This is a genomic window from Phytoactinopolyspora halotolerans, assembly GCF_010550675.1.
GTDB lineage: Bacteria > Actinomycetota > Actinomycetes > Jiangellales > Jiangellaceae > Phytoactinopolyspora > Phytoactinopolyspora halotolerans.
On sequence record NZ_JAAGOA010000005.1, the window covers coordinates 171,524 to 358,341 of the forward strand.

175 protein-coding genes and 3 pseudogenes are annotated in these 186,818 nt (G+C 68.4%); 95 read left to right on the plus strand and 83 right to left on the minus strand.

Translation table 11 applies throughout. The features are described from left to right. Positions 1-192: 192 nt before the first annotated feature. Positions 193-384 (plus strand): annotated as a pseudogene (locus G1H10_RS34985) (type IV toxin-antitoxin system AbiEi family antitoxin domain-containing protein); the annotation flags it as partial. Positions 385-465: 81 nt separating this feature from the next. After that, entirely contained in the window at positions 466-1,197 is a 732-nt protein-coding gene (locus G1H10_RS09030; protein ID WP_246219327.1) for a putative endonuclease domain-containing protein, read from the plus strand. Between the two features lie 59 nt (positions 1,198-1,256). Here the strand turns inward: G1H10_RS09030 and G1H10_RS09035 are convergent, their stop codons facing one another. Together G1H10_RS09035 and G1H10_RS09040 are read right to left on the minus strand one after the other, a co-directional pair. Then, on the minus strand, positions 1,257-2,390 hold the full coding sequence (locus G1H10_RS09035; protein WP_163735819.1) for a hypothetical protein: 1,134 nt from the start codon (positions 2,388-2,390) through the stop codon (positions 1,257-1,259). 60 nt (positions 2,391-2,450) lie between these two features. Beyond that, positions 2,451-3,383 carry an o-succinylbenzoate synthase gene (locus tag G1H10_RS09040; RefSeq protein WP_163735822.1) on the minus strand — a complete coding sequence of 311 codons (933 nt, stop codon included), beginning with the start codon at positions 3,381-3,383 and terminating at the stop codon, positions 2,451-2,453. A gap of 260 nt (positions 3,384-3,643) precedes the next feature. Between G1H10_RS09040 and G1H10_RS09045 the strand changes: the two genes are divergently transcribed. From G1H10_RS09045 to G1H10_RS09055, 3 genes are all read left to right on the plus strand, one after another. Continuing rightward, the gene (locus G1H10_RS09045) at positions 3,644-4,624 is read left to right on the plus strand and encodes a 1,4-dihydroxy-2-naphthoyl-CoA synthase (RefSeq protein ID WP_216853055.1); all 981 of its coding nucleotides are present in this window, start codon (positions 3,644-3,646) and stop codon (positions 4,622-4,624) included. Between the two features lie 247 nt (positions 4,625-4,871). After that, positions 4,872-6,098, plus strand: a complete 1,227-nt coding sequence (gene menE, locus G1H10_RS09050) for an o-succinylbenzoate--CoA ligase (RefSeq protein ID WP_216853056.1) — start codon at positions 4,872-4,874, stop codon at positions 6,096-6,098. A 152-nt stretch (positions 6,099-6,250) separates the two neighbouring features. Beyond that, entirely contained in the window at positions 6,251-7,126 is an 876-nt protein-coding gene (locus G1H10_RS09055) for a 1,4-dihydroxy-2-naphthoate polyprenyltransferase (protein ID WP_163735828.1), read from the plus strand. 10 nt (positions 7,127-7,136) lie between these two features. Here the strand turns inward: G1H10_RS09055 and G1H10_RS09060 are convergent, their stop codons facing one another. After that, entirely contained in the window at positions 7,137-7,448 is a 312-nt protein-coding gene (locus G1H10_RS09060; protein ID WP_163735831.1) for a DUF4229 domain-containing protein, read from the minus strand. Between the two features lie 155 nt (positions 7,449-7,603). Between G1H10_RS09060 and G1H10_RS09065 the strand changes: the two genes are divergently transcribed. The 5 genes from G1H10_RS09065 (at position 7,604) to G1H10_RS09085 (ending at position 11,849) form a co-directional block, all read left to right on the plus strand. Then, positions 7,604-8,434, plus strand: a complete 831-nt coding sequence (locus G1H10_RS09065) for an ABC transporter ATP-binding protein (protein WP_163735835.1) — start codon at positions 7,604-7,606, stop codon at positions 8,432-8,434. Then, positions 8,431-9,783 carry an FtsX-like permease family protein gene (locus G1H10_RS09070; RefSeq protein WP_163735838.1) on the plus strand — a complete coding sequence of 451 codons (1,353 nt, stop codon included), beginning with the start codon at positions 8,431-8,433 and terminating at the stop codon, positions 9,781-9,783. Before G1H10_RS09065 ends, G1H10_RS09070 begins: the two co-directional genes overlap by 4 nt. A gap of 108 nt (positions 9,784-9,891) precedes the next feature. Next, entirely contained in the window at positions 9,892-10,161 is a 270-nt protein-coding gene (locus tag G1H10_RS09075) for a hypothetical protein (RefSeq protein WP_163735841.1), read from the plus strand. A 67-nt stretch (positions 10,162-10,228) separates the two neighbouring features. Then, positions 10,229-11,254 carry an LLM class F420-dependent oxidoreductase gene (locus G1H10_RS09080; RefSeq protein WP_163736258.1) on the plus strand — a complete coding sequence of 342 codons (1,026 nt, stop codon included), beginning with the start codon at positions 10,229-10,231 and terminating at the stop codon, positions 11,252-11,254. A gap of 106 nt (positions 11,255-11,360) precedes the next feature. After that, positions 11,361-11,849 (plus strand): PLD nuclease N-terminal domain-containing protein, encoded by a 489-nt coding sequence (locus tag G1H10_RS09085; RefSeq protein ID WP_163735844.1) that lies wholly within the window; start codon positions 11,361-11,363, stop codon positions 11,847-11,849. A 287-nt stretch (positions 11,850-12,136) separates the two neighbouring features. Here G1H10_RS09085 and ccsB read toward each other — a convergent pair whose 3' ends face one another. The 12 genes from ccsB to G1H10_RS09145 form a co-directional block, all read right to left on the minus strand. Then, positions 12,137-13,192, minus strand: a complete 1,056-nt coding sequence (gene ccsB / locus G1H10_RS09090) for a c-type cytochrome biogenesis protein CcsB (protein ID WP_163735845.1) — start codon at positions 13,190-13,192, stop codon at positions 12,137-12,139. Further along, entirely contained in the window at positions 13,192-14,820 is a 1,629-nt protein-coding gene (gene resB, locus G1H10_RS09095; protein WP_163735848.1) for a cytochrome c biogenesis protein ResB, read from the minus strand. The genes ccsB and resB overlap by 1 nt, the downstream gene beginning before the upstream one ends. Before the next feature lie 95 nt (positions 14,821-14,915). Continuing rightward, the gene (locus G1H10_RS09100) at positions 14,916-15,662 is read right to left on the minus strand and encodes a cytochrome c biogenesis CcdA family protein (RefSeq protein WP_163735851.1); all 747 of its coding nucleotides are present in this window, start codon (positions 15,660-15,662) and stop codon (positions 14,916-14,918) included. Positions 15,663-15,682: 20 nt separating this feature from the next. Then, positions 15,683-16,339 (minus strand): TlpA family protein disulfide reductase, encoded by a 657-nt coding sequence (locus G1H10_RS09105; RefSeq protein WP_163735853.1) that lies wholly within the window; start codon positions 16,337-16,339, stop codon positions 15,683-15,685. Next, positions 16,339-16,998 carry a histidine phosphatase family protein gene (locus G1H10_RS09110; protein WP_163735858.1) on the minus strand — a complete coding sequence of 220 codons (660 nt, stop codon included), beginning with the start codon at positions 16,996-16,998 and terminating at the stop codon, positions 16,339-16,341. The genes G1H10_RS09105 and G1H10_RS09110 overlap by 1 nt, the downstream gene beginning before the upstream one ends. Positions 16,999-17,065: 67 nt before the next feature. Continuing rightward, positions 17,066-18,409: a glutamate-1-semialdehyde 2,1-aminomutase gene (gene hemL, locus G1H10_RS09115; protein WP_163735860.1), complete on the minus strand. Its 1,344-nt coding sequence runs from the start codon at positions 18,407-18,409 to the stop codon at positions 17,066-17,068. Positions 18,410-18,575: 166 nt separating this feature from the next. Further along, on the minus strand, positions 18,576-18,695 hold the full coding sequence (locus tag G1H10_RS09120; protein WP_163735863.1) for a methionine/alanine import family NSS transporter small subunit: 120 nt from the start codon (positions 18,693-18,695) through the stop codon (positions 18,576-18,578). Then, positions 18,685-20,214 carry a sodium-dependent transporter gene (locus tag G1H10_RS09125; protein ID WP_163735865.1) on the minus strand — a complete coding sequence of 510 codons (1,530 nt, stop codon included), beginning with the start codon at positions 20,212-20,214 and terminating at the stop codon, positions 18,685-18,687. The genes G1H10_RS09120 and G1H10_RS09125 overlap by 11 nt, the downstream gene beginning before the upstream one ends. Before the next feature lie 99 nt (positions 20,215-20,313). After that, on the minus strand, positions 20,314-21,165 hold the full coding sequence (locus G1H10_RS09130) for an alpha/beta fold hydrolase (RefSeq protein WP_163735867.1): 852 nt from the start codon (positions 21,163-21,165) through the stop codon (positions 20,314-20,316). A 10-nt stretch (positions 21,166-21,175) separates the two neighbouring features. After that, a complete protein-coding gene (locus G1H10_RS09135) occupies positions 21,176-22,330 on the minus strand; it encodes a M24 family metallopeptidase (RefSeq protein ID WP_163735869.1) in 1,155 nt (384 codons plus the stop codon). Next, positions 22,327-23,388, minus strand: a complete 1,062-nt coding sequence (locus tag G1H10_RS09140) for an ABC transporter substrate-binding protein (RefSeq protein ID WP_216853058.1) — start codon at positions 23,386-23,388, stop codon at positions 22,327-22,329. Before G1H10_RS09140 ends, G1H10_RS09135 begins: the two co-directional genes overlap by 4 nt. Continuing rightward, positions 23,385-24,596 (minus strand): dipeptidase, encoded by a 1,212-nt coding sequence (locus tag G1H10_RS09145; protein ID WP_163735873.1) that lies wholly within the window; start codon positions 24,594-24,596, stop codon positions 23,385-23,387. Before G1H10_RS09145 ends, G1H10_RS09140 begins: the two co-directional genes overlap by 4 nt. 213 nt (positions 24,597-24,809) lie before the next feature. On the opposite strand from G1H10_RS09145, the gene G1H10_RS09150 reads away from it, so the two are divergent. Both G1H10_RS09150 and G1H10_RS09155 read left to right on the plus strand, forming a co-directional pair. Further along, entirely contained in the window at positions 24,810-25,826 is a 1,017-nt protein-coding gene (locus tag G1H10_RS09150) for an Lrp/AsnC family transcriptional regulator (RefSeq protein ID WP_163735876.1), read from the plus strand. After that, positions 25,823-27,556 carry a dipeptide ABC transporter ATP-binding protein gene (locus tag G1H10_RS09155; RefSeq protein ID WP_163735879.1) on the plus strand — a complete coding sequence of 578 codons (1,734 nt, stop codon included), beginning with the start codon at positions 25,823-25,825 and terminating at the stop codon, positions 27,554-27,556. The genes G1H10_RS09150 and G1H10_RS09155 overlap by 4 nt, the downstream gene beginning before the upstream one ends. Before the next feature lie 115 nt (positions 27,557-27,671). On the opposite strand, the gene hemB is transcribed toward G1H10_RS09155, so the two are convergent. The 6 genes from hemB to G1H10_RS09185 all read right to left on the minus strand — a co-directional run bounded on the left by hemB (position 27,672) and on the right by G1H10_RS09185 (position 33,983). After that, positions 27,672-28,643 carry a porphobilinogen synthase gene (gene hemB, locus G1H10_RS09160; RefSeq protein WP_163735881.1) on the minus strand — a complete coding sequence of 324 codons (972 nt, stop codon included), beginning with the start codon at positions 28,641-28,643 and terminating at the stop codon, positions 27,672-27,674. Between the two features lie 90 nt (positions 28,644-28,733). Continuing rightward, positions 28,734-30,344, minus strand: coding sequence for a bifunctional uroporphyrinogen-III C-methyltransferase/uroporphyrinogen-III synthase (locus tag G1H10_RS34475; RefSeq protein ID WP_163735884.1), 1,611 nt, complete (start codon positions 30,342-30,344; stop codon positions 28,734-28,736). Beyond that, positions 30,341-31,327 carry a hydroxymethylbilane synthase gene (gene hemC, locus G1H10_RS09170; protein WP_163735887.1) on the minus strand — a complete coding sequence of 329 codons (987 nt, stop codon included), beginning with the start codon at positions 31,325-31,327 and terminating at the stop codon, positions 30,341-30,343. Before hemC ends, G1H10_RS34475 begins: the two co-directional genes overlap by 4 nt. After that, on the minus strand, positions 31,324-32,685 hold the full coding sequence (locus G1H10_RS09175) for a glutamyl-tRNA reductase (RefSeq protein ID WP_163735889.1): 1,362 nt from the start codon (positions 32,683-32,685) through the stop codon (positions 31,324-31,326). Before G1H10_RS09175 ends, hemC begins: the two co-directional genes overlap by 4 nt. Continuing rightward, positions 32,682-33,392, minus strand: coding sequence for a redox-sensing transcriptional repressor Rex (locus G1H10_RS09180; RefSeq protein ID WP_163736263.1), 711 nt, complete (start codon positions 33,390-33,392; stop codon positions 32,682-32,684). The genes G1H10_RS09175 and G1H10_RS09180 overlap by 4 nt, the downstream gene beginning before the upstream one ends. Positions 33,393-33,722: 330 nt before the next feature. Further along, positions 33,723-33,983, minus strand: coding sequence for a glutaredoxin family protein (locus tag G1H10_RS09185; RefSeq protein WP_163735891.1), 261 nt, complete (start codon positions 33,981-33,983; stop codon positions 33,723-33,725). Between the two features lie 149 nt (positions 33,984-34,132). Between G1H10_RS09185 and G1H10_RS09190 the strand changes: the two genes are divergently transcribed. Then, positions 34,133-34,981 (plus strand): HAD family hydrolase, encoded by an 849-nt coding sequence (locus G1H10_RS09190; RefSeq protein ID WP_163735895.1) that lies wholly within the window; start codon positions 34,133-34,135, stop codon positions 34,979-34,981. Between the two features lie 30 nt (positions 34,982-35,011). Here the strand turns inward: G1H10_RS09190 and G1H10_RS09195 are convergent, their stop codons facing one another. The 8 genes from G1H10_RS09195 to G1H10_RS09230 all read right to left on the minus strand — a co-directional run bounded on the left by G1H10_RS09195 (position 35,012) and on the right by G1H10_RS09230 (position 41,483). Then, a complete protein-coding gene (locus G1H10_RS09195) occupies positions 35,012-35,878 on the minus strand; it encodes a lysophospholipid acyltransferase family protein (protein WP_163735898.1) in 867 nt (288 codons plus the stop codon). Then, positions 35,875-36,939, minus strand: coding sequence for an NAD-dependent epimerase/dehydratase family protein (locus tag G1H10_RS09200; RefSeq protein WP_216853060.1), 1,065 nt, complete (start codon positions 36,937-36,939; stop codon positions 35,875-35,877). Before G1H10_RS09200 ends, G1H10_RS09195 begins: the two co-directional genes overlap by 4 nt. A 49-nt stretch (positions 36,940-36,988) precedes the next feature. Next, positions 36,989-37,090 carry a 30S ribosomal protein bS22 gene (locus tag G1H10_RS09205; RefSeq protein ID WP_013020966.1) on the minus strand — a complete coding sequence of 34 codons (102 nt, stop codon included), beginning with the start codon at positions 37,088-37,090 and terminating at the stop codon, positions 36,989-36,991. A gap of 164 nt (positions 37,091-37,254) precedes the next feature. Continuing rightward, positions 37,255-37,485: a helix-turn-helix domain-containing protein gene (locus G1H10_RS09210; protein WP_163735901.1), complete on the minus strand. Its 231-nt coding sequence runs from the start codon at positions 37,483-37,485 to the stop codon at positions 37,255-37,257. A 126-nt stretch (positions 37,486-37,611) separates the two neighbouring features. Continuing rightward, on the minus strand, positions 37,612-38,802 hold the full coding sequence (locus G1H10_RS09215; protein ID WP_163735904.1) for an acetoin utilization protein AcuC: 1,191 nt from the start codon (positions 38,800-38,802) through the stop codon (positions 37,612-37,614). Positions 38,803-38,982: 180 nt separating this feature from the next. Beyond that, positions 38,983-39,786 (minus strand): pyrroline-5-carboxylate reductase, encoded by an 804-nt coding sequence (gene proC / locus G1H10_RS09220; protein ID WP_163735905.1) that lies wholly within the window; start codon positions 39,784-39,786, stop codon positions 38,983-38,985. Further along, positions 39,783-40,712 (minus strand): proline dehydrogenase family protein, encoded by a 930-nt coding sequence (locus G1H10_RS09225; protein WP_163736269.1) that lies wholly within the window; start codon positions 40,710-40,712, stop codon positions 39,783-39,785. The genes proC and G1H10_RS09225 overlap by 4 nt, the downstream gene beginning before the upstream one ends. A gap of 183 nt (positions 40,713-40,895) precedes the next feature. Then, positions 40,896-41,483, minus strand: a complete 588-nt coding sequence (locus G1H10_RS09230) for a TetR/AcrR family transcriptional regulator (protein ID WP_163736272.1) — start codon at positions 41,481-41,483, stop codon at positions 40,896-40,898. Positions 41,484-41,626: 143 nt separating this feature from the next. Here G1H10_RS09230 and G1H10_RS09235 point away from each other — a divergent pair, with 143 nt between their 5' ends. After that, positions 41,627-42,538: a phosphatase PAP2 family protein gene (locus G1H10_RS09235; protein WP_163735908.1), complete on the plus strand. Its 912-nt coding sequence runs from the start codon at positions 41,627-41,629 to the stop codon at positions 42,536-42,538. Between the two features lie 84 nt (positions 42,539-42,622). Here G1H10_RS09235 and G1H10_RS09240 read toward each other — a convergent pair whose 3' ends face one another. The 5 genes from G1H10_RS09240 to G1H10_RS09260 all read right to left on the minus strand — a co-directional run bounded on the left by G1H10_RS09240 (position 42,623) and on the right by G1H10_RS09260 (position 46,741). Further along, entirely contained in the window at positions 42,623-43,351 is a 729-nt protein-coding gene (locus tag G1H10_RS09240) for an ABC transporter permease (RefSeq protein ID WP_163735911.1), read from the minus strand. Then, complete coding sequence (locus G1H10_RS09245) at positions 43,348-44,118, minus strand: ABC transporter ATP-binding protein (RefSeq protein WP_163735913.1); 771 nt, start codon at positions 44,116-44,118, stop codon at positions 43,348-43,350. Before G1H10_RS09245 ends, G1H10_RS09240 begins: the two co-directional genes overlap by 4 nt. A gap of 163 nt (positions 44,119-44,281) precedes the next feature. After that, the gene (locus G1H10_RS09250) at positions 44,282-44,899 is read right to left on the minus strand and encodes a TetR/AcrR family transcriptional regulator (RefSeq protein WP_163735916.1); all 618 of its coding nucleotides are present in this window, start codon (positions 44,897-44,899) and stop codon (positions 44,282-44,284) included. After that, positions 44,896-45,756, minus strand: coding sequence for a sugar phosphate isomerase/epimerase family protein (locus G1H10_RS09255; protein ID WP_163736275.1), 861 nt, complete (start codon positions 45,754-45,756; stop codon positions 44,896-44,898). Before G1H10_RS09255 ends, G1H10_RS09250 begins: the two co-directional genes overlap by 4 nt. 34 nt (positions 45,757-45,790) lie before the next feature. Further along, positions 45,791-46,741, minus strand: coding sequence for a Ppx/GppA family phosphatase (locus G1H10_RS09260; protein ID WP_163735918.1), 951 nt, complete (start codon positions 46,739-46,741; stop codon positions 45,791-45,793). Between the two features lie 129 nt (positions 46,742-46,870). Between G1H10_RS09260 and G1H10_RS09265 the strand changes: the two genes are divergently transcribed. From G1H10_RS09265 to disA, 4 genes are all read left to right on the plus strand, one after another. Then, positions 46,871-47,632: a DUF3109 family protein gene (locus G1H10_RS09265; RefSeq protein ID WP_163735921.1), complete on the plus strand. Its 762-nt coding sequence runs from the start codon at positions 46,871-46,873 to the stop codon at positions 47,630-47,632. Positions 47,633-47,712: 80 nt separating this feature from the next. Continuing rightward, the gene (locus G1H10_RS09270; protein ID WP_163735924.1) at positions 47,713-48,477 is read left to right on the plus strand and encodes a class I SAM-dependent methyltransferase; all 765 of its coding nucleotides are present in this window, start codon (positions 47,713-47,715) and stop codon (positions 48,475-48,477) included. Positions 48,478-48,580: 103 nt separating this feature from the next. Then, complete coding sequence (gene radA, locus G1H10_RS09275) at positions 48,581-49,951, plus strand: DNA repair protein RadA (RefSeq protein ID WP_163735928.1); 1,371 nt, start codon at positions 48,581-48,583, stop codon at positions 49,949-49,951. A 158-nt stretch (positions 49,952-50,109) separates the two neighbouring features. Next, positions 50,110-51,201, plus strand: coding sequence for a DNA integrity scanning diadenylate cyclase DisA (gene disA, locus G1H10_RS09280; protein ID WP_163735931.1), 1,092 nt, complete (start codon positions 50,110-50,112; stop codon positions 51,199-51,201). A 275-nt stretch (positions 51,202-51,476) separates the two neighbouring features. Here the strand turns inward: disA and G1H10_RS09285 are convergent, their stop codons facing one another. Beyond that, positions 51,477-52,700: a hypothetical protein gene (locus tag G1H10_RS09285; protein ID WP_216853064.1), complete on the minus strand. Its 1,224-nt coding sequence runs from the start codon at positions 52,698-52,700 to the stop codon at positions 51,477-51,479. Positions 52,701-53,235: 535 nt separating this feature from the next. Between G1H10_RS09285 and G1H10_RS09290 the strand changes: the two genes are divergently transcribed. Then, positions 53,236-53,934 carry a hypothetical protein gene (locus G1H10_RS09290; RefSeq protein ID WP_163735937.1) on the plus strand — a complete coding sequence of 233 codons (699 nt, stop codon included), beginning with the start codon at positions 53,236-53,238 and terminating at the stop codon, positions 53,932-53,934. Between the two features lie 137 nt (positions 53,935-54,071). Then, positions 54,072-55,691, plus strand: coding sequence for a beta-N-acetylhexosaminidase (locus G1H10_RS09295; RefSeq protein ID WP_163735940.1), 1,620 nt, complete (start codon positions 54,072-54,074; stop codon positions 55,689-55,691). A 54-nt stretch (positions 55,692-55,745) separates the two neighbouring features. Here the strand turns inward: G1H10_RS09295 and rsmI are convergent, their stop codons facing one another. Then, positions 55,746-56,627 carry a 16S rRNA (cytidine(1402)-2'-O)-methyltransferase gene (rsmI, locus tag G1H10_RS09300; protein ID WP_163735942.1) on the minus strand — a complete coding sequence of 294 codons (882 nt, stop codon included), beginning with the start codon at positions 56,625-56,627 and terminating at the stop codon, positions 55,746-55,748. A gap of 130 nt (positions 56,628-56,757) precedes the next feature. Here rsmI and G1H10_RS09305 point away from each other — a divergent pair, with 130 nt between their 5' ends. Continuing rightward, positions 56,758-58,347, plus strand: coding sequence for a dolichyl-phosphate-mannose--protein mannosyltransferase (locus tag G1H10_RS09305; RefSeq protein ID WP_216853065.1), 1,590 nt, complete (start codon positions 56,758-56,760; stop codon positions 58,345-58,347). Positions 58,348-58,450: 103 nt separating this feature from the next. Here G1H10_RS09305 and G1H10_RS09310 read toward each other — a convergent pair whose 3' ends face one another. The 7 genes from G1H10_RS09310 to G1H10_RS09340 form a co-directional block, all read right to left on the minus strand. Continuing rightward, a complete protein-coding gene (locus tag G1H10_RS09310) occupies positions 58,451-59,029 on the minus strand; it encodes a TMEM165/GDT1 family protein (protein ID WP_163736281.1) in 579 nt (192 codons plus the stop codon). A gap of 233 nt (positions 59,030-59,262) precedes the next feature. Continuing rightward, on the minus strand, positions 59,263-60,387 hold the full coding sequence (locus tag G1H10_RS09315) for an ABC transporter permease (protein WP_163735945.1): 1,125 nt from the start codon (positions 60,385-60,387) through the stop codon (positions 59,263-59,265). Then, entirely contained in the window at positions 60,387-61,316 is a 930-nt protein-coding gene (locus G1H10_RS09320) for an ABC transporter ATP-binding protein (RefSeq protein WP_163735948.1), read from the minus strand. The genes G1H10_RS09315 and G1H10_RS09320 overlap by 1 nt, the downstream gene beginning before the upstream one ends. A gap of 177 nt (positions 61,317-61,493) precedes the next feature. After that, entirely contained in the window at positions 61,494-62,231 is a 738-nt protein-coding gene (locus G1H10_RS09325) for a response regulator (RefSeq protein WP_163735950.1), read from the minus strand. Beyond that, positions 62,228-63,637: a sensor histidine kinase gene (locus tag G1H10_RS09330; protein WP_163735953.1), complete on the minus strand. Its 1,410-nt coding sequence runs from the start codon at positions 63,635-63,637 to the stop codon at positions 62,228-62,230. The genes G1H10_RS09325 and G1H10_RS09330 overlap by 4 nt, the downstream gene beginning before the upstream one ends. A 122-nt stretch (positions 63,638-63,759) precedes the next feature. After that, a complete protein-coding gene (locus G1H10_RS09335; protein ID WP_163735956.1) occupies positions 63,760-64,767 on the minus strand; it encodes a glutathione S-transferase family protein in 1,008 nt (335 codons plus the stop codon). 36 nt (positions 64,768-64,803) lie between these two features. After that, positions 64,804-66,153 (minus strand): hypothetical protein, encoded by a 1,350-nt coding sequence (locus G1H10_RS09340; RefSeq protein WP_163735959.1) that lies wholly within the window; start codon positions 66,151-66,153, stop codon positions 64,804-64,806. 420 nt (positions 66,154-66,573) lie between these two features. Between G1H10_RS09340 and G1H10_RS09345 the strand changes: the two genes are divergently transcribed. Further along, positions 66,574-66,999 (plus strand): hypothetical protein, encoded by a 426-nt coding sequence (locus G1H10_RS09345; RefSeq protein WP_163735962.1) that lies wholly within the window; start codon positions 66,574-66,576, stop codon positions 66,997-66,999. 106 nt (positions 67,000-67,105) lie between these two features. On the opposite strand, the gene G1H10_RS09350 is transcribed toward G1H10_RS09345, so the two are convergent. Continuing rightward, the gene (locus tag G1H10_RS09350; protein WP_512700309.1) at positions 67,106-69,472 is read right to left on the minus strand and encodes a HelD family protein; all 2,367 of its coding nucleotides are present in this window, start codon (positions 69,470-69,472) and stop codon (positions 67,106-67,108) included. A gap of 147 nt (positions 69,473-69,619) precedes the next feature. Further along, positions 69,620-70,708: an NAD-binding protein gene (locus G1H10_RS09355; protein WP_216853068.1), complete on the minus strand. Its 1,089-nt coding sequence runs from the start codon at positions 70,706-70,708 to the stop codon at positions 69,620-69,622. A gap of 110 nt (positions 70,709-70,818) precedes the next feature. Between G1H10_RS09355 and G1H10_RS09360 the strand changes: the two genes are divergently transcribed. The 5 genes from G1H10_RS09360 to G1H10_RS09380 are packed head-to-tail and all read left to right on the plus strand — an operon-like array spanning position 70,819 to position 74,558. Further along, positions 70,819-71,427: a DUF4178 domain-containing protein gene (locus G1H10_RS09360; protein ID WP_216853069.1), complete on the plus strand. Its 609-nt coding sequence runs from the start codon at positions 70,819-70,821 to the stop codon at positions 71,425-71,427. 10 nt (positions 71,428-71,437) lie between these two features. Next, positions 71,438-71,953 (plus strand): DUF2617 family protein, encoded by a 516-nt coding sequence (locus G1H10_RS09365; protein ID WP_163735967.1) that lies wholly within the window; start codon positions 71,438-71,440, stop codon positions 71,951-71,953. After that, a complete protein-coding gene (locus G1H10_RS09370) occupies positions 71,953-72,384 on the plus strand; it encodes a DUF4247 domain-containing protein (protein ID WP_163735970.1) in 432 nt (143 codons plus the stop codon). Before G1H10_RS09365 ends, G1H10_RS09370 begins: the two co-directional genes overlap by 1 nt. Before the next feature lie 40 nt (positions 72,385-72,424). Beyond that, a complete protein-coding gene (locus G1H10_RS09375) occupies positions 72,425-72,886 on the plus strand; it encodes a DUF350 domain-containing protein (RefSeq protein ID WP_216853070.1) in 462 nt (153 codons plus the stop codon). A 55-nt stretch (positions 72,887-72,941) separates the two neighbouring features. Then, a complete protein-coding gene (locus G1H10_RS09380; RefSeq protein ID WP_163736293.1) occupies positions 72,942-74,558 on the plus strand; it encodes a polyamine aminopropyltransferase in 1,617 nt (538 codons plus the stop codon). A 60-nt stretch (positions 74,559-74,618) separates the two neighbouring features. Here G1H10_RS09380 and G1H10_RS09385 read toward each other — a convergent pair whose 3' ends face one another. Further along, positions 74,619-77,180 carry a polysaccharide lyase family 8 super-sandwich domain-containing protein gene (locus tag G1H10_RS09385; RefSeq protein ID WP_163735972.1) on the minus strand — a complete coding sequence of 854 codons (2,562 nt, stop codon included), beginning with the start codon at positions 77,178-77,180 and terminating at the stop codon, positions 74,619-74,621. Positions 77,181-77,363: 183 nt separating this feature from the next. Beyond that, positions 77,364-78,857 carry a discoidin domain-containing protein gene (locus tag G1H10_RS09390; RefSeq protein WP_163735976.1) on the minus strand — a complete coding sequence of 498 codons (1,494 nt, stop codon included), beginning with the start codon at positions 78,855-78,857 and terminating at the stop codon, positions 77,364-77,366. A gap of 74 nt (positions 78,858-78,931) precedes the next feature. Between G1H10_RS09390 and G1H10_RS09395 the strand changes: the two genes are divergently transcribed. From G1H10_RS09395 to G1H10_RS32870, 5 genes are all read left to right on the plus strand, one after another. Continuing rightward, the gene (locus tag G1H10_RS09395) at positions 78,932-79,717 is read left to right on the plus strand and encodes a DeoR/GlpR family DNA-binding transcription regulator (RefSeq protein ID WP_174264230.1); all 786 of its coding nucleotides are present in this window, start codon (positions 78,932-78,934) and stop codon (positions 79,715-79,717) included. Positions 79,718-80,014: 297 nt separating this feature from the next. Beyond that, on the plus strand, positions 80,015-81,997 hold the full coding sequence (locus G1H10_RS09400) for an ABC transporter substrate-binding protein (RefSeq protein ID WP_163735980.1): 1,983 nt from the start codon (positions 80,015-80,017) through the stop codon (positions 81,995-81,997). A 124-nt stretch (positions 81,998-82,121) separates the two neighbouring features. Continuing rightward, on the plus strand, positions 82,122-83,123 hold the full coding sequence (locus G1H10_RS09405) for an ABC transporter permease (RefSeq protein WP_163735982.1): 1,002 nt from the start codon (positions 82,122-82,124) through the stop codon (positions 83,121-83,123). After that, entirely contained in the window at positions 83,120-84,349 is a 1,230-nt protein-coding gene (locus G1H10_RS09410) for an ABC transporter permease (protein WP_163735986.1), read from the plus strand. The genes G1H10_RS09405 and G1H10_RS09410 overlap by 4 nt, the downstream gene beginning before the upstream one ends. A 14-nt stretch (positions 84,350-84,363) precedes the next feature. Further along, entirely contained in the window at positions 84,364-86,622 is a 2,259-nt protein-coding gene (locus tag G1H10_RS32870; RefSeq protein ID WP_163735988.1) for an ABC transporter ATP-binding protein, read from the plus strand. Here G1H10_RS32870 and G1H10_RS09420 read toward each other — a convergent pair. The 5 genes from G1H10_RS09420 to G1H10_RS09440 form a co-directional block, all read right to left on the minus strand. Beyond that, positions 86,550-87,395 carry an endonuclease/exonuclease/phosphatase family protein gene (locus G1H10_RS09420; RefSeq protein WP_163735991.1) on the minus strand — a complete coding sequence of 282 codons (846 nt, stop codon included), beginning with the start codon at positions 87,393-87,395 and terminating at the stop codon, positions 86,550-86,552. The two genes, G1H10_RS32870 and G1H10_RS09420, sit on opposite strands and share 73 nt — an antisense overlap. Before the next feature lie 87 nt (positions 87,396-87,482). Further along, complete coding sequence (locus tag G1H10_RS09425; protein WP_163735994.1) at positions 87,483-88,292, minus strand: helix-turn-helix transcriptional regulator; 810 nt, start codon at positions 88,290-88,292, stop codon at positions 87,483-87,485. Positions 88,293-89,454: 1,162 nt separating this feature from the next. After that, positions 89,455-90,372, minus strand: a complete 918-nt coding sequence (locus G1H10_RS09430; RefSeq protein ID WP_163735996.1) for a phytanoyl-CoA dioxygenase family protein — start codon at positions 90,370-90,372, stop codon at positions 89,455-89,457. Between the two features lie 119 nt (positions 90,373-90,491). Further along, entirely contained in the window at positions 90,492-92,372 is a 1,881-nt protein-coding gene (locus G1H10_RS09435) for a sensor histidine kinase (protein WP_163735999.1), read from the minus strand. Continuing rightward, positions 92,362-93,195 (minus strand): response regulator, encoded by an 834-nt coding sequence (locus tag G1H10_RS09440; protein ID WP_163736002.1) that lies wholly within the window; start codon positions 93,193-93,195, stop codon positions 92,362-92,364. Before G1H10_RS09440 ends, G1H10_RS09435 begins: the two co-directional genes overlap by 11 nt. 306 nt (positions 93,196-93,501) lie before the next feature. Here G1H10_RS09440 and G1H10_RS09445 point away from each other — a divergent pair, with 306 nt between their 5' ends. The 5 genes from G1H10_RS09445 (at position 93,502) to gbd (ending at position 98,613) form a co-directional block, all read left to right on the plus strand. Further along, positions 93,502-94,029 (plus strand): hypothetical protein, encoded by a 528-nt coding sequence (locus G1H10_RS09445; RefSeq protein WP_163736005.1) that lies wholly within the window; start codon positions 93,502-93,504, stop codon positions 94,027-94,029. Further along, positions 94,026-95,240: a peptidoglycan-binding protein gene (locus G1H10_RS34480; protein WP_163736008.1), complete on the plus strand. Its 1,215-nt coding sequence runs from the start codon at positions 94,026-94,028 to the stop codon at positions 95,238-95,240. The genes G1H10_RS09445 and G1H10_RS34480 overlap by 4 nt, the downstream gene beginning before the upstream one ends. 89 nt (positions 95,241-95,329) lie before the next feature. Further along, positions 95,330-96,001, plus strand: a complete 672-nt coding sequence (locus tag G1H10_RS09455; protein WP_163736299.1) for an ABC transporter ATP-binding protein — start codon at positions 95,330-95,332, stop codon at positions 95,999-96,001. Further along, complete coding sequence (locus tag G1H10_RS09460; RefSeq protein WP_163736010.1) at positions 95,998-97,203, plus strand: ABC transporter permease; 1,206 nt, start codon at positions 95,998-96,000, stop codon at positions 97,201-97,203. The genes G1H10_RS09455 and G1H10_RS09460 overlap by 4 nt, the downstream gene beginning before the upstream one ends. Before the next feature lie 273 nt (positions 97,204-97,476). Continuing rightward, positions 97,477-98,613 (plus strand): 4-hydroxybutyrate dehydrogenase, encoded by a 1,137-nt coding sequence (gene gbd / locus G1H10_RS09465; RefSeq protein ID WP_163736012.1) that lies wholly within the window; start codon positions 97,477-97,479, stop codon positions 98,611-98,613. A 112-nt stretch (positions 98,614-98,725) separates the two neighbouring features. On the opposite strand, the gene G1H10_RS09470 is transcribed toward gbd, so the two are convergent. Both G1H10_RS09470 and G1H10_RS09475 read right to left on the minus strand, forming a co-directional pair. Further along, the gene (locus tag G1H10_RS09470; RefSeq protein WP_163736014.1) at positions 98,726-99,325 is read right to left on the minus strand and encodes a TIGR03086 family metal-binding protein; all 600 of its coding nucleotides are present in this window, start codon (positions 99,323-99,325) and stop codon (positions 98,726-98,728) included. Positions 99,326-99,408: 83 nt separating this feature from the next. Next, entirely contained in the window at positions 99,409-100,083 is a 675-nt protein-coding gene (locus G1H10_RS09475) for a TetR/AcrR family transcriptional regulator (protein WP_216853073.1), read from the minus strand. 63 nt (positions 100,084-100,146) lie between these two features. Between G1H10_RS09475 and G1H10_RS09480 the strand changes: the two genes are divergently transcribed. Continuing rightward, complete coding sequence (locus tag G1H10_RS09480) at positions 100,147-100,611, plus strand: SgcJ/EcaC family oxidoreductase (RefSeq protein ID WP_216853074.1); 465 nt, start codon at positions 100,147-100,149, stop codon at positions 100,609-100,611. On the opposite strand, the gene G1H10_RS09485 is transcribed toward G1H10_RS09480, so the two are convergent. The 4 genes and pseudogenes from G1H10_RS09485 to G1H10_RS09500 form a co-directional block, all read right to left on the minus strand. Next, positions 100,598-101,083 carry a GNAT family N-acetyltransferase gene (locus tag G1H10_RS09485; protein WP_216853075.1) on the minus strand — a complete coding sequence of 162 codons (486 nt, stop codon included), beginning with the start codon at positions 101,081-101,083 and terminating at the stop codon, positions 100,598-100,600. The two genes, G1H10_RS09480 and G1H10_RS09485, sit on opposite strands and share 14 nt — an antisense overlap. Next, positions 101,080-101,880, minus strand: a pseudogene (locus G1H10_RS09490) (MBL fold metallo-hydrolase). The gene G1H10_RS09485 and the pseudogene G1H10_RS09490 overlap by 4 nt, the downstream one beginning before the upstream one ends. 12 nt (positions 101,881-101,892) lie before the next feature. Then, positions 101,893-103,695, minus strand: coding sequence for a S9 family peptidase (locus tag G1H10_RS09495; RefSeq protein WP_163736023.1), 1,803 nt, complete (start codon positions 103,693-103,695; stop codon positions 101,893-101,895). Between the two features lie 61 nt (positions 103,696-103,756). Further along, positions 103,757-103,918: a hypothetical protein gene (locus tag G1H10_RS09500; RefSeq protein WP_163736025.1), complete on the minus strand. Its 162-nt coding sequence runs from the start codon at positions 103,916-103,918 to the stop codon at positions 103,757-103,759. Positions 103,919-104,136: 218 nt separating this feature from the next. Here G1H10_RS09500 and G1H10_RS09505 point away from each other — a divergent pair, with 218 nt between their 5' ends. The 4 genes from G1H10_RS09505 to G1H10_RS09520 all read left to right on the plus strand — a co-directional run bounded on the left by G1H10_RS09505 (position 104,137) and on the right by G1H10_RS09520 (position 108,860). Next, entirely contained in the window at positions 104,137-104,928 is a 792-nt protein-coding gene (locus tag G1H10_RS09505; RefSeq protein ID WP_163736028.1) for a tryptophan 2,3-dioxygenase, read from the plus strand. Then, positions 104,925-106,121 carry a kynureninase gene (locus G1H10_RS09510; protein WP_163736031.1) on the plus strand — a complete coding sequence of 399 codons (1,197 nt, stop codon included), beginning with the start codon at positions 104,925-104,927 and terminating at the stop codon, positions 106,119-106,121. Before G1H10_RS09505 ends, G1H10_RS09510 begins: the two co-directional genes overlap by 4 nt. Before the next feature lie 438 nt (positions 106,122-106,559). Further along, positions 106,560-107,942 (plus strand): acyltransferase family protein, encoded by a 1,383-nt coding sequence (locus G1H10_RS09515; protein WP_163736034.1) that lies wholly within the window; start codon positions 106,560-106,562, stop codon positions 107,940-107,942. Positions 107,943-108,059: 117 nt separating this feature from the next. After that, positions 108,060-108,860: an SGNH/GDSL hydrolase family protein gene (locus G1H10_RS09520; RefSeq protein WP_216853077.1), complete on the plus strand. Its 801-nt coding sequence runs from the start codon at positions 108,060-108,062 to the stop codon at positions 108,858-108,860. A 68-nt stretch (positions 108,861-108,928) separates the two neighbouring features. Here G1H10_RS09520 and G1H10_RS09525 read toward each other — a convergent pair whose 3' ends face one another. From G1H10_RS09525 to G1H10_RS09555, 7 genes are read right to left on the minus strand one after another with little or no spacing between them, the layout of a single operon-like run. Then, positions 108,929-109,786, minus strand: coding sequence for an exodeoxyribonuclease III (locus G1H10_RS09525; protein ID WP_163736308.1), 858 nt, complete (start codon positions 109,784-109,786; stop codon positions 108,929-108,931). A 50-nt stretch (positions 109,787-109,836) separates the two neighbouring features. Then, the gene (locus tag G1H10_RS09530; RefSeq protein ID WP_163736037.1) at positions 109,837-110,325 is read right to left on the minus strand and encodes an aminoglycoside phosphotransferase/kinase family protein; all 489 of its coding nucleotides are present in this window, start codon (positions 110,323-110,325) and stop codon (positions 109,837-109,839) included. A 39-nt stretch (positions 110,326-110,364) separates the two neighbouring features. After that, on the minus strand, positions 110,365-111,324 hold the full coding sequence (locus G1H10_RS09535) for a LamG-like jellyroll fold domain-containing protein (RefSeq protein WP_163736040.1): 960 nt from the start codon (positions 111,322-111,324) through the stop codon (positions 110,365-110,367). A gap of 47 nt (positions 111,325-111,371) precedes the next feature. After that, positions 111,372-112,379, minus strand: coding sequence for a LacI family DNA-binding transcriptional regulator (locus G1H10_RS09540; RefSeq protein WP_163736043.1), 1,008 nt, complete (start codon positions 112,377-112,379; stop codon positions 111,372-111,374). A gap of 46 nt (positions 112,380-112,425) precedes the next feature. Next, complete coding sequence (locus tag G1H10_RS09545) at positions 112,426-113,343, minus strand: carbohydrate ABC transporter permease (RefSeq protein ID WP_163736046.1); 918 nt, start codon at positions 113,341-113,343, stop codon at positions 112,426-112,428. 15 nt (positions 113,344-113,358) lie between these two features. Then, positions 113,359-114,297: a carbohydrate ABC transporter permease gene (locus G1H10_RS09550; RefSeq protein WP_163736049.1), complete on the minus strand. Its 939-nt coding sequence runs from the start codon at positions 114,295-114,297 to the stop codon at positions 113,359-113,361. Then, the gene (locus G1H10_RS09555) at positions 114,294-115,595 is read right to left on the minus strand and encodes an ABC transporter substrate-binding protein (protein WP_163736052.1); all 1,302 of its coding nucleotides are present in this window, start codon (positions 115,593-115,595) and stop codon (positions 114,294-114,296) included. Before G1H10_RS09555 ends, G1H10_RS09550 begins: the two co-directional genes overlap by 4 nt. Positions 115,596-115,735: 140 nt before the next feature. On the opposite strand from G1H10_RS09555, the gene G1H10_RS09560 reads away from it, so the two are divergent. From G1H10_RS09560 to G1H10_RS09575, 4 genes are all read left to right on the plus strand, one after another. Next, entirely contained in the window at positions 115,736-117,328 is a 1,593-nt protein-coding gene (locus G1H10_RS09560; protein ID WP_163736054.1) for a glycoside hydrolase family 3 protein, read from the plus strand. A gap of 64 nt (positions 117,329-117,392) precedes the next feature. Beyond that, positions 117,393-118,142 (plus strand): 6-phosphogluconolactonase, encoded by a 750-nt coding sequence (locus tag G1H10_RS09565; RefSeq protein WP_163736057.1) that lies wholly within the window; start codon positions 117,393-117,395, stop codon positions 118,140-118,142. Next, a complete protein-coding gene (locus G1H10_RS09570) occupies positions 118,139-118,924 on the plus strand; it encodes a sugar isomerase domain-containing protein (protein ID WP_163736059.1) in 786 nt (261 codons plus the stop codon). The genes G1H10_RS09565 and G1H10_RS09570 overlap by 4 nt, the downstream gene beginning before the upstream one ends. Beyond that, the gene (locus tag G1H10_RS09575; protein WP_163736061.1) at positions 118,921-120,078 is read left to right on the plus strand and encodes an N-acetylglucosamine-6-phosphate deacetylase; all 1,158 of its coding nucleotides are present in this window, start codon (positions 118,921-118,923) and stop codon (positions 120,076-120,078) included. The genes G1H10_RS09570 and G1H10_RS09575 overlap by 4 nt, the downstream gene beginning before the upstream one ends. On the opposite strand, the gene G1H10_RS09580 is transcribed toward G1H10_RS09575, so the two are convergent. Further along, on the minus strand, positions 120,071-120,445 hold the full coding sequence (locus G1H10_RS09580) for a DUF488 domain-containing protein (protein WP_163736064.1): 375 nt from the start codon (positions 120,443-120,445) through the stop codon (positions 120,071-120,073). The genes G1H10_RS09575 and G1H10_RS09580 overlap by 8 nt on opposite strands. 142 nt (positions 120,446-120,587) lie before the next feature. Here G1H10_RS09580 and G1H10_RS09585 point away from each other — a divergent pair, with 142 nt between their 5' ends. From G1H10_RS09585 to G1H10_RS09595, 3 genes are all read left to right on the plus strand, one after another. Beyond that, a complete protein-coding gene (locus tag G1H10_RS09585; RefSeq protein WP_163736066.1) occupies positions 120,588-121,817 on the plus strand; it encodes a DUF4232 domain-containing protein in 1,230 nt (409 codons plus the stop codon). Between the two features lie 76 nt (positions 121,818-121,893). Continuing rightward, the gene (locus G1H10_RS09590) at positions 121,894-122,418 is read left to right on the plus strand and encodes a hypothetical protein (RefSeq protein WP_163736068.1); all 525 of its coding nucleotides are present in this window, start codon (positions 121,894-121,896) and stop codon (positions 122,416-122,418) included. Further along, positions 122,415-123,212 (plus strand): alpha/beta fold hydrolase, encoded by a 798-nt coding sequence (locus G1H10_RS09595; protein WP_163736071.1) that lies wholly within the window; start codon positions 122,415-122,417, stop codon positions 123,210-123,212. The genes G1H10_RS09590 and G1H10_RS09595 overlap by 4 nt, the downstream gene beginning before the upstream one ends. A 43-nt stretch (positions 123,213-123,255) precedes the next feature. Here the strand turns inward: G1H10_RS09595 and G1H10_RS09600 are convergent, their stop codons facing one another. The 4 genes from G1H10_RS09600 to G1H10_RS09615 form a co-directional block, all read right to left on the minus strand. Beyond that, positions 123,256-123,681: a VOC family protein gene (locus G1H10_RS09600; RefSeq protein WP_163736074.1), complete on the minus strand. Its 426-nt coding sequence runs from the start codon at positions 123,679-123,681 to the stop codon at positions 123,256-123,258. Between the two features lie 35 nt (positions 123,682-123,716). Next, positions 123,717-124,502: an alpha/beta fold hydrolase gene (locus G1H10_RS09605; RefSeq protein WP_163736076.1), complete on the minus strand. Its 786-nt coding sequence runs from the start codon at positions 124,500-124,502 to the stop codon at positions 123,717-123,719. Positions 124,503-124,629: 127 nt separating this feature from the next. Then, positions 124,630-125,040 carry a helix-turn-helix domain-containing protein gene (locus tag G1H10_RS09610; protein ID WP_216853078.1) on the minus strand — a complete coding sequence of 137 codons (411 nt, stop codon included), beginning with the start codon at positions 125,038-125,040 and terminating at the stop codon, positions 124,630-124,632. A gap of 25 nt (positions 125,041-125,065) precedes the next feature. After that, the gene (locus G1H10_RS09615) at positions 125,066-127,051 is read right to left on the minus strand and encodes an AfsR/SARP family transcriptional regulator (protein ID WP_163736083.1); all 1,986 of its coding nucleotides are present in this window, start codon (positions 127,049-127,051) and stop codon (positions 125,066-125,068) included. A 115-nt stretch (positions 127,052-127,166) separates the two neighbouring features. Here G1H10_RS09615 and G1H10_RS09620 point away from each other — a divergent pair, with 115 nt between their 5' ends. Next, entirely contained in the window at positions 127,167-128,054 is an 888-nt protein-coding gene (locus G1H10_RS09620) for an alpha/beta fold hydrolase (protein ID WP_163736086.1), read from the plus strand. A gap of 45 nt (positions 128,055-128,099) precedes the next feature. Here G1H10_RS09620 and G1H10_RS09625 read toward each other — a convergent pair whose 3' ends face one another. After that, a complete protein-coding gene (locus G1H10_RS09625; protein ID WP_163736089.1) occupies positions 128,100-128,951 on the minus strand; it encodes a formate/nitrite transporter family protein in 852 nt (283 codons plus the stop codon). A 320-nt stretch (positions 128,952-129,271) separates the two neighbouring features. Between G1H10_RS09625 and cynS the strand changes: the two genes are divergently transcribed. Then, entirely contained in the window at positions 129,272-129,721 is a 450-nt protein-coding gene (gene cynS, locus G1H10_RS09630) for a cyanase (RefSeq protein WP_163736091.1), read from the plus strand. A 114-nt stretch (positions 129,722-129,835) separates the two neighbouring features. Then, the gene (locus tag G1H10_RS09635) at positions 129,836-130,912 is read left to right on the plus strand and encodes a glycoside hydrolase family 172 protein (RefSeq protein WP_163736311.1); all 1,077 of its coding nucleotides are present in this window, start codon (positions 129,836-129,838) and stop codon (positions 130,910-130,912) included. A 16-nt stretch (positions 130,913-130,928) separates the two neighbouring features. Here the strand turns inward: G1H10_RS09635 and G1H10_RS09640 are convergent, their stop codons facing one another. Then, complete coding sequence (locus tag G1H10_RS09640; RefSeq protein WP_163736094.1) at positions 130,929-132,398, minus strand: ATP-binding protein; 1,470 nt, start codon at positions 132,396-132,398, stop codon at positions 130,929-130,931. A gap of 325 nt (positions 132,399-132,723) precedes the next feature. Here G1H10_RS09640 and G1H10_RS09645 point away from each other — a divergent pair, with 325 nt between their 5' ends. The 3 genes from G1H10_RS09645 to G1H10_RS09655 are packed head-to-tail and all read left to right on the plus strand — an operon-like array spanning position 132,724 to position 134,764. Further along, positions 132,724-133,200, plus strand: a complete 477-nt coding sequence (locus tag G1H10_RS09645) for a VOC family protein (RefSeq protein WP_163736096.1) — start codon at positions 132,724-132,726, stop codon at positions 133,198-133,200. A gap of 21 nt (positions 133,201-133,221) precedes the next feature. Continuing rightward, the gene (locus G1H10_RS09650) at positions 133,222-133,560 is read left to right on the plus strand and encodes a YciI family protein (RefSeq protein WP_163736099.1); all 339 of its coding nucleotides are present in this window, start codon (positions 133,222-133,224) and stop codon (positions 133,558-133,560) included. A gap of 10 nt (positions 133,561-133,570) precedes the next feature. Then, positions 133,571-134,764 (plus strand): RNA polymerase sigma factor, encoded by a 1,194-nt coding sequence (locus tag G1H10_RS09655; protein ID WP_163736101.1) that lies wholly within the window; start codon positions 133,571-133,573, stop codon positions 134,762-134,764. Between the two features lie 91 nt (positions 134,765-134,855). Here G1H10_RS09655 and G1H10_RS09660 read toward each other — a convergent pair whose 3' ends face one another. The 5 genes from G1H10_RS09660 to G1H10_RS09680 all read right to left on the minus strand — a co-directional run bounded on the left by G1H10_RS09660 (position 134,856) and on the right by G1H10_RS09680 (position 138,301). Beyond that, positions 134,856-135,101 carry a DUF2630 family protein gene (locus tag G1H10_RS09660; RefSeq protein ID WP_163736104.1) on the minus strand — a complete coding sequence of 82 codons (246 nt, stop codon included), beginning with the start codon at positions 135,099-135,101 and terminating at the stop codon, positions 134,856-134,858. A 145-nt stretch (positions 135,102-135,246) separates the two neighbouring features. Next, complete coding sequence (gene purU, locus G1H10_RS09665) at positions 135,247-136,137, minus strand: formyltetrahydrofolate deformylase (protein ID WP_163736107.1); 891 nt, start codon at positions 136,135-136,137, stop codon at positions 135,247-135,249. Continuing rightward, a complete protein-coding gene (locus G1H10_RS09670) occupies positions 136,134-137,036 on the minus strand; it encodes a methylenetetrahydrofolate reductase (RefSeq protein WP_163736110.1) in 903 nt (300 codons plus the stop codon). Before G1H10_RS09670 ends, purU begins: the two co-directional genes overlap by 4 nt. Before the next feature lie 209 nt (positions 137,037-137,245). After that, positions 137,246-137,521 carry a muconolactone Delta-isomerase gene (locus G1H10_RS09675; RefSeq protein WP_163736113.1) on the minus strand — a complete coding sequence of 92 codons (276 nt, stop codon included), beginning with the start codon at positions 137,519-137,521 and terminating at the stop codon, positions 137,246-137,248. A 72-nt stretch (positions 137,522-137,593) separates the two neighbouring features. Further along, positions 137,594-138,301, minus strand: coding sequence for an alpha/beta fold hydrolase (locus tag G1H10_RS09680; protein ID WP_163736116.1), 708 nt, complete (start codon positions 138,299-138,301; stop codon positions 137,594-137,596). A 243-nt stretch (positions 138,302-138,544) separates the two neighbouring features. Between G1H10_RS09680 and G1H10_RS33890 the strand changes: the two genes are divergently transcribed. From G1H10_RS33890 to G1H10_RS09715, 7 genes are all read left to right on the plus strand, one after another. Next, positions 138,545-140,158: a sensor histidine kinase gene (locus G1H10_RS33890; RefSeq protein WP_163736118.1), complete on the plus strand. Its 1,614-nt coding sequence runs from the start codon at positions 138,545-138,547 to the stop codon at positions 140,156-140,158. Next, the gene (locus G1H10_RS09690; protein WP_163736122.1) at positions 140,155-140,844 is read left to right on the plus strand and encodes a response regulator; all 690 of its coding nucleotides are present in this window, start codon (positions 140,155-140,157) and stop codon (positions 140,842-140,844) included. Before G1H10_RS33890 ends, G1H10_RS09690 begins: the two co-directional genes overlap by 4 nt. 314 nt (positions 140,845-141,158) lie before the next feature. Then, positions 141,159-141,902, plus strand: coding sequence for a PIG-L deacetylase family protein (locus G1H10_RS09695; RefSeq protein ID WP_174264195.1), 744 nt, complete (start codon positions 141,159-141,161; stop codon positions 141,900-141,902). A 134-nt stretch (positions 141,903-142,036) separates the two neighbouring features. Then, complete coding sequence (locus G1H10_RS09700) at positions 142,037-142,747, plus strand: 4-carboxy-4-hydroxy-2-oxoadipate aldolase/oxaloacetate decarboxylase (RefSeq protein WP_163736125.1); 711 nt, start codon at positions 142,037-142,039, stop codon at positions 142,745-142,747. A gap of 136 nt (positions 142,748-142,883) precedes the next feature. Beyond that, positions 142,884-144,284 carry a syringate O-demethylase gene (desA, locus tag G1H10_RS09705; RefSeq protein ID WP_163736128.1) on the plus strand — a complete coding sequence of 467 codons (1,401 nt, stop codon included), beginning with the start codon at positions 142,884-142,886 and terminating at the stop codon, positions 144,282-144,284. 38 nt (positions 144,285-144,322) lie between these two features. Continuing rightward, positions 144,323-144,709, plus strand: coding sequence for an extradiol ring-cleavage dioxygenase (locus G1H10_RS09710; protein WP_163736131.1), 387 nt, complete (start codon positions 144,323-144,325; stop codon positions 144,707-144,709). Positions 144,710-144,713: 4 nt separating this feature from the next. After that, entirely contained in the window at positions 144,714-145,556 is an 843-nt protein-coding gene (locus G1H10_RS09715; RefSeq protein WP_163736133.1) for a class III extradiol dioxygenase family protein, read from the plus strand. A 118-nt stretch (positions 145,557-145,674) separates the two neighbouring features. On the opposite strand, the gene trxA is transcribed toward G1H10_RS09715, so the two are convergent. Both trxA and trxB read right to left on the minus strand, forming a co-directional pair. Then, on the minus strand, positions 145,675-145,998 hold the full coding sequence (trxA, locus tag G1H10_RS09720; RefSeq protein WP_163736137.1) for a thioredoxin: 324 nt from the start codon (positions 145,996-145,998) through the stop codon (positions 145,675-145,677). A gap of 9 nt (positions 145,999-146,007) precedes the next feature. Further along, positions 146,008-146,973, minus strand: a complete 966-nt coding sequence (gene trxB, locus G1H10_RS09725) for a thioredoxin-disulfide reductase (RefSeq protein ID WP_174264239.1) — start codon at positions 146,971-146,973, stop codon at positions 146,008-146,010. Positions 146,974-147,233: 260 nt separating this feature from the next. On the opposite strand from trxB, the gene G1H10_RS09730 reads away from it, so the two are divergent. The 23 genes from G1H10_RS09730 to G1H10_RS09840 all read left to right on the plus strand — a co-directional run bounded on the left by G1H10_RS09730 (position 147,234) and on the right by G1H10_RS09840 (position 172,677). Beyond that, positions 147,234-147,491 carry a hypothetical protein gene (locus G1H10_RS09730; RefSeq protein ID WP_163736142.1) on the plus strand — a complete coding sequence of 86 codons (258 nt, stop codon included), beginning with the start codon at positions 147,234-147,236 and terminating at the stop codon, positions 147,489-147,491. Positions 147,492-147,605: 114 nt separating this feature from the next. After that, entirely contained in the window at positions 147,606-148,682 is a 1,077-nt protein-coding gene (locus G1H10_RS09735; protein ID WP_216853080.1) for a hypothetical protein, read from the plus strand. A 166-nt stretch (positions 148,683-148,848) separates the two neighbouring features. Then, on the plus strand, positions 148,849-149,403 hold the full coding sequence (locus G1H10_RS09740; protein ID WP_163736144.1) for a UGSC family (seleno)protein: 555 nt from the start codon (positions 148,849-148,851) through the stop codon (positions 149,401-149,403). Further along, positions 149,400-150,440 (plus strand): hypothetical protein, encoded by a 1,041-nt coding sequence (locus tag G1H10_RS09745; protein WP_163736147.1) that lies wholly within the window; start codon positions 149,400-149,402, stop codon positions 150,438-150,440. The genes G1H10_RS09740 and G1H10_RS09745 overlap by 4 nt, the downstream gene beginning before the upstream one ends. Before the next feature lie 62 nt (positions 150,441-150,502). Further along, positions 150,503-151,372, plus strand: a complete 870-nt coding sequence (locus tag G1H10_RS09750) for an SDR family NAD(P)-dependent oxidoreductase (RefSeq protein ID WP_216853081.1) — start codon at positions 150,503-150,505, stop codon at positions 151,370-151,372. A 154-nt stretch (positions 151,373-151,526) separates the two neighbouring features. Continuing rightward, complete coding sequence (locus G1H10_RS09755) at positions 151,527-152,402, plus strand: IclR family transcriptional regulator (RefSeq protein WP_163736150.1); 876 nt, start codon at positions 151,527-151,529, stop codon at positions 152,400-152,402. 331 nt (positions 152,403-152,733) lie between these two features. After that, entirely contained in the window at positions 152,734-153,714 is a 981-nt protein-coding gene (locus tag G1H10_RS09760) for an ABC transporter permease (protein WP_163736153.1), read from the plus strand. Further along, positions 153,711-154,646: an ABC transporter permease gene (locus G1H10_RS09765; RefSeq protein ID WP_163736157.1), complete on the plus strand. Its 936-nt coding sequence runs from the start codon at positions 153,711-153,713 to the stop codon at positions 154,644-154,646. Before G1H10_RS09760 ends, G1H10_RS09765 begins: the two co-directional genes overlap by 4 nt. Continuing rightward, positions 154,643-155,521 carry an ABC transporter ATP-binding protein gene (locus tag G1H10_RS09770; protein ID WP_163736160.1) on the plus strand — a complete coding sequence of 293 codons (879 nt, stop codon included), beginning with the start codon at positions 154,643-154,645 and terminating at the stop codon, positions 155,519-155,521. Before G1H10_RS09765 ends, G1H10_RS09770 begins: the two co-directional genes overlap by 4 nt. Then, positions 155,511-156,308, plus strand: coding sequence for an ABC transporter ATP-binding protein (locus G1H10_RS09775; protein ID WP_163736163.1), 798 nt, complete (start codon positions 155,511-155,513; stop codon positions 156,306-156,308). Before G1H10_RS09770 ends, G1H10_RS09775 begins: the two co-directional genes overlap by 11 nt. Before the next feature lie 51 nt (positions 156,309-156,359). Then, complete coding sequence (locus tag G1H10_RS09780; RefSeq protein ID WP_163736166.1) at positions 156,360-157,961, plus strand: ABC transporter substrate-binding protein; 1,602 nt, start codon at positions 156,360-156,362, stop codon at positions 157,959-157,961. A 73-nt stretch (positions 157,962-158,034) separates the two neighbouring features. Beyond that, positions 158,035-159,438 carry a 3-oxoacid CoA-transferase gene (locus G1H10_RS09785; RefSeq protein ID WP_163736169.1) on the plus strand — a complete coding sequence of 468 codons (1,404 nt, stop codon included), beginning with the start codon at positions 158,035-158,037 and terminating at the stop codon, positions 159,436-159,438. 1 nt (position 159,439) lies between these two features. Then, on the plus strand, positions 159,440-160,309 hold the full coding sequence (locus G1H10_RS09790) for an amidohydrolase family protein (protein WP_174264196.1): 870 nt from the start codon (positions 159,440-159,442) through the stop codon (positions 160,307-160,309). A gap of 284 nt (positions 160,310-160,593) precedes the next feature. Beyond that, a complete protein-coding gene (locus G1H10_RS09795) occupies positions 160,594-161,772 on the plus strand; it encodes an NDMA-dependent alcohol dehydrogenase (protein WP_163736173.1) in 1,179 nt (392 codons plus the stop codon). Between the two features lie 32 nt (positions 161,773-161,804). Next, positions 161,805-163,304 (plus strand): aldehyde dehydrogenase family protein, encoded by a 1,500-nt coding sequence (locus G1H10_RS09800; protein ID WP_163736176.1) that lies wholly within the window; start codon positions 161,805-161,807, stop codon positions 163,302-163,304. Between the two features lie 40 nt (positions 163,305-163,344). Beyond that, positions 163,345-164,466, plus strand: coding sequence for an NDMA-dependent alcohol dehydrogenase (locus tag G1H10_RS09805; RefSeq protein ID WP_163736179.1), 1,122 nt, complete (start codon positions 163,345-163,347; stop codon positions 164,464-164,466). A gap of 133 nt (positions 164,467-164,599) precedes the next feature. Then, a complete protein-coding gene (locus G1H10_RS09810; protein ID WP_246219379.1) occupies positions 164,600-165,718 on the plus strand; it encodes a zinc-dependent alcohol dehydrogenase in 1,119 nt (372 codons plus the stop codon). A gap of 16 nt (positions 165,719-165,734) precedes the next feature. Next, on the plus strand, positions 165,735-166,730 hold the full coding sequence (locus G1H10_RS09815; RefSeq protein ID WP_163736185.1) for an amidohydrolase family protein: 996 nt from the start codon (positions 165,735-165,737) through the stop codon (positions 166,728-166,730). 105 nt (positions 166,731-166,835) lie between these two features. Next, the gene (locus G1H10_RS09820; protein ID WP_216853082.1) at positions 166,836-168,626 is read left to right on the plus strand and encodes an ABC transporter substrate-binding protein; all 1,791 of its coding nucleotides are present in this window, start codon (positions 166,836-166,838) and stop codon (positions 168,624-168,626) included. Next, the gene (locus tag G1H10_RS09825; RefSeq protein ID WP_216853083.1) at positions 168,623-169,687 is read left to right on the plus strand and encodes an ABC transporter permease; all 1,065 of its coding nucleotides are present in this window, start codon (positions 168,623-168,625) and stop codon (positions 169,685-169,687) included. The genes G1H10_RS09820 and G1H10_RS09825 overlap by 4 nt, the downstream gene beginning before the upstream one ends. Then, the gene (locus G1H10_RS09830; protein ID WP_163736187.1) at positions 169,674-170,558 is read left to right on the plus strand and encodes an ABC transporter permease; all 885 of its coding nucleotides are present in this window, start codon (positions 169,674-169,676) and stop codon (positions 170,556-170,558) included. Before G1H10_RS09825 ends, G1H10_RS09830 begins: the two co-directional genes overlap by 14 nt. Then, positions 170,555-171,637, plus strand: a complete 1,083-nt coding sequence (locus G1H10_RS09835) for an ABC transporter ATP-binding protein (RefSeq protein ID WP_216853084.1) — start codon at positions 170,555-170,557, stop codon at positions 171,635-171,637. The genes G1H10_RS09830 and G1H10_RS09835 overlap by 4 nt, the downstream gene beginning before the upstream one ends. After that, positions 171,571-172,677, plus strand: a complete 1,107-nt coding sequence (locus G1H10_RS09840; RefSeq protein ID WP_376778591.1) for an ABC transporter ATP-binding protein — start codon at positions 171,571-171,573, stop codon at positions 172,675-172,677. The genes G1H10_RS09835 and G1H10_RS09840 overlap by 67 nt, the downstream gene beginning before the upstream one ends. A 42-nt stretch (positions 172,678-172,719) precedes the next feature. Here G1H10_RS09840 and G1H10_RS09845 read toward each other — a convergent pair whose 3' ends face one another. From G1H10_RS09845 to mftR, 4 genes and pseudogenes are all read right to left on the minus strand, one after another. Further along, on the minus strand, positions 172,720-174,189 hold the full coding sequence (locus tag G1H10_RS09845) for an HNH endonuclease signature motif containing protein (RefSeq protein WP_163736193.1): 1,470 nt from the start codon (positions 174,187-174,189) through the stop codon (positions 172,720-172,722). A 240-nt stretch (positions 174,190-174,429) separates the two neighbouring features. Then, positions 174,430-174,851: pseudogene (locus G1H10_RS34990) on the minus strand (DapH/DapD/GlmU-related protein). A 68-nt stretch (positions 174,852-174,919) separates the two neighbouring features. Continuing rightward, positions 174,920-176,449, minus strand: a complete 1,530-nt coding sequence (mftG, locus tag G1H10_RS09855; RefSeq protein WP_163736196.1) for a mycofactocin dehydrogenase MftG — start codon at positions 176,447-176,449, stop codon at positions 174,920-174,922. Then, a complete protein-coding gene (gene mftR, locus G1H10_RS09860) occupies positions 176,439-177,059 on the minus strand; it encodes a mycofactocin system transcriptional regulator MftR (RefSeq protein WP_163736199.1) in 621 nt (206 codons plus the stop codon). Before mftR ends, mftG begins: the two co-directional genes overlap by 11 nt. Before the next feature lie 115 nt (positions 177,060-177,174). Here mftR and mftA point away from each other — a divergent pair, with 115 nt between their 5' ends. From mftA to G1H10_RS09910, 10 genes are all read left to right on the plus strand, one after another. Further along, a complete protein-coding gene (gene mftA / locus G1H10_RS09865; RefSeq protein WP_216853088.1) occupies positions 177,175-177,303 on the plus strand; it encodes a mycofactocin precursor MftA in 129 nt (42 codons plus the stop codon). 22 nt (positions 177,304-177,325) lie between these two features. Next, the gene (gene mftB / locus G1H10_RS09870; protein ID WP_163736201.1) at positions 177,326-177,604 is read left to right on the plus strand and encodes a mycofactocin biosynthesis chaperone MftB; all 279 of its coding nucleotides are present in this window, start codon (positions 177,326-177,328) and stop codon (positions 177,602-177,604) included. A gap of 355 nt (positions 177,605-177,959) precedes the next feature. Continuing rightward, positions 177,960-178,871: an ABC transporter substrate-binding protein gene (locus tag G1H10_RS09875; protein ID WP_163736204.1), complete on the plus strand. Its 912-nt coding sequence runs from the start codon at positions 177,960-177,962 to the stop codon at positions 178,869-178,871. A 79-nt stretch (positions 178,872-178,950) separates the two neighbouring features. Further along, positions 178,951-179,784, plus strand: coding sequence for an ABC transporter ATP-binding protein (locus tag G1H10_RS09880; RefSeq protein ID WP_163736337.1), 834 nt, complete (start codon positions 178,951-178,953; stop codon positions 179,782-179,784). Between the two features lies 1 nt (position 179,785). Next, positions 179,786-180,580, plus strand: a complete 795-nt coding sequence (locus G1H10_RS09885; protein WP_163736205.1) for an ABC transporter permease — start codon at positions 179,786-179,788, stop codon at positions 180,578-180,580. A 15-nt stretch (positions 180,581-180,595) separates the two neighbouring features. Further along, entirely contained in the window at positions 180,596-181,060 is a 465-nt protein-coding gene (locus tag G1H10_RS09890; protein WP_163736207.1) for a MaoC family dehydratase, read from the plus strand. Further along, complete coding sequence (locus tag G1H10_RS09895; RefSeq protein WP_174264199.1) at positions 181,057-181,989, plus strand: SDR family NAD(P)-dependent oxidoreductase; 933 nt, start codon at positions 181,057-181,059, stop codon at positions 181,987-181,989. Before G1H10_RS09890 ends, G1H10_RS09895 begins: the two co-directional genes overlap by 4 nt. Beyond that, on the plus strand, positions 181,986-183,677 hold the full coding sequence (locus tag G1H10_RS09900) for an AMP-binding protein (RefSeq protein WP_163736210.1): 1,692 nt from the start codon (positions 181,986-181,988) through the stop codon (positions 183,675-183,677). Before G1H10_RS09895 ends, G1H10_RS09900 begins: the two co-directional genes overlap by 4 nt. Beyond that, positions 183,674-184,933: an acyl-CoA dehydrogenase family protein gene (locus G1H10_RS09905; RefSeq protein WP_163736212.1), complete on the plus strand. Its 1,260-nt coding sequence runs from the start codon at positions 183,674-183,676 to the stop codon at positions 184,931-184,933. The genes G1H10_RS09900 and G1H10_RS09905 overlap by 4 nt, the downstream gene beginning before the upstream one ends. A 120-nt stretch (positions 184,934-185,053) precedes the next feature. Then, the gene (locus G1H10_RS09910) at positions 185,054-186,706 is read left to right on the plus strand and encodes a thiamine pyrophosphate-binding protein (protein WP_174264200.1); all 1,653 of its coding nucleotides are present in this window, start codon (positions 185,054-185,056) and stop codon (positions 186,704-186,706) included. The last annotated feature ends 112 nt before the right edge of the window (positions 186,707-186,818 follow it).

A 186,818-nucleotide genomic window follows, 5' to 3' on the forward strand; every position in this document is an offset into this window, starting at 1 on the left:
CCCCGCCTGCCCCCCCGCCGCCCGCCCCCGTGGGCGGTCGCGCGGGGGGCCCCCCCCCCCCCCCCCCCACGGCGGTATCCGTTGATCTTCAATTCCACGCCACCTGTGGACAAGGCAACCGCGTCCGGCCTGGTTTTCCACAATCTCCGTGGGCGCCTAGGCGTGACGCCCCAAGCCCAGCAGGGTCGATCTATGGAACACGGGCATCATCTCTGCCGCGCCGAACCATATGTGCCGACCGGCCTGCCCATACGGGCGAAGTTGGCCGAGTTGCTGAAGCTCCAGCAAGGTGTGATTCTGCGCTCGCAAGCGTATGACTGCGGGGTCACTCCGGAACAGCTCCGGTGGTTACTCAACTCGAACCGATGGCGCCGCATCCATGCCGGCGTGTACGCGTCCTTCACCGGGCCGTTGCCCTTCGAATCACAGGTGTGGGCGGCGGTTCTGCGCGCTGGTCGAGGAGCTGTGGCAAGCCACCGAACCGCCGCCTACCTGGACGGCGTCTGCGACGATCCAGGAGACGTCATCCACGTGACGGTTCCTGCTGACCGTCACGTCGGATCCCGGATCGATGGAGTGCGCGTCCATTACTCACGCCACGTCCACCGCACCCGCCACCCCACGCGGCTTCCACCTCGGACACGCTTGGAGGAGACCGTACTCGACCTGGTCGACAGCGCGCCCGCCGCATCGGAGGTCGAGGCATGGGTGACCCGGGCGAATCAGCGGAGACTCACCACGCCCGGCCGCATCGCCGCCGCGCTCCGGCTGCGCAAGAGGATTCGCTGGCGGGCCATGCTGGAAGGGATGCTCACGGATGTCGCGGCGGGAGCGCACTCGCCACTCGAACTACGCCACCTCCGTCGTGTCGAGCGCGCACATGGTCTACCCCGCGGCACACGTCAGCGGCGGGTCGGCGAGCGGCGAGCCAGCTGGATCGACGTCGACTACGACGAATACCGGCTCCGGATCGAACTGGACGGACGCATCGGTCACATCGAGGAAGGACAGTTTCGCGACCGTCGCCGCGACAATCGGGCGACAGTCGACGGCCGGACGGTGCTGCGCTACGGCCACGCCGACATCTTCGGCGATCCGTGCGGCGTCGCCGCTGAACAGGCCTGCGTGCTGGCTAGCCGGGGTTGGACGGGACGGATACGCCCATGCGGTCCGGGGTGCACGGTGGCGGCCGCATGATTGCCGTGCATCAGTGGGGTGGGAACAACAGTGATCCGCGGCGATCTCGACGTTCAGGATCAGGCGACCTTACGCAGCCAGGTGAAACCGGTGTTGCTGCCCTGGCATGTCTGCAGGATCACGTCGCACTCGTCGCCGCACGTCCAGTTCGACGCCGGCCCGAGCGCGGACCCTCGGCCTGGGGCGATCTCGCGGTTGACCACCTCGTACAGGCCGGCCTGCTCACCTTCGAGTTCCACCATGGTGCCCATCGGCATCGCGTTCCACCAGGCGTTGCCGAGGTAGTCGTGCGCGACCACGAAGGTCCCGACACCGACCGGTGTGTAGTGGCACGCAGCACCGTATGCGAGGTTGTCGATCTCCACACCGGTGGAGCAGGTGCTCACCGGAATCGTCTCGACATCCTCCCCCAGCACGATCGCGACGTCGCTCTTGACCTCGTCGAACCTGTTGCCACCGGAGTACACAAATCGGAATTTGGTACCCACCTCGGCTTCGACCTCGACCTCGGCCGTGCTATCGGACCCGGTGGTCACCGTCTCCACGGTCTCCCACATATCGTCAGTCCGCCGCTGCAGCTCGAGGTCCCCCATGATGGCCACGCCGGCCGGCGTGGTCCACGTGGCGATGACCTCCGCGGTCTCGTCGTCGATCGGCGATGCCGTCGCCGTGATCCGCGACTGGAGCAGGTCACCGGAGACCACCGTGACGTCGTTCGACGCGGCCTGATCGACCGCTTCGCTTCCCCCGTACGCGAGGCGGTAGATGCCGGTCTCGTCTACCTTGACGTCGGCGGTGCCCTCACCATCTGCGAGGTTGAGTTCTGTCACCGACTCCCATGACTCCCCTTCGACGCGCTGCAGGTCGACCGGGCCGTTGACCGGGCCGCCCTCGGCGACGTGCCAGGATGCCTCGAACGGCACGGCGTCCCAATCGCTCGCCTTCTCCGGCGCGCTGAGCACCAGTTCCAGCTCGTCGGAAGGTGGCTGTGCCTCGGCTTGCAACGCTTCGACGTTCTCGGACTCTGCCGGTGACGGCGGAACCGTCAGCGGCAACGAGACGCCGGTGGCCACGACCTTGCCGCGTGCCGAGACGTTCTCATCCGAGCTGCCGTCGGCCCCGCCGAGCAGGAAGAATGCTGACCCGGCGGCCAAGGCGGCGGCGCCGGTTCCAGCCAGCAGACGAGGCCACATACGTTACATCCTCCATGTTCACTCGCCGAGGTGTCCACGACGGTCGGGGGTGTCATTGGGTCAGACGATCCGGGAGATCCTCAGGTTCCACCAATCTTGGACGGACTTGTCCGCCGCCGTCGCTTCGAGGCCTTCCGGTGTAGGCTCCGGGCGCCGGACCGGGAGGAAGCCGCCGCTGGCGATCAGCGGATCGGTGACATCGCGCTCCAGCAGGCTGGCGGTCGCCAGGCCGCACGCGTACGGAAGCTCCGGCAGCGCGGCGGCAAGCGCGACCCCGGCGGCGATCCCGACCGAGGTCTCCAGCGCGCTGGATACGACGACGGGCAACCCGATCTGCTCGGCGATCCGCATGCAGGCGCGGACCCCACCCATCGGCTGAACCTTCAGCACGGCGACATCCGCCGCTTCCATCCGGGCCACCCGCAACGGGTCGTCGGCGCGACGGATCGATTCGTCGGCGGCGATCGGCACCGATACCCTCCGGCGAAGATCGGCCAGCTCCTCAACCGTAGGACACGGTTGCTCGACATACTCCAGGCCGTGCGCCGCGTGGTCGTACCTCGGTAAGAGCCGGGCAGCGGTGTCCGCGTCCCAAGCCGCGTTGGCGTCGATCCGGATCTTGCCCGCCGGGCCCAGGGCGTCTCGGACCGCCTCCAACCTGGCCAGGTCTTGCCCCGCACTCTGCCCGTCCGCGGCTACCTTCACCTTCGCGGTGGTGCATCCCGGGAACCGGGACAGGGTTTCGACAACCTGCTCCGGCGGTACCGCCGGCACGGTGGCATTGACCGGTACCCGATCGCGCACCGGCTCCGGCCAACCGGTGTCGGCCGCTTCGCGGGCGGCACGCCACCAGACAGCCGCCTCCGCGTCGTCGTACTCACGGAACGGTGAGAACTCCGCCCAGCCGCCGTCGCCCTCGATCAGGACGCCCTCACGGACGTCGAGGCCCCGGAACCGGGACCGCAGCGGGATCGCGTAAACGTGCATGTTCATCCAACGTCAGCCGTCGATGGCCTTGAGACCAGATACCCGCGCCCGAAGAGATCATCCTTCTCGGACACAGCGGCTCCCGCATCGGCACGGCACACGGTAAGGACTCTACCGAAGCGCCGGCCGCCTCGGTCCCTGAAGCCCATCACCGGCCCCGCTTTGCAATGCACACATATACGCGTGCAGCACGCGTATATGTGTGCATTGCAAAGCGGGGTTGGTCCATGGTCACCGCCGGCCGGCTGGGCCGTACTGTTGGCTGTGTGAGCGACAGCCCCTTCGATCCCAGCCACTGGCGTCCGGTCAGTGGCTTCGACTTCACCGACATCACCTATCACCGGCACGTCCGGGACGGACATGACCAGGGCACGGTGCGGATCGCCTTCGACCGTCCGGAGGTGCGCAATGCGTTCCGGCCGCACACCGTCGACGAGCTCTACCGTGCTCTCGACCATGCCCGGATGACTCCGGACGTGGGGTGTGTGCTGCTCACCGGGAACGGCCCGTCTCCCAAGGACGGCGGATGGGCATTCTGCTCCGGCGGCGACCAGCGCATCCGCGGCCGGGACGGCTATCGCTACACCACACCGGATCCCGCCGCATCCACCGGCGACGCCGGAGCGGAGGAGAATCCGCCGGGCCCGACCGACCAAGCCCCGCACGGTGGCGAACGGGTGGACCCCGCCCGCGCCGGCCGGCTGCACATCCTGGAGGTCCAGCGGCTCATCCGGTTCATGCCGAAAGTGGTGGTGGCCGTGGTACCCGGCTGGGCCGCCGGCGGCGGGCACAGCCTGCATGTGGTCTGCGATCTCACCCTCGCCAGCGCGGAACACGCACGGTTCAAGCAGACCGACGCGGACGTCGGCTCATTCGACGGCGGCTACGGCTCCGCCTATCTCGCCCGTCAGGTCGGGCAGAAATTCGCCCGGGAGATCTTCTTCCTGGGCTCCGAATACACCGCCGACGACGGTCATCGCATGGGCATGGTGAACGCCGTCGTGCCACACGCCGAGCTGGAGAACGTCGCGCTGGACTGGGCGGCGAAGATCAACGGCAAGAGCCCGACGGCGCAGCGGATGTTGAAGTTCGCGTTCAACTCGGTCGACGACGGCATGGTGGGACAGCAGGTCTTCGCCGGCGAGGCGACGCGTCTGGCGTACATGACCGACGAAGCCGTCGAGGGACGCGATGCGTTTCTGGAGAAACGGTCACCGGACTGGTCCCGCTTCCCCTGGTACTACTGAGCACCTGACTCGCGCTCCGATCGGCGCGGCATGGCACGCCATGGCACCGTCACAAGCACGGCACCGTACCGCCTCGCCACGGCGCGGCGCGGTGCTGGCCGGCGGTGATCGTCGTCGCCGGCGGTTCGGACACCACGGGATGAAACCGGCCGGTGTGGGTACATCAGCGGCGAATTTCCGGACCACGTGCGCTTGTGCGCATTCAGGACTTCCAAGACGACTCAGGTTGGCTAAGCTGGTGTATGCGATGCAGAGATCGATTTCGACGACAATGACGTCGGCGACCCGCACGCTTCGAGCGGTCGAGGTGCCGTTGACCCCTGCTGTCGTGCCGCGGCTCTACCCGGCGCTACTCGATGCGCTCAGCGGAGGGCCGGCTCTGCTCCCGGTGCCGGGCAGCCCAGCGCCAGTACGTGACGAGCTGCTGGACGCGCTGCAACCGGCAGAGCCGCTGGAAGACAACGATGTCGCGCTCGTGGTGCCGACATCGGGCAGCACCGGCGAACCCAAGGGCGTGATGCTCAGCGCCAAGGCGATCCAGGCGTCCTCCGCGGCCACGCTGCGCCGGCTCGGCGGACCGGGCCGGTGGCTGCTGGCCTTGCCCGCCACGCACGTGGCCGGCCTGATGGTGCTGGCCCGCTCGATCGCCGCCGAGACCGAGCCGGTGGCGCTCGACCTCTCCGAGGGGTTCGATCCGGAGCTGTTCGCCGCGGCCAGCGTCCGGCTCTTCGGCAAGGGACCGGGCCGCCGGTATACCGCTCTGGTGGCCCGCCAGCTGGCCGCTCTCCTGGACGCGGACGGGGCCGCCCTCGCCGCCCTCACCGGGTACGACGCGGTCCTGGTCGGCGGATCCGCCGTCAGCGACGACCTCCTCGAACGAGCCCGCGACGCCGGCGTCACCGTGGTCACGACGTACGGCTCCACGGAGACCGCGGGCGGTTGCGTCTACGACGGAGTGCCGCTGGACGATGTCGAGATCGACATCACCGACGACGGCCGCATCCGCCTCGCCGGTCCGATGCTGGCCAGTGGTTACCGGCTGAATTCCCAGCTGAGCGCGGACGTCTTCGCAGACGGCTGGTTCACCACCGCCGACGCCGGCCATTTCACTCCAGACGGTCGGCTCGAAGTGGTGGGCCGGATCGACGACGTGGCGGTCTCCGGAGGCGTGAACGTGCCGCTGGCGGCGGTCGACCGGCTCGTCGCCGCACATCCGGCGGTGCGGGAGGCGCTCGCCGTCGCCGTGCCCGATCCGGAGTGGGGGCAACGGGTGGTGGTGGGTGTCGTCGCCGCCGACCCAGCCCACCCGCCGCGCCTGGAATCGATACGCGAGCACGTCATTCGACAGGCTCCCACGGCATACGCCCCGAAAGAGCTGATCGGGCTGGACCGGCTCCCGACGCTGCCGAGCGGCAAACCGGACCGTCGGTCCCTGGCCACCGAGCTGACGCCGGCCCCCACCGTGCCGTCATGACCTGCCGCCCGCCGTCTGCCCGGCGCACGGCGTAGTCTCAGATCTGCCGCCCGACCCGGCACGCACCGGGCGGGGCGGCAGCACGCCGTGGCCGATGCGGGACGGCTCGGCACATCATCACGTCGACGGACGAAGGGAACGCGCACGCTCTCATGGCGACGATCACACAATGGACGCAGGGGGCCCGGCCACGGACATTGCCGGTGGCGTTCGCCCCGGTTCTGGCCGGCAACGGAGCGGCTGCCGCCGCCGGCAGCGCACACCTCGGCAGAGGCGTGCTCGCGCTGGTGGTGGCTGTCGCCCTGCAGATCGGCGTGAACTTCGCGAACGACTACTCGGACGGTGTGCGCGGTACCGACGACGACCGGGTCGGCCCGTTCCGGCTGGTCGGCTCCGGAACGGTTCGGCCGTCCGCGGTCAAGACGGCGGCCTGGCTCTGTTTCGCGGTGGCCGCCGTCGCCGGACTGGTCCTCGTGGTCCTCACCCGGCAATGGTGGCTGCTGGCCGTGGGGATGGCCGCCATAGCCGCCGCCTGGTATTACACGGGCGGCACCCGGCCGTACGGGTATCGGGCGCTCGGCGAGGTATCGGTTTTCGTCTTCTTCGGTTTGGTGGCCGTGCTGGGCACCGTGTACGTGCAGGCGGAAGAGATCACGGCCGCGGCCGCCGTCACCGCCGTCGCCGTGGGCGCACCGATCTGCGCGTTACTGGTGGTGAACAACATCCGGGATGCCCCCAAGGACGCCGAAGCCGGCAAACGGACCCTCGCCGTGGTGATGGGTGACCAGAACAGCCGGCGGCTCTACGCCGCACTCATGGTCCTGCCGCTGGCCCTGGTGCCGGCGCTGATCGTCATCGCCGGAGGATGGACCGCGCTGGCGCTGCTGGCCGGACCGCTGATGGCGCGCACCACTGCGCCTGTGCTGAAGGGCGAGACCGGCGTCGCGCTCATCCCGGCGCTTCAGGGCACCAGCATGTCCGCGCTGCTCTTCGCCGTCCTGCTGGCCGCCGGCCTGGGGCTGAGTTAACCGGAAGCGTTCAAGCTACCGCTCCGCCCCGGCTGCCCCCTTGCTCAGGTTCGGAATCCGCCGTGCGCGCCCGCTCGGCGTCGTTCCAGGCGTCCTCCGCTTCAGTGCGCGACTCCAGCCGATCCTTGATGGTCGACAGCCGCGCGTCCAGCGAGGCGGAGACGTCATCCCGGCTCCGGCGCAGCACGACGACGCTGACGACGCCCGAGGCGAACACCGCGGACAGCAACAAGACGTAGCCGCGGAAGCCGATCAGCCAGAACAATGCGGCGATGACGGCGAAGATCAGCAGACGCAACAGCGTATATCGCACAACAGCCATGACGGTTTCAGCGTACTAGGTTCCGCTCCAGGATCCCCCGGACGCATCCCCGATAGCCGAGCTCCGGTGCATCAGTCCCCGGGATGACGCGTCGGCCGCCGAGATCACCCCGCGGTGCGACGCCCTCGCCCCGGCCCGATCCATAACGTCAGGGCATGCTCGATGACACACGGAACACACGCCGGGTACGGTCGGCGCCGCGCCCACCTGAGGCCGGCCACGCCGCACAGGCGAGGGAAGCCACACCGGCGAGGCAAGCCGCACCGGCCGTCGCCGGGGACCTCGTCGCCACCGATCTGGTCAAGACCTATGGAGACGGAGCGGCGGCGACACACGCGCTGGCCGGGGTGGATCTGACCGTGCCGGCGGGCGAATCGCTCGCCGTGATGGGTCCGTCCGGCTCCGGCAAGACGACCCTGCTGCATTGCCTGGCCGGCATCGTGACGCCCACCAGCGGCTCGGTGATCTGGCGTGGCGCCGATCTGGCCACGCTGAGCGATCGCCGGCGCACGGCGCTGCGCCGCTCCGACTTCGGCTTCGTCTTCCAGTCCGGCCGGCTGCTGCCGGAGCTGCCCGCGGTGGAGAACGCCGCGCTGCCGCTGATGCTGGCCGGCACCCCACGGGACGTGGCCACCGCCCAAGCCGCGCAGTGGCTGGTCCGTCTGGGGCTCGCCGGCATGGAGCAACGCCGCCCCGGCGAGCTCTCGGGCGGCCAGGCCCAGCGGGTCGCGATCGCCCGTGCGCTGGCCGGATCGCCCGGCGTGGTGTTCGCCGACGAGCCGACCGGCGCGCTGGACCAGCCGACCGGCGCCGACGTCATCCAGATGCTCGTCGCTACCGCCCATGCCGCGGGCGCCTCGCTCGTCGTCGTCACGCACGACATCAACGTCGCCCGGCACTGTGCGCGGATCGTGACCATGTACGACGGCCGTATCAGCGGCGAAGACGGGGCCCATACGGCGCCGGAAGGAGAGCATCGCCGATGAGGTCGATACTGGGCCTGTGGCGGCTGCTGCGTCGGCGCGGCCGGCACAGTGGCCATCCGGAGCAGCTGACCAGTGCCTTGGCGGTGACCGCGTTCACGGTCGCGACGGCGGCATTGCTGGTCGTCGGCGGCGGGGTGATCGCCTTTGTGGAGCGCACCGACGGAGCGGGCACGGCGAGCGCGTCATCGGCCGCGGCCCACGCGGATCAATACCCCACTCTCGCCCTGATCGCGGCCGGTCTGCTGCTCATACCGCTCGTCACGCTCGGCGGCGCCGCCGCCAGGTTGGCGGTGGCCCGTCGCGATGCCCGGCTGGCGACGCTGCGGCTCACCGGCGCCACCAACGGGCAGGTGATCGCGCTGGCCTCGGGCGATGCCGTCGCCCAGGCCGCCACCGGCGCCCTGCTCGGCGCCGTCGGGTACGTTGCGCTCATCCCGGCGGTGGCACAGCTGCGCTTCCAGGGCCGCACCTTCGACTATGCGGAACTGTGGGTGGGCCTGCCCATCATGGCGGCCGCCGTCGCGCTCGTGGTGCTGGTGGCCCTGGTCTCGTCGCTGGCCGGCCTGCGACGCGTCGCAATCACACCGTTGGGGGTGGCGGCACGGACCACCCCGCCTTCGCTGCGGGCCCGACGGGTGGCGATCGCGATCGTCGTGGTCGCCGCCTACCTGGTGGCCAGCAACGTCGACGGGGACTCGGCGGTGGTGATCGGGGTGCTCGCCACGCTGCTCGTCCTCGGCCTCGCCACCCTGAACGCGGTGGGCCCGTTCGTCATCGGAGTGATCGGGCGGCGCATGGTCGCCCGGGCACGCAGCGTCGCGACGCTGCTGGCGGGGCGGCGCATCGTCGACTCGCCCAAGACCGCATGGCGCTGTGTCGGTGGGGTCGCGCTGGCCACCTTCATCGCCGGCCTGACCAGCGTCACCGCTGCCCTCGGCGACCCGGGCGGGAACGCCGGCACGGCGGACGAGATCTACCGGGCCGACCTCGCCACCGGAGGCCTGCTCACCCTCGGGATCGCCGGCATCCTGGCAGCCGTCTCCGCCGGTGTCATGCAGGCGGGCCGGATCATCGATCAGCGGGACCAGTACCGCGCCTTGGTGCATGCCGGCACGGACGTCCAGGTGCTCCACCAGGCCCGTGGCCGGGAGACGAGTGTTCCGCTGCTGGCCGCCGTCGGGATCGCCACAGCCGCCGCTGCGGTCTTCATCGTTCCCGTGCTCGGCACCGGTGCCCTGACCGATGGCAGTGTGATCGTCCGCTTTCTGTTGTGCGTCGCCGCCGCCACCGCGGTCACCCTCGCAGGCTCGGCCGCCACCCGGCCGGTGGTCCGGACGGTACTGGCATGACATCCGCGTCGAGGAGGCCCGGGCCGGTCGACGGCCCAGCCCTCCGCCACGAGGAGGCGGGAACAGACAACTGGCGATCAATCGAACTTGTGTTCTAACGTGCGTACTATGCCGGTCGACAAGCCGCCTCACGTTCTACAGGAACAGGCCATCTTGAATGAGCACTGGCCGTCCCATCCGACCGACTTCAGCACGCACGAGCCGGGGATCAAGGTGCGTGCCAGGCTCATCTGGGAGAAGGATGGTGAGGAGTACGTCCGCGGGTTGGCACGCCGCTGGGACAGCACGCACGTGTACGTCGAGATCGACGATCGACGGCGGCACGCGCTCGGTGTCTGGCTGAAACCCTGTGACGTGTACCGCAACAGCAGCGTATGAGCGTAGCCAACCGCACGTATCCGGTGCCTGCCCGGGCGCCCCTTAGTGTGGACACATGACTGAACGCATGCGCTTCGGATTATTCGTCCCGCAAGGATGGCGCCTGGATCTCGTCGGTATCCCCACTGAGCAGCACTGGGATGCCATGCTGGGAGTGGCCCAGCACGCCGACGCCGGACCCTGGGAGTCGGTGTGGGTCTATGACCACTTTCACACCACGCCGGCACCGACCGACGAGGCCACACACGAGGCGTGGACGCTCATGGCCGCCCTCGGCGCCGCCACCGAGCGGGTACGGCTCGGGCAGATGTGCACGTGTATGGCCTACCGCAACCCGGCCTACCTGGCCAAGGTCGCCGCCACCGTGGACGCGATCTCCGCGGGCCGCACCGAGATGGGCATCGGCGCCGGTTGGTACGAGCACGAGTGGCGCGCCTACGGCTACGGGTTCCCCCGCGCCGGTGAGCGCCTCGCCATGCTGGACGAGGGTGTGCAGATCATGCGGCAACTGTGGACCCACGGCAAGGCCAGTCTGGACGGCAAGCACTACACCGTGGACGGCGCCATCTGCCGGCCGCTCCCGCTGCAGGAGGGCGGCATTCCGCTGTGGATCGCCGGCGGCGGGGAGAAGGTCACGCTGCGAATCGCCGCCAAACACGCCCGCGGAGGCGACGTCGTCGACGCCGAGAGCTACACCCGGTACACCAACTTCAGCGGCGGCGCGCTCGATGTCTTCCGGCACAAGTCCGAAATCCTCGCGCAGCACTGCCGCGAACTCGGCACCGACTTCGACTCCATCACCCGGTCGGCCAATCTGAACGTGCTGGTCGCTGAGACGGAGAAGGAGGTCGAGGAGAAGCTGGCCGAACTGACGGACTTCTACACCAAGCACGTCGGCGCGCAGACGGCCGAACGTGCGATCGGTGCGTACCGGGGCAGCCCGGCCGTCGGCACGCCGGATCAGGTCGCTTCGAGGCTGCAGGAGCTGCGTGAAGCCGGCATGACCTATTCGATCTGCTACATCCGCGACGCCGCCTACGATCTCGATAGCGTCGAGCTGTTCGAACGTGAGGTCATCTCTGCCCTGAGCTGAATCGCCTGGGCCTGGGCGGCCGCCTGAGCGCCCGTGTGGGCATGGGCGTCCGTCTGGCCTAGGCTTGGGGGATGGGAGAGGTTGTTGTCCGACGAGGAGGTCCAGGGTGACCCGCGTATTGCCGGTGCTGGTGACACTCGTACTGGCGGTCTACACGTTCATCGACTGCCTGCAGACCGACGCGGGCAGGATCCGATCGCTGAACAAGCCGGTGTGGCTGGCCATCGTCGTGTTGATTCCCGTCGTCGGGCCCATCCTCTGGCTGACCGTGGGTAAGACCCGTGAACCACGGCCAGGCCCCGTGCACCGGCCACCGCCGCCTCAGCAGCTTCCTCCGGACGACAATCCTGAGTTCCTCCGTGAGCTGCGCAATCTCGACGACGAACATGAGAAGCTGCTGAGCGAGTGGGAAGAGAGCCTCCGCCGGCGCGAAGAAGAGATGCGCAGCCAGGAGGGCGAGAAGGGCGAGGACGACAAGCAGAAGCCCGACGACTCGGACCCGCCGGACGAGCCGAAGTCCCAGGAAGACCTCGACAAGGCCGAAGAGGAGCTTCGCAAGCAGCGCGGCGACCGCGGCGACGACGACGGCCGCTAGCCAGCGCAAGGCCGCGAGGAAACCGCTGGCTTAGCGCGGTACCGTACCGGGCACTCTCCACACGAAGGGCGGAAGCCGGAACTGCAACGCCGGCCTCCGCCCTTCGTCGTTCACGCTCTGCTCTTCGGTTGCGCCACCTGTGAACGTTCGCGGTCCGCGCCCGATCGCGCTGATTCCGCCGCCTGCGCTGATCGCGTCAGGTATGCGCCGTTCGCGCCCGCCTGCCCTAGCCCCGGGTCCGACCGGTTCGCCTGGCCGGGCGGCCAGAGGGCAAGAGGGACAGGAGCTTACAGTCCGCCGTACGCGTGCAGCCCTTCGAAGAAGATGTTGACTCCGAAGTAGCTGAAGATCGCGGTTCCATAGCCGATCAGCGCCACCGTGGACGCCTTGGAACCCTTCCAGCCGGCCGTCGCCCGCGCGTGCAGATAGGCCGCATAGACCAACCAGGTGATCAGCGCCCAGACCTCCTTCGGATCCCAGCCCCAGAATCGTCCCCAGGAGACCTCCGCCCAGACGGCGCCCAGAATGAGCGGGCCGATGGTCCAGATCGGAAAGCCCGCCGCCGCGAGCCGGTAGCCGAGCCGGTCCAGCACCGAGGAGGTCGGCAGCAGCCCGACGAAGCCGCCGGTGGCGCCGCGGCGCTCCGCCCGCTCGGCGAGGATCTGCAGGATGTTCACCACGGCCGCCACGGTGAACAGGCCGAACGCGAGTACGGCGCATCCGACGTGGATCACCAGCCAGTACGACTCCAGGGCCGGTGGCAACGGCCCCGGCGGCACATACAGGTACGTGACCGCCAGCCCCAGTGTGACGAACACGAGGAGGATGCCCCACGACGCCACCGCACGGCCCGCCGCGGTGCGTCCCACAAAGATGAACGCCACCGACGCCACCAGCGCCGCCGTGATGGAGAACTCGTGCATGTTCCCCCACGGCACACGCTCGGTCCCGATGCCGCGCATCGCCACTCCGACCGCCAGCACTGCGGTCGCCACCAGCAGCAACGTGCGCCCCATCCGGTACCGGACGTCGGCCTGCTCAGCCAGGTAGCCGCGCAGATCGGCAGAGTCGCCCGCGGCTTCCGGACCATCCGGTGCGTCCTGCTCGCCGCCTTCGGCCGCGCCGGACCGTGCGTCGCCGGAGGATTCCGCGGCGACGGCGGACGCGCCTGTACCGACCGCCACCAGATCCGGGGTCGCGCCCGTGGTCGCGCTCGCCGTAGCCCGCTTCAGCCGGAGACGCAGGCCCATCTCCGAGATGAACGCGAGCCACACGCCGAGATAGATGAACAGCGCACAGCCGACGACGAATCGGCTCCACTCGGCTATCGATATGAGATCCATCAGGTCTCCTCGTCCAGCTGATCCTTGCTGAGTCTGCGGTGGACTCCCTCGGCGACGGCACCGACCTCGTCGTCCAGATTCCCACCCTCGGAACGATGCAACCCGGCGACTTCGACCACGGTACGCCCCTCGTCATCGGTACCGGCACGCACCCACAGCCGTCGCCGCCGGACATAGAGCGACGCGGCCAGGCCGGCCACCGCGAGCAGCGCACCGGCCAGCGCGATCTCCTTGCCCGAGTTCCGGCTGATCTGCAGGTTCACCCAGCTGACGTAGCCGTCGAAGGTGATGAACCCGGAGCCGTCCGGCAGTTCCACGGTGTCTCCGGCCGCGAGTGCCGCCCGGAACGGTTCGCCGTCGGAATCTTCGAACTGCTCCAGCCCGTCCTTGTCCAACCGATAGATCGACTGCGCCACACCGCTGTTGAGACCGAGATCGCCGTAGAACGCGGTAAGAAACACCTGCGGGTTGCGCGGTTCCGGGAAGATCGACACCGGTCCGTTCTGCCCGACGTCGGCGGTGGGCAGGAAGACGCCCTCGATGCCGAGATCCGGCCCCTCGTCGTCGGCGACCGGGACCTTGACCACGCCGGTGGAGGTGAAGTTGTCGTCCTGCGGCAGGAACGGCACCGGGCCCTCGGCCAGGATCTCCCGGTCGGCGTTGCGGATGGTGAAGGCGGGCGCGTAACCGGGGTTGAGAATGTGTATGAGCGTGCCGTCGACGTTCAGCGGCTCGTTCACGCGGATGGTCTCCGTGCGGGCTTCGGCGCCCGGCTCCGGGACGAAACTCACCGTCGCCTCGTAGTTGTCCGCCTGCCCGATCTGCGATCCCGCGTCGATGAACTCCATCACGAACCGGTCGACCTGGAGGGAGAACGGGGGCAGGTCGGTAGCCTCGAACAGCGACCCGGAGGAGAAGTTGTCGTACTGGACGATGGAGTTGGAGAAGCCGGAACCCTCGGGCACCAGCACCGTGCCGCGATATCCGAACAGTCCACCGAGGGCAACCGCCAGCAAGACCACCACCAGGGAGAGGTGGAACACGAGGTTTCCGGTCTCCCGGAGGAACCCGGCCTCAGCGGCGACCGAGCCGTCGTCGCGCGGATCGGCCACGCGGAACCGCCGCCCGCGAAGCTCGGCGTACGCCGCCGCCTGGACCTCGCCGCTGGGCGCGTCGACGGTGAAGCTGCGGTATGCGGGCATCCGGGAGAGTCGGCTCGGTGTGCGCGGTGGCTTCGCCCGCATCGCGGTGAAATGCTGCCACGAACGCGGCAGGATGCAGCCGACCAGCGAGACCAGCAGAGCCAGGTAGATGGCGGCGAACCAGGGAGCGGAGTAGACGTCGAACAGGCTGAACCGGTCATACCACTCGGACAGGCCGGGGTTTCGTGCCCGGAAGTCGCGGACCGCCAGCGGATCGACATCGGACTGCGGGATGACCGAGCCCGGTATCGCGGCGACCGCCAGCAAGAACAGCAGGATGAGCGCCACCCGCATCGAGGTGAACTGGCGCCAGGCCCAGCGCAGGAACTCGCCGAGACTCAACGCGGGTGGGCGTTTATCCGCGCCGCCATCCGAGTCGGTTCGCGCCGGTTCGGCGTCGACGTGGCCTTCCGGAGTCCAGGTCATATCTCCTGGTCGCGCTCCGCTTCTCCCTCGCTCCGCGGCCGGCTCCACTCGTCCCTCACTACGCCGCCCACTCCGCTCGCTCGTCACGTCGCCGCTCATACAACCACCTCGAAGCCGCTGATCCACCCTTGCATCTGGGCGATCAGCTCATTCCAGAGCCCGGTCGCCAGCAGAATGCCGAGAACAATGAGGACGACGCCGCCGAACCGGACGAGCGCGACCTGATGCCGGCGCAGCCACCCGAACACCCGCATCGAACGGCGATACGCGAACGCCGCCAGCAAGAACGGCAGCCCGAGCCCGATGGTGTACATGAACGACAGCAACGCTCCGCGTCCGGCGTTCGCCTCGTCGAACGCGAGAAACTGCACGGCCGCGAGCGTCGGCCCCATGCACGGGGTCCAGCCCAGGCCGAAGACCACGCCCAGCAGCGGGGCGCCGGCCAGCCCGACCGCCGGTCTGGCGGTGGACGTCCACTGCCAGGACAGTCCGGGGATCCACCCGGCGAACGCCAAGCCCAGGCCGATCGTCACGACACCGAGGATCCGCGTGATCAACTCGGCGTGCTCGCGCAGGGCACTGCCGAGGCCGCCGAACAGCAGGCCGTACGAGACGAACACCGCCCCGAATCCCAGGATGAACAGACCGACGCCGAGAGCGAGGTGCCCACGCCGGCCGTCGGACAACTCCGAGCCGGACAGCCCGGTGACGTAGCCGAGATATCCGGGCACCAACGGGAGCACACACGGTGAAACGAACGAGACCAGCCCGGCGATGATCGCCACCGGGATGGCCAAGGCCAGCGACCCCGACAGGACCGTTTCTCCGAAAGTGCTACCCATGACTCACATGCTCCTGGAGCTCACGACCCGGTCGGCTCCTCGGCGGCGATGTCGGCAACCATGTCCCGCAGGGAGGATTCACTGATCGGCCCCAGCACCCGGGCCGCCATCCTGCCCTCGCGGTCGACGACGAGCGTGCTCGGAATCGCCGACGGAGGCAACGTCTCCCGGAACGCGAGCAACGCCTCCCCGTCCGGGTCGACGACGCTCGGGTACGTGATCGCGAACTCCTCCTCGAACGCCAGCGCGGCCGTCTCGGTCTGCCCGTCCCTGGTGTTCACGCCGATGAACTGGACGCCGTCGTCCTGCAAGTCCTCATATGCCGCCTGCAGGCCGGGGGCTTCCTTGCGGCACGGCGGGCACCACGAGCCCCAGACGTTCAGCACGACCACGTCGCCACGGGCATCGGCGAGCTGGAACTCCCCGTCCTCACCGAGCAACGGACCGCCGAACTCCGGCGCCGGCTTCCGATCCTGCGGCGGGATGATGTTGACCACGCCGTCGCCCTCGAGGTAGCCGATGTTGTCGGTCTCCGAGTTCCGGCTGACCTGCCCATCCGAGCATGCGGCCAGCGACAGGACGAGCGCCCCCGTCGCCACCGCCGCTGCCAGCAGTCGCCCCGCTCGGGCCCCGATACGGCGCGCCGGAGCCGGCAGGTCTGGCGGTGTGTCATCCATCAGGCACCCGCGCTGAACGACGCGTCCGCATCCGGAAGCAGGTCGGCCGCCGGCTCGCTGTACGCGATCGACTCGACGACATCGTCGCGGTAGGTGAACGTGGTCAGGCTCGCCAGCGAACATTCGCGTTTGCGTGGATCGTGCCAGAGGCGGCGGCCCTCGATCGCCGACCGCACCGTCCAGATGGGCAGCTGGTGCGAGACCAGCAGCACCTCGTGACCGGCCGCCGGCACCCGTGCGCGCTCCATCGCGGCGCGCATCCGCTCGGCGATCTCCACATACGGCTCACCCCAGGAGGGCCGGAACGGGTTGCGCAGAAGCCTCCAGTGCCGGGGTTTGGTCAGCGCGCCGTCTCCCACCCCGAAGGTGAGTCCTTCGAACGAGTTGCCGGCCTCGATGAGATCCTCGTCGAGGCCCGGTTCGATTCCCAGCTTCTCCGCGATCGGCTGACCGGTCTCAACCGCCCGCTCCAGCGGCGACGTGACGACGGCCACGATGTCCCGGTCGGCGACGACGTCTGCGACGCGTTGCGCCATGGCACGGCCTCGCTCCGAGAGGTGGTAGTCCGGCAACCGCCCGTACAGCACCTTGGCCGGGTTGTACACCTCGCCGTGGCGTAGCAGATGGACCTTGGTGGCGGTCCCGCTCGGGGTACCCATCGTCTCCCTTCCGTGCTCCATGGTCAGCGCGCCGCGACCGTGCCGGGGCGTGGCCGGACGCCGGCGGTCATGGGCGTTCCCGATCCGGCACCTGGGCCGCTGCCTCGGCGGCGGCCGGCAGCGCGTCGGCGATGCGCTGGAGCGCTCCGTCGTCGTGCGCGGCACTGACGAACCACGCCTCGAACGCCGACGGCGGCAGGTACACGCCGCGGTCCAGCATCGCGTGGAAGAACGCCGCAAACCGGTGGGTGTCCGCTGACTTCGCCGCGTCGAAGTCGGTCACCCCTTCCCCGCCCGGTGCTGTCCGCAGCTCCGCTGGATCGACGAAGAACACCGTGAACAAGTTCCCAGCGTACTGCACGACGTGAGGCACACCGGCTGTGTCGAGTGCGTCGTGAACCAAGTCGCCGATGCGGCGGATGGTGCGGTCGAGGTGCGCGTAGACGTCGTCGCCGGCCAGGCGCAGCGTGGTCAGCCCGGCCGTGGTCGCGACCGGATTGCCGGCGAGCGTACCCGCCTGATAGACGGGGCCGCTGGGCGCCAGCCGCTCCATCACCTCGGCGCGACCGCCGAAGGCGGCTGCCGGGAAGCCACCGCCCATGACCTTGCCGAACGTGGTGAGATCCGCCGCCACACCGTCCAGCCCCCACCAACCGGATCGAGAGACCCGGAAACCGGTCATCACCTCGTCCAGGATCAGCAGAGCACCCTGCGCGTGTGCGGTATCCCGCAGAAACGCGTTGAATCCCTCGACGGGTGGCACAGCGCCCATGTTCCCGGCGGCGGCCTCGGCTATCACGCATGCGATCTCGCCGCCGTGCTCGGCGAACACGGCCTTGACCGCCTCGACGTCGTTGTAGGGCAACACGATCGTGTCGGCGGCGCTCGCCTCGGTGACGCCAGGCGTTCCAGGCAGCCCGAACGTCGCCACGCCGCTACCCGCCGAGGCCAGCAGGGCGTCCACGTGTCCGTGGTAGTGACCGGCGAACTTCACCACCTTGCTGCGCCCGGTGAAGCCGCGCGCGAGCCGGATGGCGCTCATCGTCGCCTCGGTCCCGCTGGTGACCAGCCGGACCTGGTCCACGCTGGTGCGGGCGACGATCTCGGCGGCCAGCTCGACCTCGGGTTCGGTGGGCGTGCCGTAGGAGACGCCCCGGGCCACCTGAGACTGCACCGCGTCGACGACGGCCGGATGGGCGTGCCCCAGGATCATCGGCCCCCAGGAACACACCAGGTCGACATACTCGCGGCCGTCGACGTCGTACAGGTACGGGCCGGATGCGCGCTGAATGAACCGCGGCGTGCCGCCGACGGCCTGGAACGCCCGCACCGGCGAGTTCACCCCGCCCGGCGTGACAGCCCGGGCGCTCTCGAACAACTCGGCGCTGCGGGGAACGTCCTCGTAACTCACCGAGCCATTGTCGCAACCGCGTCTACGACGCTCTGTAGTGCCCCCGCCCCGCCCCCTGTTCCGACAGCACACCCCGCCCTAAATGATCATGTGAAGTGGGTTTTCTCGTGCCGTAACAGGTCTGCAGACATGGTAGTGCTGGAGAAAACCCACTTCACATGATCATTTAGGAGTCGTCGTCGGTGGGGTCGTCGGGGTGGTTGCGGAGGTAGAGCACGCCGGCGACGAGGCCGCCCCACACGATGGCGATGGTGACGATCATCATGACGATGGCGCTAGCGGACATCGGGCCTCCCCTCGCCGCCCGCGACCGTGATCAGCTCGTCGGCTCGCCGCCACGGCAGCAGCGAGAGCAGGACACCGACCAGCAACACCCCGCCGGCAACACCCCAGCCGGCCACGGCCAGGAAGGTGGCCGGATAGCCCTCGTACCGCGCATCGAACTCCTCGCGCAGGCTGTCCCACATCATCCAACCGAGCACGAGCGGCGTGACCAGGCCGAGGGTGAGCAACCACGGTCGGCCCAGGCGGAGCGCAGACGTGGCGTTGGCATGCCCGGCCAGCGCAGGGAGCTGTCGCAGCATCCAGGCGACGACGATGACCGAGACCAGGGCGGCCATCGCGATCCCGTACTGGTTCACGAAGTGATCGGCCGCATCCAGGATGAAGATGCCTTCGGGCGTGGGGAACAGCAGGATCGACGCGAGCGCGATCACTCCGCCGACCGCCAGGACGGACGGAACCCGGGACATCCCGGTGCGATCCTGCACGGCGGAGATCACCACCTGCATGATGCTGATCAACGACGACATGCCGGCCACCACCAGCGAGCCGAAGAACAGCACCCCGAACAGGTCCCCGGCCGCAGGCAGGCTGGAGATGATCTGCGGGAAGGCGATGAACGCCAGCCCGATTCCGCCCTCGCCGATCACCTCGTCGAAGGCGATGCCCGCGTTGGTCGCCATGAAGCCGATCGCCGCGAACACGCCGATACCGGCGAGGATCTCGAACGAGCTGTTCGCGAACCCCGCCACCAGAGCCGACCCGGTCAGATCGGCGCGACGCCTCAGGTACGAGGCGTACGTGATCATGATGCCGAACCCGATGGAGAGCGAGAAGAAAATCTGGCCGTACACCCTCACCCACACGCTGCCGTCAGTGATCGCACTCCAGTCCGGGGAGAAGAACGCGTCCAGCCCTTCCGCGGCGCCGTCCAGGGTCAGCGCCTGGATGACGAGCGCGATGAACAGCACCGCAAGCAGCGGGATGAAGATTTTGTTGGCACGCTCGATCCCCCGCCGGATCCCGAAGACCAGAACCCCCAGCGTCACCGCCCACACGCCGATCAGCGGCCACATCACACCCGACACGTACGACGAGACGAAGCCCGGCTCACTGGTCTGCAGGACGTCACCGTAGAGGAACGCCTCCGGGTCCTCGCCCCAGTCCTGGCCGATCGAGAAGCCGGTGTACAGCACCGCCCAGGCGATGATCACCGCGTAGTACGTCGCGATGACGAAGCTGATGGCGACTTGCCACCAGCCGATCGTCTCGGCGCGCCGGGACATACCGCGGTATGCGAGCGGTGGCGAGGCCCGCGACCGGCGGCCGATCGCGTACTCCATGATGAGCAACGGGATGCCGGCGGTCAGCAACGCGATCAGATACGGGATGAGGAACGCGCCGCCGCCGCTCTCGTAAGCCACGTACGGGAACCGCCAGATGTTGCCCAGCCCGATGGCCGATCCGATGGCGGCCAGGAGGAATCCGGAACGGGTCGCCCACTGCTCGCGCTCTCGTGGCATGCCCGCACGACCTCCGCATCGACGACGTCGTCTCCTCGCGAAGGGCCATGTTACCCAAATGTGACACGGAGAACGTGCAGAACCGTCACCTCCCGGCCGTCACCTTCCGGCCGTCAGCACCCGCTCGGTCAGGAACCGGCGGACGACGCTCTGGAACAGCTCGGGCTCCTCCAACGGCGGCGAATGCCCGGACTTCTCGAAGATCACCAGTTCGGAATCGGGGATGAGCTCGGCGATGGTCTCGCTGCACTCGACCGGCGTGATCCAGTCGGCACGGCCGACGGTGACCAGCGTCGGACAGCTGACGCCGGGCAAGCCGGGTTTGACGTCGTAGGCGTGCCGGTTCACCGAGAACGCGTAGTTGTGGGTCGCATAGTGGTAATCGACCGATGCGATCCGCTCCGGCAGCGTGGCGGGATCGAAGTCGAAGTCGTAGAGGGGAAGGATCTCGGCCCAGCAGTCCCGGAAGTCGTCGTTGTCACGGACGCGGCCCTCCATGATCCGCATCAGCTTCTCGTCGTCGATCTCCACCCGGGCTGAGGCCCTCGCGTTCGCCAGCGCGAGCTCGTCATGGCCCTGGTCCGGCGCGGTGTCCCGCAACACCAGCGCCAGCAGCCGATCCGGATGCGCGATCGCGTACTCCATGGACAGGAAGCCGCCATACGACCCACCGGCCATCACGAACCGTTCCGCCCCGGCCCACTCCCGGAGCGCGTCGATGTCCGCGACCCATTGCTCGTGCGTGAACGGCGGCGTGTCACCGCTTTTGCCGCTGCCCCTGGCATCGAAGACGAGGACCCGGAAGATGTCCGCCAGGTGCCCGAACGCGGCCAGCGGTTCGCGCTTGGACCCGAGCCCGGGGGCGCCGTGGTGGGCGATCAGCAACGGCGCCTGCGGATCGTCTCCCAGCAGTTCGACATCCAGCGGGTTTCCGTTGATCTCGACGATCATCCGGTCTCCTTCACAAGTCGATCACGACGTCGTCGAGATCGCGCGGATAGGTGGTCAGTCGCTCGTGCCCGTCGCCGGTCACCAACACGGTGTCGGAGATCCGGTAGCCGGCGTGCCCTGGCACGTAGATTCCGGGCTCGCTGGAGACGACCATGCCGGCCTGCAGCTCCGTCTGGTCGCCGTCGTCCAGCCACGGCGGTTCGTGGAAATCGAGCCCGATCCCGTGACCCTGGCGATGCCGGATGTGCGCGCCGTATCCGGCGTCCCGGATCACATCCAGACACACACGGTTCACGTCACTGCACCGTGCCCCTGGGCGGATGGCGTCGGTGCCCGCCGCCTGGGCGTCCCGGTCGGCCTCGAAGTAAGAGATCTGCTCGGGCGACGGCTCCGCGAGAAAGAACGTCCGCTCGCTCTCCGCGTACCGGCCACCCACCGCCCCTCCCAGCGAAAGGATGAACGTATCCCCCGGCTGGAGCCGGTTCGCCGACGGCAGCCCGTGCGGGTACGCCGACCGTTCGCCGCTGTAGACGAGCCCACCGGTCAGCATCGGCACCACGACCACGTCCTGATGCGTCGCATACATCCATCGGCTCCCGGCTCGCACGACGTGGTCGGCCATCTCCGCCTCGGTCGGTAGCTCCCCCGCCCCGAGCGCCGCCTTGACCAGCTCGATTCCCGCCTCCAGCATCACGTCACCCAGTTGGGCCGCGGCGCGGTGCAGTTCGATCTCCGCGGGCTGCTTCACCAGCCGGAGCGCATCGACGGCGTCGGACATGACCCACTCGACATCGTCAACGACGGCGCGGAACGCGGCCAGCCGTCCGGTCGACATCACCGGCGTGTAGGCCCAGCGCCCGCTCCGCCCCACGGCCCGCGCCAGAACCTCGAACGGGCTGACCACGCCGGGATACTCGGCGAACGCGACGATCTCGTCGACGACGCTCCCCTGCGCCGCGGCGTGCTCGCGCTCCAGCTCGGGAACGAGCAGCACCGTACGATCCCGGCCGAGCCACACCACGGCAGGTCGCTCGTTCGGGTGGTGGAAGAAGCCCGTAAGGTACGCGACGTCGTGCCAGTCGTCCACCACGATCGCGTCCAGCCCGGACGTGTCCAGGCCGGCCCGAAGCCGCTCCTGCACGCCGCGGTAGAAGTCAGCACTCAAAGGAACGTCGGCGTCAGCACACTGGAGTTGGCCGACACGGCGTTCCCGCCCAGCACCACCTGCCGGATCGCCTCGTAGTCGACGGCGTGCGCCAGCGCCTGCCGGATCTCGAGCCGGTCGAGCGGTTCGCGTCGCATGTTGTACTGCATGTGCGCCCAGCCCAGCGACGGAACCGAGTACGTCTCCAGCGACTCATCGCCGGTGATCTCATTCACCATCGACGGCGGCAGCGCGTTGGCGATCAGGTCCAGCTCGCCGGAGCGCAGCGCCAGCACCTGCGTGTTCACGTCCGGGTAGACACGGTAGACGACCCGGTCCACCTTCGCCCGGCCGTCCTCGGCGAGCGGGTAGTCGTCGACCGCCTCGAGCACGTACCGCTGCCCACGCTCCACCTCGGTCAGCACGAACGGCCCGGCCGAGACCCAGTCGGAGTCGTTGGCGAAGTCGCCGACGCTCTCCGCCTCGCCGAAGACGTGTGCGGGCACGATCGGCATCCAGAATCCGATGCTGTTGAGGAACGCGCCGTCCGGCCGGGTGAGAGTGAACTCCACCCTGGTGTCCGACACCGCCTCGGCACTCTCCAGCGCACCGATCATCCCGGCGACGGTGCCGAGGCCCTCCTCCTGGACCGCGGTGATGGTGAAGGCCACGTCCTGCGCGGTCAGCGGTTCGCCGTCGGTCCACTCCATGTCGTCGCGGATCTCGATCCACGCGGATAGGCCGTCCTCGGCGTAGCCCCAGTCGGTGGCCAGCGCGGGAACCTTCTCGCCGTCCGCGTTGAGCGTCATCATCGCCGGGTACATCAGGTTGGTCACCCAGGTATCGGTACGGCTGTTGCCGACCAGCGGGTTGTAATTGACGACGTCGGCGGTGGTGCCGATGTGCAGCTCGCCGCCTTCGGCGCCGGCCGTGTCCTCGGCCGCGGGCGCGTCGCCGGCGTCGCCACCGTCGTCTGCGGCGTCCGGGTCGGACGGCGTGCATGCGGCCATCAGAACGGCGACGGCCGCCGCCGCGACCACGCTGGTGCGCCCTGCCCGGGTGCGGATGCCAACTCTCATCTGTCCCATACCTCCTCGATCACTCGCATCGCGTTGCCCCCGATGACCGCGCGGATCTCGTCGTCGGAGTAGTCGTGCGCAACCAGCCAGCCCACGATGTTCCAGAAGCACTCGGCCGGGTTCTCCAGGCCGTCCACGTACTCGACCTCCTCGTAGTCGACCGAGCCGTGCGCCTCCCCGATCGACAGGTGGTCGGCGAAGAGATGGTGCAGGCCGACGTGGTCACCGAACAGGGTGTCCGGCCCGAACGCCACATGCTCGATGCCGACCAGGTCGACGCAGTACTCGAAGTGGTCCATGACCGACTCCAGGCTGTGCCGCGGGTGCGTCGCCGAGAGCGTGGTGTGCGGGGCGGCCTCCAGCCCGATCACCCCGCCCCGCTCGGCGCATGCCGTGATGACGTGGTCCGGCTTCATCCGGTTCGTGTTCCACACGCCGCGCGCCCCGGCGTGCGTGATGAGGATCGGCTTCGTCGAGTGCTCGATGACCTCGAGCGAGGTGACGTCACCGGAGTGCGAGACGTCGATGACGATACCGAGCGCATTCATCCGCTCGACCGCCTTCCGCCCGAACACCGTGAGGCCGCCGTCGCGCTTCTCCTTCAACCCGCTGCCTAGCGTGTTCGCTTCGCTGTAGGCGATGCCGAGCTGGCGGACGCCGAAGCCGTACAGGATGTCGATCCGGTCCAGCTCGTTCTCGATCGGGGTGGATGCCTCCAGCCCGGCGATCAGCGCGATCCGGCCGGTCTCATGCGCATTCCGGATATCGGCGAGCGTCTCCGCCTTGATCACGAAGTCCTGGTGGGCCAGGTCGCTGAACCGCATGCCGAGATCGGCGATGATGTCGGTCCACTTCCAGCCGGCGTGGCTGGTCACACACGCCGTGCCGTCCATGAAGTTGTCGAAGACGACGGTCATACCGGAGCGGGCAAGCCCTTCGTAACCGGTCCGGTGCCGCCCGTGCCGGTTGTAGTCGATCGTCTCGGAGATCTCCTCCGGGAACCGGGTCGGATGTTCGTGGGTGGAGATCACCAGGCTCTCGGAAAGCAACCGAACGGTCCGTTCGTACTGGTCCGTGGTGAGTTCCAGGCCGGCGTACGACGGCACCCGGCCCAGTTCCGGAGCGAGCGCGAACGATTTGTAGTCCACGCCCTCACGCAAATAGCTGTACGACCGGTAGCCCTCGTAGCGCGGTGCGGGTTTGAGCACGAAACGACCTCCCTGCAAGCTTGCCGCCGATATGGCGCAAGTCAACGTTCCACTAGCGAACGGTGCCAGAAATCAGCAGAATTAACAAGCTCAATGACGGAGATAGACGTAACAGGCGTGTTGCGGAATGGATTTCTGCGCCGACTTCCGGTTAGGCTCTGCACACGGCCAAGCAAGCCACAACGGACACACCCGAGCTTGAGGATGGTGAACGTGACCGACGGCGACGCTGTCACGCTGGACGACCTGGACCGCCAGATCGTGGCCGCGCTGCAGATCCACGGCCGGGCCACCTGGCAGCAGATCGCCCGCGCCGTCGGCACCTCCGACACGACCGTCGCCCGCCGGGCGCAGCGGATGTTCAACTCCGGCATCGTGCGCGTCGTCGCTTCCACCGACCCGTTGCGCTGCGGCTATGGATACCCGGTGATGATGCAGGTCAAGTGCCGCGTCGGGCAGAGCCCGCGAGTGGCCGCCGAGTTGGCGCGCCGACCCGACGTGCGGTTCATCGCGCTGGTCACGGGATCGTTCGACATCGTGCTCGAGCTGATCGTCTCCTCCCAGCGGGAACTGGCCCGCATACTCTTCCACGGCATCGAGGCGGTCGACGGGATCACGTCGACCGTGACGGAGAACGTCATCGCCCACTACAAGGTGGCGCACGTGTGGTCCCACGGCACACTCGACGACGACGCGACCCGCCTGCTGGCGGAGGCCCGTGGCGCGATCGAGGAGACGGAGCCCACGCCCCTCGACGAACGTGACCAGGCACTGGTGGAGTTGCTCGCCGACGATGCCCGGCTGAGCTTCGCCGCGCTCGCCGGTGAACTCGGCATCAGCGAGTCGATGGCGAAACGCCGGGTCACCGCCCTGGTCCGGGACGGGCGGATGCGGTTCAGCACGATCGTCAACCCCGAGCTGCTCGGCTACGGCGTCGAGGTCATCTGCTGGCTCGGCATGGATCTGCGCTACCTGGACGACGCCGCACGCCAGCTGGCGGCCCGTCCTGAGGTGCGGTACGTGGCGGGTACGGCGGGATACTCCGACCTCAGCTGCGAAGTGGTCCTGCGCGACCAAGCCGACCTGCACCGATTCTCCACCGCGGTGCTGGCGCACCTGCCCGGGCTACGCACGACGGAGATCGGCCTGGAGCTGGCCACGCTCAAGCGCGCTTACACACTCGTCGACACACCGTTCGGCACCGGCCCAGATGGGGAGGCACCGGCATGACAGCGGACGTGCCCGCACTTGCCCTGCACGATCTCAACGTGACCTTCCGGCTCGGCCGGGACAGTGTGCACGCGGCACGGGACGTCACGTTCTCCGTGCAGCCCGGCGAGATCCTCGCGCTGGTGGGAGAATCCGGATCCGGCAAGAGTGTCAGCGCCACCGCGGTCCTCGATCTGCTGCCACGCACGGCGGAACGCACCGGGCGAATCGAGGTAGGCGGCAACGACGTGACCCGGCTCGACCGTGCCGGGCTCCGCCGGCTACGCGGCAAGGACGTCGCGATGGTCTTCCAGGAGCCGATGACCGCGCTGAACCCGGTGCTGACCGTCGGCTCCCAGATCGTCGAGGCGCTCCGGCTGCACACCTCGCTGTCCAAGGCCGCGGCCAAGGCACGTGCCATCGAACTGCTCGACCTGGTGGGCCTGCCCGATCCAGCCGCACGTTTCCGGTCGTATCCGCATCAGCTCTCCGGCGGACAGCGGCAACGGGCCGTCATCGCGATGGCGATCTCCTGCGACCCCGCCGTGCTCATCGCCGACGAGCCGACCACCGCGCTCGACGTCACGGTGCAGGCCGAGATCCTGGAACTGCTACGCGACCTGCGCCGGCGGCTGTCCTCCGCGATCGTGCTGATCACCCACGACATGGGCGTCGTCGCCGACATCGCCGACCGCGTCGTGGTCATGCGACGCGGGGAGATCGTGGAACAGGCGCCGGTGGACGAGATCTTCGCCCGGCCGCGCCACCCGTACACCCGCGAACTGCTCGCCGCGGTGCCGCATCTGGGCCGGCGCCCGGAGACGGGCAGGCTGCTGGAGCAGCCACCGGACACCAGGCAGCCCGCGGACGCCGGCGCCGCCGCCACCACCACCGACGCCACCACTTCCATCACGGCCCCGGGCACGGCGTCCGCCCACGCGCTCGAGCTCCGCGACGTCGTGGTCGAGTACCCGGGCCGGATCGGTCGCCCGGCATTCCGCGCCGTCGACGGCGTGACCCTGAACATTCCGCGCGGCCAGATCGTCGGACTGGTCGGCGAGTCCGGCTCCGGGAAATCGACTCTGGGCCGATGCGTGGTGGGGCTGCTGCGTGCGGCGTCGGGGCAGGTCGTCGTCGACGGCGAGGATATCTCGCAGGCGAGTCGCCGGCGGTTGCGGCGGGTACGGGCCCGCATCGGCATGGTCTTTCAGGATCCGGCGTCGTCGTTGAACCCGCGCTACCCGATCGGCGACAGTATCGCCGAGCCCTTCCGTCTCCAGGCCGAGCCGTCGAGGCCGTCCCGTGCCGAGATCCAGCGTCGCGTCACGGCGCTGCTGGAGAGCGTCGAGCTACCCGCGGCCTGGCGGCATCGGTTCCCGCACGAGCTCTCCGGAGGTCAGAGGCAGCGGGTCGGCATCGCCCGCGCCATCGCCCTGAACCCGGCGTTGCTCGTCGCCGACGAACCCACCAGCGCCCTGGACGTGTCCGTGCAGGCGCGGGTGCTCGACCTGTTCCTCGACCTGCAGGCCCGGCTCGGCTTCTCCTGCCTGTTCATCAGCCATGATCTCGCCGTGGTGGAGCTGCTGGCGAACCGGATCGCCGTCATGCATCGAGGCACGCTGGTCGAGCAGGGCAGCCGCGACGAGGTTCTCTACCACCCCCGCGAGGAGTACACCCAGCGATTGCTCGCGGCGGCGCCGGTCCCGGACCCGCTCGAGCAACGGCGGAGGCGCGCGGCTGCCGGCAGCTGAGGCGGACGACGGACGGGGATCCGGTCAGTGCCGGACGACCGTCGTCGCTAGGGCAGAAACAGCCTTCCGCCGTAGTCCGAGCTCCACTGAGCTCGACGCCACGCCACGAGACTCCCTAAAGGCGACGGGCGACGTCGACGGCCCAGTACGTCAAGATCGTGTCCGCCCCGGCGCGACGGATGGAGAGCAGCGACTCCTCGACCGCGCGGTCCCGGTCGATCCAACCGTTCGCGGCCGCCGCCTCGATCATCGCGTACTCGCCGGAGACCTGGTAGGCGGCGACGGGGACGTCGACCAGCTCCCGGACTCGCGTGACGATGTCCAGGTAGGACAGGGCCGGCTTCACCATCACCATGTCGGCGCCCTCGTCCACGTCCAGCCGCACCTCGCGCAGCGCCTCCACGGCGTTCGCGGGATCCTGCTGATAGGTGCGGCGGTCGCCGGTGAGCGACGACTCGACGGCGTCCCGGAACGGCCCGTAGAACGCGGACGCGTACTTCACCGCGTAGGCGAGGATGGAGACGCCGGTGTGTCCGGCCTCGTCCAGCGCATCGCGGACGGCGCCGACCTGGCCGTCCATCATGCCGCTCGGCCCGACGACGTGCGCGCCCGCCTCCGCCTGCGCCACCGCCATCCGCTGGTAAGCCTGCAGTGTGGCATCGTTGTCCACCGCGCCGTCGGGCGTCAGCACCCCGCAGTGGCCGTGGTCGGTGAACTCATCCAGGCAGAGATCCGCCATCACCACGGTGGCGTCGCCGACCTCATGCACAACATCACGGATAGCGACGTTCAACGCCCCGTCCGGCGCGTAGCCACCAGACCCGTCGGCGTCCTTGTGTTCCGGGACGGCGAAGAGCATCAGGCCGCCGACGCCCGCCTCGACGGCTTCCACCGCGGCCTTCCGCAGACTCTCCGTCGTGTGCTGGACCACACCGGGCATCGACGACACCGGTCGCGGTTCAGTGGCACCCTCCCGGACGAACATCGGAAGCACCAGGTGCTGCGGCTCCAGCACGGTCTCGCGGACCAGCCGGCGCAGCGCCGGCGTGCTCCGCAGCCGCCGGGGCCGTTCACGCGGATACGGCATCGCCGTTCTCCTCAGCTTGTGGCTGTCATCAATGCGTACGTCCCGCACAGCGAGCCCATGGGGCGCAAGCTTGCCGGACGTCGCATGGGATTACTGGGCGCTCTTGCGCCGCGACGCGGACCGGCGCCGCTGGGACGGCCGGAGCAACGGCTCACCCGCCTCGAGCAGCGACGCCCGGCGGCTGGCACCGAAGTCGGCGACCGCTTCGGCGAGCAACTCCACCGACGGCTCCGGCGCCATCACGTCGACCCGCAGCCCGTGCTCCTCCGCGGTCTTCGCGGTAGCCGGGCCGATACAGGCGATCACGGTGTTGGCGTGCGGCTTGCCCGCGATGCCGACCAGGTTCCGCACCGTGGACGACGAGGTGAACAACACCGCATCGAACTTGCCGGTCTTGATCGCCTCGCGCGTCGCCGCCGGCGGCGGCGCCGCCCGCACCGTCCGGTACGCGGTGACGTCGTCGACCTCCCAGCCCATCTCCGACAGACCGGCGGCAAGCGTCTCGGTGGCGATGTCCGCACGCGGCAGGAACACCCGGTTGATCGGGTCCAGCACCTCGTCGTACGGCGGCCAATCCGCGAGCAGCCCCATCGCGGACTGCTCACCGGACGGCACCAGATCCGGCTCGACACCCCAGGCACGCAGCGCCTCGGCGGTCTTCTCGCCCACCGCGGCGACCTTCAGCCCGGACAGCGCCCGGGCGTCCAGACCGTAGCCGACCAGCTTCTCCTTCACCGCACGCAGCGCGTTGAAGGAGGTGAAGGCGATCCACTCGTAGCGGCCCTCGACCATGCCCCGGACGGCCTTGTCGATCTGCTGCGGGTTCCGTGGCGGTTCGACCGAGATGGTCGGGACCTCCTCCGGAACCGCACCCGACTTGCGCAGCGCGGCGGTGAGCGAACCGGCCTGCTCCTTGGTCCGCGGAACCAGCACCCGCCATCCGAACAGCGGCTTGGTCTCGAACCAGGACAGCGAGTCGCGGTACTCGACCGCGTCGCCGACGACCAGTACGTACGGGCCTTCGGTCTTCGCGGCCTTCACCGCGCCCACCACGTCCGCCAGCGTCGAGACCAGCGTCTGCTGCTCGACCGTGCTGCCTCGGGTGACGACCGCTATCGGGGTGCTCGGCACGCGACCCGCGTCGACGAGGCCTTGGGCGACATCTGCCAGCTGCTCGGTGATACCCGTGAACACCAGTGTGTCCGCCGTACACGAGTGCAGGTCGATCTTGCCGCCGACGTCGATCAGCTGGGCGCTGCGCCGGCGACCGGACACCAGCGGGATCCCGGCGTGGGTCGGAACCGCCGTGCTGGTGGCGACGCCGGCCACGACCTCGAACGGGATGCCGCCCTTGACGCAGGAGAGCACCTCATCGCTGCCGGTCGGGTGGCTGAAGGGGTCGCCCTCGAGCAGCCGTACGACGCGCCGGCCGTTCTTCGCCGCCTGCGCCACACGCCGACCGCGCGCACTCGCGGTGAGCGCGACGCCGGCGTCGTCGACGCTGACGTCCACCACCTCGACGAGCTCCGGCGCATGCTCCAGTATCTGGTGCGGCACGGTCTCGTCGATGACGACGACGTCCGCACCGTTGAGTGCCTCTACGGCTCGGAGTGTAAGAAGCCCGGGGTCGCCGGGTCCGGCGCCGACAAATGCGACGCCTCCAGAATCGTTGCGCTGACGCGCGTTGCGCGGAGTGGTCACGAGACGTTCTCCTCCTTCGGCGCCGGTGGCTCGACGCCGACAACGGCCCCGGCCCCGTCGTCGAGGAGCTCGTGGGCGAGCTGTCGCCCGAGCTCCTCAGCTTTCTCGACCGGACCGGTGACGGACTTGCGGATATTCACGGCGCCGTCACCGGAGATGACAGCGCCCCTGACGTACAGTTCCAGCTGGACGGTCGCGCCCGTCGACGCGTCGTCCGGTGCGTAATCCCCCTCTGCGGCTACAGCGTACGCACCGACAGGGGCGCTGCAACCGGAATCGAGGACGGCCAGCAACGTCCGCTCGGCCAGAACCGCGGCCCGCGTCGTCGGGTCGTCCACAACAGCCAGCATGTTCACCAGTTCGGCGGCATCGGAGCGGCACTCGACCGCCAGCGCACCCTGCCCAGGGGCGGGCAACATCTGAAGAGGATCAAGCACCTCGGTCACCGAGTCCAGCCGCCCGAGCCGGGCCAGACCCGCGTGCGCGAGCACCACGCCGTCCAACTCGCCGTCGGCGACCTTGGACAACCGGGTATCGACATTGCCGCGGATCGGCACGACCTCCAGGTCGAGCCCGAGCGCGCGTAGTTGTGCCGAACGTCGCGGCGATCCGGTGCCCACGGTCGAGCCCGGGGGCAGTTCGCCCAGCGTCAAGCCGTCCCGGGCGCAGAGCGCATCTCTCGGGTCCGCGCGCGTCGGCACCGCCGCCAGGGTCAGGCCCTCCGCGTCCGCAGTGGGCAGATCCTTCAGCGAATGCACGGCGACGTCGACCCGGCCGTCGAGCAACGCCTCCCGGAGTGCGTTGACGAACACACCCGTGCCGCCGATGCCGGCGAGCGGCTCGTTCGACACGTCGCCGTACGTGGTGATCTCGACCAGGCGCACCTCGCGGCCGGTCGCCGCGGTCAGTGCGTCCGCGACCCCCTGGGATTGCGCCAACGCCAGCTTGCTGCCCCGGGTACCGAGCCGAAGCGGGTCGCTCATTCCTGATCACCACGCTTCCGGTCCGGTTTGGCCACTGCTTCGATCGCGCGATGATCCAGCGCGAACAGCTCACGAAGAGCCGTCTCGTACGATGCGCCGTCGGGCTGTGCGGCGAGTTCCTTCACTCGCACCGTCGGCGAGTGCAACAACTTGTCCACCACACGCCGCACCGTGGCGGAGACCTCGGCCCGGGTCCGCTCGTCGAGATCCGGCAGCCGCCCCTCCATCCGGGAGAGCTCTGCCTCGACCACGTCGTCGGCCATCGTCCGCAGCGCGACGACCGTGGGAGCGACCCGCTCCGAGCGTCGCGCTGTCGCGTACGCGGAAACCTCGTCGACGACGATGGCCCGCACGTCTTCCACATGGTCGGCTACCACGCCGCCGTCGGCGTCCTGCGCCTCGGCCAACGTGGAGAGATCGGCGAGCACCACGCCGGGCAGCTCCACGACGGAGGCGTCCACGTCATGCGGCAGTGCCAGGTCGAGGATCCCGAGCGGTCGCCCGTCGCGTCGCGTGACCGCCTCCTCCACCAGGTCATAGGGGATCACCACGCCCGTGGCTCCGGTGCACGAGATCAGCACGTCGACCTGATCGAGTTCCGCCGGGACACGACTCATCGGCACCGCGCGTCCGTTCACCGACGAGGCCAGCCGCTCGGCGTGTTCCGGTGTCCGGTTCGCCACCACGACTTCCACGCCGGCGTCCGCCAGGGTGGAAGCCGCCAGTGCGGACATGGAACCGGCGCCGACGACCAGCGCGCGGCTGCCGCTGACCAGATCCCGCCAGGAGCGCCCGTCCACCTGCCCGATCGCCCACCCGTCCGGCGCGATCGCCGGGGCCAGGGTGGCCATCCCGACCGTGACGAGCGACCGGCCGGCCGTATCAATGTCGGTCTCGGCGTGCGCGCGCTTGCCGACCCGCAGAGCACTCTGAAAGAGTTCGCTGAGCACCCGGCCCGTCGCGCCCGAGGTCTGCGCCAGCCGGAACGCCTCCCGGACCTGACCCAGAATCTGCGTCTCCCCGACCACCATCGAGTCCAGGCCGCTGACCACGTGGAACAGGTGCGAAACCGCACGCTCGTCGTAGTGGACGTACAGATAGGGCGTCAGCAGCTCCAGTGGCACGCCGGTGTGCGACGACAGCATCGCCCCGGCCTCTTCGACCGCTCCATGGAAGGTGGCGACGTCCGCGTACAGCTCCAGCCGGTTGCACGTGGCGACCACGACAGCCTCACAGATGTGACTCGCCGTGTGCACCTCGTCGAGGATCTTCGCCGCCGCGTCGCTGCCCAGCGCCACGTCCTCCAGCGCCTCCACCGGGGCGCTACGGTGCGACAGCCCCATCACCAGAACACTCATCCACGAACCGCCTTCGCCAGTTCGACCGCCTGCTCGGCCGTGAGGGCCAGTGCCGCGCCGTTCTTGCGCTGTTCGTGGTAGGCCAAGATCTGCAGCTCCGTCGACAGATCGACCTTCCGGAGCTCGACCCCCTCAGGCACCTGGACCACGGCCGGAGCGAAGTTCAGGATACTGGTGATACCCGCCGCGACGACACGATCGCAGACCGCCTGCGCGGCATGCGCCGGAGTGGCCACCACGGCGATCGAGATGTTCAATGTCTCGATCACGTCTTCCAGTTCATCCGAGTGCCGGACCTTCAGGCCGGCGACTTCCTCGCCGGAGCGGCGCTCATCCGCGTCGACCAGCGCGGCGATGCGAAACCCGCGGGACGCGAAGCCACCGTAGTTGGCGAGGGCATGGCCGAGATTACCGATGCCGATGATCACCACGGCCCAGTCCTGTGTCAGACCGATCTCGCGGGTGATCTGGTGCCGGAGGAACTCGACCTCGTAACCGACACCCCGGGTCCCGTACGAACCGAGGTACGACAGATCCTTGCGCAGTTTCGCCGAGTTGACCCCCGCTGTCTCGGCGAGTTCGTCGGATGAGACCGTCGCCACACCGCGATCGGACAGCGAGGTCAAGGCGCGCAGGTACAGCGGAAGCCGAGCTACCGTCGCCTCAGGCACACCACGAGGCGACGGCGCCGGCGCGAGCTGCGCCAACGGTCGAGTAGGTCGGGCCACGATACTCCCCGGTCGGCCGGTCCGGAATCGTCATCCCCGGGGGTGGGGTAGCACCCGGATCCGGCGGAACGTACTATGACCCCCACCCTAGGGCACTTGTGAAGCCATGCACAAAGTTGCGATCTTGGCTGACGTGGTCTATGAGGGGCCCGGCCCGCGAGGTGAGCCGGGAAATCCGTCCTCCCCGCCCGCGGCGAGGTCGTCGCCTAGCGGCTCCTTCCACGCCGATGCCCGTCCAAGCCCTGGAGGACGGATTTCCCGGCTCACCTCGCTCTCCACCCTACGGAAGGGGAGACAACGACGCGGTGGTCACCCGCGGCGGAAGAGGGATCGTTTGGGGGAGAGAGCTTTGCGGAGGCGGGCCTCGTCGACGCGCCAGAAGTCGTGCGTCTCGCCGTCGACGAACGTGACCGGGATCTCGTCGCCGTAGCGACGCTCCAGCTCGGGGTCGCCGGCGATGCTCTGCTCCTCCCATTCCACACCGAGGTCGCGGCAGACGCGCTCGATCACGGCGCGGGCGTCGTCGCAGAGGTGACAGCCTGGGCGGGTCAGGATCCTCACTCTGGCCATCCGTGCCATCTCCCTGTTCACCTTGGCGTCTGCGGTTTCCGTCCGCTCGATTCTCCGGCAAGCGTGGTCCGTCGGCCGAGTAAGACCGTGGATCGCGTCGTTTCGGGTTCCACGCTACCGGGCGGACGGACGCCGCTACGCTGGAGGCCATGCGCCTGAGGCGGAGTCCGGACCGGTATGACCGAGTCGGTGTGGCCGCAGCGGAGACCGCTGAGGTCACAGCAGGTGTCTATCTCCCGCCGGACTCGCGGGCAGCGGCATTCTTCGACCTGGACAACACGTTGCTGCGCGGTGCGTCGCTGTTCTACCTGGCGCGCGGACTGTATGAGCGGGAGTTCTTCCGGACCAGCGACATCGTCCGGTTCGGGTATCAGCAAACGCGGTTCCTCTTCGGGGCGGAGGATCCGGAGCATATGGATGAGGCACGGAACGCGGCGCTGATGTTCATCGCAGGCCGATCCGTGGCCGAACTCAGCGACATCGGCGAGGAGATCTTCGACGAGCGGATGGCCGGCAAGATCTGGCCGGGCACCCAGGCGATCGCGCGGATGCACATCGATCAGGGGCAACGTGTGTGGTTGGTCACGGCGGCGCCGGCCGAGATCGCCACCATCATCGCGCAGAAACTCGGCCTGACCGGCGCCCTGGGCACGGTCGCCGAGCATCTCGACGGGTACTACACGGGGAGGCTGGTGGGAGATCTGCTGCACGGGGAGGCGAAGGCGGCGGCGGTACGCTCGCTGGCCGCCAGAGAAGGGCTCGATCTGGGCCGGTGCTCCGCCTACAGCGACTCGGCGAATGACATTCCGCTGTTGTCCCTGGTCGGCCACCCGTGCGCGGTGAACCCCGATCGGCGACTACGGGCACACGCACGCAGACACGGCTGGCGGGTCCGTGACTATCGGGGGCGGCGGCGGAACACCACACTGGGCGTCGCCGCCGTCGCCGGCGCGGCCGTGGGCAGTGTCGTCGGTGTCAGCGTCGCCCGCCGCCGATGACCCACACGACGACGTGATCCGCTCGACGCGTCAGAAGAACGGGTTGCCGCGTCCGTCGAGGAGCCTGTTCAGCGTCTGCTGGATGGTGTCGCGGACCTGGTCCGTGAGTTCGAAGATCACCATGGGGTCGTCGGCCGCGCCGTCCGGGTATTCATCGGTGGGAATCGGCTCGCCGAACTCGATCGTCCATTTCGACGGCAACGGCACCAGGCCCAATGGGCCCAGCCATGGGAAGGTGGGGGTGATCGGGAGATAAGGCAGCCGGAGCAGCCGAGCGAGGAAGTCCGCGCTGGCGATCATCGGATAGATCTCCTCGGCGCCGACGATGGAGCACGGCACGATCGGAGCACGGGAGCGCAGCGCCGCGGCGACGAACCCTCCGCGTCCGAACCGCTGCAGCCGGTAACGCTCCGAGTAGGGCTTCCCCACGCCCTTGAAACCCTCCGGCCAGACGCCGACCAACTCCCCGCTGGACAGCAGCTTCTCCACGTCTTCGTTGCAGGCCAGAGTCGAGCCGCTCTTGCGGGCCAGATCGGAGATCACCGGTAGCTGGAAGACCAGCGTGGCGCCGAGGGCACGCAGATGACGGTGCGCTGGATGCTCATCGTGCACGGCCAGCTGCGTCATCAGCGAGTCCACCGGCACCGTGCCCGAATGGTTGGCGACCACCAGCGCGGCGTCGTCGGCCGGCACGTTCTCGATACCGCGCACGTCCACCCGGAACCAGTTCCGATACAGCGGGCGCAGCGCCGGCAGCAGGACGTTCTCGGTGAGTTCCTCGTCGAAGCCGAACGGGTCGACGGTGAACTCCCCGGTCAGGCGGCGGCGGGCGAAGTCCAGCACGCTCTCCGCCCGCCGGGCCATGTCACCGCCGAAGAAGTCGAACATGCTCGTCATCTCGTCACACCGCCTCGCTCGTCACCGGACGCACGATCAGGCAGACCGTTCAGGCCGAGTACGGAACGCAGCAGTTGATCCGCGGCCGCCACGCGTTCCCGGTCGAGGAACCCGCCGCGGGCGCGCGCCTCGACGAACGCGTCGAACGCATCGACCGTGCTGAACCGCGGGACGAACCCCAGGTGCTCACGCATGCGGGTGGTGTCGACACCCCGGCCGTAGGTGAGAAACCGGGTCTGTACGGAATCCATATCGGCGATGCCGGCCTGCCGCAACATCCCCCGCACCACCGGCGAACCGAGGGTGGGCAAGGGCAGCGGAACCCGGCCGGCCCGGGCGAGCGCCTGGCTGAGCACCAGGAATCCGTCGCCTGCCACGTTGAAGATGCCCGGCCGCGACTCGATCGTGGCCAACCGGAGCGAGTCCAGGCAGTCTTCCTCGTGGATGAGCTGGAAGCGCGGATCGTGGCCGAAGACCACGGGCACCACCGGAAGCACGAAATACTCGGAGAGGACGGTGCGTATCGCCGGTCCCAGCACGTTGACGAACCGCAGGATGGTCACGTCCACGTCCGGCCGTCGCCGGGTGAAGCCGCGCACGTACGCCTCGACCTCGCTGGCGTCCTTCTCATACCCCCGGCGCACGGCAGCGTTCTGCACCATGTCCTCTGCGGCCAGCGCGGGCGCACTCGGCGACGCGCCATAGACCGCGGTGGAGGACTTCACCACCAGCTTCCGCACCGTCTCCGACCGCTGGCACGCCGCGAGCAGCTGCATCGTGCCGATGACGTTGATCTCTTTCTGCGGCACGCGGCCACCGGCGTCGGCGCGGGTGGCGAGGATGTTCATATGCACGACGACGTCGGGCCGGGAACGCGCGATGGCACTGTTGATCGCCGACGTGGTGATGTCCGCCTCGACGAAGTCGACCGGGCCGAGATCGGCGGACGGCGGCACCACGTCGACACCGATGACGTGGTCCACCTTGGGATCCTCGGCAAGCAGGCGAGCCAGTCGCGCCCCGAGGTAGCGGGCGACACCGACGACCATCACTCTGGACACCCAGGCTCACCTCCCTGGGAATCTTTCGAGCCGATAGGCAGGCTCCAGATCACTTACCCTGGCGACGACGCTGGACGCGGGTACGACGCAGCAGCTTGCGGTGCTTCTTCTTCGCCATGCGCTTACGCCGCTTCTTGACCACAGAGCCCACTGGGCAACCTCACTCAGTTCGTACGGACGTTGGAGTTCCGCGCACAGAGAATACCTGCGGCCCGCTAGGACGGCACGAGGTGTTCAGCACGCGACACCGGTAAGCGTACCCGCACCGTGAGAGTGGTGATGCGACCGCGTCGTGCAGACGGACGATACGCCACCTCAGCCGGCCTGCATGCCCTGTACGTACGAGCTGTCCAGATACTCGTGAACGGCGTTTTCGGGTATACGGAACGACCGGCCGACCTGCACCGCAGGCAGCGTCCCCGCGTGTACGAGCCGGTAGACCGTCATCTTGGACACCCTCATCACAGACGCCACTTCGGCAACCGTGAGGAAACGCACCTCGCCCAGCGGCTGTCCTGGTGTCCCACCCGGTCCGCTCGTCGTCATCGCTCCTCCACCACGGCACCGGCGGTGCGTCCTTCGCACATCGACAACGGCACCTGTACTCACGATGGTAGTGGCTGATGTGACGGATGGGAAAGGGGAGTGACCATTTGGATACAGAAGTGCCGATTATGCGTGTGGATCCAAGCCATGCAGCGGGAAGACGGCCGTCCGGGTGGCGAGAATCGCCTGGTCGAGCCAGTCCGCCGGATCGTACCCGTCCTCCCAGTCGGAGAAGGCAGCGTCGGCTCCGTCGGTCATACGTAGTGGTGCCAGCCCATAGTCCAGCCGGCCGACATAGGTCCGCCAGCTCTCCGGCACCGGGGTCTCAGGGCTGATCGGCCGACCGGCCGCTATCGCCAACAGGTGCGTCCAGGTTCGCGGCACGACATCGGCCAGGGCGTATCCCCCGCCGCCGGTGGCCAGCCAGCGGCCGTCACACAGTTCGTCGGCCAACGCCTGGATGGCCAGCTCGGCCGCGCGTTGCCCATCGACCGTCAACGCCAGGTGCGCCAGCGGATCGTCGATGTGGCTGTCACATCCGTGCTGGGAGACGAGCACCTGCGGTTTCCATGTCCGCAGCAGGGGCGGGACGACGGCGTGGAAGGCGCGCAACCAGCCGGCGTCACCGGTGCCGGGTGGCAGCGCCACATTCACCGCCGAGCCCTCCGCGTCGCCGCCGCCGACCTCGTGCGGGAATCCGGTACCCGGAAACAGTGTCTGCGGGTTCTCGTGCAGGCTGATGGTCAGCACCCGCGGGTCGTCGTAGAAGATCGCCTGTACTCCGTCGCCGTGGTGGACGTCCACGTCCACGTAGGCGACCCGCTCGGCACCGGCGTCGAGCATCGCCTGGATGCCGGCCGCGACGTCGTTGTACACGCAGAAGCCGGAGGCGGCCCCTGGCATCGCATGGTGCAGGCCGCCGGCGACACTCACGCCGTGCAGGGTCGTGCCCTTCCACACCGACCGAGCAGCCGCCACGGTCCCGCCGAGGATGCGCGCGCTGACGTCGTGCATACCCGAGAAGCACGGCACATCGTCGGTGCCGAGCCCGTAGGAGAGATCCATCCGCGCGGGATCCGCGCTCGCGTCCCGGACCGCCTGCACGTAGTCCGGGTTGTGCACGGATGTGAGCAACTCGTCGTCCGCGGTGTCCGGGGAAACCATCCGCACACCTGGCAGCGACAGCACGCCCATCTCGCGGGCGAGCCGGACGGTGAAGTCGAGCCGCACCGGGTTCATCGGATGGTTCGGCCCGAAGTCGTACCGCATCAGCGACTCGTCCCACGCCACGTACACCGTCGTCCCGCGCTCGTCCATACTCCCCGACCCTAGACCGGATGCCCGTACGTTCAACCCCGGGGACGCCAAGGAGATCAAGGCAGCGTGGGTCGGGAGATGCCGTCCATGGTGTGGCGGGCATCAGCGAGGACGAGCGCCAGCGAGGACGAGACTGCTGGGCGAGGACGGCATCTCCCGACCCACGCCAAACGGAAAGCTTCAGGCGTTGCCGGAGGAGAGCGCGCGGGAGCGGTCCCGCGCTGCCTCGATGGCCGCCAGGAAGTCCGCCCGGACCTTACCGTCCTCGAGCAGACGGATCGCCGCCGCGGTCGTCCCGCCGGGCGACGTGACGCCCTCGCGCAGCACGGTCGGATGCTCACCGGTCTCACGCAGCAGTTTCGCCGAGCCCACCAAGGTCTGGACGACGAGCTCGGTGGCCGTCGCACGTGGCAAGCCCATGTGCACGCCGGCCTCGATCATCGCTTCCACGACGTAGAACACGTACGCCGGCCCGGATCCGGAGATCGCGGTGACGGCGTCCAGCTGCTTCTCCGGCACGCGGAGCACCTTGCCGGTGGACCGCAGCAGGTCCTCGGCCTCCGTCAGATGTCTCTCGTCGCAATGGGTGCCCGGCGCGATCGCCACCATGCCCTCGTCCACCAGAGCCGGCGTGTTCGGCATCACCCGAACGACGGCGACGCCCTCCGGCAACTGCGACTCGATGAATCCGGTGGTGATCCCGGCCGCCAGGCTGACCACCAGGTGCCCGGGCCGGACCGAATCATGGATCTCGGTGAGCAGCGCCCCCATGTCCTGGGGTTTGACGACGATGATCACGGTATCCGCGCGCTTGACGGCGGCCGGGCTGTCCACGACGTCCACCCCGTACCGATCGGTCAGCTCCTGCGCACGCTCAGCGCGGCGTTCCGTCACGAGCAGTTCATCGACTCGCCTACCCGCTCGGACCAGACCGGAGAGGAGGGCCTCGCCCATGACTCCGGCACCGAGGATCGCAACCGTCATCGTTTACTCGCCACCGATCGAAGAAAGAGGCTCAGGTTGGCCGGCCGCTCGGCCAGCCTCCGAACCAGGTATCCGTACCAGTCCTCACCGTACGGCACGTAAACACGCACGCGCTCACCAGCACGCACCAACCGATATTGCTCGTCCGGCCGTACGCCGTACAGCATCTGATACTCGTAGCTGCCCTGCGCCCGCCGGTTCTTCGCGGCCAGCGCCCCGGTGATCTCCACCAGCCGCGGATCGTGCGTGGCCAGCATCGGGTAACAGTCCGCAGCCAGCAGGATCTTCGCGCACCGGACGTAGGACCGGTCCACATCGGACCTGTGCTGGAACGCGACGCTGGGAGGCTCGTCGTACGCGCCCTTGCAGAGACGCACCCGAGAGCCCGGATAGGCCAGATCCCGGCAGTCACCCTCGGTACGCCGCAAGTACGCCTGCAGGACGGCTCCGGTCTCAGGGAAATCTAAGCGAAGCTCGCGCAGGATGCTCAGTGTGGAATCGGTTGTGGTGTGGTCCTCCATGTCGAGGGTCACCGTCGTGCCGGCGTTCCGCGCCGCCTGGCAGATCCGCCGCGCGTGCTCCAATGCGAGCTTCTCGCCGTCGTCATGAAGTGCCTGACCGATCGCCGACAGCTTCACCGACACCTCGACGTGTCCGGCCAGTCCTCCGTCGTCCACGGCGTCCAGCAGAGACACGTAGGTCTCGGCGACGCGTCCCGCCTGCGCGGCGTCCCGGGTGTGCTCGCCCAGGTGGTCGATGCTGACGTTCAGGCCGTTGGCCACGAGTTGACCGGCGACTCGGACGACCGCGTCCTCCGTGGCGCCCGCCACGTAACGCGCGACCAACCGACGGGTCAACGGAATGCGTTCGATCGCTTCCTTCAGGTGTTCGTTCCGGGCCGCGGCGAACAACACCGACCTGGACAACGATCCGGCCACAGCAGCCGCCCCTTCCGCTCGCGCACATCCCTCTCCGTGGTCAGGCTACGGCACCACGACGCGGGCGCGCCGGAACGGCGAGCAGAAGCCGCGCGAGCCGGCTACCACGGCCCGGCGGACGGTTGCGCCGTCCGGCCCGGACGCGAGGCCGTAGGCCGGCGCCAGCACACGCTACGGATCGCTGGTACCCAGATCCGGATCGCCCTTGGTCAACCCAAGCGTGTCCCGTGCCGCCTCCAGAACGAGCGGGCGGAGTTCGTCGACCGGCAGGTCGGACATGGTCAGGATGGTCGTCATGGCCCCGATCGCGGACAGCACCCGAACCCGCTCGCTCAGCGACAGGTCGGACTCGGCCAGCAACGTCACCAGTTCCCGGTCATGTCGCTGCAGCGTGGTCACCATGCTCGAATTGCTCGCGCCGACGATGTCCGACATGACATAGACGGCGACGTCGCGGTATTTCAGCAGCAGATCGAGGTAGCTCTCCACCAGCCGGCAGCGGCCCTCGATGCTCTTCAGCCCGCTGCGGGCTTCGGCGAGCACCATCTCTTCATCGTCGGCGAGCGGACGCAGCAGGTCGTCGAGGATGTCCACCTTGCTGCGGTAGTGGTAGTACACAGCCGCCTTGGTGATACCGAGTTCCTCAGCGATCTGCCGCAGCGACGTCTTCTCATAACCCTGCCGTCCGAAAAGGTCGAGCGCGACACTTCGTATGCGGGCAGCGGTGTCAGGCGCTACATCCTTCGCCTCCGCGACCATCGGCACCCTTTCTCTACAGCCCTGTGGCTGGGATCACGCAACAAACCCAGAAATTCTGCGGCATCCAGCTACCGTAACGCACTAGTATCAAGCTTACTTGCCGGCTGGCAAGTAAGCTAGGAAGAGTGGGAGGTCCGGATGTCATGCGAGCCCGGGTACTCGAACGAGTGAGGAACGCGACGCACGACGGCCGCGCGCAGCGAGTCGTGCGGGAGGTCGTGCTGATCCTCACCGCCGCTCTGCTGTACTCGCTGGTCCGGGGCATGACGGACGATCGGGTCGGTCTCGCCTTCGACAACGCCGAGCGACTCATCTCGTTCCAGCAGTCGATCGGATTGTTCGTCGAACCGGACATCCAGAGCTGGGTCGTCGGCCACGACGCCGTCATCAACGTCATCAACGCGATCTACATCGCCGGCTACTGGCCTGTCCTGGTCGGCACCCTCGTGTGGCTGCTGCTGCGCCACCCCGACCGCTACCCCCTCTACCGGAACGCTTTGCTGGCCTCCGGCGCGATCACCCTGGTGATCTTCGCGCTCTTCCCGCTGGCACCGCCGCGGTTCCTGCCCGAATACGGCTTCGTCGACACCGTCTCCGACAACTCGTCGGCCTACCGCGACTTCAGCGCGTCGCCGTTCGTCAATGAATACGCGGCGATGCCGAGCCTGCACTTCGGCTGGATCCTGTTGCTGGGCATCGCCTGGACTACGGTCGGCCGCTCCGCGATGGCCAAGGTGTTCGGCGCGACCATGCCGGTGCTGATGTTCCTGGCGATCGTGCTGACCGGTAACCACTACATCCTGGACGGGATCGTCGGCGGCACCGTCGTCCTGCTGGGCCTTGTGGTCGCCGTCGGCGTCGAACACGTGAAGGCGGTACGCTCCGGCGCCCATGCCGAGCATGCGCCGTTGCCTGTGGGACGGCAGCGGTCGAATCAGGACGGCCCCGCGTTTGCCTCGGAAGACGACGGCGCCGACGCGATCGGACGTGCTCGCGATGATCGCCGGGAATCGGCCGACAGGGTATCGGTTGACAGGGTATCGGTTGACCGCTGACCATCATGTACCCCGCGCATTGCGGCCCTGACCCGCCATCGGGTCAGGGCCGCAACAGGGTCAGGGCTGCTCCGCTCCGGCCGGTCACCCTGTACGTCGGCGCAGCGTCGTCGCACCGAGCGCCAGCAGACTGAACGTGAACGCCAGGACCACCGTCCCGTCGCCCAAGACCGACGGTTCGCTGACTCTCTGCACCTCGTTCATCGCGTCCACCGCGTAGGAGAGCGGCAGCACATCGGAGATCACTTCCAGCACGGTCGGAAGATCCGCCCGTGGCAGCAGCAGGCCGCAGAGCAAGATCTGGGGAATGACCAGTGCCGGCATGAACTGCACGACCTGGAACTCGGTCTTCGCGAACGCACTGACGAAGAGGCCGAGGGCGACACCCAGCAACGCGTCCAACACAGCCACGGTCAGCAACAAGGCGACCGGTCCGGCTACCTCCAGATCGAGCAACGTGATCGCCAGCACGCTGGCCAGCACTGCTTGAAGAATCGCCACAACCCCGAACGCCAATGCGTATCCAAGCAGGAAGTCCAGCTTGCGGGTAGGCATGGACAGCAACCGCTCCAGCGTGCCGGACGTGCGTTCGCGCAGTGTCGCGATCGAGGTCACCAGGAACATCATGATGAACGGGAAGACCACCAGCAGAGCCGGGCCGATCTGGCCCCACACCGGTCCGCCATCATAGACCCACCACATCAACGTGATGAGCAGACACGGAACGACCAGCAGCATCGCCACGGTACGGTGATCGTGACCCAACTGGGTCAGCACCCGCCGCGCGGTCGCCAACGTGATCCGGACGTTCATGCGTGGATCTCCTCTTCCGAGACAAGCTGAAGGAACGCGTGCTCTGCGTCCGCGGCTCCCGTCCGCTCAAGCAGGTTGGACAATGTGTCATGCGCGAGCACCATCCCGCCCTCGCGGAGCAGGATCAGGTCGTCGCAGCGTTGCGCCTCATCCATCACGTGGCTGGACACCAGCAAGGTGGCGCCGTCCGACGCGATCCGGCCGAACAGGTCCCACAGCTCCTTGCGGAGCACAGGATCGAGGCCCACCGTCGGCTCATCGAGAACCAGCAGTTCGGGGTGGCCGAGCAGGGCCACGGCCAAGGACACCCGGGAGAACTGGCCTCCGGAGAGGTTGGCGGCGAGCTTGTCCGCGTAAGAGGCGAGATCGACCTGATCGATCGCGCGGTCGACGTCGCTTCTGGGCGCCCCCAGAACGTCGGCGAAATAGGCCAGATTCTGCCGGACCGTGAGGTCCTGATACACGCTCGGCGCCTGCGTGACGTAGGCGACCCGGTCGCGCAGCTGAACCGACCCCGCAGGCGCACCGAGGACGGTGACCTTCCCTGAAACGATCTTCTGCACGCCTATGATCGCTCGCATCAGCGTGGACTTCCCGGATCCCGACGGGCCGAGAAGCCCGGTGATGCTCCCTCGCCCGACCGTCAGGTCGAGGCCGTCCAGCACCGTCCGCTCCCCGCGTACGACCCGCAGGTCGCGGATCTGAATCGCGTGCTCTTGCTGTTGCGACGCCAGCGCTGCGGTGGTGTCGCCGACATAATTCATCATGTGTTGAATATTGCCTTCATGCGCAGGCCGCTGTCAATTCGTGAGATCACATCGGTCGACCGGCTCAGGCCGGGACCGCAGAACAACGACGGGCGAGCCGGGCGCACAAGGTCGCGCAGTGCCCGCCAGGCCAGCTGAGACGCGAAGCGCCGCGGGGTCAGATCTAGGAGCCGTCCGAAGGCTCGACGTCGGAGATGTAGTGCTGGATCACCGGGCCGATCAATGCCACCAGCTCGTCCTCGGATGCGGAGGCAAGCGGTTCGACCTGCACCACATACCGCAGGATGCCCATGCCGATCAGGTGCGACACCAGAGCCTCGGCGCGCAGCTCTGCGTCTGGAAGATCGTCCAGGGCCGGCACTACCCGTCCGAGCAGGGCCCGGGTCACGAACTGGCGGAGCATGGCCGCCGCCGCGCGGTTCGTCATCGCCGAACGCAACAGGGCCAGCAGCGGCCCACGGACATGTTGATGCTCCCAGACGCCCAGGAACGTCCGTACCGCCCGTTCGCCTAGCTGATCACGCCGGCCGCTGGTCACCGTCTCCGCGATGGTCGCGGGGTCGAACGGCACGTCTACCGCGGCCAGGAACAGCTTCTCCTTGTTGCCGAAGAAGTGATGGATCATCGCCGGATCCACCTCGGCGCGTGCGGCGATCGCCCGCACGGTCGCGCTGTCGTAGCCCTTCTCCTCGAACTCGCCACGCGCGGCGACCAGAATGTCGTCCCGGGTGCTGCCGTTGCCTGGCCGCCGACCGCGGACCTTTCCGCCCTTCGCGTTCATGGCGTCGCTTCCCGTGCCACCTGCTCGGCCGTGCCGTCGGCGGAGACGGCGAACGCCGTGTCGACCGCCGCGGCCAGGTTCAGCCGGGTGAACGCCAACGCCTCATCGAGCTCCGCCACCCGCTCCTCGGTGCTACGGGCCCGCCGCGTCGTGATCTCCAGGATCACGGCTCCGGACCATTCCTGTCTGGCCAGCCGCTCCAGCAGCGCGGCGCAGGGTTGGCTGCCCCGTCCGGGCACCAGGTGCTCATCCCGGGCGGAAGCGGTCCCGTCGGTCATGTGCACATGGGCGAGCCGATCTCCGATCACGTCCGCCATGGCCAGCGCATCGCCACCGGCCACCGCCGCGTGTGAGAGATCGAGCGTGATGTGCGAGTACGGGCCCGTCGTCGGATCCCAGTGCGGTGCGTATGCGGCGATCTCACGTCCGGCCGCTCGCCATGGGTACATGTTCTCGACCGCGATCACGATGCCCGTCTCTTCCTCCAGCTCGGCGATGCGCGGGGCGAAGTCCTTGGCGTAGTCCCGCTGCCAACGGAACGGAGGGTGGACCACGACGGTTCCCGCGCCCAGCTGATCGGCAGCGTCCAGGGAGCGGGTGAGCCGGATCCATGGGTCAGGCGACCACACCCGCTGTGTGATCAGCAGGCACGGCGCATGGACGGACAACACCGGCATGTTGTACAGCTCGGAGAGCCGGGCGACCTCATCGATGTCCTGGCTCACCGGATCCGTCCACACCATCAGCTCCACGCCGTCATAGCCGAGTGAGGACGCGACGCGGAAAGCCGTGGCCGTCCCTTGGGGGTAGACGGAAGCCGTGGAGAGTCCGACCGGCGCATCCGGTACCCGCAACATCCCCATCGCGCTCTGGCGGAGCTGAGACACACCCCTAGGGTAGGGGGTCCGATCCGACGCCTTCCAGCTGGTCAAGGCGACGCAAAATGAGACCTTCGCGGAGTGCCCACGGGCAGATGTCGACCGACGGGACGTCGAACAGGTCCATCGCCGCGTCCGCGACCAAGGCCCCGGCCAGCAGCTGCTCGGCGCGGCTCTTCGCGACCCCGGGCAGCTTGGCCCGCTCGGCCGCGGACATGCCGGCGAGCCGGTCGATCAGCTCCGGCATGTCGGCACGCTTCAGCAGGCGGCGGACGTACGGCCCGTCGCCGGACGGTGCCGCCCCGTTGACCCTCGCCAGAGACCGGAACGTCTTGCTCGACGCGACCGCCTTGTCCGGTGCGCCGTATCGGGTGACCTTGCCGACCACGTCGGCGACCTCCGCGCGGACGTGGCGGCGGAGGGCACGCACCTCGTCGTCGCTCGGCGGGTCGCCGGTGAACCACTTCCTGGTGAGCCGTGCGGCTCCGAGCGGCATGGAGACGGCCACATCCGGATCCTCATCGATCCCCATCGCCAGCTCCAGCGAGCCACCGCCGATGTCGAAACACAGCAGCCTTCCGCTCGACCAGCCATACCAGCGGCGTACGGCCAGGAAGGTCAGCCGTGCCTCGTCTTCGCCGGAGAGCACCCGCAGGTCGATGCCGGCGTCGCGGCGGACCCGGTCGATCACCGCCGCGCCGTTGGGTGACTCGCGCAACGCCGACGTGGCGAACGCGAGCATCGATGTGGCTCCCTTGTCCTCGGCGATCCGGACCGCATTGGCGCAACACTCGACCAGCTGGTCTGCTCCCTCGCCGTCCACCGAGTCGTCGCCGTCGAGCAGATCGACCAGGCGCAGCTCGGTCTTCTCCTTGTAGGCAGGCAGAGGCTTGGCACCAGGGTGCGCATCGACGAGCAGCAGGTGCACGGTGTTCGATCCGACGTCCAGAACTCCGATGCGCATAACCGAAGGCTACCCCGACAGCCGCTGTCGCTTCTTGATGAGTGTCAGTTACGTCAACGGCCGCCGTAGCGGCGTCTACTCGCCACTGAGGCTCAAGAAGCAGCGGCACCGGCGTCTACACTCGGGGCTGTGACGACCGCTGAGCGGGCCACGGGGGATGCGGCCCGGGCGTGGGTCGAGTTCGTCGACCCGGACAACTCGAACCAGGTCCTGCGCTGCGACCTCACCTGGCTCACATCGCGCTGGACATGCATCTTCGGCCACGGCTGCCCTGGTGTCTACGCATCCCGGCCGGACGACGGCTGCTGCACGCACGGGGCGTACTTCTCCGACCAGGACGACGAGCGGCGGGTGCGCGAATTCGCGAGCCTGCTGGACGAGGAGACGTGGCAGCTCCGGGCGGAAGGGCTGCGCCACGGCGTGGTGGAGACCGACGAGGACGACGAACGTAAGACGCGCGTGGTGGACGGTGCATGCATCTTCCACAACCGGCCGGGATTCGCCGGCGGATCCGGATGTGCCCTGCACAAGTACGCACTCGCGCAGGGGATGCACCCGCTCGAGACCAAACCGGACGTGTGTTGGCAGCTGCCGATACGTCGTGCGTACCGGGAGGTGGAGCGGGCGGACGGGAGCACCTACCTGGAGATCACCATCACCGAGTACCAGCAGCGCGACTGGGGCAGCGGCGGCCACGACATGGACTGGTACTGCACCTCGGCCGCGTCGGCGCACGTCGGTGTGGAGCCGGTGTACCGGAGCAACGAGGCAGAGCTGCGCGAACTCATCGGTGACGCGGCCTACGACGAGCTGGCGCGGCACTGCAAGGCCTTCCTGGACGCGCAGCTTCCGCTCCTCGTCCACCCCGCCACCGCCGAGGCTGGCGGCTGACCGGTGATGGGCCGACGCTGCCGTTCCGCGGCGGGCGACGGAGACATCCGCCCGGCTGGATCCTGCTTAAGGGTGGCCTCGTGTCCCGCGGTGTGATTCCGAGCCCGAACATCTGGCGGTATCCAGACGTCTATGAGACGGAGAATCTCGGGGTCGATCCTGACGGCGTGCTGGAGGCGGCGATGCGCCGCATCCATGACTGGACCGGGCAGAACGTCGTCGATGTGGGGTGCGGGTCGGGTTTCCATCTCCCCCGCTTCGCCGCCGACGCCGCGCGCGTGGTCGGCGTCGAACCGCACCCGCCGCTGGTCCGACGCGCACGGCAGCGTGTCGGCGCGATCACAGCGGCCGCGTCCGCCGCACCGGCCGCAGTTACCGCAGCGGTCGACCCGTCCGATCGCGCCCGGCCGAATGCGAGCATCGAGGTGCTCAGGGGCACCGCCCAGGCGCTCCCGCTGCCGACGTCGTCGATGGACGTCGCGCATGCACGCTGGGCGTATTTCTTCGGCCCCGGCTGTGAACCGGGGATCCGCGAACTCGGCCGGGTGCTGCGGCGCGGCGGGACCGCGTTCGTCATCGACAACGACGCCGCCCGCTCGACGTTCGGCCGGTGGTTCCGACGCGCGTTGCCCCGGTATGACCCGCAAGAGGTGGAGCGATTCTGGGCCCGGCAGGCATGGCAACGGGAGCCGCTGGAGATCCGATGGGAGCAACCGGACCGCGCGTCGTTCGAGGCCGTCGTCCGTATCGAGTTTCCGGCGGAGACAGCCGATGCGTTTCTGGCCGAGCACCCAGGTAGCTCCGTCGACTACGCGGTCAACCTCTTCTGGCGCACGTTCCCGTGATCATCGACCGTGAGACCCATGGTGATCGGTCCAGCGATTGCGATCATAAGGGGTGCGCGGGGGGCCACGAAGCTGTCGGTGCCAAGGGTTAGCGTTCTGTTCTATGGCCAAGGCAGCACAGACCTTCCGGTGCGTGGAATGCGGATGGACCACGTCGAAGTGGGTCGGGCGCTGTGGCGAATGCCAGGCGTGGGGCACGGTCGACGAGGCCACCACCGCCCGCCCCGGCGGCACGTCCCCCGGCCCGGTCGCTCAATCGGCCCGGCCGATCGGAGCCGTCGGCCTGGAACCGGCCCGGTCCCGGCCCACCGGGGTAGAGGAGTTCGACCGCGCACTCGGCGGTGGACTCGTGCAGGGAGCGGTGATCCTGCTCGCCGGCGAGCCCGGCGTGGGCAAGTCGACACTGTTGCTCGACGTGACCGCCCGATGGGCCAAGGACGCCGGTCGCGCGCTTTACGTCACCGGAGAGGAATCCGCCGCGCAGGTGCGGCTCCGGGCGGAGCGCACCGGCGGCATCGCGGACGACCTGTTCCTCGCCGCGGAGACCGACCTGTCCGCCGTGCTCACCCATATCGACGAGGTCAAGCCCTCGTTGATCGTGCTCGATTCGGTGCAGACGATCGCCAGTCCGACGTTGGACAACGCGGTCGGCGGGGTGAACCAGGTCCGCGAGGTGGCCGCCACGCTCATCCACGTCGCAAAGGAACGGGGTATCGCCACCATCCTGGTCGGCCATGTCACCAAGGACGGCTCCATCGCCGGCCCACGGGTGCTGGAGCACCTGGTCGACGTGGTGCTGCATTTCGAGGGGGACAGGCATTCACGGCTGCGGATGGTGCGCACCGTCAAGAACCGCTACGGTCCCGCCGACGAGGTCGGGTGCTTCGACCTGTCGGACTCCGGCATCGAGTCGCTGGCCGATCCCACCGGCCTGTTCCTCTCCCGTCATGCCGCCCCGGTCCCCGGGACCTGCGTCACCGTCACCGTGGAGGGACGACGCCCGCTGCTCGGCGAGGTACAGGCGCTGGTGGCACCGTCGGCGCTGAACACGCCACGGCGAGCCAACTCCGGCCTCGACTCCGCACGCGTCTCGATGGTTCTCGCCGTCCTGGAACGGCGCGGACGGGTGCAGCTGGCCATGAAGGACATCTACACGTCGACCGTCGGTGGTGCCCGCTTGGTGGAGCCGGCCGCCGACCTGGCGGTGCTGATCGCGGTCGCCAGCGCCGCGGCTGGGCAAGCCACTCCGATGGGCATGATCGCCCTCGGCGAGGTGGGATTGGCGGGCGAGATCCGCAGGGTCACCGGTACGCAGCGCCGACTCGCCGAAGCGGAGCGTATGGGCTTCAGCACGGCCTTGGTACCGCCCGACTCCGGACCGGTCCCGTCCGGCATCCGGGTTCTGGAGGTGGAGAACGTCGGCTCGGCGCTGGCCGTCGTCGCTGACCCGGCGTCCGCATTCCCGGTCGGCTGAGCGCCGGACGTCACATGAACTTCCCGCTGCATCCGCCGAAGCGGCCGGCCCGCCGCTGTAGACTGTGAGCGACAGCGCCGGGCGTCGATCTCGCACTTGACAGCTCCCGGCCTTAGACTGGCAGCCGATTGTCATCGACGAGTCACGACGGGGGTCATGTGCCCGGCAGCGACAGAGGCGGCGCAGAGGCGAAGCTGCGTCAGGCGCTCGCGGCGGTCGCGCCTGGTACGGAGCTGCGCGAAGGCCTCGAAAGGATCTTGCGCGGCCGCACGGGAGCGCTGGTGGTCCTCGGCTACGACAAGGTCATCGAGTCGATCAGCAGCGGTGGTTTCGTCCTGGACGTGGAGTTCAACGCGACCGGCCTGCGCGAGCTCGCCAAGATGGACGGAGCGATCGTCGTCGACCGCGACTGCACGAGAATCCTCCGTGCCGCCACCCAACTCGTCCCCGATTCATCGATCCCGACCTCGGAGTCCGGAACCCGGCACCGAACCGCTGAGCGAGTAGCCAAGCAGACCGGCTTTCCAGTCATCTCGGTCAGCCAGTCCATGCGCATCGTCGCCATCTACGTCGACGGTATCCGTCACGTACTGGAAGACGCCGGCCAGATCCTCTCGCGCGCCAACCAGGCGCTGGCGACGCTGGAGCGATACAAGCTGCGCCTCGATGAGGTCTCCGGGACGCTTTCCGCGCTGGAGATCGAGGACCTGGTCACGGTACGCGACGTCGTCACGGTGGCGCAGCGGCTGGAGATGGTCCGCCGGATCTCCGTGGAGATCGACGGTTACGTGGTTGAGCTCGGCACGGACGGCAGACTGCTCAGCCTCCAGCTCGACGAGCTCGTCTCCGGCGTGGACGTCGACCGTGAGCTCATCGTACGGGACTATCTACCCAGTCCGGCAGGGCGGAAGAAGGCCGCTGTGAGCGACGCGATCGGTCAGCTCAGCCGGCTCTCGTCGACCGAACTCCTGGACTTGGGCGCGGTCGCCGGCGCACTCGGATTCAGCGGCGGTGACCAACTCGACGCCGCGGTCAGTCCGCGTGGTTACCGGCTGCTCGCACGCGTACCCCGCTTGCCCGGCCCGGTCATCGAGCGGCTGGTCGACCATTTCGGCGGCTTGCAGAAGCTGCTCGCCGCCAGCGTCGACGATCTGCAGGCCGTGGACGGCGTCGGTGAGAATCGCGCGCGCAACGTCCGCGAGGGTCTGTCCCGGCTGGCGGAGTCCAGCATTCTGGAACGTTACGTTTAGAGCCGTCAGGGCACAGGCCTCCCCGGCCCACCCGGCATCGGAGGCGCCACCGGTGTGTCGTCGGCGATCGCACCCCGATGCGCAGCGGGTCGCGTGCGAGCACAGAAACGGCCCGTGGGCCCCACGCATCAGCGTGTGAGCCCACGGGCCCTTCAGCCGGCGCTCGGAGCGGTTACACCCCGTAGCACCCCCGCCGCGAGAGACGAGATCGGCGCGGAATCACCGAATCGCCGTGGGGAGACCTCTCCCGCCGCGGGCGCCCCCGTTTGCCGAACTCAGTTCTCGAAGACGGTCTCGTCGCTCTCGCCGGTCGCCGCGTACAGGCCGCCCTGCGGCACCTCCACGCTCACCTCCGGGAAGCTCAACAGACCGATCTCGGCCGAACCGAGCTCGACCTCGCCCACGACCGGAGCAGGCACAGCGACGTCCAGCCGCAGCGCCAGTCCGCCACCGGACGCCGCCGCGCTGGTACCGTCCTCGGCGAGCTCGATGTCGTCGTCGCGGTACTCGGCGAAGTTGACGTTGAGGCTGACGCCCGGAGCGACCTCGATGGTCTCATCGAAGCCCGGCTCGATCTCGACACCGGTCTCCTCGTCACCGACCCACATCTCCAGTGCCGGCAGGTCATAGTCGAACGACGCGCCGCCGGCCTCGCCGGTCACTTCCAGCCGGCCGAACGCGTTCGGCGTCTCCGTGTCGGACGAGGCCGCGAAGCCGATCGTCACGCCGCCGTTGGCGGCGCCGCCGAGAACGTTCACATCACCGAAGCGGCCGCTGACCTCGACATACGCGCCCTGGCTGCCGTCCTCCTTGCCGAAGACGCCGGTCTCCTGCAGAAGCTGGCCGGCGCCGACGCTCACCAGCGGGCCGTTCCCGACCGGCAGCTCGACCGGAACCAGGCCCCCGACCAGCCCGAGGTCGTCGAAGTCCGCCAGATCCATCTGCCCGACGCCGGAGTACAGCTCGGTGAGCACACCCCCGGACGAGCCATGGCCCAGGACCTCGTCATTCCAGTTCGCCTTGGCCTCGCCGGAGATGGCACTCAGCGTTCCGGCCAGCGGCACCTCCAGCTCGTGCAGGCCGTACGTGTCCGGCTCGTCCTCCTCCGGCAGCGCCGTCTGCTCGACCGCGTAGAGATCGACCGGCAGATCGACACCGAGCAGGTTGGCCCCGACCAGGGTGCCGAACGAGCGGGAATAGGTACCTTCCGGCTGTCCCTGCAGGCCGTTCGAGTCGACCTCGTTCTCAATGGCACCGACGGTCAGGTCGCCCTGCAGCTTCGCCGCGTCGCCCACGAAGGGAACATCCCCCGGGAAGTCGAACCGGACCGAGCCGTAGTATCCGTCTGTCGTGATCTTGAGCTGGCCCGGGTCTTCCGGCTCCGCAGCGTGAGCCGGTACACCGAATGCACCTACCGCCATGGCCGTGGCCGCACCACAGGCGACGGTCGCCGATGTGGCGCGGCGCCCCCAGCGCACGTTCGTCATCGAGAGAGTCATAACAGCCCCTTTAATGGGTCGAGTGGGCTCGGCATCATCGCTCAGAGATGGAACCGAGCGCCATACTTTCACAGAGAATCTCTGAGCGAGCAACAGTGACGCTATCCATACGATTCGAACCGTGTCAAACCTTTACTAAGGCATGTTTCTATTAGTGGTCCATATGTTCATGACGTGTCCACGAGGACGTTAACGGCGTCATACGAATGGACGATGCCGACGCGACGTGGCACGAGACACCGCAGCACACAGCAATATGGACGACTCGAGACAGTACATCTGATTCACCCATTGAGCCCCAACTTGTCCGAGTTAGACAGATAGGGGGCCCAGCTTCCCTGTCGCGCCGGTTTCGCACTGGGAATGCAGTATGCCGGGATGATCGGAGTGAACGTCAAGCGAAACGGCACGTTTGTTGTTGACTTCTTACTTGACAGTTCGAATTGACAAGTCAAACATTGTTCCCGCGTACACACACCGAACGCATGTTGCCGCGCTTGCGGCAACAGTCGCAGAGTCAAGGAGAGAGCACAGCGTGTTCAAGAAGACACTTCGCAGCGCACTCATCGCCGCGGCCGCCCTGGTCACGGCCACTGGGTTCGCCAGCACGGCAGTGGCCGCCCCGCAGGCGCCCGCCGCATCGAGCGAGGCGACCGTGAGCGACGCCACCGACCTGGAGAGCGTCCTGGACGTCCCCGACGTGAACATCGGCAACGACCTCTGTCTGCTGCCGTGGTTCTGGCCGGGTCCGTTCAACGTGCTCACCAAGGACCAGATGGGCAGCTACTCGGCGTGCAACGGTAGCGGCTCGTCGGAGTCCAGTGAGGGCATCAACATCCTCAACGACGCGTGCATCGCGCCGTGGCTGTGGCAGGGCCCGTTCAACGTTCTGACGGACGGCCAGGAAGCCTACTACGAGGCCTGCAATGACTACACGGCCGCGGACAGCTTCGCGAACGCGATCGCCCAGTACATGACCATCGAGTACATGATCGATTCGGAGATGCTGGACGAGTCGATGTTCGAGCAGTTCCTCGCCGGCGAGGTCACGAGCCACGAGGTCATCCAGGACGAGGGCGTGACCGAGGAGTTCGAGGGTCTGCTCCCGGAGGAGGAGATCACCGACGAGGGCGGGCTGATGAACAACGCCTGCGTTCTGCCGTGGCTGTGGCAGGGCCCGTTCAACTTCCTGACGAACGGCCAGTACGCCGACTACCAGGCCTGCAACGGCTGACATTCAGCCCATCGCACGTCTCCACCCGCACCGCCCGTCTGCCGGTCCGGCAGGCGGGCGGTCGCACGCTGATCTGGCGCGCTACGCACCACGCGCTACTAGACCATTGGCCTATCCGAGGCTGGTAACCTCAGATCGTGCCTCTCGACTTGATCCCGCAGCCCCGTTCCGTCGTCCAACGGCCCGGCACCTTCGCGGTTCGCAGCGGTCTGAGCATCGCCGCCGAAGGGGACGCCGTCGGGCCGGCATGGCTGCTGCACGACGTCCTGCGTGCCGCAGCCGGGATCGCCGCGCCGGTCCTTCCGCACGACGCGACCGCTGCGATCAGGTTCCAGCTCTCCGGCGCCGGCACCGCGGAGTTCCCGTCGCCCGCAGCCGAGCGGTATCGGCTCGATGTGACCGAAGACGCCGTCACGGTCTCGGCTTCGCACCCGTCCGGCCTGGTCCGCGCGGTGCAGACGATCCGCCAACTGCTTCCCGCTGACGGGCTGCGCGCGGCGCCCGTCGCCGGCGTTCCGGTCCAACTACCCTGCGTGACGATCGACGACGAACCTCACTTCGGTTGGCGCGGGGTGATGCTCGACGTCGCCCGGCACTTCCAGCCCAAGGATTTCCTGCTGCGGCTGATCGACCTGGCGGCACTGCACCAGCTCAACGTCGTCCACCTGCACCTGACCGACGACCAGGGCTGGCGGCTCGAGGTGCCGGGCTGGCCGCGGCTGACCGAGGTCGGCTCCTGGCGGCCAGAGACAGTCGTCGGACACGCCGCCTCCGGACAGGGCTTCGACGGAACCCCGCACGGCGGGTACTACACGGCCGCGGACCTCAAGGAGGTCGTCGCCTATGCGGCGGCCCGCCACATCACCGTCGTACCAGAGATCGACATGCCCGGCCACGTCCGGTCGGTGCTGGCCGCCTACCCGGAGCTGGGCAATACGGATACCGTCCACCCGGTCGCCACCACGTTCGGCATATTCCCCGAAGTCCTCGCGCCCACGGACGAGGCCCTGCGGTTCGCGCGCGACGTCTTCGACGTCGTCACCGAGATCTTCGACGCCCCGTACATCCACATCGGCGGGGACGAGTGCCCGCGGTCCGAATGGCGGGAGAGCGCGCAGGCGAAGGCACGCGCGGACGAGCTGGGGCTGGACAGCACCGATCGCCTGCAGTCCTGGTTCACCGCGTCGTTCGCCGACCACCTGCGCGCCAAGGGGCGCCGCGTCATCGGCTGGGACGAGATCCTCGAGGACGGTGGCGCGCCGCGGGACGCGGTCATCTCCGTGTGGCGGGAGTTCGCCACCGCGGCCAAGGCGCTCGCCGCCGGGCACGATGTGATCGTCGCTCCGCAGAAGGCCGTCTACCTGGACTGGTACGAATCCGACGGACCGGACGAGCCGCTGCACATCCACGGGCACCTTCCACTGGAGACGATCGCCGAGTTCGACCCGGCGCCCTCCGGCGCGCCGGAGATGGACGCGGCGGGCTCCGGAACCGTGCTCGGCGTCCAGGCACAGCTCTGGACCGAGTACCTGCCGACACCCCGCCACGTCGAGTACGCGGCGTTCCCGCGGTTGGCGGCGGTCGCGGACATGGCATGGAGCGGGTTGGACGCTCGCCGTGAGCACCCGATCGCGACGCGGTTGGCCACCCACGTCACGCGCCTGGACGCGCTGGGTGTGAACTACCGGCCGACCGAAGGTCCGCACCCGTGGCAGCGCGGCGGCACCGGCCCCAGGGCACGATTCGATCGTGCATGACCTGGGGTTGCCGCGTGGGCGACGGCGTGGGCGTCGGCGACCGGCAACCCGGCGTCAGCCCGGATTCGGCGGTGCGTTGACGACCGCTGCATAGAGCTCGCGGCGGGACAGTCCGAGTTCGCGAGCGACGTCGGCGATCGCATCCTTACGGCTGCTCCCGGCGGCCACCCGGTCTCCGACGATGGCCACCGCGTCGTCGATCGACCTGGCGGCCCGTTCACCGGACCCGGCGAGCGAATCGGACGCTCCGGCGACCACGACGGTGATCTCACCGAGCGGGCCGTGGTGCTCAGCCCAGTGCACCAGTTCGGCCAAGGTGCCGCGACGGACCTCCTCGTGTTTCTTGGTCAGCTCTCGGCAGACGGCGGCTCGTCGCTTCTCGCCGAACGTCTCCGCCATGACGGATAAGGTCGAGGCGAGGCGGTGCCGCGACTCGAAGAAGACCATCGTCCGCTCCTCTTCGGCCAGCGCGGCGAACCACCGGGCACGCTCGCCGGGGCGCCGAGGTGGGAAACCCTCGAAGCCGAACCGCGCCACCGGCAGACCGCTCACCGCCAACGCCGTCACCACCGCCGACGGACCCGGGACCGACGTCACCCGGATCCCGGCCTCGACCGCAGCATCCACCAGGCGGTAGCCCGGATCCGAGACCGAGGGCATGCCCGCGTCCGTGACCAGCACCACCCGGAGGCCGCGTTCGAGCGCCGCCACCAGCTCCGGCGTACGCATCTCCTCGTTACCCTCGAAGTACGAGACGACGCGGCCGGCTATCTCCACCCCCAGCGCCGAGGCCAGCCGTCGCAAGCGCCGCGTATCCTCGGCCGCGACGATGTCCGCGCGCCCTAGTTCTTCGCTCAGCCGGGGAGACGCGTCCGACGGCTGCCCGATGGGGGTCGCCGCCAGCACCAGCACGCCGCCGCTGTCCAGATCTGCCATCCCTCCATCCTCGCCGATCGACGCAGCTCCGGCGGACTCGGCGCACGTATTGCGTCCGTCGGCCGTCCGTCGCATATCCGGATGGCGAGGATGCGCGGGATCCCTCAGCGCGACCGTCTAAGATGACCCGGTGGCCCGCACCGCCGTCGAAGCACCGCAGATGGCGCGGGTGACGTCTCCCATCCGATTCGTCCGCGCCCGGCTGAACCGCCCCATGCCCGCCGACGGTGTGTGGGGTTGGCTCGGTCCGTTGCTGGTGTCCGCCGTCGCCGCCGTCCTGCGACTGATCGATCTGGGACGCCCGAACCGGATCATCTTCGACGAGACGTACTACGCCAAGGACGCACTCAGCCAGCTGGAATTCGGCTACACACGCCAGGCCGTCGAGGACGCGGACGAGATGATCATCGAGGGCAACCTCGATGTCTTCACCGACGAACCGTCGTTCGTGGTCCATCCACCGGCAGGAAAGTTCCTGATCGCCCAAGGCATCCGCTTGCTCGGCATGGAGCCGGCGGGGTGGCGGCTCGCCACAGCGCTGGCCGGCGTCATCACGGTGTTCCTCGTCGCGCGCGTCGGCCGACGCCTGTTCCGATCCACCCTGCTCGGGTGCACGGCGGGGTTGCTGCTCGCGGTCGACGGGTTGGCGATCGCGACGAGCCGGACGGCGATCCTGGACGGCCTGCTGGCGATGTTCGTCGTCGCGGCGTTCGCTTGCCTGCTGGTCGATCGGGATCGAAGCCGTTCCGCCCTGGCGGATTGGACGGATCGCCGGGTCGCGGCCGGACTCCCGCTCGGCGACGGCCCGCTGATCGGTTGGCGTCCGTGGCGGCTGGCGGCCGGCCTCATGCTGGGCCTGGCGTGCGCCACCAAGTGGAGCGGGCTCTACGCACTCGCCGTCTTCGGGCTGATGACCGTGCTCTGGGAGATCGGAGCCCGACGCGCGGCGGGCGTGCGCAGCCCTGCGTTGAATTCGCTGCTGCGCGACGGCCCGGTCGCATTCGTCACCATCGTGGGATCGACGCTGGTCACCTACGTGGTGACCTGGTGGGGCTGGATCTTCTCGGATAACGGCTGGGGCCGGAACTGGGCGGCAGACAACCCCGCCACCGGGCTGGGCCGGCTCGTTCCGGACTGGCTGCGCAGCCTGGTGTATTACCACGGCGAGATCTGGCGGTTCCATAACGGACTCACCGACGACCACACCTACGAGTCCAATGCCTGGACGTGGTTGTATCTCGGTCGGCCGGTCTCGTTCGACTACCAGGGGCTGGACCAGGGTCAGGCGGGCTGCGAGGTGGAGCGGTGCAGCCAGGAGGTGCTCGCTCTCGGCAACCCGGTCCTGTGGTGGGGAGCGTGCGTCGCTCTGATCGCCTGTCTGCTGTTCTGGTTCCTCCGGCGGGACTGGCGGGCCGGCGCCATCCTGGCCGGGGTGACGGCCACCTGGGTACCGTGGCTGTTCTACGTGGAGCGGACCACGTTCGCGTTCTACGCCGCCGCGATCGTGCCGTTCCTCGCGCTGGCCGTTGCGTACGGGCTGGGGCTCATCCTCGGCAAGCCGGACGACTCGGCGCAGCGCCGGGCTGTGGGCGTCGCCATCGCCGGAGGGTTCGTGCTGGTGGTGGTCGTCGTCGCCGCGTGGTTCTATCCGATCCACGTCGACCAGGTGATCCCCTACGACGACTGGCGCCAGCGCATGTGGTTCGACACCTGGATCTAGCTCGGCCTAAATGATCATGTGAAGTGGGTTTTCTCGTGCCTCAACAGGTCTGCAGACATGGTGGTGCTGGAGAAAACCCACTTCACATGATCATTTAGGGCCGTCAGGTGAGTTGGGTGAGGCCATCGATGAGGAGGGCGATGCCGAAGAGGGCGAACAGGATGGCGGCGCCGACGGCGACGATCCGTTCCGGCAACCGCTGGCTCAGTAGCCGGCCGACGACGATGGCCAACGCATCCGCCGCCACCATGCCGACCGTGGAGCCGATCCACACCCCGACCCAGTCATGCTGCGTCGCCAGCGTCACCGTCGCCAGCATCGTCTTGTCGCCCAGCTCCGCCAGGAAGAACGCCACACCGACGGCCATGATCGCGGAGCCATTGGCGCGTCTGGCCTTCTGTTCCTCGCCCTCGCTGAGTGAGTCCCCGCGCAACGTCCACGCGGCGAAGCCGAAGAAGGCCAGCGCGGCCACGATGTTGATCCATCCGGTGGGCAGCGCTTCACCGACGCCGAACCCGATCACCACCGAGGCCAGATGGACGACCGTGGTCGCGACGGTGATACCGACGATGACCTGCCACGCCTTATATCGAGCGGCGAACGTCATCGCCATCAGCTGCGACTTGTCCCCCAGTTCGGCGACGAAGATCACGCCGAAGCTGACGAGCAGGGCGGCCCACATCTCGGCCACGTAGAGTCCCTTCGATCCGCGCCGGGACGAAGGTACGCGAGACTTCGACCCGGCAATTCACTGCCTTGGTCGAAGGTCTCGCCCGCCTCGCTGGAGGCTGCGCGGCCGGACGCCCACATCGGCGTCAGTATGTCGACCGCGACATTGGGGGCTACTCCCCTTCGCGCCGACCAATTTACCGGGCAACCACTCTGTGGGCCATCGGAAGTGTGCAGGGTCACACGTCACTCGACGTGGCTCCAGGCGCGGCTGAGCCGGACCCGGGATCCGGTCTGCAACAACGAACCCGAGTAGAGCCTGGTCGCCATGGCGACGCTGGCGAACAACGTGACCAGCAGAATGGTCAGCGCCAGGAACGGCTCCCAGGCCTGGGCCTCCCCGCCGAACGTCCGCACCGGCATCGCCACCGGTGCGCTGAACGGCACGTACGAGAGGATGGTCATCACCAGCTCGTTGTCGTTGAACATGATGACCCCGAAATACGGGATCATGACCAGAGTCATCACCAATGCGGTACTGGAGCCGAGGTCTTCCTGCCGGCTCACGAGGGCGCCGGCCACCGCCCACATCGAGGCCAGCAGGACGAAACCCAGGATGAAGAACGGAACGAACCATCCGAGCGCATCGGCGAGCCAGGACAGTACGGCGTCCTGATCGCCGGCACGCAACGCGATCGGCGTCAGCAGCGCGAGGACGGCGACCTGAGCGAACACGAGTAGCGAGTACCCGATGATCTTCCCGGCGAGCAGGGCGCGCACCGGGACCGTCGCCACCAGGATCTCGACGATGCGAGTCTGCTTCTCGGTCACCACGCTCTGTGCGATCGCCATCCCGAACCCGACCGAGAACATGAAGAAGACCATCGCGAAGGCGAAGGCGGAGAAGAAGCGGACGCCCGCGTCGACCTCAGAAGGCTCGAGCAGGTCGACGGGTGGTGACACGCTCAGCGCGGAGACGACGTCGTCCGGGGACTCCTCGTGACCGATCACGCGGACACCGACCGGCGACTGTCCGGTCGTGTCCGGCACCACGGCGGCGTCGACCTCGCCGGTACGCACGAGCTCCTCGGCCGCATCCGCATCGTCCGCCGGACGGACCTCGAAATCGGTCGTGGCCAGCAGCTGTTCGGACTGCGGTCCCACCGCCGCGACGGTCGGTGTTCCGCCGCCGAAAATGTTCGGGAGGATGGCGGCCGCGAAGATCCCGACCACGAACAGCCCGAAGTTGAGCCAGAATCCCTTCGTGCGCGTGTGCGCGGTGATCTCCCGCTCAGCGACCAGGCGCGTGGCCGACCAGAACGACGTGCCCACGGGCTCGGCGGCGGTCCGTTGCGTGGTGTCGGTGGCCATCACACGACCTCCTTGAAGATCTCGGAGAGAGAGGGAACGACGGGCCCATAACTGCGGACCGGGCCACGTTGCAGGGCCGCCTGCAGAACGGCCTGGTCCCGGTCACCGGCGCCTCCGGCCGGCGCCGCGCCGTACGCATCTCCCGGCGGTGACTCCTCATCCAGGTCGAACACCGCCCGGGGACCGTCCAGCTCGACCAGCCGGACCCCGGGCACATCCCGCACCCACCCGGCGTCGTCGTCGACGACCAGCTGGAACCGGGACGGCCCGAACTGACGGCGCAACTCGTCCCGGGAACCGCTCGCCGCCACCGCACCGGCCGCGATGATCACCAGGTCATCGCAGAGCCGCTCGACCACGTCCAGCTGATGGCTGGAGAACAGCACCGGCACCCCGCGCGACGCACGGTCCCGCAGGACACTCAAGACGATCTCGATGGCGAGCGGATCCAGCCCGGAGAACGGCTCGTCCAGGATCAGCAGGCCCGGGTCGTGTACCAGTGCCGCGGCGATCTGGACCCGCTGCTGGTTGCCCAGCGACAGCTGCTCGACGGGGTCGTCCGCACGTTCGGCCAAGCCGAGCTGTTCGAGCAGCGCGGCCGCGTTCCGCTCCGCTGCCGCTCGCTCCATTCCGTGCAGCCGACCCAGGTAGGCCACCTGCTCGGCCGCCTTCATCTTCGGATAGAGACCGCGTTCCTCGGGCATGTAGCCGAACCGCTGCCGAACGGTCTGGGTGACCTCGCGGTTCTCCCACAGCACCGTCCCGCTGTCCGCGGCGAGGACGCCGAGGATGATCCGCATCGTCGTGGTCTTGCCGGAGCCGTTGGCGCCGACGAATCCGGTCATCCGGCCGGGCGCCACGTCGAACGAGACATCGTCGACAGCGCGAAGCTCACCGAAGCTCCGACTCACCGATCTGACCTGCAACATTCCTGGCCTCCGCTGGGTACACGCCATCGGGGCGCCGACACCCGCGCCGGCACCGTGGAACTCACCGTCCACCACGGTAGGCCGCAGACCAGCGGTTGAGCGTCCTTCGCGGGTACCGTCATGTCGTCATCCTGGGGTCCACCGGCCAGCCACACCCGCGGCGACCACGGCGGGGGTTCAGTGCGTATCGCTCCCCGGTGCCACCACGCCGTGCTCGTACGCGTACACCACCGCCTGGGTCCGGTCGCGCAGGCCCAGCTTCATCAGCACCCGAGAAACATGCGTCTTCACCGTGGTCTCCCCCAGGAACAGCCGTTCGGCGATCTCCTGGTTCGTCGCACCCTTTGCCACCTGCACGAAGACCTCGAACTCCCGATCGGTGAGTTCCGGCGGCCGATGCGGCGCGACAACCGGCGACGGTTGGCTGAACCGCGCGATGACCCGGCGGGTGACCTCCGGCGAGAGCAGGGCGTCGCCGCGGGCGGCGACCCGGACGGAATCCACCAGATCGTCGGGCGAGGCGTTCTTCAGCAGGAATCCGCTGGCCCCGGCACGCAACGCCTCGAACAGGTAGTCCTCCCGATCGAACGTCGTGAGGATCACCACCTGGGTCGGCACGCTCGAGCCCGCCAGGATCTGCCTGGTCGCCTCCAGACCGTCCATGCCCGGCATCTGCACATCCATCAGGACCACGTCGGGCTGCATCGCCGCCACCAGCGTGACGGCGTGATCGCCGTCGCTGGCCTCACCCACGACGTCGATGTCCTCCTCGGCGCCGAGAATGACCCTGAACCCCGCCCGCACCAGATCCTGGTCGTCCGCGAGGAGGACCCGAATCGGAGCACCGTCGGGCCGGCCGACACGCTGGGGCCGGCTATCCCCGAGTGCCGGCGGCTCGTCGCCTCGTATGGTCATCGCTCGTTCGCCGTGGCCGCCACGGTCGTCCTCGCCTCCACGGCGCCGGTGGCGGCGCCGGCGCCGCCACCGCCTCCCGCGAGCGGCAGTCTCGCGCGGACCAAGAACCCTCCGCCGGAGCGGGGTTGTGCTTCCAGCTCTCCACCGTGCACGGCCACCCGCTCCCGCATACCGACCAGACCGAGGCCGCTCGGGGTCCGCTCGCCGGCAGACAGGAGATGTCCGCGTCCGTCGTCGCTCACTTCTACCTCGAGCAGGTTCCGCAGATGGCGCACTCGAATGTCCACGCTGGTCGCGGCGGCATGTTTCACCGTGTTGGTCAGCGCCTCCTGGACCACACGGTAGGCGGTGAGTTCAACGGCCGCCGACATCGGGTGCGGTTCTCCGAAAACACGGTAGTCCACCTGAAGGCCGGTGCTACGGGCCTTGTCGACCAGCCCCGACAGCTGCGCCAGCCCCGGGGACGGCCCGCCCCGGTCCCTCTCCGCGTCCGCAGCCGCGTCGCCCTCGCGGCCGTCGCGATCCTCGCGCCCGTCGTCGCGGAGCACGCCGAGCAGACCTCGCAGTTCGGTGATCGCCGTCCGGGCCGTCTCTTCGACGGCCTCCAGCGACGTGCTGGCCAGTTCGCGGTCGGAGTCGAAGACCCGACGCGCGGCGGCCGCCTGTACACCCATCACGGAGACGTGATGGGCTACGACATCGTGCAGGTCGCGCGCGATCCGGACCCGTTCCTCCACCACGGCCCGGCGCGCGTTGGCCTCCTGCGAGCGGCGCAGTTCGTCACCCTGAATCTCCAGCTTGTACCGCCGTCGAGCCGACTCCCACGCGGCATTGCCGAAGAAATACGCGGAGAAGAAGAACAGCAGGTTGAAACTGATGTGGTAGAGCGCGGCCGCCCAGAGCGGGTCGAACGGACCTTGCGCGGCGGGAAACTCCGGTGTCGCCTGCGTCAGGTCGCGGGCCATGGCGATGCCCAGCCATGTGAACATCGCCCCGATGACGCCGATCCGGACCCACCTGGCCCGTACCCGGTCACGGCCCCACGCGCCGAGGGTGTAGATCGCCGCGAACAGCGCGATCGACGGGATGAGGTTGTCGCCGTTCTGCCGTACCTGCGCCGCGATGAACAACGCCGGCAGCACGAGCACCACCGTGCACGGGAAACGGCGGCGGAAGACGAGCGGCGCAGTCAAGGCGACACCCCACGCGATCTGTTCGGCCAGGCTGGGTGCAGATGGGAAGACGAACGCACCCATGCTGTTGATCAGCATCGACATCACCACCGCACCCGCCACGATGGCTGCGGCGAGCACAGCGTCCCTGCGATATCCGGCCCGTCCTGGCCCGGGCCGTTCCCATCGGTCCCAGTCCATGGTCGGGTGATCGTCTCGTCCTACGGCACCCATGAGGGAAAACGTAACCGATCCACAGGACAACGGCAGCCGGCCCGATCACCCGCGCTCAACGTCGGTGAGAGAAACGCGGTGAGGGAAATGCACTGTGGCCGTGATCGCGACCACAATGTCGTTCACTTCAACGACGGAACCCGCTCGTCGCGGGGCGGCGGGCCCGGCGGCGTACCCTCGCCGAAAGGCCGCCCGCCCAGTTCCGCACGGTGGTGCGGCGTCAGCCATCCGCTCGGATCCGGTCCCTTGGGCACGATCTGGGTGGGGTTGATGCCGGTGTGCACCACGTAATAGTGCTCCTTGATCTGGGCGAAGTCGATCGTGTCGCCGAACCCCGGGGTCTGGAACAGGTCACGGGTGTAGGCCCACAGCGCCGGCATCTCGGTCAGCTTGTTCCGGTTGCACTTGAAGTGGCCGTGATAGACCGCGTCAAAACGGACCAGCGTGGTGAACAGCCGCACGTCCGCCTCGGTGATCGTGTCACCGACCAGGTACCTGCGGCGGGTCAGCCGATCCTCGAGCCAGTCCAGCCGGGCGAAAAGCCGGTCGTACGCCTGCTCGTAGGCACCCTGTGAACTGGCGAATCCGCATCGGTAGACACCGTTGTTGACGTCGGTGAAGACCAGCTCCGACACCTCGTCGATCTCCTCGCGCAGAGACTCCGGATACAGGTCCGGCGCGCCGTCCCGGTGGTACCGGACCCACTCGGTGCTCAGGTCGATCGTCATGGTCGGGAAATCGTTGGTCACGACCTGCCCGCTGGGCACGTCGACGATCGCCGGAACGGTGATACCGAGCGGATAGTCCGGATCGCGGGCGAGGTAGGCGTCGCGCAGCCGCGGGATCCGCAGCACCGGATCGACGCCTGAGGGGTCGAGGTCGAAGGTCCAGCTGCGTTCATCGTGCACCGGGCCGCAGATGCCCATGGACAGCACCGGCTCCAGACCGAGCAAACGGCGCACGATGGCGGCGCGGTTGGCCCAAGGGCACGCCCGGGCGATGATCAGCCGGTATCGGTCCGCCTCCACCGGATAGCCGTCTCGTCCGTCAGCGGTGATCCGGGTGGGGATGTACCGCATGTCCCGGGCGAACTCGCCGCTTGCCTTCGTATCCGCCTGTGCCGAACCCATATGGACCGATGGTAGACCTGAAGACGACGAGCGTGCCTACTCGCCGGCCGGGCCGGCGCCTCCGTGTCCCTGTGGCTGCTCATCCTGGTCTTGGTGATCCTGCGGACCATACCCATGATCGTGCGGTTCACGGGGTTCGATCGGCTGGTGCATGTCGTGCGTCCGGGAATCATCGGCCGGATTCTGGTCGACCCGATACTGCAGTGCGGGTGCGCTGTAACCGTTCGCCTGACGCTGCCCGGAATCCCGCCGGTCCGCCGGCTCGTGGCCCGCTCCGGTGGCCATCAGGCCACGCTGCGCATCGCGAAGGGCCCTCATGATGCCCTCCTGGCAGCGTTCGAAATGGGCGAGCCGGTCGGTCAGGACGTCCATGTCGGCTCGCAGGTGCGCGTTGGCCAGGCGCAGTTCGGCGATCTGCACCGCCTGGATCCGCGCTCGCTCCGTCTGCTCGGACGCTGCCGCAGGGGTCGGTGGCCGCCCGCCGGTGGCCCGGTCCGCGTGCTCGCGTGCCTGATCCTCGCGTTCCTGAAGAATCCGGTCGACCTCGACCGCGTCCGGTGGGACCGGAAGCCGCGACAGCCGGCTACGCTGTGCGGCCCCGAGCAGGTGCGAGACCTCCCGGCCGGTGGTGCGGTCGATGCGGGAGACGCTCAGCACCGGGTGGCGATTCTCGTCGTGGTAGCGATCGAGGTTGACCCCGGGGAGGTAGGTCCGCACCGCTCCCGCTCCGATGGCGTGCCGTTCCCCCACCATCTCGTTGAACTCCTGCTCCACCTGCTTGTCCAGCAGGAACATGACGCCCAGACCGATGATGTCGGACATCGCGTCATCCGCCCATTCCTGGAATTCCGCGGTCCGCCGGCTGTCCTGGCTGGCCACGAAGACCGGGCCGCGGCGGGCTTCGTCGGACAGATAGTCCATCAAGTCCGGCACGTGGTCGCGGCTCGCCCACATCGGAACGGACGTCATCGGGGTTTGACCGTCGTAGCATGCGACCTCGGTGAGCACCGGCGGCACGAACGGCGGTACCGGCGCGAACAGGGTCCGCGCGGACCACGCCGCTCGTTCCGGCCCAGGAAGCTCGGCTTCGATCCAGAGCCAGCCGGGACCGCTCGCCTGTTCGGCGGCCGTCACGCTGAGCCGGGTGACCGCCCCAGGCCGGTCCACCCCTGGTCGGTTCCACCGCCACCGATAGACGCCGTTGCCACGATGCGTCTCATGCTGGACGATGATCTCGTTCTCATCGTCCAGCCTGTGGTAACCCGGCTGGTCAGTCGGGAGGTGAATGTCGATGGACTCGATCCAGGCGCCGATGTGCTTCGTGATCGGCTTGACTACGCTTTCGCGGCCGTCTACAACGAGAAACGATCGGTATCCCACCGCCATGGCTCGGCTCCCTTGAAGCTTTTACGTGCCGATTTGATCGTTTCATGGTACGGCTGTCAGGCCACAGGTCAATAGGTTTGCCGTTTTGTAACCGAGAAATCGCGACAATTGGCCGACAACGGGCCACCGCGCTAGACAGCGGCTCGAGGCGGTCTGCACATCGCCATATCCCGGTCGTGCGCGTACCCGCTCGGACAGATCATTCGGCGTGTGAACGCTAACGCACGTTGCGGTGCTGGGCGGCCGCATCGACGTCGCGCTGGTCATCCCGCCTCCGTCCGCGTTCCTCCGGCTCTATGCCGTTGCGGCACCGGAGGCCGGACCATCCGAATGCCGCACAGCTGACCGCAGTGCGGCACCGCCGGGGTATGGCCAAGACATTCTGTTCGCCCGCCGAAACCCGAGCGAGACACCTCGCCCATGCGATACGTTGCCGATGTGGAGGTCGTCGGATTGGCCATCGCCCTCGTCGCCCTGGTGATCGCGCTGGTGGCGCTACAACGGTCACGGCACGGCAAACGGCGTGATGAACGTGGCCCGGCACAGCGGCTCACACCCGACCGAAAGCCGGCGCCCGCCGAGGGTGTGCACTTCGAGCTACGCCCAGCAGGCGAGAGTCTGTACCGGCTGAAGAACGTCGGCACCGAGACCGCCTACGACGTCAAGCTCCGCGCACACCGGCTCGGCAAGAACGCCTCCTACGACGAGTTCGACGCCGGCGACGTGGATGATATCGAGCTCACCCCGAAGGCCGAGGCGGAGCGGAACGTCGTCGAGATCACCTGGCATGAGAGACGCGACCACACCGACCGGATCCACCACAAGCTACTCCGCGTGCCGCAATGACCGGACACGACGTCGATGAATACGACTTCGGTGGGTCATTGCGCCTACTACTCGTATTCATCGGCGCCGCGGTCAGCGACAGTCGGCGCGTAACGACGGTCAGCGCTCAGCGATCGTGGTCGTGTCCGTGGCCGTCGCGTGCCAGGCGGGAGAGGGCCGGCGGCAACGGGGCGACATGCAGCACGCCGAGCCGCCGGGTGGGACGCGTCAGCGCGACATAGAGGTCGGCATATCCCTGCGTCGAGGCGGCCAGCAGTTCGTCCGGGGTGACGACGACGGTCGCGTCGAACTCCAGCCCCTTGGCCTGTTCCGGGGTGATCACCGCAACCGGAGCGTCCAGCATGTCGAAGTCGCCGGCCGCCCGCGCCTCCGGCACCTCGGCTCGCACGGCGGCGAGGCAGCTGTCCAGCCGCGCTCGCGGAACGATGAAGGCCAGCGTGCCCTCGCCGATCGCGTCGCGTTCCCGCTTCACCACCGCGGGGAGCACATCCGGGAGATCATCCTCGCTGACCCGCTGCGCCCACGGCACATCGCCGTCCGGGCGGACCGACCGTGGCGCCACCGCATCCGAACCTCCGGCGGCCAAGACATCGCCGGCCACCGTCATGATCGGCTGCGGGGTCCGGTAGTTCACCGTGAGCCGGGCGCGCCGCCAGCTGCCGGGCGCGAGCCGGTCGAGGGCGTCCGCCCAGGAGTTCACCCCGTCCGGGGCGCCGGTCTGCGCGACGTCCCCGACGACGGTCATGGAGAGCGTGGGGCAGCGACGCGTGAGGATGCGCCACGCCATCGGCGACAGCTCCTGCGCCTCATCGACGATGACGTGTCCGTACTTCCACTCCCGGTTCCGACGGGCGCGCTCGGCGATCGACGCACGCCGGCCGGTGTCGTGATAGCGGGACAGCACGAGCGAGGCATCGACCGGCATCGCGACCTCCTCGTCGATCGCCATATCCATGGCCACGTCGTAGGCGTCGGTGATCATCTGACGCTCCTGCTCGGTCTGCTCGCTGCGTTCCGTCTCCGCGCGCGCCCGCGCATCCGCGGCTCGCGCCAGCACGACGTCCAGCTCACCCACCAGGGCCGCTGCCTCATCCAGCAACGGCACGTCGGCCACCGTCCACGCCGCCGGATCCGCACGGTGCAGGCAGTCCCGCTCGGCCTGAGTGAGCTGCGGGGCCACATCGGCGCGGAACCGCTCGTCCGTGTACAGCTCGGAGAGCAACCCTTCGGGCGTCAGTTCCGGCCAGAGGATGTCCAGGGCCTCGCGCACACCCGGCGACGACTTCAACTCCTGCCGCACGGCCGGCCGGTCGACCAGATCGACGAGCTCGCGATCGTCCTCGTCCTCGATCTCTTCCGGAATGTCCACACCGTCCAGCACCGCCTCGATCTTGCCCAGCGCCTGCTCGGTCAGCTCGTCCAGCACGTCGGCGACGACGTACTTGCGCATGCGGTTGTGCGGCTGCCGGGTGCGTTGGGCGCGCTCCCGGGCGTTGTCCCGGATCCGCCGACAGGTCGCATCGTCGAGGAAGTAGACGTCCCGGTCGGTGGTGACCCGCAGCCCGCCGATCGGCGCGCGTTCATTGCTCGCCACCGCTTGCGCCAGCACGTCGGCCATCCGCAGATCGCCCTTGACGATCGCCGTCGCCGGAGCGTCGACCCGCTCGGTCTCCACCCCCGGGTAGAGCCCGCCGACGGAGCTGAGCACGACGTCGGTCTCGCCCAGGCCGGGCAGCACCTGATCGATGTAGCGCAGGAATGTGGCGTTCGGGCCGACGACGAGCACACCGTTCGCCGCGAGCCGGCGCCGATACGTGTACAGCAGGTACGCCGCACGGTGCAGCGCCACCACGGTCTTGCCGGTTCCCGGCCCGCCCTCCACCACCAGGATGCCGTCGGGATCGGACCGGATCACCCGGTCCTGCTCCGCCTGAATGGTGGCGACGATGTCCCCCATCCGGCCGGTACGGGCGGACTCCAGCGACGAGAGCAGCGCCGCCTCGCCGGTCAGGTGGCGGCGTTCGTCGTCGTCCAGGTTGTCGAGGGCCAGCACGTCGTCGTCGATGCGGACCACATCGCGGCCCCTGAGGTGGATGTGCCGCCGACGCCGGACACCCAGCCGCTCGGCGGACGTCGCCCGGTAGAACGGTGTCGCCGCGGGCGCGCGCCAATCGATCAGAAGCGGGTCGTAATCCTCGCTGTATATTCCGGCGCGCCCAATGTAGAGCGGTTCGTCCTCGCTGTCGATATCCAACCGGCCGATGACAAGACCGTGCTCGGCGGAGGCAAGCCGGGCGGCGCGCTCGGCGTAGTGGTTCACCGATGCGTCACGCTCGAACCGCCCTTGGTGTGTACTGCTCTGAGCAGGCTTGATGGCCCGGCTGAACTGCTCATCCACGCCTCCTCGGAGATCGTCGAAGCGCTCGTACAGGCGAGTGACATATTCTTGCTCGGCCGCTATCTCCGATTCCACGGCGTCGTTTGACGTGGCCTTTTTGGATATCGTATAATCGGCACGCAAGAGCGATATGTCCTTTCCAGAATTCCTGGCTACAAACAGTTCCCGAAGATAGCAAGAATTCGAGGACGGAAACAAGCCCGGCAATCGCCGGGCTTTTCTTCATTCGGCGGCATTTTGGATCAGCTGCCGCGACCCGTCCCGCGCCTGCACCGCCGCCACGACCTGATCGTCCGACAGCCGCGCGCGGCCGACGTAGTACACCACGGCGCCGGAGGGCAACCGCGTCTGCCAGGACGGACTGATCAGCAGCTGGCCGTCGATCCGCACCGCCAGCACAGTGACGTCGTACCGTTGCCCGAGACCGGCCTGGCATGCACCGTACGTCACCGCGTCCAGCGTCTCGGGCAACCGCATCGAGTACGTGTTCCCGCCGCCGTAGGTCATCAGCTCGGCGTAGACCTGAGTGATGCCGGGGTCCTGCAACTCCTCGGTGGCCATCCGCGGCACATGCCACTGCACGCACCGGATCGATTCGCTCACGTAGGTGAAGTGGTTCGCACGGCTGATGTCACGCAAGGTGACCACCACATGCGCCCGGGGGTTCACATGGTGCACGGACACCACCATCGCCAGAGCCTCGTTGTCGTCCCGGGCATCGACGAGAACGCTGTGCGCACGCTGCACACCGGCGCGCTGCAGAACGTCCGGATCGCTGAGGTCACCGCGGACGAACTCGATATCCCGGTCGGGCAGCGGGTGTTGATCGACCTCGTCCCACGCGCACAACACGACTCGGCGGCCGCCTTCGCTCGGCAGACCGTGCAGAATCCGCTCGGTGCGTCCGGGCACGTAGCCCAGCACCACGACGTGATCGGACCTGTCCACGGTGAGGGCACCTTGCATACGACGTCCTTTCGCCTTCTCGACAACCCCGACGAGCTGAGTGATGAGCGTGGTGAGCGCGGTGATGGAGCCGATGATCACGTACACGCCGACGATATGGCCGCCGGCTGTCTCCGGGTAGAAATCCCCGTATCCCACCGTCGAACCCGTGACGATGAACCACCACCAGTAGTTCTGCGGTTCGACGATGGCGCTCCCCGCCGGCTCCACCCAGGCCATCAACGGCCAGCTGGTCAGGAAAACGGAGACCATGACGGCGACCGCCGGCACACCGGTGCGCCATTTGACCAGGCGGCGCTTGAGACGGGTCAGAATGATCAGCACGTCGGTCCCCTCGACAGCCACGTTCACTCACCGGCACGCGGCTGCTCACCGGCAAACCGCGCATGTGTAAGGTATCGCCCGGGAGTGACGTACAGCCGCACCGGGCGGACGCCCTGGGGGGATTCGAGGTCGTGGAGATAGTCGTCGTCATCATCGCCATCGCCGTGATCGCGGTGGCGGTCGCCGTCATCGTCCGATCACGGCAGTCGCAGCGCACGCCCGCTGCCGCCCCGCCGCCCCGCGACCCCTTCGCCCCCGAGGACAGCACCTTCGGAGACCCACGGACAATCCGAGTCGGCGACATGGTGGAGTACCTCGGGCAGCGCCTGTTCGTCCGCGGTTCGCTGCGCCTGCGCGAAGGCGGCTACCAGTGGAGCGAACACTTTCTGGATGACATCGAGGGCACCCGTCGCTGGCTCTCGGTCGAGGAGGATCCCGATCTCGAGGTCGTGCTCTGGACCGAGCTGAAGGGTACGGACCTGCAGCCCAGTGAGAAGACGCTGACCCATGACGGTGTCGAGTACCGCCGCGAGGAGCACGGCACCGCGCAGTTCGCGTCCGAGGGAACCACCGGACTGGGCACCTCCGGACGCGTGGAGTACGTCGATTTCGCCGGACCGAAGGGCAGCTACCTCGCCTTCGAACGGTTCGACGGCGGCGAGTGGGAGGTCGGACTGGGCGAGCTCGTGCCGTCCGGAACGCTGACCGTCTACCCGGGCAGCGACGCGGCGCAGAGCTGAACTCGATCCTGTGCTTGCCACGCTGGACGTGCCGTACGTCGACACGACCGCCACCGACCTGGTGTGGGCGCTGGATCATCCACCGACATCCGCCCTTGCCGCCACGGTGCTCCCGTTGGACACCGCCGACGGCTCCCTCGAACTGCGCATCCTCGGTGCGTCCCACCAAGCGCTGCTGCACACGCCGCGCGGCTCACTCGTGGAGACGGTCGCCTGCCTGCCTGGCCGCCGAGCTGAGCTACCCGGCGCCGCGGAGCGCCGGATCGGCGGGCTACGGTATCGCTTCCGGGCCCGCGTCGAGCATCCGGCCGCGGACGCTCTGCGCTCCCGGGTTCGCGAACTTCGACGGCGAGCGGAGCTGGACGGCGGCGACGGCCGGACGGTGCTCGCCGAGTTCCCGGCCCACCCGGACGCGGTCACCGTGCTGAGCATGCCGGAGACCGCGTCGCCGGGCGCCTGCTGGGAGACCTGGCACGTGTACCCGAACAGCCGACAGATCGTGATGACCAGCACGGAGGTGCGCTGATGAGACGACGCGGAGGTCGTGCCGCGGTCGCCGGGGTGACTCTCCTGGCGACTGTCCTGACGCTGACCGCTTGCGGCAGCAGCGAGGAGAAGGTACGGGAGCACCTGGCGGAGAATTACGAGCTCGTCAATGAGAGCGGCACCTACGCGCAGTACCGCACGGATCAGGAGCCGTCGCGCGTCGCCTCCGCGATCCGCGCCGCAGCCGACCCCGGCCGGGACCATGCCGACCTCGATGACCACTATCTCGGCTACGAAGACGTGATGGTGCACGTGGAAGGGGAGCCGGCCGGCGGCTCCCAGATCGAGGTCACCGACGCCAAAGACGGCTATGACCGGTGGGGGCCCGTCATCGTACCGATCTGGGGCACATACAACGGCAGCTACCGCAGCGGCTTCTCCGGCGGAGGCTCCGGAAGCGGCGGCAAGTGAACGAGACCCCCTGACTTCAGACTTCACGAGAGGATTTCAGATGTTGACGGCCCTGGGAATCGACGACGGCGACCTGACCGCGGGCGGCCTGATGGAAGAGATCGGCGTCGTGCTGTCGTACTGCGGCGTAGGGCTGGTGATGATGCTGCTGGGCTTCATCCTGGTCGACCTGCTGACGCCCGGAAGGCTCCGCGATCTGATCTGGACCGAGCGCAACCACAACGCTTCCGTCCTGGTGACCACCGGGTTCGTCGCCCAGGGGATCATCGTGATCGCCGCCATCTGGGCCAGCAGCGACGATTTCGGCGAGGGACTGATCACCACCATCGCGTACAGCATCATCGGCCTGCTGGTCAGCACGGTCGTGTTCCTCGTGGTGGACCTGATGACGCCGAGCAGCATGCGCCGGGACATGGTGCACGCCGAGCCGCACCCGGCCAGCTGGGTGGTCGGCACGTTGCGTATCGTCGTCTCCGGCATCATCGCGCTGGCGATCATCTAGCCGTGTGCACGTGCACGAGTCCGGCTGAACGAACCCGGGAGACACCCCGCTGAGCATCGGGCCGACGACGACCGACCGCGACCCGCCGCAGGCGGACGCCGGACCGAGCCGTCCCTCCGGGCCGCGATCGCGCCCCGCCCGGGTGGTGATCCTCGGCGCGGCGCTGATCTGCGCCGCGTGCGGGCTGGTCTACGAACTCGCGCTGATCGCGCTCGGCAGCTACCTGATCGGCGACACCGTCGTGCAGGCGTCGATCGTGGTCTCGGTCATGGTCTTCGCCATGGGGATGGGCTCGCTGCTCGCCAAGCCCCTGCAGCGGTACCCGGCGGTCTCGTTCGCCGCGGTCGAGTCGTTACTCGCCCTGGTCGGCGGCATCTCGGTACTTGTGCTCTACCACGCCTTCGCGGTCACCGAGGCCTACACGCCGATGATGGTCACCCTGGCCCTGATCATCGGCGCGCTGATCGGCGCGGAGATACCGCTGCTGATGACGTTGCTGCAGCGGATCCGCGCGCAGGACGCCGGCAGCGCGGTAGCCGACATGTTCGCGGCGGACTATCTCGGCGCACTGGCCGGTGGCCTGGCGTTCCCGTTCATTCTGCTTCCGGCTCTCGGCTTGGTGGAGGGGACGATCGCGACCGCCGGGCTGAACCTTGTGGCCGGGACGGTCGTGGTGCTGTGGCTGTTCAGGCGATCGTTGACCAAGCGGGCCTGGGCACTGATCGGCACGCTCGTGGCGGCCGTCGCGGTAGTGCTGCTCACGGTGCTGTGGCAGGCTGAGGAGATCGAGCTCGACGCCCGGCAGCGGCTCTTCCGGGACCCCATCACGCACGCCGAGCGGTCCGAATACCAGGAGATCGTGCTCACCGAGCGACACCGGATCTCCGGGGTCGACGACTTCCGGATGTTCCTCAACGGCGATCTGCAGTTCGCGTCCCCGGACGAGTACCGCTACCACGAATCGCTCGTGCACCCGGCGATGTCGGGGCCTCGCGAGCGGGTGCTGATCCTGGGCGGCGGCGACGGCCTTGCGCTGCGCGAGGTGTTGCGCTACCCGGATGTCGACGAGGTGACCTTGGTGGAGCTCGATCCGGCGGTACTGACGCTGGCCCGTGACCACGACAGTCTGCGCGAGCTGAACGACGACGCTCTCGCCGACCCGCGCGTGCAGGCCCTGGCCGACGACGCGTTCAGCTGGGCGCGGGCTCAGGTCGACGCCGCGGCCGAACCGTACGACGTCGTGATCGTGGACATGCCCGATCCCGATGCCACGGCAACCTCGAAGGTGTACTCGCTGGAGTTCTACGGGATGCTCCACGACCTGGTCGCGTCCGATGGCCGGATGGTGGTGCAGTCCGGTTCGCCGTTCTTCGCGCCCACGTCGTTCGCCTGCATCCGGGAGACCATCGTCGCCGCGGGGTTCGGTGTCGCGCCGTATATGGCGTCCGTGCCGAGCTTCGGGGACTGGGGTTTCACCCTGGCACGGCCGTCCGGCGCCGTACCGGAGTTGAGTGTGCCGGACGACGCACCTGACCTGCGTTATCTGTCTCCGGACGTGCTTGAGGCCGCCTCCGTCATACCGCCGGACAAGGTGGTGACCGACGTCGAGATCTCGACGTTGCTCGACCCGGTGATCCTGGACTACGCCCGCAGCGAGTGGCAGACCTCGTAGCGCTGAGATCCACCACCGCCGTGTCCGGCGTCCGCCGGGACCACCGGGTGCCGATAGGCGCTACCGGGCCCGCAGACGCGCGGTGAAGGTACGGCCGTACGCCTGGTGGGTACGGACGTTCAGCCGGATACCTCCGTGAGCCGGCCGCAGCTCCACACCGTCGTCGGCAGAGACCAGCGTCATCGGTCTGCCACGCACCACGACGGAGATGTCGGCGCGGTTCATGGTCGGATCGGACACCGCCACCGTGGTCTCGTCGCCGTCCTGTCGCACCAGCACCGATGCCGGGCCGTGCACCGCCACGTGGCCGGCGGCCTGCCAGCCGTCGCCGAAGACGTTGGCCGCGATGAGGCCGAGACCGGTGTGCTTGATCGCCTGCACCCGCGGGTTGTTGGCCAGCACGCTGAGACCTCCGTCCGGGTACGCCCGCAATTGAGCCTCGTCGGCATCGGGCACCAGCGCGTATGCGAGCGTCGCCGGTCCGTCACCGGCCGGGTGGAACACGGACACGCCGAAGACGTTCTTGGTCACCTGAGTGTCGGGATTGGACGCCCGGACGACGCGGCGACTACGCGTCACCTGTTCGAGGTCGACGTTCACGCGTGCGGCGTCGAGCATGACGTAACCCACCGCGACACCCTCGGTGCTGTTCGCATAGCGCAGCCAGGCCACGTCCGCCGTGCCGGTGCCGGACCACTCCCTGCCGTCACGCGATGCGCCGACCACGGAGAGCTCGTCGGAGACATCGGCGATGCGGCTGTCAAGCGTGGTCACCGCGTCGCGGCCGCCCTGCCCGTCGATGCCGGCGGCGAGCACCACCACCTCGTCGTCGAGCATGAACCACGACTTCGTCGACCGGGCGTTCTGGTAGGCGACGAAGTCCTCGGGCAGGACACCGGCCTGTTTGTCGACGTACGGCACGTCGTCGGATTGGACCATGCCGGTGGCACCGTAGGCGCCCAGAACGGCGCCACCCGAATGCCGGTTGGTACCGCGCGGGAAATAGACGTACGTGTTCTGCGATTCCGAGGACGAGGTGAACCCGAGCGGATGCTCTGGATTCTCGTACCAGAATCCGCCGTACAGCTCGGGGACGGTCAGCCGCTCCTCGACCGGCGCCGTCACACCGGGAAGCCGATACGGCGACACCACGGTATAGAAGTCGACCCCGAACGCCTTCGTCTGATCCTGGCCGGACAGGTACAGATAATGCGCGCCGTCGGCCTGGAACCACGGCATGAGGTTCTCGCCGTTCATGTACTCATACTTGCTGATCCGGTCGGAGCTCCGGGCCAGCGCGAACGCGAAGCCCGGCCGGAGGTGAACGGTCTTGTCCATGGCGTTGAAGGCGACGCTGCGTTCGGGCGGGTTCACGTCGGCGGCCGGGATCGAGTCGTCGGCGAGGACGTCGGCGTATTTCGCGATGGTGACTGGGGAGACGAACCCGTCCGGGTTCAGCGTGGCCCGAGACGTGGACCGGATGAACTTGACGTATCCCTGGAGCGCCCGCGCGTCGTCGCCATCGAGGTAATCCGCAAGGTCGACGATCGCTTCCACGATGATGCCGACGTCGGTGTAGCCGGTGGTGGTGCGCGACACCGCTCGGCCCTTGACGATCTCCATCATCCAGCCTTCGAAGATCAGCGGCGCGAACCCGTTCACCACCCATCCGCGCACCACGTCGACGAGGTCTCCTCCGCTGGCGTAGGACGTCCCGTCCAGCATCTTGACCGACTGCACCACCCTGGTGAGCAGCGCCTTCCCGTACGAACCGGTGTAAGCCACCGAATGGTGCTGGATGAAGGAGCCGTCCTGGTAGTAGCCGTCTGTCACGCCGTGCCGGAGGTTGTACGGATCGATGGTGGCGAACACCGTCGACTGGTCGCTGATCGCCTTGCCGATGCGAGCGTCGTCGCCGAGCAGGGCACCCTGGATCACCCGGTTGGCGGTGATGTCGGCGAGGTTGGCGCCGGTGTGGAAACGGGAGTCAAGGTCGACGTCGCCGTTCTCGCCCTCGCGCAGGTAGGCGTCCATGGACGCGACGTAGGTCGGGATCAGATCGGGTCGGTAGTCGCGCACCACGTCGGCGAGCAGGGCAAGGGTCTTGCTGACGTGGGTGGAGATGCCGATCTCCCAGTTGTACCAGTTGCCGTAGTAGCCCTGGCTCTGATCGCCGTAGTAGTTCTCGTGCAGCCACACCAGCCCGTCGGCGACGCGGCGCTGCACGTCGACGTCCCCGGCCAGTTCGGAGTCCGCGCCTTCGGTGGCCGTGGCCAGTGCGATCTCGTACAGGTACTGGTAGGAGTTTCGGAGCGCCACGTCGCTGGCGCCCAGCGGCTGCCCGGCGAAGAGCTCACCGTCGCCCGCGTCGTCCATGGCGCTCAGACGACTGCGCGCGGTCCGTGCCACGGCGGCGAGCTTGCCGGCCACCTCGGGCCGGACGTTCGATCCGGCGTCACCGGCGAAGATCTCGATGGTGTTGCGCAAGAGCCGGGAATGGTCGGTAGCGGCATCGGCTGCTGCCGCGCCGGGGCGGGCAACCGCTTCCCAACGGCCGGCGCCGACGAGCAGGCTTGCGGCGGGGATGAGGGACAGGGCTTGACGACGGGAGATCTGCGGCACCACGGCCTCCCCAGGAGGGACGGAGGTATAGACCAATGTGGGTGATTCAAGCAACCACCGGGGCCCCTGACAAGACCCGATGCCATACACGCAGGTTGACGGCGATGTCCCCCGATCCCTTCCCCGTCCCTCGTGCGACCCCCGCTTGAGCGATGGAGCGGACGACGGACCGAGCGTGCGTCGTCACCGCGTATAGGGGATCAGTTCGGCGACGGCGGCGGTCCCGGCGACGCCGGCGTGGGCCGTCAACCGCAGGTATCTGGCCCGGACCCCGTCCAGGAGCACGTCCTTCGGCAGCGAATCGCGGTCCCACCGTCCCGAGGCGATCGGCTCGTATGTCTCCCCGTCGGCGCTGACGGCGTAGGTGTACCGCGTGACGATGCCGTCGTAGGTGTCGATCGGCGGCTGGTAACGCACGGCCACCAGCGTCCGCTCGCCACCCATGTCGACGGTGAGATGGTGCGGGAACGGCTCCGGCGGGGCCGGCGCGACGCGTGAATGCCAGGATGTGCGTGCCTCGCCGTCCACCGCGAGCGCGGCGGCGCGGCCGGGTTCACTACTGGACGCCGCCGCGGACATCTCGGCAGCCGGCACCACACGGCCGTCGGGCGGTGCCGGGACAGCCGGCCACTCGGTGATCGGCTGCTCGTCCACCGCCGGGCGGGCCGGTGCGTATCCGGGCAGGTCGCCTGGGAAACGCAGCCTGGAGACGACGGCACCGTGGTCGGAGTAGAACGGGTACAGCTCGTCGAGATCGCTCCCGTGGTGCTCGGGGATCCGTCGGGACCGCGTCGACGAGGCCAGCACCTCGACGTCGCCCCGGGCCAGCAGGTAATCGAGGCGCATCGGCGCATACATGAAGGAATGCCCGGCCGTCCACGTCCGTCCCGGGTACGTCGCGACGTCGGGATGGGCGACCCGGAAGGTGTCGATGAATCCCGCTTCGGCGAACATCCTGGACACAGGCCAATCCAGCACCACGCCCTCATGTCTGGGTGCGTCCGCGTACTCCGGACTCCAGTCCAGGTGCGTCTGCGTGTTGAGGTCCCCACCGACCAGCACCGGCGCGCCGTCGGCGGCGAATCTCGGCAGCCGATCGTCGAGGATCACCTTGGCCATCTCCAGCCGCCGGGTCTCGTCGCTGGCGACGAGACCCGCCGCCGACCGGGACCGCTCCAGGCCCAGCGCGGACTCCATCACCGCCTGGTTCACCGGTCCCCAGGCATCGTCGAGGTGCGATATCCACGCGGTGAACGCATGCACATGACCACCCCCAGGCAGACCGAGCCGGGCACCGCCGAAGTGGAACGACGTCACCGGCGCCTCGCTGACCACCGGATACACCTCCTCGACCGGCAACCAGGTGAACAGCCACAGGTTGTCCCGGTTCGGCAGCTGGCCGGGTTCGCGGGTGATCGGGACACCGCGGAAGACCCGGCCGTCCTCCTGGTGCCGATTGAGCGCTGCCTCGATCCGCTCTCCGAGCCCGTAGGTCTCCACCATGAGCAGCAGATCCGGGCGCTCGACGGCGAGGAAGTCCAGCAGCTCCCGCTTGTTCTGCTCCTCGAAGCCGTGCGGATGGACGGTGTTGAACGCGCTGCCGTCCCAGAACTTGTCGAGGTTGCCGCCGTGCCAGATATTGAAGACCATCACGTCGAGCACGGTCCCGTCAGGCATGAAGCCTCCATCGTCTCAAGGGTGATCCGATCCCGCGGTCGCGGATGATCGCAGCATGCACAATACTGATCGATATGATCCGCCACGAACGTCTGACCGCGATGCTCCAGCTGCTGGCCGAACGAGGCTCGCTCAGTGTCGACGAAGCCGTGGAAGAGCTCGACGTCTCCCACGCGACGGTCCGGCGCGACTTCGATCACCTGGCCAAACAGCAGCTGCTGGCCCGCACCCGCGGCGGGGCGGTGACCGCGAACGTCTCCTATGATCTGCCGTTGCGTTACAAGGCCAGCCAGCATGCCTCGGAGAAGGAGCGCATCGCGCAGAAGGTGGTCGAACAGCTGCGGCCAGGCTCGGTGGTCGGTCTGAACGGCGGCACCACACTCACCCAGGTGGCACGGGCGATCGCGCTGGATGAGCGGTTCCATCTGGACGGCCCCGCCGAGGGCGTCACGGTGGTCACCAACGCCCTGAACATCGCCAGTGAGCTGGTGGTCCGGCCGCACATCAAGGTGGTCGTGGTCGGCGGGGTGGCCCGTCATCGCTCGTACGAGCTGGTGGGCTCGCTGGCCAGCCGCGTGCTCGACGTCATCTCGATCGATACGGCGGTCATCGGCGTCAACGCCATCGACCCGGACCGCGGCGCCATGGTGTTCGACGAGGGCGAAGCGGGCATCAACGCCCAGCTGGCCGAGCGGGCCGAGCGGGTGATCGTCCCCGCCGACAGCAGCAAGATCAACCAGCGCGCGTTCACGACGGTGCTGCCGGTCACCGACATCGACCTGCTCGTCACCGACAGCGGCGCGGATGCGGCCGCCGTCACCCAGTTCATCAACGCGGGTGTCGAGGTCATCCAGGCATAACCGGCGTAGTCGGTGCGCATGCCCGCGGGCTGCGCGCGTGTCGCACTCGCTACCTCCGCGACGAGCACGAACGTGCGCCGCCGCCGCACCGACCTGTGACCTCACCGGGCCCCGCTGCGGTTCATCCAGGTTTAACGTACCGGTCGTCCGTCGACCACTCACTGATCACCACATGCGCGGTTTTGCGTGAAATTATCACTAAACGATTGACAACTCGCATGATCATCAGCACGATGACGACAACGTCGTCCGGTGCACCCACACAGCTCTCCCATGGATCAGGCAAGGAGCATGACCATGACGACCCCGCAGCTCTCCCGCCGCCGCCTCGGCGCCACGGCTCTGGCCTCGGCAATCGCGCTGCTGGCCGCCGCGTGCAGCCCCGGCTCATCCGACAGTTCCGGCCTTCCGGACGACGAACCAGACAACGCCATCGCCGAAGGCCAGAACGAGGCACCCGAACTCGCCGAGATGGTCGAGGCCGGTGAGCTTCCCCCGCTCGAGGAGCGGCTGCCCGAAGAACCGCTGGTCGTCGACGTGGTCGACGAGATCGGCGTCTACGGCGGCACCTGGCGGCGCGCCGAGTCGGAAGTCACCGAGCTCGAAGTCACGGAACGCCGGCACATCGGTTATGAGCGGCTGTTCAACTGGACACCCGAGTGGGAGGGCGGCAGCGAGACCACGCCCAACATCGCCACCTCCGTGGACGTCAATGACGACGGTACCGAGTTCACTTTCCACCTCCGGGAGGGCATCCGTTGGTCCGACGGCGAGCTCTTCACCGCCGACGACATCGTCTTCGCCGTGGAGGACTACTACTTCAACGACCAGCTGACCGGTGCGACAGACGTCGCGGCACCGACTCACCTGGTCAGTGGCGGCCCGCCGGAGGTCGAGGCGGTGGACGACTACACCGTGACGTTCACCTTCAGCCAGCCGCACGGTCTCTTCCTCCAAGGCATCGCCGAGTGGGCCACTCAGCGGTTGACCTCGCTTCCCCGCCACTATCTGGAACAGTTCCACCCGGACTACAACGACGACAACCTCGATGAACTGGTCGCCGAGTCGGGCATGGGCAACTGGGTCGACCTGTTCGTCGACCGCTCGGATCCGATGCGCAATCCGGACCTCCCCGTGATCTACGCATGGCAGGTCACTCAACCGTTCGGGGAGAACACCCAGGTGATCTTCGAGCGCAACCCCTACTACTGGAAGGTCGATCCGGAGGGCAACCAGCTGCCGTACATCGACCGTCACGTCGTCGATCTGGTCGAAGACGCCGAGCTGATCAAGCTCCAAGCCATGAACGGCGAACTGGACTTCCAGCGCGGCGTCGGAGGTCCCGCCGACCGGGCGCTGATCATGGACAACGCCGAGCAGGGTGGCTACCGGACGATCACCACCGAGCCGGACCATATGAACACCATGGCCATCCACCTCAACCAGACCACACCGGACGAGACGAAGCGGGAGATCTTCCGGAACAAGGACTTCCGCATCGGGCTCTCGCACGCCATCAACCGTGAGGAGATCATCGAACTGGTCTACTTCGGCCAAGGTGAGCCCTACCAGATGTCCCCGTCGACGGAGCTGTTCTACGACGAGGAGCTGGCCAAGCAGTACACCGAGTACGACGTCGACCTCGCCAACCAGTACCTCGACGACGCCGGCTACGAGACGGACGATCAGGGACGACGGATCGGCCCGGACGGCGAACCCATCTCGATCACCATCGACTACGCCAGCGACGTCAACGACGACTGGTCGGACGCCCTGGAGCTGATCGAGGGCTACTGGGAAGAGGTCGGCGTCCAGGTCGAGCTGAACGGCATGAGCCGCTCGCTGCACACCGAGGTGGTCCGGCAGAACGGCGAACACGAGGCGACCGTGTGGACCGGAAGCGGCGGCCTGGTCCCGTTCATGCAGACCCACTGGTACTTCCCGTCCACGTCCGCCGCCGACTTCGCCTCGGCCTGGGGCGATTGGTATATGGACCCGGACAGCCCGAATGCGGAGGAGCCGGCGGAAGGTCCGCGTCGCCAGATGGAGCTCTACGACCAGATCAAGGCGACGGTCGACCAGGATGAGCAGATCGAGCTGATGCGCGAGCTGCTGGAGATCTTGAAGGAGGAGTTCTACTCGATCGGCATCAGCACGCCACCGCAGGGCATCGGCGTGGTGACCGACCGGATGCACAACGTGCCGGATCAGATGTACAACTCCACGTCCTGGCCGACGCCGGGCCCGACCAACACGATCCAGTACTTCATCCGAGAGTGACCAGCCCCGCGGCCGGAGATTCCGCCGGTGCCGTCCCGTCGCGACCGTCGCACGGGCCGGTGCCGGCGGCCGGCCGCCGCACGCCACCTCATCATCCACTGTCCCCGAGCTGAGAGACGTGTAGATGCTCACATACATCGCTCGCAGGGTGCTGATGATGATCCCGACGCTGTTCCTGATCTCGCTGGCGTCGTTCTTCATCATCCAGCTGCCACCGGGCGACTTCCTCAGCACGTATGCCGCCGGTATGAGCGCCCAGAACGCCGAGGTCGCGCAAGAGACGCTGGAGGCGTTGGAACAGCGTTACGGCCTCGATCAGCCCTTCTACGTCCAGTACTGGTACTGGATCTCGAACATCGTCTGCTGCGGCGACTTCGGGCAGTCCTTCGAGTGGAACCGGCCAGTGTCCAGCCTGATCTGGGACCGGCTCACCCTCACCATGCTGCTGGCCATCGTCTCGACGTTGTTCACCTGGTTCGTCGCGTTCCTGATCGGAACCTACACGGCGGTGCGGCAGTACTCGGTCGGCGACTACTTCTGGACGTTCGTGGGGTTCATCGGTCTGGCGACACCGAACTTCCTGCTCGCGCTGGTGCTGATGTGGATCTCGTTCCGGTACTTCGGGCAGAGCGTCGGCGGGCTGTTCTCGCCGGAGTATGAGAGCGCGCCGTGGAGCATCGGTAAGGCCGTCGACCTCTTCCAGCACATGTGGATCCCAGTGGTGGTGATCGCAACCGCCGGAGCGGCGAGCACGATCCGGGTCATGCGGGCCAACCTCCTGGACGAGTTGCATCGTCCATACACGACGACGGCGCGGGCCAAGGGGATGCAGGAGTGGCGGCTGATCGCGAAGTATCCGGTGCGGCTGGCGCTGAACCCGTTCATCAGCACCGTCGGCTGGACTCTGCCGACGCTGGTCTCGGGCGAGATCATCGTCTCCGTGGTGCTCAACCTGCCCACCACGGGGCCGCTGCTGCTCCGGTCGCTGGAGAGCCAGGACATGTACCTGGCCGGCAGCTTCATCCTCATGCTGGGAGTTCTCACGCTGATCGGGACGCTACTCTCCGACATCCTGCTGGCGTGGTTGGATCCGCGGATCCAGTACGAGAAGGCGGGAAGCCGATGACGCACGTCGATTCGCCCCCGTTGACCGGCCCGGAGCCGGAACAGCCGGCCACCGGCGGGACCGCTGCGACCGGTGCAACCGGTGCGGAGCCTGCCGTGGACAACACCGGATCGGGCGGTCGGAAGAAGGGCCCCTCGGTCTACACGGCCTCCCAGTGGCGGCTCATGTGGTGGCGGTTCCGCAAGCACAAGCTCGCGATGGCCGGCGCGATCTTCCTGATCGTGATCTACCTCATGGTGATCTTCGCCGAATTCCTCGCGCCGTTCCACCCGTCCGACCACAACGGCGCGTACCAACATGCGCCGCCCCAACGCATCCACCTGTTCGAGGAGACCGACGACGGCACCCGATTCAACCCGCACGTCAAGGGCTACGCCTACGAAGAGGACGAGGAGACCTGGCGGCGCACCTACGTCACCGACGAGGAGCAGATCCATCCGGTCGGCTTCTTCGTGCGCGGGCACGAGTACACGCTGTTCGGACTGTTCACCACCGACATCCACCTGTTCGGGCCGAAGGACCCGGACGCCCCGATGTATCTGGTGGGCGCGGACCGGATGGGTCGTGACATCCTGAGCCGGGTCATCTACGGCACCCGGATCTCGATGTCGGTCGGTCTTGTCGGGGTCACATTGGCGCTCGTGCTCGGCGTCGTACTCGGCGGCGTCTCAGGGTATTTCGGCGGCTGGATCGACTCCGCGGTGCAGCGCACGATCGAGTTCGTCCGATCGGTGCCGGAGATCCCGTTGTGGATGGCGCTGACCGCCGCGCTCCCGCGATCGTGGTCGCAGATACAGGTGTACTTCGGGATCACGGTCATCCTCTCGATCATCGGCTGGACGACTCTCGCGCGCGTGGTGCGCGGCCGGTTCTTCTCGTTGCGCGAAGAGGACTTCGTGACCGCGGCGGTGCTTGACGGCGTCAGCAAACGCCGCGTCATCTTCCGGCACATGATGCCGTCGTTCACCAGCCACATCATCGCGGCCGTCACGTTGGCGATCCCCGCCATGATCCTGGCCGAGACGGCGCTCAGCTTCCTCGGGCTGGGGCTGCAGGAGCCTACGGTCAGCTGGGGCGTGTTGCTCCGGGAGGCCCAGAACATCCCCTCCATCGCGCACACCCCGTGGGTCCTGGTCGTGCCCGGCCTCGCGGTGATCACCACCGTGCTCGCGCTGAACTTCGTGGGCGACGGCCTGCGCGACGCCGCAGACCCCTACAACCGATGATGGAGGCGCACCACATGGCGACAGAGACCGTTCAGACGCCGGCGACGCCTGAGCTCGCCGCCGACGTCCTGCTGTCCGTGCGCAACCTGCAGACGCATTTCCCTCTTGATCAGGGCCTGGTCAAGGCGGTGGATGGCGCCGGCTTCGAGATCCGCCGGGGCAAGACGCTCTGCGTCGTCGGCGAGAGCGGGTGCGGCAAGAGCGTCACGGCGCGATCGATCCTGCAGATCGTCGACCGGCCCGGCCGCGTGGTCGGCGGTGAGCTGCTGTTCCGTCAGACGCCGCGCAACGACGACGGCCGGCCGGACGCCGCACAGCACGGACAGGAACGGATCGTCGATCTCGCCAAGCTCAGCCCGAAGAGCGCAGCGATGCGCGCCATCCGGGGGCGCGACATCGCGATGATCTTCCAAGAGCCGATGACGTCGCTCAGCCCGGTGCACACCATCGGAAACCAGATCGTGGAGGTCATCCACCTGCACGAGAACGTCTCCAAGAAGGAGGCGAAAGAACGGGCGATCGAGGTGCTACGCCGGGTCGGCGTCCCGCGGCCCGAGCAGCGGTTCGACTCGCACCCCTTCCAGCTCAGCGGAGGGTTGCGGCAGCGCGCGATGATCGCGATGGCCCTGGTCTGCAACCCCACGCTGCTGATCGCCGACGAGCCGACCACCGCACTCGACGTCACCACCCAAGCCCAGATCCTGGAGCTGATGCGGGAGCTGCAGTCCGACTACGGCATGGCGATCATGTTCATCACCCATGACCTCGGTGTGGTCGCGGAGATGGCGGACGACGTGGCCGTCATGTACCTGGGGACGGTCGCCGAGCGCGGAGACGTCGAGTCGGTGTTCCGCGATCCACAGCATCCGTACACGCGGGCGTTGCTCCATTCCATCCCGAAGGTCGGCGCCGCCGCCCGGGCACGCGAGAAGCTGGACACGATCCGCGGCATGGTGCCCGACCCCTATAACCGTCCCGGCGGATGCCCCTTCCACAACCGCTGCGACGAGATGATGCCCGGCGTCTGCGATAGGATCCTGCCGCCGCCGACCACGCTCGGCGAGCACCGAGAGGTGCGCTGCCTGTTGCACGATCCGGAGCTGATCTCCTCGAACGGCGGCACCGTCGGCGCAGCGGAGACCGAGGATGCGAGCCGGGACCTCGCGACCGAGCCGCGGCCGACCGTCGTCCCGGATGCCGCAGGCGGCTCCACGCCCGACGGCGATGCGCGGTCGACCTTGCTCGACGTCGAGGATCTGCGGTTGCACTTCCCGATCCGCACGGGTTTTCTGCGCCGCACCACAGGTCACGTGCGCGCCGTCGACGGTTTGACCTTCGCCATCTCGGAGGGCGAGACGCTCGGGCTGGTCGGCGAATCCGGGTGCGGAAAGACATCCACCGGCCGCTGCATCGTCCGATCGCACGACCCGACCGGCGGCCGCATCCTGTACCGGGAGAACGGCTCGCCCGCCGTCGACCTGGCACAGTTGGCCGGGCCGGAGCTCAAGCCGTACCGCCGGGCGGTGCGGATGATCTTCCAGGATCCGCATTCGTCGTTGAATCCACGGATGACGCTGCGAGACATCATCGGCGAGCCGCTACGCGCACACGGCGTCGCCTCCGGAAGCGAACTGGAGGACCGGGTCGGCGAGCTGCTGCGCGATGTCGGGCTGCGGCCGGAGTACATGAGCCGATATCCGCACGCGTTCTCCGGCGGCGAGCGCCAGCGGGTCGGCATCGCTCGCGCGCTGAGCCTGGACCCGCGTCTGGTCGTCGCCGACGAGGCCGTCTCCGCGCTGGACGTGTCGGTCCGGGCGCAGATCCTCAACCTGCTCCAGGACCTGCAGGCCGAGCATCAGCTGACCTACCTGTTCATCTCCCACGACCTGTCCGTCGTCGAATACCTCTGCGACCGCGTCGCGGTCATGTACGTCGGCAAGATCGTCGAGCTGGCCGACACCGCCACTCTCTACGCACGCCCCCGGCATCCCTACACCGAAGCGCTGCTGTCCGCGGTGCCGAAACCGGATCCTCGGACGCGTGACCGCAGGGAACGGATCGTGCTCTCCGGCGACGTCGCGGATCCGTCAGATCCGCCCAGCGGATGTTACTTCCATCCGCGGTGCCGGTACGCGAAGCCGGTCTGTGCCGAGGAGCAGCCGCAGCTGCGCGACGTCGGCGACGGCACCACCGTCGCGTGTCACTTCGCCGAGGAACTCACCCTCCGGGGCGTCGCGGACGGCGCGAGCACGGTCACGACGACGCCGAAGTGATCGCTGGCCCAGATCCCGTCCACCGGCTCGTCGAACGTGCGCTCGCATGAGCCGATCGGCAGGGTGGGTCCTCGCTCGTCGCATCTGACGAGGATGTAGTCGATCCGCCGGGCCGGGATTCTGGACCAGGTGCTCTCAGCATCGATCAAGGGGTTGTCCGGCGTGAACGTCTCGCCGCCTTCCCCGGGGTGGGCGAATTCCCACGCGTCCTGATACGCGACGCTCAAGCCGTCGAGAGACTGGCGTCCGGTCCAGAACCTCATGCTCGATGTCTCCGGTCTGGCGTCCATGTCGCCGGCGACGACGACGTGCAGACCGCGATCTCCGGCGAGGTCTTCGATGAACCTGGCCGTGGTCACCGCCTGCAGCTCGCGTTCGCGTTCGAGGTGCACACGCCAGCTGGGCTTGTGGTTCACGAACAGCAGGGGCCCGAGCGGCGTCTCCACCTCGATCGCCGTCGCGCATCCCACGAAGTCGCCGGGATCGACCCGGGCCGTCACGCACAGGTCGAGTTCCCAGGTGTTCACCGGCGGCCATCGACTGACGATCGAGCATCCGGTGCCGTCGGCGTGGCGCCGCTTCTGGTGCACGACGTGGTACCGGTCGCCGAAGACGTCGACAACCTGGTCATAGTCATCGGTGACCACCGACTCCTGCAGCGCGACGAGGTCTGGCGCCAGGGCATCGAACCCGTCCCGAAGCACCTCTCGTCGTCGCGGCCAATCACCGTGTCGGCTCCACCAGTTCAGCGTCGCCAGCCGTATCCGGTCCACTGCGCACCATCCCTCCGGCCCCGATTGAGCATGGGGTCGACGTTCCCCGCGTGGCGATCGGCATGCGGCTACGGCTGAGAAGGCGCGTCAGTCCGGTTCCGGCGAGGCGCGGACCTGAGGCAGGCTCGCGCGGAAGGTCGACGGCGGGACGCCGAAGACGTCCTTGAACCGCCGGGAGAAGGCGAACTCGTCGGAGAATCCCAGGTGTCGTGCGATCTCACGGATCGTCCACCCTCCCTGTTGGAGTAGCCGTGCCGCCTCGTCCATGCGACGCCGCATGCGCCAGCGGCCGGGAGACTCGCCGGCGATCGCCGTGAAACGCTTGCGGAACCGCTCGTACGGCATGCCGATCGATGCCGCGACGCCGTGCAGATCCAGCCCTGGTTCGCGTGCCAGCAGCAGGCATGCGTCGTGGAACCACGACGACGCGGATGGCACGTCCGCCTCCAGGCTCGCCGCGGCCAGCAGCGTCTGCAGCCGCGACAACTCGAGGAATGCCGAGCGGGTGCCACCGGGGACCGGGTCCGTGATCGCTTCCATCGCGGGCAGCCAGGTGTCCACCGGGCGGAGCATCCCGACCGGCCGGGAACGGTCCAGCACACCCTGTTTCTCCAACAAGCGGGGCAACGGGCCGTCGAAGAGGACATAGCGCTCGGTCCAGCGCTCCCCCGGTTCCGGACCATAGTTGTGCTCCAGCCCGGGAAAGACGGTGATCGTGCTACCGGCCGTCAATCGACGCTGGGTACCTCGCGCGTCGCGGTACCGCCCCTCACCGCTGACCAAGAACACGAACGCGTAGACGTCCAGCGTGCGCGGACCGCCGAGGCCGGCGCCGTCAGGGATCGCGCCGGCGAACAGCACCCGCCCGAGCGACGCATCGGCCGTCGCCCCACGCACCAGGCGAACGCCAGTGAGGTCGGAAGCATCGAGGGCGCTCAGCAGTGATTCCCTCCTTTGCGGACATCGCCGCTCGGGACCAGCCGCGCGCCGCCCTGGCGCGCCGCGGTCGTTCGGTCCCGTGGGTCCGTTCCGCCCGCTATCCGTGTGTCTATGCTGGAGACAGCTTTGCAGCTGTGTTCTGCCACGAGGTCGTGACCCCCGCAGGGTCGGCTCGAGCATCTCAGGTCTGGATCGCCTAGATCGGGAGCCGGGGCTTTCGCGTGTCTGCTGCCGTACCCCGTCCAGCCGACCTACATGTGGCTGTGCGATCGCCGACCTCGAGGGTTGAGCAACCATCGATCTATCTGCGCTCTCCGGCGGTCGCCCTGATGTCGGCGCAGGTCAGCGGCTGAAGCGCGGGAACTCTGTGCCGGCCGACCGGTCGCAAGCGTCGGGTTGTGCGCCACCGTCGGTTCGGATCACCTCACCGGATTCGGATCACCTCACCGAGTTCGGATCATCACACCCGCTTCGGGCCATCACACCAGGCTCGGGCCATCACACCGGGCTCAGCTCATCTCAGCGGGTTCGGATCACCACACCCGCTTCGGGCCATCGCACCGGGTCCGGACGGCCAACCGCCAGCTGCGGCCGTCCGGTCCGTGCGGTGTGGTCGGCGTGTTGGACGATCGTCGTTGTTCGAGTCCCATCGCCCTGCCATTGGTGCCGTGTGACCTGCTGTGTAGGTTCTGGCCGGTTCGCGGCGTCGTGCGCCGAGCCGTGGTGCGCCTTGCCGCTATATGCGGTCAGAGTGCGCACGACAACCCACACCGCCACAGGAGACCGGCATCCAGCGGTCTCGCTTCACACGACCACGCTCACAACCCCGCCTGGACCGGCCGGTACTCCCACGACCACATACACGGGTCGGTTGTGGGAGGAGTCGTGTGAAACGGGGCCGCTGTTCCGCCAGACCGTGTGGTCGGTCGTGCGACGGTGAACGGGTTGGCAGCAGACTGTGTAGTCTGTCGTGCGGCAAAGATGGGCACCACGCCATGCTGTGGACGCTGAGCGGGGACAGATCCGCCGCCGCCCATTTCAATATCGCGTCGCTACCGCGGACGATGGGATGCCGCCACGCCCGCGCGGCGGCTTGCCGCCCGCAACCGGCCTGCGCCGCTCAGCAGATGATCCCCTTCTTCGCGTCCGGACCGTGCGCGATCGGCTCCGGCCCGATCCACCGCTCGTCGGCCGGGTCCGCCGCGGGCTGATACCGCGAATCCGTGGACATCCGCACCTGGTCAGAGGTGTTGTCCAGGCTTCCATGCACGGTGAACATCCCGAAGACGATGATGTCCCCGGCGCGGAAGTCCGCCGTCAGCCACCGGCCGCCCAAGCGTTCGCGCAGCGCGGCGGGGTCGTGGGATATCGAGCCATCCCAAGCGCCAGGGGCCTCGCCCTTGTTCTCGCAGTAGCTGTCCACGTCGCGCCGGCCATAGTCGTCGGTGATCTCCGGCAGGTGGTGGCTCCCTTCAAGAATGATCAGACCACCGACGTCGAACCCCGCATCCGAGAGCGGCGTCCACGTCGTGCGCAACCGCTGCGATCCCCGGTTCATGAAGACCCCGTCGCCGTGCGGCTTGGTCCCCGGTCCGGGCGGGACCACGCGCAGCCATGTGTAGTCGAGGTGCGCCACCGGCTCACCGAACATCGCCTCGTGCAGGGCGAGTGTGCGGCCTCGGTAGAGCAGCTCCGTCAACGGCGCACTCGCTCGGGCGATATCGGCCCGCACCGACGGTTGTGGTAGCGCTTCCGTCGCCACCAGACGGTCCGGGAGAGCGCTGGAATCCAGCAGCCCGCCCGCGGCGAACCGTCCGCCGACGTCGGCACGGACCGCCCGAACGTCGTCGGGATCGTGAAATGCCGGCAGATACAGGTAGCCGTCCTCGTCCAGCCTGCGGTGCAGGTCCTCGACGCCGGCCTCTGGATCCGTCCGGCGAAGCTCGCCGAGGTGCGCCGCGTCCAATCGCACGTCCCGCGCCTGCAGCGATCCGGCGGACGCCACGGGCGTACGGCCCACCGACTCCGACTCAGTCATCTGCCGCCTCCACATTCGACGATGATGTCCCTTCTGGCTCGAACGTAAGGCAACAATCAGCAGATGGACATGGCAGTGCTGGCTCAAGCATGTACTTTCTGGCCGATTGCCATTCCTTCTCAGCTCGTGTTCATATCGGACATCCGCACCTGCGGAAGCCTGATCGTGAACGCCGATCCATCACCCGGTTCGCTCGCCACGTCTACGCTCCCTCCGTGCGCCTCGACCAGGTGCTTGGTGATCGCGAGCCCGAGTCCGCTGCCGCCCGTCGCCCGGCTCCGCGACGGGTCGGCCCGATAGAACCGGTCGAACAGATGCGGCAGGTGTTGCGGATCGATCCCGTCGCCGGTATCCGACACCGTGAGCACCACGTCATCCGCCCGTCCATTGACCGCCACCTCCACCGTGCCACCGGCCGGCGTGTGCATCACGGCGTTGGACACCAAATTGCCCAGAGCCTGTCGCAGCCGCACCGGGTCGGCGAACACCGGCACCTGTCCCGCCACATCAAGGCGCAGCTCTACCCCGGAGGCCTCGGCCTGTGCTCGATGACCCGCCACGGCCTGCGCCGCTATGTCTCCGGCGTCCCGTTCCTCGGGATGGATCCGCAACATCCCGGCGTCGGCGAGCGCCAGATCCTGCAGATCCGACACGAGCCGCTCAAGCACAGCGGACTCTTCCCGCAACGACTCGACCAGGCTGTCGTCCAGCGGCGCCAGGCCCACGTCGACCGCCTCCAGATGGGTCCGCACGTTGGCCAGCGGCGTCCGAAGCTCGTGCGCGACATCGCTGACCAGCGCCTTGCGCTGCCGCTCACTGCGCGCGATCGACTCGGCCATCCCGTTGAATCCGTCCGCCAGCCGCGCGACCTCGTCGCGCCCGGAGACAGGAACCCGCACGGAGCGATCACCCTGTGCCATCCGTTGGGCGGCCCCGGTCAGCGCGAGAATCGGCCTGACCAGCCGGCGCCCCGCCAGCACGGTGGCGACGGCCGCCACGAGCAGCACGACGGCGACGGTCATGGCGGTGCGCCACCAGGCGTCGGGCGCGAACGGATCAAACCGGTCGCTGGTTCCCAGGTACAGCTGCGCCGGCGGCGCGACGTACGGCTGCATCGCCTCGCTCTGCGCCGTCTCCGCGCAGTTCCGCCACGCTTGCGGCTTCTCGCCGTCGGCGACGGGCTCCACGATGCGCATGCCGTACGAGTCCTCGGAGACCTGGTGGTCGAGCCCGGCATCGTCCAGGCATGCCAACGTCAGATCGACGGATGTGTCGTTGATCTCCCGTGCCACCTCGCTCGGCGCATACAACTCGTCCGGCACGCACGCCTGCACCTCCGGCGACGCCCACAGCTGGCCGGTCCCCGCGGGTATCTCCCCGGCTGCGGCGACGAACAAGCCTCGCACACCCCCGCCCGGCCCGTCCGCGGCCTGGATCGTGGCGTCGAGGCCGCCGCGATCCAGGCATGCCTCGGCATCGTCGATGAGACGATCACGTTGCGCGAGCTCCTCGTCAGACATCTGCCAACCGTGGTACGAGACGCCGTTGTCATTGCTCAGCTGCCAGGTCAGCGCGGACCGGGTCCCGGTCGGCGCCGTTTCGGACATGTCCGCAGGGGTGGTCGGCCCCCGCGCGTCGGCGACCACGTCGATCGCCGCCGCCGGTGTGGACGGTAACTCGGTGCCGCCCTGCCCCAACAGGTCGGCCGAGTCCGCGATGGTCTCCCCATCCGGCGTCGTCAATGCGATCCGGCGACCCGTCTCCTGTGCGAGCTCGCGGACCAGGGGCTCCACGCCGTCCCAGCTGTCGTTGTTGCCGGCATAGCCCAGAAGCGCGGCGCGGATGTCGCTGTCCGTCTCCAGCAGCGAATCACCGCTCTCCAGCTCCTCCCGCAAGCGTGTGCCGGTTCCGTACGTGGCCAGAAGCGCGGTCGCGACGACGGCGAGTGCCGCCACACTCAGGGACACCGCCACCAGCCGCACCAGCAGGCTACGGCGCATGGTGTGACGTCCGCGCAGGCGGCCGCGCACGGTCTGACGACGCGACGTCGGACGATGCGACGTCGGACGGGGCGGCGTCAGGGTGTGCGCCCGCCAGCGCTCCGCCGTCGCCGCGTTCCGCTTCGGAAGGTTCGTCGGCGACCTCGGCGAGCTTGTAGCCGACACCGTAGACGGTGAGGAGATAGCGCGGACGCGTCGGAACCGTCTCGATTTTCCGCCGGAGATTCATCATGTGGAAGTCGACCGTGCGCGCCGTCGTCTCCTTGCCCATGTCGGAAATGTGTTCCAACAGCAGCTGCCGGGTGAACGCTCGCCCCGGGGAGGCCGCCATGCACGCCAGGATGTTGAACTCTGCCGGCGTGGTCTCGAGCCTCTCTCCGTTCATGCGGACCTCGTGGCGGACCATGTCGATCACCAGCCCACCGACGGTGTACACGTCCGGTTCGGCCGGGGCAGCTCGAGCGACGCGACGCAGCACGGTACGGATCCGCGCCACCAGTTCCAGCGGGCTGTAGGGCTTGGTGATGTAGTCGTCGGCGCCGAGTGCCAGCCCGGTCAGCAGGTCTTCCTCGCTCGCCCGCGCCGTGAGCATGATGATCGGGATGTCCTGCTCGGACCGGAGTACTCGGCAGACGTCCATCCCCGCCACCTGCGGCAGCATCAGGTCCAAGACCATGAGGTCCGGGCGGAGCCGGAGCGCCTCGTCGATGGCGGCACGTCCGTCGTAGACCACCGACGCGATGTGCCCCTCACGCTCCAAGAATCGGCGGACGAAGTCCGCCTGTTTGCGGTCGTCTTCGGCGATGAGAATGCGCGCGGCCATATCGAGAGTGTGCTGCCCCTTGCTGAGGATTCCCCAAGAGAACCGCGATCTGACCGGGATCTAGCCGGAACCTGACACTCCGGGTCGGTCTGCGCGGCCGTCGGCGCTCGGCCCCGGCGTCGGCGCTCCGCCCCGCCGTCAGCGCCCCGCCCGGCTGTGGCTGAGGATTCCCCAAGAAAACCACGGGCTCACCTGGTTCTAGCCGGTTCCTGATCACCGTGTCTGCACGCTGTGGCGCGTACCGAGGTCGGCCAGCCCATGGCAGCGACCGCCATCCCACAGAACGACACCAGGGGAGGAACACCCGTGCGACGCACCGTGCGAAACCTATCCATGGCCATACCCGCGCTCGCCTTGGCGCTCACCGTATTCACCGCCTGCGGCGGCGATGACGAAGAGACGGCCGCGGGCGGCGACGGCGTGGCCGGAAGCAGCAGTGAGGACACCTCCGACCTCACACCCCAGCAACAGCAGGAGCTGGACTACTACGAATGCCTGCGGGAGCAGGGCGTCGACGTCGAAGATCCCGACCTGAACGACCAAGGCATGCAGCTCCAGGTCACGCCCGAGACAGAAGCGGCCCACGAAGCGTGCAAGGACCTCGCGCCCATGGGCGGCGAACCGCCTGAGGCGAGTCAGGAAGACCTGGAGAACATCCAGAACTTCGTCGAATGCTTGCGCGCCGAAGGTATCGACATGGCCGACCCGAACCCGGACGGATCGCTGAGCATGCCCGAGGGCGCCGATCCCAACTCCGCAGAGTTCCAGGACGCGATGGCCACCTGTCAATCAGAGCTCAACGGCGCCCCGATCAGGATGGGAGGACCTCGGTGATCGACGACGTGCTCGACGACCCTCGTCGCACGCGCCACCGAGTGCTGTGGCTGACATTCGGCGTCGTCCTGCTCGGCGCTGCCGCCGGGGGCGCCTGGTGGTACCACGACCGGCAGGCGCCGGACGACACAGCAGACGTCGCCACCGGCCCGGCCGCCACCGCGGAGGTGACCCGGAGCTCGCTGTCCGAGACCGAGACCTGGGAAGGCACCCTCGGACACGGTGATCCATTCACGGTGTCCGCTCTGCTGGACGCCTCGGGCGCCTCCGGCGGTTCGGGTTCGGCCGGCACAACGGGCGGCTCGGATGGCACGACCGATGGCGGCGGGGCGGATCCGCGAGCCTCCGTCGTCACCCGGGTGACCGAACAAGGCGCCGAGGTCACACGCGGCACCGAACTGTACAGCATCAACGAGGAGCCGGTGACCGTCATGTATGGCGACATCCCCATGTATCGCGACCTTGCCTCCGGCGACGTCGGTGTCGACGTCGAGCAGCTGGAGCGGAACCTCTCCAAGCTCGGCTACGACGGCGGCTATGGAGACGACTTTCCCGTCGACGACGAGTACGACTGGTACACGGAGCAGGCGGTCCTTCAGTGGCAACAGGACATCGGGGTCGAAGAGACCGGAGCTGTGCCGGCGACCGCGGTGGTGTTCATCCCGGAGAAGGGTCGCGTGGAGGCCGTCCACGTCACCTCCGGCCAGGCAGTGAACGCCGGTACTCCGATCCTGGACATCACCGGCCAGGATCAGGTCGCTCGCCTCGAAGTCGACGTCGCCGACCGCGACCTGTTCGAGATCGGTACCGAGGTCACGATCGACCTGCCGGGTGGCGACCAGGTCCAGGGGACTGTCAGCTCGGCCGCCGTGGTCCCGGCCGGGTCCGGCGGCGGCGATGGTGGGGACCAGACGGGCGCCGACGCCGCCATCACCGAGATCGACGTCCTGCTGAACGAGAACGTCGACGAGGCCCTGCTGGGCTCGCCGGTCGACGTGACGATCCAGATCGACCAGCGTGAGGACGTCTTGGCGGTACCCGTCAACGCGCTGCTGGCCCTGTCCGAGGGCGGTCACGGGTTGGAGGTCGTGGCCGAGGACGGCACCACCTCGGTGGTGCCGGTCGAGACCGGTCTGTTCGCCGACGGCCGGGTCGAGGTATCCGGTGACGGCCTCGAGGAAGGGACCGTCGTGGGGGTGGCTGCACGATGACGGCCAGCGCTTCCCTCGCCACGGCACTGAGCCGGACGGACGCAGCACGACGCGGTGCGGCCGCGACGACCCGCGAACCGGTGGTGCTGATGGACAACGTCACGCGTGTCTACCCGGGGAGTCCTCCTGTGTACGCGTTGGGCGGCGTCAGCCTGCGGATCGAGACCGGGGAAATGGTCGGCATCGTGGGACCATCCGGGTCCGGCAAGTCGACCCTGCTGAACATCCTCGGGACGCTGGACCGCGCCGATTCAGGCGTGGTGCGGATCGACGGTCACGACCTCTCGACCATGTCCGACCGGCAGCTGTCCGCCCTCAGGGCACGGCGGATCGGTTTCGTCTTCCAGCAGTTCTTCCTCTCTCCTGGCGTGACCGCGCTGGACAACGTCGCTGACGGCCTGCTCTACACCGGACTGCCGCTGCGCCGGCGGAGAGCACGGGCACGCACGTTCCTCGAGCATGTGGGGCTGGCTGACCGGGTGCACCACAAGCCCAACGAGCTCTCCGGTGGGCAGCGGCAACGTGTCGCCGTGGCACGGGCGCTGGCGGGCAAGCCGTCGTTCTTACTGGCGGACGAACCCACTGGAGCGCTGGACTCGACATCCGGTGCCGCCGTGCTCAAGCTGCTGCATGAACTGCACGATGACGGCACGACGATCGTGGTGATCACCCATGACCATGCCGTGGCGGCCGAGCTACCCCGTCAAGTGCACATTCTCGACGGAAAGATCGAGTCCGACGAACGGACGGTGGGCAGATGACATCCGCGGCGCCGGCACCGTCGCGGCTCAGACCGCGCGACACCGTCCGCCTGGCGTTCTCGGGTCTGCGCTCTCGCCCGCTCCGCGCGGTGCTGTCCGCGCTGGGCATCGCCGTCGGGATCGCGGCCATGGTGGCCGTGATCGGCATCTCGGCGAGCAGCCGGGAGCAGGTCAACCAACAGCTGCGAGAGCTGGGCACCGACCTGCTCACGGTTGCGCCGGGGACCTCGTTCAGCGGCGAGGCGGCCAAGCTCCCCGAGGAGAGCGTCGACATGGTCAGCCGGATCGAGTCGGTGAACACCGTCAGTGCGGTCGGCACTGTCTCAGAGGCGTACGTGTACCGCAACGAGGCCATCGATGAGGGTCAGACCAATTCCATCGCGGTCAGCGCGGCACGCCTCGACCTGCTCGGCACCGTCAGTGGTGAGGTGGCGTCCGGCCGTTGGCTCGACGGAGCGCTGGCTGAGTACCCGGCGGTCGTGCTCGGCGCGTCCGCCGCGGAGTTACTGGGCATCTCGGAGACGGACGGAAGCGTCAGCGTCTGGCTCGGCGGGGAGTGGTTCACCGTCGTCGGCGTGCTGGAACCCGTCATGCTTGCTCCGGCGCTGGACATGTCCGCATTGATCGGGTGGGAGGTCGCGGAGGAGAGGCTCGGCTTCGACGGCTCGCCCACCACGATCTACGAACGGTCCGACGAGTCGGCCGTCGAGGACGTGCGTGCACTGCTCCCGGCCACCGTCAATCCCCAGGACCCCGGCGAGGTGGCGGTCAGCCGGCCGTCGGACACGCTCGCCGCACAGGCGGCCGCCGACGACACATTGACCGCGCTCCTGCTGGCCCTCGGCGGTGTCGCGCTCCTGGTCGGAGGGATCAGCGTGGCCAACACGATGGTGATGGCCGTGCTGGAGCGTCGCTCCGAGATCGGCCTGCGCCGGGCGTTGGGCGCCACCCGGGCCCACATCCGGCGGCAGTTCCTCGGCGAGTCCGTGCTTCTCGCGGCGCTCGGCGGGGTCGGCGGTGCCGGACTCGGTGCCGTGGCGACGGCCGTCTTCGCCGCCGGCCGCGATTGGCCGTTCGCCCTCCCGGCGTGGGTGTTGGGCGGTGTCGCCGGAGCGACGGTCATCGTCGGTGCGCTCGCGGGGGCGTTCCCCGCCGCTCGCGCGGCGCGCATGCCACCCACCGCCGCCCTGGCCACGGCGTGACATCGGGCCGGCGCCTTTCCGTGGCCGGCCCGACCACCACGATGGCTCGCCCCACACTGGCGCGCCGACGTTGAGCTGGCTTAGCCTCGGGGCTGGTGGCATCGGCATGCGGTGCGACGCTTCGCATGGCGCGGATGAGACGCCATAGTGACGCTGGGCGGCGATCAGAGCGTCCGCTCGGCGACCGTATGATCGCGTACGCGGGGCCGAGGCGGTCAACCTCGGCTGCTGCTCGTGTTCCACGCTGGTCGTCCACAAGCATGGGAGCCGCAGATGCCGGTCTCGTTGATCAACTACCTGACCACGATCCGTTTCGGGGAAGGCGCCGTCGCCGGCATCGCCGATGACCTCGGTGAACTGGATATCTCGCGCGCACTCGTCGTCACCGACCGCGGTGTGACGGAGGCCGGGCTCGTCGAACGTGTATTGGCGGATGTTCCGGCGGACCGGATCGCGGCCGTCTTCGACGAGACACCCTCCAACCCGACCGAGGACGCCGCGATGGCGGCGCTCACGCTGTACCGCGACGCCGGCGCCGACGGGATCATCGCGGTCGGCGGTGGTTCGCCGATCGACCTGGCGAAGGCGATCGCGCTGCTGGCCACACACGACGGTCCGCTCGAGCGGTACGCGGCGATCCTCGGCGGAGTGGAGCGCATCACCGCCGACGTCGCACCAGTCCTGGCCGTACCGACCACCGCCGGCACCGGCAGCGAGGTGGGGCGCGCCGCACTGGTCACCCTCTCCGACGGCCGGAAGCTCGGATTCATCTCGCCGCACTTGATCCCGCGCCGCGCAGTCTGCGACCCGGAGCTGACCTATGGGCTGCCACCCGCTCTGACCGCCGCAACCGGCATCGACGCGATCAGCCACTGCATCGAGACCTATCTGAGCCCACGGGACAATCCACCGGCGGAAGCGATCGCACTCGACGGTCTGCGTCGCGCCGTGCAGCACATCCAGGCCGCCGTCGACGACGGTCGGCAGCCCGCGGCACGGCGCGAGATGATGATGGCCGCTTTGCAGGGTGGTCTGACCTTCCAGAAGGGCCTGGGTGCGGTGCACGCCATCTCGCACCCGGCCGGCGGCATCGACGGCGTCGCGCTCCACCACGGCATGCTCAACGCCGTCCTGCTCCCGCACGTCCTGCGGTTCAACGCCACGGCCGCCGAGTACAAGTACGCGGCGCTGCGGCACGCCTGCGGCCTGACGGAAGACGACGACGTCGCCGACTTCTTCGACCGGCTGGTCGCGGCGCTCGGGCTGCCCCCGTCGCTGTCGGTCCTGGGCTTACCGGCCGACGCGATTCCCACCGTCGTCGACGGCGCCCTCAAGGACCACTCGGCGGCTACCAATCCACGCCCGATCAGCCGCGAGGACGTCGAGAAACTCGTCAACGCAGCATACTGAGACATCTAGACTAGGTGGAGTTAGTCTAAGCCGAACTAGACTAACTCCACTTGTGCTGGTCGTCAGCCGCTAGGCGACACAGCGGCGGCCACCCACGTGCCCGGCTGGCTGTCTAGGATGCGTCGCTCATCGACGGCGGCCGCCAAGACGGGTCTCGGCCGGTCAGGCCGATCACTCGATCGAGAAGTGGTGCGTCCGCCGGGACCGGGACGGGCGGGCCGAAGAGCCCTGGCGTCCCCTCTGGATTCTCCGCCGCCGAGGCTTCGACGAACCCGTGCACGGCCTGCAACAGTTCCGGATCGCAGCTGAAGCCCTGGCCGCTGGCGACGGCGATGTCCCAGCCATGGATCACCACCTCGTCCAGCGCGACCAGTCCGGCGATCTCGGCCGGAAGCTGGACGCCGCCGGCCTCGGTCATCCCTGTCCACGCAGCCTCGTCCTTCCACGCCTGGGCCAGCTCGGCCAGCTGTTCGGGGATGCGTTGCCGCCAGTCCGGGCCGAGCTTGGCCGCGTCCGCGGACGGAGCCTGGCTCCCGCCGTCCGGGAAGCTCTTGGTCGCGGCCATGGTGAACGCCACCGACAGCCCGTCGACGTGGTGCAGCAGGTCGCCGAGGCTCATCTCCGGGCACGGGGTGGGAGCCGACAGGCGGTCATGGCCGACACCCCGGACAAGCCCGGCCAGCACGCGGGTAGCGGGTTCGATATCGAGCATCCTCACTCCTGAAAAGCGCAAACGGTGTCCCCGGTATAGACAATCGCCCGGCCACAAACTCATCGTCCTTGCCCGCCGAGGTTTCACCCGTCCGGCAGCTGCCATCGCTCGGAGAACAGCTCATAACCTGGCGGGTCGCCCGGCAATGGTTCGGGCGCTCCAGCACGCAACCCGTCGAGGGCGATCCTGATGATCCGTGCGCGCGCCCTCTCCGCGGCTTCGGTCAGATCGCTCCGACCCTGCATGGCAAGCTGCTCGAGTAGCGGCGACTTCCCCAGCTGCTCGATCAGCAGTGCGATATCCACCTGCGTGACATCAGACCTGAGCATTCCCGCCGCACGCGCGCGCTGGACCAGCGCCTCGACCGCGCGATCCGAGCGTGCGTTCGTCTCCACCATGGCCTCCGTGACCTCGACCGTGCCGGCGATGGGTGCCAACGACCCCGTGCCCATGGTGATGGCGCTCGTGAGGTAGTACTCGAGGCCCTCCCATGGATCTTCTCGCTTGAGACCTTCCTCGGCCGCCTGTAGATGCTCCTCGAGAGAGATGACGCAGAGGCGCTGAAAGAGCTCCGTCTTCGTCCGGTACCGCCGGTAGAGACTACCGATGCCGACGCCCGCTCGTTCTGCGATCGCAGCCACCGAGGCGTGTGCGCCGTCCCTGGCCAGAACCTCCTTGGCCGCTCGCAGCAGAGCGCGGTCATTGCGTGCCGCCCGTGCTTGAGGTCCCCGTTTCCCGTGCGCCCTGAGGTCACTCACCCGGTCAGCATAGCCTTGCGGAGTGTTCCGCTCCGAGTTACTATTCGGAGCGAAACACTCCGAATGGTCACGAGACGGGACGCCTTCACCATGGGTCAGGACACGATGGACATCCGGCCGAACGCGGAGTCCGAAGCAGCCATCCGTACGCTCATCGCGGAAGCGGAGAAGTACCAGAACGACACCGAGAGGTTCATCGCGCTCCATTCCGAGAGCGCGATCATCGTGAACATCGCGGGCCGCCGTGTGCTCGGTAAGGATGCCATTCACCACGCGATGACGGAAGCACTCGCCAGCCCGCTGGCGCAGGTTCTCACCCACATCGAGATCGAAGACATCCGGCTCGTCACCCCGGACGTCGCGATCGTGAGCGCCACCAAGCACGTGTCGGACGAACGTGATGCCGACACCCGCGCTCGTCCCGGCGCGAGCGTCCCGTCAGCTGGAAGCCTCGGCTACGTGGTCGTCAACGAGGCCGACGGGTGGCGAATCGCCTCCGCGCAGACCACGCCGATCAGGACATCCTGACCTCGCGGTCGGCAGGGCTGAGGTCGAGCTTGAAGCCGGTGTGCGAGGCGACGAACCCGAGCCGCGCATAGAAGCGGTGTGCGCCGGTGCGGCTGGCATCGCTGGTCAGCTGCACCAGTGCACACCCTCGGTCCCGCGCCTGCTCGACGGCCCACCGGATCAGCCGCTCACCGATGCCCGCGCCACGTGCCGACGACGCCACCCGCACGCCCTCGATCTGAGCCCGCCACGTTCCCCGGCGCGACATCCCTGGAATGAACGTGAGCTGCATCGTCGCCACGATGTCACCGTTCGACTCGCCGACCACCAACAACTGATGCGGATCGGCATCGATCGCCGCGAACGACGCGTCGTACGGGTCCCGGTCGTCCGGCATCTCGCGCCGCCGGCCCAGCTCGTCGTCAGCGAGCAGGGCGATGATGGCGGGCACGTCGTCGATCGTGGCGCGTCGCAGCGCGAGCGGGGCGTTCACGTCAGATGATCGTAGTCGCCGCGCACCCAGGCGACGTGGCGCTCCGCCGAACGCTGGACCGCCGCGTCGGCACCCGAGGTGATCGCATTGCCGAAGTTGCTTCAGATCTGCTCGAATCGCAGCGGCATGACACGTTCAGCGATCCGGGCCACCACCGCCGCGGAGAGCGGAAGGCGGTTCGGGTAGCTGCGCATGAAGCTGGCGGTCGCCCGGTCGGGGTTCACCATGATGGTGTCCCCGGCCAGCAACAGACCACCGTCATCCTCCGAATGCGCCACGGCACTACCCGGGAAGTGGCCACCGACCTGATAGATCACCAATCCTGGGAGCACTTCGTGGTGCCTGGACCACATGGTGACGGCATCGTCCCGCCGTCCCAGCCACGCCTTGTCGGCCTCGTTCACCAGGATCGGTGCACCGTCCAGCGCCCGCGACCACTCGACCTGGACGCCGTACATATGCGGATGGCTCGCCGCGATCGCCGCGACCGGCCCCTGACCGCGGACCCAGGCCACCGTCTCGTCGTCGATGTAGCCCAACGGATCCCACAGCAGGCTTCCTTCCTCGGTCACCAGCACCAACATGGTCTGGCCGATGCCCACGCCGGCCGCATGCAGGCCCCACAGCCGCGGCCCGAACTGACTGACACTGATCCGTGCGCCCTCGCGCCGCCGATCCTCGAGCGAGGCCCACGCCTGACCCGACTCCGGGACGTATTGGCGTTCGTCGACACAGATCGGGCAGACGTCAGGCGTAGGTTCGTCGTACTCGACAGCGCATGTTCGGCAGGTGATCATGGATCCTCCGGGTCAGCCGCGCAGGTGTTCGGCGAGGAACGACAGTGCCGCGGGGTAGGCGTCCAACCGATTGACTCGCTTCGCCAGGCCGTGTCCTTCGTCGTGGTAGACCCGCAGCGTACACGGCACGCCCTTCTCGTCCAGAGCCGCCTTGATCTGTTCCGACTCGCTCAGCGGCACCCGCGGATCGTTCGCGCCGTGGATGACGAAGAGCGGGGTGTCCATGGCGTGCAGATACGTCAACGGCGACGCCTGAATCAGGAAATCGCGGTCGCGTTCCAGGCTTCCGTACTCGCGTTCCCGGGCCGCACGCCTATAGTCCGACGTGTTCTCCAGGAAGCTCACCAGGGACGACATTCCGACGATGTCCACTCCGGCCGCCCACAGCCCAGGATGCATCGCCAGACCCGCGAGCACCATGTACCCGCCGTAACTGCCACCGTAGAGTGCGACCCGATCCGGGTCACCACCGACCTCGGGTACCCATGCCCGGAGATCCACCAGATCGAGCACCGACTCCAGCCGAAGCTCGACGTCGTCCAGCGAGTACCAGCGCTTGCCGTATCCGACCGAGCCCCGCACGTTCGGCACCAGCACGGTGTGACCGGCTGCGACCAGTGCCTGGTTGATCGGGCTGAACTGCCGCTGCGCCTGCCCCTCCGGCCCGCCGTGGATATTGATCACCACCGACCCGGCCATCTCCCCCACGGGCTCGGCCGGCGCGTAGACGAAACACGGGATCGCCTCACCGTCCCGAGCTGGAATCCGCACGCTGTCCGGCTCAACCAGCGCGGCGCGCATCTCCGGCGACATCTGCGCGGTCCCGTCCACGAGTGTCCGCACCCGGCCGTCCGCCGCATCGACGAGCAGGACGTCACCCGGGCTGGTGGGCGTACTCAAGCCGACAGCGATCCATGTGGAAGCAGGCGACCACGCCGCCGTCGCGACACCTCGTGCCGGCAGGTCTATCGCCACCCGGTGATGTCCGTCGGTGTCGTGCACGGCGAGCCGGTCGCCGCCATCGATATGCCGGATGACCAGCAGCCGGGACCCGTCCGGGGAAGGAGTGGCGGTCACGTCGTGATCGTCGGACTCGACCAGCGTGGTCCACTGGCCGGACCCGTCCACCCGCACCACGGCTTGGAAGTCCCGTCCATGGTTCGAGGCCATCAACACCGAATCCGTGCCCGGCACCACGTGCACCGCCGTGTGCAGGGCATGGTCGTCCGCCGCGGTGACGTCACGCAGCGTACCCGCGTGCGCCAGCCGCACCTGCGTGGATGCCGGCTTCGCCGACAGCAGCGTCACCGCCACGGTGTCACCGTCGACATGTACGGTCGAGACGTAGCCACCCTCGTCGTAGACGATCCGGTCGGCGCCGGAGTCCAGCTCCCGGATGACCACGTCGAAATCCACGCCATTGCGCCGATTGGTGCTGTAGACCACCTGACCGGGCCGGACGTCGACCAGTGCGTGGATGTACGCCGTGTCCCGGACCAGCGGCCGCAGGTCCTCCAGACCGGCCGGCCCGGCCGCCGGTGGCTCCAGGTCGAGCAGGGACAGTTGGGCCCGCTCGTCCCCGTCGGTGTCGTGCTGGACGATCACCGACCGCGTTCCCGGCAGGTACCGGCCCGAGCATTTGCTGGGCAGAGCGGTCAGCTGTCGCGTGGATCCGTCCGAGTCGATCTCCACCAATTGTGTGGAACCGCTCTCGTCGGAGCCGGCCAGCACGCGGCCGTCGTCGTCGACATCGAAGACCGTCCAGGCGTGCAGTTCGAGCAGATCGATGATGCTGGGCTTCGCCGAGGGAGTCATCCTGGCACCATAACCGCCCGGACTCTGGAGATCACCGAGCGACCGTTGGCCGGCGTCGGCGTCAGGCCTCCCCTTGCCACGGCGGGCTGTACTCGGCGCCCACGTACTCCAGGCCATCCCGGTGCTCGTCCGGTGGCTCGACGTCGGCCGCCGCCCCGATGGCGGATACCGCGATCGCGACGAGCCCCGACGCCACCAATCCGATCGATTGCCGTGTCGGCATGCGCTGACCCCCTTGCTTCCACACGCGCGGCCGATGGGTTCCGGCCGCCTATCGATGAAGACGCGCGAGCCATCCGCCCGGTTGCGTGCGCCTCCCCACCGGACAGCCCGCGGGCCCGGCTCTGGATGCCGGGCAACGTCTCGACAAGTCTCGACCAGCTCACTTTCTTGGCACTTTTGTACCGCTTCGGCCCCGGTCATGAGATGGTGTTTATCGCTATGGCCGACCAGCACGCAGCACTGACGTACAGCTCATATCTCGCTTTGGACGACGTGCTCGGGGCGCAGCGTCCCCGATCGGACGAACACGACGAGATGCTGTTCATCGTCATCCACCAGGTCTACGAGTTGTGGTTCAAACAGCTGTTGCACGAGCTCGACGAGTTGCAGACCCGCCTGGAGGCAGGCGACACCCCGCACGCGGTGCGGACGCTGCGCCGGGTGCTGACCATCCTCAAGGTCGTCGTCGCACAGATCGACGTGCTGGAGACGATGACACCGAGCCAGTTCACCAGCTTCCGGGACCGGCTCGACGCGGCCAGCGGATTCCAGTCGGCACAGTTCCGAGAACTGGAGGCGGTGCTCGGCCGGCGAGACGAGCGCGTCTTCCGGCACTACCCCGAGGGCAGCACCGAGCGCGACCGGATCGCGCAACGTATGCGGCGGCCGTCGCTGTTCGACTCGTTCCTGACCTACCTGGCGCGGCACGGCTACCGGATCCCGGCCGGGGCGGCCGAGCGCGACGTCTCGGCGCCGATCGAGCCGTCCACCGAGGTCCAGGACGTGCTGCTACAGGTGTACCGCGACGACGGAGGTCCGGCCACGGTCTGCGAGCACCTCGTCGACCTCGACGAAGGTCTGCAGGAATGGCGTTACCGGCACGTGAAGATGGTGCAACGCACCATCGGCGACAAGACCGGGACGGGCGGGTCGTCCGGCGCCTCGTACCTGTCCACCACGGTCGGCACGACCGCCTTCCCCGACCTCTGGAAGGTACGGGCACGTCTGTGATCACGCCGACCGACCTCCGCGCGTCGCCGAACGCGCTGGCGCGGCACTACTCCCGCTTCCGGGTCGGGGAGCGGCTGCTCCTCACCGGGCACTCGCACCAGGCGTGGCCCGACGTCGCCGTCGAGGGCCAGCTGGAGGCATTCGACGACGCGGCGCGGCACGTCGACGCCAAGTGGGAGCGGGCGATGGCGAAAGCCGCCGAGGTGGCGGAGAGTCTCGCCGGGCTCCTCGGCGACGATTCGGCCGAGATCACGCTGGGATCCAACACTCATGAGCTGGTGGTGCGTTTCCTGTCCGCGCTGGATCTGCGCGGCCGTCCGCGGCTGGTCACCACGGACGGAGAGTTTCACACCCTGCGCCGTCAACTCAGCCGGCTCGCGGAAGAGGGTATCGACGTCGTCCGGGTGCCGGCATCGCCGGTCGAGACACTGGCGGAGCGGCTCGCCGCGGAGGTGGACGGGCGGACCGGCGCCGTGCTCACGTCGTCGGTGATGTTCGAGACCTCACGTATCGTGCCAGGTCTCGGCGACGTGGCGGCGACATGCGCCGAGCACGAGACCGAGTTGCTCGTCGACGTGTACCACGCGCTGGGGGTGGTGCCGGTCTCGCTCGACGCGATGGGGCTGCGTGATGCGTGGGTGGTCGGGGGCGGTTACAAGTATCTCCAGCTCGGCGAGGGAAACTGCTTTCTCCGGCTGCCGCCGCACGCCGACCGGTTCCGGCCGGCGGTGACCGGCTGGTTCGCCGAGTTCGCCGCGCTGAGAGACGAGCCGGATCCAAGCCGGGTGCGCTACCCGGCCGGCGCCGCACGGTTTGCCGGGTCCACGTACGATCCCACGAGTCACTACCGGGCGGCACGGGTGCTGCGCTTCCACACCCAGCACGGGCTCACGCCGGAGTTCCTGCGCGACGTCTCGCTGCACCAGGTGACGCTGCTCGCCCGGGCCTTCGACGATCTCGATATCCCGGAGGACGTCCTCAGCCGAGACCGCTCCGCGCCACGCGAGGCGTGCGGCGGCTTCCTCGCCTTACGCGGACCAGGCGCCTCCGCTCTGCACGACGCGCTCGCCGATCGCGGGGTGTACACCGACTGCCGCGGACATTACCTGCGGTTCGGGCCCGCGCCGTATCTCTCGGACGCCCAGCTGCGCGACGCGATGGCCGTTCTCGGCGAGGTCATCCGCCTCCGCTGATGCTTCAGCCGCCCCGTCCGGCCACTCTGCCCGTTCGGCCGGTTCGCGGCCTCGCCGATGCCGCGAAGAAATTACGGTCCGGCGCGTCATGAGTTCTCCTCGCCGACGTCTTGCCTTGTGAAGGGGGCAGGACCGACAACGGGAGGAACAACATGCCGATCCACACCGAGTCCGCCCAGGGGACCATTCGTCCGTCCCGTCCGGCCGATCGCGGGGGTGTCGGCCGGGCGAGGACGGGTTCGCTGATCAGGCTCCGTCGCAATGGACCGCGGCGCGGACGGTACCGCGCCGGCCGATACATCAGCGCCGGGAGGGCATGAAGCAGGTACAGCCGCTCCATCGCTGCGGCGGCTGTAGTCGTGTGGCCGACCCCGGTTGCGACACTGTTGCGACGTCACGGCGACGAATCACTCATATGGTGCCGAGACAGTCTCGTCCATGAGTCACGCACCCCATGCTCCCCGGCACAGCCGGCCTGAACCCGCGACACGTCGGTTCCTGGAGATCTCCACCAAACAGAACTCCCGCACGGACGGTTCCGAGGCCCGGGCGCTCACAGCCACGAAGCCGTGGGCGTACGTCTCGTCACTGGATGGACTGCGCGGCCTGGCCATCGCCGGCGTGCTGCTTTTCCATACTGGGCACCTGGACGGAGGCTTCCTGGGCGTTGATCTGTTCTTCGTGCTGTCCGGCTTTCTGATCACGGGGCTGCTGCTCCGGGAGACCAGCGGTACCGGGTCCGTCTCGCTGCGGAGGTTCTGGGCTCGCCGCCTGCGCAGACTCTTTCCGGCGCTGGCGACGATGCTCGCCGCCGTGACCCTCACGGTGTGGTGGCTGGAACGCGCCGCCGCAGGCATGGCGGCGAACGGTGAGATGGTGCGCACCACGCTGTCCGATGGACCGTGGGTCCAGCTGCATCTGATCAACTGGCATCTGCTCGCCCAAGACGCCGGCTATTGGGATGCCTTCGGCCAGTCCAGGCTATTCGCCCATCTGTGGAGCATCGCCGTCGAGGAACAGTTCTACATCGTCTGGCCTGCGATCCTGCTGTTGACCGCGGCGGTGATCGGGTCGGTGATCGGCGTGCACCGGCGACGGGACCCCGTGGTGCTCGGATGGGCGGTGATCCTCGCGTGCGGCTTGCTGGCTGTTCTGTCTCTCACGTTGATGATTCTCCTGCTGGAACCGGCTGACCCGACTCGGGTCTACACCGGCACCGACACCCGTGCCTTCTCACTCCTGCTCGGAGCGGCCGCCGCCACTGAGCCCGCGCGGCTCTTGTTCCGGCATCTGCTCCAGCTCCTGGGCAGAGCCGCCGGGACGGTGACGGCACTGCTCACCGCGGGCATCCTCACCTCATGGTTCCTCGCAGACGGCACCGACGCCGCGGGGCTGTTCACCGGAGGCCTGTTTGCTCATGCGACGGCCTCGGCCGTCCTGATCGGTCTCTGCGCCGAGCACCACGCACGACCGGAGCGGGGACGGGAACCGTTACAGGCCGTGTTGGAGTCTGCCCCTCTGCGCTGGCTGGGGCAGATCTCCTACAGCCTCTACCTGTGGCACTGGCCGGTGATCGTGCTCATGGCTCCTGAGCTCCCGGGTCTGAGCGGGTGGGCGCACACGTCGGTGGTCCTGGGCATCTCGATCGCGCTGGCGGCCGCCTCGAAGTATCTGATCGAGGACCCGGTGCGCTTCCGTGCCGGTTGGGCTCGTGGCACCACCGGCGCCGTCGTGTTCGCCATGGCGAGCGCAGCGCTGCTGGCCTTGTGGCTACTGCTCCCGCAGCCGGCAGGACCGCAGATCGACGTCACCCGCATCTAGGGTCTCGGAACGGCATCAGGCGGATCTGAAGGGGCCTTCCGCAGATGAGCCGCCTTGCGACGCGACTGCGACACACCCGAGGAGCAACACTGACATGGCGCCCACAGAGTGGATCCCATGACCACACAGCACACCGCCCAGAAGGCGATGCTCATCGCCACCGGATTGACCGCCGCATGCGCGCTCGCTGCCTGCGGTGGCGCGACGAGCGACGACGAGAACGGGAGCAACGGCAATGGCGACGGGCGGGCAGAATCGGGGTCCGCCGCGGAGACGGGAGTCTCCCCGCTGCTTCTCCTCGGTGATTCCGTCGCCGCGGGGCAGGCGCTGCCCCTGGGACAGGCCTTGGCCGAATCCGGTGGGTACTTCATCGACGAAACGTCCACCGGGGGCGGCAACGTCCTCGGCCCCAACGCAGAAGCCCAATGGGAAGACCTGCCCGAGCGTCTGGAAGCGGCGGCGGACGGCGTCGTCGTTTACCAGCTCACCAGCTACGACTGGGGAACCCCGGACGAACAACACGACGCATACGAGGCCCTGGCCGAGGTCACCTCAGAGGTCAACGCCGACCTGATTCTCGTCTCCATGCCACCCATTGAGCCCGACGAGTTCTACGCCGATCACATGGACGAACTGGCGACCGCCGCCGAAGCCGCTCAGAACGTGGCCGGCGAGGACGAGGCCGTAGAGTTCCTCGACGCCACAGCCGTATGGGGGGCCACGTACTCCCGCGAGCACGACGGCGACATCGACCGCAGCGACGACGGCATCCACACCTGTCCGCAGGGCGCAGCACGGTTCACCAGCTGGCTACTGGATGAGCTCTCCGAGCTCTACCCCGGATTCCAGCCGGCCGACCCGGACCAGTGGGCGAACACCGGGTGGTCCTCCGATGAGACCTTCACCGGCTGCGACTGACCCCTGCGACACAGGTCTACGGTTCGTCGCCTGCGTCTTCGTCAAGACCGCGCGGAGCGGCGCGGCCGTCAACGGGCCTGGGGAAGCTTGGCCGAGCCTCGCTTGGCGGCGGGCGCCGACGGCGGCGGGACCACCGGTCCGATGTCGCCGTCCGGCGCCTCGTCCAGATCGACGATCACCGGAGCATGATCGCTCGGTCCGGTTCCCTTCCGCGCCTGCCGGTCCACCCACGCCGCACGCACGCGGTCCGATACCGACGCCGACGCCAGGACCAGGTCGATGCGCATCCCCAGATCCTTGTGGAACATGCCGGCGCGGTAGTCCCAGTAGGTGAAGACCCGCTCCGACGGCCAGCGTTCCCGGACCACGTCACGCAGCCCGAGCGCCTGCAGCTGCGCCAGCGCGGTCCGCTCGGGCGGCGTGACGTGCGTCTGCCCGACGTAGGCCTCCGGGTCGAAGACGTCGTCGTCGGTGGGTGCGATGTTCATGTCACCGCACACCATCGCCGCCTCCGGCCCAGCCCCCACCACGGCGCGCAACGCGGCCAGCCACGCCAGCTTGTAGTGGTAATGCTCGGATTCCGGTTCCCGGCCGTTCGGCACGTAGACCGAGTGCACCCGGACGCCGGCACAGGTCGCGGCCACCGCACGAGCCTCCGGGTCCGGGAAGCCGGGCGCGCCGTCCAGACCGACGACCACGTCGTCGAGCCCGACCTTTGACAGGATCGCGACACCGTTCCACCGGCCCTCACCGTGCACGGCGAAGGCGTAACCGCGCTGCTCGAGCTCGGCACCGAGGAGTTCGGCGAACCGGTCATCGGCGAGCTTCGTCTCCTGCAGACAGACCACATCCGGACGCCGTTGGTCCAGCCACGGCAGCAACCGCGGCACCCGCTGCTTCACTGAGTTCACATTCCAGGTCGCCACCCTCACCGGACCTACGGTAGCCCGGCGGACCGTCGATCGAAAGCCGCCGCTCACCGGCCCGGTGCATCGAGCGGACGCGCTTCGGTCAGCGTCGAGGATGCGCTCGGCGGCGTCGGTGACGTCTTCAAGGGTCCGAAGACAGCGGAAGTAGACCAGCCGGTCGCCGTCGACCTCATACCGGCCGTACCCGTCCCGGAACCACGCCTGCTGCTCATCGCCGGCCGGCGCGAACGCTCCCGTGTCATCGGCCCGTCCAGGCCGGGCCGACCGTCGATCCAGGTGACGACGGACAACCGCGCCCCGAGCCGCTCCGCCCACAGGTCACCCGACCGAGTGCGGACCACCCGGGGCACGGCCTCAGCGGCGACCCGAAATAGTCGATCCTGGGCGACCAGCCCGGCGGCCGATCCACCGCTGCTCCATTTCACCGCATACCGCGAGCCGTCCGCGGCAACGCCTCGGAACGTGTCCGCCCGTGCGTCTACACCGCCGCTGACCACCTTCACCTCGGCAAGAACCAGTCCGAAGGCCGACCGCACCCAGTCACGTACGGTGCCGGCCGGGACGGTCCCACGGCCTCACGGCGTCATAGCCTCGTGGTGGGCCGCGATCCGGTCCGCCGGCAGCTCGACGTCGTAGACGGCGACCTTGCCCACCGCCCCTTCGAAGAACGAACCGAAATCGCGGGTACCGACCCGGAACGGAGCGCCGCCGCGCTCTGGCACGATCACGTTGCCGCGGATGCTGAGATCGTCCTGGTCCCGCAGAACGCCGTCGCGGTAGATCTTGGTGTAGCCGTTCGGGAACTCCGCGCTCTTCACCTCCGCGTTGATCACCAGCACGTAGTGGATCCAGTCTCCGGCGCTGACCGGATCCTGGAAGTAGGAGCCCGCGCCCAGGCCGCCGTCCAGGTTGAACGAGTAGCCGGAGATCCGATTCGGTCGACCCTCCGTGTTGTCGTACGAGTACATCCGGGCCACATACTCGTGCTCCCCGGGCGTGCCCTTGCCCATCCAGTGCACGTAGCCGCTGCTCTGATCGTTGGGGAACTGCAGCGTGTCCGGACGCATCCACGCCTCGAGGGTGAACTCACCGGTGGTCGCCGGGCTGAGCTCGGGCGCGTCGCCCACCTCGAAATACTGGGACTCCCCGTCGAAGACCGCCGCCGCGTCACCGTTCGGAAGCGTCGTCGTCCCCGGCCCCGCCGTGTAGTGGCCGTCCAGGTCGGAACCGGAGAGGTCGGGCTCCGCACCGGTAGCGGATTCGGACATCGCCCAGTAGGCCGAAGGCGAGTCGGCCAGGATCTCCGCGTCGTACGCGGAGTCGACGTGACACCGGAACGGCGGCGGGGTCGCGCCGGCGTTCGAGTGTGGAGGAGTGACGTGGCAACGAGCCGATGGCGGACCGGCGTGCGACGCTGCTTCGGCACCGACGGCCGGGCTCGTGGTGGCCGAGGCGGCCACCAGCCCGCCGACGCCGAGCGCAGTGCAGATCAGGGTGGTCAGAGCGATGGATCGTCGAGCGGTTCGTCGGATCATGCCGTTCCCTTTCCTCGTGCGGACTACTGGTCCTGCCATCTGGCAGATCAGGGTGGTGCGGCGACAGAGCCGCGGTGGACCACTCGCCCCTCGATCGCCCGGCTGCGGCCCGCCTCGCCGTCGCCGTCGTCGCTGTCTTCCGCCGGCTCTTCAAGCAGCCAGTCGACGGCGAGCTGGCCGATCCGTGCGCTCTGCCCCGTGACGGTGGTGATGCCGGGATAGACGAGCTCCGCGAGGATGTCGTCGTGACCGGTCACACTGATGTCGTCCGGGACGGAGCGGCCGAGGCGGCGAAGCCCTTCGACCAAGCCGGAGGCGAGCACGTCGTCGAAGGCCATCACCGCGGTGGCGCCCGACTCCACGACCTCTCCGGCCGCGGCGCGCCCATCGGAGTAGCTCGCCGTCGTGGGCGGCAGCTTGACGAACTCCGCCCCGTGCGCGGCGACCCGTCGGGACACGGCCCGCGACCGCTGCTTGTTGGCCCACGACTGGGCTGGGCCGGAGAGGTACGCGATGCGCCGGTGCCCGAGACCGACCAGCTCGTCGACCAGCTCCTCCAACGCCGGCGTCGAGCCCGTGTAGAGCGACGGGATGCCCTCGACAACGCGGCTCACCAGCACCAACGGGATCATCTCGCTGAGCTCCCGGATGTGCGGGACACTCATACGGGGCCCGCACAGGATGATGCCCCGGGTCTGCTGGGCTAATTGGTGGCAGACCTCCCGCTCGATCCGCGCGCTGTCGTCGGTGTCCGCCGCGAACACGCCGATGCTGCGCTCCCGCGAATGCGCCTGGGCCGCCTTCAGCAGCGTGGACATGTACGGGTTGGCGATGTCCGGCACCACCAGGCCGATATTCATCGACGTGCCGGTGATCAGCGCCTTCGCCACCGGGTTGACGGCGAAGCGCAGCCGCGCCGCGACTTCCTTGATGTGCTGCACGGTCGCCGGGGACAGCCGTTCCGGACTGGAGAACGCCCGCGACACCGTGGAGATGGAGACGCCGGCCTCCTCCGCGACGTCCTTCAGCGTGGCACGACCCGCCTGCTTCTTCATGACCTGACCACCTCAGATAGACCCGGTTGGTCATCGTACGGCGCGCTCATCCCTTCAACGCGCCCTCGGCCAGGCCCTTGAACACCTGTTTCTGCATGAAGAAGTAGACGAGCAGCGGCGGCACCATCACGACGAGCGCGGCGGCGGAGATCACCCGCTGATCGGCGGAGAACGTACCGGAGAGGTACTGCACGCCGACGTTGACCGGGTACTTGTCCGGGTCGCTGAGGATCACCAGCGGCCAGATGAAGTGGTCCCACGAGTCGAGGAAACCGAGTACGGCGACGACGGCGAGCGAGCCGCGCACGGACGGCAGCATGACGTTGGCGAACAGACGGAACGGACCCGCGCCGTCGACGGTGGCGGCTTCCTCCAGCTCGTCCGGGATGTTCAGAAACGCCTGCCGCATGACGAAGATGGACACGATCGAGACCGCCTGCGGCAGCACCACCCCGAGAAGGGTGTCCTGCAGGCCCACGCCGCGCGTGACGAGCAGCGTGGAGACCAGGATCACCTCGAACGGCAGCACCGCGGTGGCCAGCAGCACGGTGATGTACACACCGCGCCCCCGGAACGAGATCCGCGCCAGCGCATAGCCGGTGAGCGTGGCGAGCACGACGTTGGCGGTGACGCCCATCGTGGCGATGAGCGCCGAGTTGAGCAGGTACCGGGGCAACGGGATGGCCGTGAAGGCGGTGATGAAGTTGTCGAACGTCGGATCACGCGGGATGAGCGTCCCCGGGAAGCCGACGGTGGACTCCGCGGCACCCTTCAGCGCGTTGCTCAATTGCCAGAGCAGCGGCCCGAGCACGATGAGGACGGCGACCAGCATCAGCGCCCACCGGATCAGCTTCTCTTTGGTCGAGATCCGGTCGCGCCCGCTCGGCTGCGGCCGGGGCCGCGGGCGCGGCGGCGCGGTGTGCGGCGAAGGCTTGCCGGGGTCGACGGTCGAGGCACTACTCATGTGCGGTTCCTCCGCTCATATGCGGTTCCTCCGCGAGATCAGCCAGGAGATCCCGGAGACGGCAAGGACGAACACGAACAGCACCAGGCTCACCGCCGAGGCGTAGCCGGCGTCCGTGCCAGGGGATATGCCGCGCTGGTACAGGTAGAGCACGATGGTCTCGGTCGCCTTGCCCGGGCCGCCTCCGGTGATGACGAACGGCTCGGTGAACACGCGCAACGTGGCGATGGCGGCGAGGATCGACACGAGCGTCGTCGTCCCCCGGATCTGCGGCAGGGTGACGCTGAACGTGCGTCGCGGCCACGACGCTCCGTCCAGCTGTGCGGCCTCGTCCAGGTCTCTCGACACGTTCTGCAGGGCGGCGAGCAGGATCAACGTGTACAGCGCGCAGCCCTTCCAGATGGTGACGGCCATCAGGCTGAACAGCGCCAGGTCCGAGTCGTTCAGGAAGGGCACCGGCTCGGCGGTGATCCGCAGCCCCTGCAGGATCTGGTTGGCGAGCCCTTGCGAGCTGAGCACGTACTGGAAGACCACGGCGACGACGGCCATCGGCATCACCATCGGCGAGAACAGGATGGGCCGGACGATGCCCGCGCCGCGCACCGACGTGTTGACCAGGATGGCCACGGAGACCGAGACCACGGTGATCACCGGCACCGTGACCGCCATGTAGACGAACGTGCGTCCCACCGCCGCCCAGAAGGCGCCGTCGGAGGCGAGCCGGCTGATGTTGTCGAGCCCGGTGAAGGTTCCGCCGCCCACCGTGCTCGCGTCGGTGAACGCGAGCACGAAGGTGTTGATCAACGGGAGGAACAAGAAGACGCCCTGAACGACGAGCGCCGGCGCGACGAAGGCGAGCGGGACGAACCAGCGGTGCCGCCGGATGGCCGGTGTGCGCCGCCGCGGCACCCGCGCCCGGGCCGGCGCCGCGGCTTCAGGTGGAGCGAGCGTCATTCGGACCGCGCTTCCAGCATCGCGGTCAGCTCAGCCTCGGCGTCGGCCAGAGCCTGCTCCGCGCTGACCTCACCGAGGATCGCCGGCTGCGCGTGGGACCAGAGCGCGGTGGAGAACTCCGAGTCCACCGCCGCGGGCTTCGCCAGGGTCTTGTCCTCCAGCAGGCTGGCGCCGGCGGTCGCGCGGGCCTCGGTTGTCAGGTCGGTCGGCTCGGCGGTGAAGAACGGGTCTTCGAGCGATTCCGCGGTGCTGGGGAAGATGCTCGATTGCTTGGCGAAGTCCAGCTGGCTCTCCGGCGAGGTGAGGAACTCGGCGAAGGCCAGCGCGGTCGCCTGATTCTCCGAGGTGGTCGGCACCGCGATGCCGTGCGCCACGATCCATGTGGTCTGGCTGGTGTCTCCCAGCGGCTTCTGGATCGCCACCGAGGGGATCAGGTCGGGGGCGTTCTCCTCGATGATCGCCACCCGGGATGGGCCGGACTCCAGGTAGGCGATCTCTCCCTCCTGGAAGGTCTCGATCTCGCTGCGCTGCTTCGCGGTGACGGTGTCCGCCGGGATCCCGCCGGACGCGTACAGCTCAGCGAGCCGTTCCAGGAACGCTACCGCTTCCGGCGTGTTGACCACGGCCGCGGTAGCGTCGTCGTTCACCAGCGGAACCCCCATGGTCAGCAGCGCGTGTGGCAGCCCGACGGCGGTCGGCTGGAAGCCGGCTTTGCCCGTCTGAGCAGCGATGGTCTCCGACCGCTCGAAGAGCTCCTCGTAGCCGGTCGGCGCCGGCGCATCGGCCAGGCCGGCCTCCTCCAGAAGGGTCGTGTTGGCGTACAGCACCGGCGTGTTCAGGTACCAGGGCAGGGCGGCCACCGTGGTGGCGCCGAAGTCGAACGAGGCCCACGCCGACGCGACGAAGTCCTCCTGGAGTTCGGGCGCGACCTCGGCCATGTCCAGCACCTGCCCGTCCCGGCCGAGCGGGGCAAGCGTGGCGGTATCCAGGTCCATCACATCCGGCAGGGTCCCGGCGACCGCGTCAGCGCTGACCTTACGGGCGGCGGCGTCGCTCGGGATGTCGGTCCATTCCACCGTCGTGCCCGGGTTCGCCTCCTCGAAGTCGGCGATGACGCCGTTGATGTAGTCGTCGAACGTGGGCGAGAGCTGCATCGTCTGGAACTGGATCGTGCCCTCGATCTCGCCGCTGGTGTCGGCGGAGTCCTCGGATTCCGAGCCGAGGCCGCAGGCGGCGAGAGCGAGCGTCCCGCCGACCGCGAGCGTTCCGGAGAGTATGCGCGGATGACGAAGGGTCATGGTGCTGCTCCTCACTCGCTGGCAATCGGGGTCCTGCGGCCGCGACGGCACAGGACGTACTGGCGCCGTCGCTGATGCTGACGGCGGTGGCGCCGGAGTTGATGGCAACGTAGTGCAAACGTTTGATATTGTCCAGGGCCATGGCCACCGAACTGCACGACCTCAGGCCGGCGACCCCGATCTCCGCGGCGGGCCAGAAGTGGATCGACGACACGCTCGGCCGGCTCACTCTGGCGCAGAAGGCTGCTCAATGCCTGGTGATCCTGCCCAGTGCGACCACCGACGGGACACCCGATGACGCGACGTTCGCGGCGGTGCGCGGCGGCCTCGGGGTGCTGCACAGCATCACCGACCTGACCGCGTCGACAGCCGCGAGATACCACTCCACCGTCGGCTCGGCCAGTGTGGACGCGGGCCTGCCGCCGGTCTTCATCACCGGCAACCTGGAGGCCGGCGTCGGGTACTCACTCGGCGCCACCGGCACCGATTTCCCGTACCCGCGCGGCATCGGAATGTCCGGCGATGAGGACCTCGCCTATCGGGTGGCTCGCCGGGCAGCCGAGGAGGCACGCACGCTCGGCTACCGCTGGACGCTGAGTCCCTGCGTGGACGTGGTGACCACGCCGGACGACCCGATCCTGGGGGTGCGGGCCTACGGCGTCGACGCCCCGGCCACGAGCGCCCTCGGCTCCGCGCAGATCCGCGGCTACCAGGATGCCGGAGTGCTGGCCACGGCCAAACACTTCCCGGGCCACGGGGACAGCGCGGTGGACAGTCACCTGGACCTGCCGCGGATCGACCGGACGTCCGAAGACCACGCGGAGGTGCACCTCGCACCGTTCCGCTCCGCGATCGACGCCGGCGTCGCCTCGATCATGGTCGCCCACGTCGTCCTGCCCGCACTCGGCGTCGACGAGCCCGCGAGCCTCTCGTCGCTGGTCAATACGGGCTGGCTGCGCGAAGAACTGGGCTACGACGGGCTCATCATCACCGACTCGCTGCGGATGAAGGCCGTCGCGGCGCGCTACGACGCCGGTACCGCCGCCGTTCTCGCGCTGCGCGCCGGCGCCGACGTGGCCAACGTCAAATGCCCGGCCGACCAGTTCCCCGCCGTGCTCGCGCACGTCGTCGGCGCCGTCAAGGCGGGCGAACTCAGCGAGTCGGCGCTGGATGCCGCGGTCGCTCGCCTACTGGCCGCCCGCTGGCGTGCCGGCGCCGATCGGCCGGTGGAGTACGACGAGGCGATCGCCACCCGATACGACCCGCCGCTGGAGTGGAACGACGAAGACCGGCGCAGTACGGTCACCGTCAGCACGGCTCGCCCGGTGACCCACCCGCTGCGGCCCGGCACGTCGTACGCGGTGATCGGCGACACCGGCTTGGCCCGCCGGGTCACGGAGTTGATCCGCGAACGAGGGTTCGCGGCCCACCTCGTGGCGGACCGGCCCACGGCCGCGACGTTGGCCGCCGCGGCAGCACAGACCGCCGAGCCGAGCCTGATCCCCGTCGTCCAGCCATCGCTGCCGATGACCGGCGACGAGCGCCGTCAACTGACCGAGGCGACGGCGACGCCCGGGGTCGCCCGCGCGGTCGTCGCCGTCCTGGTCAATTCCGCCGCCGAGGCGGACAGCCTGCCCGACACCGGTTGCCCGCTCGTCACCATGCCCGCTGTCGACGCGTTCGAGATGGTCACCGACGCGGCGGTCCGCGCCGCCGTGGACGCGCTGTGTTGACCGGCGCCGACACGAGGCAACGTCGTCATTGAATGTTCAAACGATTGCACAACCAAGGAGACCCATGCCTGGAACGATCGACCGCCTCCCGGACCTGCATGTCCTGCCGACCAGACGCGCCCTCGGTCGACAGGCCGGCGCCGTGGCCGCCGATGCCGTGCGGACCGTTCTCGCCGAACGCGGCTCCGCCCGCATCATGCTGGCGGCCGCGCCGAGCCAGGAGGAGACGCTCAAGGTATTCGCCGCCTCGCCGGATATCGACTGGTCGGCGGTCGAGCTGTTCCACATGGACGATTACGTCGGGCTCGCGCCGGACGCGCCGCAGGGTTTCGCGAACTGGCTGCAGACCGTGGTCGTCGACCACATGCCCGGCGCGACGTTCCACCGCATCGACACGTCGGCCGAACCCGAAGAGGCGGCCCGGCAGTATGAGCACACGATGGGGGACGAGCCGTTCGACCTCGTCTTCCTCGGCCTCGGCGTCAACGGCCACCTGGCCTTTAACGATCCTCCGGCCGATCTCGCCGATCCCCGTGGCGCCAAGGTGGTGGCGCTCGACGAGATCTGCCGGCAGCAGCAGGTGGACGAGGGCCACTTCCCCACGCTCGACGACGTGCCGCCCACCGCCATCACCGTGACCATCCCTCGCCTACTGAACGCCACCGAGGTCATCGCGTCCGTGCCCGGAACGGCGAAACGCAAAGCCGTGGCGAACACCCTGAACCAGCCGATCAGCGGGGACCATCCGGGCACCGCCCTGCGCACCCACCCCCGGGTGACGATGTTCCTCGACACCGAGTCCGACCCGCGATGACGAGCGAATCCGCCACGCGGGCGGAGGTCACACGGCTGGGCGAGGCGTACGCGGACCGCCTTCGCGGCCTGTTCGATGCCGTCCTCGAGTCCAACGGCGACGCCATCGCCGACGCGGCGGGCGTACTGGCGGACCGGGTCGCGGCCGACCGTCTCATCCACGTCTACGGGCCCGGTGGCCATTCCAACCTGGCCGCTCAGGAGATCTTCTACCGGCCCGGCAGCCTCATGCATGTCTCGGCCATTCTGGATGAGGGCACGTTGCTGTCGTCCGGCGCGCTGCGCTCCACCGCCACCGAACGGACCCCGGGCTACGGGGCGGACGTGGTCGCCGCCGCGGGGCTCGTGGACGGCGACGTCCTCGTCCTGGTCAACGCGTTCGGCATCAACAGTGCCGTGATCGACGCGGCGAGGGAGGCCAGGAACAGGGGCGTCACCACGGTCGGCGTCTCGTCGCGTGCCGCCGCCATCGAGGCCCCGGCCGATCATCCCGCCCGGCACCCGGACCGGCTGAACCTCCACGATGTGGTCGATCTGCATATCGACTCGCACGTGCCCACGGGTGACACCGTCATCGAGCTCGGTCCCGCGGGCCCGTGGACCGGTGGCGTATCGACGTCGGCCAACGCCTTCTGTCTACAGTGGCTGATCATGACGACGATCGCTGTGCTCACCGAGCGCGGGCACCAGGCGCCGGTGTGGCGGTCACGGAACGCCGCGGGCGGGGATGAGGCGAACGCTCGCGGCATCGAACGTCTTCAGGGAAGGGTGACGCACCTGTGACACACGCCCGGTCCGTGTCCGGTCGCCTTCCTGGAGGTGAGGCCGCCGTCACGGTCCATTACACCGATGAGGCGATCGTCGCCGTGGATACAGCCCCCACCGAATCGCCCGAGTCTCTGCCGCTGCTCACCGCCGGGCTGATCGATCTGCAGGTCAACGGCTACGCCGGACTGGACATCAACAGCGCGTACGTCAGCGCCGAGACCGTCGCCGAGCTCAGTGACCGGCTCGCCCGGATCGGAGTGACGAGCTGGGCGCCCACCGTCATCACCGCCGACGAGGCACGCATCCTGCACGCGCTGCACCAGATCGACCTGGCCCGGTCCACCGACCCGTTGGTCCGGGCGGCGGTGCCGATGGTGCACGTCGAAGGACCGTTCATCTCTGATCGCGACGGCGCGCGCGGCGTGCACGACCCCGCATCGATCCGCCCGCTCGACGCGGACGAGGTCGAGCGGTGGGCCGCCCACGGGCCGATCGGCCTGGTCACCGTGTCGCCGCACACCGACGACGCCCCCGACCACATCGCGCGGATCCGGGCACTCGGCATCGAGGTGGCGATCGGCCACACGCACGCCTCCCCGGAACAGATCCGCCGTGCGGTGGACGCCGGAGCCCGGTACTCGACCCACCTGGGCAACGGAATCCCGCCGATGCTGCCTCGGCACCCGAATCCGATCTGGACACAACTCGCGGACGACCGCCTCACCACCGGCATCATCGCCGACGGCCATCACCTGCCGGCCGAGGTGCTCGAAGTGATGCTGCGGGCGAAGACCCCGGCGCGCGCATTCCTGGTCTCCGATCTGACCGCCATCGGCGGCCTGGCTCCAGGACGGTACGAGACGCCGGTGGGCGGGCAGGTCGAGCTCGAGGAGTCCGGCCGGCTCTCCTACGTCGGCACCGAGATGCTGGCCGGCGCCGCCTCCACCCTCGTGGACGGGGTCCGGACCGTCGCCACCGGTACCACGTTCTCGCTGGCGGACGCAGTCGGTCTGGCGACGACCGTCCCCGGAAGCATCGTGGCAGGCCGGCGGCCCGGACTAGGCAGGCTCAGCATCGGCTCGCCGCCCGACCTCGTGCTGTGGGAAGCGGACGGCGACAACCTCGGCGAATCCGTCACCGTCGTCCAGTCCGGGCGGATGGTCAGCTGAGGCGCTCGCGGAGCAGTTCAGCGAGGACAGCGGCCTGGCTGTGCCCGGGGTCCTTGGTCGCGGTAAGCAGACACAGCGGCCCTGAACGGGCGAGATCGTGCACGTGCGCCATGGCGTCGGCCCGCTCGGCGTCGTGGAGCTCGGCTCGATAGCGGCGAGCGAACTCGGCGAACCGCTCCGGGCGGTGCCCGTACCATTTCCGCAGTTCGGTCGACGGTGCAACGTCCTTGCACCATTCGTCGATGTCAGCGTCGTCCTTGCGCAATCCGCGGGGCCAGACCCGGTCGACCAGGACGCGCGCACCGTCCGTGTCCTTCCGCGGTTCGTACACCCTGCGGACCGCGACCCGCGGCTCGCTCGTCGTCATGCCTCCTCGCCTCGCTCGGCTCCATCATAGAGAGCAGCGTCGCGTGCTGTGAGGTCTCTGACCCACGAGTGAGAGGACGCCGTGATCAGACGTGAGCGGGTTCGGCGCATCAGCCGATCCTGCGGTCACATAGGGTTCGACCATGCGTGAGAGTGCCCGTCCTGCCCGCCGCACCTCGAGCGTCCGCAGGGAACTGGTGTTCATCGGCCTGGCCGGGTGTGTGGCGCTGGCTCTGAGCGCATGCGGAGAGGCAGAGTCCGGCTCGGATGACCGGACCTCCGAAGCGGCCGCTGCAGGAGGCGGTGCGGCCCACCGGCCGACGTCTCCCACACCGGAGGACATCGCCGAGGAAGCCTGGACCGAACGGGTCTTCGACAGGGTGGACGTCGCCTACATCGATGAGGACGGCGACGAGCACAGTTCACTGCCAGAGGATCAACGCGGCTGGGTGGCGCGGATCCACCTGGTGTACGAGATCGAACGGCTGCCGGCGAACCACGCGTCGGAGCTGGTCGCCGAGCTCACTTCGGACTATGCCGACTCCGAGGCGGGGCCGGCCATGCAGATCTGGCTCCGTCCGGCCGCCGAGGCCGACGTGGCGGCACTCGCGTATCCGCTCCCAGCGGACGGCGTCGATCCCGTCGCTGACGCGTACCTTATGGCGGAGACGCCCGGCGTGACGCGTGCGGTGTTCGACGGCGATACGGCCGACGTCCGGGTTCACGACTCAGATGATCTGGCGAAGGTCGCAGACGTCGCCGCCGTGCACGGTGTCGCGGTCGAACGGATACAGACGGCCGACGGCACGTCGTCGCTGGACGTCGCCGACGTCCCGGCGCGCCCGAAGCGCATCGAGCCGGAGACGTGGCCGGAGGACCCGGACGCTCCGGACTGCTCACCAGCCGATCTCTGGCTGGAGATCGCCGGACACGACGCCGCCACCGGCCATCGCGCCATGATCCTTGGGGCGACGAACGTCGGAGACCGACCATGCGCATTGGAGGGCTACCCGGAGCTGGGGTTCCGCGCGCTGGACGGCAGCGATCTCGACGTCGCGGTGACTCAGGGCCGATCCTTCATGGGCAACGATCCAGGTCCACGCCGCGAAGTGCTTCCCACAGGTGCTCGCGCCTTCGCCGTGGTCGGATGGGACGCGATGCCCACTGCAGAATACCCGGAAGGGTCGGGCAACCGGCCGGCCGTAGCCGCCGAGGTCCTGCTGGCGGCTGAGCCCGGGACTCCGATGCACGAACTACCGCTGACGTCGTTTGTGTTCCCGTCCCCTTCGTTGCCGACGATGAGCACGCTCGACATTGTGGACGGCGGCGAGGTGGCGGTAACCGCCTGGGCGCCAGAAGGCACGGCCTTCTGAGCTTCCCCACGACTGACTTCTTCTACCCCTATCCCCTACTTGACACGTCGCGTCAAGTAGCGGATATGGTGAGCACATGCTGCACGGGACAGAAGGCGCGACGCAGGTGCACGTCGATCTTGTCGAGCATCTGGTCGCGCTGGTAACGGTCCGCTTGATCGATCCCCTGGCCATCCTCCTGGACGATGCCGTTGCGGCAGCCCAGGATCGAGTTCGGATCGAGGCTCAGACGTGGTCGGCGCAGCTACTCGGGCCGGACGACCGTCGTGCCGTGGACACTGCCGCACGGCTGATCTCGGCCCTGTACCCGGGCGACGAAGCCTTTGATCCACCCCCGGACTGGTGGTCCACGCCGTTCGGACAGGTGGTGCTGTGCCGCATGGGGCATCCGGCGCGGGAGAGTGTCACCTACGCCGTCGCCGGAGCCATGCTCGGCATCACCCGGCAAGGTGTCCATGACCTCGTGGGACGCGGCAAGCTACAGCGCCACCCGGATGGTGGCGTCACGACGGCCTCCGTCCGTGACCGGGCGGTCAGACGGATCTCGTCGACCGCCACATCGCACGACGAGCATACCGACACGGATCGGAATGACAGATGAATACAACGACGGACATGTTCGTGCAGAACGGGCAGCTCCCCATCGCCGTCCGAGAGTACGGCGGCTCCGGGCAGCCGGTGATATTGCTGCATGGGGCCGGCGGCGACATGAGCGCATGGGACTCAGTCGGGCCAACGCTCGCCGCGGGTCTCCGGCCCGTCGCGATCGACCTGCGCGGCCACGGGACGTCCGGGGACGGCCCATGGAGCTGGGACGCGGCTCTGTCGGACCTGGAAGCTGTGGCCGACGAGCTCGACCTGCGCCGCCCAGCCGTCGCCGGTCACTCTCTGGGCGGCAGTCTGGCCGCCCGCTGGGCACACCGGCATCCCGAATGTCCGGCTGTGGTCAGCCTCGACGGCCACCGTGCACCGGTGACAAGCCAGGACAACTATGACCCTGAGGCGGCCGGCCTGACCACCCAGGAGCTCGACCATCTCGTCACACGGCTGAACGCGATGTTCGATGCGCAAGCCGCCACGTCGAACCGGCCTCGTGCCGACATGATGGAGGCGCTCCGCGCGAGCGTACAAAGCGACAGTCTCCCCGTGTTCGCCGAATTGACCGTGCCCGTGCTACTCGTCCTCGCCACTCGCAGCATGCCCGGCTTGCCCGCGGAACTGGAGCCCCTGATGGTCGCGTTCCGGGCCGGTCTACGCCGCGATGTCGAGGCCTTGGCCGCGTCACATTCCCACCTCCACGTCCGCGAGATCGACGGGACCCATGGGCTGCTGTTCGAGATGCCGACCGAGGTGGCCGAGATGATCTCTACCTTCGTCGCACGGGCGACCGCGTAGCGGCGCCGCGGCCGTGGACGGGACATTCCGGTCGACGATCGCTTCACGACTCCGGTACGACGACATCCTTGGGCTGGGTCAGCCGCCAATGGTTGCCGAACGGGTCGCGGAACGCGGCGTCGATGCCGTAAAAACGTTCCTCGGGTTCCTCGATGAACTCGACGCCCTTCGCCTTGAGGTCCCGGTAGGTGGCCCAACAGTCGTCCGTACGGAATGCGCCCGGTCCGAGATATCCGGTCGCCACCAACGACTGGAGCTGATCGGCGATCTCCTTCTGCACCACCGGAGGTTCGGGAACCACCAGCATGATCGCCAGATCCGGCTGCGCCGGGGCGTGGACCACGAACCAATGGAACCCGTCGCGAACCATGTCCACGCTGACCTCGAGGCCAAGGGTCCCGACGTAGAAGTCGCGAGCCTCGTCCATGTCCAAGACGTTGACGCAGACCAGTGCCATACCTGTGATCACGCACACCCTCCTCGAAGCACTCGGTGACGATATTCTCACGGTCGACGGTCGGCGAACCGCGCGACGACGACCGAGGCGATGACGTCCGCGGCCACGTTATGGTCCTGGCCGTCGAGGATGTCGTGGCCGGCGCCCGGGATCGCCGCAGCGGCCCGGGCGGCGGCGACCCGCATGAACTCCGGACTCTGCGAGCCCGCCAGCACCAGCGTCGCGGCCTCGATCCGGGCGAACCGACCGGACGGTATCGTGCCGTCACCCATGATGGCGGCGTCGTAGGCGAGCGTCGGCGCCAGTCGCACGCCGGCCTCCCAGTACGGCGATCGGCGGGCGCCTTCGATCATCTCCTCCGGCATGCCGACCTGCCGCATGAACAGCGTCAGCGCCTCATCCCGTCGTCCGCCGTCGAGCAATTCACTCAGGCGGCGAGCATAGGCGCGGCTCCTCTGCGCCGCCTCGGCGTCGATGCTGAACGGCGGCTCCCACATGATCAGGCTCTCGACCGGAAGGCCGTGCGCAGCGGCTTCCGCGGCCAGCACGGCACCGGAGGACAGCCCGAGCAGGCTCGCCGCGCCGCCGGCGGCGTCGATCAGAACCTGGATGTCCTCAACCTCGCGGGCGACGGCGTAGGGATGCGTGTCACTGCTGTCGCCACGGCCGCGCCGATCGTAGTTGAGCACCGTCATATGCGGGGTCAGCGCCTCGGCGATCGGGACACCGACCGCGCGAGCGCAGGAGGCGCCGGCCACCAGGATGATCGGCGGGCCCTGTCCCAGCTGGTCGAACGCGATCACCGTGCCGTCGGCCGACATGACCTTTTCCATCGCATACCCCTCTCGCCGTGACCAGCGAACGTCCCGCCGGCCGTCGACTCGACGATAGAGGCGCGTGCCACGCGACGGCTTCTCCAAAACGACTCTCTTCGTGCCGGATGATCTCCGCCGGTCAAGGTCACGGTGACGGTCGCGGCCGCGTCCACATCCGCACATAACACGCCGGAACCGGCACCGCGTCATCCGATGTGACGTGCGAGCGGTACGCGCTCGGGCTCTCGCCGACGAACCGACGGAATTGGGTGCTGAACGACCCCAGACTGGTGAAGCCGACGGCCAGGCAGACCTCGGTGACGGACAGCTCACCCACGCGGAGCAGGGCCTTGGCCCGCTCCATCCGGCGGCTCATGAGGTACTGGTGCGGTGTCTCCCCGAACGCCGCCTTGAAGCTCCGGCTGAAGTGCGTCGGCGACACCGATGCGCTGCGCGCCAGAGCCGCGATATCGAGCTGCTCGCCATACGCACGGTCGATCAGATCACGCACGCGCAGCAGGTGCCTCGCCAGCGGGACGGCGGGTCGAGTGCTCACCAGTCCATCGTCGCAGAGCATAGTGTCAGCTCGTCCGTTCGAGAGCCGTTGAGATCTCCGCCAGGTATCCGGCCACCGGACCGGCGGTCAGCATGCCACTGCCGGCACCGGCCAGCTCGTCCGCCGCCGGCGCCAGCTCGGACCGTGCCCGCTCCATCATCATCCGCTCCCCCGTCACGCAGGCGGCACGACCGACCAGGCACCACATCGCCTCATACAACAGGTCCCGCGGCGGATCCGGCAACCGGCGCAGCGCCGCCGTGGCATCCGCCGGGCGGTCGCCCGCCGCCAGCAGGAGCGGCCGCACCCACTGCTCGTACGGACCCCAGTCCGCCTCGTCGTCGATGTCGAGCGGGGCGCCGCGCCACACGCGAAGGCACAAGCGAGCCAGCGGCAGGATGCCTCGTTCGACGCCCGGCATCCCAGCGCCGTCCAGCGTCGTCGCCGCATCGCGGTACGCCGTGTCGGCGACATCCAGCGACGCGCCGGTGGCGGCACGCCGCAATGCCCGGTACCAGGTGGTGAACACACCGGCCAGCGGACGTTCATGCCGTTCGGCGAGCCGATCCGCCGCGTCGGCGTGCTCGTCGGCGACGCCGAAGTCGGCGAGCGCGCCGCGGGCCTGGACCTGGATGAGGTGACCGAGAATCTCGAAGGTGGGCAGCCCGTGCCGGCTCGACAAGGCAACCAACTCCGCCCCGATCTCATCTCGCCGCGGAGCCCGTCCGGCGCGGTCGAACGCCTGCATGAAAGATCCGTTCAGCGCGAACGCGAGCAGCGTCGGGTCGCCGAGCCTGCGGGCGATCCGCTCCGCCTCACGAGCCGCCTCGGCGGCGCGTGCGGATCCGGTACCCCGCGATTCCAGCGCGATCGTGGCCAGCAGACGCGCCCGCATCGCATCCGCCGTATCAGGTCGAAGCCTTGCCAGGGTACGCTCGGCTGCGGCGATGACCTGGACGGCCTGGTCCGGATCGTCGGACCGAGTCCAGATGCCCGGAACGTCATAAGCTCCGATCACGCGAGCCGTGAGCTCGGGGTCGTCCAGCTGTTCGGCGGCGGTGACGGTAGCCATCCGCTGTCTTCGGGCTTCCTCCAGCCCTGGCCCACCTGTCACGGCGAGGCTTCGGAGGAGACCGACCGTCGTCTCGAGCCGAACCCGGGAACCGGTCGCCACGGTCCGCGCATAGGCAGCCGTCGCATCCGCCCAGAGCAGTCCGGCCGATTCGTCGGCGCCCGGATCCCGGGCGACGTCCGCGTCCACGGGGACGGCGTGCCGGAGGATATCCGTCTCCAGCCGGCTCAGCTGCGGCCCGGGATCGATGCCGAGGTGTTCTACCAGGAGGTCTCGGGCGCGGCGCAGCACGGCAAGGGCATCGCCCTGCCGGTCGTCGCGATACAACGCCAGCGCCAGCAGCCGCCATCCCTTCTCCCGCCACGGATGCTCGGCTACGTGCGCGTCCAACTCCGGCACCGCGTCAGCGGCACGTCCGACGGCTATCCGCGCCTCGGATCGCCGCTCGACCGCGGTCAGCCGCAGCTCCCCCAGGCGCGATCGCTCGGTACGTGCCCACGGTTCGTCGTCCAGGCCGGCGTAGGCGGGGCCGCGCCACCAGCCCAGCGCCTCATCCAGCCGGGCCAGCGTGACCGACGGGGACGCCGCCGACGCCGCGGTCACCGCATCCTCGAATCGCCACGCGTCGACCGAATCTCGCGGTGTCCGCAACGCGTACCCAGGACCCTTGCTGACCAGGAACCGGGCCGGGGCACGCGGCGGACGGTCCGGCTCCAGGGCCCGGCGCAGCGCCGCGACGAACGTTCGCGTCGCCGATACCGCACCCGCCGGCGGCTCTTCCCAGAGATCGTCGACCAGTGCGTTGACACTGACAACGCGCCCATAGGCGGCGATCAACCGCGCCAGCAGAGCACGGTGCTTCGGCCCCTTCAGCGCGACGGGTGTCCCCGCGTCGTCCCACGCCTCGATCGGACCGAGCACACCGAAGGTGACCTGCACTGAACCGTCCTTTCCGCCGCATCAACGGTATCGCGCCGACCGCGTGCTCATCGGATGCTCATCGGCGCACGGCAGGCTGGCACCGTCCTGCTTAACCGAGAAGGAGACAACGACGATGACACCGGTCATTCCCGGCTTCGACTACACCCGCATCACGGTCGATGACGACGTGGCACTGAACGTGGCGGTCGGCGGCTCCGGCACACCGATCGTGCTGCTGCACGGCTTCCCGCAGACGCACCTGATGTGGCGGCACGTCGCCACGAACCTCGCCGCCGACCACACCGTGATCTGCCCCGACCTGCGCGGCTACGGCGCCAGTGACAAGCCGGCCGAGCGGGACCGCGACACCTATGCCAAGCGGACGATGGCGGCGGACATCGTGGCGCTCGCCCGCGAACTCGGACATCACCGGTTCGCGCTCGCCGGCCATGACCGGGGTGCCCTGGTGGCGGTCCGGGCCGGCCTCGACCACCCGGACACCGTGACCCACCTCGCCTCGCTGGACGTGCTTCCGACACTGGACATGTGGGAGATCCTGCACGGCGCGAACGCCGCGGTGGCATTCCACCTCTACCTGATGGCGCAGCCGGCCGGCCTGCCCGAGCAGATGATCGCCGCCAGCGCCGACGCGTTCTTCGGCTACTTCCTCGACGCGTGGACGCAGAACCCGGACGCTCTGCCGGCCGATGTGCGGGCGGAGTATCTGCGTGCCTCGCGCGAGGCCGTCCCGTCGATCGTCGCCGACTACCGCGCCTCGGCCGGGATCGACATCGAGCACGACCAGGCCGACCGGGCCGCGGGCAACCGGCTGGTCATGCCGGTCACGGTCATCCAGCAGGACTGGGGCGCGGCTCTCGGCTTCGACGCCGCGGCACTGTGGCGGGCGTGGGCATCGGACCTGGAGCACATGACGCTTGCCGCCGGCCACTTCATGCCGGAGGAGGCACCCGAAGCGATCACCAAGGAGCTGCGCTCGCTGCTGGAACGCGGCATCGACTGATCGGTGTGCCTCGCCGCGCAGGCGGCCGGCGGAGCACCTGTTCCGTTACGCCCGCACCTTCTCCACGGCCTTGGCCTTTTCGGCCACGGGCCGCGCGAGTGTGGCACCGGTGCGGGCGTGGGTGCTGTACAGCGTCAGCCCGACGAATGCCAGTCCGCCGACCAGGTTGCCCACCATGGTCGGGATCTCGTTCCACACCAGGTAGTCCGCCACCGAGAAGTCGCCGCCGAGCATCAGGCCGGAGGGGAATAGGAACATGTTCACCACCGAGTGCTCGAACCCCATGTAGAAGAAGACCAGGATCGGCATCCACATGCCGATCACCTTGCCGGGCACGGAGGTCGACATCATCGCGGCCACCACCCCGGTGGAGACCATCCAGTTGCACAAGACGCCACGGATGAACAGCGTCAGCATGCCGGCCGCACCGTGGTCGGCATATCCGACCGTGCGATCCGAACCGATCTCGCCGAGCCGCACGCCGATCTCGTTCGGGTCGACAGTGAAGGCAAAGGTGAAGGTGATGGCCATCATCAACGCGACGGTCAGCGCGCCGGCGAAGTTGCCGACGAAGACCAGCCCCCAGTTGCGCAGCACCGAGCGGACCGTGACACCCGGCCGTTTGTCGATCAGGGCCAGTGGTGCCAGCGTGAACACACCGGTCAAAAGGTCGAAGCCCAGCAGGTACAGCATGCAGAACCCGACCGGGAAGAGGATCGCCCCGACCAGCGCGTTGCCCGTCTGCACCGTGATGGTGACGGCGAACGCCGCCGCCAGAGCCAGGATCGCGCCGGCCATGTACGCGCGGATCACGGTGTCTCGGGTGGACATGAAGACCTTTGCTTCACCGGCGTCGATCATCTTCGTGACGAACTCCGGCGGGTTCACATAAGACATGGGTCGCTCCTCCGCTCGCGGCAGCCCGCAGCGGGCTGCCGCCCCTACACCAAGATGATCAAGTTTCGCACTGTTTGACCGAGTCTGGGGAACCGAGATGTCCTCGTCGTGAAAGCGATTGGAACGTCATGTCACGGAGTTCTCACTGATCCGGGGGTGGCCGAGGTATGCGGCTGTTTCCCCGCTGTAACACGGGCGACGCATCTCCGGTGGCCACGTATCAACCTTGTGAACTCTCGGTGTCCCGTGCCCTTCGGCGTAGATCGCGGCGTCAGCCGGCAGCGATACTCGTCGGCACCCACCGACCTGAGGAGCTCACCGTGACCCCGATCATGCCCAAAGCCGACGCCGCCGCCCTGATCGTCGCCGCCCGAGTGCGGCGCGGGCTGACCTGGTCCGAGCTCGCCGACGCGATCGGTGCGCCGGTGGTCTGGAGCACGGCCGCTGCGCTCGGGCAGCACCCCATGACGACGGAACAGGCCCAGCGCGTCTGCGCGCTTCTCGAGCTGGGCGACGATGTCGCGGAGAGTCTGCAGCTCCAGCCGTCGCGAGGTATGGACCCGGAGCTCATGAGGGATCCCACCATCTACCGGTTCGCCGAGGCGCTCGCCGTGTACGGACCGGCGCTGAAGGAACTCATCCACGAAGAGTTCGGCGACGGTATCATGAGCGCCATCAATTTCCGCGTCGACTTCTCCCGCCGCCAGGACCCCGAGGGAGACCGCGTCGTCGTCACATTCGACGGGAAGTTCCTGGACTACAAGTGGTAGGTGATTCTGGCGGGAGTTCACGGCGCCAGACGCGGTGAGAGTACGATCGCCCGTCAATGGATCAGCGACGAGGCGACTGAGGAGTTGCGGCACGTGTTCGACCACACCTGGGGCATGGAATCCCTGACGCGCCGCTCCTCCCGAGTGACCCGCTCGATCAGCGCGGAGAACTTCAGCGGAGCGAAAGGCCAGGGCGGCATGGCCACCGAGGGCACCGGTGCGCAGGCGGCGGGCGGACTCGGTCAGGGTTGGAAGGTCTCCCCGAGCATCAAGATCCCCGCTGGTACGACCGCCGTGCTCGGCGAGATCGCCGGACCGGGGGTGATCACGCACATCTGGTGCACCACCGCTCCGCACCGTGCCTGGCGCGGTGCGGTCCTACGCGCGTACTGGGAGGATGAGCACGTCCCCGCGGTCGAGGTGCCGCTGGGCGACCTCTTCTGCAACGGCTGGAACAGCTTCAGTCAGGTCTCTTCGGTGGCCGTGGCGGCCAACCCGAACGGCGGGTTCAATTCCTATTGGCCGATGCCGTTCCACCGTTCCGCCCGCGTCACGCTGGAGAACCTGTCCGCCGAAGAGATCATCCTCTACTACCAGATCGACTATGAGCTCGGTGACGTCCCGGACGACGCGTCCTACCTGCATGCCCAATGGCGACGGAGCCACCCGGTGCCACGCGGGGAGGTTCACACGCTCCTCGACGACGTCCGCGGGCACGGCCATTACGTCGGCACGTACATCGCGTGGGGCGTGAACGATCCCGGTTGGTGGGGCGAGGGTGAGATCAAGTTCTACCTGGACGGGGACACCGACTTCCCCACCATCTGCGGCACCGGCACCGAGGACTATTTCGGCGGCGCTTGGAACTTCGACGTGCCGGGACAGGGCTACACCACATTCACGACGCCGTATCTGGGGCTGAACCAGGTCCTCAAGCCCGATGGGCTCTACGCGAGCCAGCAACGGTTCGGCATGTACCGCTGGCACATCCCGGATCCGATCCGGTTCGCCGAGGACCTCCGGGTGACCATCCAGAGCCTCGGCATCGCGCCGGGACACCACAACGGCCAATCCCATCGGTTCCGACCGACCAGCGACGACATCGCCTCCACCGCGCTGTTCTACCTGGATGCGCCCGCCCTGCCGGAACGTCCGCCCGCACCGGACCTGATCACCATGGAGGTCGACTAGACCGGCTACGTCGCTCTCATGCCTCGGCCCTGATCAGGTCCGATACGAGTTCGTCCAGCGCCACTAGGCGGACGTCCGGACGGGTGCCGGCCATCTCGATAAGGCCGTCAGTGAAGCTGCGGGAAAAGAGCACGATGAGCGGGCCGGAAGCGGGGAAACGCAGCTTCGCTTGTCCCATGGCCGGCAGTTTGTAGGTTTCGAGGTCGGTGAGGACCTTCGGCGTCATCGCACGGTTCGTCCACTTACATTCGCCGACAATCGTGATGGTGGAGCGCTGCAAGCCGACAATGTCGATCTCTTCAACTTGGCGCTCGCCACTGCGTCTGTATGTGTTGAGGGAGTTGCCCCACCACGCACCTACTCGGCTGGCCGTCGCACCAAGACAGCTGCGCGTCCATTCACGGCACAGGGACTCGAATACAGGCGCGACGTGGTCGGCGAGTACGGGAGCGATCTCACCGTCGTAGTGATCACGTGGCCGGAGTCCTGCCCGCAGGTCCTCCTGGAAGTTGAATACGAAGCGAAACCAGAACCTGAGGAATCCGTCGGCAACACGGTAACGATGATCACGGAACGTTCGGTCCGCGGTGACGGGCGCAATCCGCTCAACAAGCCTCAGGTCTTTCAACGTGTCAAGGTATTGGCTCAGCTCATTACTACGCCTACCAAGGGCAGTCGCCAGATCGCCGATCGAACGCATGCCGAAGGCAAGCTCCTCAAGCAGTGAGAAGTAGACGCTTGGCTGTCGTAGCTCCTCCTCGAGCACCTCGCGAGGGTCGTTGAACAGTGGCCCACGATGGTCGAGAACACGCTCGCACACACGTTCGGGAAGGTCACTCGGGCTGCGGCCCAGTTCGTCGAGGTAGAGGCTCATGCCACCGGCGACCGCGTAACGTTCTACGCGTTCTTGAGCATTGAGATCCGGCATGAACGCCTGCGCCTCGGCGAACCGTAGTGGCTCTACCGACAGCGGCGTGAGGCGGCCACGCAGCGGGCTCGATTCGCTGAGGAGCGTCGTCATCTGCCCGATATGCGACCCACACAGAATCAGCTTCAGCTCGGCGGAGTCGCGATCTTCCATCACCGCTTGGACTGCAGTGAGAATCTCGTCGCGCCGGGCCGCGAGAGAGGGAAGTAGATAGGGAAACTCGTCGATGACAACCAATACCTTCTGCTGCCGCGCAAGTTGGTATAGAACACCGAACAACGCCGTCAAGTCGGGCAGATCCGGCCGAAAGCCCAAGTGCGGCGCGAGCCGATCGGCGAAGCGGTTCAACTGCTGTCCTTCGGCGCGCCGGTCGGCTACGAGCACGACCGCCGGTTTTCCATCTGCAAACGTGCGAAACAACCATGACTTGCCAACGCGACGACGTCCGTAGAGTGCTAGTACGTTGCGCTCGGAGCCAGACCACCAGTCTTCGAGGCGAGCCAAGTCAGCGACACGGTTGACGAACTCGTCGCGGGCGGCGAATCGGAAGACATCCATCTGTCTAATCTACCTTAGACTAAGCCAGGTTATACAGCTGCACAAGACCGCCGACCATCTCAGAGGTGGCCTCACCAGACGATAGCGCCGACTTGGCCCGGACTCACAGCCTCGGATGGCTACGACCCAGCGACGCCGGTCGCCGCGCGACCGGCCACGGCGACCGCCGCTGAATATTCACCGGGCGTGACAGATTCTTCGCCCCGGTTGTCGGATCCGGTCGGCTGCCGATCGTCCTTGTAGTAGAAGGGCAGGTGAGCACGGATGTTCACCGGCCGGCTGCCACCGGAACGTCCGGCGCGGCCTTCGAGTGAGAGGAAGTCAGATGACGTCGACAGCCAAGCCCAACCCGATTCCGAACACGTACCGTCGCGTCACCCCGTGCCTGGTGGTCGACGGCGCCACCAAAGCGCTGGATTTCTACGCCGAGGTATTCGGCGCGACGGAACGGATGCGCTTCCCCGGCCCGGACGGAACCATCGCGCACGCCGAGATCGAGATAGGAGACTCGGTCCTCATTGTGGAAGACGCGTCTCCGATGATGGGAACACAGGCGCCCCCGGCCGGCGGACTGAGCGGCACCCCGTGTTTCCAGTTCATCTATGTTGAGGACGTGGATGCCACCGTAGCCCGAGCGGTGGAACTCGGTGCAACGCTGAAGCGGGAGCCGCAAGATCAGTTCTACGGCGACCGGGACGGCTACATCGTCGACCCGTTCGGCCACAGCTGGACCGTGGCCACGCACATGGAAGACGTCTCGGAGGAGGAGATGGGGCGGCGCCTGGCCGAACTGCAGGGCTGACCCGGGGAAGGGATGGAGAACATGAAGTATGTCCTGTTGTTCGTGGAGACCGAGCAGTTCGCCGACGACCTGGAGGCCATGAGCCAGAGCGAACGCGACCGGGCATACCAGCGGGTCGGAGAGTGGTTCGCCACGCACGGCGACAAGATCCGTTCGCACCGGAAGCTGCAGGAGCCCGGGACCGCCACGACAGTCCGGATGGAGGGCGGTGACCCGGTGGTCACCGACGGCCCGTTCGTCGAGGGCAAGGAAGTGGTCAGCGGGTTCGCCGAGATCGAGGTCGCCGATCTCGACGAGGCGCTGCGCGTGGCCAAGGACTGGCCCGGCTGTCCCGTCGTGGAGATCCGGCCGGTCGAGTGAGAGCACGAAGGTGACCGAGGTATCGCACGCCGAGCTTGCCCGCGTGGTCCGTGAGCACGCGGGCAAACTGGCTGCGTCGCTGATGCATCTCACCCGCGACTTCGCCACCGCGGAGGACTTGGTGCAGGATGCCGTGGTGGCCGCGCTGCAGCGCTGGCCGGAGGACGGAATCCCCGACCGTCCGGACGCCTGGCTGTTCACAGTCGCCCGCCGACGCGGACTGGACCTGCTGCGACGCGAGGACAACTACCGCTCCAAGCTGGCCCAGCTGCAATGGCCGGTCCAGCCCGATCCGGACGAACGGCTGCGGCTGATCTTCACCTGCTGTCACCCCGCACTGCCCCGCCCGGCGCAGATCGCTCTCACGCTGCGGGTGGTCTGCGGCCTGACGACGGCGCAGATCGCGCGGGCGTTCCTGGTGACCGAGACCGCCGTCGCGCAACGCATCACCCGCGCCAAGCGGAAGATCACCGACGCGGGCATCCCGTACCGGATCCCCGCCGACGACGAACTGGGCGAACGCCTCACCGAGGTCCTCGCGGTGATCTACTTGCTCTTCAACGAGGGGTACCTCTCCACCTCCGACCGGGCGTATTCGCGTGACCTCACCGACGACGCCGAATGGCTGGCAGACCTTCTGCACGGGCTGATGCCGACCGAACCGGAGGTGGCGGGGTTGCTCGCGCTGATCCGTCTGCACCGGGCGCGGACCACCAGCCGATTCGACGACGACGGCCGACTGGTGCGGCTGCCGGACCAGGACCGAGCCCGATGGGACCGGGAGACCATCATCGCGGCGACGCAGCTGCTGACTCGCGCCGCCAAACAGCACCGTCCGGGCCCGTACCAGCTTCAGGCCGCGATCGTGGCGTGTCATGCGGAGGCCGCCGCATTCGAGGAGACGGACTGGGAACAGATCGTCCTGCTGTACGACATGCTTCTGCACCTGCAGCCGTCACCGGTCACCCGGCTCCATCGCGCTGTCGCCGTCCGGTACGCCACCGGGGCACGGGCGGCGATGGCGGAGCTGGACGCGCTGGCCGGCGAGCTCGACGAGTACCACCTCTACCACGCCACCCGGGCGGACCTGCTCCGCGAGCTCGGCCGTCCGGTCGACGCGCGGGAGGCGGACGAGCGCGCGGTGAAGCTCACTGCCAACCCCGCCGAACAGGCGGTCTTGCACGAACGCCTCAACTGGTCCTGATGGCGCTTCCTGAGTCTGTGTAACGCGTCAACGGCTCTGGAGCCGCCCAAGCGTTACGCACACTCAGGAAGTCACGGCCGGTCCCGGTCGTCTACTGCAGGTAACGCTCGACCTCTTCCGCCGGCCGCGTCTCAGCACTGTCCGGGTCCTGCCCGGCGTCTTCCCGGGCCCGGCGCTGGCGAAGCAGGTCCCAGCACTGGTCCAGGGACTTCTCCAGTGAGGACAACCGGGCGCGTTCCTCGTCGGTCGAGATCTCACCGCGCTGTAGCTGATCCCGGAGCCGGTGCTCTTCATCCACGAGTTCATTGATCTGGACGAGAATCTGCTGGTCGTCCATATCCACTCCATCCTGTGGCGGGCCTGCGCCGTCTCTGCCCACGATATGCGCGCCATCTCGTCGCCCGCCGCAGGAACGGGTGCCCGGACCGCCGACCGAACGGGTTCTCCGACCGCCGCCGGACGACTCCGCCCGGCCGGACCCATCAGGACAGGATCACCGTGCGGTTCCCGCTGATGACGATGCGGTTCTCGGTGTGCCAGCGCACCGCGCGGGCCAACGTACGGCTCTCCACCTCACGACCCCGGGCGACGAACTCGTCCGCGCTCATCGAATGGTCGACCGGGGTGACCTGTTGCGCGATGATCGGCCCCTCGTCCAGGTCGGACGTGACGTAATGCGCGGTCGCGCCGACCAGCTTGACGCCACGCTCGTGCGCCTGGTGGTAGGGGCGTGCGCCCTTGAAACTCGGCAGCATCGAGTGGTGGATGTTGATCGCCCGGCCCTCGAGTCGCTTACAGAGATCGTCGGAGAGGATCTGCATGTAGCGGGCCAAGACCACCAGGTCTACGTCCTCGGCATCGACGATCTCCATCAGTTTCGCCTCGGCATCCGGCTTGGTGTCCGGCGTGACCGGGACATGGTGGTACGGAACACCGTAATGCTCCGCCATCGCGCCGAGATCGGGATGGTTCGACACCACGCCGACGACGTCCAGGGCCAGCTCGCCCACCGAGTTGCGGTACAGCAGGTCGTTCAGGCAGTGGCCGAACTTGCTCACCATGATCAGCACCCGTTGCCGCTCATGTGCATCGACCAGCCGCCACTTCATGGCGAGCCGGGTGGCGATCGGCTCGAACTCCCGCTGCAAGGCCGACAGCGAGAGCTGCTCGCCGCGGGCATGGCTGAACTGGACCCGCATGAAGAACGTGTTGGTGTCCTGGTCGTCGAACTGCTGACTCTGCACGATGGTGCATTCGTGCCGGACCAGGAACTCGGCCACGGCGTAGACGATGCCGGGCGCGTCCGGGCAGGAGAGCGTGAGCACGCACTGTCCGGTGTCCCGGGTGGCGGGGACGTTGACGTTGACCGTCATCTGCCCTCCTCGTGGGCGGTCGAGAGCCGGTCGAGCCAGGCGCGTCGCCAGGCCTCGGTCCGTTCCAGCTCGTTGAACGTGAACAGGTGGAAGCGATGAAGGGCGGTATCCCGCTCACCCAGCCGCGGAGCCAGCCGGTTGACCAGCCGGTCGGGCCGGTAACCGCCGGGGAGGAAGAACCGCCAGAGCATGTTCTGCTGCTTCTTCAGGAAGCGGGCCGATTGGCCGAGCCCCAGCCCGGCGGAGATCCGGATCAGCTTCTGCCGGCTGACCGCTCCGGGGAGGCCGACCTGGACCGGCAAGGCCACACCGGACGCCTTGAGTCGGCGGGCCCAGGCAACGGTGGTCGCCGAGTCGAAGCACAGCTGAGTGACGATGTGGGTCGCGTACGCGGCCTTGTCCCGCATCGCCTGCTCGATCAGGGCGGCGTCGATGGCGGCGTGACCCTCGGGGTAACCGCCGATGCCGACCCGTTCGAAGTGGTGGCCGCGCTCCTCCAGGGCACGCAGCAGTCCGAGCGCGTCGGCGAACTCTCCCGCCGGTGTGTCGGCGTCCCCGCCGATCACGAAGACGCTACTGACCTTGCCCGCGGCCAGCCGCGCGACCAGATCCTCCAGGTGCCGACGGTCCCGGACCTGCCGGGCCGCGAGGTGCGGGGCGGTCGCATAGCCGTGCGCGGAGAGCCGCACCGCCAGGTCGACCGTCCGTTCCAGACCCTTGGCCTGCGTGGTGGTGATGCTGAGTGGGATCGAGCGGGGGACGTTCGCGAGCACCGCGTCCTCGGTGCTCGCGAACGGAAGGATCTCATAGCTGAGCGTCCGGAGCGCGTCCGCAAGTGGCTGTCGCCGCACGGACGGCGGCGCGACTGCGGGAACGTCGGCCGGGTGTTCGGAGAGCATCGTACGCGCACACCTTTCGTCGATGGTCATGCGCCGGGCGTGGTTCACCTACGACGGCCCGGAACCCGGTCGGGCCTTTCGGCGTCACGATCGACGCTAGGGTGCGCGCCGCCGGGGCACATGCCGCCGACGACCGAATTCATGCAGGTGAGAGGTCCTGGACGGGATACGACATGTGACGTAGACGGTGCTGGGCTCGACCGCCGCCGTCACACCTCCTGCGGATGCGTCGCAAGCGCTTCGACGGTCACATCCATCCAGGCGAACTGGGGCAGTGATGCCAGCGCGTCGTGCAACGCCGTCGCGTCCGGGGCTTCCCACAGGCCGACGGCGGCGCGCCGGCCCGGCACCCGCCAGAGTCGCTTGAGCATGCCGGCCTGGCGCAGCTCATCCGCCCGGGCTCGCTCGGCCGAGCGCAACTCCGCGCGCCGCTCCTGGCTCATCTCGTCGGGAAGTCGCGTCTCGAATCGGACCAGGAACTCCACGTCATCCTCCAGTCATCAAGCTGCGGTCGGGTTCAACGCTGAGGCCGGTCAGACACGGCCGGTGGCAGGCGCTCAGGCGGAGAGGATCGCGAGCAGCGCCTCGGCCAGCTCCTTCGGCGCGGTGACCATGGCCTCATGCCCGGTGTGCAGGGTGTGAACCGGCCAGCCGGCGGAGCGCGCACGTTCCGCGTACGGCGCGAAGACCTGCATCCAGTCCACGCAGTCCACGTACGCCGCCGGAACGTCGTCCACGGCACCCGACAGCCGCAGCGGCTGCGTGTAGGTGAGCCACGGGTGCGGTGTGAGCCGCGGCGTCAGCCAGGCCAGGTCGGCGTCGTCGGTCACGCCGAGCACGGACAGCGACCGCGGCGGGATCAGCCAGCCGAACCCCGGACCGGCCACCGACTCCCGATAGTGGTCGGCGACCTGCTCCGGGAGCAGATCGATGGCGGCCTGACCGTCCTCGCCGATGAAGGCGTCCAGGTAGACACGGCGCGCGACGAGGTCGGGCCGCGCGTCGGCGACGGCCGTCACCACCTGCCCGGCATAGCTGTGCCCCACCAGGGTGACCGGTCCGCACCCCTCGGCGTCGATCAGGCGGACGACGTCGGTCACGTGGGTATCCAGGCCGACGCTGGGCGAGAGCAGGTGCGCGCGGTCGGACAGGCCGGTCAGGGTCGGGGTGTAGACACGATGCCCGGCCGCCTCCAGCAGCGGACGCAGCCGGCCCCAACACCAGCCGCCGTGCCAGGCGCCGTGAACCAGCACAACGGCGCTCATACCGCACCACGCGCCGTGCGGGCCCGCGTTCGATGTGTCATACGGACCGACGGTAGAGGGCGGCCGGTCGCCGCGGATGGGTCCGCTGACCCGGAACGGGACGGACGTCCGCCCAGGCCGGCTACGTCATTCGTCGTACTTCCGCTGAGCGGAATGCCGGGAGCGCCGTTCGGCCCGAGCGGCTTACGTTGGCTCGAAGACGCTCAACGGGTACCGGACCGCCCGACGAGGAGGACGCCGGCAATGGGGCATGCGCTCACAGTGGAGCCGGATGACCGGCTGGCCGGGGTGGACGCGGCCATGGTGCTCGACCAGGCACCCGAGGGTGTCGCGGTCATCGACGGCGAACGCCGCTTCGTGTTCGTCAATCCGGCGGCCGCTCGGCTCTGCGGCGTCGAGCGGGCACAGCTGCTCGGCAGCGAGTCCCCGTTCCCCGCCCCGGACGGCCGCGGCGATCCGCCACCGGGGCACGGCGAGCCGGTCGACACCGGCGAACAGCTGGCCGTCTGGTTCCCGCATCCGGGGACCTACCGGGAGTTCGCGTACCGTCTGCGCCCGCTGGCCGACTCCGGCGACGCGGTGGTCCTGTTCCGGGATGTGACCGTCGCACGCCGGCACCAGCGCCGGCTCTCCGCGATCGCCTCGGTCGCCTCTCAGGTCGCCGACCAGCGCTCCCTGCGGAGCACGCTCGATGCGCTGGCCGGCGAGGTGTTCGAGGCGGACACACTCGCCGCCGTGCAGGTCCTCACCGTCGACCCGACCGGCGAGCGGTTCCAGGTGCTCGGCACGGCCGGATTCGACAGCCCGCCGAACTTCTTCGACCTGCTGCTGGAGTGCCGCGACGCCGGCGCCGAGCTCGCGATCATGAAGGCGTTCACCACCCGCCGGCCCGTGGTGATGCCGCATCGCTACGACGTCATCATGACCGATCCAGCCTGGGCGCCGCTGCGGGAGCACCTGCGCTATCCGGAGTGGGACTGGTTCGCCAGCGTGCCGTTGATCGCCGGAGGCAAAGCGGTGGGCGTGCTCAACGCCTACTTCGAGCCTGGCCGCGAGGTCGGGCAGAACACGGTGGACTTCCTGCTCGCCATGGCTGCGCAGGCGGCGCAGGCCGCGGATTACGCGGCCCTGGTGGAGCGGGAACGGGCGGTCGCGATCCAGCAGGAGCGGCAGCGTCTGGCACGCGACCTGCACGACTCCGCGGTCCAGCAGGTCTTCTCCATGGGCATGCAGGTGGAGACGCTGTCGACGCTGGCCGGGCGGGAGGGTGGCGTCGAGCATTCCTTCGTGCACCAGGTCGCCCGGGAACTCGCCCAGACCACCCAGGTGGTGCTGAAGGATCTGCGCGCCATGGTGACCGACCTGCACCCGGCCCCGGCGACCGACGACGGCCTGCCGGCCGCGATCGGCTCGCTGGTCGAGAGCACGCGTTCCCGATGCGAGCTGGACATCCAGGTCGCCGTCGAGGATCCGGAGCGGGAGCTGCGCGGGCTCAAGGGCGAACGCTGCGAGGACGCCTATCGAGTGATCGCGGAGGCGCTCTACAACAGCATCAAGCACTCTGAGGGTTCGCAGGTGCGGATCGCCTTGACGGCTCGACGTCGCGGGGGCCGACGCTGGCTCCGCGCGACCGTGACCGACGACGGGCGCGGCCTGGCGCACACGGAGCTAACGCCGGAATCGTCAGAAGGAGGATTCGGTATGACGGCGATGCGGGAACGCGCCCGGCGCTGGGGCGGCAACCTCACGGCCCGATCGGCACCCGGCGAGGGAACCGTCGTGCGCCTGGTGTTACCGCTACCGGAGAACGTCCCGACGGGTGCCGTTCCCGTCCGCGAGCAAGGAGGCACCGAATGAGAGGGCCGACGGTGAGCGCATCGGATACCGAGACCATCGGGGTCTTCGTGGTGGACGATCACGCGGTGGTCCGCCGCGGGGTCACCGCCTACCTCGAGATCCTCGACGATGTCACAGTGGTCGGAGAGGCAGGAAACGGCCGGGAAGCGCTGGAACGGCTGGACTCGCTGACGGTGCTGGGGCTGCCGATGCCGCGGGTGGTCTTGATGGATCTGATGATGCCGGAGATGGACGGCGTGGCGGCGACCGCGGAGATCCTTCGGCGATATCCCACCATGCGTGTGGTCGTCCTGACCGGGTTCGGCGAGGTCGAACGGGTCAATGTGGCGCTGGAGAACGGTGCGGCCGGCTATCTGCTCAAAGACGCGGGCCCGGCGGAGGTGGTCGAGGCCATCCACGCCGCCGCCCGGGACGAGGTCTTCTTGGACGCAGCTGTGGCCCGGCAGCTGGCGCAGCAGATGCGCAAGCCGAACACGGGCGTCGGCGGCCTGACCAACCGGGAGCGGGACGTGCTGGTGCTGATCGCTCAGGGCAAGTCGAACCGGGAGATCGCTGACCAGCTGGTGATCAGCGAACGGACCGCCCGCACGCACGTCAGCAACCTGCTGGGCAAGCTGGGGTTGCGCTCGCGGACTCAGGCGGTGCTGCTGGCGATCCGCGAAGGACTCGTCAACCCGGCGAGCTGAAAGCGCGCAGTCCCGTGATCCGGCGAAGGTCCGGCACGTGCCGGTCCCACCGTCACCACGCCTCCACGCGGCCCGCCCTCTCTGCACCAAGCCTCCACATGGTCCCCTCAGCAACACCGAGCTTCCACGCAACGCCGCTTTTCTCGGCAGCACGTCTCCACGGGATCTCTACGTCGAATGTCTCGGCCGGGACGCGTCGTCCGTCCCGTGGCGAATCAACGTCGCGGTGATCCGGCGCAGCTCCGCGCTCCGTAACGTCGACCACGTTCCCGGCAGTCCGCCTGCCCAACCTGTGCGGAGGAAGGAATGTGCCGATGCCTGATCTGAGCAGCGAGTCCCGGCCGTCCCGTTCGGTCGTCGCGATCACCGCCCATTCCGGCGACTTCGTCTGGCGCGCCGGAGGCGCCCTGGCCCTCTCGGCGGCGCGAGGAGACACCGTCCAGGTGATCTGCCTCAGCTTCGGAGAACGCGGCGAGGCGCAGGGACTGTGGAAGCGCGAGGGAATGGACATGGCGACGGTCAAACGGATCCGCCGCGAAGAGGCCGAGGCGGCCGCCGCCGCGCTGGAGGTCCAGGTCGACTTCTACGATCTCGGGGACTACCCGCTGGTCGTCTCCGCCGAGGACAACGAGCGGATCGTCGCCGCGCTGCGGGCCGTACAGCCGGACGTGCTGCTGACGCACGTGCCGAACGACCCCTACAACCGTGACCACAACACCGCACACGAGACCGCGCTGCTGACCCGGATGATCGCCCAGGCGATGGGGCACGACCGCGGCACCACGCCGATCGGTGCCACCCAGGTGCTCATGTTCGAGCCGCACCAGCCCGAGGTCTGCGGGTTCACCCCGAACCTGTTGCTCGACATCACCCCGGTCTTCGACCGCAAGCAGAAGGCGATGGAGGTCATGTCCGCACAGAGCCACCTGATCGAGTACTACACCGAGCTGGGCCGGCGACGCGGCCAGCAGGCCCGGCGGAACGGGGCCGGCTCCGCCGTGCTGCACGCCGAGGCTTATCAGCGGATGTTCCCCGTGGTCGGAAGCGAGTTGATATGAGCGGCGACGCGACGAGCGAGCGGAGTGGTCGGCGTAGCGAGGAACGAGCGCAGCCGCCCGAGCAGGGAGCGAGGAGCGGAGCGCGACCAGACGAATTGAGCGGCGACGCGACGAGCGGAGCGCGACCAGACGACATGAGCGGATTCAGCAGAGGTCACGTCGTCGTCCGCAGCCGGCGGCGGCCGGATCCGGACGCGGTCGCCTCGCTGGCCGAGGCGGGTGTCGCCACCGCGCACGAGGCCATGGGCCGACGCGGCCTGGTCTCCCCCGACCTGCGCCCCATCTATCCGGGCGCCCGCATCGCCGGGCGGGCGGTGACCGTGCTCAGCCACCCCGCGGACAACCTGATGATCCACGCCGCGGTGGAGCAGTGCGAGCCGGGCGACATCCTTGCGGTCGCGACGACCTCGCTCTCGCACGACGGGATGTTCGGTGAACTGCTCGCCACCTCGCTGATGGCACGGGGCGTCGCCGGCCTCGTGATCGACGCCGGGGTCCGCGACGTCGCCGATCTGACCACGATGGGTTTTCCGGTCTGGTCGCGCGCGATCAACGCTCAAGGCACGGTCAAGTCGACCCCCGGTTCGGTGAACGTCCCGATCGTGCTGGGCGGGGCCTACCTGGAGCCGGGGGACGCGATCGTCGCCGACGACGATGGGGTCCTGGTCGTCCACCGCGAGGACGTCGTGGCGGTGGCCGAGCGCTCGGCCGCCCGGCTCGCCGCCGAGGAGGAGAAGCGCGAACAGTTCCGCAACGGCGTGCTCGGGCTCGACATCTACGGGCTGCGCAGCACGCTCGAGCACCTCGGTGTCCGGTACGTCGACGACCCGGACGTGGACGGCTGACCTACGTCAAGCGTCGTAGGCCGGCCGCGACGGCGCGGCCGGCATGAGCCGTCACTTTGCGCGATCCGCCGGCTGATCCCACGGCGTAACGTCCAGGACACACAGGGCCACCAGCAGCGATCTTCGAGGAGACCCCATGACCGCGCCCAGTCTGCAAGAGATCATCGACGGCGTTCAGACCGACATTCCGGACTACCTGCGCAACCTGCCCGCGGGACCGAACCCCTACCCCGGAGTGCAGGCCGAGTACACCAACTGGCGCGACGAGCAGCTGGCCTGGCAGAACACCTGCGTGCTCTTCAACCAGTCGTTCCACATGGCCGAGCTGCTGGTCGAAGGGCCGGACGCACTGAAGCTGCTCTCCTACCTCGGCTTCAACAGCTTCGCGAACTTCACGGTCGACCGGGCCAAGCAGTTCGTGCCCTGCACCCCGGAGGGCTACGTCATCGGCGACGTGATCCTGTTCTATCTGGCGGAGAACACATTCAACCTGGTGGGCCGCATCCCGGCGTTGAACTGGGTCCGGTTCCACGCCGAGACCGGTGGATACGACGTCTCCACCTCCCTCGACGAGCGGTCCGCGGCGCGGCCCGACCCGTTCAACCGCAGGCACTACCGCTACCAGATCCAGGGCCCGAACGCGCTCGCCCTGATGGAGAAGGTGACCGGCGCGCCGGCGCCGGAGCTGAAGTTCTTCCACATGACCCGGGTATCGATCGCCGGCAAGGAGGTGCGTGCGCTGCGGCACGGCATGGCCGGCCAGCCGGGCTACGAGCTCTTCGGTCCGTGGGTCGACGGCGACGCCGTGCACGAGGCCCTGGTCGCCGCGGGCGCCGAGTTCGGTCTGCGGCTGGTCGGGGGCCGGTGCTACTCGTCCAACGCGCTCGAGTCGGGCTGGATCCCGTCGCCGCTTCCCGCCATCTACACCGGTGAGTCGCTCAAGGCCTACCGGCAGTGGCTGCCCGCCAACGGTTACGAGGCGAACGCCTCCATCGGCGGCAGCTTCGTGTCTCAGCGGATCGAGGACTACTACCTGACGCCGTGGGACCTCGGCTACGGCGGCTTCGTCAAGTTCGACCACGACTTCATCGGCCGCGAAGCGCTGGAGGCGATGGCGGACGGACCGCACCGCAAGAAGGTCACGCTGGCGATCCACCCGAGCGACTTCCAGGACGCGGTCGGCACCCAGCTTCAGCGCGGCGAGTCGGCCAAGTGGTTCGAGTTCCCGTCCGCCGTCTACGCGATGCACCCCTACGATCTCGTGCAGGTCAACGGCAAGCCGACCGGCATCTCCACCTGGATCGGGTACAGCTTCAACGAGCGCACCATCCTGGCCTTGGCGATGGTCGACGCGGAGCACGCGGTCCCCGGCGCACAGGTGTCGCTGCTCTGGGGCGAGCCCGACGGCGGCACGCGCAAGCTGACCGTGGAGCCGCATACCCAGGTCGAACTCGGCGCGACGGTGAGCCCGGTGCCTTACGCCGAGGTCGCCCGGAAGGTCTACGCCGACGGCGGCTGGCGTACCGCCGCCGGCTGAGCGTCCGCCGACGCGGGCCGGAAGAGGAGGAGGCAACGATGACACAGACTCGTGAACCCGCCGGTTCCGGGCACGAGCCGGCTCGGGACGACGACACCATCCCGGACACACCGCTGCTCGACCGGAAACGGCAGCTGCGCGGCTACCGGATCAACAAGATGGCGATGGGCCTGGGTGACCCGGCGAACCGGGAAGCGTTCAAGGCCGACGAGGCCGCCTACCTGGATCGGTTCGGGCTCAACGCGGAGGAGAAGGACGCCGTGATGCGCCGCGACTGGCGCGAGATGATCCGGCTCGGCGGCAACCTGTTCTTCATCCTCAAGATCTCCGCCGTCGATCCCATCCGGATCACCGAGATCGGCGCGCACCAGGTCGGCATGGATCATGAGACGTTCCTGCGGGAACGCCTCGGGAAGAAGGTGTGAGGCGATGGCAACGCTCATCGGCGGTCTGGGAACGTCGCACGTTCCCTCGATCGCAGCCGCGATGGACAAGGGCCTTCGAGACACGCCCGAATGGCAGCCGTTCTTCGACGGGTATCTCCCGGCGCAGGAGTGGATCCGGTACCATCGGCCGGACGTCGCGGTGGTGATCTTCAACGACCATTACAACGCGATGTTCCTGGACCGGGTGCCCACCTTCGGTGTGGGTTGCGCCGACGAATATCACCCGGTGGATGAGGGCTGGGGGCCACGGCAGGTTCCTCCGTTCCGCGGCGCCGCGGACTTCTCCTGGCACCTCATCGACACCCTGGTGGAGAACCACTTCGATCCGGAGATCATCCAGGAGATCAAGGTGGACCACGGCCTCCAGGTACCGATGGAGCTGTTCTGGGGCCGCCCGGAGAACGAATGGCCGGTCACCGTGGTACCGATCTTCGTCAACGTCCTGCAGTACCCGATCCCGCTGCCGAGCCGCCTCTACAACCTGGGCAAGGTCCTGCGCAGGGCGATCGAGAGTTACGACAGCGACCAGCGGTTCGTCGTCATCGGCACCGGCGGCCTTTCCCATCAGCTGCAGGGTGCCCGGGCGGGGTTTCTGAATCCCGACGCGGATCAGCAGTTCCTGCGGGACATCGCCGATCGGCCGGACGAACTGGCCGGCTGGAGCCGGGAGAAGTACGTGCAGACATTCGGCTCCGAGGGCGGTGAACTGATCATGTGGCTGGTGATGCGCGGGGCGCTCAACCAGCAGGTGACCGTCCGCCACCGGCACTATTTCGCACCCGCATCGATGACCGGCGCCGGCATGATCCTGCTGGAAGAGGACTGAGAACCAGGCATCGAACCTGGCCCCGGTGCCCGGATGCGACGACGCTCCGGGCATCGGGGTCCGACCAGTGAACGTGGCCGGCGAGCCTGAAGCAGAGAGCGGCCCGCCTGCTCACCGACTACCCGAGGTGGGCGGCGAGCTCTTCTTCGATGGCCGCGCGGGGCTGGGCACCGGTGATGGTGTGCACCACCGCACCGCCGCGGAAGATCTTCAGCACCGGCAGCGAGGTGACCCGGTAACGCGCCGCGAGTTGCGGAGCACTGTCGACATTGACCTTCACGACGTCTAGTCGGTCGTGGAGGCTGTCCGCCAGCTGGTCCAGCACGGGCCCGAGCGCGCGGCACGGTCCGCACCACTCCGCCCAGAAGTCGACCAGCACCGGTCTCTCATTGCGCAGCACCTCGTCGTCGAACGTGTTCGCATCGACGGCACGTGTCGGCATGGGTCCTCCTCAGGTGTACTGTCCGGGCCGGATCGACGACGCTTCGCCGTCCGGAGCGGGGGACGCCAGCGCGGCGAGATACGCCTCGGCGTCCAGAGCGGCGGCGGCACCCGAGCCGGCCGCGGTGATGGCCTGACGGTAGTGCGGGTCGACCACGTCGCCGGCGGCGAACACGCCGTCGACCGAGGTCCGCGACGAGCGGCCGTCCACCGCGATGGTGCCGTCCGTGGTGAGCTTCAGCTTCCCGTGCACCAGGTGGGTGCGCGGATCGTGGCCGATGGCGACGAACAGTCCGTCCAGGTCGAGGTCGCGCTGCTCCCCCGTCACGGTGTCGCGCAACCGCACCCCGGTGACCGCGTCGTCGCCGTGGACCGCGGTCACCTGCGAGTTCCACACGAAGGTGATCTTCGGGTTCTGGAACGCCCGCTGCTGCATGATGTGCGACGCGCGGAGCCGCTCCCGGCGGTGCACGACGTAGACCCGCTCGGCGAACCGGGTGAGGAACATCGCCTCCTCCATCGCCGAGTCGCCACCGCCGACCACCGCGATCGTCTTGTCCCGGAAGAAGAAGCCGTCACAGGTGGCGCACCAGGACAGGCCGTGCCCGGACAGCCGCTCCTCTTCGGCGAGCCCCAGCTTCCGGTACGCCGAACCGGTCGCGACGATCACCGTCGCACACTCGTGCACGGTGCCGTCGCTGAGCTGCACCCGCTTGACACCTGTGTCGAGGTCGAGTTCGGTGACGTCGTCGTGGACGATCTCGGTGCCGAACCGCTCGGCCTGTGCCTGGAACCTCGCCATCAGGTCCGGCCCGAGGATGCCGTCCGGAAAACCCGGGTAGTTCTCCACCTCGGTGGTGTTCATCAGCTCCCCGCCGGCCTGGACCGAACTCGCCGCCAGGAGCGGTTGCAGGCCGGCGCGGGACGCGTAGATCGCCGCGGTGAACGCGGCCGGTCCGGAACCGACGATGACCATGGTGCGCACGGATCGCTCCTTGTCTCGAGACCGGCGCCCAGGGTGGACGCCGGTGCTGGATGCGATACCTGACTATCGCTGAGCGCGGCGCTCGAGGAAGCTTCCCTTCCGTTGGACGGGAAACCGTTCGGGCCGTCTGTGGCGACGCAGCGGATCTGGTCTTCCAGCGAGCGAAAGCCCCTCTCGTCCGCGCCCGGTCTCCGTGTTGTGCTGACCGACGACGCAATAGTCGGCCCGCGCCGCAGACGAGGAGACGAGTGATGACCCAGAACGTCGACGACAGCGCCGCGGTGGATGCCGCGTTGCAGCAGTTCCGCGACATGCTGGCCAATGACGGCTACCTGCTCACCTGGTCGAAGAGCGGGGAGGATCAGGTGGTCGTGCAGGTCGAGGCCGGGCCGGACGCCTGTGCCGACTGCCTGGTCCCGCAGCCGGTGATGGAGGCGATCATGTCCGAGGCGCTGGAGGCCACCCCGTACCGGCTCGACCATGTCGTGTTGCCGGCCGGCGAGCACTGAGCCGGTCGGTTCCGCGGCCGCCGGCGCCGACGCGCTTCCGTGACGCGGAAGCGCACACGCCCGCGGCCGCCGCCGTGTCCCATAGTTGGTGCTCGGCACACAGGGAGGTGGATCATGGTGGTCGGACATGAGCCCGGCGGGGACGGCCGCGTGAGCGAGGCATCCGCGGTCGACGGACTCGATCCGGTAGCGTCCGCCCTGGTCACCGAGTATCTCTATGACCAGGGCTGGTCGGACGGCCTGCCGTTGGTACCGGCCACCGAGGAGTCGGTGAAGACCTTCCTGGCGCATACCGACCGCGACCCCGACGAGATCGTCGCCCGGCTGCCGCAGCTGGGCCGGACGGCGACCGTCCGCGACGTGGCCACCCACGCGGTCATGGCCGGATGCCGGCCGGAGTACCTTCCACTCGTCCTCACCGCCTGGGACGCCCTGTCCGCCGAGCCGTCCGTGCTGGGCGGCGGCTGGCAGAGCACCAGCGGTCCGGCGCCGTTGGTCATCGTCAACGGTCCCATCCGGTCCGGCCTGGGGATCAACAGCCGCGGAGGGGTGCTCGGACCCGGCTTCCGGCCGAACGCCACCGTGCCACGCGCCCTCGGGCTGACCGTCCGCAACAGCTTCGGCATCGTGCCGCACAAGCTCGAGCAGGCCACTCAGGGCATCCCCGGCAGGTGGACGATATGCATCGGCGAGGACGAGGAGAACAGCCCGTGGGAGCCGCTGTCCGTGGACGGCGGTCTGCGGCCCGGCGCGGACGCGGTGTCGGCGATGCTGGTGCGCACCTGTGAGTTCGTCGACAACCGGCACTTCGCCGATCCGATCGAGGTCCTGCGCGACTTCGCCGACACGATCCAGCGGGCCGGGCCATGGATCTTCCGGCATTCCTCGGTGGCGATCGTGCTGAACCCCGAGCATGCCCAGCTCTTCGCCGATGCCGGCCTGGACAAGCAGGACGTGCGGGAGTGGATCGCCACCCACGCCGGCAAGACCGAGGCAGAACTGGCCGCCGTCGGAAAAGGCCTGAGCCACCTTGCCGAAGGCCCGTTCGAGCCGGACCATTTCCACCCGGTCCTGGCCGACGCGAGCCCGGCCAGCCTGCCGATCGTCGTCGCCGGCTCCCGCAATGCCGCGATGTCGATGGTCGTCCGCATCTTCTCGACCTGGTCCGGGCGGTCCTTCCCGCTGCGGTGAACTCCGCCCCAACCCCATGATCATGAACAGTAACCGTGCCATGTGCACGGTTACTGTTCATGATCATCAGCGCTGTGGGAGACGCCGTTCCGCGTCACGGAAGCGCGGCGGCGAGACGCCGCCCACCCCGCGCATAGTGGAGCGGACACACATGCGGAGGGAAACCATGAGCGGTGGAATCATCGACCCGACCAAGAGCCGGAGCACCGTCACGGCCGCAGGTACCGACGCGTCGCGGCCGGAGCAGCTGCGTGACCTACGCGTCGGCCTGTTGGAGAACGGCAAGCGCAACGCTGCCCAGGTGCTGGACGCTGTGGGCCACGTGCTCGCCGAGCGGCACGGCACCGGACCCCTGGTCCCACTGATCAAGAAACAGTTCGCGATGCCGTTGCCCGACGACCTCGTCGACGAGCTCCTGGCCGGGTGCGATGTCGTCGTCATCGGCGTCGGCGATTGCGGTTCGTGCAGCGCCTCGGCCGTGGCGGACGGGATCCGGCTGGAGCAGGCCGGCCTGCCCGCCGCCGTCATCTGCACCGATGCCTTCGAGACCACCTCGCAGGCGATGGCCGAGCTCAAGGGCGACCAGGCATACCCGTTCATCCTGACCGAGCATCCCATCGCGAACCTCACCGGGGAGCAGATCGCCCAGCGCGCAGGCGGACTCGCCGAACGTGTCGCCGAACGGCTGCTCGTCGGCCGTCCCGCCAGCGAGGCGGCGTGAGCAGCCCGGTCACGTCCGAGCTCGAGCCGGCCACCGCCGGCCACGTCAGCGAGTACCTCTTCGAGCGGGGGTGGTCGGACGGCCTCCCGCTGGTGCCGGCGACCGAGGAGTCCGTGCAGGCGTTTCTCGTGCACACCAGCCGCGATGAAGACGAGATCGTCGCCCGGCTACCCCAGCTCGATCGCGAAGCCACGGTCCGGGACCTCGCCGTCCACGCCGTCATGGCCGGTTGCCGACCCGAGTACTTCCCGGTGGTGCTCGCCGCCTGGGACGCGCTCTCGGCCGAGCGCTCAGCGCTCGGGGGCGGCTGGCAGTCGACGTCCGGCCCGGCGCCGTTCGTCATCGTCAACGGCCCGATCCGCGCGGAACTGGGGATCAACTCGACCGGCGGCGTGCTCGGACCGGGCTTCCGGCCGAACGCCACCATCCCACGTGCCATCGGCCTGACCGTGCGCAACAGCTTCCGGGTGATCCCGCACGCGCTGGAGCAGGCCACGCAAGGGTTGCCCGGCCGGTGGACGATGCTCATCGGGGAGGACGAGGAGCACAGCCCGTGGGAGCCGCTGTCGGTCGACGGTGGGCTGCCGGCCGGCGCGGACAGCGTCACCGCGACGCTCGTCCGAACCTGCGAGTTCGTCGACAACCGGCACTTCTCCGACCCGGAAGAGGTGCTGCGGGACTTCGCCGACACCCTCTCCCGATCCGGCTCGTGGATCTTCCGGCACTCCTCCGCCGCGATCGTCCTCAACCCCGACCACGCGCGGGTTTTCGCCGAGGCCGGAATGGACAAGCAGGACGTGCGCGAGTGGATCGTCGGCCACGCAAGCAAGACCGAGGCCGAGCTCGCGGCGGTCGGCAAGGGCCTGAGCGGACAACTGCCGGACGGTCCGTTCGCCCCCGATCACGTCCACCCCGTCTTCGCGGACGCGCGCCCGGCGAACCTGCCCATCATCGTCGCCGGCTCGCGCAACGCCGCGATGTCGATGGTGGTCAGGATCTTCTCCACCTGGTCGGGGCGATCCTTCCCGATCCGGTGACCCACCCCGACATCCGTAGTATCGACCGCACCGTCCGGCGACGACGCCGAGGAGGAGACCCCATGACGCTCAACGAGACATGGCCGCAGTCCATCGAGGATCCCCTCGCCACCGCCGACCCGCCGTGGCTGAAGGGGAAGGTCGCGGTGGTGGCGGGCGGTGGGCTGAGCGGCCCGCTCGGCAATGTCGGTTTCGCCATCGCCTGGTTGTACGCCCGCAGTGGCGCCCGCGTCGCCGTGCTCGACCGGGATCGGACGGCCGGCGAGCGGACGGTCGGCGCCATCCGGGACGAGGGCGGCGAAGCGGAGACCTTCGACGTCGACGTCACCGACGACGCGTCCGTGGCCGACGCCGTATCCCGGGTGCTCGACCAATTCGGACAGATCGACGTCGTCGCCACCTCGATCGGCGGCGGGGGCGCCACGTCGATCTTCGACGCGAGCCCCGAGGACTGGTACAAGGCGATCGATGTCAACTGCACCTCCGCCTGGTTGCTCATGCGGCACGTGCAGGAGCACATGGGCCGAGGCGGCTCCATCGTCACGATCTCGTCCGGCGCCGCCGAGGGGCGCGGGCCCGGCATGCCGTACAGCATCGCCAAGACCGCCCTGGAGAAGCTCACCACCGGTGCGGCCAGCACGCTCGCCCCGCGCGGCATCCGGGTCAACTGCGTGCGCGTCGGCATGATCTGGGGCGCGTTCGCCGCTCGAGGAATGGACGAGGAGATGCGCGAGCTGCGGCGGAAGAACGTCGCCCTCCAGGCGGAGGGCAACCCGTGGGACATCGCCTCCGCCGCGTTCTTCCTCTCCACCGACCAGGCCCGTTGGATCTCCGGCCAGGTCCTCGCTGTCGACGGCGGCGGATTCGCGATGCGGAACACCGGCGCCGCCGGCTCGCCGCGCCCCGGCTCCACCTCACGAGAGACGTCCTGACCTGCCGATTCCGTCGTCCGGATCGACCTGCCCGACGGGTATTCCGCAGGGTGAAAACACCTCTCGGGAACCGCGCCGCGCCCGAGTACCGTGTCCAGACACGGTAGCGGCGTCACCGGCGGCGTCGCTGTGAGGTTCGAGGTGAGCATCTCCGATGCCAGAACGGACAGACGCGGACCAGGCTGACACCGCTGCGCGGCACGGAGACGCGCCTGTCTCGGCCGACCTGTCCGGCGGCAAGCGTACGGCGGCCGGGCGGGTATTGGCACTGCTCGACGCCTTCACCCGCGGTGGTGGCGCGCTCACCCTCTCGGAGATCAGCCGGTACGCGGAGCTGTCCCTGACCACCACTCACCGGCTCGCCAAGGAAGTGCTTCAGTGGGGAGGCCTGGAGCTCGACGACGACGGCCGCTACCGGCTCAGCAGCAAGATCCTCGCCCTGGCCTCCGCCTCGACGCAGGCGCTGCGGCTGCGAGAGGCGGCGCTACCGCACCTGGTGGAGTTGCACCGCCGGACCGGCATGACCGTCAACCTGTCCGTCCGCGACGGCATGGACGTCATGTACCTCGAGGCGCTGCGGGCGCACCCGAACTACACCGGCGAGAACCGGATCGGCGGCCGCCTGCGGATGCATGTCACGGCCACCGGACTGGTCCTGCTCGCTTTCTCGGACGAGGCCACCCTGCGGGCGTATCTCCGCGAACCGCTGAAGCGATACACCCAGCACACCATCACCGACGAATCGGTCCTGCGGGACCGCCTGCGGACGGTGCGAACCAACGGCTACGCCATCGCCTCGAAATGCGTGGCCATGCACGCCGGATCCGTTGCGGCGCCGGTGATGGGCGCCGACGGCACGGTGGAGACCGCCGTCGGCATGGTCTACTCCACGGACCGGCATGACCCGCGATGCCTGGTCGAACAGGTCCGCCTCACCGCCAACCGGATCTCTCGTTGCCTGCGCACGACGGACGGGACGCTCGATCCGCGGACCATCGACTTCAACCGCCGCCACGCCGGCCTGCTGTAGAACGACGTGGTCCCGAGCCGGACATCACCGAGGCGGAAGCAGCCGAATCTATCGACGGAACCTCAGCCATAGCTGCGACGATGTCGATGGTTTCATCCCGGATACTCACGTCACGCCGGGATGCTCTCCCCCGCCTCCGCGAAACCAGCCGGACATGCAGACGTTCCGCGCCACGGAAGTCTCCGTTGAGGAGGGCGTGGAATCTCCCGAGGATGACTGGACGAATAGCTCGTCCATGACGACGCAGGAGGCGACCCTCGGGCGCGACATCGAGGCGGCAAGGCGTGTTCTGAGAATTCGAAGGAGAGCTCTCAATGACGGATGTGCTCGAATGAGACCGGCCCTGATCCATTACGGCAGGCTGCTGGCGTCCTCGGCGCTCCTGCTGCTCGTCGTCATCACCGTTCTGTTCCTGCTCCTGGAGATCGCGCCGGGTGATCCACTGCAGGCGATGCTGGGCGACGCCCCCGCCTCGGAGGAATTCCGCGACCAGATGGTGGCGACGTTCGGCCTGGACCAGCCGATGTGGCAGCGTTACCTGACCTACGTCGGCAACGTGCTCACCGGGGACCTGGGCGAGTCGATCGTCAGCCGCAGATCGGTGACCGAACTCATCATGATCCGGGCGCCGTACACGCTGATCATCGCGGTCATCGCGCTGATCATCTCCACCATCGTCTGCCTGGTGCTGGGGGCGATCGCGGCGCGTACCCGGAGGCCGTGGCTCGACGGGCTCATCTCCGGCGGCTCGCTCACCTTCTTCTCCATCCCGAACTTCTGGCTCGGGCTGATGCTCATCTGGCTGTTCGCCGTCGTCCTCGATTGGCTCCCCGCGTCCGGCGCGAACGCACACGGCGAGCCCGGTATCGCCTGGCAGTACATGATCCTTCCGATCGTCGCCACCGCCACCAGCCAGCTCGCCCTCAAGACCCGGGTCATGCGGTCGTCCACCATCGAGGCGCTCGGGCAGGACTACATCGACACCGCTCGGTCCAAAGGGCTCTCCAGCGATCGCGTGCTGTACCGGCACGGCCTGCCGAACGCCCTGCTACCCATGATCACGATCGTCGGGCTGAGCGTCGGCAACCTGCTGGCCGGCTCCACCCTGATCGAACGAGTCTTCGGGTGGCCGGGCATGGGGCTGCTCATGGTCGACGCGATCAATGAGAAGGACAATATGGTCGTCCTCGGGGTCACCATCGTGATGACCGTCATGATCCTCATCGCCAACATCCTGACCGACATCGTCTACGGGCTCGTCGACCCGAGGCTCCGTGCACGGTTCACCCGATCGGGAAGGAGCGCGGCATGACCCTGGACAGCAGCGAGAAGCTCGGGGCGGCCAGAACGCCGGACGGAGACGGCACCGGGCCGGGCGGCGCCGCGGACGCCGCAGCACCGCCACCCGCGCCGCGGCGAGAGACGGCCGCGGGCATCTTCTTCCGCAAACCGCTCGCCGTCTTCTTCCTGGCCGTACTGGCGGGGATGGTGCTCATCGCCTTGCTCGGTCCGGTCTTCGGCGGCGACCCGGTGGCCACCGGCAACCCGAGTATGCAACCGCCGAGCTCGGAGCATCTGCTCGGCACCGACCACCTGGGGCGGGATTACCTGGCGCGGGTGCTCCACGGCGGCCGGACGTCGCTCTTCGTCGGCTTCTCCGTGGCCGCCCTCTGCATGACGCTGGGGGTGGTGATCGGCAGTCTCGCCGGGTTCTACGGCGGCATCATCGACATCGTTCTCGTCAAGATCATCGAGTTCTTCCAGGCGATCCCCGGCCTGGTTCTCGCGCTCGTCGCCGCCGCCATCCTCGGCGCCAACGTCATGGTCATCATCGCGATTCTGGCGCTGACGATGTGGACCGGCGTGGCGAGGATCATGCGGGCCGAGGCGGCGCGGATCGCCCAACTCGGCTACGTCGAGTCGTCTCGCTCCGCCGGCTTCCCACGATGGCGGATCCTCGCCTCGGACGTCCTGCCGAACGCGATGCCGCCGGTGATCGTGACGACCACCATGACCGTGGGCACCGCGATCCTCGTCGAGTCCGGGCTGGCCTATCTCGGTATCGGCGACGCCAACCGCCCGACCTGGGGTTCGCTGCTCAATGACGCGCAGCCTTACCTGAACTCCGCATGGTGGCTGGCGCTCTTCCCGGGCTTGTGCATCTTCCTCGTTGTGCTCTCCGTCAACCTGCTCGGCGACGCCCTCAACGACGCGCTGAACCCGACGATCGGGAGGGTCAAGTGACCACGACCGGCACGCCGCTGTTACAGGTCGAGAACCTCCGGGTGCACCTCCCGACCGGGTCTCGCACGGAGGTGGAGGCCGTCTCGTCGGTGTCGCTCGCGGTCCGCCGGGGCGAGCGGGTCGGCATCGTGGGCGAGTCCGGCTCCGGGAAGACCGTCACCGGCCGCGCCATCGCGGGGCTGCTGCCGACGTCGCCCAGGGTGCGCGTGCAGGGATCCATCAGGTTCGACGGACGAGAGATGGTCGGCGCACCGCCGAAGGCATGGGACCAGGTCCGCTCGCGCACCGTCGGCATGGTCTTCCAGGACCCGTTGACCTACCTCAACCCGGTCATGAAGATCGGCAGGCAGGTGCACGAGGCGATCCCCCCGGGCCGGCAGCGATCCGGCGAGAACGGCGATGTCCTGCATTTCCTCTCCCTCGCCGGGCTGGAGAACGTCCGGGAGCTCGCGCAACGCTTCCCGCACGAGCTCTCCGGCGGCATGCGCCAGCGGGTGCTGATCGCCATCGCGATCGCGAAGATGCCGGACCTGCTGGTCGCCGACGAACCGACCACCGCACTCGACGCGACGGTACAGCAACGCGTCCTGACCACCCTGGATGAGACGGTCGCCGAGCTCGACACCTCGCTCATCCTCATCTCCCACGACATCGCCGTCGTCGCCGGCATGACCGACCGGATCTATGTCATGTACGCCGGCCACGTGGTCGAGTCCGGCCGCACCCGCGAGGTGCTGGAGAAGCCGGAGCATCCGTATACGCAGGCGCTGTTGCGCAGCGTGCGCAGCCTGACCGAGGACGGCGTCGAGCTGTATTCCATCCCGGAGTCGCTCCGCGCCTCCTGGGCGCGGAAGGAGGAGGCCCGTGCTTCTTGAGGCGAGCAACGCATCGAAGACGTTCCGTGCCCGGCGCGGCGGCACCTCCGTCGACGCCGTCGTGAACGCGAACCTGCAGGCCCGGCCCGGTGATTTCGTGGCCATCGTCGGCGAGAGCGGCAGCGGCAAGAGCACGCTCGCCCGGATGTTGCTGGGTCTCATCCCGGCCACCTCGGGGAGCGTCGCACTGGACGGCACCGATCTCGCCTCGATGAGCAAGACACAGCGGATCCGGTATCGGCGCACCGTTCAGGCGGTCCTGCAGGATCCCGCCGGCTCGCTGAATCCCCGCAAGACGGTGGGGCGCATCGTCGGCGAGGTGGTACGCCTGCACAACATCGCGCGGGGCCGGGACGCCGTCGTGGACACGGTGGCCGAGACGCTGGAACTGGTCGGAATGGTGCCGGCCGCCTCCTTCCTCGGCCGGTTCCCGCATGAACTCAGCGGCGGACAGCGGCAACGCGTCCTCATCGCCCGCGCGATCGTGCTGGGCCCGCGGATCATCGTCGCCGACGAGGCGGTCTCCGCCCTCGATGCCTCCGTCAAGGCCGGTGTCCTGCAATTGATGGACGATCTCCGGCGACGGCTCGGTGTCGGTTACGTGTTCATCACCCACGACCTTCCCGTGGTGAAGAAGGTCGCCGAGTACGTCTACGTGATGAAGTCCGGCGAGATCGTCGAAGAAGGGACCAAGGACCAGATCTTCACCGCGCCCGAGCATCCCTACACCACGACGCTGCTGTCAGCGGCGCCTACCCTCGCGGCCTCGTACGGGCCGCCGGAGTGAATCGAGAAGGTCTCAGCACCGTCCCGGACCAGCGACGAGAGAGGCAGTTCCATGCGCCACAGACGACGGATCCAGAAGTTCGCCCTGGTCGCGACCACAGCAGCGGCCATGGCCGCGTGCTCGTTCTCAGATCCCGACACCTCCGCCGGTGCCGGCCCGGACGCGGGCGGCGGAGACGGCGAACACACGTTCGTCGCGGCCACCGGCACCGTGCCGCACCTCAACCCGCAGATCATCGTCTCCCCATCGGTGAACGCGGCCGCCGGCAACATGCTGGAGACCCTGGTCCGGATGAACGACTCCTACGAGCTGGTTCCGTGGCTGGCCCGGGAATGGGAGGTCAGCGACGACGGGCGCACCGTGACCCTGCTGCTCCAGGAGGGTGTGACCTGGCACGACGGTGAGCCGTTCACCTCTGCGGACGTGAAGTTCAACTTCGAGGAGGTCATGGAGTATCAGTCGTACGGCGGCGACCTCACCGAGAGCATCGACTCCGTCGACACCCCGGACGACCACACCGTCGTCGTCCATCTCAGCCAGCCGTACGGGCCGTTCATGGAGGTCTTGACCCAGCAGTACCTGCTGCCCGAGCACCTCTACGAGGGCACCGACATCCTGGACAACCCGGCGAACATGGAGCCGGTGGGCACGGGCGCGTTCGTCTTCGAGTCGTTCGCGGAGGGCCAGGAGATCACGATGACCGCCAACCCCGACTACTGGCGCGGCGACGTCGACGTGGACCGGCTGGTCTACGTGACCATGAAGGACACCAACGCGACCGCCCTCGCGCTGCTCGCCGGGGAGGTCTACCTCGGCGGCGCCGGGCAGGGGATGCTCGACCAGATCGAGGCCGACGAGAACCTCGACGTCACCCAGAACGGGCAGCTCGGGCGGCAGTTCATCGTCACGATGAACAGCGAGGTGGAGGAACTGTCCGACCCGGCGGTACGCCGGCTCGTCTACTCGGCGATCGATCGGGCGCAGGTGGCCGAGATCGCCCTTCCCGGGATCGCGACCGAGCCGATCAGCATGTATCCCGAGGAACTGGGCTGGATCGAGCCCGAGGTCGACTACCGGGATGAGTTCCGCTATGACCCGGACGCCATCGGGGCCGCGCTCGACGACGCCGGGTATCCGCGGGGCGAAGACGGCTTCCGGTTCACCATCCGGCTGCACTTCATGAGCACCACCGCCGAGTCCAGGGCGGTGGCCGAGGTGATGAAGTCGTCCATGGCCGAGGTCGGCATCAACCTCGATCTTCATGGCCAGGACGTCAACGTCTTCACCGAGAACGTCTATCAGAAGCGCGACTTCGACCTCGCCATCGTCGAGGCCACGCTGGGCGTCGACCCCAGCCTCGGCATCACCCGGTGGTACGAGTGCAACCCGGAGAAGGCGGACGCCCAGAATCCCTCCGGGATCTGTGACGAGGAGATCCAGCAGGCCGCCGACGATGCGCTGCGGGCAGCCGATCAAGACGACCGGGCCGAACACTTCCGGACGATCCAGGATCGGGCCGCGGAGTTGATGATCTCCGCTCCCATCGTGTTCCACACCGCTCAGACGGTGTACAACTCGGCGCTGTGGGACGGGCTCGGCAGCCCCGACCACCTGGTCGGGACGGACTGGACCAACGTCACTCCGATCGACTGACGGGCGCGGCCGCCCTCGGTCGGTTCCGGATCAGAACAGCGACAGCTCGGCCAGAAGTGAGGAGAAACACCACATGACGGACAAGGTCTTCGACTCTCCCGCGGCGGCGGTCGCGGACATCCCGGATGGCGCCTCGGTGGCGATCGCCGGGTTCGGCATCTCGCACCGGTTTCCCTCCAGTCTGATCGTCGCCCTGCGGGATCACCGGGCGAAGGATCTGACCGTCTACTGCAACGGCCTGGGCTCGCAGGGTGCACCGACGGCGCAGTTGCTGGCCGAGAACGAACAGATTTCCCGGCTGGTGGCGAGCTTCTCCTCGCGGCCGGGGAAACCCACGATCGCCGAGGAGCAGATCCTGGCGGGGACGATCGAGTTCGAGGTGGTCCCGCAGGGCATCCTGGTCGAGCGGATGCGCGCCGGCGGTGCGGGCATCCCGGCCTTCTACACATCCGTGGGGGTCGGAACCGCCGTGGCCGAGGGCAAGGACGTGCGGTACTTCGACGGTGAGCCGTACATCATGGAGCGCGGTATCACCACCGACTACGCCATCCTGCGGGGCTATCGCGCGGACCGCTACGGCAACGTCCAGTTCCGCGGCGGCAGCCGGAATTTCAACGACAGCTTCGCCAAGGCCGCGAGGACGGCGATCATCGAGGTGGAGGAGATCGTCGACGTCGGCGAACTGGAGCCAGAGCAGATCGATCTGCCCGGAATCTTCATCTCCCGCGTGGTCGAGACCACCACCCGGGTGGACGTCTCGGAACTGCCGCAGCGTCCCGCACGCCCGGCCGACTCGCGCCGGGAGTACGACGGCAAGCCGGCGCTCTCCCGGGAGGAGATCGGCCGCCGGGCCGCGGCCCTGCTCGACGACGGCGCCGTGATCAACCTGGGTGCCGGGCTGCCGAACGGCGTGGTCAACTACCTGGACGGCCGGGGTGTGGTGCTGCATGCCGAGAACGGCATCCTCAACTACGGAGGGTTCGTCGAGCTCAGCGAGGCAGACCCGGATTTCCACGACGCCGGTGGCAACTTCATCGGCCTGCTGCCCGGTGTGAGCTTCTTCGACTCGGTGACCTCGTTCGAGATCGCCCGTGGCAAGCGTCTCGACGCCGTGATCCTCGGCGCCTACCAGGTCGGCGCCGACGGCGACCTGGCGAACTGGGCTCATCCGGGCCGGCCCGGTGGGGGCATCGGCGGGGCCATGGACCTCGCGGTCGGCGCCCGGTCGGTGATCGTGACGATGGAGCACGTGGACTCCCGAGGCAGGCCCAAGCTGGTCCAGCGGTGCGACTATCCGATCACCGCCGCCGGCTGCACGGACGTCGTCGTCACGGACCTGGCGTTGCTGCGCCGCGGCGACGACGGCTTCATCCTGGAAGAGATCGCCGCCGGATTCACCGTGGACGAGGTCCTGGCTCGTACGGGGATGACGGTCCAGACGGTCGAGAACCCGCGAGTCATGCAGGAGCAGTGGTGACATGGTGACATTGAACGACGACGTCGTCGCGATCGACGTGCACACGCACGTTCTGACCTCGGCGTACAAGGCCGCTGGGACGGAGGCGAGCGCACACGACGAGGCCATGGCCAAGTACTTCAAGACGGACATGCCCCGGCCGACCGTGCACGACCTCGCCGCCTACTACCGCGACCAGAAGATGATGTGCGTGGCCTTCACCGTGGACTCGAGCTGGGCGACCGGTGAGCTGCCCGAGGTCGGCAACGATGAGCTGTGCGACCTCGCGGCCGAGCATCCGGACGTGATCATCCCGTTCGGGTCGGTGGATCCGCACAGTGGCCGCCGGGGCGCGCGGGAGGTGCGCCGGCTCGCCGAGCGCGGGGTGTTCGGCTTCAAGTTCCACCCCAGCACCCAGGCCTTCTACGCCAACGACCGGGACGTCTACCCGATCTACGAGGCGATCGAGGAGACGGGGACGATCGCACTGTTCCACAGCGGGCACACCGGTGCCGGAGCCGGCCGGCCCGGCGGCGGGGGCATCCGGTTGAAGTACGCGAACCCGATGTATGCCGACGACGTCGCCGTGGACTTCCCCGAGCTGCGGATCATTCTGGCGCATCCGTCCTTTCCGTGGCAGGACGAGGCGCTCTCGGTAGCCTTGCACAAGCCGCACGTGCACATCGATCTATCCGGCTGGTCGCCGAAGTACTTCCCGCCGAACCTGGTCCAGTACGCCCGTACGCTGCTGAAACACAAGGTGCTCTTCGGGACCGACTACCCCGTCCTCACCCCCGAACGCTGGATTCGAGATTTCGACAAGCTGGGGTTCGACGAGGACACCACGGCGTTGATCATGCGGGAGAACGCCGCCGCTCTTCTCGGCCTCTGAGGAGACACCGAGATCTCTACATCACGGCGGAAGGTTGTTGTTGCCATGGCAGCTACAACCTTCCGCCGTAACTTTGGTCTCCCACTGTGCGCGATCTTCAGCGGGGAGTGACCGGCGTCACGCCACTCTTCCGTGGCGCGGAAAGACCGTTGAGCCCCTGGTGGCCCGTGGCGAATATTGGCATCAAGTGCCAGCAACGGAGCTGCTGCCTCTCCCGCACCGCTGGAGCCGACACAGAGGTACCGCTCCGAGTCCCTGGCCAGCGCTGCGGCAGGAGGAGACAGATGAGCACCACTGCGAGCACCGCCGGACCGTCCCCGACGGAGAAGGCACGCACGGACACAGCACTCACGAGCCTCACCACCAAGGCCGTCGTCTGCCGGGAACCGGGCAAGCCCTGGGAGACGACCGAACTCGAGCTCGACCCGCCCAAGGCCAACGAGGTCCGGATCAAGTTCTACGCCGCAGGGCTCTGCCATTCCGACGACCACATCCAGAAGGGCGACGCGCCCATGCGGATGCCCGTGGTCGGCGGTCACGAGGGCGCCGGTGTCGTCGACGCGGTCGGGCCCGGAGTGACCCGGGTGGAGACCGGCGACCACGTGGTCGCGTCGTTCATCCCGGTGTGTGGCCGGTGCCGCTACTGCTCGTCCGGTCGGCAGAACCTCTGCGACGACGGCAAGAACGCCGGTATCGGCGTCCTGCAGGACGGCACCTTCCGCTTCCACGCCGACGGTGAGGACTACGGCGGCCTGTGCGTGCTCGGCACCTTCACTCAGTACTCGGTGGTCTCCGAATCCTCCGTGATCAAGATCGGCAAGGACATCCCCTTCGAGGTCGCCTGCCTGGTCGGCTGCGGAGTGCCCACCGGATGGGGCTCGGCCGTCCGGGCCGCCGGTGTCCGCCCCGGGCAGACCGTGGTGATCTACGGCGCCGGCGGGGTCGGAGCCAACGCGGTGCAGGGCGCGGCGATGGCCGGCGCCGAGCGCGTCGTCGTCGTAGACCCGGTCGAGTTCAAGCGCGAGATGGCGCCGGTGTTCGGTGCGACGCACACCTTCGCGACCGCGGCGGAGGCCTTCGAGTTCGTCCGCGGCGCCACCTGGGGCGAGCTGGCCGACCACGCCATCATCACCGTCGGCATCCTGAGCGACGAGGTCATCCACGACGCTCTCAGCATCGTCGGCAAGACCGGCCAGGTCACCGTCACCGCCGTCGGCCCCGGCAAGATCAAGGAGCACCCGGGCGTCTTCATCGGTTTTCAGCGCCGCATCCAGGGCCACGTCTACGGCGCCTGCAACCCGCTCACCGACGTGCCTCGGCTGCTGAGCATGTACCGGTCCGGGAAGCTCAAGCTCGACGAGCTCGTCACCCGCACGTACACCCTCGACCAGGTCAACGAGGGATATCAGGACATGCTCGACGGCAAGAACATCCGCGGCGTCGTCCTCATCGATCACGAGTAAACCCCGAGCGACCAGCGACGAAGGACACAGCCATGACCCTCACGTCCGACACCCGGGCCACCGTAGACCCCGACCTGCTCATCGACGGCCTCCAGCTCATCGGCGGCGAGTGGGCACCGTCCACCACCGGCCGCACGATCGATGTCATCAACCCGGCGAACCAGCACGTCATCGCCCGCATCCCGCGCAGTGACGACAGCGACGTCGACAACGCCGTCCACGCGGCCCAGCGGGCCTTCCCTGCCTGGCGGGACATGAACGCGACCGCTCGCGGCGAGTTGCTCTTCGCCTGGGCCGCCTTGGTCGACGCCAAGGGCAAGGAACTGGACAGCCTCGAGTCGCAGGAGGTCGGCCGCCCCAGCTGGGGACCGCCGCCGATGGGACGCCAGCTCCGCTTCATCGCCGGTCAGGCGGACAAGGTGCAGGGCGTCTCGTTGCCCACGTATCAGCCGGACACCGTCGGGTTCACACTGCGCGAGCCGTTCGGCGTCGTCGGTGCGGTCATTCCGTGGAACGCCCCCGGCCCGATGTTCGCCGTCGAGGTCGGTGCCGCCATAGCCGCCGGGAACACCATCGTCATCAAGCCCGCCGAGGACGCTCCCCTGACCCCGCTCGCGCTGGCCAAGCTCGCTCTGGAAGCCGGCATCCCGCCGGGGGTCATCAACGTCGTCACCGGCTACGGCGCCGAGGCCGGGGCACCCATCCCGGCCCATCCGCTGGTCCGCCGGATGGGCTTCGTCGGCTCACCGGAGACCGGCCGGTCGATCATGGCGGCCTGCGCGCAGACGCTCACCCCGCTCCATCTCGAGCTCGGCGGCAAGTCCCCGCAGGTCGTGTTCTCCGACGCGGACCTCGACGCCGCCGTTCCCGGAATGGCCACGTCGATCACGCTGAACACCGGGCAGATCTGCGCGGCCGGCTCGCGCGTCGTGGTGGAGCGCAGCATCCACCAGGAGATCGTGGAGCGGTTGGCGACACAGATGCAGAAGATCACCATCGGCCCCTGGCACGAGCAGGTCACCATGGGACCGCTGGTGAACAAGAAGCAGCATGACCGCGTCATGGGCTACATCGACATCGGCAAGCAGGAGGGCGCCGAGCTCGTGCTCGGCGGCGGCGCACCGCAGGGAGAGAAGTTCTCCGACGGCTTCTTCGTCGAACCGACCATTTTCGATCACGTCGACCCGGATATGCGGATCGCCCGCGAAGAGATCTTCGGGCCGGTCCTCTCGGTCATCCCCGTCGACGATGAGGCCGAAGCCATCGAGGTCGCCAACGGCACCGACTACGGCCTGGTCGCGTCGGTCTGGACCCGCGACGTCGGACGCGCCGTCCGGGTCAGTCGCGCGCTGCAGGCCGGTCAGGTCGGGGTGAACAACGCCATCGGGGCCTCCGTCATCGGCGGCCCGTTCGGCGGATACAAGAACTCCGGCTTCGGCCGGACCATGGGCGCCGACTCGGTGCTCGAGTGGACGCAGGTGAAGACCGTGTCCATGCGCGAGGCCGGCCTCGCGAGCGGACGCGGCCGCTGAGTGTGCCTCATCCATTTCACGTGCGGAGGGAAGTACGCCCATGACGTCGACGATCACCACACGTGCGGCCATCGCCCGCGGACCCCACATCGGCTGGGAGCTCACCGAGCTGGAGCTGGACCCACCGAAGGCCTTCGAGGTCCGGGTGAAGTTCCACGCCTCCGGGCTCTGCCACTCCGATCACCACATCACCGCCGGTGATGCTCGTGTGCGCTTCCCCATGGTCGGAGGGCATGAGGGCGCGGGCATCGTCGAGTCCGTCGGGGAACACGTCACCCGGGTCAAACCGGGCGACAAGGTGGTCTGCTCCTACATTCCCGCCTGTGGCACCTGCCGCCCCTGTTCCGAGGGGCATCAGAACATGTGCGTCAAGGGCCTCAACGCGGGCAGCGGCATGTTCCTCGACGGCACCTTCCGCTTCCACGCCGACGGCGAGGACTATGGCGGATTCTGCTCCCTCGGCACCTTCTCCGAGTACGCCGTCGTCTCCGAGTACGCCGTGGTGCCGCTGCCGGACGAGATCCCGTTCACCGTCGGCTCCATCGTCGGCTGCGGCGTGCCGACGGGGTGGGGGTCGGCGGTCTACGCCGCGGGAGTCCGCGCCGGGCAGACCGTCGTGGTCTTCGGCGCCGGCGGGGTCGGCAGTAACGCCGTGCAGGGTGCCGCGTACGCGGGCGCGCGGGACGTGATCGTCGTCGACCCGGTCGAGTTCAAGCGGAAGAACGCCCTCATGCTCGGCGCCACCCACGCCTTCGAGACCTCGCAGGAAGCCCACGACTTCGTGGTCTCGCATACGTGGGGCCAGCTGGCCGACCACGTGATCATGACCCCGGATGCGGTCACCGAGGAGATGGTCACCGCCGCCGTCCTGATGACCGGTAAGGGCGGCAAGGTGACCATCACGGCCGTCGGGCACGTCGACGAGACCGCGGTCCATCTGCCCGCCGGTCTCCTGATCGGCTATCAGCGGCAGATCCGGGGCGCCCTCTTCGGTGACTGCAACCCGCTCTACGACATCCCGCGCCTGCTCCGCCTCTATCAGGAGGGCGACCTCAAGCTCGACGAGCTCATCACCCGCACCTACACCCTGGACGAGGTCAACGACGCCTACCGCGATCTCGTCGACGGCAAGAACATCCGCGGCGTGATCGTGCACGAGTGACCGTGCACGAGTGATCGAGCGGAAGCGAACGACATTGCGGTCACGATGACGACCACCACGCATGCTCTTTCGCGCACAAGGCGGCACAACCGACGAGACGCACGGTGACGAAAGCGAGGAACACGTGGCAGAGATGGTGAGAGCCGCGGTCCAGACCGGGCCACGCACGATCGAGATGCGGGAGTTCCCCCGGCCCCCGATCGGCGACGACGACGGGCTGCTACGGGTCGAGGCGAACGGAATCTGCGGCAGCGACGTCGAGATCTTCAACGGCCACCTGGGCGAACGTCCGCCGTTCATCCCGGGACACGAGCCGATGGGCATCATCGAGGAGATCGGCGACCGCGCCGCCGAGCGCTGGGGCGTTCGGGAAGGTGACCGGGTAGCGCTCGAGGTGATCGTGCCATGTCGCGCCTGCCGGGACTGCCTGGTCGGCCGCTACCAGGCGTGCCGCCACCGCAAGTACGGGCACGGGGTGACATCCATCGATGTCGCGCCCAGCATCTGGGGCGGGTTCGCCGAATACCTCTACCTCTCGCCGACCGCCGTCATGCACAAGATCGACGCGTCCCTACCGGCCGAGATCGCCGCCATGTACAACCCGCTCGGTGCCGGCGTACGCTGGGCCGTCGACCTCGGCGGGGTCGGGCTCGGCACGACGCTGCTGGTACTCGGCGCGGGACAACGAGGACTCGGCGCGGTCATCGCGGCGAAGGCCGCCGGGGCGTCCACCGTCATCGTGACCGGGCTCGCCTCCGACGCCCACAAGCTCGGCGTCGCCCGCGAACTGGGCGCCGACCACACCTTGATCGTGGACGGCGACGACGCACAGGACGTCGAGGAGTCGGTGCGCGAGATCACCGACGGGGAGATGGTCGACGTCGCCGTCGACCTCACCCCGATGGCGGCCGGCCCGGTCACCGACGCGCTGAAGTCGGTCCGATTCGGCGGCACGGTGGTCCTGGCCGGGCTCAAGGGCCGGAAGGAGATCCCGCTCGTCACCGACCACATCATCCACCGCGGGCTGGTGGTGAAGGGCGCTTTCGGCGTCGACGCCGCGGCCAACAAGAAGGCGATCGAGCTGCTCGAGTCGGGCCGCTTCCCGCTGCACAAGCTGCACACGCACACCTTCGGCCTGGACGATGTGGGTCTGGCCATCGACACGCTCGCCGGCGCGGCCGGCGACGGCTCCGCCATTCACGTCTCCGTCCATCCGGGCAATCAGGTCAGCCCGGGCAACCCGAGCAACTGACGAAGAGGAGCCCGACGTGATCGTCGACGCCCACGCGCACCTGCTCCCCAAGCACTATCCGGCCGATGCGCCCGAGTGTTTTCCGCGGATGGAACCCATCGCGGACAGCACCGACCGGCAGCTCCTCTTCGGCCAGACGAAGTTCCGGGCCACGGAGGTGTTCTTCGAAGCCGAACGCCGCGTCGAGGCGATGGACGCCTCCGGCGTCGGCGCCGAGGTGCTCAGCCCGATGCCCCCTCTGCTCCGCTACGACCTGCCCGCCGACGACGGACTGGCGCTCGCCCGGCACGTCAACCACTTCACGGCCGAGCTCACGTCACATGATCCCGAGCGGTTCGTCGGGCTCGGCATGGTGCCGATGCAGGACCCAGACGCCGCGAGCGCCGAGCTCGCGGCGGTCGCAGAGGCCGGCCTCGCCGGGGTCGAGATCGCCTCGAACATCCTGGGCTCCTCGATCGGTGACGAGAAGTTCCTGCCGTTCTTCGCCGAGGCGGAGCGGCTCGGGCTCGCCATCTTCGTGCACGCGATGCCCGCCCCGACGGACCGGCTGCCGCGGTCCGGCATGGGCACCTACGTCGTCGGCATCGAAGGCACCCTCGCCGCCGCGTCGCTGATCCTCGGCGGCACCGCCGCTGCCTGCCCGAACCTGCGCATCAGTTTCAGTCACGCCGCCGGTGGGCTGGCCATGATGCTGCCGCGCGCGAACTACTTCTGGGGTGGCTCCTGGAACGAGGAAGCCAAGAACCCGGAGCGGGCGGTCATGCCGGACGACGGTCCCTCGCCGCTGGAGTACGCCCGCCGCTTCTATTACGACTCGATGGTCTTCGACCACCGGGCCATCCGCTATCTCATCGACCTCCTCGGCGCCGACCGCCTCCTCGTCGGCTCCGATTTCCCCGCCATGCCGCGGGAGGAGCCGGCGGCCAGGACGCTGCGCTCCATGGACCTCTCCGAGAAGGAGTGGGAGGACGTGTCCTGGAAGAACGCCTTCCGCTGGTTGGGGCGTGCCTGACCTCGTCCCCAGCGGCAGGCACGCACGAGGCCGCGGGATCCGTAGGGGGTCACACACCGCAACCGAAGAGCTTCATCATCGCCATCGTTCGAAGGAGAACGTGTCATGAGAAGACGAGATGTGCCGCGCGCGACGCGTCGGAGGCTCCGCGCCGTCGCCCTGGTCTCTGCCGTCGCGCTGGCCGCTGCGGCGTGCAGCGGCGGTGGCGGCGGGACAGGAACCGGAGACGACGGGAACCCGGCCGACCCCGGCGAGCCGCAGAGCGGTGGAGAGATCACCACGATCCTCGACTCCGGATTCGCCGGAGACTGGTCGACCGGACTCGACCCCGCGACCAGCAACAGCACGGGGGCGAACCTGCCACAGAACAGCGCCATCTTCGGGGGCCTGTTTACCCTCGAGCCCGACGAGAGCGGGGAAGGCGCCGAGTTGGTCCCCAACCAGGCGGAGAGTTACGAATGGTCCGACGACGGGCTGACGCTCACCGTCACGCTGCGCGAAGGGATCGAGTTCAGCGACGGGACCCCGCTGAACGCCGAGGCCGTGGTGTGGAACTGGATCCGGGAGTTCAGCTCCGGAAGCACCGGGGCGCCCACGGTCCAGCTGGACCTGGAGCGCGAGCCACCGGACCTGGACCAGGCGTTCCTCGACAGTCTGTTCGCCGCGCTCCCCGACGACGTCGATCGAGACCTCATCATGGCGCGTCTCGGTGCCATCCGGGCGGTCGACGATCTGACCGTCGAGATGCACCTCGCGGTGCCGAACGGTTCGCTGGTCAACGGGTTCCCATCCGCGAACATCAACCTCATCGGTTCCCCGACTGCGTACGCGGAGATGGGCGCGGAGGCCTTCAGCACCGCCCCGGTCGGCGCGGGACCGTTCGTCGTGACCGAGAACACCCAGAACCAGCGGCTGGAACTGGAGCGCAACGAGAACTACTTCAAGGACGGCCTACCGTACCTGGACAGGCTCACCTTTCAGTCGGTCGCCGGCGATCAGATCGCCTACCAGACCCTGCAGTCGGGTCAGGGCGACGTGATCGAGGGGATCAGCGACGTCGCCCTGATCGAGCAGGCCGACAACAACCCCGACGTCGAGATGCATCTCGGCACGCCGACGTCGCCCTACGTGATCCAGCTCAACACCAGGACCGCTCCGTTCGATGAGAAGCGAGCGCGGGAGGCCATCTACTACGCCACCGATTTCGAACAGATCAACCAGGGACTGTTCAACGGTCAGGGTGAGATGAGCCAGTCGTTCACCGCGTCCGGCGGGCTCTTCCATCATCCAGAGGTTCCCGGCTACCGCGAATACGATCCGGAGCAGGCCGCGGAGATCGTCGATGAGATCGGCGGCCTCAAGGTCGATTTGATGACGACCGACCTGTCGACGGCGCGCCGGGTGATGACCGCGCTCCAGACGCAGTGGCAGGAAGCCGGGATCGACGTGGAGATCGACTCGAAGCCGCTCGGCGACATCATCACCGAGTTCCAGGGCGGGCAGTGGCAGGCGATCCTGCAGACCGCAGGTGCGTGGGATCCCTCCGTCGGCATCGGCGTGGCTGTCCGGTTCGGCTCAACCTCGCCCTTCAGTGGCACGCCGCTACCCGACGGGGCGGAGTCGGCGCAGCAGGCCATCGACGAAGGGCTCCAGACGGAGCTGGACGAGCTGCTCCAGGCCGCAGTGCTGACCGTGGACGAGGCGGAGCGTGAGGAACACTACAAGGCGATCAGCCAGTACATCTCCGACGAGGCGTACGGCCCCTTCGGGATCGCCTTCAGCCCGGCGCAGGTGATGCGCAACGGCGTGCACGGGCCCGGGCTGGACCAGCCCATCGCGGCGCTCGCGGTCAACCAGGGCGTCCTCTACGACCGGGTCTGGGTCGAGCAGCCGTGAGTGGTGCGACGACGACGCCGGCGGCCGAGAAACGCACCCGGGTGACCGAGAACGGGCCCGCGGGCGAGCAGCCTGAGGGCCTGCGCGCCCGGCTCGCCGGATCGCCAGTCCTGCGTCTCGTCGGCCGCCGGTTGATGATCGTCATCCCGCTGCTGTTCGTCGTCAGCGCGCTGGTGTTCCTCCTCATGGAGGCGCTGCCGGGAGATCCTGCCCAGATCCGGGCGGGCATGGATGCGTCCGAGGAGGAGGTCGAGGCCGTCCGCCAACAGATGGGCCTCGATCGCCCCGGGCACGAGCGCTACCTCTCCTGGCTCGGCGGGGCGCTCACCGGCGATCTGGGCAGTTCGGTCGTCAGTGGCCGGGCGGTGACGACGCTTCTCGGCGAACGCCTCCCGGTCACCCTGCAGATGGCCGGCATGGCGTTCGTCTTGTCGATCGTCATCTCGCTGCCACTCGCGCTGGCCGCGGCCCGTCGGCCTGGTGGGCTGGTGGATCGGTTCGTGATGGTCTGCTCGATGACCCTGCTGGCCGTACCCAACTTCGTGATGGCGCTGCTGCTCGTGCTGGTGTTCGCGGTCGGGCTGGGCATGCTTCCCGCGATCGGGTTCGTACCGCTGGCGGAGGGGGTCTGGCCCAACATGCGCTCCATGATCCTGCCCGTCCTCTCGCTGGCGGTGCCGATGGCGTGCTTCTATGCGCGATTCCTCCGGGGTGACCTCGTCGAGCAGCTGAACGCGGCGGCCTACATCGACACCGCACGGTCCAAGGGCACCGGGCCGTGGCGGATCCTGTGGCTGCACGCCTTCCGGAACTCCAGCTTCGGCCTGCTGACCCTGGTCGGCCTCAACATCGGCGCGCTCGTCGGGGGCACGGTCATCATCGAGCGCATCTTCGCCATGCCCGGCATGGGCACGCTGATGCTCGAAGGGGTGATGTCCTCCGACGTCGCTGTCGTGCAGACCTGCGTCTTCATCTTCGCGGCCGCCGCTGTCTTCGCCAACCTGCTCGTCGATGTCATGTACGCCGTTCTCGACCCGAGGGTTCGCTATGGCAGTCACTAGTCCTCCCGGCTCGGCCACCCTGTCGCCGGCTCCGCTCGCGGGGAGTGCTACCCGCTGGTCCTCGTTCCGGCGTCGCCTCACGATCTGGATCTCCGGCAGCGTGGTCGCGCTGCTGGTGATCACCTGCTACCTCGGACCGTTCGTGCTGCCGATTCCGTCCCCGGTCGGTGGGAACGTGCTCGACAGCGGACTGTCACCCGGCAGCCCGGGGCACCCGTTAGGCACCGACGTCAACGGCAACGATGTCCTCTCCCGGCTGATTCACGGTGGCCGTTCGTCGCTGACGGTGGGCGTCGTCGTCAATATCATCGGCCTGGCGATCGGCGGGACGGTCGGCGCGATCTCCGCCTACCTCGGAGGCAGAGCCGACTCGATCATCATGCGCGCCTTGGACGTGCTCATCGCTTTCCCGTCCCTGGTCCTGGTGATCGTGCTGGCTCAGATCCTCGGCCCGTCGCTGCCGAACACGATCCTCGCGCTCAGCGCCTTCAGCATCCCGGCGGTGGCGCGGATCTCGCGCGCCGCCACGCTGAAGGTGATGAGCATGCCGTATCTGCAGGCGGCCGAGCTCAGCGGAAGCCCGTGGTGGCGCATCCTCTCCCGGCACGTGGTGCCGAACATCGTGCCACAGCTGACCACGTTCGCGATGCTCGGCATGGCGATCGTGGTGGTGACCGAGGGCGCGCTGAGCTTCCTGGGTCTCGGGATCCCGCCGCCGCGACCCAGCTGGGGAAACATGATCTTCGAAGCCCAGCAGTCGATGTCCGCCACACCGTTGCTCGTGCTGTGGCCGAGCATCGCGCTGCTGGTGACGGTCCTGTCCTTCAACCTGCTGGGCGAGTCCATCCGAGACGAGGTGACAGGCCGATGAGGAGCGGAGCACGACTGGCGACGATGAGCGGCATGCTGAACGCCACCCGGGAGCCGGCGGCGACATCGAACGGCGCGGCCGGCCCGATCCTGGTGGTCGACGATCTCCGGGTGACCTTCTCCCGGCACGGACGCGTCGTCCATGCGGTGAACGGGCTGAGTTACCAGGTTCGCCCCGGGCGGACCCTCGCCATCATCGGCGAGTCCGGCTCCGGCAAGTCGGTAAGCGTCCGCGCGCTGATGGGGCTGCTGCCGCCCAGCGCCCACATCGAAGGGTCGGCGCGGCTGGACGGCACCGAACTGGTCGGGTTGGACGACAAGTCCTGGCGGGCAGTCCGCGGCTGCCAGATCGCCATGGTCTTCCAGGACCCGGCCAGCTCGTTGAACCCGACGATGAGCATCGGCGCCCAGCTCATCGAGGCGATCCGCATGCACGCGCCACTCAAGCGCCGCGAGGCGGCGCAGAAGGCGATCGACCTGCTGAAGCTGGTCCGGCTACCATCGCCGGAGAAGCGGCTCAAACAGTTCCCACACCAGCTCTCCGGCGGTATGCGTCAGCGTGTGGTGATCGCCATCGCGCTGTCCTCCGACCCCAAGCTGCTGATCGCGGACGAGGCGACGACGGCGCTGGACGTCACGACGCAGGCACAGATCATGGAACTGCTCGTCGACATCCAGGAGCGGCTCGGCATGGCGGTCATCATGATCAGCCACGATCTGAGCCTCGCCGCCTGTTACGCCCACGAGGTGCTCGTCATGTACGCGGGGAAGGCGGTCGAGCACGCCGAGACCAGGAACCTGTTCAGCAATGTGCGGATGCCCTACACCAAGGCGCTGTTGGACGCCATCCCGCAGCTGTCCACACCCGCACACCTGCAGCCGGCCATCGTCGGCGGACATCCGCCCGACCTGTCCGCGCTGCCGGAAGGTTGCGCCTTCCTGCCGCGCTGCCCGAGCAGCACGGAGCAATGCCGGATCGAGCCGCATCTGGCGGAGCACGAGCCGGAGCATGCATACGCGTGCTGGCACCCGGTGAGCCGGGACGGCAGCTGCACCGGGCAGAAGGAGGAGAGACCGTGACCGATCAGGCAGTACACGTCGCGCCGGCCGAGACCGCCGAACCCGCGAGGAACGGTCCGCACACCCCGCTGTTGTCCGTACGCAATCTCGTTCAGGAGTACGTCACCCGCGGGCCGGGTGGCATCAAGACCGGCGTGGTCCATGCCGTCAGTGACGTCTCGTTCGACCTGATGCCCGGCGAGACGCTCGGCATCGTCGGGGAGACCGGCTCCGGCAAGTCAACCCTCGCGCGCGCCGTCATCCAAGTGGAGACCCCGAAGTCCGGGACGGTCCGCTTCCAGGGACGCGACCTGGTGGGCATGTCAAAGCGGGAGATCACGAAGGTCCGCGCCGACATGCAGATGGTCTACCAGGATCCGTTCGGATCTCTGAATCCCCGATGGAGGGTCGCCGATGTCATCGCCGAGCCGCTGCTGGGGCACACCTCCATGACCAGGGAGCAGCGTGCCGAACGGGTCGACGAGCTGCTCGACCTGGTGGGGCTCCGGCCGGAGACGTACCGGCACCGCCGACCGTTGGAGCTCTCCGGCGGCCAGGCGCAACGAGTGGCGATCGCCCGCGCCGTCGCGCCCGGCCCTTCGCTCATCATCTGCGACGAGGCGACGTCCTCCCTGGATGTCCTCATCCGGGCCCAGGTGCTCAACCTGTTCGAGAAGCTGCGAGAAGAGTTCAACCTGGCCTACATGTTCATCGCCCACGATCTGGCGACTGTGAAACGCGTCAGCGACCGGGTCGCCGTGATGCATCTCGGGCAGCTCGCGGAGTCCGGTCCCGTCGAACAGATCTATGCGGCACCCCGGCATCCCTACACCCGCGCCCTGCTGGACTCGGTGCCCGTACTGGACACCATGACCGGTGTCGTCAAGCGCCCCGTCGCGCTTCCGGGCGAGCCGCCGTCACCGCTCAATCCGCCGAGCGGGTGTCGCTTCCGCACGCGTTGCCCGCGGGCAGAAGACCTGTGCGCGCAAGAGGAACCCGTGCGCACCAGGGTGAGCGACCGCCACACCGTGGCCTGCCACTTCCCTCTCACGCCCGCCTGATCAGCGCCCCCGGCCCAGCGCAAGAGGAGCGTCGGGCGGGTGCTAGAACGGCGGCGGGTCCGAGTCGGGGTCTGTGCCGGTGTCGGCGTCCGTACCGGTGTCGGTCTGGTGTCCGGTGTCGGGATCGGGATCGGTGCGGGGACGCCGATGTTCCGGTCGGGCGAGGTGGCGGATGGGTCCGACGGCTTCCGGCGGAACCGTGTAGGTGTGTCCGGCCGGGCTTCGCCATCGGTAGCCGCCCCAGTCCAGGTGCTCGATGCTCCAGCCGTGCAGCGTCTTGGCGACGTGACATCCGCGGGACAACGGATGGTTGTTCGACGCGCCGGTGGTGCCGCCGTCCTCCCACGGGATGCCGTGGTCGATGTCGCAGACATCCGACGGCGTATCACACGTGGGGAAGACGCACCGGCTGTCCCGGGCGAGCACGAAGTCCTTCAGCGCGCGCGGCGGCGAATACGTCGTTCTGCCGTATTCCAGCAACCGCCCGTCCACCGGGTCGGTGAGCAACCGGCGCAACACCGCGTCCTCGGCGATACGGCGCGCGGCCTCGGCGGGGATCGGCCCGTACCCGGCCAGCTGGCACGGCTGGTCATCGAGCCCGAGCAACGTGGTGATCGGCACCGTCACGTTCACCGTGGCCGGACGGCCGTGCCGGTTGGCCAGCCGCACCTGTTCCGGCCCGGCGAGCACACCCGTGGCCAGGGCGTTCCACCCGATCTGGCACAGCAGGTCGAAGCGGAGCTGGTCCAGGTTGCGCGAGTCGCCTGCCGCGCGCAGCGCACGCGCGCCCGCGTCGACAGCGGTGTACAACGCGGCCAGGTCCTCGGCCGGACCCACCAGCGTCATCGACGCGATCCCGGTCACATCGTCGTCCGGTACCGGCGGGCACACCCGGCGCTTCTTGCGCCCCTCCGCGCGGCGCTTGCGCGCCGTGTCCGGGTCGGCCTCGGACAGCATCCGGTTCAACCGCCGATGCAGCTGCCGCTCGGTCATCCCCGGCGCGTCCTCCAACAGCCGATCCTCGACCTCGGCCTGCAACCACGCATCGTGCAGCCAGGACACACCGCGCACGATGATGCGCGCCTTGTTCCAGCTGATCCGGCCCTGCTCCAGCGCACGCAGCACCGACCGGTGCTCCTCGACCAGCTCGATCGCCAGCCCGGCATGATTCTTCGCCTCGTTCGGCGTCCAGGTCAGGGCAGGGCTGAGCTCCTGACCCACGGCGTCGGCCCGGTCATGGGTGTGGAACGCGTTGTCGACCTCGGTGTCCTCACAGGCCACGCAGAACGCGTAGTTCTCCCGCCCGGACAGCTCCTGCACCATCCGGGCCTGGACCGCCTGAAGATGCGCCATCTGCCGCTGGCACGCCACGATCGCGTCGACCACGTCATAGTCGTCCAGCTGTCGCGGCTGACACTCCTCCAACGCCAGACCCAACGCAGGGCCAGGCGCAGTCGCGGCCAAGCCGCGCGTGCCGGACGGCGGTTGCGAGTCAGAAGCAGAGGTAGACATGACCACATGCTATCGAACACACGATCGAATCACTACCTGTTGACGTTCATCTACCCGCGAACACGCCTGATTCCTTACGAGTAGCTGCGGTGATATCTCTCAACGTGCAATGATCGAGGTTTGACGACGGACCGACCACGGACTCGACAGCCGCTCACCGTGTGAATGCCATACCCGGCGGCCGCGCCGTTTCGCCCTGTGGGCATGCGCGGAGCCGCGTAGCATCAGCGCAGTCCAGCTCTACCACCGTCGGCGCACCGTGCCCTTGGGCCCGGCCACCAGGCTCGCCGCCGGCACGTCGTCGGCCACGACCGTCCCAGCCGCAACGACCGCGTCACGGCCGATGCTGACGCCAGGCAGGATCGTCGCGCCCGCGCCTATCCACGCATTCTCGGCCACATCGATCGGCGCGCCGGTGAGGAACCGGCGCCGCTCCTCCGGGTCCACCGGGTGGCCCATCGTGATGAACGTGGCTTTCGGGCCAACCATCACGCCTTCGGCCAATCGGATACCTGCGTCTTACCCGCCTCGTCATCGAACGGGAGGACTTTGAGACGCGAGGTCAGCTCCGTGACCCGCAATACCCTCTCGCTCATCGCCGTGAACTCGGCGCCCAGAACGCGGTCGCCGTTGGCTTGGATATCAGGTTCGTGGATCGGCATGAAGCGGTGCGTCGGTCATCAGGCGATTCTCGCGCAACGGTGATTCTCGGCGAGCCAAGCTCGCCGACCTAGTCGCCCCGGCGCATGAACCTCGCGATGAGTTCGCCGATCAGCACGGCAGTGGCGCCCGGGCCACGGCTCGGCACGGTGGGCAAGATCGAGGTGTCGGCCACACGCAGGCCGCTCACTCCGCGCACGCGCCCGTACTGATCGACGACGGCGCCGGTGTCGTCCGCAGGCCCCATGCGTGCGCTGCCACACAGATGGATCGCGGTGCCGAGCTGTGCGTCCATCCAGCGGTCCAGGTCGGCATCGCCGACGGCCGCCGCACCCGGATCGACAAGCCCGTCGACGACGCCGGCGAACGCCCGCGAACGCAGCAGCGCAACCGCGGTGCGCAGGCCGTGCCGGAGCCGGACGCGATCGACCGGCTCGGAGAGGTAGCGGTACTCGATGCGCGGGGGCACGTACGGGTCGGCTGAGCGAAGGGAGATCCTGCCGCGTGACTCGGGTCCCTGGAGACTGACCAGCAGCGCCCCACCGCCCGTGCCGCCCGGCACACCGGTGAGCAGATCCCTGATGGGCTGCTCACACAGCAATATCTCCAGGTCTCCCTGTGCGGGACCACCGGGAGAAGCGAAATCCAGAACAGTCACGAACGTCTCCGGTCGCCCGACCGCCCCCGGCGGCCGTCCGCGCCATTCCACGACGAGCTGCGGATGGTCGGTGAAGTCGCGGCCGACGCCGGGCAGATCCGCCACCACCGGGACACCGAGCGCGGTGAGCTTTTCCGCCGGTCCGATCCCGGAGAGCAGGAGCAGGTGTGGACTGCCGATGGCACCGCACGCCAGCACCACCTCCCGGGCCTCGACGAACTCGCCGCGCCCTGCCGTCTCCACCTCCACGCCGGTCGTGCGACCACACTCGACCCGCACCCGGAGCGCGCGCGTGTCGCCCCGGACCGCCACGTTCGGGCGGTGCCGGGCCGATGCGAGGTACTGCATGGCCGCGTTCCTCCGGATACCGGCGACGACGGTGCGTGGCAACGGTCCGACGCCAGGAGCGCCCGGCGCGTTCTTGTCCGGCTCCTCGCCGAAACCCAGGTCCACGGCGGCCGCATGGAACGCCTCGGCGGCCGGGCTCTGCTGCGGTGCCCGCAGCACGGGCATCGGACCGCTCCCCCCATGGACGTCGGTCGCCCCATGGTCGAGGTCGGACTCCAGCTCGCGCCACACCGGCAGCACCCGGCCATACGACCACTCGTCGTTACCGCGCCGGGCCCAGCCGTCGGCATCCTCCGGGCGCGCCCGGACGAAGGCACCCCCGTTGATCGCGCCCGACCCACCCATCATGCGGCCACGGACGACGGTGTACGGCCGGGACGGCGCGAGAAGGGCGGGATATGACCATGTCAACGGGTGGCCGGGAACGGCGGCACGCAGCGTGGTCCCGTCCCGGACCTCCGCCGGGACGGCGTCGTCGGCGGGAACGGGACCGGCCTCGAGCAAGAGAATCGTCCGATCCGGGTCCTCACTCAGCCGCGCGGCGAGCGGCCCCCCGGCGGTCCCGCCGCCGACGACCACGACGTCATACGTCACCTGGCACCGCTCGGGAACAGAAGACCTCGCGCATCTGGACGAAGCCCTGGTGGATGAGGTCGGTCAGCACCTGCTCGGGGTGGGCGAGCCACTGGTCGTAGGCGGCGAGGCTGATGCCCAGGCACGCCCATCCGATGGTCTGTGGCTGCAGCGCGTCCGCGGCGACCCCGAGCCGCGCGGCGACGAAGTCAGCGATCACTTGTCGCCACGATTGGTACCGCAGTGCCGAATGAGCCACGAGCGTCGGCGTGCGGAGCAACACCTCCATGCGCTGCCGGTGCAGCGGCAGTTCGGCGTCAGGGAACGTGTTGAAGTCGATGACGGCCGCACGCAGCGCGTCGTACAGGGGGATATCCGCAGGTATGTCCGACAGGTGCGCACGCATCCGGCCGAGCATTGCGTCGAAGTCACCCCACGGCAGGTCGTTCTTGGAGGGAAAGTAACGGAAGAACGTGCGCCGTCCGATGCCCGCGGCGGCCGCGATCTCATCCACGGTCACCTCGTCGAAACCTCGCTCGATGAACAGCTCCAGGCCGATCCGGCCCAGCTCGGCAGCAGTGGTCGAGCGCGCGCGTCCCACCCGGGCCGCTTCCTTGCGTCCGACGGTCATACACAACCCTTCCCTACGGCACTCAGTGCCATTAGTATGGTGCCCACCACGTCGGATCCCCGGGTCCGACACTCGTGTACGCCGATGCCGATGCTGCACGACAGAAGGGAATCCTATGAGTGCGCAGGCGAAGCCCACCATGCCCGAGCAGGAAGCGGAGACGCTGACGGGCACCGAGCCCCCGGTCGAGACGGACACGCTGATCGAAGAGGTCTCGATCGACGGAATGTGCGGCGTCTACTGACGTCCGCCCCGGTTCACTTTCCATGACTGATTTCGACTCCGACCGCGCGTGGCGTCTCCACCCGCAGGTCGCGGTCCGTCCCGAACCGTTCGGGGCGCTCCTCTACCACTTCGGCACCCGCAAGCTGTCGTTCGTCAAGGATCGCACTCTGCTCGAGATCGTGCGCTCACTCGAAGAACAGCCGAGCGCCCGGTCCGCCGTCGAAGCCGCCGGCGTGGCGCCGGCCGCCGTCGAGAAGTACCTCGGCGCGGTCGGCACGCTGGCGGACTCCACCATGGTGGTCCAACGGACACCCTCCTGACGTGCGCTGATGCCGAACTCGCCAGTCATCTCGTCCCCGTTCGCCGTGCGGGCGCGCGGCGAACACCACCACCGTCGTCCACCCCTGCCGCCTTCTTCCGCATAACGGAAGCACGCCTTGTTCGGCCCTGCGCTTCTAGGCGAGAGTGCTGCGTACTCCGTCTGCACCGATGCGACGGGCTTGTCCCGACACAGGAGTCGATGACATGTTCACAGCAAGGACGCAGCACCCCCGAAGGCGCGTAGCGCAGATAGCAGCCGCCCTCTCGGCCAGCGCGCTCGCTCTGAGCGCTTGTTCGTCGGACAGCGAAGACCAAGCAAGCGCCGCTGAAGGCGGGCTGACTCCCATCACCGTGGTGACGTTCCTGCCGCTGGAGTCGTTCACCTTCGCCCCCGAGATGATGGCCTACTCCGGAGGATACTTCGAAGAACACGGCCTCGACGTCACGCTCGAACCGGTCCAGGGGACCTCCGCCGCCATCCAATCGGTGGTCGGCGACGCGGCCTTCATCACCCGGGCCAGCACTATCGATATCGTGCCGGCCATGGAGGACGGGCAGCAGATCGTCGGCGTCGGCACCATGGCGCGGCAGACGAACCTCCGCATCGCCTCGTCCACCGACGATCCGGTCGAGAGCACCGCGGACATGACGGGCAAGACCATCGGCATGGGCTCCATCGGTGGCACCAGCGAACGGGCCCTGGACCTGGCCCTGACGCACGACGGCATCGACCCGGGTTCGGTCGAGCGTCAAGCCGTCCCGGTCACGGCGGCCACGTTCGAGCTGGTCCGGCGCGGTGAGCTTGCGGGTTACATCGTCAGCCTGGACACGGCGCTTACCCTCGACGACCAGAACGACGACGCGGTGGTCGGCCCGGCAGGGCTCGACGTCACACCCGACCTGCAGCTGTACTTCACCACCCCGGACACGCTCGAGAACGACCCGGAGACTGTCGAGGCGTTCCTGGCCGCGATGGCCGACGCCACCCAGTTCATGGTCGATGACCGCGAGAACAATTACGACGAGACGCTGCAGATTCTGCGCGACAGCGGCGACTGGGACTTCCCGGCGCTCTTCGACGACGAGGCCGCACGAGGGGCATTGGAGGTCTACACGACCGAGACCTGGATGGACGACTCGGGCACGCCGTTGATGCACACCGATCCCGACGTGTTCGCCGAGGCGTACGACGCGCTCGCGGCCGGCGGTCTCGTCGAAGGCGGCGCCGACCCGCAGGACTGGATCACCAACGACTACGTGCCGTGAATCGCCGAATCGCCACGCAACGTCGATGACGCGCGTGGCCCGCGAGGCCCGGATCAAAGGAGAGGTGGCACGGATCGCGATGCCTGACAACACGACGACGGCCGAACCCGTGGTGAGCGAGGCCGGAACGGATACCCCTCGACTCAGCATCACGGACGTCGGCCGCGACTTCCATACGCGGAACGGGGTCATCCACGCCGTCTCCGGCATCCACCTGGAGATCCAGCGCGGCGAGTTCGTCGCCCTGATCGGGCGGTCCGGCTGCGGGAAGACCACGGTGCTGCGCATGATCGGTGGATTGTTGCCGCCGACGGGCGGTGTGATCGAAGTCGACAGCAAGCCGTTGTGGCGGGACGGGCGGGTCGACTCGTCCGCCGTCACCAAGCTTGGCTTCGTGTTCCAGGAAGCGAACCTGTTCCCGTGGTTCTCCGTCATCGATAACATCGCGTTGCCGCTCAAGCTGCGTGGCGTCGGGAAACGGGAACGCCGGACACGCGCCAAGGAGCTCGCCGAGCTCGTAGGCCTGACCGGGTTCGAGGGATCGTATCCCCGCGAGCTCTCCGGCGGTATGCGACAGCGCGCGGCGATCGCCCGGGCGCTCAGCACCGAACCCGACCTGCTGTTGATGGACGAGCCGTTCGGTGCGCTGGACGCGCTGACCCGCGAGCGGATGAACCTCGAGCTTCAGCGCATCGTACTGGAGACCTCCTCGACGGTGGTGTTCGTGACGCACGACATCCCGGAGGCGGTGTTCCTCGCCGACCGGGTGGTGCAGATGACGCCCCGCCCGGGACGGATCAACAAGATCTTGCGGGTGGATTTCGCCAAACCCCGGGACGTCGATCTGCAGACCACGCCGGAGTTCAACGACATCGTGCGATCGCTCCGGCACGAGCTGGACGAGGAGGAGTGACATGCGCAACAACCGGATGAAGCTGCTCCCGTGGATCGTCACCCCGTCACTCATCGTCGCGATCATCGCCTTCTGGCACGTCTTCGTGACGGCGCGAGACGTCAACCCGCTCATCTTCCCGCCGCCGCGCGAGGTCGGCGACGCGCTCGTGGACCTGCTCGGCGAGGGGACCATGTGGTCCGCGGCGCGGGTAACCCTCACCGAGATCGTCGCCGGATTCCTCATCGCCGTGGTCAGTGGCCTCGCCGTCGGCGTCGTCCTGGGCAAGGTGCCCTGGCTCGAGCGCAGCGTCCGCCCGCTGATCGTCATCGCCCAGGTGTCTCCGAAGGTCGCCTTCGTCCCGCTCTTCGTGATCTGGTTCGGCTTCGACATCACCTCGAAGATCGTGCTGGCGACGGTGCTGGCCTTCTTCCCCGTCATGCTCAACGTGCTGCTGGGCGTCCGCTCCGTCGAGCAGGGCCAGCGGGAGGTGATGCGCAGCCTGAACGCGAGCCGCAGCCAGACATTCTCTCAGCTCGAGATGCGCAGCCTGATGCCCTACCTATTCGCCGGGATGGAGGTCGGGATCGTGCTGGCCACCATCGGCGCGATCGTCGGCGAGTACCTGGCCGGCAACGAGGGACTCGGCAACATGGTGGTCACCGCGATGAACTCGCTCGACGCCGCCCGGACCTTCGCGTTGATCCTGGTGCTGTCGCTGATCGGCCTGGCGCTTTTCCTCATCGTCAACGAGCTCAAGCGTTTCTTCATCCCGTGGCACGAATCGGTCTACGGGCTGCAGAACCGCGACGTCTGACCAGATCGGAGATCCATGCCTGATTCCGCCACCCTGTCCGTGCCCGTCGACAAGCTCGAAACGCTCGAAGGCGCCGGCTTCGGCCCGTCTTCCTGGCGCGAGATCGGTCAGGACGACATCGACGTCTTCGCCCGCCTCACCGGCGACGACAATCCGATTCACGTCGACGCCGATGCCGCCGCGAAGTCGCCGTACGGCACCCGCATCGCACACGGGCTGCTGACGCTCAGCTGTGTGGTCCCGATGATGCGTGAAGTGTTCTCGGTGACCGGCGCGGCGATGGGCATCAACTACGGCCTGAACCGGGTGCGGTTTCCGGCAGCGGTCCCGGCCGGTGCGCGCATCCGCATCCACGGCCAGGTGATCGAGGTGACCGAGATCGCCGGCGGATGGCAGACCGTGGTCTCGGTGACCTACGAGGTGGAAGGCGGGGAGAAGCCCGCGTGCGTGGCTGAGTTCGTCCTGAGGTACTACACATGAGCGGCGACGGGACGAGCGACGGGATCAGCCTGGCCGGACGCGTCGTCATCGTCACCGGCGCCGGCCGGAGCCTCGGGAAGGCGTACGCGACGGTCCTCGCCCAAGCGGGGGCGGCCGTCGTCGTCAACGACATCGACGCGGACGCCGCCGAGCAGGTCGTCGCCGAGATCACCTCCGGCGGCGGCCAGGCCACCGCCGTGGTGGCCCCGGTCGGCCCCGCCGCGACGGCGGACGCCCTGGTCGAGGCCGCGCGCTCGACGTTCGGACGGCTCGACGTCCTGGTCGCCAACGCTGGTGTTCTGCGCGACCGCGTGCTGTGGAAGATGTCCGACAAGGATTTCGACCTCGTGGTCGACACACACCTGAAGGGCACCTTCACCTGCGGCCGGGCCGCCGCCGTCGCCATGCGCGAACAGGGAGAGGGCGGCCGCATCGTCGTCATCGGTTCTCCGGCCGGACAGTTCGGCAGTTTCGGGCAGACGAACTACGCAGCGGTCAAGGCCGGTCTGGTCGCGATGGCACGGACCTGGTCGCTGGAGCTGGCGCGGTTCGGTATCACCGCGAACGCCGTCGTGCCGACCGCGCTGTCCCCCATGACGGCGACCATCCCCGCGTACGCCCAGCTCTACGAGGACTACCTCGCCGGCGAACCGATCCCTTCGAGATACCGCAAGGAGAACGCGCTCGGCACCCCGGAGGACGTCGCCCCGCTGATCGTCTGGCTCGCCTCCGACCGCTCCGCCGATGTCACCGGCCAGGCCATCGGCATCGGCGGCGACCGTCTCACCCTCTACTCGCATCCTCAGGCGCTGCAGACCGTCGACCATGACGACGGCTGGACCGCGGAGCAGATCGACAAGGTGTGGCACGGCACACTTGCCGCGCACGCACAGCCGTCCGGGCCGCCGAGCAAGGATGCCGCGGAATGAGACTCGGCAGGCATGCCGACGTGTGGCAAGGGGTGGCGCAGGCGGCCCCGGACCGTCCCGCCGTCGTCAGTCGTTCTCGCCGGCTCACGCATGCCGAGTTCACCGCGGAAGCCGCCGCGCTCGCCCGGCATCTGGAGCACGCAGGGATACGTCCGGGCGACTCGGTGGTGATCTACTCGTACAACCGGCCGGAGTTCCTGGTCACGCTGTATGCCTGCCTCGCCACCGGCGTCGCACCCGTGCCGCTGAACTTCCGCTACCGCGCGAACGAACTCCGCGACCTGCTGCTCGACTGCGAGGCCCGGATGCTCGTCTACCCGAGCTCCCTCGGCGCGGTGGTGACCGAAGCGATCGCCGGGCTCCAGTCGCCACCGGCCCAGCTGGAGGTCGACGACGACGCAGCACCGACCGCACCGACAACGCCGACTACGCCGACGGCGGCTACAGCGGCTACGACGTCAACGGGGCCGGCGGGGCAGGCGGGGCCCACGGCGGTCGCGTACCACGAGGCCGTCGCCGAGCCAGGTGCGCTACCCGCGGTCCCGCCGCCGGGCGGGGAGCTCCGTCTCTACACGGGCGGGACCACCGGGATGCCGAAGGCCGTCCTCTGGGACACCGATCACCTGCTCGACGGGATGCTCTTCTCCACCTACAGCTTGGTAGGGATCGACCCGCCGCAGACTGTGGAGGAGGCGGTAGCGATCGCCGTCGACCGCGCCCCACGGGTGGCGACCCTGCCGCTGGCGCCGTTCATCCACGGCACCGCGCTGTTCACCTCGCTCAACACGCTGGTGCTCGGCGGCACCGTCATCATCCATGCCTCGCCTCGGCTCGACGTCGAGGAGGCGCTCCGGCTGCTCCACGACGAAGCCGCCACCCGCCTCGTCCTGGCCGGTGACGCCGTGGCGCTCCCCCTCGTCACCGCTGCCGAACAGGCAGGCACCGGGCTCGGTCAGGTGCGCTCGGTGATCAGTTCCGGGATGCGGCTCAGCGACGAGACCAAGCGCCGGCTGCACGCACTCGCCGACCTGACCATTGCCGATCTGCTGGCGGCGACCGAGGGCGGACCGTTCGCCGCCGCCATCACCAGCAGCGTCGATGACCTGCCCGCCCGGCTGAAGCTCATGGACGACGCCGCGGTGCTGGACAACGACGGCGTCGAGGTGCAGGACCGCGTCGGAGCACTCGGGCGGCTCGCATTCCGCGGCGCGTTCGCCAAGGGTTACCTCGGAGACGAGGCGAAGACCCGGGAGACGTTCCGCGAGTTCGGCGGCCGGCGCTACGTCGTGCCAGGTGACTGGGCCCGCGTCCTGGGCGACGGACACATCGAGCTGCTCGGGCGCGGCAGCGCGGTGGTGAACACCGGCGGGGAGAAGGTCTACCCGGCCGAGGTCGAGCAGGCGCTTCTGGACCATCCGGAGGTCGACGACGCCGTGGTGTTCGGCACGCCCGATCGCCGCTTCGGTGAGGCCGTCACCGCCGTCATCGTCCCGGCGGCCGGTGCGTCGATCGATCCGGCGGAACTCGCGAACCACCTCGACCGGCGCCTCGCCGGCTACAAGAAGCCTCGGCACGTCCTGTTCCGCGATTCGCTCGAGCGCAGCCCGCACGGCAAGCTCGACCTGGCCCGTCTCAAACGGGATGCGACAGCGGAGCTCGCCGAACGCTCCGCCGAGGTCGTGCCATGACGCGGAGCGCTACCACCCAGCCGGAGAACGGGCCACCCACCACTCACCCGGAGATCGAGTTCACCGCCACCCAACCAGAGAGCGAGTTCCCCGCCACCGACCTGTTCGGGTTCGCCGACCGGCTGAGCGAGGCCGAGCGGGCGAAGCTGCACGCGCTCGATGCTCTGCTCGACGAGCAGGTGCGCCCCTACCTCGCCGAGTGGTGGGAGCGGGCCGAATGCCCCGTGCACGTCCGTGGCGAGCTCGCCCGGCTGCGGCTCGAGGACGATCCCGACCTGCTCCGCGGCGACGGGACACTCAATCCGCAATACGTCGGGTTCCGCCACTTCATGCTGGCCAGGTGTGACCTGTCCGTCGCCACCCTGTACGGCGGCCAAGTGGGGATGTTCCGCACGGTGGTGCGTGAGGGCGGCTCCCCGGAGCAACGGGCTCAGCTCGACCCGCTCATCGTCTCCTTCGAGCTGACTGGATGCTTCGCACTCACCGAGCCGGACCACGGTTCGGACGTCGCGCGCGGCCTGGAGACGGTCGCGACACGCCACGGGGACACCTGGCGCATCAACGGCCACAAGCGCTGGATCGGGAATGCGGCCGTGTCGGATGTGATCGTCGTCGTCGCGAAGGACAGCTCCGACGGGGCGGCCAAGGCGTTCATGGTGCCGCGCGAGGCACCCGGGGTGGCCATCAGCGATGTGGGCAGCAAGCTCAGCCTGCGGATGGTCCGCAACGCCGACATCCGGCTCACCGACGTGGAGGTCGACGAATCGGCGCGGCTGCAGCGGATCGACTCCTTCGCCGACATCGCCGCCATCCTTGCTCACCTACGACCCGTCGTCGCCTGGAACGCCGCCGGGATGCAGGCCGGCGCCTATGAGGCCGCGCTGCGCTATGCCACGCATCGGCATCAGTTCGGCCGCCCGATCGCCGGCTACCAGCTCATCCAGGACAAGCTCGCCCGGATGCTCGGCAACGCGACGGCGTCGCTGGCGATGGCCGCGCGGCTGAGCGACCTGCGTAGCCAGGGCCGCGGCGGCGATGCGCACTCGGCGCTGACGAAGGCATGGACCAGCGACCGGCTCCGCGAGACCGTCGCGCTCGCCCGCGAGATCTGCGGCGGTGAGGGCATCCGCGTCGGGAACGACGTGGCGCGGTACTTCGCCGACGCGGAGGCGGTCTACACGTTCGAGGGAACCCGGGAGATCAACCATCTCATCGTCGGGCGCGCCGCGACCGGGCTGAGCGCGTTCACCCGCTGAGTCCGGGGCGCCCGACGGCAGGCGTCGACGGCCAACGTCGGAAGGTTGTGTTCGCTATGGCAACGAAAACTCTCCGCCGCTGTTCGGAGAAGGCGGGCCACTACGAGTAAGGAATAGATCATGACCGAGAAGATCACCGTGGCCGAAGCCGTCGGCCGGACAATCGCGAGGCTGGGCGCATCGCACATCTTCGGCGTTGTGGGAAGCGGCAATTTCCAAGTGACGAACGCACTGATCGACGCCGGCGTGCCGTTCACGGCGTCTCGTCACGAGATGGGAGCGGCGTGCATGGCCGACGCCTATAGCAGGGCGACCGGCGACGTGTCGATCCTCAGTGTCCATCAAGGATGCGGCCTGACGAACGCGCTGACCGGGATCGTGGAGGCGGCGAAATGCCATACCCCGCTGCTGGTCCTGACGGGCGACACCGTCGCCGGAAACGTGACGGACAACTTCTACGTCGACCAGGACGCCATGGTGGCGTCGGCCGGGGCGCGACCGGCGCGGATCCACTCGGCGGCCTCCGCCGTCGCGGACGCGGCGAAGGCATTCCACGTCGCTCGGTCCGAGCGGGCGACCGTGGTGCTGTCGATGCCGGTGGACGTCCAGGACGAATACGTCGACTTCGACGCGGCCGCCATCCCGCCGCTCCCGGTGCGGCTGCCTCCAGGAGCAGCACCGCAGGCGCTGCAGAGGCTGGCGCACGCGCTCGGCACGGCCGAACGTCCGGTGATCGTCGGCGGACGCGGAGCCTGGAACGCGGCAGCGGAGCTGCGCCGGTTGGCCGAGGTCTCCGGCGCGTTGCTGGCCACCTCTGCGGCGGGGCGTGGGCTGTTCGTGGGTGATGAATGGGCGCTGGACATCATGGGTGGCTTCGCCACCGAAGGAGCAGCCGAACTGATCGCCGGCGCGGATGTGCTGGTCGCGTTCGGTGCCGGGCTGAACAAGTGGACCACCCGTGAAGGCGAACTCCTACGGAACGCGACGGTCATCCAGGTCGACGATCGCGAGACCGCCATCGGCTTCCACCACCCCGTCGACGTCGGCGTCGTGGGCGACGCCGCCGTGGTGGCGGCGGCCGTCGCCGAGATGGTCGCGGAACGCTATCCGGGCCGGGTCGGCTATCGGACCGCGGAGATCGGCGAGCGAGTGCAGGCTGTGCGCTACTGGAAGGATCAGCCGTTCGTGTCCCGGGCGGAGCCGGGCCGGGTGGATCCCCAGGAACTCGTCAACACCCTGGACGCGATGCTGCCGATGGAGCGGGTCGTGGTGACCGACGGTGGCAACGTCAACTGCTACGCGGGGGCACACCTGCGCGTACCGGATCAGCGTGGCTACTGTATCCCGCTGTCGTTCCAGTCCATCGGCCTCGGGCTGTCGTCGGCGATCGGCGCCGGCCTCGCGCAACCCGGCCGGATGCCCGTCCTCGGCACCGGCGACGGGGCCTTCATGATGACGCTGGTCGAGCTCGACACGGCCGTGCGTCTGGCTATGGGAATGGTCGTCATCGTGTTCAACGACGACGCCTACGGCGCCGAGGTCAACCTGTTCCAGGACCGGACCGACACGCTGGCGACCGTACGCTTCCCGGAGACCGACATCGCCGCCATCGCCCGCGGTTACGGTTGCGAGGCGATCACCGTCCGGGCCATCGAAGATGTCGACGCGGTGCGGTCGTGGCTCGACGGCCCGCGGAACCGCCCGCTGATCATCGACGCCAAGATCCCCGAGCACACGTCCTGGATGATGGCCCGTCGCCATGGCGCCCACTAGATGAGTGATTCCTTGAAGATCACGGTCGGCGCGTCGTGACCGGAGAAGTGGACGGAGGGTGTTCAAGATCAATGTGTGACGAAAGAACTGAACACCCTCCTGACTGCACTGT

Excerpts from the sequence above, each read along its gene's own strand:
- G1H10_RS09405 (WP_163735982.1), top strand. The coding sequence starts at position 82,122 with ATGCTCACATACATCGCTCGCAGGGTGCTGATGATGATCCCGACGCTG.
- hemC (WP_163735887.1), bottom strand. The coding sequence starts at position 31,327 with ATGAGCGACCCGCTTCGGCTCGGTACCCGGGGCAGCAAGCTGGCGTTG.
- trxB (WP_174264239.1), bottom strand. The coding sequence starts at position 146,973 with ATGGTCATCGTCGGTTCCGGACCGGCCGCGTTCACCGCGGCGATCTAC.
- proC (WP_163735905.1), bottom strand. The coding sequence starts at position 39,786 with ATGACGGTTGCGATCCTCGGTGCCGGAGTCATGGGCGAGGCCCTCCTC.
- G1H10_RS09240 (WP_163735911.1), bottom strand. The coding sequence starts at position 43,351 with ATGAACGTCCGGATCACGTTGGCGACCGCGCGGCGGGTGCTGACCCAG.
- G1H10_RS09715 (WP_163736133.1), top strand. The coding sequence starts at position 144,714 with ATGGCAACGCTCATCGGCGGTCTGGGAACGTCGCACGTTCCCTCGATC.
- hemB (WP_163735881.1), bottom strand. The coding sequence starts at position 28,643 with ATGCCGTATCCGCGTGAACGGCCCCGGCGGCTGCGGAGCACGCCGGCG.
- G1H10_RS09625 (WP_163736089.1), bottom strand. The coding sequence starts at position 128,951 with ATGTCTTATGTGAACCCGCCGGAGTTCGTCACGAAGATGATCGACGCC.
- G1H10_RS09210 (WP_163735901.1), bottom strand. The coding sequence starts at position 37,485 with ATGACGACGAGCGGACCGGGTGGGACACCAGGACAGCCGCTGGGCGAG.
- G1H10_RS09550 (WP_163736049.1), bottom strand. The coding sequence starts at position 114,297 with ATGACGCTCGCTCCACCTGAAGCCGCGGCGCCGGCCCGGGCGCGGGTG.
- G1H10_RS09565 (WP_163736057.1), top strand. The coding sequence starts at position 117,393 with ATGCCTGGAACGATCGACCGCCTCCCGGACCTGCATGTCCTGCCGACC.
- G1H10_RS09515 (WP_163736034.1), top strand. The coding sequence starts at position 106,560 with ATGAGTCACGCACCCCATGCTCCCCGGCACAGCCGGCCTGAACCCGCG.
- G1H10_RS09895 (WP_174264199.1), top strand. The coding sequence starts at position 181,057 with ATGAGCGGCGACGGGACGAGCGACGGGATCAGCCTGGCCGGACGCGTC.
- G1H10_RS09635 (WP_163736311.1), top strand. The coding sequence starts at position 129,836 with ATGGAATCCCTGACGCGCCGCTCCTCCCGAGTGACCCGCTCGATCAGC.
- G1H10_RS33890 (WP_163736118.1), top strand. The coding sequence starts at position 138,545 with ATGGGGCATGCGCTCACAGTGGAGCCGGATGACCGGCTGGCCGGGGTG.
- G1H10_RS09570 (WP_163736059.1), top strand. The coding sequence starts at position 118,139 with ATGACGAGCGAATCCGCCACGCGGGCGGAGGTCACACGGCTGGGCGAG.
- G1H10_RS09845 (WP_163736193.1), bottom strand. The coding sequence starts at position 174,189 with ATGTCTACCTCTGCTTCTGACTCGCAACCGCCGTCCGGCACGCGCGGC.
- G1H10_RS09535 (WP_163736040.1), bottom strand. The coding sequence starts at position 111,324 with ATGATCCGACGAACCGCTCGACGATCCATCGCTCTGACCACCCTGATC.
- G1H10_RS09690 (WP_163736122.1), top strand. The coding sequence starts at position 140,155 with ATGAGAGGGCCGACGGTGAGCGCATCGGATACCGAGACCATCGGGGTC.
- G1H10_RS09105 (WP_163735853.1), bottom strand. The coding sequence starts at position 16,339 with ATGGATGACACACCGCCAGACCTGCCGGCTCCGGCGCGCCGTATCGGG.
- G1H10_RS09310 (WP_163736281.1), bottom strand. The coding sequence starts at position 59,029 with ATGTGGGCCGCCCTGCTCGTCAGCTTCGGCGTGATCTTCGTCGCCGAA.
- mftA (WP_216853088.1), top strand. The coding sequence starts at position 177,175 with ATGAGTGCGCAGGCGAAGCCCACCATGCCCGAGCAGGAAGCGGAGACG.
- G1H10_RS09110 (WP_163735858.1), bottom strand. The coding sequence starts at position 16,998 with ATGGGTACCCCGAGCGGGACCGCCACCAAGGTCCATCTGCTACGCCAC.
- G1H10_RS09315 (WP_163735945.1), bottom strand. The coding sequence starts at position 60,387 with ATGGCCACCGACACCACGCAACGGACCGCCGCCGAGCCCGTGGGCACG.
- G1H10_RS09330 (WP_163735953.1), bottom strand. The coding sequence starts at position 63,637 with ATGGGTGCCGTAGGACGAGACGATCACCCGACCATGGACTGGGACCGA.
- resB (WP_163735848.1), bottom strand. The coding sequence starts at position 14,820 with ATGACCTGGACTCCGGAAGGCCACGTCGACGCCGAACCGGCGCGAACC.
- G1H10_RS09890 (WP_163736207.1), top strand. The coding sequence starts at position 180,596 with ATGCCTGATTCCGCCACCCTGTCCGTGCCCGTCGACAAGCTCGAAACG.
- G1H10_RS09595 (WP_163736071.1), top strand. The coding sequence starts at position 122,415 with ATGAATACAACGACGGACATGTTCGTGCAGAACGGGCAGCTCCCCATC.
- ccsB (WP_163735845.1), bottom strand. The coding sequence starts at position 13,192 with ATGGATCTCATATCGATAGCCGAGTGGAGCCGATTCGTCGTCGGCTGT.
- G1H10_RS09740 (WP_163736144.1), top strand. The coding sequence starts at position 148,849 with ATGAGCGGTGGAATCATCGACCCGACCAAGAGCCGGAGCACCGTCACG.
- G1H10_RS09470 (WP_163736014.1), bottom strand. The coding sequence starts at position 99,325 with ATGCTCGATATCGAACCCGCTACCCGCGTGCTGGCCGGGCTTGTCCGG.
- G1H10_RS09540 (WP_163736043.1), bottom strand. The coding sequence starts at position 112,379 with ATGAAGAAGCAGGCGGGTCGTGCCACGCTGAAGGACGTCGCGGAGGAG.
- G1H10_RS09140 (WP_216853058.1), bottom strand. The coding sequence starts at position 23,388 with ATGAGAGTTGGCATCCGCACCCGGGCAGGGCGCACCAGCGTGGTCGCG.
- G1H10_RS09905 (WP_163736212.1), top strand. The coding sequence starts at position 183,674 with ATGACGCGGAGCGCTACCACCCAGCCGGAGAACGGGCCACCCACCACT.
- G1H10_RS09820 (WP_216853082.1), top strand. The coding sequence starts at position 166,836 with ATGAGAAGACGAGATGTGCCGCGCGCGACGCGTCGGAGGCTCCGCGCC.
- G1H10_RS09830 (WP_163736187.1), top strand. The coding sequence starts at position 169,674 with ATGGCAGTCACTAGTCCTCCCGGCTCGGCCACCCTGTCGCCGGCTCCG.
- G1H10_RS09455 (WP_163736299.1), top strand. The coding sequence starts at position 95,330 with ATGGACAACGTCACGCGTGTCTACCCGGGGAGTCCTCCTGTGTACGCG.
- G1H10_RS09880 (WP_163736337.1), top strand. The coding sequence starts at position 178,951 with ATGCCTGACAACACGACGACGGCCGAACCCGTGGTGAGCGAGGCCGGA.
- G1H10_RS09780 (WP_163736166.1), top strand. The coding sequence starts at position 156,360 with ATGCGCCACAGACGACGGATCCAGAAGTTCGCCCTGGTCGCGACCACA.
- G1H10_RS09885 (WP_163736205.1), top strand. The coding sequence starts at position 179,786 with ATGCGCAACAACCGGATGAAGCTGCTCCCGTGGATCGTCACCCCGTCA.
- G1H10_RS09910 (WP_174264200.1), top strand. The coding sequence starts at position 185,054 with ATGACCGAGAAGATCACCGTGGCCGAAGCCGTCGGCCGGACAATCGCG.
- G1H10_RS09765 (WP_163736157.1), top strand. The coding sequence starts at position 153,711 with ATGACCCTGGACAGCAGCGAGAAGCTCGGGGCGGCCAGAACGCCGGAC.
- trxA (WP_163736137.1), bottom strand. The coding sequence starts at position 145,998 with ATGCCGACACGTGCCGTCGATGCGAACACGTTCGACGACGAGGTGCTG.
- G1H10_RS09285 (WP_216853064.1), bottom strand. The coding sequence starts at position 52,700 with ATGACTCTCTCGATGACGAACGTGCGCTGGGGGCGCCGCGCCACATCG.
- G1H10_RS09080 (WP_163736258.1), top strand. The coding sequence starts at position 10,229 with ATGCGCTTCGGATTATTCGTCCCGCAAGGATGGCGCCTGGATCTCGTC.
- G1H10_RS09735 (WP_216853080.1), top strand. The coding sequence starts at position 147,606 with ATGGTGGTCGGACATGAGCCCGGCGGGGACGGCCGCGTGAGCGAGGCA.
- G1H10_RS09560 (WP_163736054.1), top strand. The coding sequence starts at position 115,736 with ATGGCCACCGAACTGCACGACCTCAGGCCGGCGACCCCGATCTCCGCG.
- G1H10_RS09100 (WP_163735851.1), bottom strand. The coding sequence starts at position 15,662 with ATGGGTAGCACTTTCGGAGAAACGGTCCTGTCGGGGTCGCTGGCCTTG.
- G1H10_RS09680 (WP_163736116.1), bottom strand. The coding sequence starts at position 138,301 with ATGAGCGCCGTTGTGCTGGTTCACGGCGCCTGGCACGGCGGCTGGTGT.
- G1H10_RS09660 (WP_163736104.1), bottom strand. The coding sequence starts at position 135,101 with ATGGACGACCAGCAGATTCTCGTCCAGATCAATGAACTCGTGGATGAA.
- G1H10_RS09495 (WP_163736023.1), bottom strand. The coding sequence starts at position 103,695 with ATGACTCCCTCGGCGAAGCCCAGCATCATCGATCTGCTCGAACTGCAC.
- G1H10_RS09730 (WP_163736142.1), top strand. The coding sequence starts at position 147,234 with ATGACCCAGAACGTCGACGACAGCGCCGCGGTGGATGCCGCGTTGCAG.
- menE (WP_216853056.1), top strand. The coding sequence starts at position 4,872 with ATGCAGAGATCGATTTCGACGACAATGACGTCGGCGACCCGCACGCTT.
- G1H10_RS09670 (WP_163736110.1), bottom strand. The coding sequence starts at position 137,036 with ATGCTCTCCGAACACCCGGCCGACGTTCCCGCAGTCGCGCCGCCGTCC.
- G1H10_RS09480 (WP_216853074.1), top strand. The coding sequence starts at position 100,147 with ATGGTCACGAGACGGGACGCCTTCACCATGGGTCAGGACACGATGGAC.
- G1H10_RS09235 (WP_163735908.1), top strand. The coding sequence starts at position 41,627 with ATGCGAGCCCGGGTACTCGAACGAGTGAGGAACGCGACGCACGACGGC.
- G1H10_RS09695 (WP_174264195.1), top strand. The coding sequence starts at position 141,159 with ATGCCTGATCTGAGCAGCGAGTCCCGGCCGTCCCGTTCGGTCGTCGCG.
- G1H10_RS09790 (WP_174264196.1), top strand. The coding sequence starts at position 159,440 with ATGGTGACATTGAACGACGACGTCGTCGCGATCGACGTGCACACGCAC.
- G1H10_RS09065 (WP_163735835.1), top strand. The coding sequence starts at position 7,604 with ATGCTCGATGACACACGGAACACACGCCGGGTACGGTCGGCGCCGCGC.
- G1H10_RS09245 (WP_163735913.1), bottom strand. The coding sequence starts at position 44,118 with ATGATGAATTATGTCGGCGACACCACCGCAGCGCTGGCGTCGCAACAG.
- G1H10_RS09585 (WP_163736066.1), top strand. The coding sequence starts at position 120,588 with ATGCGTGAGAGTGCCCGTCCTGCCCGCCGCACCTCGAGCGTCCGCAGG.
- G1H10_RS09250 (WP_163735916.1), bottom strand. The coding sequence starts at position 44,899 with ATGAACGCGAAGGGCGGAAAGGTCCGCGGTCGGCGGCCAGGCAACGGC.
- G1H10_RS09580 (WP_163736064.1), bottom strand. The coding sequence starts at position 120,445 with ATGACGACGAGCGAGCCGCGGGTCGCGGTCCGCAGGGTGTACGAACCG.
- G1H10_RS09040 (WP_163735822.1), bottom strand. The coding sequence starts at position 3,383 with ATGAACATGCACGTTTACGCGATCCCGCTGCGGTCCCGGTTCCGGGGC.
- G1H10_RS09335 (WP_163735956.1), bottom strand. The coding sequence starts at position 64,767 with ATGGGTTCGGCACAGGCGGATACGAAGGCAAGCGGCGAGTTCGCCCGG.
- G1H10_RS09460 (WP_163736010.1), top strand. The coding sequence starts at position 95,998 with ATGACATCCGCGGCGCCGGCACCGTCGCGGCTCAGACCGCGCGACACC.
- G1H10_RS09710 (WP_163736131.1), top strand. The coding sequence starts at position 144,323 with ATGACACAGACTCGTGAACCCGCCGGTTCCGGGCACGAGCCGGCTCGG.
- mftB (WP_163736201.1), top strand. The coding sequence starts at position 177,326 with ATGACTGATTTCGACTCCGACCGCGCGTGGCGTCTCCACCCGCAGGTC.
- G1H10_RS09700 (WP_163736125.1), top strand. The coding sequence starts at position 142,037 with ATGAGCGGATTCAGCAGAGGTCACGTCGTCGTCCGCAGCCGGCGGCGG.
- G1H10_RS09400 (WP_163735980.1), top strand. The coding sequence starts at position 80,015 with ATGACGACCCCGCAGCTCTCCCGCCGCCGCCTCGGCGCCACGGCTCTG.
- G1H10_RS09795 (WP_163736173.1), top strand. The coding sequence starts at position 160,594 with ATGAGCACCACTGCGAGCACCGCCGGACCGTCCCCGACGGAGAAGGCA.
- G1H10_RS09395 (WP_174264230.1), top strand. The coding sequence starts at position 78,932 with ATGATCCGCCACGAACGTCTGACCGCGATGCTCCAGCTGCTGGCCGAA.
- G1H10_RS09175 (WP_163735889.1), bottom strand. The coding sequence starts at position 32,685 with ATGAGTGTTCTGGTGATGGGGCTGTCGCACCGTAGCGCCCCGGTGGAG.
- G1H10_RS09230 (WP_163736272.1), bottom strand. The coding sequence starts at position 41,483 with ATGGTCGCGGAGGCGAAGGATGTAGCGCCTGACACCGCTGCCCGCATA.
- G1H10_RS09035 (WP_163735819.1), bottom strand. The coding sequence starts at position 2,390 with ATGTGGCCTCGTCTGCTGGCTGGAACCGGCGCCGCCGCCTTGGCCGCC.
- G1H10_RS09255 (WP_163736275.1), bottom strand. The coding sequence starts at position 45,756 with ATGTTGCGGGTACCGGATGCGCCGGTCGGACTCTCCACGGCTTCCGTC.
- G1H10_RS09810 (WP_246219379.1), top strand. The coding sequence starts at position 164,600 with ATGGTGAGAGCCGCGGTCCAGACCGGGCCACGCACGATCGAGATGCGG.
- G1H10_RS09055 (WP_163735828.1), top strand. The coding sequence starts at position 6,251 with ATGGCGACGATCACACAATGGACGCAGGGGGCCCGGCCACGGACATTG.
- G1H10_RS09060 (WP_163735831.1), bottom strand. The coding sequence starts at position 7,448 with ATGGCTGTTGTGCGATATACGCTGTTGCGTCTGCTGATCTTCGCCGTC.
- G1H10_RS09370 (WP_163735970.1), top strand. The coding sequence starts at position 71,953 with ATGAGACGACGCGGAGGTCGTGCCGCGGTCGCCGGGGTGACTCTCCTG.
- G1H10_RS09120 (WP_163735863.1), bottom strand. The coding sequence starts at position 18,695 with ATGTCCGCTAGCGCCATCGTCATGATGATCGTCACCATCGCCATCGTG.
- G1H10_RS09590 (WP_163736068.1), top strand. The coding sequence starts at position 121,894 with ATGCTGCACGGGACAGAAGGCGCGACGCAGGTGCACGTCGATCTTGTC.
- G1H10_RS09900 (WP_163736210.1), top strand. The coding sequence starts at position 181,986 with ATGAGACTCGGCAGGCATGCCGACGTGTGGCAAGGGGTGGCGCAGGCG.
- G1H10_RS09620 (WP_163736086.1), top strand. The coding sequence starts at position 127,167 with ATGACACCGGTCATTCCCGGCTTCGACTACACCCGCATCACGGTCGAT.
- G1H10_RS09260 (WP_163735918.1), bottom strand. The coding sequence starts at position 46,741 with ATGCGCATCGGAGTTCTGGACGTCGGATCGAACACCGTGCACCTGCTG.
- G1H10_RS09125 (WP_163735865.1), bottom strand. The coding sequence starts at position 20,214 with ATGCCACGAGAGCGCGAGCAGTGGGCGACCCGTTCCGGATTCCTCCTG.
- G1H10_RS09075 (WP_163735841.1), top strand. The coding sequence starts at position 9,892 with ATGCCGGTCGACAAGCCGCCTCACGTTCTACAGGAACAGGCCATCTTG.
- radA (WP_163735928.1), top strand. The coding sequence starts at position 48,581 with ATGGCCAAGGCAGCACAGACCTTCCGGTGCGTGGAATGCGGATGGACC.
- G1H10_RS09645 (WP_163736096.1), top strand. The coding sequence starts at position 132,724 with ATGACGTCGACAGCCAAGCCCAACCCGATTCCGAACACGTACCGTCGC.
- G1H10_RS09505 (WP_163736028.1), top strand. The coding sequence starts at position 104,137 with ATGGCCGACCAGCACGCAGCACTGACGTACAGCTCATATCTCGCTTTG.
- G1H10_RS09070 (WP_163735838.1), top strand. The coding sequence starts at position 8,431 with ATGAGGTCGATACTGGGCCTGTGGCGGCTGCTGCGTCGGCGCGGCCGG.
- G1H10_RS09130 (WP_163735867.1), bottom strand. The coding sequence starts at position 21,165 with ATGATCGTCGAGATCAACGGAAACCCGCTGGATGTCGAACTGCTGGGA.
- G1H10_RS09640 (WP_163736094.1), bottom strand. The coding sequence starts at position 132,398 with ATGGATGTCTTCCGATTCGCCGCCCGCGACGAGTTCGTCAACCGTGTC.
- G1H10_RS09155 (WP_163735879.1), top strand. The coding sequence starts at position 25,823 with ATGACAGCGGACGTGCCCGCACTTGCCCTGCACGATCTCAACGTGACC.
- G1H10_RS09755 (WP_163736150.1), top strand. The coding sequence starts at position 151,527 with ATGCCAGAACGGACAGACGCGGACCAGGCTGACACCGCTGCGCGGCAC.
- G1H10_RS09650 (WP_163736099.1), top strand. The coding sequence starts at position 133,222 with ATGAAGTATGTCCTGTTGTTCGTGGAGACCGAGCAGTTCGCCGACGAC.
- G1H10_RS09345 (WP_163735962.1), top strand. The coding sequence starts at position 66,574 with ATGCGATACGTTGCCGATGTGGAGGTCGTCGGATTGGCCATCGCCCTC.
- G1H10_RS09430 (WP_163735996.1), bottom strand. The coding sequence starts at position 90,372 with ATGACTGAGTCGGAGTCGGTGGGCCGTACGCCCGTGGCGTCCGCCGGA.
- G1H10_RS09410 (WP_163735986.1), top strand. The coding sequence starts at position 83,120 with ATGACGCACGTCGATTCGCCCCCGTTGACCGGCCCGGAGCCGGAACAG.
- G1H10_RS09185 (WP_163735891.1), bottom strand. The coding sequence starts at position 33,983 with ATGGCCAGAGTGAGGATCCTGACCCGCCCAGGCTGTCACCTCTGCGAC.
- G1H10_RS09555 (WP_163736052.1), bottom strand. The coding sequence starts at position 115,595 with ATGACCCTTCGTCATCCGCGCATACTCTCCGGAACGCTCGCGGTCGGC.
- G1H10_RS09805 (WP_163736179.1), top strand. The coding sequence starts at position 163,345 with ATGACGTCGACGATCACCACACGTGCGGCCATCGCCCGCGGACCCCAC.
- G1H10_RS09435 (WP_163735999.1), bottom strand. The coding sequence starts at position 92,372 with ATGCGCCGTAGCCTGCTGGTGCGGCTGGTGGCGGTGTCCCTGAGTGTG.
- G1H10_RS09500 (WP_163736025.1), bottom strand. The coding sequence starts at position 103,918 with ATGCCGACACGGCAATCGATCGGATTGGTGGCGTCGGGGCTCGTCGCG.
- G1H10_RS09750 (WP_216853081.1), top strand. The coding sequence starts at position 150,503 with ATGACGCTCAACGAGACATGGCCGCAGTCCATCGAGGATCCCCTCGCC.
- G1H10_RS09190 (WP_163735895.1), top strand. The coding sequence starts at position 34,133 with ATGCGCCTGAGGCGGAGTCCGGACCGGTATGACCGAGTCGGTGTGGCC.
- G1H10_RS09520 (WP_216853077.1), top strand. The coding sequence starts at position 108,060 with ATGACCACACAGCACACCGCCCAGAAGGCGATGCTCATCGCCACCGGA.
- rsmI (WP_163735942.1), bottom strand. The coding sequence starts at position 56,627 with ATGGCAGATCTGGACAGCGGCGGCGTGCTGGTGCTGGCGGCGACCCCC.
- gbd (WP_163736012.1), top strand. The coding sequence starts at position 97,477 with ATGCCGGTCTCGTTGATCAACTACCTGACCACGATCCGTTTCGGGGAA.
- G1H10_RS09325 (WP_163735950.1), bottom strand. The coding sequence starts at position 62,231 with ATGACCATACGAGGCGACGAGCCGCCGGCACTCGGGGATAGCCGGCCC.
- G1H10_RS09215 (WP_163735904.1), bottom strand. The coding sequence starts at position 38,802 with ATGGACGAGCGCGGGACGACGGTGTACGTGGCGTGGGACGAGTCGCTG.
- G1H10_RS09605 (WP_163736076.1), bottom strand. The coding sequence starts at position 124,502 with ATGGAAAAGGTCATGTCGGCCGACGGCACGGTGATCGCGTTCGACCAG.
- G1H10_RS09390 (WP_163735976.1), bottom strand. The coding sequence starts at position 78,857 with ATGCCTGACGGGACCGTGCTCGACGTGATGGTCTTCAATATCTGGCAC.
- desA (WP_163736128.1), top strand. The coding sequence starts at position 142,884 with ATGACCGCGCCCAGTCTGCAAGAGATCATCGACGGCGTTCAGACCGAC.
- G1H10_RS09545 (WP_163736046.1), bottom strand. The coding sequence starts at position 113,343 with ATGAGTAGTGCCTCGACCGTCGACCCCGGCAAGCCTTCGCCGCACACC.
- G1H10_RS09760 (WP_163736153.1), top strand. The coding sequence starts at position 152,734 with ATGAGACCGGCCCTGATCCATTACGGCAGGCTGCTGGCGTCCTCGGCG.
- G1H10_RS09835 (WP_216853084.1), top strand. The coding sequence starts at position 170,555 with ATGAGGAGCGGAGCACGACTGGCGACGATGAGCGGCATGCTGAACGCC.
- G1H10_RS09785 (WP_163736169.1), top strand. The coding sequence starts at position 158,035 with ATGACGGACAAGGTCTTCGACTCTCCCGCGGCGGCGGTCGCGGACATC.
- G1H10_RS09800 (WP_163736176.1), top strand. The coding sequence starts at position 161,805 with ATGACCCTCACGTCCGACACCCGGGCCACCGTAGACCCCGACCTGCTC.
- G1H10_RS09440 (WP_163736002.1), bottom strand. The coding sequence starts at position 93,195 with ATGGCCGCGCGCATTCTCATCGCCGAAGACGACCGCAAACAGGCGGAC.
- G1H10_RS32870 (WP_163735988.1), top strand. The coding sequence starts at position 84,364 with ATGGCGACAGAGACCGTTCAGACGCCGGCGACGCCTGAGCTCGCCGCC.
- purU (WP_163736107.1), bottom strand. The coding sequence starts at position 136,137 with ATGACGGTCAACGTCAACGTCCCCGCCACCCGGGACACCGGACAGTGC.
- mftR (WP_163736199.1), bottom strand. The coding sequence starts at position 177,059 with ATGACCGTCGGACGCAAGGAAGCGGCCCGGGTGGGACGCGCGCGCTCG.
- G1H10_RS09340 (WP_163735959.1), bottom strand. The coding sequence starts at position 66,153 with ATGGCGGTGGGATACCGATCGTTTCTCGTTGTAGACGGCCGCGAAAGC.
- G1H10_RS09375 (WP_216853070.1), top strand. The coding sequence starts at position 72,425 with ATGTTGACGGCCCTGGGAATCGACGACGGCGACCTGACCGCGGGCGGC.
- G1H10_RS09320 (WP_163735948.1), bottom strand. The coding sequence starts at position 61,316 with ATGTTGCAGGTCAGATCGGTGAGTCGGAGCTTCGGTGAGCTTCGCGCT.
- G1H10_RS09195 (WP_163735898.1), bottom strand. The coding sequence starts at position 35,878 with ATGACGAGCATGTTCGACTTCTTCGGCGGTGACATGGCCCGGCGGGCG.